Here is a 223,428-nt window from a genome sequence, read left to right as displayed (position 1 = left end):
TCATGGCCATCGTGATGGCCGCGGGCATGACGCCTCCCCTGGGTCTCGCCCTCGCCACCTCGCTGCGCAAGCGCCTGTTCACCGATGCCGAGCGCCAGAACGGCAAGGCCGCCTACCTGCTCGGCGCGTCGTTCATCTCGGAGGGGGCCATCCCGTTCGCGGCGGTCGACCCGCTCCGGGTGATCCCCTCGGCGATGATCGGCTCGGCCACCACCGGTGCGCTCGTCGCGCTCTTCGGCTCGACCCTCCGCGCTCCTCACGGCGGCATCTGGGTGACCGGGCTCGTCGGCCAGCCGCTGCTCTACCTGGTCGCGATCCTCGTCGGCATGGTCGTGACGGCCATCGCCGTGATCATCCTCAAGAGCGTCAAGCGCGCCCCGGTCGTCGCCGAGGTGCCGGAGCCTGCCACGGCCCGCGCCGTCGCCGTCTGACCGGGTCCCCCCGAACGACCGTCCTGAGCGGTCCTGCCGGCGGTCCGCGCCTGCGTCGCCTTCTTCTTCTCCGAGGGAAGGTGACGCAGGAGCGGGCCGCCGGCTGTGTTCGTTGTCCGCGGCGGTCCCCGCCCGCCGCGGAGGAGCAGCGTCAGCTGCTCCAAATAGACTGTCTGGGTGACACAGCCGCTCCGCATCGCCTCCGTCAACGTCAACGGCGTGCGCGCCGCCTTCCGCAAGGGCATGGGCGAGTGGCTCGCCGCACGCGACGTCGACATCCTCGCCCTGCAGGAGGTCCGCGCGTCGACCGACGACCTCACCGGCCTCCTGGGTGACGAGTGGGACGTGCTGCACGACGAGGCGACGGCGAAGGGCCGGGCCGGTGTCGCACTCGCCTCGCGCAACCGCGCCGCGATCCACCGCGTCTCGCTCGGCGCCGACGACTTCGACTCCGCCGGCCGCTGGCTCGAGGCCGACTACGAGGTCGGCGACCGCACGGTCACCGTGGTGTCGACCTACGTCCACTCCGGCGGAGTCGGCACCGAGAAGCAGGTCGAGAAGTACAAGTTCCTCGACGCGATGAAGGAGCGCCTGCCCGAGCTGCAGGCGCACAACCCGCTCGCCGTCGTCATGGGCGACCTGAACGTCGGCCACCGCACGCTCGACATCAAGAACTGGAAGGGCAACACGAAGAAGGCGGGCTTCCTCCCCGAGGAGCGCGCCTACTTCGACGGCTTCGTCGGAGCCGAGGGCGACGAGGACTACAACGCCGGCGCGGGCCTGGGCTGGGTCGACCTCGGGCGCCGCTTCGCCGGCGAGGTTCCCGGCCCCTACACCTGGTGGTCGCAGCGCGGGCAGGCGTTCGACACCGACACCGGCTGGCGGATCGACTACCAGCTCGCCACGCCCGAGCTCGCGGCGCTCGCCCGCTCCTACGAGATCGACAGGGCGGCCAGCTGGGACACGCGCTGGTCCGACCACGCTCCCGTCGTCGTCGACTACGACCTCTGAACCCCTCCACGAAGACCGACCGAGGCACCCCCATGACCACCACCTCCTCCGCGGGCGCCAAGCCCGTCATCCTCTCCGGCATGCAGCCCTCCTCCGGGTCTCTGCACCTCGGCAACTACATCGGCGCCCTCACGCAGTGGGTCGCGATGCAGGAGACGTTCGACGCCTACTTCTGCGTGGTCGACCTGCACGCCATCACGGTTCCCCAGGATCCGGAGCAGCTGCGCGAGCGGACCCGCGCGACCGCCGCGCAGTACATCGCCGCGGGCATCGACCCCGAGCGGTCGACCCTCTTCATCCAGTCGCACGTGCCGGCGCACGCCGAGCTCGCCTGGGTCCTCAACACGCTGACGGGGTTCGGCGAGGCGAGCCGCATGACCCAGTTCAAGGACAAGTCGGCCAAGCAGGGCACGGAGGCGGCCTCGGTCGGCCTCTTCACGTACCCGATCCTGATGGCCGCCGACATCCTGCTCTACCAGACCGACGCGGTCCCCGTGGGCGAGGACCAGCGCCAGCACCTCGAGCTCACCCGCGATCTCGCCGGCCGCTTCAACACCCGCTTCGGCGAGACGTTCACGATCCCCGAGCCGCACATCGTCCGCGAGACGGCGAAGATCTACGACCTGCAGAACCCGACCGCCAAGATGTCGAAGTCGGCCGAGTCCGACGCGGGCCTGCTGAGCGTGCTCGACGATCCGAAGGCGACGGCGAAGAAGATCATGCGCGCCGTGACCGACACCGAGGCCGAGGTGCGGTTCGACCGCGAGGCCAAGCCGGGCGTCTCGAACCTGCTCTCCGTCTACTCCGTCCTCGCCGGTCGCACCGTCGAGTCCGTCGAGCAGGAGTACGCGGGCCGCGGCTACGGAGACCTGAAGAAGGGGCTCGTCGAGGTCGTCGCGGCGACCTTCGACCCGATCCGCGCTCGCACCGCCGAGCTCCTCGCCGATCCCGCCGAGCTCGATCGGATGCTGTCCCGGGCGGCCGACCGCGCCTCCGAGACCGCGGAGCGCACCCTCGCCCTCGCCTACGAGCGCGTCGGCTTCCTCCGCCGCACCCGCTGAGCCGGGGCCCGCGGTGCTGACGCTCGCGCTCTTCGACCTCGACGACACCCTCTTCGCGCACGCCCGCGCCGTGCGCGAGGGGATCGCCTCCTACTCCGCCGCGCTCGGGGCGCCGTACCCCGCAGACGCCGCCGAGACGCAGCGGCTCTGGTACGAGCTCGAGGAGGAGCACTACCACCGCTACCTCGCCGGCGAGCTCGACTACGAGGGCCAGCGGCAGGCGAGGGCCGCAGCCTTCGCCGCCGCGGTCGGCGTGGTGCTCTCGCCGGAGGAGGCGAGTGAGTGGTTCGGCGCCTACCTCGCGCACTACACCGCCCACTGGACGCTGCACGACGATGCGCTCCGCGCACTCGATCGCCTGGACGCCTCCGGTGTGCGGATCGGGATCATCACGAACGGCGACCCGGTCTTCCAGGCCGGCAAGATCGACGGGATCGGGCTGCGCGATCGCGTCGAGCACGTGATCGCCTCCGGAGAGGTCGGCGTGACCAAGCCCGACCCGCGCATCTTCGAGATCGCCTGCGAGCGGTTCGGCGTCGCTCCGGAGGAGGCCCTCTACGTCGGGGACCGCCTCACCACCGACGCCCTCGGGGCCGCCCGTGCCGGCCTCCGCGGAGTGTGGCTCGACCGCGTCGGCGGCCCGGAGCACGGCCGCGCCCTGCCTCCGGAGGCTCTCGCCCTGGGCGTGCGCCGCATCGGCTCACTCGACGAGCTCGCAGCCCTCGTCGACGGGTGGCGGCTGAGCTGAGGGTGGGACCTCCGCAGGGAGGTGGGTCTCGACACGCCGCCTGCGGCCGCTACTCGACCAGCAGACACGCGAGCTGCCCCCACCGGAACGCCGAAGCGCCCCGACCCGACCCGAGGGTCGAACCGAGGCGCTCCGCCGGTCGAAGACCGAGGTCCCACTCCCGAAGGCCGAGGCGAACGGAGGAATCGCGTGTCAGCGATTCCTCCTAGCCGGACGCAGGACGCCCCGTGGGACGCGACCACCTCACTAAGCCGACCGCGCCACGGCGGGCAGGGACCGCCGTGGAATGGACTACTGCACGTCCTCGTCCACCCAGTCGAAGGTCTTCGTGACGGCCTTCTTCCAGAGGCGGTACTGGCGGGCGGCCTCGTCCTGGTCCATCTGCGGGGTCCAGCGCGAGTCCTCCTGCCAGTTCTGACGCAGGTCGTCGAGGTTGGCCCAGAAGCCGACCGCGAGGCCCGCGGCGTAGGCCGCTCCGAGGGCGGTGGTCTCGGCGACCACCGGGCGGACGACGGGGACGCCGAGGATGTCGGCCTGGAACTGCATGAGCAGGTTGTTGGCGATCATGCCGCCGTCGACCTTGAGCTCCTGCAGCGGCACACCGGAGTCGGCGTTGACGGCGTCGAGGACCTCGCGGGTCTGGAACGCGGTCGCCTCGAGCGCGGCGCGGGCGATGTGGCCCTTGTTGACGTAACGGGTGAGGCCGACGAGCGCACCGCGGGCGTCCGAGCGCCAGTAGGGCGCGAAGAGTCCCGAGAACGCGGGGACGAAGTACGCGCCTCCGTTGTCCTCGACCGTGGCGGCCAGCGTCTCGACCTCGGGCGCCGATCCGATGAGGCCCAGGTTGTCGCGCAGCCACTGGATGAGCGAGCCCGAGACCGCGATCGAGCCCTCGAGTGCGTAGTGCACCTCGCCGTCGCCGAGCTTGTAGCCGATGGTGGTGAGCAGCCCGTTCTTGGAGTGCACGATCTCGGTGCCGGTGTTGAAGATCAGGAAGTTGCCGGTGCCGTAGGTGTTCTTCGCCTCGCCCGGGTCGAACGCCGCCTGACCGAAGGTCGCCGCCTGCTGGTCGCCCAGGATGCCGGCGATCGGCACCTCGCGCAGCAGCGACGACGCCTCCACCTGGCCGTAGACCTCGGACGAGGAGCAGACCTCGGGGAGCATCGACTTCGGCACCCCGAAGGCCTCGAGGATGTCGTCGCGCCACTCCAGGGTCTCGAGGTCGAGGAAGAGCGTGCGGGAGGCGTTCGTGACGTCGGTCTTGTGCACGCCGCCGTCGGTGCCTCCGGTGAGGTTCCAGAGGACCCAGGTGTCGGTGGTGCCGAAGAGGAGGTCGCCCGCCTCCGCCTTCTCGCGGGCACCCTCGACGTTCTCGAGGATCCAGACGATCTTCGTGCCCGAGAAGTAGGTGGCGAGCGGCAGACCGACGATGGACTTGAACCGGTCGGTGCCCTCGTCGCCCGCCAGGCGGTCGACGATCGACTGCGTCCGCGTGTCCTGCCAGACGATGGCGTTGTAGACCGGCTTGCCGGTGGTCTTGTCCCAGACGACAGCCGTCTCGCGCTGGTTGGTGATGCCGACGGAGGCGATGTCGTGACGCGTCAGGTCGGCGCGGGACAGCGCCTGGCCGATGACCTCGCGGACGTTGTTCCAGATCTCGATCGGGTCGTGCTCGACCCATCCGGCCCGCGGGAAGATCTGCTCGTGCTCCTTCTGGCCGGTGGAGACGATCGACCCCTTCTTGTCGAAGATGATGGCGCGGGACGACGTGGTCCCCTGGTCGATAGCGATGACGTAGTCAGCCATGAGTGATTACTCCTTCGTAATGGGGTGAACTGCGGTGCGACGGCTCAGAGGATGGGGAGCAGCGCGGTCGACGCGAGACCGGCCAGCACACCACCGACGATCGGTCCGGCGACCGGCACCCACGCGTAGCTCCAGTCGCTCGAGCCCTTGCCCTTGATCGGCAGCAGAGCGTGCGCGATGCGGGGGCCGAGGTCGCGGGCAGGGTTGATCGCGTAGCCGGTCGGGCCACCGAGGGAGGCGCCGATCGCGATCACGAGGATGGCGACGGGCAGCGCGCCGAGTGCGGCGAGTCCGCCGTCGCCCTGGCGTCCGCCGCCGAAGCCGATGACCACGAAGACGAGGACGAAGGTGCCGATGACCTCGGTGAGGAAGTTCCAGCCGTACGAGCGGATCGCGGGACCCGTCGAGAAGACGCCGAGCTTGTTGGCCGCGTCGGGCTCCTCGTCGAAGTGCTGCTTGTAGGCCAGCCAGCAGAAGACGGCGCCGAGGATGGCTCCGATCATCTGGGCGAGGATGTACATCAGGATCGAGACGATGTTGACCGGCACGCCCGATCCGAACTCCTCCGCCCCACTGGCGGCCAGACCGAGCGTCACCGCCGGGTTGAGGTGCGCGCCCGAGTTGTAGGAGACGATCACACCGGCGAAGACTGCGAAGCCCCAGCCGATGTTCACCATCAGGAACCCGCCGTTGAAACCCTTGTTCTTGACGAGCGCGACGTTGGCGACGACACCGCAGCCGAGAAGGACGAGCATCGCCGTCCCCACGACTTCGCTCAGGAACACCACTCCGAGATTGTCCACGTTGACCATTTCCTCCTCTTGAGAACGGACGCAACCGGGCGTCCGCAGCGGGCATCGATGCCCGACGAGTGTGAAGTTATCCGCGCCCCGACGCCCCGACAAGGAGCGACGCGTGCACGTTTGTGCGTTGTCACGACGGAAGTCCCGGCCCGAGTTCTCGACTCGCCCGGGACTCCCGTCGTTTCGCGCCGTCCGCCCTGTCTAGCTTGCGGGGACGGCGGTCGGAGCCTGGACGGAGGAGCCTCCGACATCGACTCCGTTGTACTCCTTGAGGTGCGCGATGGTCGCGTCGACCTCGGCGGCGCGCTCGGCGTCGTCCCAGCCGAGGACCCCTCCGGTGTGCTCGGCGAGCTCCTCGAGCAGTTCGCGGCTCAGTCCGCCCGTGAAGGCGTGGTTGGTGCGGCGCATGACCAGGTCGATCAGGTGCACGACGCTCTCGTGCTGCGCAAGGTAGCGGATCTCACCGGTCGTGAAGTCCTTGTCGAAGTCGAGCGCCTCGTCGTGACCGTCGGCGAGGGCCTCGATGACCTCCTCGGCACGCGTGCCGTAGCGCTCGAGCAGCTGGCCGGTGCGGGCGGAGGACAGCCCGGAGCGGTGCTGGCTGATCCACTGCGCGCGGGACGCGTCGGTGCGCGGGAAGCCCTTGCCGCCTCCGATCGCCGTCTTCACGGTCGAGACCCGGCGCGTCACGCCGATCCGCTTGAAGACCTCGTTCGAGAGGTGCTCGGACAGGGCGCGGAACGTCGTCCACTTGCCGCCGACCAGGCTCAGCACTGTGGCTCCTCCTGCTCCGGGGAGCGTGGAGGGCTCGATGCGGTAGTCGCGGGAGACGAAGCCGGGGGTCTCGTCGTCGTGACGGGGCAGCGGGCGGATGCCGGAGAACTTGAAGACGATCTGCGAGCGGTCGACAGGGATGGAGGGGAAGACGTGGTTCACCAGCTCGAAGAAGTAGTCGATCTCCTCCTCGGTGCAGACGGCCGGCTCGTTCGGGTCGGCATCGATGTCGGTGGTGCCGACCATGACGCGTCCCTTGAGCGGGTAGATCAGCACGATGCGGCCGTCGCTGTGCTCGAAGAACATCTCGCGGCCCTCGCAGGCCTCGACCAGCTCGGGGTTGTCGAGCACGATGTGCGAGCCCTTGGTGCCGCCCATGAACTTCGTGGTCGTGCCGAGCGCCGTGTTGGTGAAGTCGGTCCAGGGACCGGAGACGTTCACCACGACGTCCGCCTCGAAGGTGAACTCCTCGCCGCTCTCGCGGTCGCGGAGGACGACGCCCTTCTCGTCGGCGCCGACGGCCTCGACGTAGTTCGCGGCGCGGGCCTTCTTGCCGCCCACGAGCGCGTCGCGGAGGACGTCGAGGGCGAGCCGCTCGGGCTCGTGCACGGAGGCGTCGAAGTAGGTGGCGGTGTACTTGATCCTCGGATCGAGCTTCGGCAGCTCGCTGAGGGAGCGCTTGCGGCCGTGGAACTGGTGGCGCGGGACGCTGCCTCCGTCGCGGGAGAAGAAGTCGTAGAGCGTCAGGCCGACCTTGATCAGCAGCGCTCCGCGCTCCTGCGGCTTGCCCGACTTGTGGGTCAGGAAGCGCAGCGGAGCCGCGAGGATGCCCGAGAACGTCGAGTAGATCGGGATCGTGGTCTGCAGGGGCTTCACGTAATGAGGAGCGATCTTCAGCAGTCCGTTGCGCTCGTGCACCCCCTCGTTGACGAGACGGAACTCGCCGTTCTCGAGGTAGCGGATGCCTCCGTGGATCATGTGGCTCGACGCGCTGGACGCACCCGAGACGTAGTCGCCCCGCTCGACGAGCGCGACGTCGACGCCGTTGAGCGCGAGCTCGCGGAACGTGCCGATGCCGTTGATGCCACCACCGATCACGAGGACGGCGGCGCGGGGGTTCTCGCGCAGGGCGGAGACGCTCTCGCGGAGAGCGGTGTTTCCGGGAGTTCCGGCAGACTGTGCCACTTCGTACTCGCCTTCGTGTCGTAGGTGCTTCGTCGGTGCCTTCACGTACTGTCCGCCTGTGAGGTGGACGATTGATTTCGCGGAGGAATACAGCCATCCTTGACCCGACAACACATCCGGTCAATACGGGTGGAAATACGTGCAAGGAGCGGCAATGACCCCTGTCCGACCGGTCGTCGAACTCGACGAGACGACGCACGCGACCCATCCGGACAAGACACGGGATGCGCTCCGCGCCGCACAGCTCTACTACATGCAGGACCTGACGATGGACGCCATCGCGCACGAGCTGCACACGTCGCGCTCGTCGGTCTCGCGCCTGCTCTCGCACGCGAGGGCGACGGGCCTCGTCGACATCCAGATCCGCTCCCCGCTCGACCGGGCGAGCGCCCTGTCGGCCGAGGTGCGCGCCCACTTCGACATCACCGCGCACATCGTGCCGGTGCCCGATCACACCAGCGAGATCGACCGGCTCGAGCGGGTGGCGCTCTCGGCCGCGCGGATCCTCGGGCAGTTCATCGACTCCAACATGATCGTCGGGATCGCGTGGGGGTCGACGATGAGCGCGATCAGCCGCCACCTGATCGCCAAGGAGACGCACAACACCCAGATCGTGCAGCTGAACGGCGCAGGCAACACCGAGACGACCGGCATCAACTACTCGAGCGAGATCCTCCGCCGCTTCGGCGACGCCTACGCGGCCAAGGTGCAGCAGTTCCCGGTGCCGGCGTTCTTCGACGACCCGATGACGAAGAAGGCGGTCTGGCGCGAGCGCTCGACCAAGCGCGTGCTCGAGCTGCAGCAGCGGATGGACGTCGCGCTCTTCGGCCTCGGCTCGCCCTTCGCGGCGGTGCCGTCGAAGGTCTACATCGGCGGCTATCTGGAGGCGAGCGACTTCACCTCGCTGAGCGGGTCGGGAGTCGTCGGCGATGTCGCGACGGTCTTCTACCGCTCCGACGGGACCTGGGACGACATCCCGATGAACGAACGTGCAAGCGGCCCGGACCTCTCGACGGTCGCGCGCGCCTCGCGGCGGATCTGCGTCGTGTCGGGGGCCTCGAAGCTGCCGGGGCTGCGCGGCGCGCTGGCCGCGGGCCTGATCACCGACCTGATCCTCGACGAGGGCACGGCGCGGGCCCTGATCTCGGGCTGAGCCGCTCGCGGGGCGTCTCCGGGTCAGGACTCGCGGGCGTGGGCGTCGAGGAACTCGTAGACCTCGGCGTCGTCGATCCCGGGGAAGGTACCCGAGGGGAGCGGCGCGAGCACGTGGGCGTGCAGGCGCGCGCTGGGCCAGGCGTTGCCGTCCCACCGCTGCGCGAGCTCGTCGGGAGCCCGGCGGCAGCACGACTCGTCGGGGCAGCGCGAGAGCTCGCGGCGGTCGGTGTCGCGGCCTCGGAAGAACCGCGCCTCGGCGAACGGGACGCCGACGGTGATCGAGAACTCCTCGGTCGCCGTCGTCCCGGTCTGCGAGGCCGACCAGAAGGTCCCGGCGGGAGTGTCGACGTACTGGTAGTACTCCGTCGTGCGGTTGGTGCGGCTGAACGCCGAGCGCGCCGACCAGTAGCGGCAGACCACCTGCCCCTCGACGGCGCCGGTGACGTCGGTCGGCAGCGGCAGCGAGTCGTTCTCGTAGGCCTTCTGGATCGAGCCGTCGCCGAGCACGCGGAGGAAGTGCATCCGGATGTCGAGGTGCGAGGTCAGGAGGTTCGTGAAGCGCAGCGCGGCGGCCTCGTGGGTGACGCCGAAGCCGTCGCGGAAGTCCTCGACCGAGATGTCGCGCTCGCGCTTCGCCTCCTGCAGGAACGCCACCGCCGGCTCGAGCGGCATCAGGCAGGCCGCCGCGAAGTAGTTGATCTCGAGGCGCTGGCGGAGGAAGTCGGCGTAGGTCACCGGGCGCTCGTGCCCGAGGATCCGGTGCGCCATCGCCTGCAGCGCGAGTGCGCGGAGCCCGTGCCCGCCCGGGATCGAGGCCGGCGGGAGGTAGATCCGCCCGTTCGCGAGGTCGATCACGGATCGCGCCGAGTGCGGGAGGTCGCCGACGTGGATGATCTCGAAGCCGAGATGCCGCGCCATCCTCGACACCGAGCTGTGGGTGAGCGCCCCGCCCCGGTGCCCGACCGTCCGCAGCATCTCGCCGGCGACGCTCTCGATCTCGGGCAGGTAGGCGTTGCGCTCGCGCAGCTGGAGGCGCTGCGCGGTGTTGGCCCGCCGCGCCTCCTCCGGTGTCGCGCTCGCCTCGCTCTTGCGGCGGGCGAGCTCGCGGTACACCCCGAGGAACGCCTCCAGGACCGGCGTGGTCAGCGCCTTGTTCACCTTGAACTCCGGCAGGCCGAGGGAGCGGTAGAGCGACCCCTTCTGCACGCGCGCGAGCTCGATCTCGAGCGCCGCGCGCTCGCTCGGCGGCTCGTCCGACAGCAGCGCGGCGAGCTCGACTCCGAGCGCCGAGGCGAGACCCTGCATCAGCGAGAGCCGCGGCTCGCGGCGCCCGGTCTCGATGAGCGAGAGCTGACTCCCCGAGACGCCCACGCGCTCGGCCAGCTGGCCGAGGGTGAGACCTCGCCGGGTGCGGAAGTGCCGAATGCGCTGCCCGAGGAGGGCGGCGTCGGTCCTGGAGGACGGACTGGAGGGATCGGTCACGGCGAGCTCCTGCGGTCGGTTGTGACGGAGGCGAAAAAACTGGGGTTCTTGACGGTGCGAGGCCCGGGAATACCCGCTGATCCTCCTCCATTCTGGCTTCAGGCGCCACAGGCCGCCGCTCGACCGCACGAACCGGCTCGAGACCGACTCCCCACCCGTCGACGACGACAGACCAGAAAGCGGAGCCACCATGAGCATCTTCACCAACACCGTCCGGCTCGAGCCGAGCACCATGACCGCGCCGACCGCCGTCGAGGCACCGACGGTCCCGGCCGCTCCCCTGGCGCTGCGCCGCTGGGTCCGCGAGACGGCGGCGATCCTCGAGCCCGACGCGATCGAGTGGTGCGACGGCTCCCCCGCCGAGTGGTACCGCCTCACCGGGCGCATGGTCGAGGAGGGCAAGCTCCTCCCCCTGAATCCGGAGTGGCGCCCCGGCTCGTTCCTCGCCCGGACCGACCCCGACGACGTCGCCCGCGTCGAGGACCGCACCTTCATCTGCACCACCGACGAGGCCGACGCCGGGCCCACGAACAACTGGCGCGAGGCGGCCGCGATGAAGGAGGAGATCGCCCCCTACTTCGCCGGATCGATGCGCGGCCGCACGATGTACGTCGTCCCCTTCTCGATGGGCCCGGTCGGCGGTCCGCTCTCGCAGCTGGGAGTGCAGCTGACCGACTCCGCCTACGCCGTTCTGAACATGCGGATCATGGCGCGCGTCGGAGCCGCTCCGCTCGCCGCCTTCACCGAGGAGACCGCGTTCGTGCGGGGCGTGCACTCGGTGGGCCTCCCGCTCCGGGACGCGGACGGCACGACACGGGAGGACGTCGCCTGGCCCTGCAACGAGACGAAGTACATCACCCAGTTCCCCGAGACGCGCGAGATCTGGTCGTTCGGCTCCGGCTACGGGGGCAACGCGCTCCTGGCGAAGAAGTGCTTCGCGCTGCGCATCGCCTCGGCGATGGGCCGCGAGGAGGGCTGGCTCGCCGAGCACATGCTGCTGATCCGCATCGTCTCGCCGGAGGGGCGGCGCTACCACGTCGCCGCCGCGTTCCCGAGCGCGTGCGGGAAGACGAACCTCGCCATGATGCGTCCTGCGCTCCCCGGCTGGAGCGTCGAGACGCTCGGCGACGACATCACCTGGATGAAGAAGGGCGAGGACGGGCGCCTCTGGGCGATGAACCCCGAGACCGGCTTCTTCGGAGTCGCCCCCGGAACCGGCCAGTCGTCGAACCCGAACGCCGTGCACACCCTCTGGGGCAACACGATCTTCACGAACGTCGCCCTCCGCGAGGACGGCGACGTCTGGTGGGAGGGCCTCACCGACGAGGTCCCCGAGCGCCTGACCGACTGGCGCGGAGAGCCGTGGACCCCCTCCTCCGGGACACCCGCTGCGCACCCCAACGCGCGCTTCACCGCGCCGGCTCTGCAGTGCCCGTCGCTCTCGGACGACTGGGACGCCTTCGAGGGCGTGCCGCTGGACGCGATCGTCTTCGGCGGTCGCCGGGCGAGCAACGTGCCGCTGGTCACGCAGGCCACCTCGTGGCAGCACGGGGTCTTCCTGGGCGCGACGATCGCCTCCGAGAAGACGGCAGCGGCGGAGGGGACCGTCGGGGAGCTGCGCCGCGATCCCTTCGCGATGCTGCCCTTCTGCGGGTACAACATGGCCGACTACTTCGCGCACTGGCTCTCGATCGGCGCGGACCTCGGCGCGAAGGCTCCCGCGATCTTCCAGGTCAACTGGTTCCGGAAGGACGCCGACGGCTCCTTCCTGTGGCCCGGCTTCGGCGAGAACGTCCGGGTGATCCAGTGGCTGGTGCGCCGGATGGAGGGGCTCGCCGAGGCTCGCCGCAGCCCTCTGGGAGATCTCCCCGTGTCGATCGACACCCACGGACTCCGTCTCTCGGCCGAGGCGGAGGCCGAGCTCTTCTCGGTGCCCGTGGAGGCCTGGCTCGACGAGTGCACCCTGACCGAGCAGTTCTTCGCGCGGTTCGGCGACCGGCTCCCTCCGGAGCTGACGGCCGAGCTCACCGCCCTGCGGCTGCGGCTGCTCGCCGAGAGGCTGCCGCTCGCGGCCTGACCCCGAACGTGCCGACTCGTCGGCATCCCCTGTGGCCCGCGGGGGGGCATCCCCCTTCTCGCAACCCTCCGCGGGTCCACTCCCCCTCCTCCCTGTGCGATCGACACCCTGTGCGATCGACACCCTGTGTGATCGACACCGAACGACGGACCCACCATGACCGACCGCATCACCCTCCGCTTCCTCGCCGCCCCCCAGGACGCGACGGCCGACGGCCGCAGCGCCCAAGCCGGGCGCGTGCTGGAGTGGATCGACAAGGCCGGCTACGCCTGCGCCGTGGGCTGGAGCGGCGGCTACTGCGTCACGGCGTACGTCGGCAACGTGCACTTCACCCGGCCGATCGCGGTCGGCAACCTGATCGAGGCGAGCGCCCGGGTCATCCACACCGGCCGCACGAGCATGCACGTGCTCGTCGAGGTCGCGCAGGCGGATCCGCGGACGGGGCGCTACGAGGAGGCGACCCACTGCCTCCTGATCTTCGTCGCGGTGGACGAGGACAAGACGCCCCGGCCGGTGCCTGAGTGGCGCCCCCGCTCGCTTGAGGACCTCGCGCTGGCCGAGGGTGCCGCTGCCCGCATCGACGGCCGCCGCGCGCTGCACGGGGTGATGCGCGAGCAGGAGTACACGGAGGCGGGAACCGGCCCCCGGATCGTCTTCCGCTTCCTCGCCGCGCCCGGCGACGTGAACTGGGGCGGCAACGCGCACGGCGGCATCGTGATGCGCTGGATCGACGAGGCCGCGAACGCGGTCGCGCAGGGCTGGACGGGGAAGGACGCCGTCGCCGTCTACTCCGGCGGCATCCACTTCTACCGGCCGGTGCGCATCGGGCACCTCGTCGAGGTGGAGGCGCGGCTCATCCACACCGGGCCGCGCAGCATGCACCTCGCGATCCACGTGCGCTCGGGCGATCCCCGCACCGGGGTGCTCGAGCTGATGACGCAGTGCATGAGCGTGTTCGTCGTCCGAGGCGACGGCGGAACGGCCGAGACGGTGCCCGCACTCGACCCGCTGACCGACGAGGACCGGCGGCTCGACGCGCACGCGCGCGAGCTCATCCGGCTGCGCGCGGCCCTGCCTCCGCTCCCGATCGGCCTCGCCGCGCTGCCGCTGGAGTGAGCGGGCCCGACGATAGGGTCGGAGCGTGACCCTCCCGATCCTGGTCGTCAACGGCCCGAACCTGAACCTGCTCGGCACGCGCGAACCGGCGGTGTACGGCGCCGACACGCTCGCCGACGCCGATGCGCTCGCCACCGAGCGCGCGCACGGCCTCGGTCTCGAGGTCGAGTTCTTCCAGAGCAATGCGGAGGGGGCGATCGTCGACCGCCTGCACGCAGCGCGGGGCACCGCCTCCGCGATCGTGCTGAACGCCGGCGCCTACACGCACACCTCGATCGCCCTCAGGGACGCGGTGCTCGCGACGGAGCTGCCGATGGTCGAGGTGCACGTCAGCAACGTGCATCGGCGCGAGGAGTTCCGGCGCCACTCCTATCTCTCGGACATCGCGGTCGCCGTGATCGTCGGCGCCGGGATCGCCGGCTACGGCTACGCCGTGGACGTGCTCGCCCGGCACCTGGAGGCCGCGACCCGCCAGGCGTAGCGTCGGGGGCATGACCGACTCCGATCCCTCCCGCTCCTTCGGCACGGCCGTCGACGCCTACGACCGCGGACGGCCCGGGTACCCGGACGACGCGGTGGACTGGGCGGTCGCTCACGCACCGTCGCGGGTGGCGGGCGCCTCCGTGCCCGAGCGGGCGCGCGCGGCGGGCGCCGACGCCTCCGATCGGGTGCGCGTGGCGGATCTCGGGGCAGGGACGGGCAAGTTCACGGCCTCGCTCGTGTCGCGGGGCCTCGAGGTGACGGCCGTCGAGCCCGATGCCGCGATGCTCGGTCGACTCAGCGAGAACCTCCCGTCGGTCGCGGCGGTGGAGGGGACGGCGGAGGCGCTTCCGCTCGCGGACGCCTCGACGGAGCTCGTGACGGCGGCGCAGTCGTGGCACTGGGTCGACGCCGAGCGGGCGAGCGCCGAGGTGGCCCGGGTGCTCGTGCCGGGAGGCGTGCTGGCGCTGGTCTGGAACATCCGCGACGAAAGCGTCCCCTGGGTGCGGCGGCTCGGCGAGGTCGCGGGCTCCTCCCCCGCCGAGCGGTTCGAGACGGTGCGGCCTCCGCTCGGAGCGGCGCTCGAGCGGGTGGCGTACGCCGAGTTCGACTGGGTGTTCGAGCTCGACCGGGCGGGCGTGCTCGACATGTTCGCCTCCCGGAGCTACGTGATCGCGATGCCGGAGGACGAGCTCGCGGCGACGCTCGCGGCGGTGGAGCGGGTGCTCGAGGAGGAGTTCGGCGCAGAGGGGCGCGTGGCGATGCCGTACGCCACGCGGGTGACGATCGCCCGGCGCGCGGGGTGAGGTGCGTCGCCTCCCGTCCTGGAATCGACGGGTCTCGAGACGGCTCTGCTCGACCAGCCGAGGGTGCCGGGAGGCGCCGGTCAGACCTCGTCGGGGTCGCCGCCGACGCGGCCGGCGCGCTCGAGGGCGGTGATCGCGTCGCGCTCGTCGTCGGTGAGCTCGAAGCCGAACACGTCGAAGTTCTCGGCGATGCGCGCCGTCGTCGCCGACTTCGGGAAGACGATGTGGCCGCGGTCGAGGTGCCAGCGGAGCACGACCTGCGCCGGAGAGACGCCGTGCGCCTCAGCGGGACCGGTGATGACGGGCAGCTCGAGCAGCGGGTACTTGTTCTGGCCGAGCGGGCCCCACGCCTCCGTCGCGATGCCGTGCTGAGCGCCGAACGCGGTCACCGTCGGCTGCTGGTGGTAGGGGTGCAGCTCGATCTGGTTGACGGCTGGGACGACCTCGGTCTCGGCGAGCAGGCGCTCGAGGTGCGGGACGAGGAAGTTGGAGACGCCGATCGAGCGGGTGCGGCCCGATTCGCGCAGCTCCTGCATCGCCTCCCAGCTCTCGATGTAACGGTCCTGGGCGGGCTTGGGCCAGTGGATGAGGTAGAGGTCGACGGAATCGAGACCGAGCTTCTCGAGGCTGGCGTCGAGGGCGCCGGGCGCGCTGGCGCGGCCCTGGTCGGCGTTCCAGAGCTTGGTGGTGACGTAGAGCTCGTCGCGGGCGATGCCGGAGGCGGCGAGGGCGCGGCCGACGCCCTCCTCGTTGCCGTAGATCGCCGCGGTGTCGATGTGGCGGTAGCCGATCTCGAGGGCTTCGGAGACGATGCGCTCCGTCTCGGCGGGATCGACCTGGAAGACGCCGAAGCCGAGCTGAGGGATCGCGGTGCCGTCGTTGAGCGTGAGCGTGGGAATGCTGGTCATGCCTCCACCCTGGCATCGGCGCGCGACCTCCCGCACCGGGTTGCGCTCGTCGCCCGACGCCCGCGCGCCGTCCCTTCGCGCTCGCCGTCGGTGCGGCCGACTACCCTCGAAGGGCGTCCGAGCGGGCGCACCGGAGCACCGAGGAGCACCACGTGAGCATCATCGCCGCCGCAGACGGCTCGGCACTGGGCAACCCCGGCCCCGCCGGCTGGGCCTGGTACGTCGACGACGACCGCTGGGCGGCCGGCGGCTGGTCGCACGGCACCAACAACATCGGCGAGCTCACCGCGGTGCTCGAGCTCCTGCGCGCGACCCGGAACGAGTCCGAGCCCGTCCACATCCTCTGCGACAGCCAGTACGCCATCAAGGCGTGCACCGAGTGGCTGCCGGGCTGGAAGAGGAAGGGCTGGCGCAAGGCCGACGGCAAGCCGGTGATGAACGTCGAGATCATCAAGGCGCTCGACGAGGAGCTGCAGGGCCGCGCCGTCACCTTCGAGTGGGTGAAGGGGCACGCGAACCACCGGATGAACGAGGCCGCCGACGTCCGGGCCCGCGCCGCGGCGACCGCCTACCAGCGCCGTCAGCCGGTCGACGCGGGGCCCGGCTGGCCCAGCGCGCCCGCTCCGGTGACCGCGACTCCCGAGCCGGAGGCGACGCTCTTCTGACCCTCGGGCGCCCGTCCCTGCCGCGAGGGAACCCGTTCTCGCCGAGACACCGTCGAGAACGCGGCACCTCGGCGAGAACGGGTTCCCTCGCGAAGGAGACGAGCGGCGGTCAGGGCAGGTGCAGCATCCCCGTGGCGACGAGCTCGCGCACCTGCGGCAGCACCGACTCCCGCACCGCCGCCTCGTCCACCTGCAGGAGCGAGGCCACGGCCGAGACGATCGCGCCCAGCGACAGCTCGCCGTCCGAGGCGCCGACGACCGCGGCGAGCGCCGTGTCGACGTCCTCGACGCGGGCGAAGCCGCCCCCCTGCCGGAGCCGGAGCACCGTCGGGTCGTCGTTGCCCGGCCAGTAGTGCCGCTCCTCGGTGACGTCGCCGGCGACCGACAGGGCGAGTCCGGCGAGGGCCGCGTCGTCAATACCGGACAGCGCCTCCGCGGCGTCGAGGCAGTCCGCGAGATGCCCGCCGAGGCCCGCCGTCGCGAAGGCGGCGTCGATTCTCTCGAAGCGCCGGAGAGGCGGGCGAGCGGTCGCGGGGAGGCGCAGAGTGACGTAGCCGAAGCCGACCCCGGTCACACCCCGCCGCTCGAAGTCGCCGACCCAGGCGTCGACGAGCAGGTCGAAGTCGGCCCCGCGGGTCGTCCCGCCGTCGCGGATCCAGGTCTCGGCGTAGACCGCCGGGTCCTGGCGCTCGCGCTCCACGATCCACACGTCCAGCGGTGACGCGGTGCCGTCCATCCAGGCGTCGAGTCCCGCGGGCTCCGGCTCGAGCGCTCGTGAGAGGGGGCTGCGCGCGTCGTCCAGCCAGCCGCGCACGCGGTCGAACGCGTCGCCCGACTCGCGGTACTCCCAGTTGCCCAGCAGCTGCGCGATGCCGCCGGGGACGAGGTGCTCGGCCGCGCCGACGACGACCCGGTGCACGATCTCGTCGCCCTCGAGGCCGCCGTCGCGGTACTCGTAGGAGGGGACGCCCGCCGCCCGCGGAGTGATCACGAAGGGCGGGTTGGTCACGATGTGGTCGAAGCGCTCGCCAGCGACCGGCTCGTAGAGGCTGCCGAGCCGGAACTCGATGGTGTCGATGCCGTTGAGCGCAGCGTTGAACGCGGCGAAGGAGATAGCGCGCTCCGAGATGTCCGTGGCGACCACCCGCTGCGCGTGACGGGAGGCGTGCAGCGCCTGGATCCCGCAGCCCGTGCCCAGATCGAGCACGCTGCCGACCGCCCGCTGGATCATCAGCCCCGTCAGCGTGAGGCTCGCGCCGCCCACTCCCAGGACGTGGTCCTCATCGAGGGCGCGCCCGAGGGCCAGCTCGCCGAGGTCGGAGGCGATCCACCACGACGCCGCTCCGCGCAGGTCGACCAGATCGTAGGGACGCAGATCGATCGCGGCGGTCACGACGGCTCCCGCCTCCGCCACGACGAGACCGAGCTCGATCGCGCCGTCGAGGCCGAGGGTCGAGAACGCCCGGCCCGCCGACTCCGCGGAGATCGGATCAGCGAGGAGGAACAGTCGCGCCAGCGACACCAGCGGCCCCGAGTCGCCCGCCCGCTCGAGGGCGCGCCTCGCGGGCACGCGGTCGCCGCGGTGCAGCGCCTCGCCCGCGGCCTCGCCCCACAGCTCCCTGACCGCGTCGACCCGGTAGCGGGCGCGGGCGAGATCCTCGCGGAGGAGCGCCACGAGCGCGGGGTCGAGCTGGTCTGCCGGCTGCACCGGACCATCCTCGTGCACCGGAGGGTCGGAGCCGGGCAGCCACGGCGTCGATCCGCCGTCCCCACCCCGCGCGCGAGCCGACGTACGATCGGGGAATGCCCCTCACCGGAGAATACGAACCGAGCACGTCCGCCTGGGCCCGCGAGCAGGCGGAGCTGTACGAAGCGACCGATGGTGCGGAGGGGAACCTCCTCCGCGGCAAGCCGATCATCGTGCTGACGACGGTCGGCTCCCGCAGCGGCAGGCTGCGCAAGACCGCCCTCATGCGCGTCGAGCACGACGGCGAGTACGTCGTCGTCGCCTCGAAGGGCGGGGCGCCCGAGCACCCGGTCTGGTACGGCAACATGCTCAAGGAGCCGCACGTCGAGCTGCAGGACGGTCCGGTCAAGAAGGACTACACCGCGCGCGTGCTCGAGGGCGAGGAGCGCGTGGTCTGGTGGGAGCGGTCGGTCGCCGCCTGGCCCGACTACGCGGTGTACCAGACGAAGACGGAGCGCGAGATCCCGCTCGTGCTGCTCACGCCCTGGTCCTGACCCCGGGCGCGGAGCTCACTCCCGGTCCACGCGCGAGGCGATGAGGTCGAGCACCCGCGGGTGCGACAGCAGCGCGAAGTGACCGACCACCGACACGGCGATGTTCTCGCGTGCCCCCACGAGGCGGCTCCCGCCCGGGATGTACTGATCGCGCATCCCGTAGATCGACGTGATGCGCGAGTCGGCGTCGCGCTCGGCGAGCAGAGTGCGGATCACCGGCCGGTGCGGCGCGAACTCCCGCAGCGCCCGCGCCGGGGCGATCCTCGCGAGCGGCGACCCGTTGAACGGCGTCGAGACCGCGATCATCCGGACGATCCGCTTCTCGTCGAGGTCGTCGACGACCATCATGTGCTTGCCGATCAGTCCGCCCTTGCTGTGCGCGACGACCACGACTCCGCTCAGATCGTTCTCGCGCAGATACTGCTGGCCGAGCGCCGCGGAGGCGACGATCGGTCGGGTGTTGTATCCCAGCGCCGGCAGCACGTGGATCGGGTGGCCGGCCCCGTGCAGGCGGTCGGCGACCGGCTGCAGGAACTGCCACGTCTCGTAGACGCCCGGGATGAGCAGCACCGGCGCTGCGTCTCCGGAGGAGTAGTGCGACACGTCCCAGCCGTCGCGCAGGTGCGCGAAGCGCGATCCGTAGGCGTAGCGGTAGTCGCGGAGGTAGGCGCGACGCATCGAGGTCGAGCGGCGCGGGCGCCCGGACTCACGCGCCGGCATAGGCCTCTTCGAGAGCGCGGATGTCGAGTCGGCCCATGGCCAGCATCGCCTGCGTGGCGCGAGAGGCGCCCTCGGGGTCGGAGCCGCTCAGGAGCGACGCCAGGACGCGCGGCACGATCTGCCACCAGAGCCCCCAGCGGTCCTTGAGCCAGCCGCACCGGCTCTCCTGCCCGCCGTCGGCGAGGAGCGCATCCCACAGCCGGTCGAGCTCGGCCTGATCGTCGACCGCGATGACGATCGAGATCGCCTCGGTGAACGGGAACCTCGGCCCGGCGTTCATCGCCTGGAAGCTCTGGCCGTCGAGCTCGAAGCTCACCGTCAGCACGGTGCCGGGCGAGGGCGAGCCCTCGGGCAGGACCTGCTTGTCGAGGATCCGCGAGTTCGGGATCAGGCTCGTGTAGAGGTCGGCCGCCTCCCCCGCCCCGTCGTCGAACCAGAGGAACGTGCTGACTGCGCCCATGCGAGGCTCCTTCGTCGTGCCCGGTGTCGTCGTGCCCGGTGTCGTCGTTCCCCAGTGTGACCCGGAGACGCGCGTGTCGCGAGCGCCCCCGGGCGAACGGATCAGAGCGGGTTCACACCGAAGGCCGTCGCCAGCTTGTCGATCTTCTTCGCCCGGCCCAGCCGCGGCAGGTCGCTGCCGTCGCGGATGACGCGCCCGCGCGCCTCGAAGTCGTCGAGGAAGTCGCGCGCCCAGGCCACGTCGGACGGAGTGGGGCTGATGACCTCGTTGATCACCGCGAGCTGCTCGGTGTCGAGGCAGAGCTTGCCGGTGAGACCGAGGGAGACGGTCAGGGCCGACTGCTCGCGGAGGACGGGGTGGCTGTTCGACACGGTCGGCCCGTCGATGGGGCCGGGGAGGTCGCCGATCCGCGAGGCGACGACGAGGCGCGAGCGCGGGTAGGCCATCGCCAGGTCGTCGGCGCTGGTGCCGGTGTCGCGGCGGTAGTCGCCGCTGCCGAACGCGAGGCGGAAGGTGCCACGGGCGCGCGCGATCGAGACGGCCTCCTCGATGCCGAGCGCCGACTCCACCAGCGCCAGCACGGGGGTGGACCCGCCGAGCCGGTCGAAGGTCTCGGTGACGTGCTCCGCTGCCTCGGTCTTGGCGAGCATGACGCCGGCGAGCCCGGGGAGGCCCTTCAGCGCGTCGACGTCGTCCGACCAGAACGCGGTGGAGTGGTCGTTGATGCGCACCCAGGCGCGCTTGTCGCCTTTCAGCCACTCGACGACATCGGATCGCGCTCCGGGCTTGGCCTTCGGGTCGACGGCGTCCTCGATGTCGAGCACGACCTGATCGGCGCGCGACGCGTGGGCGGCGTCGAAGGTCTCGGTCCGGGTCGCGTTGACCAGCAGCCACGAGCGCGCGATCTCGGGGGCGACATCGCGCCCCTTGCGCTTCAGTGCGGTGGGGGCGGGGGTGGGCAACGTCACGTGATGGGTCCTCTCGATGGCGCGGTCCTCGCTCCGCGGGCATCGTCGCTCAGCGGCAGTGCCGGATCCAGGCTAGCGGCTCGGTCGACGCCTCCAGTGAGGCCTCTCCGGCGAGCTCAGCCGCTCGCCTCCCGCTGCCACAGGGTCACCACGACGGTCGGCACGCGCACCTGCTCCCCCGGCTCGAAGCCCTCCTCGCGGAGCCACGCGAAGGCGTCGGGGTCGGAGTCGGGGACGGCGACCCAGACCCGGCTCTCGCCCTCGAGCGCCGCGCGCAGCTCGGCGTCGTCGAGCAGCGCGTCGGAGTAGCTGCCGGTGGTCGGGTAGGGAGCCAGGAGTGCGACGTCGTCGAGACCGGCGAAGGCGTCGGGGTAGGCGGCGAGAGCGACCCGGGGCCGCAGCGACACGGTCCCGGTGTCGTCGAGGAGGAAGGCGTCGCCGGGGAGCGCGCCCTCCTCGATCGTGCGGGCGAGGGCCCGCAGATCCTGCCCCGCCGGCTTGCCCGTCTCGGTGCGCATGCCGAGGAGGGCGGGCAGCGAGGCGGCCGCGAGGACGCCGACGAGGGCCGCCGAGACGACGGGGCGCCAGGTGGCCAGAGCCAGCCCGAGCAGCATCGCGAGGGCGGGCGAGCTCATGCTCAGGTAGCGGGGCGTGTACGACGGACCGACGACGGCGCTCGCCACGAGCAGGATCACGGCGGGTGCCAGCAGCCAGAGCACGAGGGCGGGCAGGATCGGGAGCGTCGTCCGCCTCGTCCGCGCCGCCGCCACCGCGAGCACGGCGACGACGAGCGCGGCCAGCCACCAGGAGGAGCCGAAGAACGGCTCGACCACGACGGTCCACGCGTTCACCGGCTGCGATCGCAGCCAGCCGATCTGAGAGCTCTGACCGGCCGCCAGCACGAGGATCGGGATCGCGGCGAGCGCCGAGAGCAGCGCGGCGATCGAGCCGACCACGACGGCTCGGCGCCTGCGCTCAGCGACCGCCGCCGCGAGCACCACGAACGTGGGCAGCACCAGCACCGAGTAGAGGAACACGGCGTTCGCCGCTCCTGCGACCACGACGACGGCCACCCAGCGCACGGCGCCTCCGTCACGGGCGGCCCGGAGCACGAGCACCGCGGCCCACACGACCAGCGCCGTCGTCAGCGCGTACGATCGCGCCTCCGTCCCGTTGAAGGAGGAGCGCGGCAGGAGCACGAACACGATCGCGGCGAGCACCGCCGCCCGTGGCGGCCCGGCCTCGCGCAGGAGGACGAGCACGCCGACGGCCGCCGCACCGGTCGCGACGGCGGAGGGTGCGCGCACGGCGAGCTCCGACTCTCCGGCGACCGCGATCCAGCCGTGCATCAGCAGCGCGTACACCGCGTGCACGGCGTCCTTCTGCTGCACGAACGCGAGCAGCTCGTCGAGCGGGAGGCGGGCGAGGCGGAGAGTGGCGGCCTCGTCGTTCCAGTACGACGGGATCCACGAGCCCAGGAGGGTCAGCACGGTCGCGAGCGCGAAGACGGCCGCAGCCGGGATCGCTCGCACACTCCGCACCCCGCCACCGTAGACGGCGGCGCGTGCGGTCAGCGGCCTGCGCGCTCGGCGAGGCCCTTCACGAACGCGGCCTGGCCGGCGTGCTGGATGTCGTCGTCGAGGACCGAGACCAGGCGCACTGCGAGGGTGACCGGCGGGTCCCAGCGGGTGTCCACGACGCGCGGCAGCTCGTCGTCGTCGAGGGTGCCGAGGTAGGCGAGGGTCCGCTCGTGCACGGCGTCGACGTAGGCGGTGAGCAGCTCGGCCGGGAGCGCGGCGAGCGCCCCGACCTCGGCGGGCGACTGCCCGTAGCCGCTCGCCTCGGGCGAGAACGGCAGACCCGAGCGCTCGTGGAAGCCGTCCGCCGTCCAGACCTGCTCGCGGTCGGCGAGCGGCGCGAGGTGGTCGTCCTGCACCCGGGTGAGGTGCCAGACGAGCCAGGCGATCGAGTTCGCCTCGGGGTCGGGCCGGTAGGCGAGCTGCTCGGGGGTGACGTCGTCGAGGACGGCGTGCACGGTCTCGTGCACGCGGCCGAAGCCGTCTCGGAGGAGGTCGATGGCTGCACTCATACCGCCAGTCTGCTCGGGTCCGCGCACCCGTGCACCCCTTGCGGCGCGCTCGGAGGATCCGCCGAGGCGAGTGCCGGATACTCGCTCGGGTGACCCCCGGAACCCCTGACCTGGCGACGAAGCCGTGGCTGACCTCCTACGCGGAGGGCGTCCCGACCGAGATCGATCCGCCCACCCAGACGCTCGTCGATCTGCTCGAGGACTCGGTGGCGCGCTACCGGCGCGGCACGGCCCTCGAGTTCTTCGGCGCCGAGACGAGCTACGCCGAGCTCGGCGATCGCGTGTCGCGGGCGGCGGAGGGCCTCCGCAGGCTCGGCGTCCGCCCCGGCGACCGGGTCGCGCTCGTCCTCCCGAACTGCCCCGAGCACGTGGTCGCCTTCTATGCGGCGCTGCGGCTGGGCGCGATCGTCGTCGAGCACAACCCGCTCTACACGCCCCGGGAGCTGCGCCGGCAGTTCGAGGACCACGGCGCCCGCTTCGCAGTGGTCTGGAACAAGGTCGCCGACGTCGTCGCGACGATGCCCGCCGACCTCGGCATCGAGCGGGTCGTGTCGGTCGATCTGACGGAGTCGTTCCCGCTCGCCAAGCGCCTCGCGCTGCGGCTGCCCCTGCCCAGGGCCCGAGCCGCCCGCGCCAAGCTGACCGCGCGCACGCGCACCCGGACGCTCGTCCCGTTCGACCGCCTCCTGGGCGGCCGGCGTCTCGCACGGTCGCACCCGCGCCCCTCCCTCGGCGACACGGCCCTGCTGCAGTACACCAGCGGCACGACGGGCACGCCGAAGGGCGCGATCCTCTCGCACGCCAACCTCCGCGCGAACGCGATGCAGGGGCGGGCCTGGGTCCCGGGTCTGCGCGAGGGCGACGAGACCTTCTACGCGGTCCTGCCGCTGTTCCACGCCTACGGGCTCACCCTCTGCCTCACGTTCGCGATCAGCATCGGCGCCAGGGTCGTGCTGTTCCCCACCTTCGACGTCGGACTGGTCAAGGCGGCGGCCAAGTCCTCCCCGCCGACGTTCCTGCCGGCCGTGCCCCCGGTCTACGAGGCGCTCGCGCGAGCATCGGAGCGGCACGAGATCGATCTGCGCGGCATCCGCTTCGCGATCTCGGGAGCCATGGGCCTCCCCGTCGCGACCGTCGACCGCTGGGAGCGGGCGAGCCGCGGCCTGCTCGTCGAGGGCTACGGGATGACGGAGTCCTCCCCGGTCGCCCTCGGCAACCCGGTCGGGCCCACCCGCCGCCCGGGCACCGTCGGCGTGCCGTTCCCGAGCACAGAGATCCGGCTGGTCGACCCCGCCGATCCGTCGGTCGATCGCGGGGCCGGCGAGTCGGGCGAGCTGCTCCTGCGCGGGCCGCAGGTGTTCCAGGGCTACTGGAAGCGCCCGGACGACACGGCAGAGACGCTGCTGGCAGGAGGCTGGCTCCGCACCGGCGACATCGCGACCGTCTCGGCCGACGGCTTCGTCACCATCGTCGACCGGGCGAAGGAGCTCATCATCACCGGCGGGTTCAACGTCTCGCCGTCCGAGGTCGAGGGTGTCCTCGAGTCCTACCCCGACGTCGTCCGCGCCGCCGTCGTCGGGCTCCCCCGCGCCGACGGAGGCGAGAGCGTCGCCGCCGCCGTCGTCCTCCGCCCCGGCACCGCGGTCGACACCGAGGCGCTGCGCGACTTCTGCCGCGTCCACCTGACTCCCTACAAGGTGCCCAAGCGGATCGACGTGGTGACCGAGCTGCCGACCTCGCTGATCGGCAAGGTGCTCCGGCGCGAGGTCCGCCAGAAGCTGATGGACTGACCCCCGACGAGTCGGAGGAGGACGACATGGCGAGGATCGTGCAGTACCGCGAGATCGGCGGACCGGAGGTGCTCGAGGTGGTCGACGCCCCCGAGCCCGAGGCGCCCGACGACGCCGTCGTCGTCGCCGTGAGGGCGGCCGGGGTCAACCCGATCGAGTGGAAGATCCGCTCGGGAGTGCGGCCCAGCCCGCCGATCACGTCGCCGCGGCGAGTGGGGGCCGACGGCTCCGGTGTGATCACCGCCGTCGGCGCTCGCGTGCCGGGCTGGTCGGTCGGCGACGAGGTCGTCGTGACGGGCGCGGTCGGCACCTACGCCGCCTCCGTGGTCGTCGCGCCCGAGTGCCTCGACGCGAAGCCCGCGGGGCTCGGGTTCGAGGAGGCGGCGGCGCTGGGCATCCCGGTCGGCACCGCCTATCAGGCCGTCGTGTCGCTCGGCGTCGAGGAGGGGTCGACCTTCGTCGTCCACGCCGGCGCCGGAGCGGTCGGGCAGGCCGCCGTCCAGTTCGCGCGCGAACGCGGCGCGACCGTCATCGCCACGGCGAGCCCGCGCAACCACGACCGCCTGCGCGAGCTCGGGGCCGTGCCGGTCGCCTACGGACCGGGACTCCTGGAGCGCCTGCGCGCGGCCGCGCCCGACGGCGTCGACCGAGTGCTCGACGCGGCGGGCACCGACGAGGCGCTCGCCGCCTCCCTGGCACTCGTCGCCGACCGGCAGCACGTCGGCACCGTGGTGGCGGGCGCTCGGGCGGCGGAGTTGGGCATCCGAGCCTGGTCGGGAGGCAGCCCCGTCCCGCTGACCGAGCAGGAGCAGCGCCTGCGCCGCGAGGCGGTCCCGCTCGCCGTCCGGCTCGTCGTGGAGGGGCGATTCTCGGTCGAGATCGGTCCGCGTCTCCCCCTCGACGAGGTCGCGGAGGCGCACCGCCTGAGCGAGGACGGGCACGTCCGCGGGAAGATCGTCCTGGTCCCGTGACCCCGCCGCAGCGGCCGGTCTCACCGTCGAGAAGGAGCCCCCATGTCGGTTGACGACACCACCCCCGTGATCCTCGGCGGCGCGCGGACCCCGTTCGCCCGCTTCGGCGGCGCCTTCGCCACCCTGACGGCCGTCGAGCTCGGGGCCGTCGCCGTCCGCGCGGCGCTCGATCGGTCGGCGGCCGCACCCGACGACGTCGACGCGGTGGTCCTCGGCCAGGTGATCCAGGCCGGTGCCGGCCAGGGACCCGCACGCCAGACGGCGATCCGTGCCGGTCTCGGCTGGGAGGTGCCGACCGTCACGATCAACAAGCTGTGCCTCTCGGGGCTGACCGCCGTGATCGACGCGGCGCGACTGGTCCGCGCCGGTGAGGCCTCGGTCGTCGTCGCGGGCGGGCAGGAGTCGATGACCGGCGCGCCGCACCTGCTGCTCGACGCGCGGGCGGGCGTGGGAGTCGGTGCCCGCCCGCTCGAGGACGCGCTGCTGCACGACGGACTGCTCGATCCCTTCGATCGGCGGATCATGGGGCGCGTCACCGATGACGGGAACGCCGAGCGCGGCATCCGCCGCGAACGGCAGGACGCCTACGCGGCGCTCTCGCATCAGCGGGCCGCCGACGCGCGGGCGGCGGGCGTGCTGGCCGAGGAGATCGCACCGGTCACCGTCCCGCAGAGGCGCGGCGACGACCTCGTCCTCGCGGACGACGACGGGATCCGCCCCGAGACGACGATCGAGATCCTGGCGGGGCTGCGGCCCGCCTTCTCGCCCGACGGGACGATCACGGCGGGCAGCTCCTCGCCGCTGACCGACGGGGCCGCGGCGCTCGTCGTGGTCTCGAAGGGGTGGGCCCTGCGTCGCGGGCTGCCGTGGCTGGCCGAGATCCTCGAGCACGGCCAGGTCGCAGGGCCCGACAACTCGCTGCACTCGCAGCCGTCCGCCGCGATCCTCCGGGCACTGTCGCGCCGGGGAGCCGCTGTCGCGGATCTCGATCTGATCGAGATCAACGAGGCGTTCGCCTCCGTGGTGCTGCAGTCGGCCGACGACCTCGGCATCCCTCCCGAGTCGGTCAACCTCGACGGAGGCGCCATCGCGCTCGGACACCCCGTCGGCGCCTCCGGGGCCCGCCTCGCGCTGCACCTCGCGCTCGCGCTCCGTCGCCGCGGTGGCGGGCTCGGCGTCGCCGCGCTCTGCGGAGGCGGCGGCCAGGGCGAGGCGCTCCTCCTCGGCGCGTGAGCGCCGGACCGGCGGATACGCTCGAGCGATGAGCATCCTCAGTGCCGACGGCGTCGCCTTCGTGACCGACCGCCACCTCGCCACCCTGTCGACCCCCTGGCAGAACGGGCGCCTGCACGTCGTCGCCGTCGGCTTCACCTGGGAGGACGGCGTCGTCCGCATCATCACCTCGCGCGAGAGCCAGAAGGTGCTCAACGTCCGTCGCTCCGGCACCGCGACGGTCGGGCAGGTCGACGGGATCCGCTGGCTCAGCCTCGGCGGTCCCGCGTCGATCGAGGAGGAGCCGGAGGCGGTGCAGCACGCCGTCGATCTCTACTCGGCGCGCTACCGCGCCCCCCGCCCGAACCCCCTGCGCGTGGCGATCCGCATCGACGTCGACTTCGCCCTCGGCTCGTCGGGTCTGCGCGCGGAGTAGCGGGCGTGGCGCGCGCGGACGCCCTCGGCGGCGCCGGGACCGTCTCGTCCCTCCGGACCTACCGCTACGTCCGCGTCTCGCTCATCGCGGCCGTTCTCCTGCTCGCGGTGGGCGTCGGCTGGCACCTCGTCGCCCTCGGTCCGCTCCGATCGATCAGCGCCGCGTACTACACGCCGGTGCGCTCCGTCTTCGTCGGATCGCTCCTCGCCGTGAGCGTCGCCCTCGTCGTCCTCGCGGGGCGCAGCCTCCGGCGCTTCCTCCTCCTGCTCGCCGGGATGACCGCGCCGGTCATCGCGCTGGTTCCGGCCCCGCTCTCCTCGGCCGAGCTCGCGAGACTGACCGGCGCGGGCTGCCCGGGGGACGCCGGTCGCTGCCTCTCGGCGAGCGCGGGCGACGAGATCACGGCCGGGATGCTCGCCTACCTGGCCGTCGCCGCGGCCGTGCTCGCCGCCTCCGTGCTGTTCCTCGCGCTCGATCGCTCCCTCGACGCGTGGGCGCTGACCCGCGCCGGCATCGGCGCCGCCCTGCTCGCGGCCGTCGGCGTCTGGTCGACCCTGCCGTCGTTCGGGCTCGCCGCGCACTACACCGCCGCGGGAGTGTTCTTCCTCCTCATCGCGGTCGTCGCGGCGGTGCACGCGGTCGCGGTGCGCGCGGAGGGGGTGACCGGCCCCGGCTCGCCCCGCCTCTACTCGGGCTGCTACGCGGTCCTCGCCGTGCTGATCGCGCTGGTCGAGCTGCTGCTCCTGGGCCTGGTCGTCAGCGGACGGGGCGCGCAGCTGCTCGGCGAGCAGTGGCTCCTGCTCGGTGAGGCCGGAGCCCTCGCGCTGTTCGCAGTGTTCTGGGTGCTGCAGACGATCGAGAACTGGGACGAGCCGAACGCGACTCTGCGCTGACCCGCGGGCGGGGCGGACCCGTGTCCCCCAAACACGGCGCAGGATCTCGCGTGGACCGGTGCGCTGTCAAGCTCCGTGACCGCTCGGAATCGGCCGTCTACGGTCGGGGACGACGACGCAGCACGGTTCGGAGCACACCCCTTCTGCCACGGACGGACACCCACCGCCCGTCGTGCGGCGACGCCTCATCCCGCTCACGAGAGAAGGAAGTCACATGATCGACACCACCGCGATCGACAGCATCATCGGTTCCCCCGTCCACGGCTCCGACGGAGACAAGATCGGCACTGTCGAGCAGGTCTACGTCGCCGACGACAGCGGCACGCCGGTCTGGGCGACCGTCCGCACCGGCCTCTTCGGCACCTCGGAGTCGTTCGTCCCGCTCGAGGGCGCCTCGTTCGCCGACGGCAGCCTCAGCGTCGCCTACGACAAGTCGTACGTGAAGGACGCCCCCCGCATCGACGCCGACGGCGCGCTCAACGCCGACGAGGAGGCGGACCTGTACCGCTACTACAACCTCTCGGGCGCGGCGTCCGCCTCCGAGACCGAGAACGTCGACAGCGCTGCCGGCTTCGGCGGCACGACCGACCTCGACTCGAGCACGCCGGACACGACCGGCACGACCGGGACGACCGGCATCGACACGAACGTCGGTCACGACACCTCCGGCCCGACCACCGACGACGCGATGACCCGCTCCGAGGAGCAGCTGCACGTCGGCACCGAGCGCGTGGAGGCCGGGCGCGCCCGACTCCGCAAGCACGTGGTCACCGAGCAGGAGACGGTCACCGTCCCCGTCAGCCACGACGAGGTGCGTGTCGTCCGCGAGCCGATCACCGACGCCACCGTCGACTCGGCCACGTCCGGCCCGGACCTGAGCGAGGAGGAGCACGAGGTCGTGCTCACCGAGGAGCGCGTCGTCGCCGCGAAGGAGACCGTCCCGGTCGAGCGCGTCTCGCTCGGCACCGAGACCGTCACCGAGAACCAGCAGGTGACCGAGGACGTCAGCCACGAGGAGATCGAGATCGACGACGCGACCACCGGCCGCTCCGTCGACGGTCGCTGACCGCAGCCACCATCACGAACCGCAGCGGCGGGGGCGTCGAACGCCTCCGCCGCTGCGGGCGTCCACGACTCCACGACGCCACCGGGCGATCGCGGGGAGAAGACCGAGGAGAACCGTGTCCCAGACCAGCGCCGACCGCGATCGAACCGCCGTCGATCCCGACGATTCCCGGAAGCCCGATGCACCCACCGAGGTCACCGCGCGCTCGTGGGGCTACGTCCTCAAGAAGACGCTGCGCGAGTTCGGCGCCGACCAGTGCACAGACCTCGCCGCCGCTCTCACCTACTACGCGGTGCTCGCCCTGTTCCCTGGCCTCCTGGCGATCGTGTCGATCCTCGGGCTCTTCGGGCAGGCCGAGACGACGACGAGCACCGTCCTCGAGATCGCGGGCGGCTTCGTCTCGCCCGACGTCCTCGACACCGTCCGCGGTCCGCTGCAGGAGCTGACCTCGTCCTCCGCCGCGGGCGTCGCCTTCGTCACGGGTCTGCTCGGCGCACTCTGGTCCGCCTCCGGGTACGTCGGGGCGTTCGGACGCGCGATGAACCGCATCTACGGCATCGACGAGGGCCGCCCGATCTGGAAGCTCCGCCCGACCATGCTGGCGATCACGATCGTCACGGTGGCACTGCTCGTGGTCGCGGGCCTGATCCTCGTACTCAGCGGCCCCGTCGCGGAGGCGATCGGAGACGCCATCGGACTCGGCGAGGTCGCCCTCACGGTCTGGGGCATCGCGAAGTGGCCGGTCCTGATCGTGCTGATGATCGTCATCATCGCCGTGCTCTACCACTGGTCGCCCAACGTGCGGCAGCCGAAGTTCCGCTGGACCAGCCTCGGATCCATCGTCGCCCTCGTCATCTGGGCGCTCGCCTCCGCCGGCTTCGCGTTCTACGTGGCGAACTTCAGCAACTACAACAAGACCTACGGCGCACTCGGTGGCGTGATCGTCTTCCTCCTCTGGCTCTGGATCACCAACCTCGCGCTGCTGTTCGGTGCGGAGTTCGACGCCGAGCTCGAGCGCGGCCGCCAGCTGCAGGCCGGCATCGAGGCGGAGGAGGACCTCCAGCTCCCGCCGCGCGACACCCGCCTGAGCGAGAAGAAGGCGAAGAAGCACGCGGAGGACGTCGCGGACGGCCGCGAGCTGCGCGAGACCGCCGGGCGGCCCGAGAAATGAGCACGCCCGACGAGCAGGTGTCGGTGATCCGCTCGGAGGAGCGCCTCGACGTGACGACGGTCCGCACCGCGACCGAGCGCGTGCGGATCCGCAGGGTGATCGTCACGGAGGAGCGGACCGTCACCCTCCAGGTCCGCCGCGAGGAGCTCGTGATCGAGCGCGAGCCCCTCGAGGGGACCGTGTCGGGCGGGGAGGCTGCGCCTGCTCCCCTGACGTTCGTCCTCCACGCGGAGCAGCCGGTCGTCACGACGCGCGTCGTCCCGGTGGAGCGGGTCCACGTGATCGTGGACCGCATCACGGCGATGCGCTCGGTCTCGGAGTCGGTCCGCAAGGAGCGCGTCGAGCTCCACCGCTCGGTGTCGGACCTGCTGGACGGGAACGCGGAGTAGGCGCCGACACGTCTCGGGGAGATCAGCGTGCGCGTCGGCGAGACCGGGCTCGGCGTGTCTCGTCGTCCCGACGACGAATCGGCTCGGGGTGCTGCTCGATCCGAGCGTCGCGGCCTTCGCGACCTGCCTGCATGGCCTCCGCACGGCGCTGCCGTTCGAGCCGCCGCTGCGATTCGTCGAGTGCCTCGAACTGCTCGCGCGTGGTGGGTCGCACCGGTGGCTTCTCGGCGGCGCGGACGAGCGCAGGTCGATCGCTCCGGACCGGCTCCGGCGCGACGGGGGGTGGCGTGATGAGGGGATTCACCACGAGCATCGCCGCCTCGGCGATGTCCTTCACCCGTCCGGCGCCGCGGAGCACACGCCTCCATCCGGATCCAGCAGTTCCCTGCACGATGGGACCCTCAGATGCTCTCGGGTGCCGGGAGCCCGAGCCCGCTCACGAATCCCGGCGGCTGCGATCGGGGCGGCGGAGTCGCGCCGGAGGCGTGCGTCTGACCCGTGGCGTCCGCCTGGCGCGCCAGCGTCTCCTCCCACTCTCGGATCTTCGACTCCGCTCGTTCTGCTGCGTACTCGCCCCAGACATCGAGCGCCCGCGTCACGACGATCTCCTGCTGCCCGATCACCTTCTCGTTCACAGCGATCCCCGAATCGATCTGACGATTGGCCATGTCGTGCGCTGTGTGGACCTGGACCGCCGCGAGCTGCTCGATGGCCTCTGCGTGGCGCTGGGCCCAGATCTCTCCCCCTTCGACCACCGCGCGATCCTTGATCTCGGCGACGCGGTCGTACGCGGTCGGCGACCCGAGGTTCGCGAGCGTCTTGAAGACGACCGGGAGCAGCTCGATCGCGACGAACAACGCCGCCAGCATCAGGTGCGCGAGATTCAACAGCGGGTTCGCCTCCCCGAGGCGGAACAGCGCCTCGAGGCGCGCGAGGATCCCGCCGCTGTTCGCCGCGAGCGACTGGTAGCCCGCCGTCTTCTCATCCCGCTGCTGCACCAGGGCGGCGAGCTCCGCGCGGTCGGCGACCAGCTGGGCGTCGGCGTCCGCGAGAGCCGTGCTGGCTGATGCGGCGAGGTTCTGCTGCGCGGCAGTTTTCGCGGTGGCCTCCGCCTCCTTGGCCGCGCTCAACGCGTCGAGCTTGAGATCTCGGTCGAGCTTCTTCGACCGCGTGATCGGCCCATCGCCGACGATCCCCGTGCCGTTCGATCCGTCCAGCTCTCCGAGCCACGTGGCGTTCGCCTGGTCGTAGGCGGCCTGCGCGTCGGCCGTCGCCTTCTGCGCGGCGACGTAGTTCTGGTCCTTGCTCAGATCGACGAGGCCGCCGCCGGCGTTGACGATCTGCTGGTTCGCCGCGATCTCCGCTTCGAGCGCGGGGATCTTCGCCAGTTCGGGATCCGTGGCGAGCTCGTTCTTGTAGGCGGCCTCCCTCTCCTCCGACATCCTCACGATCTCGGTCTGGATCTCCTTGTCGAAGACCTGCAGGGTCAGGGGCGTCGAGATGACGGTTCCGACGATGAGGGCGAGGAGGACGCGCGGCAGGGCGAGCCCGATGTTGTGCAGCACGCTCTTCTGCTTCTGCATCCCGACGACCAGCAGACGGTCCAGGTTGAGGATGACGAGTCCCCAGAACGCGCCGATCAGGATCGCGATCGGTGCGGGCAGGCTGAGGGCCATCACGACGGCGTAGGCCGCCGAGACGCCGGACAGTGCTGCCGTGCTCAGGATCACGAGCCCCATCGCGCGGAAGCGCGGGCGCTCGCCCGGAGCGTCGACGATCACGTCCTGTCGAGCGCCGCCGAGCCAGACCAGTCCGCTTCCCAGTGCGCTCATGAGCCCGCCGTTCTCGTCAGTCGTGTGTAGAGGTTCCGCATCCCGGACGCCGCCCTGGTGCTCAGCGTTCGACCCTCGGCGCGGACGGCGGCGGCGCCGAGGGCGAAATCTCTGGCCCGCTCGCGGCGGGCGATCTCCCGGCGCCCGCGCCCGGCGAGACGGCCACGGGCGGCGGCCTCGATCTGCTCCGTCGTGGTCAGGGGCGTGAAGACCGGGAACTCGAGTTCGCGCGCGAGACGCTGGGCGCCGGCGGCGAGGTCCAGGAGCTGGTCCACCCCGATCCGGCCGGCCGAGGCCGACGAGGACGCAGCCGCGGCGAGCCGGAACGGCTCGTCCCGGTCCCGAGTGGCCCCTGCCGCGTCGAGTCCGCGCTCGAGGATGTAGAGGTCCTCGCGGTCGAGGCCGGGCAGCACCGGCGTCGGGAGTGGAACGTAGGTCGGCGTCGGAACGGGCAGCACCCGCACGGAGCGCGTGTCGTCGCTCGCCTGCCCGAAGTGGTTCGCGGCGAGCACGCGAACGGCACCGCTCTGCATGGCGGTGAACCGGACGGTGTCGCCGCCGGACGCCGCCGACTCGATCACCTCGCCTCCAGGGCAGTCGATCCGGAGCGTCAGCGCGCCCCGGCTCCTCACCTGAAGGACGAGCTCGGCCCCTTCGACCACGATCGGGTGATCGAGCTCGACGGAGTCGATCACCGGCGGACTCGTGCGCTCACTCAGCAGAGCATGCAGGTGGGTGAACCACTCGCCGGCCGACGGACGTGCCTCGCGGTCCTCGGAGAGGGCGTCCTCGAGCATCCTCAGCCCCGGTTCGTCCAGTCGGTCGCTCAGGAGCGGGCGGACGTTGCTCGGCGCTCGGACGAAGTGACCCTGGACGAGTGCCGGGGCGAGCGAGCGCAGGATGAGCAGGCCGAGCTTGTAGCGATCGGTGTAGACGTCCGCTGTCCCGGACCCCTCGGGCGGCGTGAAGCCCGGGGTGACCCCCTGGATGGCCGACGTCCTCGTCCCCGTGATGGCGACGGCGTCGCAGTCGATGAGGAGGGTGCGCGGAACCGGGTCGAGCGAGTAGAGGATGTTGCCCGAGGACACGTCGCCGAAGACGATCCCGTGCCGCTCGAGGACGGCGAAAGTCGCGCAGACCGACAGGACGAGGGCGAGCCGGGTGGTCGTGTCGTCCTTCGGCGGGCAGGAGACACCCTGCTCGCGCGCGTCCTCCCAGGGTCCGAACAGGTGCTGGAGTTCGCTCGGACGGCTGTCGCCGAAAGAGTTCAGCGTCCGGTCCGCGACCGTGTAGAAGAACTGCCGCTGCGCCTGCGGGAGCAGGATCCCGCAGACCCGGTCCGTCCCGTCCGTCACCAGACGCAGTGGCCAGGACGTGAGTGCATCGAGTCGCCGTCTCTCGTCGGGGCCCAGCCCCATCCGGAAGGAGGCGACGGTGTCGAGATGATCGACCAGCGACGGCTCGGGAAGGGCGGTGAACCGCTTGAACGCGAGTGCGCCAGGGAAGTCGCGCACCGTGTAGTCCGGCACCGCGAACACCGTCGCTGCGCCGCCCCTGCCGAGCCTCGTCGTCCGTCCGAGCTGTCGCTCGTCCACGCGGGGTGCTGTCATGCGCGGTCGGGGCCGAGCAGCCAGCCGACGACGGCGGTGCGGTCGTCGGTGAACGAGAGCCGGCCGAAGCCGACCTGAGCGGCGAAGTCGAGCGGTGCTGGGGCCGTGCGCCACCACTCGGCGAGGGTCGCCGCGCTCGTGCTGCCGCCGTCCCCGATCGCGTCGCCGATCCCGTCCGAGGCGACGACGAGGGCGTCGCCCGGCCGCACCTCGGTCTCGCGGACGACCACTCGAGTCCTCACCCGCGCCGGGAGGACCTCGGTGCGGTTCGAGACGACGCCGGAGGCGGAGGCGCGCTCCTTCCCGCCCGAGAGGCTCTCCCATGCGCCGTCCCGGAGGAGGAAGCAGGAGGAGTCGCCGACGCCGGCCGTGACGACCACCTGGGCCTCGAGGTCGACCACCGCGCAGCAGAGCGTCGTCGCCATCGCCTCGCGCGCCTCTCCCGCGTGGACGGTCGACGCCTCGTGCCTGACGATCTCGGAGATCCGGTCGAACAGTGCACCCCACGCGACCGGATCGGCCCGCTGGAGGTGCGCACCGCCCGCGATGACGAGCTCCACGGCCGCGTCGACGGCGCACTGGGCGGCGACGTGCGAGAGCGGGAGCGAGCCCACTCCGTCGGCGACGGCGATGACGATCGTCTGGTCGCCCTCGGCCACACGGAACGCGTCCTGGCGCGGGGTGCCTGCGTCGCGGTGGACGAGACCCCGGACGCTCGCGGCACGGAGGGAGAGGCGCGGGTGATCGAGGGCGTCGACGACCGTGTCGTGGGGGGCTCGCACTCCGCTCGTCAGCGAGGCCCTGACCCCGTCGAAGGCGAGCCCGGGCTCGCCGATGGTGTAGCGGGCGAGGGGCGCCAGCCCGTCCGTGCGCGGCATCAGATGAAGCTTCCACCCTGGTACTGCGAGGCGGAGACCGTGACGCCGGGACCGAGGTCGCGCTCGTCCGGGAGGACGTGCTGAGGCTCCTCGCTCCCCCCGGAGCCCAGGGCGCCGACGGCCGTGTTCCCGCTCGAGACGGTGGTGTGCGCCATCACGTTCGCCATTTCGATGATCGCCGCCTGAACCGCGGCGGGATCGACGGCCATGTAGAGCCGGGAGACGTCAGGAGGGAACGCCATCTGCCCGAGGACGGTCCGAGACGCGGCACCCACTCCGAGCGGGACGAAGAGCGGATAGGCCTTGAATCCCGCGCCGGTCGCGGGGTCGAAGTAGGTGAGCTCGGCGAAGGCCTTCTCCCAGGCTGGACCGACGTTGGGCTCGCCGTCGGTCAGGAAGAAGACCGCGGGGCGGTAGACGTCGAGATTCTGGCTCTTCAGGGTCGCGACGTCGGCGATGATGCGCTCCTTCAGGAGCGCCAGCGCTGCGGCGTAGTTCGTGCCGTCGCCCCGGACCGCGAAGTCCGGGGAGCCGAGCTCGTTGGGCCGGCTCATCGGCACGAGCACGTTCGCCGTGCCGGCGAACTCGAGGATCGAGATCCTCAGGATGTCGTGCACGAGCGGCTTCTCCGCGAGCGCCGTCCTGATCGCGGGCACCAGCTGGGGCATCGCGCGTATCCCGCCGTTCTCCTCCATCGAGTACGACACGTCCACGACGATGTAGAAGGGCATCACGAAGTACTTGTCGCTGAGTTCGCCCATGGGCTGGTCCCCGTTCGAGTCGATGCTGGAAGGTTCTCCGACCCGGTCGGAGTGTCCGCGAGTCGGTGCTGGAAGAGTTCGTGGTGCCCGCTCGGCCGGTGTGCCATACTGCTCGGCGAGACTCTATCGAGACATTGCGTCTTTATCAGAGGCTGCATTTATAGCACGCCGGCACGAGGCGCTGTCAAACATCCCACTGGAGGGTGCAGCGACAGGCTCCAGGGCGAGAGGGGGCGGCTGATGCCGTGGATCGGACCCGTGTGGCGCGCGTCGCACGCTGTCGCGACCGGGATGGTCCGAGCCTCCGAGAACGCCGCGACGAGCATCGCCGCCGGGCTCTCGTCACGAGCCGCTCGTCGCGGCGTCCTCGGGCCGGGCGACGCCCCGCCCATGGACGGCGGCACGGACGGCTACTACGACTACCGCGGCGTGCTCGGCATCGGATCCGTCCCGCCCGGCCTGCGGGACGGTGAGTTCCCCCTCGGACGTTTCCTGCACCCGACCAGGGGGTACCTCGGCCGGACAGCACTGCCTGCGGCTGCTATGGAGCGCAATGCGGCCGTCATCGGCCCGCCCGGGAGTGGCAAGACCCAGAGCTTCCTCGTGCCGTGGATCGTCGCGGGACTGCGCGCCGGGTACTCGGTCGCTACCGTGGATGTGCGCGGAGACCTGCACCGCGAGATCAGGGAGCAGGTCGACCGCGAAGGCCGTGCGGTCGGGGTGAGAGCACGCTCCCTCGACTACGGGGATCCGAGTCGATCGGTGAGCTGGAACTGGGTCGCCGAGCTGAGCGATGACGGCGATGTCGACAACGCCGTCGGCAGCATCCTGGGCCGTTCGGCGCCTCCGAACACCGACCCCTACTTCTTCAATCAAGACATGATGTTGCTTCGTGGAGTCCTCGAGCTCGCGCGCGACTCCCCCCGTCGGGGCCGGATCACGACCCAGTCGCTCCTGGCGATGCTCCGAGACAGGGAGGTCTTCGCCTCGACGATCCAGCGCTATCCCGGCTCGGCGGGGGCGGAGCGGCTGCGTCCGATGCTCAGCCTTAGTCCGGACGATCTCGACCGCCGGGTCTCGGGTGTCATCGGCCGGCTGGACGTCCTGGCCCGGCCGACTCTGGCGCGGGTGAGCACTCGACCGGAGTTCTTCGTCGACGAGGTCCTTTCCGAACCGCAGCTGTTCACGGTCGTCGCGCCCGTCAGGGACGGGCAGATGGCTCAGATGCTCTCCGCGTTGTTCTTCAGCCGCCTGCTCTACCACGCGTACGAGCGGTTCGGTTCGACCGCACCGGGTGTGCCGCTGCTGCTCGTGCTGGACGAGGCTCCGCAACTCGCGGAGCGCATCGACATCGCGACCGTGCTGAGCCTCGCGCGAGCTGCCGGCGTCACCGTGATCCTGGCCATGCAGGACGTCGGCCAGTTCGCGGACGAGAACGAGCGGACGGCGATCCTCAGCAATTGCGGAACGCTCGTGACCGTCGGCTCCGTGTCCGATGCGTCCGCGCGGGTCGTGTCCGCGCGACTGGGCGAGCACCCCGTCCTCGCCACCTCGTCGACGCGAGCGCCGGGCAGCCGAGGCGGCACGACTTTCACGCGCTCGACGACGACCGCTCCTGTTCTGGGAATGCGCGAGATCATGCACCCGCCGTTCGGCGTGAGGCCGGCGATGGTCCACTCGCGCGAGCTGTCCAGCCGCCCCTTCTTCGTCGAGGCGGAACGCGCATGAGCTTCCTCGGCCCCCTCCGCAAGGGCGGAAGCACCGTCGGAGGGAACGTCGGTCCAGCAGCCGCGCCCGCCGCGGCGAAGGCGACCACTGGGCCTCGGGCGGGGCATGCTCCTCCCAGCGGACCCACGCTGCGCCAGGTGCTCGATGCCGGCGGTCGGGTGCGTGTCGAGGTGTCGCGCACCACGAGGACGGTCCTGCGCACGGCCAGCGCGGTGACGCTGCTGGACGCGGTCGGGTATCCCCTGGCCCACGCGTTCCTGCTCGACGCCACCGCGGGCTCCGACCCGGCGGCCTTCGCCCTCGCTCTGATGGACTTCCCGGTGCCCTTCCTGCAGATGGTGCTCGCCGCAGTGCTCGCCCTCCTGGCACTCGCAGTGGCGCTGCGCAGCGGCTGGATGCACCGCCTCACGGAGCGCGAAGTCACGGCCTCGTACGTCGTCATGGTCGGGGCTGGGGTGCTGACGATCCCTCTGGTCATCGTCCTCGCCTGCTGCGCGGTCCTCGTTCTGCTGGGAGCGCTGTTCGTCGTTCTCGTCTTCGCCGTCCTCCTCGGCGCACTCACCGGATGAGGAGCACCTCCCCGGCGGCCGGCCCGCACCGTCTGCGCATCGGCGACCGCGCACCCTCGGTCGCCTCCGAGACCCGCACCGCACACCCGGACCCGGCCGGACATCGACACCTGGCCGCACACCGAGACCGCACCACGAACCGAGACCGCGATGCGCGGGCGCGGGCGACGAGAGGACTGAGAATGCGAGACGAACGGACTCCTCGGACACCGGACGCGCTCATCCGCCCCCGGGCACTGCCTGAGCCGCGCGAGCGCGCGACGACGCCTGCGCGCCCTGCGAGCCCCGCGGCGCGTCGGCTCCCCGACACCGCTGGTCCAGCGGCGGGTAAGCGGATGTCGACGCGAGGGGACCTCGGCACGGCGGAGTCCGGCCCACCGTCGACGACGCGGGTCGTCGATCGCGTCCTGTCGATCGAGCACAGAGCTGCCGGGCTCGTTCAGCCGCTCGGCCTCGTCCCCTACACCGTGGAGCCGGTGCTCGTGCGGCGTCCGGCTCGCGAGATCTGGGACTGGGTGGTCGTCCCTCTCGAGGACGACCCCGCCTTCCGCGCGAGGACCCTCGCCATCCCGGCCCACGCGCGCCGTCGGATCGCTGCGGTGAGCGACGCGGGGATCGAGTTCGACCGCTTGCTGATCGCCCACGAAGTCCCGAAGTTCGACCAGCTGCCCGTGGGGTTCACGAAGAACCCCGGCTGGGAGAAGGAGCTCATCAGCAGGACCGTCAGGGCACGGCCCGAGAGAGCGGTCACCGGGATCGACCGTGTCGCGGCGAAGGTCGTCGCCGGTCTCCGGAGAACGGCGGAGGGCGCCGCCGCCGTCGGAGGCTCCCTCATCGAGGCACTGGCGTCCGACCCGATCCTGATCGGCGCGATCCTCGTGCCGGGACCCCACGGCGACCAGGAGGCGGTCTTCGAGATCGCCCGATGGGATCTCTGATGGGCACCCGAGACCGCCATCCCCTCCACCGACGCAGTCGACGCTGCCGCCGGACGACCCTTCCCCTGAGGAGCAGGACATGACGAACAATCAACCCGAGATCGTGTTCGAGGAAGTCGACGGCGTCTACCGCGCCGTCGAGGACGAGACGACGACGAGTGACCCGACCGAGCGGCCGGGCAGTGACGCGGTGGCAGGGACATCGGCTTCCCCGCCCCTCGAGAAGCCGACGAGGACGAGCACGCACCCCTCGTCCGCGTCGGACGACGACGTGTCGAGAGCCCGCGTCGCACCGCGGTCAGCGACAGGGGCAGCCGCCGGGTCCGCGGGAGACTCGCCGCGAGGAGAGCTCGTCGTCGTCGACCCGGGCGGGAGCCTGCGGATCGTCGCCGCATCCGGCGTCGATCGGCCGGTGTCCGTCGTCCCGGAGGAGCGGATGGCGGCCGGCTCGGATTGGGGAAGCATCATCCACCGGATCCGCGAGAACGAGGAGGGCGGAGGCGTCGGTTCCGACACGGTCGTCGTCGCCCCCGGCGGCGGACTCGCACTGATCGGGAAGGGCGAGGCGGAGGCGCGGAACCTCAGCAGGGTTCCGGAGGTGCGGATGGCGGGTTCGCTGCTCGACGAGGCGTACGAGGTCAGCCGCCTCGATCCGGACAACGTCGAGGAGTGGGCCGATGTGCCGGGTCCCAGCGGGAGCATCGCCTGGAAGTTCGCGCTCAAGGCGCCCTGGCAGACCGGCCACTTCACATTCCTCACGTTCAAGAACCCCTCCCGCCGGAACAAGTGGGATCTGATTCCGATCTTCCCGAATCTGGACGACTCGTTCGGGCACTCGGTCCATCTCATCCCGCAGAAGTTCGGTTCCGAGACCGTGACGATCATCTGCGGACCGGGAGGCGAACCCGCCGAGTCGTTGACCGCGGTCCGGGGAGTCGCGGCGAAGTGGACCGCGTACACGTCGGCGCGGCTCGCCGGGCGCGATCCGGGGTTCTCCCTGTGAGCGCGCCCCGCATCCGGATGACGGATGGGGTGCTCACCGCCATCCACACGCATCTCGCCCAGGTGCCGCCGGAGCAGGGAGCCGCGCTGCTCGGTTTCGGAGGAATCGTGTCGCTGGCTCTGCTCGATGACGCCGGTTCCTACTCGGGATCGCACTGGGACATCAGCAGTGAACTGGGCCAGGTCGTACCGGGCCTCGAGAGCGCGGGCGCAGCGACCTGGATGGGGACGGTGCACAGCCACCCCCGCGGGGTCGTCAACCCTTCGGCGACCGACATCCGCTCGACGAGGACCATGCTGGATCTGAATCCGCACATCTCCTCGATGATCGTCGCGATCGTCACCGAGGGGTCGCCGACCCAGGTCGAGCACCTCCCGATCGGGGACACGCACCGCATGTCGCTGCACGTGGTCGGTGTCGTCGACGGCGAGACCGTCGTGCGTCCCCTCGCCGGCGAGGTGGTCCCTCTCGAGACCGCCTTCGCGGAGGTGGGCCTGGCCGTCGTCAGCGCTGTGTCCACCCGCGAGTGGTTGCGCGACCAGGAGGCTGTTCTCGGCGCTCTGCCGGTCAGCGTCGAGTGGCGCGGACAGACCTGCCTCGCGATCCCCGTCGTCGATGCGATCGCCGTCCTGATTCCGAGCGGCTATCCGACCGCCGGTCCGGTGATCGTCGAGTGGGCGGCGGACTCGGAGATCGTGCATCCGTCCCGCTGGGATCCGTCCCGGCGGCCGGAGCAGCAACTGACCGCTCAGCTGCGCTCCGCCCTGGGGCAGTCCGCCTCCGGGAGCAGGGAGCGGGTCGGACCCCTGGTCGGCGACCTCTCCGACCGCACGGCGGTCGTCGCCGGCCTGGGCTCGGTCGGCAGCCGGATGGCCGAGGACCTCGTGCGAGCGGGCGTCGGGCGGTTGCGACTCATCGATCCCGAGACGATCGAGGCGCCCAATCTGGCACGAACGGTCTACTCCAGCGACGATCTCGGGCGGCTCAAGACGGAGGCGCTCGCCGACCGGCTGCGGCTCATCGACCCGGCAGTGCACATCGAGACGTGGAGCGAGACTCTCGGCGCCCTCGACATCGCCGGGTCGATCGTCGACGCCGACCTCGTCGTCGGTGCGACCGACGACATGAAGGAGCAGCTCCGGCTCGCGCACTTCGCGTACCGCGCGGGCGTTCCGATGGTGTCGTGTGCTCTCTACCGAGGGGCGGAGGCGGGAGAGATCGTCGTCGCTGTGCCTGCGGCGGGGACCGCCTGCCTCGCCTGCTCGCTCGGCGACGGCGCCTCCCTCGCCACCCTCAGACCCCCGGCCGACTACGGGCTCGGCGGTCGGCTCACCGCGGAGCCGGGGCTGGGCGCGTCGATCCAGGTCGTCGCCTCCATGGCGGGTCTCGTCGCACTCGGGGTCCTGACCGGCCCTGGGACGAAGGTGGGCGACCTCGTCGCGGACGCGGTCGTCCGCCGTCAGACTCTCGCGATGATCGCGACCACGCCTCGATGGGATTTCTTCCCCGAGCTCTTCGGCGACGCCGGCCACCAGCTCGCCCCGCAGAGCGTGTGGATCGCCGTCGAGCGGTCCGCCGACTGCGCGGTCTGCGGTCCGGTCGAGGGGCGGGTGGGTCCGCTGGGCGCCTCGGGCCCGGCCCTCGCGGAGATGGTCGCGCACGCTCGCGCCGAGCTCGAGCCGAGCGGTCGGTCCGACAGTCCCGGCTGACCCGGCGCTCGACGAGGTGCACCGCGACGGAGGCCCCGGATCCCACGATCCAGGGCCTCCGTCGCGCGGAGAGGCACGGAACCTTCGAAACTCCTCATCGAAACCTTTTGACAGCCTGCTGGCGCGCTCGCAGGGTTGCGGAACAGGACACGACAGCTCAGCGGAGAGCTCGATCCCTTTCGGGCTCCCGCCGACGCCGGTACGACGATGTACAGGGAGCACCATGAACAGACTGATCCGCACGACCGTCACGGCGATCGGAGTGATGACCCTCGCGGGCACACTGCTCGCCCCGATCGCGCAGGGCGCAGAAGCGGAGCCGTCACGGCCCGCCGCCTCGTCCGCCCTCGAGGAGGGCGGCTCGACCACCGCCTCCGCACCGACCGTCTCGATCGGCTTCGAGACCGGCACCGAGGGCTGGACCCCTCGCGGCGACGGTGTCGCGATCGCCCCGAGCGCCGACGCCCGCACCGGCGGAGGGAGCCTCTCCGTCACCGGCCGCACCCAGCCCTGGCACGGCGCGGCGCTCGACGTCACCCCGCAGCTGGCGGTCGGCGTCGCCGTGCAGGTCTCGGTCTGGGCGAAGCTGACGACCGGCCCCTCCCCCTCCTCACTGAAGGTCTCGGTGCAGCGCGACAACGGCGGAGGCAGCGCCTACGAGGGCGTAGCCGGCGCCGCCGCGGAGGTCACGGCGGACGGCTGGACCGAGCTCACCGGCACCTACACGCTCGGCGCCGCCGCCGACCGCGTGCAGGTCTATGTCGAGGGCCCGGCGGGCGTCGACTTCGCGCTCGACGACTTCGCCCTGGCTCCCGTCGCCGAGGTGCCGATCCAGAGCGAGCTGCCGGCACTGAAGGACGTCCTGGGCGCCGACGGCATCGAGCACGTGGGCGTCGCCATCGATGCCCGCGAGACCGTCGGCACCGCCGCGGAGCTGCTCACCAAGCACTACAACGCCGTCACCCCCGAGAACGCGGGCAAGCCCGAGAGCGTCCAGCCCGTGGAGGGACAGTTCACGTTCACCCAGTTCGACCAGCTGCTCGACTTCGCCGACGCCAACGACCTCGAGGTCTACGGGCACGTCCTCGCGTGGCACTCGCAGACCCCGGAGTGGTTCTTCATGGACGGGACGCGACCGCTCACGAACAGCCGTGCCGACCAGGTGCTCCTCCTCAAGCGCATGAACGCGCACATCAAGGGCATCGCCGATCACCTCGACGAGCGCTACCCCGACGGGGACAGCCCCGTGTGGGCCTGGGACGTCGTGAACGAGACGATCGCCGACGGCGACACCGCGAACCCGCACGACATGCGCGACAGCCGCTGGTTCCAGGTGCTGGGCGAGAAGTACGTCGACGCGGCCTTCCGCCTGGCCGACTACTACTTCCCGGAGGCAGAGCTCTTCATCAACGACTACAACACCGAGATGCCCGAGAAGCGCGCCGACTACGTCGAGCTCGTCTCGGCACTGAAGAAGCGGAACGTGCCGATCGACGGAGTGGGCCACCAGGCGCACGTCGATGTCGCACGCCCGGTCGAGTGGCTCGAGGAGTCGATCCGAGCGGTCGACGCGATCGACCCCGACCTCCTCCAGGCGATCACCGAGCTCGACGTCAACGCCTCGACCGAGAACGCGGGCGCGGACGTCAGCGGTGCGCCGGTCGTTCCCTACTCGCCGGCCTTCGCGAACGACGAGGACGCGGCGGCCGAGGTCGGCTACTACTACCGCGACCTCTTCGACATGCTGACCGAGCGGAGCGACTCGATCGACTCCGTCACCTTCTGGGGCATCAGCAATGCGCGCACCTGGCTGCGGACGTGGCCCATCGCGCGCCCCTGGGAGCAGCCGCTGCCCTTCGACGACGACCTCCAGGCCGCCCCGGCGTACTGGGGCATCGTCGACCCGGCGCAGCTGCCGACCCGGCCCGCCGATGTGCTGGCACCGCGGATCGCGGACCAGTCCGACGTCAGGGTCTCCTCGAACAAGAAGAACGGGACGACGGTGAGCTATCCGACGCCCTCGGCGATCGACACCCTCGACGGGCCGGTCCCCGTGCAGTGCGACCCGGCGAACAGGCGCCTGTTCCCGATCGGCACGACCACGGTCGAGTGCACGGCGACCGATGCGGCGGGCAACACGCGCACGTCGACGTTCGACGTGATCGTCTCGAGGAGGTGACCGCGGCGCGTCGGCGGTGACGTCGGCGCCCCGAGTGGCCGGGTGCCCGTCCTCCACTCCGGAGGGCGGGCACTCGGCATCGACGGCCGGTCACGCTGAGCGGGGGGCGGGGCGGAGGCCGGTGCGGCACGCACTCGGGAACCGAGGAACACAAGCACTCGAGGAACACAGACACCCGAAGAACACAGACACCCGAAGAACACAGACACCCGAACAACACAGAAGGCCCGCTCTCTCGAGCGGGCCTTCTGTGTTGTGAGAACGTGGTGGATCCGAGGGGATTCGAACCCCTGACCTCTTCATTGCGAACGAAGCGCGCTACCAACTGCGCCACGGACCCGTGCCTTCCGAGCCGTCACCGGCCCGAACAACTCGTCAACACTAGCACGCGACGAGACGCGCACCCGACTGGCGGTCAGGCCCCGCGGCGGCGCTGCAGCGCCTGGTCGAGGTCGATCGCGTCGACGCCCTCGACGACGCCCATCGACGCGAAGCGCGACGACGGACGGGGCGCCTCGGGCGCCGGGGCGGTGGCCTTGGGGGTGCGGATCGGGGCGACCTCGGGAGCGGCCGCGGCCGCGCGCTGGGCGAGCTCCGCCTCCGCTGCCGCCGCGCGCAGGCGCTCGACCGCGTCGATCGAGGCCATGGCGCTGGCGGCGACGGTGCCGCGCGACAGGTAGAGGGGCTTCGGCAGCGGCTGCGGGGTCCAGCTGGGCGACTCGGCGGCGGGCACCTCGTCGTCGGCGACGGCCTCCTCGGCCAGCTCGGCCTCGAAGACCTCGGCGCGGCGACGCGCCACCTCGGCCGTGTCGGTCGCGACCGCAGCCGGAGCGGCCTGACGCCGACGACCGGGTGCGAGGACGATGAGCGTCCCGAGGCCGGCCGCGAGGACGAGCGCCCCCACCAGCGGGACCGCGCCGGTGCCGCCGAAGGGCAGCATCACGAGCCCGACGACCGCGGCGACGAGTCCGATCAGCACCGTGAGGGCCGCTCCCTGCCGCCAGCGCAGGGCGCTCCGGCCGGTCTGCATGCTCCGCCGCGTGCTCGCTGTCGCCTGCCGCAGCGCTTCGCGCGCCGCCTTCTCCGCCTGTGCCAGCTCCATCGCCTGTGCCTTCTCTTCGGCTCGTTGTCGTGTCTCGGTCACCCGGAGTCGACGCTGCTGCAGCGCGACCTCCCGGGCCGTCGCCTCCGCACGCACGTGCTCGGGCACCTCAGCGGTCTCGGCGAGGATGCGCAGCGTCTGCTGCAGCCTCACCGCGTTGCGCTCGGTCGCGTTGTACGACCGGCGGCGCACCCACGTGGGGATGAGGTAGGCGACCCAGAGAACGGCCGCGAGCGCCCAGACGACGCCCCCGCCCAACCAGTCGCTGCTCATGCGACCAACGCTAGGAGCAGGCGGCTCCCCCGTCCGTCATTACGGGTAGGTGTGTCCGTACGGATCGCGGATCAGCCGGGCCCCCGTCGAGGGGATACCCGCGCCGTCGGGCGGCCCGGACAGGCCAGAGCGCCGGGAGGCGCGCAGGTCGGCGTCGGTGGGCACGCCGACCTCGCTCGGCACCTGGCCGTCGAGGTAGCGGCGGAGGACGCCGCGGGGCACCTCCTCCGCCACGAGGGCGAAGCAGAAGTGGTCGCGCCAGTCGCCGTTGATGTGGATGAACCGGCGCCGCAGCCCCTCGTAGCGGAAGCCCAGCTTCTCGACGACGCGCAGGCTCGGACGGTTCTCGGGTCGGATGCAGATCTCGATCCGGTGCAGCCCCAGGTCGAAGAAGGCGTGGTCGGTCGCGAGGGCCACCGCGATCGGAGTGATGCCACGGCCGGCATAGCGCTCGGAGACCCAGTAGCCGATCGAACCGGAGGAGAGCGAGCCGTACCCGATGTTCGACACGTTCAGCTGCCCGGCGAGCTCGCCGTCCCACTCCACGAGGAAGGGCGCGCCGCCGCCGGCCCGCGCGTTCTGCTGCAGGGCGCGGATGCTCGCCCGCACGTCGAACGCCGCTCCACCGCGGGGGTCGGACGCCTCCCACTGCCGCAGCCACGCGCGGTTGGCGATGAGTTCGCGCTCGAGCGGACGGGCGTCCCTCACCCGGATCGGGCGGATGGTGACACGACCCTCGGAGAGCGTCGGTATCGGCAACGGCATGCCCCGACCCTACTGCGCGAGCGATCCTGTCAAGAGGACTGGACTCCGGCGCCGGAAGCGGTTCGTCGGAGCACGCGAGAACGGACGGGATCCCCGCCCTGGCAGGGATCCCGTCCGTTCTCGTGAGGCGCGGAGCTCAGAGGGTCGCGGCGAAGTCCTTGAGCCAGGGCTTGAGGTCGACCCCGAGGTCGTCGCGGTCGGAGGCGAGCTGCACGATCGCCTTGATGTAGTCGAGCTTGTCGCCCGTGTCGTAGCGACGTCCGCGGAAGACGACGCCGTAGACGCCGCCGAACTCGGCCGGATCCTGCGCCATGCGCTCGAGCGCGTCCGTCAGCTGGATCTCCCCGCCCTTGCCGGGAGCGGTCTCCTCGAGGACGCCGAAGACGTCGGGCTTCAGGACGTAGCGGCCGATGATGGCGAGATTCGACGGGGCGTCCTCCTTCGAGGGCTTCTCGACGAGACCGGTGATGCGCACCACGTCGTCCTCGTCGGTCGCCTCGACCGCGGCGCAGCCGTAGAGGTGGATCTGGTCGGGGTCGACCTCGAGCAGGGCGACGACCGTGGTGTCGCGCTGCTCGGCGACGTCGATCATGCGGGTCAGCAGCGGGTCGCGCGCATCGATGAGGTCGTCACCGAGGAGGACGGCGAACGGCTCGTCGCCGACGTGGCGCTGAGCGCGCGAGACGGCGTGGCCGAGGCCCTTCGGCTCGCCCTGACGCACGAAGTGCACGTCGGCGAGGTCGCTCGCGTACTTGACGTGGGCGAGCTTGGCGTCGTCCAGCTTCTTGGCCAGATTGTGCTCGAGCTCGGGGACCGAGTCGAAGTGGTTGGCGAGAGCGTTCTTGTTGCGCCCGATGATGACGAGGACGTCCTGGAGACCGGCGTCCGCCGCCTCCTCGACCACGTACTGGATCGCGGGCTTGTCGACGACGGGGAGCATCTCCTTCGGGATGGCCTTGGTCGCCGGCAGGAACCGGGTGCCGAGACCGGCGGCGGGGATGACGGCTTTGCGGATTCGAGTGCCCATGGGGCGTCATCGTAGCGGAGCCGGTGGTCGCGGATGTTTCCCCCGTCCCCTCGGGAGCGCGCTGGAGGGCACCCCGTCTCTCTGCGGGTCGCGTCGCGGGTCACCGCGGCGTCCCGCAAGGCCCGCGGAGGCGCCGCCCGGCCCCGATCTAGACTGAGCGCATGCCCGCCGACATCCCGCACGAGAAGCGCGCGCTCCGCGCGGAGCTGCGCGAACGCCGACGCAACCAGACCACGACGGCGCGCGAGCAGGCCGCCGCCCGCATCACCGACCACCTCATCGACCTGGCCACCGCCTCCGGTGCCCGCTCGATCGCGTGCTACCTCTCGGCGCCCGACGAGCCGAACACCCGGCCGTTCCTGGGCTGGGCCGAGAGCCACGGGATCCGCGTGCTCTTCCCCATCTCGCGCCAGGACGGCCTGCTCGACTGGGCCGTCGGCGACGGGCACACCGAGACGCAGGGCCTCTTCGGCATGCCCGAGCCGGTGGGCAAGCTGCTCGGTCCGATCGCGATCAACGACGTCGACCTCATCATCGTCCCCGCCGCAACCGTCGACCGCCGCGGCATGCGGATGGGCTGGGGCCGCGGCTACTTCGACAAGACGCTGGGCTCGATGGAGAAGTGCCCGCCGGTGTACGCCGTCGTCTTCGACAGCGAGTTCGTCGACCGGGTGCCGAGCGAAGTGCACGACCAGGCCGTCGACGGAGTCGTGACTCCCTCCGGCGTCGTCGACCTCCGCCGCTGACCCACCCTCTCACCTCACCACGACCGTCCTCCCGAGGAGCCCCCTGTGCCCACCTACTCCTACCGCTGCACCCAGTGCGGGAACGCCTTCGACATCCAGCAGAAGTTCACCGACGACACCCTGACCGAGTGCCCGAGCTGCCAGGGGGCGCTCCGCAAGGTCTTCAGCGCCGTGGGTGTCACGTTCAACGGCTCGGGCTTCTACCGCACCGACTCGCGCTCCTCGAAGGAGTCGTCGGGTGCCGGAGCGGGTTCGGGCGACGGAGCGAAGTCGGGCGACTCCGCGGGAGGCGCGGCGAAGCCGGCCGCGACCGGCGCGGGGAGCGGCGGGTCCGGATCGTCCTCGGGATCCTCCGGGTCGTCGTCCGCCTCCGGGTCGTCGTCGTCCGGGTCGTCGTCCTCCGGGTCCTCCTCCTCCGGGTCCTCCTCCTCCGGGAGCTGACCGACTCCGCGCACCACCTCCGCCCGCCGGCAGAAACGGAACCGATCATGATCAACGGCTTCAAAGAGTTCATCCTTCGCGGCAACGTCATCGACCTGGCCGTCGCCGTGGTCATCGGCGCCGCCTTCACCACGATCGTCAACGCCATCGTCACCGGGATCTTCAACCCGATCATCGGGCTGCTGTTCGACGCGTCGTCCCTCTCGGCTCTGAGCTGGGTCGTCCGCGAGGGCACGGGCGCAGAGGACGCGACCGTCATCGCGTACGGCGCCGTGATCTCGGCTCTCATCCAGTTCGTGATCGTCGCCTTCGTGCTCTACTTCGCCTTCGTCGTGCCGATCAACCACCTCAAGAACGCGGCTTTCAAGAAGAAGATGGACGACGCGCCGGCCGCCGAGGACAAGGCCCCGACCGAGCTCGAGCTCCTCGCCGACATCCGCGACCTCCTCGCGAACGGCGGCACGGCCACCACCGCCAACTCCGGCAAGCACGTGGACTGAATCGTTCTGTTCTTCCTCGCCTGCGGCGAGGAAGAACCGCGGTCGGCTCTCGGGGATGGTCGGGTTCTGCAGAGCGGGGTGCGGACGGTGCGTCCGAAACGCTGGCACGCGTTTCGGACGGCGCCTGCTCCTTCGGGAGGTCGCCCTCCGACGCTTCCGGTCGCCTCTCGAAGGGAGACGGGTCTCGAGACCCACCTGCCGGTGACGTCCCTCGTGGCGGGCGGCCGCTAGGGTCGGCGCATGGCGGGGTGGCGGGTGCGGGAGGCACGACACGACGACGCGGAGGAGATCGCGCGCGTCCACGTCGGCTCGTGGCGGGAGACCTATCGCGGCTCGCTCGTGACGGACGACGTCCTCGACGATCCCGAGCTCCTCCCCCGACGGGTCGCGTTCTGGAGGGCCGCTCTGACCGACTCCCGCTGGGCGGCGAACAGGATCGCGGTCGCGGAGCACGATGGCGCCCTGGTCGGGATCGCCATGTCCGGACCGGTGGACGGCGACGAACGGACGCACCTGCACGTGCTCTACCTGCTCGCGGAGCACCACGGGACCGGCGCCGGCGCCGCGCTGCTCGACGCTGTGCTCGAAGCCGCGGATCCGGCAGCGCTCTGGGTCGGCGATCCCGTCCCTCGCGCGCAGGCCTTCTACCGCCGGCACGGGTTCGTCGCGGACGGCAGCACCCGGGTCGAGGACGGCGTCCGGTCGATTCGGATGCTCCGGGGCTGAGTCGCCTGCACGACGAAGACGAGCGAGGCGGCCGGCGCCGGTCGGCCGCCTGCAGCCTCGGCGGACCGTCAGTAGTGCGGCGGCACGTCCTGACGCAGGCGCGCGTCGTTCGGGCCGCTGTCCGCGCGGACGGTCGGCGCCTCCGGGTCGGCGACGGGAGCGTCGTGGGGCGACGGGTCCGTCCCCGGCTTCGGGGGCAGGGTCGCCCTCCGGCCGCCGCGCGACCGCCGGAGCGGGCGGTCGGCGCCGGCGGGCGCGGAGCCGTCGCTCACGTCAGTCGCGCGGCAGCGGTGCGATCGGCTGCGTCTCGTTCTGCGCCGGGGAGGCTCCCGCTCCGGCCGGAACCTCGATCGGACCGGTCACCGCCTGGTCGGTCGGCGCCCCGATGAGCCCGGCGACCCGCGCGGCGACGGCCTCGGGGTCGGCGAACAGCTCGAAGTTGTGCACCCGGAGGTAGTGCCAGCCGAGTCGTCGCAGGAGCTCGGGCCGCAGCCGCAGCGAGACCCGGAGGCTCTGCGTGCTGACGTCGCGGTCGGTCTCGACGACCACCGCACGGGTCCCGTGCGCGGCGACGAGGGCGAGCTTGCCCTTGTGCCCGATGTTGACGCGGAGGCCCCTGCGTTCCAGGCGCGCGGCGAGGTCGACGAGCATCGGCTCGGAGTAGTCGTCGCGATCGCTCGGCTGGACGCGGTCCTCCGCCTCCTGCAGCACCTGCGCGAGCGCGACCATGCCGTAGCGCATGCGCGACTCGTCGATGTCTCCGGGGCGGAAGCACGACACGATGTCCATCGAGCGACGCGCCCTGGTCATGCCGACCGCGAGCAGACGCTCGCCGCCCGGCTCGGCGAGGGCGCCGAAGTTCGAGAGCAGGCGCCCGTGCGGCGTGCGACCGTAGCCGATCGAGAAGATGACCCGGTCGCGGCTCTGCGCGACCGACTGCTCCAGCGTCACGACGGCGAACGGCTCGGGCCGGTCGCCGAGGATGAAGTCGTTGAGGTCGGCGCGCTTGGCGAAGGCGGTGAGGACCGCCTGCTGCACCCGCACGGCGTGCCGGGGGCTCGCGGTGATGACCATCAGCGACTCCCGAGGCCGGATGACCGCGTGCTCGAGCACCAGCTCGACCACCTTCGCGACCTCGGCGTCGACCGACTCGACCGCTCCGGAGTCGTTCTCGGGCATGCCGTGCCCGCTTGCGATGTAGTGGAAGCGGAGGGAGTCGTGACCGAGGAACGACCCCGCCCACGGCAGGGAGTCGATGCGCCCGCCGTAGAAGCGGCGGTTCACGAGCTCGGCGAGGTCCTCGCCGCCCGCGCGGTAGCTGCGGGTGAGGGTGACGGTGTTCAGCAGCTCGCCCAGGCGCGCGAGCGCCGACTGCGCGTGCAGCGCCTCGACGTCAGTGCGCGAGGCTGCGGTGCCGAACTCGACCGCCTCGTCGACCCGGAGGCCGAACGGGGTCGGCGTCTGGGTCACCGGGTCGCCGAACGCGACGACCTGCTTGGCCCGGCGGATCGCTCCGACGTTCTCGGCGAGCGTCGTGGCCCCGGCGTCGACGAGGAACACGGCGTCGAAGGTCGTCTCGGTGCCGATCCGGTGCACCTCGTAGGGCGACGCGAGCCAGGCCGGGGCGAGGACGCGGGAGAGGTGCGGTGCGGCCTTCTGCAGCTCCTGCGGAGTCGTCGCCGACTCGGTGCGCAGGAGCGCACGCAACGCGTCGCGCTCCTGGGGCCAGTCGACCAGGCCGATCTTCCAGGTCTCGGACAGCTTCCAGGCGAGCAGCTCGGAGCTCGAGGCGGCGTGCGCCTCGTCGACGAGCTTGAAGTCGGCCTCGAGGCGGTCGAGCACGCCGGTGTTCCCGCCGAGCAGCGCGCGCTCGTCGGTGAGCATGATCTCGAGAGCCGAGCGCCACCAGGCGAGGTCGAGCTCGATGGCGACGAGCTCGGCGGGCACGTGGCGCCGTGAGAGGTCGGTCAGGAGGGGGTCGAGGCCCCACTCGCGCAGCGTCGAGAGCAGCGTGGTCCGCTCCTGCAGGTTCGCGAGCACCTCGCTGTCCTCGGCGAGCCCCGAGACCATCGAGAGCAGCTCGGCGAGCGGGAGGGAGGCGAGCTGGTCGTTCCCGCCGCGGCGACCGAGCGGCTCGTCGAGCCGTCCGAGCTGATCCGAGACCTGCTGGTAGGCGACCTGCACGTCGGCGACGCCCACGGGCACCTCCGGAACCGTGCCGGCGACCGCGTAGCGCTGCCACAGCGTCCGCTGCTGCGCGACCCGGCGGAGTGCGGCGTTGAGGTCGGTGACGTGGGCGCCCGGCCGCATGTACTCGCGGGCGAGCTTCTTCAGGCGGCGGCGGTTCGTCGACGACATCTCCGCCGCGTCGCGCCGGGGCGAGGTCGCCACGATGAGGTCCTGGATCGAGCGGTCGAAGACGGCCGGCTGGAACTTGTCGAGGGTGTCGCGCACGTCCTGCAGCAGGCGCAGGTAGATGCCGAGCTCGGCGACCGACTCGAAGGGCCGCATCCGGGTCTGGCCGATCACGTCCTGCGCGCGGTCGAGCAGGCGCGGGAGGTCGCGCAGGTGCAGGCGCTTGGCGAGGTCGTGCGCCGCCTCGGCGTCGGTGGTGGACTCGAACTGGGCGCCGTACCAGGGCGAATCGCCCGGTCCGTAGCGGAACTCGCCGAGCCGCGCCGACTCGATCAGCATGCGCGTCGCCTCCGGACGGCTGTGAGCGAGCGCGGTGACCGCGCGGCGGTCGAGGCGGGCCGTGGTCGACGGAGGCGTGCGCAGCTGCGAGAGGCGCGCCAGCTCCTCGAGAGCCTGCAGCGCCGACACCGAGAAGCTGCCGTCGCGGCGGGAGAGGGCCCCGCGGTAGTCGAGCAGGACCTTCCGCAGACGCAGCAGCGCGTCGTCGATCTCGCTCACCGAGGGGCGCGAGGCCTTCTCGTTGCGCCCGATCGACTGGATCAGATCGCGACGGAGGGTGCGCGGACCGACGGCGATGCCGCCGAGGCCGGCCGAGAGCAGGCGCTGGTGGATGCTGTCGAGGCTCGAGCGGCGGGCGCTGACGACGAGGACGCGCTTGTGCTGGGCGGCCAGGGCGCCGATCGCGTTGACGATCGTCTGCGTGCCTCCGGTGCCCGGGAGCGTCTTCACGACGAGCGAGTTGCCGGCCGCGATGTTCGCGATGACCTGCTCCTGCTCGGCATCGGCGTCGAGGAGGAGGTTGTCGGTCGCGGGCGGACGCTCGTCCTGCGGGATGATCGACGCCACCTTCTGCGACTGCTGCAGGGCGCGCTTGGCGGCGGGGTTGCCGGCGACGGCGTCGAGCACGGGGTGCTCGAGCATCTTCGCGTCGCGGAGCATGTCGCCGGCGACATCGGCGAAGCTCGACACCACGAGGCGCGGGTGCACCGCGAACCAGGGCAGGTGCGAGGTCAGCCCGCGGAGCTGGTCGATGACCGGCTGGGGCTTGAAGACGCCGTTCTGGACCGCGAGCTCGACGAACTGCTCCGGATCGATCGTGATCCCGAACTGCTGCTTGAGGGCGCGGGCGAGCTGCGGGTTGAAGTAGGGCTGGCCCTTGAGCTTGAGCTCGAAGTCGCGGCCGTAGCGGCGGATCGCGAGAGGCCGCAGCAGGACGGGAGCGGTGAACTCGGTCTCTCCGGCGCGCCACTGCGCGAGGCCGATCGCCAGGTGGACGCCCTCGATGCCGCGCACCGAGCGCAGCTCGATCCCCTTGTCGGTGATGGCCGCCGCGGCGTTCTTCGCGGTCCGCAGCGCCAGCTCGTCGCGGATCAGCGACGAGAGGAGGGTCGTCTTGCCCGAGATGAAGGGCGGCAGGCCACCGGGGTGCGTGGTCGAGAGCTCGATCCGCGTACGCGGCGAGTCGACGAAGTGCAGGAGCGGCGACGGACCGCCGACCCTGGCGAGCTCCTCGCGCCACGACTGCCACACGGGATCGGCGACGTTGCCGCTCTGGTAGCCCGCTTCACCGCTCGTCACCTGGACGGGCGACGTGGCGTTCGGGGGCAGCCGGAGGGCGGACGCCTCCCGCGGATCACCGGATTCGGCTGAGGTCGCCGCCGGTCCGGCTCCTGGGAAATCGTCGACGCGTTGCACACGGCAACCCTAAACCGGGTACATCCGAAAGGCCGTAGCGACGCGGAGGGGCGCGGATCCGATGCGCCGGACGGGCCGGGAACGGCGACTCACCGGCCCGACGGTCGCCGGCCCAGCGAGCTCTGGAAGCGCAGGAGGTAGCCGTCGGGGTCGGTGACGAGGACCTGGCGGACCCCCGTCTCCTCCTCGTCGACGCGGTACCAGCGGGTCTCGGGCGGCGCGAAGAGCGCGATGCCCGCGGCCGCCAGCGCGTCGGCGATCGCGTCAGCGTCGTCGACGCGGATCTGGAGGTTGAGCCCGCGCCCGAAGGGAGCCTCGAGCGGTCCGGTGAGCCAGTCGCGGCCGACTCCGCGCTGATCGAGCATCACGTGCGCGGTCCCCGAGACGACGGAGGCGAAGCCCTCCTCGGGCCGGGCGTAGCGGACGCGGAACCCGCACGGTCCGCACCAGAACTCGAGGCTCCGGCCGATGTCGCCGACGAGGAGCTCGGGGACCAGATCGGGCTCGTCGGTGCTCATCGCGCCATCGTCGCACGGGGCCGTCCTCGCCGCGCCGGCTCCGGAGGCGGGCGCCGTCTCCGCGAGGGTCCCGCTAGGGTCGCTCGGGTGGACGCCTCCGACGAATCGCGTTCCGACGACCTGCCCGCGCGGCAGGGGCCCGGCGCGTTCCCGCTGTCGGCGCTGCTCGTCGTCCCGATCGTGATGGCCGTCGCCGGCGGCATCGGCGTGCTCGTGATCGTTCAGCTGCAGTTCGTCCCCGTCAGGGTGCTCCTCATCGGAGGACTGCCTTACGCGATCGTCGCTCTCGTCGTCGCCACGACGCTGCGCCTCCGGGCCTGGCGTCGCCCGATCGACGAGCAGGTCGAGGACGTCTGCTCGACGGGGCGGAGCTCGGCGCAGCGCATCACCTTCGCCACGGCGTCCTGGCTGATCGTGCTCTGGATCGCCGTCGCGGCCGTGTGGGCGGGTGATCTCGGGTCGTCGGTCGTCGTCGTCGGCGGGCCGCTCGCAGCGGGGGCCGTCCTCTCGATCGCGGCGAACGCACGGCTCCTCTACTCGCCGCGGGTGGCGCTGGCCGAGGTCGGCGCCGTGCGCACGCACGCGCCCGGGCGCGGGTGGATCCTCGCGAACTGGATCCTCGCCCCCGTGTCGTGGTTCGCGTTCGCGATCCCGGGCTGGGTGCTCGCGGGATCCTGGGTCCTCTGAGCGGTCAGTCCTTCTTGGTGCGGCCCGGCAGGAGCAGCAGACCCGAGACTCCGACGACGATCAGCAGGATCGCGACGACGGTCACGAAGGAGGCGAGTGCCAGCACCGGCATGATGATCGTCAGCACGCCCGCGATCACGGAGGCGATCCCCGCCGCGATGGGAAGCCAGGCGGGTCCGGCGACGGAGCGACCGCTGGTGATGCTCGAGACGCCGTCGAGGATCCAGCCCGCGCCGATCACGAGGCCGAGCACGCTGAGCGACTCGAACGGGTTCGAGAGGCAGAGGATCCCGGCGACGAGGATGAGCGCGCCGAGCAGCCCGGCGACCCAGCGCACCCGGGCCTCCAGCCGCGACGCGGTGAAGGCGAGCAGGAGGCGGAACACTCCCGCCGCGATCAGGTGGATGCCGAAGACGATCGCGACCGTGAGCAGGGTCGGGCCCGGGATCAGAACCGCGATCACGCCCAGGACGATGGCGATCAGCGAGACGCCGATGATCCAGCCGCGCTCGACGGCGGTGCGGGACATGGTGGGCGCGGGAGTGGTCTCGGACATGCGGATCCTTCGCGTCGTGGGTCGTGTCGGACACTGGGAACGTTAGGGCACGGTGACGCCCGCGGGCACCGCCTTGCGCGGCGCGGCCGTCAGAGGCGCACCCGCCGCAGGAGCTGGGCGTTCAGCGCCACGACGACGGTGCTGGCGCTCATCAGCAGCGCCCCGACCTCCATCGGGAGGACGACACCGATCGGAGCGAGCACTCCCGCGGCGAGAGGCACCGCGGCCAGGTTGTAGCCGGCGCCCCAGGCGAGGTTCTGCCGCATCTTGGCCGCGGTCGCCCGCGAGAGGGTCAGGATGCGCAGGACTCCGCGCGGGTCGTCGGAGGCGAGGACGAGCCCGGCCGAGGCGATCGCCACGTCTGTCCCCGCTCCGATGGCGATACCGACATCGGCCCCGGCGAGCGCCGGAGCGTCGTTGACTCCGTCGCCCACCATCGCCACGCGCCGCCCCTCGGCCCTCAGCCGCGCGACGACTTCGCTCTTGCCGCCGGGCAGGACACCCGCGACGACGTCGTCGATGCCGAGCTCGCGGGCGACCCGGCGGGCGACCGGCTCGGCGTCACCGGTGACGAGCGCCACCCGGACGCCGGCGTCGCGCAGCCCCGCGACGGCGGCCGCCGACTCCGGACGCACCGCGTCCTCGAGGGCGAGGGCGCCGATGACATCGTCGCCTCGGAGCACGTGCAGAACGGTCGCGCCGCGCTCCGACGCCTCCGCCGTCGCGGGGAGGGGCTCGAGACCCCGCTCGGCGAGCAGCGCGGGGCCGCCGACCGCGATCCGGTCGCCTCCGACGACGCCCTCGACCCCGACTCCCCCTGGTGAGGTGAACGCGTCGGACCGCGGCGCGCCCTCGCCGCCCGCGCGCACGATCGCCGCGGCGAGCGGGTGCTCGCTCTCGGCCTCGACCGCCGCTGCCAGAGCGAGCGCCTGCGGATCGCCGAAGACCTCGACGACCTCCGGCCGGCCGAGGGTGAGGGTGCCGGTCTTGTCGAAGAGGACGGTGTCGACGGTGCGCATCGCCTCCAGCGCCGCGCGATCGGTGACCAGGATGCCGGCGCGAGCGGCCTTCTCGGTCGCGATCGACACGACCAGCGGGATCGCGAGACCGAGCGCGTGCGGGCAGGCGATGACGAGGACGCTGACCGTGCGCACGAGGGCGGTGTCGGGCATCCCGAGCGCGAGCCAGACCGCGGCCGTGATGATCGCCGCAGCGAGAGCGAACCAGAAGAGCAGCGCCGCGAAGCGATCGGCGAGGATCTGCGCCCGCGAGGTCGACGCCTGCGCCTGTGCGACGAGTCGGCGGATGCCCGCGAGCGCCGTGTCGTCACCGGTCGCGGTCACCCGGAGGCGGAGGCGCGCATCGGTCGCGACGCTGCCCGCGACGAGACGGTCGCCCACGGTCCGCGGGAGGGCCCGCGACTCCCCCGTGAGGATGGACTCGTCGATCTCGGCCGCCCCCTCGACGATCTCGCCGTCGGCCGGGACTCGCCCTCCCGGCCGGACGAGCACCACGTCGCCGACGCGGAGCTCGTCGGGTGACACCCGCTCGGTCCCGTCGTCGACGAGGCGCTCGGCCTCGTCGGGGATCAGCTCGGCCAGCGAGTCGAGTGCGCTCGACGCCTGGGCGAGCGAGCGCATCTCGATCCAGTGGCCGAGGAGCATGATCACGACCAGGAGCGCCAGCTCCCACCAGAAGTCGAGGTCGTGCGGGAGCAGACCCGCACTGGCACCGAGCGACGAGAGGAACGCGACGGTGATCGCCAGGGCGATGAGCAGCATCATCCCGGGTGCTCGCGACCGGATCTCGCTCACCGCACCGGTCAGGAACGGCCGACCGCCCACGGCGAAGATCACGGTGCCGAGCACCGGGGACACCCAGACGAGCCAGCCGTGATCGGGGAGCGGGTAGCCCAGGAGCGCCGCGAACATCGGGCTCGCGAGAACGGTCGGGATCGCGAGGACGAGCATCGCCCAGAAGAGCCGGCGGAACATCGCGACGTGCGAGGCGTGATGGCCGGCGTGGTCGCCTCCGCCGTGCTCGTGCGAGCGGCCGGCAGGATCGTGGCCGTCCGCGGCGTGATGGTGCGTCGTGCTCCCGTGCGCGATCGCTCCGTGCGTCGTCGTCTCGTGTTCCATCGACTCTCTCCTCTCGATACCCCCTGGGGGTATCAACGAGGAGGGTCCGCGACTATTCCCGGACCGCGGGCGCCGGGGCGTCCGTGAGCCGACTCGTCAGTGCCGTCGACCGGTGCTCGCCGCGCGACGGCGCCTCACGCTCCGGACCACCAGCAGGAGGATCACCACTCCGATCGCGCTGTAGATGATCGCGTCGAGCACTCCGGCGTACTGGTCGACGAGCTCGTACTGCGTCCCGAGCGCGGCGCCGAACCCGATCAGCAGGCCGTTCCATACCCCGGAGCCGAGGAGGGTGAGTCCCGAGAACAGGAGGAGGTTCATCCGCTCGGCACCCGCCGGCAGCGAGATCAGACTGCGGACGCCGGGGATCAGCCGCCCGAACAGCACCGCCCACGTGCCGTGACGACGGAACCAGCCGACCGCCTTCTCGAAGTCCTCGCGGTCGACCAGCGGCAGCTTGGACAGCAGGCGGATCGAGCGCTCGGTGCCGATCCGGTGGCCGAGCCAGTACAGGACCAGACCACCGAGGTAGGCGCCGAGGGTCGCCGTGATGACGACGAGGACCAGGTTCATCCGCCCCTGCTGAGCGAGGAACCCGGCGAGCGGCAGCACCAGCTCGCTCGGGATCGGCGGGAACACCGTCTCGATCAGCGTCATCAGGCCGACGCCCACCTCGCCGAGCACGGCGATCACCCGTGCGGCGACGCCGACGAGTCCGGAGAGCTCGTCGATGCTGTCGGAGGAGGAAGAGGAGGTGGCCAGGGACGCCGGGGCGAGGGCGAGAGTCGCGATCGTCATGACTGAGAAGCTACTCAGCGAGTCGGCCTCCCACCTGGGAATCCGGCCGCGCGGTCACGGAGCGCCGGTGAGGATCACCGCGTCGGAGCCCTGCACCCGCACCTCGACCGCGGCGATCTCGGCGAGCGGGAGCCCGGTCGCGAGGGTCGGGTGCATCCTCGTCCCGGGCGTGCTCGTCCACGATCCGACCGGCTCCGTCGACCCGGAGGTGTCGGTCACGTACATGACGTAGCCCACCCCGCCGGTCTCGCGGTAGGGCTCGGCGCCGTCCTGCTCGCCTCCGCCCTGATCGGCCCAGCTGCAGTCCATGTCGATCCGCGTGCCCCACTCCTCCGAGACGAATCGCACGGTCGCCTCGACGGGCACGCCCGGGGCGCTCGCGAGCGACACGGTGGCGCCGGCGGTCTCGAGGGGCAGGGCCGAGCCGACCACGAGCGGGAGGGCGATCGCGGCGGCGGCCGACACTCCGGCCGCGACCAGCACGAGCGCCGCGATCCTGACGCGCGTCCGTCGGCGGACGGAGGCGGCGGCTGCGGCCAAGCGCGGCAGGAGCGCGGGCGGAGCCGCCTCGGCCGGGCGGCCCTCGGGGAGCTCGAGCAGCGCCAGGGCCTCGTCGTGGGGCAGGTGCGCGAGCAGACCGGGCAGCGGGACGAACTCCGAGAGCCCCTCGCGGCAGGCGGGGCAGGAGCGCAGGTGCAGCTCGTAGGCGCGGCGGTCGGCGGTCGACAGGGCACCGAGGAGGTACGCGGCGTCCCAGTCGCGGAACGCGTCGTCGTCGGGGAGCTCGTCGGTTCGCGGGTCGGTGCTCACAGCTCGGTCACCCCCCTCTCCTGCAGCGCGAGCTTGAGCGCGCGCATCCCGTAGTGCATCCGGGACTTCACCGTCCCGGGAGCGATCCCGAGCAGCTCGGCGATCTCGCTGACGCTCCGGCCGCCGTAGTAGGCGTGCACGATCACGGCGCGATGGTCGTAGCTCATGCCGCTCAGGGCGTCCGAGAGGAGCCAGGCGTCGAGCACCTGGTCGGTGCGGTCGCTGTGCGCGCGCTCCGGCACCTGGTCCGTGCCGAACTCGCGGGCGTGCCTGGCGCTCCGGCGGTCGTCGATGACGAGGTTGCGGGCGACGGTGTAGAGCCAGGAGCGGGCCGCGGCCTCGCCCTGCGCGAGGATCTCGGGATGCTTCCAGGCGCGCAGGAGCGCCTCCTGCACCACGTCCTCGGCCATCTGCCGGTCGCCCGTCAGCCGGAGGACGAAGCGCCAGAGCGCCGGGGAGTGCTCGTCGTGCAGCGCACGCAGCATCTCGGCCTGTTCGTCGGACATCTCCACCTCCCCTCCTTCAACGTAGCCGCGCACCGTTCGGTTCACCGCGCCGCGTCTGCGCCCCGCGGGAGGGGCCGGTGCGATCTGCAGGACCCGGTGCGATGCGCAGGCGATCGCCCCTCCCCCGGCCGTTGCCGCGGCAGAACACGGCATCGCGCCCGGATCGCTTGCGAATCGCACACCCGGCCGCGCGGGCCACCCGCACACCCGGCCCCGCAGCCCCGCCGGTTCGCGTCAGCGCCCGCACTCTGGTACTCCGGGTACGGTGACCTTCCCCGATGCCGCCGACGCCGCCCGCGTGCGCACCTTCCTCCGAGACAACCGCGCGCGCATCCTCGACGACATCCGCCACCTCGTCATGATCGAGAGCCCCAGCGACTCCCTCGACGCGCTCGAGGAGCTGCACGCCTACCTCGTGCACTGGGTCGGCGAGCGCCTCGGGCACGCCGCCGAGATCGAGCACCTGCGCGAGCAGGACGCACCCCGCGCCACCAGCTGGACCTACCCCGGTTCGGCGCCCGGCCGCGGGGCGCGCGGCTCCCGCCCCTTCATCGCGCTCCTCGGTCACTACGACACCGTCTGGCCGCTCGGCACGACCCGCTCCTGGCCCTTCGCCGTCGACGGCGACCGCCTGAGCGGCCCCGGCACCTACGACATGAAGGTCGGTCTCGTGCAGATGGTGTGGCTCGTGGCCGCCCTGCGGCACGCGCGGCTCGCCCACCCGGCGGTCCGGCTCGTCGTGAACGGCGACGAGGAGGTGGGCAGCCTCACCTCCCGCGGCTTCCTCGAGCACCAGAGCAGGGGCGCGGAGGCGGCGCTCGTCTTCGAGGGGGCGATCGGCGACGCGGTGAAGACGGCCCGCAAGGGCATCGGCAACTTCGTCGTCGACGTCGTCGGCGTCGAGGCGCACGCGGGAGTCGAGCCGGAGAAGGGCGCGAGTGCCATCCACGAGCTCGGCGTCCTGATCCCGCGCGTGCTCGGCATCGCGCGCCCCGAGGCGGGCACGACCGTCAACATCGGCCTGATCGGCGGGGGCCACCGCGTGAACGTGACCACGGGGCGCGTCCGGCTCGAGCTCGAGGCTCGCATCCGCGGCTCGGCGGAGGCGGCTCGGGTCGAGGCCGAGATGAACGCGCTCGAGGCCTCCGATCCGCGCATCCGCATCGAGGTGCGCGGGTCGTGGCAGCGTCCCGTCTTCGAGCGCACTGCGGCGGTCGCCGCGCTCTTCCGCCGCGCCGAACGCGTGGCGAGGACCATCGACCTGCCCCTCACCGAGACCTCGGTCGGCGGCGCGAGCGACGGCAACCTGATCGCGGCGCTCGGGATCCCGGTGCTCGACGGGCTCGGCGCCCCCGGCCAGGGCGCCCACGCGCGCGGCGAGTCCGTGAGCATCGAGGGGATCCTCGAGCGGATCACGCTCGCCTCCCTTCTGGTGGCGAGCTTCGCTGCGGAGGGAGACTGACGTGAGCGACGAGACGACGAGGAGCCCCGGATGACCCTGTTCGAGTCCCGCCCGGTCGGCGTGGTGATCGACGTGCCCGCCTCCGAGGTCTACGACTTCGTGATCGATCCCGCGAACCTGCCGCTCTGGGCCGAGGGCCTCGCCTCTGCCTCCGTCGAGGAGGTGGACGGACGCTGGTTCGCCGACTCGCCGATGGGGCGGGTCGAGGTGCGGTTCGCGCCCCGCAATCCGTTCGGCGTGGCCGATCACGTGGTGACCCTTCCCGACGGGAGCTCCGTCGACAATCCGCTGCGGATCCTCGTCAACGGCGACGGAGCCGAGGTCGCGTTCACCGTGCGCCGCCGCCCCGGCATGAGCCTGGACGACTGGGACGACGACTGCGCCCGCGTGGCGGCCGACCTCGAGACCCTCCGCCTGCTGCTCGAGGGCGGCAGGGCTCCCGCGCAGGGCTAGATTCGACAGAGCTCCGGCACAGGGCCGGCGCGCCAGCGCGAGAACGAGGGATTCGATGACCTCTCCCGATTCGACGACAGCCCGCACCAGAGGGGGCATCGAGCTCAACGGCCTCGACACGATCCAGGAGTCGGAGCGGCACGGCCGCCCGCGCGACCTGTTCTGGCCGTGGTTCGCCTCCAACGTGTCGGTCCTCGGCCTGAGCTACGGCTCGTTCCTGCTGGGCTTCGGGCTCTCGTTCTGGCAGGCGACGGCCGTCGGAGTCATCGGCATCGTCGTGTCGTTCCTCTTCTGCGGGTTCGTGGCCGTGGCCGGCAAGCGCGGCTCCGCTCCGACGATGGTGCTGAGCCGGGCGGCGTTCGGAGTCGACGGCAACCGGCTCATCGCGGTGATCTCGTGGCTGCTCACGGTCGGCTGGGAGACGGTGCTCGCCTCGCTCGCGGTCCTCGCGACGGCGACCGTGTTCGAGGAGTTCGGCTGGGACGGCGGCGTGCTCACCAAGGTCGTGGCGCTGATCGTCGTCGCTGCGCTCATCGTCGTCGCCGGTGTCGCCGGGTTCCGCCTGATCATGCGGCTCCAGCTCGCGATCACGATCGCGACCGCGGTCCTCACCGTGATCTACGTCGTCCTGGTGCTCGACCGCATCGACCTCGCGGCGGTCGCGAGCCTGCCCCCGGGCTCCGCCGCCGCCGTGATCGGCGGACTGGTGTTCATGATGACCGGCTTCGGACTCGGCTGGGTGAACGCCGCGGCCGACTACTCCCGCTACCTCCCCCGCACGGCGGGAACCGCCGGAGTCATCGCCTGGACCACGATCGGGGGCGCCGTGGCACCCGTCGTCCTGGTGATCGTGGGCCTCCTGCTCGCCGCGTCGTCGGCCGACCTCTCCGGCGCGATCGCGACGGATCCGATCGGGGCGCTCGCGAGCATCCTGCCGGTCTGGTTCCTCCTCCCCTTCATCGTGGTGGCGCTGCTCGGGCTGATCGGAGGCGCCGTGATGGACATCTACTCCTCCGGCCTCGCCCTGCTCAGCACCGGGCTGAAGGTCTCGCGGCCCGTCGCCGCCGGCATCGACGGGGTGCTGATGGTGCTCGGGGCGATCTACGTCGTCTTCATCGCGGGCGACTTCCTCGGGCCGTTCCAGGGGTTCCTGATCACGCTCGGCGTGCCCATCGCGGCATGGCTCGGCGTGTTCCTCGCCGATCTGCTCCTCCGCCGACGCGACTACGACCAGGAGGCGCTCTACGATCCGCGCGGTCGCTACGGCCGCGTCTCGGTCGCGCCGGTCGCGCTCGTGGTGATCGGAGCGATCGTCGGCTGGGGGCTCGTGGTGAACTCCTCGCCCGGCTTCGAGTGGGAGGGGTACCTGCTGGGGCCGATCGGCGGCCGCGAGGGCGAGTGGGCCTACGCGAACCTGGGCGTGCTGGTGGCGCTCGTCATCGGCTTCGCCGGGACGCTGGCCGCCTCGCGCTCGGCGGTGCGCCGACAGGAGTCGCGCGCGTGACGCTGCTCGTCGCGATCGACCTGCAGCACGTGTTCGCCGACCCGGAGTCGCCGTGGGGCTCCTCGGAGTTCGCCCGGGCCGCCTCCGGGACGCGCCGGCTGCTCCCCGCGTTCGGCGAGCGGGTGGTGACCACCCGCTTCGTGGCGCCGTCGCAGCCGAGCGGCGCGTGGATCCCCTACTACCGCGATTGGCCGTTCGCGCTGGTGCCGGCGGAGGACCGGCTGTACGAGCTGGTCGAGGGCTTCGAGGGGCACCGGACGGTGACGGCGACGACCTTCGGCAAGTGGGGTGCCGACCTCGAGGCCGAGCTCGACGAGTCTCGCGAGATGGTGCTCACCGGAGTCTCGACCGACTGCTGCGTCTTGTCGACCGCCCTGGCGGCAGCGGACGCGGGAGTGCACGTGCGGGTCGTCGAGGACGCGTGCGCGGGCGCCTCCGAGGCCGATCACCGGCGGGCGCTCGACGCGATGGCGCTGTACGCGCCGCTGATCGCGCTCACGACGGTCGACGAGGTGCTCGCGTCGATGCACGGCTGACCTCCGGTGCAGAACCGAGCGTCGGAGCGCCGCGACGCGGCATGATGGCGGCATGTCCTCCGCGAACGACCGCGACAGCGCGGCTCCCCGGGTCCTCGTCATCGGCGAAGCGCTGATCGACATCGTCGAGCGCGACGGCGCGAGCACGGAGCACGTGGGGGGCTCCCCCGCCAACGTCGCGCTCACCCTCGCCCGGCTCGGCCGCACGGCGACGCTCGTCACCGACCTCGCCGACGACGGCAGGGGGCGGCAGATCGTCGAGCACCTCGGCGCGTCCGGAGTCGTAGTGCTGCACGGCGACGCCGAGCGCACCTCCACCGCACGGGCCGTGCTGCAGGAGGACGGCTCCGCCGAGTACGACTTCGACCTGTCGTGGAACCCGCCGGCCGCCGACCCGGCCTCGGCAGACCACGTGCACACGGGGTCGATCGCGATCTACCTCGAGCCCGGCGGCGCCGCCGTGCTCGAGCTGCTGGAGGCGCTACCGGCCGGTGTCACCGCGAGCGTCGACGCGAACATCCGCCCCGCCCTCGTCGGCGGGCATCGGGAGGCGCTCGCCCGCTTCGAGCGCGTCGCCGCGGCGTGCGAGATCGTGAAGCTGAGCGACGAGGACGCCGAGTGGCTCTACCCGACGATGCAGCTGGACGAGGTGCTCACCCGCCTGCTCTCGCTCGGGGCGCAACTGGCCGTCGTGACCCGCGGGGGCGACGGGCTGCTGCTCGCCTCCTCCGTCGCGCGGGCGAACGTCCCGGCCGCGCGGATCGTCGTCGCCGATACGATCGGCGCGGGCGACTCGGCGATGGGCGCGATCCTCGACGAGGCGTTCCGGCAGGGCCTCGGGGCGCCGAACGGGATGCTGCTCGACGAGCCGGCGCTCCGCGCGATCGGCCACTGGGCGGCGAAGGTCGCGGGAGTCACGACCTCCCGCTCGGGCGCGAACCCGCCGATGCGCGCCGAGCTCTGACGCGCGCTGCGGGGCCGTTGCCCAGAGCGCGCGGCAGGTCGATACTGGGGCCGTCAGCGACGTCCCAGCACTGGAAAGGCACTCTCATGTCGACGAGCCTCAGCCCGTACATCAGCTTCCGGAACAACGCCCGCGAAGCGATGGAGTACTACCGATCGGTCTTCGGAGGCGAGCTCCAAGCGAGCACCTTCGCCGACTTCCCGATGGGAGGCGACTCGGCCGACGACGACCTGATCATGCACTCGCAGCTCACCACTCCGAAGGGCATGATCCTGATGGGATCGGACACCCCGTCGACCATGGACTACGACGACGGCGCCCGGGTGACCATCGCGCTCTTCGGCGACGACGTCGACGAGGCGAACGAGTACTTCGCCGCGCTGTCGGACGGCGGCACGGTCACGATGCCGCTCTCCGACTCCCCCTGGGGCGATCGCTTCGGCATGCTGGTCGACCGCTACGGCGTCGGCTGGATGGTGAACGTCTCCGCCGGCACGGCCTGACGCGTCCCGATCGGCCTCTGCGCGGGCGCAGAATGGAGGGACCGCTCCTCCCGGTCGCGATCGACCGGAGCGGTTCCTCCCGCGAACGAAGGCTGCAGATGACGATCACGCTCGGGTACAAGGCATCAGCGGAGCAGTTCGGGGCGCGTGAGCTCGTCGAGCTCGCGGTCGCGGCCGAACGCCACGGCTTCGAGAGCGCCGTCGTCTCCGACCACTTCCAGCCCTGGCGCCACACCGGCGGCCACGCCCCCTTCTCGCTCGCGTGGCTGGCCGCGGCCGGCGAGCGGACGTCGACCATCCGCCTCGGCACCTCGGTCATGACTCCGCACTACCGCTACAACCCGGCCGTCATCGCCCAGGCGTTCGGCACGCTCGGCGTCCTCTACCCCGACCGGATCATGCTCGGCGTCGGCACGGGCGAGGCCCTCAACGAGGTCGCGACCGGCTATCAGGGCGCGGGCGAGCAGAGCTGGCCCGACTTCAAGGAGCGCTTCGCGCGCCTGCGCGAAGCCGTCCGCCTGATGCGCGCCCTCTGGGCCGGCGACCGCGTCAGCTTCGACGGCGAGTACTACTCGACCCACGAGGCGTCCATCTACGACAAGCCCGAGAACGGCGTCCCGATCTACATCGCTGCGGGCGGCCCGGTGGTCGCCAAGTACGCCGGACGCGCGGGCGACGGCTTCATCTGCACCTCGGGCAAGGGCATGGAGCTCTACACCGAGAAGCTGCTCCCCGCGGTGGAGGAGGGTGCCGCGGCCGGCGAACGCGACTCCGCGAGCATCGACCGCATGATCGAGATCAAGCTCTCCTACGACACCGACCCCGCGCTCGCCCTCGAGAACACGCGATTCTGGGCGCCGCTGTCGCTGACCCCCGAGCAGAAGCACTCGCTGACCGACCCGGTCGACATGGAGCGCGCGGCCGACGAGCTGCCCATCGAGCAGGTCGCGAAGCGCTGGATCGTCGGCTCCGACCCCGACGAGACCGTCGCGCAGATCAAGCCCTACGTCGACGCCGGATTCACGCACCTCGTCTTCCACGCCCCCGGGGACGACCAGCAGCGCTTCTTCGACGCCTTCGAGCGCGACCTCGCGCCGCGACTGCGCGCGCTCTGACCCGAGCCGCGACGCCGATCACGGCCGTCGCGACGGACGACCCCGACCCGCACGCCGCAGACCCCGCACGCCGCAGACCCGCCCGCCGACTCCGCGTCGGCCGACCCCTCCGGAAGAGCCGCACCCGCATGACCGCTGCCACGGCCGACCTCCTCGCCCGCCTCGCCGACGGCGAGCCGATCACGCGCACGAGCGCCGAGACCCTCCTCTCGGCGCGCGGCGCCGACCTCGAGCTGCTCCTGGAGGCGGCGGGCCGGCTCCGCGACGAGGGTCTCGCGCTGCGCGGCCGCCCGGCCGTGATCACCTACTCCCGCAAGGTGTTCGTCCCGCTGACGAAGCTCTGCCGCGACCGGTGCCACTACTGCGTCTTCGTCGAGACCCCCGGCGGTCTCGCGGCCAAGCGCGAGTCGACCTTCATGGAGCCGGAGGAGATCCTCGAGGTCGCGAGGGCCGGCGCGGCGCTCGGCTGCAAGGAGGCGCTGTTCACCCTCGGCGACCGCCCGGAGGACCGCTGGCCGGTGGCCCGCGCCTGGTTGGCCGAGCACGGCTACGCCTCGACGCTCGAGTACGTCCGCGCGATGGCGGTGCTGGTGATGACCGAGACCGGGATGGTCACCCACCTCAACCCCGGCGTGATGTCGTGGGCCGAGCTGCAGCGCCTCCGGCCCGTCGCGCCCTCGATGGGCATGATGCTCGAGACCACGGCCGACCGGCTCTGGTCCGAGAAGGGCGGAGTGCACTACGGCTCCCCCGACAAGGACCCGGCCCTCCGCCTCCGGGTCCTCGAGGATGCGGGACGCAGCCGCATCCCGTTCACCACCGGCGTCCTGCTCGGGATCGGCGAGAATCAGGCGGAGCGCGCCGACGCGCTCTTCGCGATCCGCGAGTCGCACGAGCGCTGGGGTCACGTGCAGGAGTGCATCGTGCAGAACTTCCGCGCGAAGCCCCGCACGGCGATGCAGAACGAGGTCGACCTCGAGCTGCAGGAGTACGTCGCGAACGTGGCCGTCGCGCGCCTCGTGCTCGGAGCCGACGTGACGATCCAGGCGCCGCCCAACCTCACCGACGAGCAGGAGCTCGGCCTGCTCATCCGCGCGGGGATCGACGACTGGGGCGGGGTGAGCCCGCTCACCGCCGACCACGTGAACCCCGAGCGGCCGTGGCCGAACATCGACGACCTCGCCCGGCTGACGGCGAACGCCGGATACGTGCTGCGCGAGCGCCTCACCGCCCACCCGCAGTACCTCCGCGACTCCCCGACCTGGATCGATCCGCGGGTCGAGCCCTACGTGCTCGCGCTCGCCGATCGGGAGTCGTGGCTCGCCGACGAGTCGGCCGCGGTGCTGCCCCGCGCCTACGTCGAGACCCTCGCCGCGCCCGCCCGGCCGCCGGCCCCCGGCCTCGCGCCGGTGCTCGAGCGCGCGGCGGCCGACCCCGCCGGTCTCGGCGACTCCGACTACCTCGCGCTGCTCGAGGCCGACGGCGACGATCTGGAGGCGCTCGCCGCGCTCGCGGACGACGTGCGTCGCGAGGCGGTCGGCGATGCCGTCAGCGTGGTCGCGAACCGCAACATCGACACCTCCCTCTGGGGCGCCGGCGGGCTCACCGTCGAGCTCCTGGAGGAGCTCGCCGACGAGGCCTTCGCCCTCGGCGCGACCGAGCTCTGCCTCCAGGGCGCGCTGCCGCCGGAGCACTCGGGCGACGACCTCCTCCGCATCGCGCGCACTCTGAAGGCGCGGCAGCCCGGGCTGCACCTGCACGCCTTCCGTCTGGGCGAGATCCTCGACGCCGCGCTGCGCACGGGTCGCACGCCGACCGAGATGCTCGAGGCGCTCCGCGACGCCGGTGTCGACTCCGTGCCCGGGACGGCCGCGCGAATCCTCGACGACGACGTCCGCCGCGTGCTGAGCGCAGGCACCGACCCGAGCGTCGCCGAGTGGCGGCAGTCGGTGACGGCGGCGCACCGCGTCGGCCTCCGCTCGACCGCGACCATGGTCTACGGGCATCTCGAGACCCCGGAGCAGCAGCTCGCGCACCTCCGAACGCTCGCCGCGATCCAGGACGAGACCGGCGGGTTCACCGAGTTCATCGCGATGCCCTTCGTCCCGGCCGAGGCCGCGCCCGACGTCGTCCGGCTCACCCGTGGTGGACCGACCCTCCGCGAGACGCGCGCGGTCCACGCGGTGGCGCGCCTCCTCCTGCACGGGCGGATCCCGCACGTGCAGACGGCGTGGACGAAGCTCGGGCTGCACGCCTCCCAGGTGCTGCTGCGCGGCGGCGCCGACGACCTCGGCGGGCTGCTGCTCGACGGGACCCGGCCGGAGGTCGGCCCGGAGGCGCACCGCTCGCTCGACATGGCCACGGTGGCACGGCTCGCCGGCGAGATCGGGCGCGGCTGGCGCCAGCGCACCACCGACTACGGGATCGTCGCGCCCGACCGCGCCCTCCGGCCGGACGCGCCGACGGCACCCGGGGTGTCGCGGCTGCGACTGCCGCTGCGGGAGTCGCGCGTCCGCCGCGTGTCATGACGCGGCGCGCCGAGTTCCTCGAGCGTCAGGCCGCCCTCGTCCGGGAGTCGACGGTCGACGTCGGCGGCGCTCCCGTCCGCCTCCTCTCGGCCGGAGCGCCGAGCACGTCGCTCGTCCTCCTCGTGACGGGCCCCGGCCGGGGCGTGCGCGCCGACTCCGCGCTGCTGCTGCCGATGCTCGCGCGGCGGCGGAGAGTCGCCGCGCTCGAGCTCGCCGACCTCGCGGACCCCGGCCGCGACGGTGCCCGTGCGGTCGGCGCCGCGCTCGACGCCCTGGGCGCCGAGGACGCAGTCGTGGTGGGTCACTCCCTCGGCGCCGCGGTCGCGATCTCGGCCGCCGGCGACCCGCGCCTCCGGGCGCTCGCACTCGTCGCCGGCTGGCTGCGCCCCACCGAGCGCCTCGAGACCTTCGCACGGCTCTGGGAGTCGCTCGCCGCCCGTCCGGAGGCGCGCGCCGACCTCGCGCGGCTGATCGCCGTCCGCTCGCTCGCCGAGCTCGGGCCCGGCCGCCCGTCGCCGTTCGCCGTCGACTCGGCGCTCGTCGCAGCGGCCGCGGGTGCCGACTCCCTCGCGGGAGCCGCCCGCGTGCGCGTGCCGACCCTCGTGGTCGGCTGCGCCGCCGACGCCGTCGTCGGGATCGAGGGTGCGGAGGCTCTCGTCGGCGCGATCGAGGACGCCCGCTACGCCGTTGTCGACTCGGGGCACGCGGTGCTCGCCGAGCGCCCGGCCGAGCTGCTGGCGCTCCTCGAGCACTTCCTCGCCGACCCGCACCGCGACCCCGCGGGGTCGGTCCTGCCCCGGATGAGGGTCTGATGGGCGTCGAGGGAGCGTCGGACGTCGATGTCCTGATCGTCGGCGCCGGATTCGCGGGGATCGGGGCGGCGGCGCGACTCGCGCGCCGGGGCGGCGCCTCCTTCGCGGTGCTCGAGCGGGCCGAGCGAGTGGGCGGCACCTGGCGCGACAACCACTACCCCAACGTCTCGTGCGACATCCCCTCGCACCTCTACTCCTACTCCTTCGCGCCCGAGCCCGACTGGTCGGCCTTCTACGCGCCCGGCGCCGAGATCCAGGCCTACCTCGAGCGCGTCGTCGAGCGGGAGCGGCTCGCGCCTCACCTCCGGCTCGGCACCGACGTGCTCGAGATGGCGTTCGACGACGAGGCGCGGCGCTGGAGCGTGCGCACCTCGCGCGGCGACTACTCCGCCGCGGTGCTCGTGGTCTGCGCCGGGCGGCTCTCGGAGCCGCGCCTGCCCGCGATCCCCGGCCTCGACGCGTTCCCCGGCCCCGCCTTCCACTCGGCGCGCTGGCAGGACGACGTGCGCCTCGACGGCGCCCGCGTCGGCATCGTCGGCTCCGGCGCCTCCGCCGTGCAGATCGTGCCGCACCTCGCCGAGCGGGCCGCCGAGGTGGTGCTCTTCCAGCGCTCGGCTCCCTACGTCGTCCCGCGCCGGAACCGCGAGTACCCGCTCGAGGAGCGGCGAGCCCTCGCCCGAGTGCCTGGTGCGCTCGAGCGGCTCCGCGAGGAGCTGTTCTGGCGCGCCGAGCTCGGCTTCGCCGGTCGCGTCGGCCTCCCGGCCGCGATCGACCGGCTGCGGCAGGAGGCGCTCGGCCACCTCGCCGCGCAGATCGCCGACCCCGCACTGCGCGCCGCTCTCACCCCGGACTACGAGATCGGCTGCAAGCGCGTCCTGCTCTCGGACGACTACTACCCGGCGCTCGCGCAAAAGCACGTGCGGGTGGTCCCGAGCCCGCTGCGCCGGGTGGAGGGCTCCGCGGCGATCGGCGACGACGGCGCCGCGCACGAGGTCGACGTGCTCGTCTTCGCGACCGGCTTCCACTCGACCCGTCCCCCGTTCGCGAGGCGGATCCGCGGCCGCGGCGGGGTGCTGCTGGCCGACCGCTGGGCCGACGGCATGGCTGCCTACGACTCGACAGCGATCCACGGCTTCCCGAACCTCTTCGTCATCAACGGTCCCAACGCGAGCCTCGGCCACAACTCCGCGATCCACATGATCGAGACGCAGGTCGACTACGTCCTCGCGGCACTCGACCACCGCGACAGCTCCGGGATCGAGGTGCTCGAGGTGACTGCGGAGGCCGAGGCCGCCTCCGTCGCCCGAGTGGATGCGCTGAGTGCCGACACCGTCTGGACGAACGGCGGCTGCGAGAGCTGGTACGTCGACGCAGCGACCCACCGCCTGACGCTCCTGTGGCCCGACTTCGCGTTCGCGTTCCGCGAGGAGCTCGGGCGCTTCGACCCGGCCGCGTACGCGCCTTGACGCTCGCCGGGCCTCCTACCGGACGACCGTGCGGCATCCCGGGACGGGATCGAGGTCAGCTGCCCTCCGCGGCGGCGACGAAGGCGAGGATCGCGGCGGCCAGCCGTTCGGGGTCCTCCAGCGCGACGTAGTGACCGACGCCGTCGAGCTCGACGGCGGTGATCGGCCCCTCGGTGACCTGCTCGAGGGTCCGCGCCGTGAACGCTCCACCGAAGCCTCCGACGGCGAGGGCGGGGACGGAGAGGGGAGTCCCGGCGCGCAGCCGGAAGTCCGCCCCTTCGCCGAGCATCGACCGGTAGAGCCCGACGGCGCCGTTCCAGCCGTTCTCGCGGGAGAACCCCCGGGCGAACTCGTCGATGTCGGCGTCGGTGATCGCGCCGGGCACGGCCGTCATCGAGGGGAACGCCCAGGCGCCGAGCAGCTCTCGTTCGCGCCCGGTGAAGAGCAGTCGTGCGATCCCCGGCGCGGTGAGAGCGCCGATGTGCCACGAGCCCCCGTGGGTGATGTCGGCGAAGCCCTCGAGGCCGAACCCGGCGAGCCCCATCTCGGTGGCGATGATGCTCCGCACGTCGTGGGGATGGTCGGTGGCGAGCCGGTAGAGCGCGCCGCCGGCGATGTCCTGTCCGGCGAGGTGGACGGGCCCGACCGCCAGGGTCGTGATCAGGGCGTGCAGATCCTCGGCGGCGTCGGCGCTGGTGAAGTCCTCCTCGGCGGTGGCGGAGTCGCCGAAACCGCGGAGATCGACCGCGATGACCCGGAGTTCCGCGGTGAGGAGCGGGATGAGGCGGTGGAAGGCCCACCACGACTCCGGGAACCCGTGCACGAGCAGGAGGGGCGGTGCCGACTCGTCCCCGGCAGTGACGTAGTGCAGCGCGGTGCCGTTGACCTCGACGCGGTGGTGCTCGACCTCGGGGAGGGAGGCGGGGCGGGGTGTGACGGACATGCGAGCTCCTCTGTATGACAACTAGGTTGTCAATTATGCCCCTGCGCAACCTGGTTGTCAACGAGGGAGTGGCGCTACGGTGAGGGCATGCAGGGCGACTCCGGAGTACAGCTCGCACAGCTGCTGACGAGGTCGTTCGACGCGATGGTCGAGAGCGCCCGATCGGAACTCGCAAGAGCGGGCCACCCAGATCTCACCGTCGCCGCCGAGTTCGCTCTGCAGGCGATCGACGCGGGAGCGGACAGCGCCGCCGACCTCGGCCGGGCGCTCGATGTCAGCAGGCAGGCGGCCGCGAAGACGATCGCCTCGCTGGAGCGCTCCGGCTACGTCGAGCGGACCGCCGATGTCGGCGACGCGCGCCGGAAGCACCTCGTCGTCTCGGAGCGGGGCCGCGAAGCGATCGCGGTCGGAGCCGCCGGATTCGAAGCCGCGTACCAGAGGTGGCGTCGGGTCGTGGGCGACGAGCTCGCGGAGTCGGTCGTCGTCGCGCTGCGAGCCCTCGCCTCGCCGAGCCACCGCTGAGAGCGACCGGGTCCCGAGTGCCGCGGCACGCGCGATCATGGAGGCACCCCGCCCCCGCACGACAGGACCCCGCATGCCGTCCGACTTCGCCGCACCGCCGCCTCCGCCCGCCCTCGACCACGCTCTCGCGGCCGCCTTCCTGCGCAAGCGCTACGGACTGAAGGGGACGCTCCACGACCTCGGCAGCAACCAGGATCGCAACCTGCTGCTCGAGTCGGGCGACGAGCGGTTCCTGCTCAAGGTCGCGAACCCTGCGATCCCTGCCGGCGTCCTCGCGGCGCAGACGGAGGCGGTCGCCCGCCTCGCCGAGCACCTCCACGGCGTGCGGCTCCCGCGCGTCCGACCCGACCGGAAGGGTCGGCTGCTGCGCGACATCGATCTCGACGGGACCCCGGCGATCGCCCGGGTGCTCGACTTCGTCCCCGGCAGGACGCTCTCGGGCGGCGGCTACCTCTCCCCCTCGCTCGTCCGGGCGATGGGCTCGCTCGCGGCGCGGATCGACCTGGCGCTCGCGGAGCAGCCGCTGACGGGCCTCGAGGACACGGGCCAGTGGGATCTGCGCAACGCCGGCGAGGTCGTCGACGCCCTGATCCAGCAGGTCCCGCGCCGGGCCGCCCGGCCGATCCGCGCCGCGGCGGCCCAGGCGCGGGCGGTCGTCGACGCACTCGCGGAGGCGCTGCCCGTTCAGCTCGTCCACGGCGATCTCACCGACGACAACGTGGTCGTCGGCGACGGGCCGCTCCCCGACGGAGTGATCGACTTCGGCGATCTCGGCGCCGGCTGGGCGGTCGGCGAGCTCGCGGTCACGATCTCCTCCCTCCTGCATCACGCCGACGCCTCGGCGCCGACGGTCCTCCGCGCCGCCGCGGCCTACGACTCCGTGCGACCGCTCTCGGGCGACGAGGTCGAGGCGCTCTGGCCGCTGGTCGTCCTGCGGGCAGCGGTGCTCGTGGTCAGCGCCCACGACGTGCTCGCGCACGACCCGGGCAACGACTACGCCCGCGAGAACCTCGAGCACGAGCGCGTGATCTTCGAGCGCGCGACCGCCGCCCCGCTCCCGGTGATGCAGGCCCTCGTGCGCCGCACCCTCGGGCGCGCGCCGACACCGCCGACGGCGGCACTCGGCACCGCCCGGATCCTCGCCGGTCTCGACCACTGCGTCGTCGACCTCTCGCCCGAGAGCGCCGTGCTCGACGGTGGGCGCTGGCTCGACGACGAGTCCCGTCTGGTCGCCGACGCGATGGCCGCCGAGGCGTCCGCCGACCGGTCCCCGGCCGCGGTCCTGCGCTACGGCGAGCGCCGCCTGACCCGCGCCCGACCCCGCTCCGCTCACGAGCCCGAGACGACGGCGCTCGGAGTCGAGGTCCACCTCGCCGCCCCGACGACCCTCCTCGCCCCGTTCGACGCCGAGGTCGTCGCCGGCGCCCCCGGAGGCGTCACCCTCGCGACCGCCGACGTGCGGCTGCGCCTGGACGGCGTCGAGGACGCCCCGGACCCCGGCACCGCGGTCGCCGCCGGGGCGGTGATCGGAGTCGCTCCGGCCGTCCTCCGCGCTCAGGCCGCGCCGCGCGCCCTCGAGGTCGACCCGCCCTGGTTCGCGCGCCCGTCCTGGGCCGATGCCTGGCTCGACGTCCTGATCGATCCGACCCCGCTGCTCCTCGGGACGACCCTCCCGGCACCCCGGCCCGACGCCACCGTGCTCGATCGTCGCCGCGCCCACCTCGCCGACGTCCAGGAGCACTACTTCGACGAGCCGCCCACGATGCTCCGCGGCTGGCGCGAGCACCTCGTCGACGACTCCGGCCGCGTGCACCTCGACGTGCTGAACAACGTCTCCTCGATCGGGCACGGCCACCCCCTCCTGGCCGACCGCGTGGCGCGGCAGTGGCGGCTGCTCAACACCAACTCGCGCTTCTCGTACCCCGCGATCGGCGAGTTCTGCGAGCGGCTGGCGGCGCTGCTGCCCGACGGCCTCGACTCCGTGCTGCTCGTGAACAGCGGCACGGAGGCGACCGATCTCGCCCTGCGCATCGCCCGCGCGTGGTCCGGCCGCGACGACGTCGTCGCCGTCCGGGAGGCGTACCACGGCTGGTCCGGTCTCTCGGACGCCGTGTCGACCTCCGTCGCCGACAATCCCGACGCGGTCGGCACCCGGCCGCCGTGGGTGCACGTCCTCGACGCACCGAACAGCTACCGCGGCGTGCACCGCGGCACCGAGTCGCACAAGTACGCGGAGGAGGCGGTCGCCCGCATCGAGCAATTGGCCCGCACCGGCACGCCCCCCGGCGGCTTCATCGCCGAGACCTACTACGGCAACGCGGGCGGCATCCCGCTCCCCGACGGGTATCTCGAGGCGGTCTACGCGGCCGTCCGCGCCCACGGAGGACTCTGCATCGCCGATGAGGTCCAGGTGGGCTACGGGCGGCTCGGCGACTGGTTCTGGGGCTTCGAGCAGCAGGGCGTGGTCCCGGATGTGGTGGCCGTCGCCAAGGCGATGGGCAACGGGCATCCGCTCGGCGCCGTCGTCACCACCCGCGCGGTCGCCGAGCACTACCGCTCCGAGGGCTACTTCTTCTCCTCCGCGGGAGGGAGCCCGGTCAGCTCCGTCGTCGGCTCGACGGTCCTCGACGTGATCGAGAGCGAGGGCCTCCAGGAGAACGCCCGGGTCGTCGGAGCGCACCTGCGGGCGCGCCTCGAGGAGCTCGCCGCGCGGCACCCCCTGATCGGCGCGGTCCACGGGAACGGGCTCTACCTGGGGCTCGAGCTGGTCCGCGACCGCGAGACCCTCGAGCCGGCGACGGAGGAGACCCGCGCGATCTGCGAGCGCCTCCGGGAGCGCGGCGTCATCGTGCAGCCCACCTCGGATCGCCAGTGCGTGCTCAAGATCAAGCCGCCGCTGTGCTTCACCCGCGAGAGCGCCGACTTCTTCGCCGACCAGCTCGACGAGGTGCTCACGACGGGGTGGTGAGCACCTCGGCCCGGCGCCGTTGGGCCCGGTGTCCGATCTCGATACACCGTCCCCGGGGTCCGGTGCGCCCCCGCCGCAAGACGTCGCCGCCTGTCGACGGCGCGGGGATAATCGGAGGCATGCGAGAAGACGACGATGTCGATCTGGTGATCGACGCGTGGGCCGAGGCCCTGCCCGACCTGGACTTCGCCCCCCTCGACGTCGTCTCGCGGTTGCGTCGTCTCAGCCCGCGGGTGCAGGAGATCCGTCGCCAGTCGTTCGCCGCGAGCGAGCTCGCCCCGTGGGAGTTCGAGCTGCTCTCGATCCTGCGGCAGACCGGCGCGGGCGGGATGACCCCCTCCGTGCTCTCCCTGCGCCTCGGCATCTCGAGCGGCAACCTCGCCAGCCGGGTCGACCGCCTCGGCGCGCGCGGTCTCGTCGTGCGCGAGCAGAACGCCGCCGACTCGCGGAGCAAGATCGTCTCGCTGACCCCGCGCGGCACCAAGCGCGTCGACGAGGCGATGCGTCATCTCGTCGCGGCCGAGGGCGAGGTGCTGGCCCGGCTCGACACCCGCCAGATGTCGGTCCTGATCGAGTGCCTGCGCACCATCAGCGACACCCTCGACCATCTGGACTGACGCGCGACCGCGTCGCGCCGCGGAGTACTCCCGCGCACCTGGGAGGTCAACCCCGTTCGGCCGGACAGGAGCCCGTCGTAGCGTGAGTCCGCACGGTCGAGGCGCCAGCCACCCGTGCACGATGCACGCGAAAGAGCACCATGTCACAGATCCCCATCATCCAGCCCGCGCGATGGAGCCGGAACGGAGTCAGGATCGTCGTCGTCCCCGGAGCAGACCTGCCCCGGTTCCGACTCGAGATCGACCCCTGCCTCGCCACCGACCCGCGCCTCGTCCCCGGCGACCTGTTCGCCACCGTCGAAGAGGCCGAGCGCGCCGCTGAAGCCGCCGCCGCCACCCTGACGCGTCGGATCTCGGCCTGAGCGTCAGCGTCTGGCGAGCCCGTCGATCGGCCCGGTGGGGATCGCGATCCACCCCTCCGCCCGGGCCGCCGCCCGCAGCTCGTCGGGGACGGCGAGCGTGCTCCCGAGCGCGTGAGCACGAGCGTTCAGGGCTGCGATCACCGCGTCGAACGCGTCGTTCGAGCGCGCCATCAGGGCGAGCACCTCGGCCGGGGCGTCGAGCCACGGCGCTGCGGTGCGGAGCGCGGTGACGGCGGGCGCCATCGCCTCCGGTCTCGTCTTGTAGCCCGTCGTCTCGATGTGCCACCACCGCAGCGCAGCAGCGGGGTAGACCTCGACGAGCCGGCCGCCGCCCGAGCGGTCGACGTCCTCGCCGGCCGCCGCGAAGGCCTCGAGCAGCTCGGCGCAGCGCATGGCCGTCATGCCGAGGCGATCGGTGGACACGCTGAGCGGCCACCGCCCCGTCACGTCATGGGCCGCGCGGTCGGTCTCGCGGTACGCGAGCCGACGCCTCCACTCGAGACCGGCCAGCGTTCTCGGCGCGATCTCGCGGCGGGTGTGCGCCGAGACGAACTCGACGAACTCGAGCGGCCAGCCGAACGCGCAGTCGATGCCGATCGCCGTCGCCGCCCGCGAGAGCGCGACGATGCCCTCGTCGGTCGCGCCGAGCGAGAGGGAGGCGACCACGGCTCGACCCTCGCGCCACTCGACCGCCGCGAGCGCGGTGCGCACCGGCTCCGCTGCGAGGTCGACCCCGATGGTGAGCATCCGGCAAGGCTAGCCCGGCCGGTACGCTCGAGCGATGACGTCGCCCTCCCCCGCCGCAGGGGCGCACGCGATGCGGATGGGCATCACCGCCGTCCGGATCGTCGTCGCGCTGACCGTGCTCGCCGCCGTCGTCGCGACCGCCGTCGACACCGCGTCGCGCACGCCGCTCGTGCCGGTCAACTTCTTCGGCTTCTTCACCATCCAGGGCAACATCCTGCTCGCCGTGACCCTGCTGATCACGGCACTCGCGGGCCGACGAGCCGGCCCGGTCCTGGCTCTCGTGCGCGGCGCGACGACGAGCTACATCGTGGTCGTCGGCCTCGTCTACAACACCCTCCTGGTCGGCCTCGCCGGTGGAGTCGCGCTCCCCTGGGCGAACACGGTGATGCACCTGCTCTTCCCGGTCTACGGCCTGCTCGACTGGCTCCTCGTCGCCGACAGGCCGCCGCTGCCGTGGCGCCGGCTCTGGATCGTCCTCGTCTACCCCGTCCTCTGGCTGGTCGTGGTCCTGATCCGCGGCGCGACCGACGGATGGGTGCCCTACCCGTTCCTCGATCCGGCGACCGGATACGGGACCGTCGCGGTCTACGTCGTGATCATCGCGATCGCCTTCCTCCTCTCGGGGGCCCTCGTCTGGGCGCTGAGCCGCGTTCGCGTGCTCCGTCCGGGCGAGGTCGGCTGACTCCGCGAGACAGGGCCTGTTCTGGGGGTGACCGGGCAGGTTCCCTCCGGGGCGCTCTCCTCTAGCGTCGGCAGCAGCGGCCCCCACCGCCTCACCCCTTCTCGAGAGCGGTACCCCATGCGACTCCCCCTGTCCTCCCGCCTGCTGTCCTCCCGCCCGCGCCGCTCCGGGAGCCGCCGCGTGCGCGCCCTCGCGACCGGCGCCGTCCTCGCCCTCGCCGCGGCGCTCGTGCCCACCGGCGCCGCCTCCGCCGCCCCGACGCTGTCGCTGCTCAGCCTCGGCGACTCGATCACCCAGGGCTACGGCACCTGCGGCCGCTTCGACGACTGCCCGCGCAACAACTGGTCGACGGGGACGAACGCGGCGGTCGACTCCTTCGCCTCGCGCCTGCGCAGGGCGAACCCCGGCACCACCGTGACGACCGCCAACTTCGGGCAGACGGGCAGCACGGTCGCCGGCGTCCCGGCGCGGATCGACGCCGCCGTCGCCGCCGGCGTGCGCCCCGACGTCGTGACCCTGCTGATCGGCGGCAACGATCTCTGCTCCGCGAAGATCCCCGTCGCCGCCGACGGCTACACGATGACGCCCGCCGCGACTTTCACCACCGGAGCGAAGACGGCGATCACCAAGATCCGCACGACCTGGCCGAACGCCAAGATCGTGCTCTCCTCGATGCCGAACGTCGCATCGGAGTGGGCCGTGGTCAAGGGCGGCATCGGCTCGGTCGTCTGGGCCACGGGCAACCTGTGCCGCACGACCCGGGGAGTGAGCGCGACCGGCGGACGTCTGAGCACGACGGCGGCAGCAGCCTCCGCCGCCGCAGCGAAGACGCGCACCGCGCAGTACAACACCGCGCTGCAGAGCGCCTGCGCCTCGGCCGGTCCGCTCTGCGACTACGACGGAGGCGCGCTCACCGCGACCCCCGCCTCCAAGTCGCTCATCGGCACCGTCGACTACTTCCACCCGAGCATCGCGGGGCAGGCCAAGATCGCCTCCGTCGAGTGGGCCGCGTCGAACTTCGTGGCGACCGGCTGAGGGAGCGCGGTCACGCGTCCTGAGGACGCTCCCCTTCGCGTCGGCGCCGCTGCTCCTCGGCGAGCCGCGCGTAGTGCGCCTCCTCGCGCTCCAGGTCGGCGAGCTGCTCCTCCGTCGTCTTCGGCGCGGGCCGCACGACGATGGTGGGCGGCGGCGTCTTCGGGCGTCGGAGCCGGGGCGTGGTCCGCGCACCCGGGACGAAGGAGGCGCCGTCGCCCTTCTTCCAGTCGTGGCCGAGGAGGAACCAGATCGTGACCCCGATCAGCGGGATGAACACGATCAGCAGGATCCAGACGATCTTGGGCAGATTGCGGACGACGTTGTCCGGCTGACGCACGACATCCACGAGCGCCAGCACCATCAGCACGATGGTCAGCAGCGAGAACAGAAACCCCATGCGTTCGAGGGTACGGCGCTCGGCGCCTGCGCCGCAGTCGCGGGTCGTGGGCGCGACCGGCGGGCCGCCGCCTCCCAGCGCCCCGTGTCACCATCGAGGGATGACCGACACCCCCGCACCCGGCGTCCGCTCCGGGAGGCGTCGCCCGCTGACCGCGCGCCGCCTCGCGCTGATCGCGGGCACCGTCGTCGCGCTCGCCGGCGCGGCGGTCGTCGCGCTCATCCCTCTGCAGTACTGGAATCTCACTCGACTCGGCTTCGACTACGCCTGTTCGGCGAGCGTCGGCGCAGTGCCGCCGGGCGAGGGCGAGCTGGTCTCGGGCTACTGGTCGTGGTGGCCTCTCGGCGCCGCCTGCGAGTGGACGTCGCTCGACGGCAGCATCCTCGTCGATCGACCCGACTGGTCGACGACGGCGGTGGCGATCACCGGAGTCGCCCTGCTGCTCGCCGGGCTCGTCGCGGTGGTCCTCGCGTTGCTCCTCCGCCGCCGCACCCGCTGACAGCCGCTGAGCGCGCCGGCGATCAGCGGTCGAAGAGGTTCCCGATGTCGCCGAGCCCCGGCAGCTGGAAGTCCGAGCCGAAGTCCGAGACCTGCTCGCCGAGCCCCGACACGTGCTCACCCGCACCCGACACGAGGTCGCCCGCTCCGCCGGTGATGTCGCCGAAATCCCCGAGGTCGCCGAAGCCGCCGGTCAGGTTCTCGAAGTCGACACCGAGGCCCGCCGCACCCTCGAGCAGGGGGCCCGCGACGCTGCTGATCACGGCGCCGCCGGCGACCGCCGCGAGCAGCCCGCCTGCCGCGCCCAGCCCGACTCCGGCCACCGCTCCGACCCCGGCGCCCGCGAGCGCCCCGCGCGTGCCGGGCTTCGAGAACATCTTCTTGAGGAACCCGGGCTCGTTCGCCTCTCCGCGCGTCGCGGCACGGGCGAGGTCGTCGGGCGCCGACGACCTCGGCTGCTCGTGCGCCGGCAGCTCGTCTCGGAGCCGCGCCTCGACCTGGGTGCGCTGCGCCGGTGTCAGCCGGGCGAAGGCGTCGCGATGCACCTGCTCGAGCTGCTCGGGGTCGGCCGTGCGGAGGAGGTAGTCGTACCGCGCGATGGCGGCCCGGTCCTCGGGCGAGACGGCCGAGTGCCCCGGCCGGGCGTCCTGGGGCCGAGCGGAGGCGCGCGGCTGGGGCGCCGTCGCTTGCGCCGGTCGAGAGTCGCCCGTCACCTTGTCGGCAGCGGTGCGGACGAGACCGCGCCAGTCCGTCGTGCCGGTGCCCGACGACGAGGTCGAGCCGGTCGTCGAATCGAGGGCCTTCGACGCCATACCGAGGACGCGCTTGAACATGCTCACAGAGAACCTTCCGTCGAATATCAGGTCCGATCCTCTCGGCAGCACCTGAGCAGAAGCCGACCGATCCCCCTCCGGACGCCGAGAACACCGTCGGACGGACCGCGTCGTCAGCCCACGACGCCGAGCTCCCGCAGGCTGTCCACCGTGTCGAGGATGGTCTCGACGACCGGTCGCGGCGCGAAGCCCAGCTCGCGCTTCGCCCGGTCGTTCCGGATGACCAGCGGCGGCACCTCCTCGCCCGGCGCCTCCTCGGTCGGAGCCTTCGCGGCGACCTCGCCCAGCTGCTCGCGCAGCACCCGAGCCACCTCGAGGAACGTGGTCGTCGGGCCGTCGGCGAGCAGCAGGTAGCGCTTGCCGGCGGCACCCGGCGTCGTCATCGCGGCGATGTGGGCGGTGGCGACGTCGCGCACGTCGGCGATCCCGAACCGCTGCCTCGGAGTGACCGGCATGGCTCCGCTCAGCATCGCCGTGAAGACCTGGAGCGAGGAGCGGGCGTCGGGAGTCAGGGTCGGCCCCGCGATCCAGGTCGGGTTGAGGGCGACCAGCTCGGTCCCTCCGCCCTCGGCCTCGATGAAGTCCCAGGCCGCACGCTCGGCGACTGCCTTCGACAGCGGGTAGACGGCGAGCCCGGGGGTCTCGGGCGAGGTCCAGTCGTTCTCGTCGTAGTCGCGGACCGGCTTCGGCGAGTAGCCGACCGCGGCGAACGACGACGTCAGCACGACGCGCGGCACGGAGGCGTCGCGCGCGGCGCGCAGGACGCGGAGAGCACCGTCGCGAGCCGGCACGACCACCTCCTCCGGATCCGGTGACGAGATCATCGGCGAGGCCAGGTGGTAGACCCCGTCGACGCCGGCGACGGCATCGGCCCAGCCCGTATCGGAGGTGAGGGACGCCGCGATCAGCGTGAGCCCGTCGTCGTCGCCTCCCCCGCGACGGACGGCCGCGCGGACGGCGGGCCCGCTGTCGAGCGACCTCACGGTGGCGCGCACCTGCACGCCTGAGCGGAGGAGATCGGCGATGAGGCGGGTGGCGAGGTATCCGGAGGCGCCCGTGACGAGGACGGTGCCTGTGGTGGTGGCGGCGGCGGTGGTGTGCGATGTGGTCATGGTGCGAGCACACCAGCCCTCAAGCGCTTGAGGTCAAGCGGAGTCGGTCGCGGATCCCTCCCGGATCTCGTGGCCGAACATCGTGCGGAGCTCCGGCAGCATCTCCTCGAGCCGCCGGAACGCCTCGTCCTCGACGTTCTCGTCGCCGACGGCGCGGGCGTCCCACAGCGACGCCTTCGCCTCCAGGTAGTCGAGGTGCAGGCGAAGCGTCTCGATCTCGCTCCGGACGCGCTCCGCGTGCCGCAGCAGCAGGTCGCGCTGATCGCCCGCCGCGAGACGGCCGAGCCTGCGGTTCGCCTGGTAGGTGCGCATGTCCTGGATGCCCACGCCCATCGCCCTGAGGCACGCCAGTGCCTGCAGCGAGTCGAGGTCGACCTCGCTGTACCGGCGGTGCCCGCTCGCTCTGTCGCGGCCGATGGGCCCGACGAGCCCGGCCTGCTCGTAGTAGCGCAGGGTGGGCTCGCTGAGCCCGGTCCGCTGCGACGTCTGCTGGATGGTGAAGGAGGCCATCTGCCCAGCAGACCACATCTCGCGGGGACGGCGCCGGAGACGTCGTGGCGCCTCCTCTCACTGGCGCTGATGCGCGCGTGAACCGGCTCGGAGGAGGAAGCGGCGGAAGTTCCTCCGACGACTTCCGGCCTCGGCTGTCGATCCGTTCACGGTGCTGCGTCATGCCGGTGAGAGCAGCGGAAGGTCCGGCTCTCGGGAAGGACCTCCTCGCGCTCGTCGCGACGGCGGTGACCTCGACCGTGCCCACCATCGGCGCCGGGATCGTCCACGACACGATCGTCGGACGGTATCTCGCCGTGGCAGGACGGCCCGGTTTCACGGTCGCGCGGAACGCCGTCGAGTACCTTCTCGAGAGCAGGCCCCTGTCGCTCTTCGCGATCGACAGGGGGCACCAGCTCGCTGTCGTCGTGGTCATCGCGCTCGTCCTCGGCCTCCTCGGTCGGTGCGAGCGCGGCCGAACGATTCCTAGGGAGACGCAGATGCAGTACATGATCCTGATCCACACCGAGCCCTTCGAGGCGCCCGCCCCCGGCGGCCCCGGTTTCGACGAGTACATGGCCCCGTGGCTCGGCTACTACCAGACGCTCGTCGACGACGGCGTGCTGGTGACGTCGGGCCAACTGGTCGACGCAGACTCCGCCACGACGATCCGGCGTGCCTACGGAGGTGGCGACACCGTGGTCGACGGACCGTTCGCCGAGACGAAGGAGCAGTTCGGCGGCTTCTACATCGTCGACGTCGCCGACCTCGACGCGGCCCTCGCGTACGCTGCGGCGCTGCCGCTGCCCGCGGGTTCGTTCGAGGTGCGCCCACTCCTCCGGACGGGCGGGTGACCGCGGTCACCGACGCCGTCACAAGGTTGGCACGCGAGGAGAGCGGGCACGTGCTCGCTCTCCTCGCGTCGCGCTTCCACGACCTCGACCTCGCCGACGAGTCCGTTCAGGAGGCGCTCATCGAGGCCCTCCGCTGGACGGAGGTACCCGAGAATCCCGCGGCGTGGCTGTACACCGTCGCGCGCAACCGCGCGATCGACCGAATCCGCCGTGCAGCCGCTGCCGAGCGGCGGGAGCGCCGGGCGGCGACCGACCGGGCGGTGCTCGAGCACGCCCGCTCCCTCGGCGAGACCGGAGAGGAGGAGCCCGAGATGATCGTCGACGAGGCCGATGTCGGCGACGAGCACCTCCGCCTCGTGCTCCTCTGCTGCCACCCTGCGCTCGGGCTCGACGCCCAGGTCGCCCTCACGCTCAAGCTCGTCGGCGGCCTCACGACCGCCGAGATCGCCGCCGCGTTCCTCCTCCCCGAGCCGACGCTCGCCCAGCGCATCGTCCGGGCCAAGCGGAAGATCCGCGAAGCGGGCATCCCGCTGTCGATCCCCGCCGACCTCGACGGCCGCGTCGACGCCCTGCTGCGCGTGCTCTATCTCGTGTTCAACGAGGGCTACCTCTCCCGGGGCACGACGGGAGGTGCGCGCGTCGATCTCGTGGAGCAGGCGATCCGACTCACGATCCAGGCGGTCGCCCTGCTGCCCGCCGACCCCGAGGTCGAGGGCCTCCTCGCGCTCGAGCTCTACGCCCGTGCCCGTATCGACGCGCGCTTCGACGGTGACGACCTCGTCCTGCTCGAGGATCAGGACCGCTCGCGCTGGGACCTCGAACTCATCGAGCAGGCCAACGGCGTCCTCGACCGCGCGATGCGCCGGAGCCGCCCTGGACCGTTCCAGGTGCAGGCCGTCATCGCCCGCTACCACGCGAACGCCCGCACGGCCGGCGACACCGACTGGCCGGCGATCGCGTCGGCCTACGCTCGGCTCGAGACGATGACTCCCTCGCCGATCGTCGCGCTCAACCGTGCGGTCGCGATCGCGATGGCCGACGGCGCTCCGGCGGGGCTGGCCGCGCTCGAGCGCGTGTCGGGGCTCGACGAGTACCACCTGTACTGGGCAGCGCGGGCCGAGCTGCTGCTGCGGTCAGGCGCGGTGGACGCTGCCGCATCCGCCTTCGCGCGAGCTCGCGCCCTGGCGGTGAACCCCGCCGAGCAGCGGCACCTCGATCGCCGGATCTCGCGGCTCGACCGGTAGCGTGCCCGACCACGTGGACCGCCGCCCGACACGCCCCGGCCGATCGGTCGGATCCCGCGGCCGTCCGGTCGGGCGTCACCCGCGCCGCTCCGCCAGGCTTGCTCCATGCCCTCGACCGCGTCCGTCCCCGTCGTCCGCCCCGACCAGGCGACGAGGCGCTTCCCCTACGTCCCGCTCGTCGCCCTGATGCTCCTGAGCTTCCTGCTCGTGACCGCCGAGTTCCTGCCGAACGGAGTCCTCACCGAGATGGCGGCGGGCCTCGACGTCACTCCCGGTCAAGCGGGGCAGACCGTCACCGTGACCGCGCTCGTCGGCCTCGTCGTCGCCCCCACGGTCGGCCTGATGTTCCCCCGGCTCGACCGCCGCACCCTCCTCATCGGGACGGCCGTCGCCGCCGGTGCCTCGAGCGTGCTGGCCGGCCTCGCGCCGACCCTCCCTCTGGTGCTGCTCTCGCGCCTCCTTCTCGGCGCCGCTATCAGCGCCTTTTGGTCGATGTCGATCACCGTCGCCGCTCGAGTCGCCGGCCCCGATCGGGTCGGCCGCGCCACCATGTTCACGAGCGCCGGTCTGTCGCTCGCGACCGTCGCGGGGGTCCCCCTCGGCGTGATCCTCAGTGAACTCGTCGACTGGCGCGCCGCCTTCGTCCTGATCGGCGTCCTCACCGCTCTGCTCGCCGTCCCCCTGCGCCTCCTGCTGCCGAGCGTCCCCGCCGCACCGGCCGCCGGTCTCGGCGTCCTCCTCGACACCGTCCGCCGGCGCGGTGTGCGCCAGGGCTTCGCGGGCCACATCCTCGTGGTCCTCGGCCACTTCCTCGCCTACACCTACATCCGGCTCGCTCTCGAGCGCACCGAGGGCACCGACGCCGCGACCATCGTCGCCCTGCTGGCGCTCTTCGGCGCGGGCGGCCTCGTCGGCAACATCGTGATCGGCTCCGTGATCGACCGCTCCTTCGCCTTCTTCGGCGTCGTGGCACCCGTCGCGATCGCGATCGCCGTCGGAGGCGTCCTGCTGCTCCCGGGTTCCGTCGCCGCCATCGCGGTGGCCGTGTTCGTATGGGGCTTCTTCTTCGCCTCCTGGCTGATCATCGTCAACGCGTGGGTCGGCCACCGCATGACCGATCGCCTCGAGGCCGGTGGGAGCCTGGTGGTCGTCGGCTTCCAGGCCGCCATCGTCATCGCGGCCGGTCTCGGGGGCGTCCTCGTCGACGCGGTCGGAGTCGAGGCCGACTACGTGATCGGAGCGGTCCTGCTCCTCGTCGGGGCGGCCCTCTTCGGCTCGTCGAACCGCAGGCGCTCGGTCTGAGCGCTCACGCCGCGCGTCGTGCGGCCCGCCACTGCGAGGGCACGACGCCGACGTGCCGTCGGAAGGCCCGGCTGAGCCCGTCGTCCGAGGAGTAGCCGAGCGACCGCGACGCCTCCGACACGCTCCGTCCCGCCTCCAGCAGCTCCTTCGCCCGCCGCATGCGCACCTCGGTCACGTAGCCCGCGGGCGACCGCCCGAACGCCGCCCTGAACCGCTCCGCCAGCACCGTGCGCGACATCGCGCCGACACTCGCGAGCTGATCGACCGTCCACTCGCGGCCCGGCTCGCCGGCCACCGCCGCAGCCACGCGGTCGAGATAGACGTCACCCGTCACCGGAGGCGCCGTGCTCGCGTCACCGAACGCCCACGCCCGCACCACCGAGAGCAGCACGGTCCGCACCATCAATCGGCAGATCACCGGGTCTCCCGACCGCTCCGACCCTCCGTGGGCCGGTCCGAGCTGCGCCGCGAGCGCCGCCGCCGCCGGCTCGAGCCGCGAGAACCCGCTCGCGAACACGAGCCCGGGCAGCGGCCGGGGGCACGCTGCGGCGTCGAGCTGCACGTCGACCACCGTGAGCCGCGCACCGGAGACCGATGCGAGCGTCGCCGCCCGCCGCCCGAAGGTCAGCAGCGCATCCCCCGCCAGCAGGGTCCGGGGCACGGAGGCGGCGACCGCATCGCCCGCGCACACCTCCAGCGCGCAGGCGGACCCCTCAGGAGCGAGCACCGTGACCTCGCCCTCGACGACGTACACGAGCACGACCGCCCCGGCCGCGAGCACGGTCCGCTCTCCGGAGGCGAGGGTCGCGCGCCGGGTCGACCCGAGCGTCACGTCCAGCGAGGCCAGCACAGTGTCGAGCACGTCGGGTTCGATCGTCATTCTCGGAGCAACGCGCACCGCTCCCCCGCCATTCCGGAGGCGCGACTCCGCCGACGCACCCTGCCCGCCACTCCCTCCGGATACCCCCCGATGAGGCCGGGCGAGCCCACTCGCGCGTCCTGGACGACTCGCAGCCGACAGACTGAGCGCACGGCAGCGACAAGCCCCAGCGGCCGCTCTCCGCGAGGAGCGTGCACCACCATCGGCCTCCCCTGTCACCGCGGGCCCTGTCCTCTGCACTCCTGGTTCGCGTGCGGTCGTCCCGCAGGTGAGGGGCGGGTCGCAGAAGGCTTCTCGCTGCGTCGAGAAGCCGTTCCCCACTCCGTTCCCCGTCCTCCCGCGCTCTCCGGCGCCTGCTCTCGTCCCGTCTCGCCCCTGGAGGCTCTCCCGTGCTGATCGACTGTCTCGCGTCCACCGGAAGCGACGCGCTCGCACCGATCCTCGGCGGTGCGGTGCTCCTCGCGCTCGGCATCACCCTCCTCCTCCTCGCGCGCCGTCGCGGGCGGCGGAGCGCGACGGCAGCAGCCCTGATCGCGCTCGTGATCGCCGCGGGCCTCGTCAGCGGCCTGGGCGGCGCAGCTGCTCCGGCCCACGCCGCGGGCGGCTGCTCGCCCGACCGCGCACCGAGCGTCGTGCTCCCCACCTCGACCCCGACCACGACACTGCCGACCGAGCCCGTCCCTGCCGCGTCTCCCGCACCCACCGGGGCGCCGACGGCTCCGTCGACCGACGCACCCACCACGGAGCCGACGGTCCAGCCGACCACCCCCACGTCCCCGCAGCCGCCCGTCGCCACGACTCCTCCCGCCGTGCCGAGCACGCCGCCCACCGCCGTTCCGAGCACGCCTCCGACGACCGTGCCGACGACCGTGCCGACCGCCGGCCCGACGGCACCGCTGGTGGGGGACTTCTTCAACGCCGCATTCAGGTTCTCCGTCGCCGACGCACCGGACACAGCGCTGCTCGTCACCCGCCGGATCTGGGACGACTACAACAACTGCGTCGTGGAGACCCGGGACAAGGAGGACCGCCGGAAGTGGGTCGCCGACGAGTTCGGGCAGATCACGGGCACCCTCCGCTGGGAGAAGATCGGCAGCGTGTCCTGCGCCGTCGATCTCTCGAGGCTCCACTACTCGTTCGCCTTCTACGACTCCGGCGTGCTGGTGGACGAATACCTCGTGAACGCGGCGTTCGTGGGGAACCCGCTCCCGTTCCCCCTTCCCGACGGGATCGACCAGTACCTGGACGGGGCGGCCTCGGCCTGCTTCGGGCCGTACAACTCGAGCACCACGGCCGGCGCCCGCCACGTCTCCTGCACCCGGAGGCAGGAGACCGCCGAGCCGCTGCTCTTCGCCTTCGGACCGCAGGGAGGGCCGGCTTCTCCCCTCGCCCCGGCGCCCGGGCTCCCCACCGACGTGCCCGCCCCTTCTCCGACACCCTGACCCCTCCCGCCACCACTGACCTCACTCCCGGAGGAGTGCCGGACTCGACGAGGTCATGCCCACGGGCAGGAAGAGGAACGAGCCCGCGAGCCGCTCGACCGAACGACCTCCGCATCTCCTGCGAAGAAGGGGGCCGCACCGTCGGAGTCCGCTCGCGCCGACACGGCGCTCACCGCACGAGTGCGGAAACCCGTCAGGTCGTCAGCGCGAGGTGCGCGGGAAAGGCGTGCGCACCCCGAAGATCGTGAGCGATGATCGGATCGAACTCCCCGCTCCTCACGATGCTGCGGTTGAAAGCCGTGACTGTGGCGATCTGCTGGATCACACCGGCCATCATCTCGATGTCGCTCGGACTGACGAAGAGCAGGACGGCCGCCGCCAACTCCCCGTCGAGCATCCCCCACACCGACTCCGAACCCGGGTGCGCGGCGAAGCCGTTCTCCAGCGCCGCAGAGTTCGCGAAGAACGGGACGGCCGCGCGCAACTGCTGGACCATGTAGGTCGGCTCGTACGGCCCGGAGACCATGATCGTGAGCGGGCACTCCTCGATCATCCGGAACAGGAGATCAGGGAACGAGCCCTCCGGGGTGCCCGGATGCGTGAAGCGGACCACCGGTCTCAGCCCAGCTCGCGGAGACGGCGTGCGATCCCGGCCTCTGTCTTCTGCGCTGAAGCCCTCGCGGACTGCTCTCCCAGACCGCTCGCTGCACGCTCCGCCTGCGCCACGTCCACTGCGAGACCGGCCGCGACGACGAGGGACCGAACGACCTCCCCGGTCCTGACTACCGGGACCTTCTCGTCGACCATGCCGACCTCCTCCTCGATGCTCTGACGAGGACGAGAGTAGGGGCCGCCTGGTTCACGGGACCACCCCAGTTCTGGCGCGTGGCCCGCTGGGGTCCGAGCCGCGAGGCAGCTCCGGCAGCAGCTGCTCACGGCACGCCGTCAGTACGAGCCCCCGGGCCGCCGAGCAGAGGTCGGAGCATGGCGACGACCTCGTCGGTCCGGTGGGGGTCCTCTCCGAACCAGCGATTGCTCGCGAGAACGACCGGATACGCAGCGGCGAGGAGCGTCCGGCCGCCGGCCGTCAACCGGATCCGGGAGTGCCGTCCGCGACCTCCTTCTGAGCCCCGGCTGATGAGGCGGCGCTTCTCGAGGCCCGAGGTGAGGGATGTCATGCTCTGCGGGCGGACCCCGACGGCGCGAGCCAGGTCGGCCTGACTGAGACCGTCTGCTGCCTCCAACTGCGCGAGAACGCCGAATTCGACGGGGGTCAGGTCCATCGCCTCGAGCTCACCGGCCAGCATTCGAGCGAGCTCCCGCGCGGCGCGGATGACCGTCCACGCAGCGATGGAGTCGATGTCGTCTCGCGAGACGGACAGCTGCGGGGGCATGACCACATGGTAGCCAGGTATGGTTGAGTATCAGGTACCTGATACTTGGAGGATCCATGGTCGACGTAGTGGCGGTCACCGGTGTGACCGGGGATGTGGGCGGTAAGACGCTCGAGAAGTTGCACGCAGCAGGTGTTCCCGTCCGCGGGATCGTTCGCCGGCAGGAGCAGGCCGACGCCCTGACGGCCCGCGGTATCGATGCCCGGGTCGCGGATCTCGGAGACAGAGCGACGCTCGCGAGGGCCCTCGAGGGCGTCGACCAGCTGTTCTTGATCACTGCCGCAACGCAACAGCAGGCCCAGCACGGCGCCAACGGTGTCCGTGCAGCTCACGACGCCGGAGTGCGAGCCATCGTGCATCTGTCAGGCGGGGACGCCGTGGAGGACTCACCGCTGCCGTGGGCACGTGCGATCGCGCAGATCGATGTGCTCATCCGAGCGAGTGGCCTCGATCGGACGATCCTCCACCCCTCGGGGTTCATGACGAACCTGGAGTCGTCGTCCGGTGCCTTCCGGCGTGGGGTCTTCCCGCAGACCATGGGTCGAGGTCGCATCGCGTGGATCGACACCGAGGACATCGCCCGGGTCGCGACGAAGGTTCTCACCGACGGAGTGCATGAGGGCGCCGAACCCGTCCTCACCGGTCCCGACCTTCTCGATGGCCACGGTGCTGCGGCGGCCCTCACGATCGGGCTCGGGCGCCGAATCCGATACGTGCACCTGCCGAGTCACGCCTTCCGGGCGCTCCTCCGACTCAGCGGCCTCCCGGCATGGCAAGCGGAAGGTCTGCGGCAGCAGTTCGGGAGGGTCGCGCGCCACGGCCTGGATGGAGTGAGTGCCTTCACCACCGACGTCGAGCGCATCACCGGGAGCCCTGCCCGCTCGCTGGCCGAGTGGGCTCGATCGCGGCGCCGAGTTCTCCTCGGTCAGAAGTGACACCACCGCCACGGAGCGGCTCGAACGCGAGCGGTTTCACCTTCTTCACGCGCACTAGACGGACGCGCCCCGCCTCGACCCCCTCGAGAAAGAGCAGAACAGCATCCGCTCGGAGCGCACGATCGCGGAGCGCAATGAAGCACGCCTCACCCAGGACGTCGCGGACGTCGAGCACGCAATGCGCCGGGCGGCTTGCGTTGGCGCCCTCGCGGCGAGTGGCCGTCTCCACAGCATCCAGGCGTGCGATCCGCCGCTCGAGCGTCGTTCGCGACGGCACCGGCAAACCCTGCCGCCGACACGCCCTCACGACGTCGCGATAAACGGCCGCGACAGTACGCCGCTGACGCGTGAGAAAACCCTTCCTGATCGCGTCGCTGACGATCGCTTCCACCGCCTCCTGGAGATGGGTCTGTCCCCTGCCTCCACTCGATCGGGTGGGAAGCAGATCGGACACCAGCCCGCCTCCGCGGCGCCACCGTTCAAGAAGGGCGTACATCTGCCGCCGCGAGATGCCCAACTCCTTGGCCGCTTCATTGATTCGAGAGCGACCCACTCTCGGAAGACCAGCGAGCGGTCCGATGACCGCTGCCGCCTTAGTCGCTCGCGCCCAATCGTCATCACTCGCGGTTCGGACACCACGATCCGGAACCGGCTCACGAACGTCACCCACTGCCAACCTCTTCGTCGTGCTCGCGACGGTAGTCCAGCGGCTCTCGGACAGCTAGATGCTTTGTCTCATCCGTACGAGCTCCACCCGTCCCAGGCGCGGTGTGAGCGACCGCGCGATCGACGGCGATCGATGCTTCTTGAGACACTCAGCCTCCGAGACCGTCAGGTGATGCAACGTCTCGATCGACGGCCGTGGCCCGGCGCGGGCCCGTCGATGAAGCTCACGAGCGCCGCAGCGATGCGTCCGCCACCGCACGAGGCCGTCGATGTCTCGCTACATCCCTGCGCTCTCGCGTGCCGCGTGGGCCTGCTGGTGACGGTAGAGCGTCGCGCGGCTCCACCCGACGAGACGGGCCGCATCCTCCGCCGTGCGGCCGCGTGCTCGCGGGTCCGCGGCGATCGTGAGCTTTTCCGCCACTACCACCGGGTCAGACATGGGCCGGCCGAAGCGAGTTCCGCTCGCACGAGCGGCGGCAATGCCGGCGTTCACTCGTTCGACGATGAGCTCCCGCTCGTACTCCGCGAGCGTGGCAAGCATGTTCAGCATCAGCCGGCCCGACGACGTCGAGGGATCGATGCCGTCGGAGATCGACCGGACGTGCACCCCGCGCTCACGCAGTAGGTTCACGGTATTGAGGACATCGATCAGCGACCTCCCGAGCCGATCTACTCGCCACACGACGACGGTGTCCCCATCCTCGGCGTACTCGAGGAGCCTCTTCATCCCACGTCGCTCGATGGCGGTCTTGCTCCCGGACGTCACATCCGCGAACACGTCGCGCTTCTGCACGCCGGCGGCAACGAGTGCGTCGACCTGCAACTGCGCGTCCTGAGCCGACGTACTCACACGCGTATATCCGAGAAGCCTCACGAGCACATTCTGACTCGGAAAGTCCCTCCGAGCCCGCTTCTGAGACGAACTGCGGCGAGACAAATTACTGAGACACCCAGGCCTCCACCGTTCCGACCGAGGCCGAACTCGAAACGGCGCCCGAAAGACTGTCTCAGAAAGCTAATGACTTCCGAGAGGCCGTGGATGTGCCGCTGGACCACCCTGCGCGGCCGCGCAGCGTCGCGGTGCGCGAGCCACTTGAGGCCACCAGGTACGGCGCGCTCATTCTGGTTGGATCGCCGCAGGGTCGTCTGTGATGGCATAGACGATCCCGTGCAGATCGGTGATCACGTCGATGTCCTCCTGTGTGATATTCACTGCGGCAGAACGGTTCCGCAAGAACTGGATGAGTTCGTGGTCTGCCCATGTCAGTCTGTCGAGATGGGTGCTGAAGCTGCGTCCGCTGGCGCGGGCGTAGGCAAGGGAAGACTCCGTGACGTCACCGGGCCGACGTCCAATTACTACCTCGAGGTCGACGTCGCCGAGTTCTTGAACGTCGGGGTCTAGGTAGCTGCCGAATACGCGGAGCCGCTCGATGAAGCGAATCCGCTGCGGATCGGCGTTGTACGTTTTCGCGCGTTCAATCACTCCGTTGAGCAGTCGCTCGGCCGTTGCGCGCTTGATGGGTTTCCCGAAGCTCGCCATACACAGAGCGTTTCCCTTGAGCGTCGTCGTCCAGCACACGCGGTCGTCGTTGTGAATGGTGATTTGCTCGAGAAATCCGGCAGCGGCGAGGCCGCGGACGGCTGTTTCAGCATCGATGTTGAGGCCTTCGAGGTGCGGCTCAGCGGACGCGGCGGTGCGCTCGACGAAGCGATAGCGACGCACGATGTCGCGCGCGACCGACGCTGGCACGCCACCGATGATGTCGGACTTCAGAACCCGCATCGGTCTCCTTCGACATGTCGGCAACTTTTTGCCAGAGAAGTGACCATGCTCTCATCTCGTTGCGCAACCAGCACGAGTTCCACGCGCCTTTCGAGGCGCTGCTGCGTGGCGGCGCCCGATGAGGGACCGGCTATCGGACGCCCTGGCTGGTGCTCCCGACCCGTCGATAGCCTGGGGCGATGGTCCTGCTGAGCCGCTCTCTGTTCGCGATCTCGATCACTGTTCTTCTCGGCGTCCTCATGCTCGGTGACCGCCTGCCCGAATGGTGCGCGCCGGTCTCCACCGCTCTTGCAGTCGCGGGCGCCCTCGTCTTCCTGGTCTCCTTCATCGACGTCCATCGGCGTCAGAACTACACGGACCACTGAACCGTCCTTGAGCGGGACGCCGAGCGGGAAGGACGTCGGTGATCTTCGGCGCTCTTGATGCGCGGGTGCTCGCTTCGCCTCTTGATCGACCTCTAGTGTCGGCAGAGATGGGGGCGCAGTGCCCCCGCTGAGGGGATCACATGTCTTCGCTCTCGCGCGGCGCCGTTCGGCGCTCGCTCGCTCTCGCCGCCGCCGTCCTGGTCGCCGCCACCGCACTCGCCACGCCCTCCGTCGCCGACCCGGACAGAGGGACCGGCACCATCACCGGCCACCTGCTCCTGGAAGGCACACCGAGCACCCCGCCCCCCGCCGGCACCGAGGTCGTCACCTACAACACGTTCGATCCGATCGGCTACTACGCGACGACCGCCGACGACGGCACCTTCACCTTCGACGGACTGGCCGCCGGCACGTACTCCGTCAGAACGGAGTACGAAGACGGCGTCCACGTCCCGATCGACCTGGGGTCGGACACGATCCGCGACGGCACCGGTGACTCCTTCCCTCTCACAGCAGGCGGGACGCTGACGCTTCCCGACTACGTGCTCCCGATCGGCGGCTCCATCAGCGGCCACGTCGACACCGACGACGGGGCGCCGATCGTCGTGTCCGCCTACCAGGGCCCCTTCCGCGGCTACTTCTCCACGACGACCGACGCGAACGGCGACTACACCATCGGCGGCCTCGAGACCGCCGACTACATCGTCGGCTTCGACGATCGAGGCCCCGACGCCACCTACAAGAAGTGGTGGCCCGACTCCCCCGACATGAACGGCGCGCAGACCCTCACCATCACGCGACTCGGCCAGACCATCACCGGCATCGACGCGGACCTGCGCACCCCGAGCACCAACCCGCTCGACTCCGCCCCCTGCCTGGACCGCTCGAAGCTCACCCTCGCTAAGGCCACCGCCGCCGCCCGCGCCTACCTCCGCAGCCACCACGACCTCGACGCCCTGAAGACCCTCACCCGCGCCGACGTGAAGCAGTACCTCATCCGCTGCGCCTGAACACGACTCACCCGAGAAGCGGCCGCCGGCACCACGCCGGCGGCCGCTTCGTCGTAGACAGGCCGTGGAAACGATCAACTCGGGGTGAACGGTCACCGATCCCCATACGAGACGGACAGGCTGCTCGCTGACGACTCCCCCAGCTGATTGATGCGCCTGCCGTGACGAGCGCAGCACACTCGAGGCATGTCCTCTCGTCGTCGCCCGCGAACCGGTGCATTTTCGAGCTCGAAGACAATCTTCATCACCGCATTGGTCATCTTGGGCGCCGCGATTCTCTCTGGCCTCGTCGTGCTGGCGCAGGGCGCCATCCAATCCGCCGTCCTGGTGGATTCGCTGCCCACGGAGAACACGGTCCGGACGCCTGAGCTCGGCGCCGCGTGGAACACCATGCTGCTCGGTCTCGGAGTCTGCGTTGTCAGCGCGACGGCCGCCATCGCCCTGGTCCTCAGCTCGCGTCGTCGCGTTGGCTGAGGTCCGATCGCGAGACGGCCCGGGTGACGTTCCCGAGCACCGGGCTTCGACCAAGCGCGGAGCACGAGATCCACCGTTGACCACGAATATCGTGAGCCTGATGACGTTTCGAATCTGGACCTACGTACTAGTATTCGCGGTGATCAGCGCGACAGCGGCGCTCGTGATCGCGAACGTCTACAGCTTCTCCGGCTCCGAACTGGTGCTGCTCCTCCTCAACACGATGTGGATCGTCGGGCTGGCCGGCACGGTTGCATCACTGGTAGCGATCTTTGTTCTCAATTACAGGCGTCACCGACGACCGCGGGCCTGAGGTTCGACACCGCTGATCGATTCCCTTAAGGGACGGTCGATCATCCATCCGTCGCATCCTCCAAGCTGCGGACTCGGAGCGTTGAAGCACACCGCGTCGGTCTTACGCGTGGATCCGGCGGTTCCTGGGACACTGGTCGGATGATCTCGGACTCCGTCCCATGGCGCGAGCATCTTTGCCGCTCCGCGACAGCGCTCGAGAAGAGATCGAGATCGACCCGGTGGAACCAGCGGACATCTTTCCTGGTCGAGCGGGATTTGATCAACGGCATGTTCGCGATTAGGCGTCTGATGGAGTCCGCGAAGACGTCATCGAACTTGCCTCAGGAGCGAGTTTCCTTCGGCGTACATCCACTCAGCGGGCGCATACCGCGGATCTACGATCGGTGGTCCTTCTGGGAGCACTACGACATGACGTCGAGGCAGCAAACCCAGCTCACAGTGAAAGAGTTCGTATCGCTCTTCATCCACTCGTTCATCCTCGACTTCCATCCCACGTCCACAGACGGGCCGTCGATGATCTGGGTCGTGTCTGACCGCGACCGGCACAAGCGGTTGTACTCAGTGACGTTCGAACGAGTCATCGCCCTTTTTCGTCGCGTGGGCAACGAGGACTTGGTGTTTTACGCCGGCCCGTTCGATGGCAACGCGGTACGCCTGTCTCAGCACGACATCGTGGACGCAGGTTTCTCAACCTACGATCCCTTCCCCGACGTCGCGAACTGGACCGCGACACCAACAGCGCTCCAAGTTGCTTTCCCAGCACTCGATTGGCCCCCGCCGCGGCCCGACGAGCGCTGAGCTCTGCTTGATGTCCATCACCTGAACCTCTGCCCGCTGGGAGGCCGCCGGCGCTTCGACGCTGAAACTCTCCACGCCGACGGGCCGAGGGTGGATGCCCAGGTTGCTCGGTCAGCCGGTCGGCAAGCGACACGAGGCCCCGTGGTAACACCGCCATGAAGCGCCGAGATCCACAGCGCTGACCCACGCGGTCACCGCACAGCACGGACAGGCCGCGGACGCCGCCGAGCTGGTGAGCGACGCGGCGGCCACACTCGTCACGATCGGCCTCCGCGAGCCTGCGTAGCTCGAAACGTTCCGCTCACCGATCCCCATACGGAACGGCGAAGCGGCGCCCCGGTCGTGTGTGCAGGGGACCTTGAACATCTGAATACCCACGGTCGTCCGCACGAGCGCCGCGTTGACGCGAAGAACCGTGCAGACGAGCGCGAGGATCGACACAGGTCCTGCTGGACGAAGTGGAGCGGTGGACGAGCCCCATGAGGGACACCGCTCATGACGTTGCTAGCGTCAAGGGATGGCGAGCATCACCTACCCGACCCCGCTTCCTGCTGGCGGTCGCGTCGAAGTGCCCGCACCGTCGATGGGAGTCCCTGAGCACCTGCACGAGCGACTGCACTGCGCCGTCCGCCAGCTCGCTTCGCTCAGCTTCGACGTCCGCATCAGAGCGCACGCGATGATCGGCGGCCTCGTCCCGGCGTCCGCCGCAGAGCGCACCGCCGATCTCCACGACGCCTTCCGGACCGGTGACACGGTCCTCCCGCCCTGGGGCGGGGAGCTGGCCATCGAGCTGCTCGACATGATCGACTGGCGCGCCCTGGCGGACGCCCGCTCCTGGTTCGTCGGCTGGTCCGACATCTCAACCCTGCTCCTACCGCTGACGACCCTCACCGGACTCGCGACGATGCACGGCGCGAACCTGATGGACGAGCCGTGGGAGCTGCCTGTCGAGTTCGAGCGCTGGACAGACGTCGCCGCCCTCCCCACCGGAAGCGCCTTCACGCAGCAGGCCGCGCCGCGACGCCGCAGCCGCCCCTGGAAAGCGTGGGAGGACGAGCCGCTCGACCGCGACCAGGCCTACGAGGCACCAACCCGCTGGCGACCCCTCGACGGGACCGCCGACATCGCGATCCGGGGACGGCTCATCGGTGGCTGCCTCGAAACCGTCTCCGCTCTAGCCGGCACGCCGTACGGTGACGTCCCGGGCTTCGCCCGGCGCCACGCACCGGAAGGCACGATCGTCTACCTCGAGACAGCCGAAGCGAATGCGGCCAGCGCGCTTCGGATGCTCACCTCACTCCGCCTTGCCGGCTGGTTCGACCGCGCGAACGGCGTCCTGATCGGACGGACCGGCGGCAGCGCCATTCCCGGGTTGAGCCAGGACGACGCGGTACGACGCGCTCTCGGCAGTCTCGACGTCCCCGTGATCCTCGACTTCGACACCGGACACCAGCCTCCGCAGATGCCTCTCGTCAACGGAGCACTCGCCGACGTCGTGCTGGACGGAGAAAACGCCTCGATCACCCAGCAGCTCATCCCCTGAGCTGCCCGCTCGGGGATCTTCTTACGGCACGGGTGCAGGGACACCTCCGCTCGGTGGATCTGCGTCTTGAGGGGGAGGCTCGAGCCATACGTCGCAGCTACCGTGAATGTATGGCCTCGAATGAGAATCTCGCCGCGCCGGTCGCGGTCTGGTACTTCGTGGGAGCGACGTTCGTCGCCGCCCTGCCGATGATCATGTTCCCGGACATGCATTGGCTGGCGCGCCTCGGCAGCCTCGCCCTCGCTCTCGCTCTGATCGCAGGCGGCGGCTGGCAGCTCCGACGCGAGAAGCGCGCTGCGGGCCGCCGCGTCGATCAGCCTCCAGAGACGCAGCCCTGACAGCTGTCGCAGTTGACCATCCCCATACGGGTCAGCCGGCCGGGGCCCTGGCACTCCGTTCTGATGCGAAGTCACTTCTTCGGCAGCGACAACTCCTCGACTACATGATCCAGTGCTACGCCGGAGGCGGTCCTGCTACCCGGGAGTGTGTGAGACGCTCCGCGAAGAAGTCCACGATCTCACCCAGCATCTCGTCGACCCGGGCTACTGGCTTCTGAGAGTAGAAGCCGTGGTCCGCTTCGGCGTAGGTCTTGTGGACGACGGGGACTCCCGCGGCTCGCAGGGAGAGCGCCAGCTCGCGCCCCTCGGTGGCGAGCGTGTCGTACTCAGCGGTCTGGATGAGGGTCGGCGGCATGGCGAGAGGCACCGAGGGGTCGTAGCGCGGTGATGCCAGTGCCTCCCGACGCCTCGTCACGTCCGGGACGTACGCCCAGGCCACCAGCCGCTGGACGAAGGGACTGATCACGGGTCGTCGTGCCGGGGAGGTGCGGTCCGTCCGGCTCATGTCCGTGACGGGGACGATCAGCAAGACGGCGAGCGGTCGAACGCCTCCGCTCGTGTGGATCTGCTGGCAGATGTTGATCGCGAGCTTCGAGCCCGCACTGATCCCGGAGAGCAGCAGACGCGACCCGTCCCATCCGTGCGTCCGCCCGGAGGCTCCTACCCAGCGTGCGACGTCGTCCATCTCCTCCTCCGCGTCGGGGTACTGCGCTCCTGGTGCGGTGGAGTAGTCCGGCAGCACGACCACCGCTCCGAGTCGCGACGCGAGATAACGAGCGATATGGCGGTCCTGCTCCGGGTACCGGTTGAGGAACCCGCCGCCGTGCAGCTGCAGGACCACAGGAGGGTCGGAGTCTGCGGGCCCCGACGCCGGCCGGACGACGACGGCTCTCACGGGCCCGTGCCTCGTCGGGATGACCAATCCTGTCTCGGCGGGAAGCGCGATGGTCGCGAGGCCACCGGCGACCGAGGGCGTGAACCGGACGCGGGAACCGAGCTGGGACAGCGACCAGAAGAGCGGTCGGAACGGACGACGGGTCACTGTGCGCCTCTCGAGCTGAATGCAGGGACGCGCGGACACGTCGATCGCGACCGCACTGCGCCATACAATCACAGTGAAGTGTTATCACCATGAAGATATCCGAGATCCGTCAGAGCAGCGCTGCACTCGACCGGATCCGCTCCGAGTGCGAGGAGACCGAATGACGACGCCGAGGAAGCAGATGCTCGAGGCTCTGCGGTGGTACGCGGTGAGCTACCAGGACTCCGCTCATCAGCTGGCGCGCTGGCTGGACCTGCCGACGACTGACGGGACGGCGCTCGGCGAGATCCTCTGGGCCGAGGACGAGGACAGCCCGCTCTCGCCCGGCCGGCTGTCCTCGCGCATCGGCCTCACCTCCGGTGCGACCAACGCGCTCGTGAACCGGCTCGAGCGGCAGGGCCTCGTCGCCCGCAGTCGCGAGAGCGGCGACCGCCGCATCGTGACACTGCGGGCGACCGGGGCGGCACGAGAGCGCGCAGCCCCGTTCCTCCGCTCCTCGCAGATCTCGCTCGAGGCGGCACTCGACGAGTACGACGACCGGACGCTCGAGACCGTGAGCACCGTCTTGACCCGCTTCGCCGCCGTGCTCCCCGGGGCGTCCAGGCAGGAGAGACCGCCGCCGCCGGAGCAGCCGTCGCGCTGGTCGGTCCCCGAACTGAACAGCTGATCCGCCGATCTCGTCGACCCGCATCTCACACGTCGCTGATCCCGAGGATGCGCCGGAGGCCCAGCGGTCAGTGCTGCAGCCTCGACATCCCGGGAGCGAGGTGGCTGGCCCGACTTCCTCCTCGTGAGGGCTGGTGGACCTCCTCCCGGGGCCAGGCGCAGAACCTAGGATCGGCGTATGGATGGGTTCGCGGGTGCAGACAGCTTCATACTGTTCCTGTTTCTGGGTGTCCTTCCATTCCTCCTCCTGGTCGCCGTGGTCTCGGTCGGCACGACCGGCATCCTCAAGTGGATCGGAGGGCGCGGGCGGCCCCGTCCGTAGGCTGAGCGCACGTGCGGTCGTTTCGTCGTCGAGGACAACACCGAGGGCCCGCTCCGCGACCTCCTCACCAGCGACTTCGCCAGAGCATCGCGACGATCAGCGAACGTGAACGACCGGATCGTCGCATTCCTGACGATCACGCTCGACAGCCCGGAGCATCACTGCAGCGTTCGAGCGAGACCCGGGTACCGTCACGCCTGCCGGCGAGCTCGATATCGCAGACCTGTACCGCGCTGAAGGCGACGAGGCGCAAGCGCGAAGCATCGTCGAGCGGCACGTCGCGACACCGTCTCCCGGCGTAGCGCCCGCGAGACCATCCCCTTGCGGGGCGCCCTGTGCGGGTAGCGTCACCGGCATGACCTCGAGCTCACGTCATCAGATGCGCGCTTTCGCCTGGGTCGGAACGGTCGCGCTCGGCGTCAGCGCGTCCTTGGCGCTGTCGTCCTGCGGCTTCAGTTGCACTGAGATCGGCTTCCGGAATGAACTGCGCATCACCGCGGTCGGCGCCGGGGCAGAGGCCATCAGCGATATTCGGCTGTGTGCGGGTGACATCCGCGCATACCCCTCACAGGACGCCGCTCCCGCTGTAGGACGCTCCTACTGGGTCACCCACTCGACTCCGGGCTTGTGGGTCTATGACTTCGGTGACCACCATCCCGACACCGTGCAACTGACCCTCCTCGACTCCGTCGGCGGACAGATACGTCAGCAGGAGTACCGGATCGACTGGGTGCTCATCGATGAACCGAACGGGCCAGGCTGCGGCTGGCGAGCAGAGCCGTACGACCTCACCATCAACGCGTGACCCTCACTCCGTGCGGCACGTAAGCGCGGCGACAGCGTCCGCAGCGCGATCCTCCACCGGGACGACGCGGCAGGCTTTCGTCTGGGATCTCGCCGCTACCTCTAGTGTCGGAATCGATGGGAGCACGCTGCTCCCGCTGAGGGGATCTCCATGTCACTGCTCTCGCTCGCCGCCGCCCGGCGCACGCTCGCATTCGCCGCCGCCGTCCTGGTCGCCGGCTCCGCACTGGCCACTCCCGCGTTCGCCGACACCGCGGAGGCGACCGGGACGATCACCGGCCGGGTCCTCCTCGAAGGCACGCCCGACGCTCCCCCTGCCGCCGGCACCGAGGTGTACCTCTTCCCGGAGAGCGTGAGCGAAGCAACGCCCACCGTCATCACGACGACGACCGCCGACGGCACCTTCTCCGCCGCGGTGCTGCCCGACCTGGACTACGCGGTCGCCGCTCAGGTCGAGAACGGCGTCCACGTGCCCCGTGATCTCGGCGCGCAGACCAGGAACGCGCGAGGCACCGACTTCTCGGTCGGCGCCGGTGAGACCCTGACCCTGCCCGAGTACGTCCTCCCGCTCGGAGCGACGATCAGCGGCCACGTGACCACCGATGACGGCGCCTCCGTTCCGGTATCCGCGTACCAGGGCGTCTACGCATTCCTGCCCACCATCGATGCGACGACGGACGCGAACGGCGACTACACCATCCGCGGAATCGACACCGACCTCGGAACCACCTTCACCGTCGCCTTCGGTCCTACAGACAGCGAAGGGAACTGGGCGCAGTGGTGGCGGAACAGCCCGACCCAGGACGGCGCTGAGCCCATCATCATCACGAGCCTCGATCAGGCCGTGACCGGCATCGACGCCGATGTCCGCACCACGAAGGCGAACCCGCTCGCCTCCGCTCCCTGCGTGGACCGTTCGACGCTGACCTTCGCGAAGGCGACCGCCGCAGCCCGCGCCTACCTCCGCAGCCACGGCGGGGTCGACGCGGTCAAGACTCTGACCAGCGCCGACGTCAAGCAGTACCTCGCCCGCTGCGCCTGACCCAGGAGACGCACCTGAGCGGCCGCCGGCGCTTCGCCGGCGGCCGCTCAGTTCGTGCAAGGGACACACGCCCTTCTCACGATGCGCGTCCCGGAGAACGATCCCCATACGGGACGGCCGACTGCCCCGATCCAGGTGAGCTCTCGTGAACGTCTCGAAGGCCGCTGGAGCGCGCGAGCTCGGCGTTGCCCGAACGACCCGCAGCGAGCGCCGGCACTCCCACCGCCCATGAGCACTCGCCGACGGAGAACAAGAGCGGCGTCAAGACGTTCGTGATGACCGACTCGGTGTGTCGACGCTGAGGACGATGTTCACTTCTCTGTCTCGCAAGCTGCATCCTCGTGCTGCACACCGGCGCTGTACCCCGTGAGCCTCAGCCCGCTCCGACGAGACGATCACTGCCGAGTCGAACGAGACGTTCGCCGCGATCACATCGCAGAGGGCTCAGACTCTCGCGCACGAAAAAACACCGTTCGGAAGAGTGGTGCTCGGACCCTCGCCGGCCTTCCGCAGGCTGACATCGGTGCTGACGCGCGGAATTCCCTTGGCGAGGGTCTTGATGAAGACACCGTGGTGCCCCTGGAGGGACTCGAACCCCCAACCTGCTCCTTAGGACGGAGTCGCTCTTCCATTGAGCTACAGAGGCTGGCCGGACCCAGTGTACCGACGCCCGCCCGCCCCACCGTCGCGAACCGCGTGCACGCGTCTCTTGACAGCGGCCCTCCACCCTGCTTGGTTAGTTACTGCACCAACTAACCAACACACCTGCTGACGGAAGGAGGCCCTCATGGACGACTCCCGCCCGATCTTCCTGCAGATCGCGGAGCAGATCGAGAACGACATCATCGCCGGGGCGCTCCCCGAAGAGACTCAGGTCCCCTCCACCAACGAGTTCGCCGCGTTCCACCGCATCAACCCGGCCACGGCCGGTAAAGGCGTGAACCTGCTCGTCGACGACGGGGTCCTCTACAAGAGACGGGGGATCGGCATGTTCGTCGCCGAGGGCGCCCGCGACCGGCTGGTCGAGAAGCGCCGCACGCAGTTCCGCGACCAGTTCGTCGCACCGCTGCTCGCCGAGGCCGCCAAGCTCGGCCTCACCACCGAGCAGCTCGCCGCCATGATCAACGAAGGGGGATCGCGATGAGCGCGGTCATCGAGGTCGCCGGCCTCAGCAAGCACTACGGCTCCATGAACGCCGTCACCGACGTCGGCTTCGCGCTCGACGAGAACCGGATCCACGGCCTCCTCGGCCGCAACGGCGCCGGAAAGACGACGCTGATGTCGCTGCTCACCGGCCAGGAGTTCGCCTCCAGCGGCGAGATCCGGGTCTTCGGTGCCTCCCCCGTCGAGAACGCCGCCGTCCTCTCCCGCACCTGCTTCATCAAGGAGAGCCAGAAGTACCCCGACGACTTCCGGGTGAAGCACGTGCTCAAGAGCGCCCGCTGGTTCTTCGAGGGCTGGGACGAGGAGTTCGCGCAGCAGCTCGTCGAGGAGTTCCGCCTCCCTCTCGACCGCAAGGTCAAGAAGGTGAGCCGCGGCCAGCTCTCGGCGATCGGTGTGATCGTCGGCCTCGCCTCGCGCGCCCCGCTGACCTTCTTCGACGAGCCCTACCTCGGTCTCGACGCCGTCGCCCGGCAACTGTTCTACGACCGCCTGCTCGCCGACTTCGCCGAGCACCCGCGCACCGTGATCCTCTCGACCCATCTGATCGACGAAGTGAGCAATCTCCTCGAGCACGTCCTCGTCATCGACGACGGCCGCCTCCTCATCGACAGCGACACGGAGGAGCTGCGCGGCTCGGCCGCGACGGTCGCCGGCCCGCGCACCGCCGTCGACTCCTTCACCACGGGCCGCGAGGTCCTCTCCCGCAGCGGAGTGGGTGGCCTCGCGACCGCGACGCTCTCCCGACTCGACGCCACCGATCGCGCCGAGGCGCGCCGGCTCGGCCTCGAGCTCGAGCCCGTCTCCCTCCAGCAGCTCGTCGTCCAGCTGACCACCGGAAAGGCAGCATCATGACCGCCCTCGCTCCGCGCCCGTCCGTCACGCGCGACCGTCTCCTCCGCATCGTCCGCCTGCACTTCGCGAACCCGGCGACGCTCCTCTACACGCCGCTGGCGATCCTCGCCGCGATCTTCGTCGGAACCCTGATCATCTGGCTGCTGGTCCTGCGGATGGCCGGCGTCGAGGCCGCGGGAGGCGAGTCCGGTGTGCAGATCACGGGAGGCACGACCTTCATCTTCATCTACATGCTGGTCGTCGCGATCCAGGCGACCAACGTGACCTTCGCGCTCGCGCTCGGCTACGGCTCGACCCGCCGCGACTACTACCTCGGCAGCGCCCTGACCTTCGTGGTCCTCTCGGCCGCGTGGACGGTCGTCTACTCCGGGATGTCCGCACTCGAGCAGGCGACGAACGGATGGGGGCTCGGCGGGTACATGTTCCGCACCTCCGCCTTCACCGACGTCTCCTGGGGTGCGCAGGCGGTCGCGACGTTCATCCTGTTCCTCTTCTTCTTCTTCGCGGGTTCCGCGACGGCGTCGGTCTACGTCCGCTGGCGCGCGGCCGGGATGACCGTGTTCTTCCTCTCCTTGGGCGCACTCGTCGTCGGCTTGATCGCGCTCGTCACCCTCATCGGCAGCTGGGACGCCGTCTGGCTCTCCGTCGAGGCGATCGGCTTCAGCGGAGCGTTCGCCCTCCTGCTGATCCCCACGGTGGTCGCCGCAGTGCTCGGCTACCTGATCCTCCGCCGGGCGACTCCCCGGGGCTGACCCGGCGCAGGGCCCTGTCTCCCTCGCCGACGCGAGGAGGGGCCCCGGCCGGTCACGGGCCGGACGTCACAAGGCCCTTCCCCCGGGGACGGCCGGGTGCCAGCGTTGCACCATGGCCGCATCCTCGATCACCTCTGCCGCCCAGCACGTCTGGGCCTCCCGCGACGACGCACCGCTCGACCCCGACACCCTCGAGACGATCGACGCCTGGTGGCGCGCCGCGAACTATCTCGCCGTCGGCCAGATCTACCTGCTGGCCAACCCCCTCCTCCGCACGCCCCTGAGCCGCGATGACATCAAGCCGCGTCTCCTCGGCCACTGGGGGACGACTCCCGGACTGAACCTCATCTACGCGCACCTCAATCGCGCGATCCGCGAGCGCAGCCAGCCCACGCTCTACATCACCGGTCCGGGCCACGGCGGCCCCGGCATGGTCGCCAACGCCTACCTCGACGGCACCTACAGCGAGATCTACTCGCACATCGACGAGACGGAGGACGGCCTGCGCCGCCTCTTCCGCCAGTTCAGCTTCCCCGGCGGCATCCCGAGCCACGCCGCCCCCGAGACCCCCGGCAGCATCCACGAGGGCGGCGAGCTCGGCTACGCCCTGAGCCACGCCTACGGAGCCGCCTTCGACAACCCCGACCTGCTCGTCGCGGCCGTGGTCGGCGACGGTGAGGCCGAGACCGGTCCCCTGGCCACGAGCTGGCACTCGAACAAGTTCGTGAACCCGGCCACCGACGGCGTGGTGCTGCCGATCCTGCACCTCAACGGCTGGAAGATCGCGAACCCGACCATCCTCGCCCGCATCCCACAGGAGGAGCTCGAGAGCCTGATGCGCGGGTACGGTCACGAGCCGTTCCTCGTCGAGGGCGGGTTCGACGGCGAGGACCCGATGCGGGTCCACGAGCGCTTCGCGGCGGTCCTCGACACGGTGCTCGACCGCATCGCCGCGATCAAGAAGCGCGCCGCCGAGGGCGACCTGAACCGTCCCGCGTGGCCGATGATCATCCTGAAGACCCCCAAGGGCTGGACCTGCCCGACCGAGATCGACGGTGTCCAGGTCGAGGGCACGTACCGAGCCCACCAGGTCCCCCTCGCCAACGCCCGCGACACGGAGGCGCACACCCGCCTCCTCGAGGACTGGCTGCGCTCCTACCGCCCCGACGAGCTCTTCACCAAGGAGGGGGGCATCGCGGAGCGCGTGCGCTCGCTCGCACCCGACGGCGACCTGCGGATGAGCGCCACGCCGCACGCCAACGGCGGGCTGCTGCGCCAGGCGCTCCGCCTGCCCGACTTCCGCCGCTACGAGGTCGTCGTCGAGTCCCCCGGCGGCACGACCGCGGAGGCGACCAAGGTCCTCGGCGAGTGGCTCGCCGATGTCATCCGCGCGAACCCCACCAACTTCCGCATCTTCGGGCCGGACGAGGTGGCGAGCAACCGCCTGCAGAGCGTCTACGCCGCCACCGACAAGCAGTGGGACGCCGAGCTCAGCCCGCTCGACGACCACCTCGCCCGCGCCGGCCGCGTGATGGAGGTGCTGTCGGAGCACCAGTGCCAGGGCTGGCTCGAGGGCTACCTCCTCACCGGCCGCCACGGACTCTTCACCTGCTACGAGGCGTTCATCCACATCATCGACTCGATGTTCAACCAGCACGCGAAGTGGTTGACCGGCACTCGCGACATCGAATGGCGCCGCCCGATCGCCAGCCTCAACTACCTGCTCTCGAGCCACGTCTGGCGACAGGACCACAACGGCTTCAGCCACCAGGACCCGGGCTTCATCGACCACGTCGTCAACAAGAAGCCGGAGGTGGTGCGCGTCTACCTGCCGTTCGACGCGAACACGCTCCTGTCGGTCTACGACCACTGCCTCCGCAGCGTCGACTACGTCAACGTCGTCGTCGCGGGCAAGCAGCCGGCCCCGGCGTGGCTGACCATGGCGGAGGCGGTGGCCCACTGCACCCGCGGGCTCGGCATCCTCGAGTGGGCCAGCAACGAGCGGCAGGGCGAGTCACCGGATGTCGTGCTCGCCTGCGCGGGAGACGTGCCGACCCTCGAGACGCTCGCCGCGGTGAGCATCCTCCGCGAGAAGCTGCCCGATCTCGCGATCCGGACGGTGAACGTCGTCGACCTGATGCGCCTGATGTCCGAGTCCGAGCACCCGCACGGCCTCTCCGACCGCGAGTTCGATGCGATCTTCACCCCTGACCGGCCGGTCGTGTTCGCGTATCACGGCTACCCCTGGCTGATCCACCGCCTCACCTACAAGAGGAGCGGGCACCAGAACCTGCACGTGCGCGGCTACAAGGAGAACGGGACGACGACCACTCCGTTCGACATGGTGATGCTCAACGACCTCGACCGCTACTCGCTCGTCATCGACGTGATCGACCGCACCCCCGGCCTCGGCTCGCGGGCCGCGGGCCTCCGCCAGGAGATGCAGGACTCCCGGATCCGCGCCCGCGCCTACACCCGCGAGCACGGCGAGGACCTCCCCGAGGTCGCCAACTGGTCGTGGGCCGGCGAGCGCTCCGGCAACGCGAGCGAGGCCACCGGCGGCGACAACGAGTGACCACGACGGCTGACGCGTCGCGGGCGTTTCTCTCGCAAGGCGGAGGAGGAAGCGATACCGGCGGTATCGCGCCCGACGACAACTCCGCGAGAGGAGCGCCCGCGGCGCGTCAGGCAGCCACGAGGTAGTCGTCCCACTCGGGCTGGGTGCGCTCCGCCCCGCGGACCAGCCAGGAGCCGGCGCGCGGCACGCGCGGCACGGTGCGCAGGCGCCAGCCCATCTCGAGCGGCGTGCGGTCGCTCTTGATGTTGTTGCAGCGGTGGCAGCAGGCGACCAGGTTCTCCCAGGTGTCCCGGCCGCCGCGCGACTTGGGCTGGATGTGGTCGATCGTGTTCGCGTGCGATCCGCAGTAGCCGCAGCGGTGGTTGTCCCGCCGGAGCACGCCGCGCCGCGACACCGGCACGGTGCGCGAGTTCGGGATGCGCACGTAGCGCGTGAGCAGGATGACCGAGGGCCGCACGTAGTCTCCGGTCGCCCCGTGCACCGGATTCTCGTCGTCGGCCGCGATGATGGTCGCCTTCTCGGTCATCAGCAGGACGAGCGCCCGCTTGAACGACACGACCGCGAGCGGCTCGTATCCGGCGTTGAGAACCAAAGTGCGCATCACTGACCTCCGGGCTGTCGCACGCCGCCACGAGACTCGGCCGCGGACGCGAAGAAGGGCGCCGTCATGATGACGGCGCCCTTCGAGTCCTCGGCGCGCAGGCGCGTGATGTCGTGGAGTCGTATCCGCGTGTCGGAGGAGTGCACCGACGCGGAGAGGATCCCCGCTCGGATCGAGTCGGTCCGCCGCACGCGCGAACGGAGCCCCACGCAGTGGTGCCCGTTCCGCTCGGCCATCCGGCACTCCGTCCCTCGACGAACCGGTCCGCTCGCCACGAGCGGACTGGGATCACATTAACCCTTCCGGCCCGGAACACCAGCGATTCGCCGGGATTCGTTACCGGCAGTTCACACCGGAGGCGGTGACGCAGACGCGTCAAGCCCGTCCCGGATGGGGACGGGCTCGACGTTCGACTGCGGAAGATCAGCCGGCGATGCGGACGATGTAGTAGTCGGGGGTCCAGATCGGCTGCACGCGGACGCTCGCTCCCGGGTACGGCGCGTGCAGGATGTTGCCGTTCCCCGCGTAGAAGCCGTCGTGTCCCGGCATGATCACGAGGTCGCCGGGCTGCGCCTCCGAGACCGGGATCCGCGTCCCCATGGCCGCCTGTCCCGCGGCCGAGTGCGGCATCGAGATGCCGTACTGCGCGAAGACGTACATCACCAGGCCGGAGCAGTCGAAGCCGCTGGGATCCGCGCCCCCGAAGACGTAGGGCACGCCCTGGTACTGCATCGCAGTGCCGAAGACGGCCGAGAGGCTGTAGCCGGTGGTCGGCGCCGAGGCGGCGAGCTCGCTGGCCGAGGCGCCGTCGTAGGAGTTGAACTCCTCGGCGGTCTCGGCGCGGGCGGCCTCGACGTCTGTCGTGTCGACGACCGGCTCGACCACGGGCTCCGGCTCGGGCGGCGGAGGCGCCGCCTCGGCCGAGAAGCCGTCGCGGGCGATCGCGGCCAGCACGACGCTCCCCGCGACGTCGACGCTCTGCGCGTCGCCCTGCCGGAGGAGGTCGGCCTGCGAGGCGGCGAAGAGTCCGTCGTCCTCGCTGCCGGGCGTGAAGGCATAGGCGGGCAGCGCCATCGTGGCGACGAGAGCGCCCGCGAAGCCGACGATCGCGATCTTGCCGAGCGTGCGTCCGCGCTGCTTGCGCGGAGTGCCGATCGGGGACGGCACGAAGTCGGTCACGTCGGCGTGACGAGCGGTCGCGACGGGCACGGCCCGACGGGCGACCGGCGCCTCCTCGTGGATCCGCGCCCGGATGACGGGGGGCTGGTTCTCGAGGGAGGAGGAGCGGCGACTCGGGTGAGTGGAGCGGAACCGGTCGGGGGAACCGGGGGTGTCGTTCTGGGGCAAGGGGGTGAACCTCCGACGTCCCATCAGCCCAGGCAGCTGTCCCGTCTTATGCGCGAAGCATCGAAGTTCACGGGCTCCGAGACGGGCGAGGGGGCGTCGGAGACCGTGCCCGTCGACCGAGGTTCGGCCGGAGGGCTCCCCAGAGCGTAAGCGACCGTTACCGTTTTGTCACCTTCTCGGCGAACGGCGACCTGCGGTCCGCCGTGGAACCGGCTTCGAAAGCGCTCGGAACGCCGGGCGGACTGGGTCAGACGATGACGAAGATGTGCGCCGCGACCTCGTTCGGCAGCTCGATGCCCGCCTCGGCGCCGTCGATCCGAGCGAGCACGTACCCGCTGAGCGCGGAGAACTCGCCCTCGGCTCCGGGGACGACTCCCGCCTGCTTGAGCTGCAGCAGCAGCTCCGGGTCGACCTGCGCCGGCTCGCCGAGGCGGCGGACGACGCCGCGCTGAGGCTCCGCCGACCGTGCGACGAAGCGCGGAAGGCTGATGACTCCGTCGGCGAAGCGCGAGGCCGGCGAGTCGCCGAGTTCGTCGAGCCCGGGGATCGGGTTGCCGTACGGCGACTCCGTGGGGTGGTCGAGCATCTCGAGGAGGCGGCGCTCCACCTGCTCGCTCATCACATGCTCCCAGCGGCATGCCTCCTCGTGGACGAACTCCCAGTCCAGCTTGATGACGTCGTGGAGGAGCCGCTCCGCCAGCCGGTGCTTCCGCATGACGTGGATCGCCTTGCGGCGACCGTCCGTGGTGAGCTCGAGGTGGCGATCGCCCGAGACGACGACGAGACCGTCGCGCTCCATGCGCCCCACGGTCTGCGAGACGGTCGGACCCGAGTGGCTGAGCCGCTCCGAGATGCGTGCGCGGAGGGGGATGATGTTCTCCTCCTCGAGCTCGAGGATCGTGCGCAGGTACATCTCGGTCGTGTCGATCAGATCCGTCATGTCAGCCTTCCCGTCTCGGCGCGCTCAACCTTAGTGGGCGCCGTGGCGCTGAATCAGCGCACGCACGGCGCTCCGGCCTTCGTCACTCGAAGGCGGGGCGAGCCGGGAACCCTAGTATTAACGCATGCCCGACGTCACCATTCCTCGCGAGCTCCTCCCCCACGACGGACGCTTCGGCTGCGGTCCGTCCAAGGTGCGCCACGACCAGCTCGCACACCTCGCGACGGAGGGGGCTCACCTGCTCGGCACCTCCCACCGGCAGGCTCCCGTGAAGAACCTGGTCGCCCGGGTTCGCGGGCATCTCGCGACGCTCTTCGACGTCCCGGACGGCTACGAGGTGCTGCTGGGCAACGGCGGCTCGACCGCGTTCTGGGACTCCGCCGCCTACTCGCTCATCGAGCGGCGCGCCGAGAACCTCACGTTCGGCGAGTTCGGTCAGAAGTTCGCCAAGGCCGCCGGCGCGCCCTTCCTCGAGCCTCCCCATGTCATCAGCGCGCCGGCCGGCTCGCGCAGCGAGGTCGAGATCGTCGAGGGCGTCGACGTCTACGCCTGGCCGCACAACGAGACCTCCACCGGAGTCATGGCGCCGGTCCGCCGAGTCCACGGCGACGACGGTGCTCTCACCGTCATCGATGCGACCAGCGCAGCCGGAGGCATCGCCTTCGACGCCGCCGAGTCCGATGTCTACTACTTCGCCCCGCAGAAGAACTTCGCCTCCGACGGCGGCCTCTGGTTCGGCCTCTTCTCCCCCGCGGCGATCGAGCGGGTCGAGCGGATCGCGGCGAGCGGCCGCTACATCCCCGAGTTCCTGAGCCTGAAGAACGCGGTCGACAACTCGCGGCTCGACCAGACGCTGAACACTCCCGCCCTCGCGACCCTGCTCCTGATGGAGTCGCAGCTCGAGTGGATGAACACCTCCGGCGGCCTCTCCTGGGCGTCGGCGCGCACCGCGGAGTCGTCCTCGGCGATCTACGACTGGGCCGAGTCGTCTCCGATCGCGACTGCGTTCGTCGAGGTGCCCGAGCACCGCTCGCAGGTCGTCGCGACGGTCGACTTCGACGCGTCCGTCGACGCCGCACTGGTCGCGACGATCCTGCGCGCGAACGGCATCGTCGACACGGAGCCCTATCGCAAGCTCGGCCGCAACCAGCTCCGCGTCGCGACGTTCGTCGCGATCGAGCCCGACGACGTCCGATCCCTCCTCGGCTGCATCGACTACGTCGTCGAGCGCCTGGCCGACTGAGCGGGTGAGCCGGATGCGGGTGTGGCTGAGACCGGATGAGCGTCGCCCGAGCCCGCCGCCCTACCCGAGCGATGACGCCACCGCCCTGCTGGTCGGCTGCATCGCCTGGGCACTCGCGCTGGTCGGCGTGCTCATCGCCGTCGCCGTCGGAGCGGCCGTCCCCTCGGTCGTGCTGTCGACCGTCGTGATCGGCTTCGTGCTCGGCACGATCGGCCTGTTCTACAGCCGGAACCGGCGCTGACGCGACGCACCGATCTGCGGCGCTCCGTCGGCATCCGCGACGGCGGCGTCGGAGTCGACAATCACCCGACCGCCCCGCGGGTCACCGACCGGGGCGGTCAGCGGTCGCGCTCGTCCTCGTCGGACGGGTCGAAGTCGTCGGGGTCGTCGTCGTCATCCGAGTCCTCGTCGTCAGAGTCCTCGTCGTCAGAGTCGTCGTCCTCAGAGTCGTCGTCGTCCTCGTCGTCGTCGTCCGAGTCCTCCACGTCCGCGTCCAGGACCTCCGTCTCGTCGAACTCGTCGTCGACGAGGTCGTCCTCGTCCTCGTCGTCCGACTCGCTCTCCGCTGCCTCCTGCGCCGAGGTGTAGTCCGCGAGGCGGACCGACCACGGCACCCAGTCCGGCGCGAGCACGGCGCCCTCGCCGGGCAGGAGCTCGACCTCGAGCACGTTCACGTCCTCGGTCTCGTCGATGCGCGACAGCGTCGCCGTCCACAGCCAACCGGGGTAGCCCCGCACCAGGTTCGCGAACTGCAGCGAGACGACGTGTTCGCCCTGCGCGAGGGTGGCGACCAGCTCGCCGATCGTCTCGACCGGAGTGATCTCGGCGAGCGCCGCTCGCGCACGCTCCACCGAACCGCCGAGCACCGGATCCACCTCGTACACCGGTTCGGGCTCGACCGGATCGGCGACCGCGTCGCCGTCTGCTGTCGCGGAGCCGTCGTCCGCGGACGTCCCGGCGGTCGGAGTCGCCTCCGCGGGGAGGTCGTTCTCGGGAGTTTCGTCGGCGCGGTCGCCCTCGGCCGGGGCGGCGGCGACGTCGACGCTCCGGTCCGAGAACGTCATCATCAGACCGTCCGTCTCGAGCGGCGTGGAGCCGCCTGCCGTCTCGTCGACCTCAGGCATCCAGCTCGTCCGCCACTCGGCGCAGCAGCGCCGCGATCGTGCGCCCGTGCGCCTTGTCCGGGTACCGTCCGCGCTTGAGGCCGGTGCCGATGCCGTCGAGCAGCTTGACGGTGTCCTCGACGATCACCGACATGTCGTCGGCCGACTTGCGGTTGAGCTTGACCATGCTCGGGGGCGCATCGAGCACGCGCGCCGAGAGCGCCTGCGCGCCGCGCTTCCCGTCGGCGATGCCGAACTCGAGGCGAGTGCCGGCCTTCACCGCGGTCCCCGAGGGCAGCGCGGAAGCGTGCAGGAAGACCTCCTGGCCGTCATCAGTGCTGATGAAGCCGAAGCCCTTCTCCTCGTCGTAGAACTTGACCTTGCCGGTAGGCATGCAGAACCCCTCCTGGAAATGAAGCGACCATCAGTTTAGTCGACACCGCGCCGCCCTATCCTTGTCCCGTGAAGCCACAGGAGCCGGCGGGCATCGGACGCGCGGAGCGGACGCTCGCCTACATGTTCATCGCCATCATCGTCGTCGTGGTGATCGCGTTCCTCGCCATCCTGATCGCGCCGATGCTGGGGGTCCGCGAGTACGGCGGCGCACTGTGGCAGTTCGTCTTCGCCCTCCCCCTCGTCGGCCTGCCGATCGCGTTCCTCATGATGATCGGGATGCTGATCGTGGGCGTCCGACGACGCCGAGCCTCCTAGGCGCCGCACTCTCGGGAACCACGACGCCGCCGCCGAGCGACCGGGCATCCGACTCCCAGACTTCGCACAGTCGACGCGCAGATACTGTCCCCCATGGACGGACCCCGCATTCTCATCGTCGACGACGAACCCAACATCCGCGACCTGCTCACCACGAGCCTCCGCTTCGCCGGCTTCGCCGTGCGCGCAGTCGGCAACGGCGCCCAGGCGATCTCCGCAGTCCTCGAGGAGGAGCCGGACCTCATCATCCTCGACGTGATGCTGCCCGACATGAACGGGTTCGGCGTCACGAAGCGCCTGCGCTCCGCCGGCTACACGTCGCCGATCCTGTTCCTCACCGCCAAGGACGACACCGAGGACAAGATCACCGGTCTCACCGTCGGCGGTGACGACTACGTCACCAAGCCGTTCAGCCTCGACGAGATCGTCGCGCGCATCAAGGCGATCCTGCGGCGCACGATGCACGCCGAGGAGGACGCGGTCATCCGGGCGGGCGAGCTCACCATGGACCAGGACACGCACGAGGTCCTCGTCGGCGACGAGCCCGTCGAGCTGAGCCCGACGGAGTTCAAGCTGCTGCGCTACCTGATGCTGAACCCGAACCGGGTGCTCAGCAAGGCGCAGATCCTCGACCACGTCTGGGAGTACGACTTCAACGGCGATGCGGGCATCGTCGAGTCCTACATCTCCTACCTCCGACGTAAGCTCGACACGCATTCGGAGGAATCGCTCATCCAGACCAAGCGAGGATTCGGATACATGCTGAAGGTCGCGAAGGTCTGACCTCCGGCCCGGTGATGCACTCCCCCGGAGGCGTCACCGCCCGCACGATCTCGAGGGAGTTCCACCGCCATGCACCAGGGTCTGGCCGAGCGGTGGAACTCCATCTCGTTGCGCACCAAGATCACCGCCGTCACCGTCCTGCTCCTGACCCTCGGACTCCTCGTCTCGGGCATCGGGACGATGACGATGCTGAAGCCCCAGCTCGTCGCTCAGCTCGACAAGGACCTGACGATCAAGGCCCAGTCCGTCGCCGACGCGCTGAAGAACAGCGGAGAGGCCGGGCTCAGCGACGACGACAACCTGTACATCGGCGCGCTCTACGACGCCGCCGGCAATCCGCAGGACTCGACAGCCGTCGGGAGCAACGACCCGGTCTTCCCCGAGACGTTCACCATCGAGCAGGCTCTGGCGATGGACGACGACGCCCGCCAGCTGTACAGCGCGAACGGGAAGATCGAGTACCACGTCGTCGCGACGACCTACTCGCAGGGCAACCAGATCGCCACGCTGCTGCTGGCGACGTCGACTCGCAACGTCGACTACATCATGACGCTGTACCTGACGATCTTCCTCGGCTTCGGAGTCGCGATCGTCGTCATCGGCGCGATGCTCACCCGGCTCCTCGTGACGACCACCTTCGCCCCTCTCCGCGAGGTCGAGCGGACGGCAGCCGCGATCGCGGACGGCGACTTCAGCCAGCGCCTGGACGGCACGACGCCCAACACCGAGGTCGGGCGTCTCAACCGCTCCCTCAACGCGATGCTCGGGCGGATCGACACCGCCTTCCGCGACCGGGCGCGCACCATCGACCAGATGCGCCGCTTCGTCGGCGACGCGAGCCACGAGCTGCGAACCCCCCTGGTCTCGGTCCGCGGCTACGCGGAGCTCTACCGCATGGGGGCGCTCCAGACTCCCGAGGCCGTCGGCCAGGCCATGGAGCGCATCGAGAAGGAGGCGATCCGCATGGGCGGACTCGTCGAGGACCTGCTCGAGCTCGCCCGGCTCGACGAGACCAAGCCCCTGGCCCTCGCCCCGGTCGACCTCATGCCGCTCGCCCGCGACGCCGCGATGGACGCGATGGCGTCGTGGCCGGATCGCGACTTCGGCGTCGAGACGCGCGACGACACTCCCGTCGAGACGCCCGCCCTCGAGTCGGACGAGCCCGACGGCGCGAGCACGCAGACGATGGAGATGGCCTCCCCCGGTCTGACCGGGCCGATCGCCGCGGCCGGCGCCCGTCTCGCGCGCTTCCGCCGTCGTCCGCGTCGCGTCATGGCCGAGGAGCTCGCCGCCGGGACGGCCATCGCGCCGGAGGAGCCGGGCGTGCCCGCGATGGTGATGGCCGAGGAGAACAAGATCCGCCAGGTCCTCACCAATCTGATCGGCAACGCCGTCCGCTACACGCCGGAGGACACTCCGATCGAGATCGGCGTCGCCGTCGACCGCTCGCGCCGCCTGGCCCTGCTCGAGGTCATCGACCACGGCGACGGCATCCCGCCGCAGATCCGCGAGAAGATCTTCCAGCGCTTCTGGCGGGCCGACACCTCGCGCACGCGCGAGACCGGAGGCAGCGGGCTCGGCCTCGCGATCGTCGCCTCCATCGTCAGCGCGCACAAGGGTCGCGTCGACGTCGTCGAGACTCCGGGAGGCGGCGCCACCTTCCGGGTCGCCCTGCCGCTCCTCACCGTCGGCCCGAACGGCGAATCCTCCCCAGCTTCGGTCTGACGGGCCGCGCCGCGGGTCGCGTCGGTTCTAGGTTTCTCGCACGCGCCGCCCGGTGCGCAGCTCAGCGAGAGGACCCTCCAGTGACCCACTACCAGACCGACATCGACGCGCTCACGGCCATGAACGGCACGGCGCACGGATACATGGAGCGCATCCAGGCCGAGGTCGCCGGCCTCCTCGGGCAGCTCACGAGCCTCGAGGCGTCGTGGTCCGGCCAGGCGTCCACTGCGTTCCAGGGGGTCGTCGGCGTCTGGCGGACCACCCAGAGCCAGGTCGACGAGGGGCTCTCGACGATCATGCTCGCACTCGGCACGGCCGCGCAGCAGTACGCCGAGACCGAGCAGGCCAACGCCCGACTCTTCGCGTACTGAGCGGCCGGGACGGGAGGAGGCGCGACCGTCGCGGCGCCCTCCTCCCGCGCGGCGGTCCGCGGAAACGCCGAAGGCGGCTCCCCCTGAGGGGAACCGCCTTCGAGGTGGTGGGCCTGGACTCAGAAGTCCATGCCGCCGGTGGGGTCGCCGCCCGCGGCAGCCGGGTTCTTCTCCGGCTTGTCGGCGACGACGGCCTCCGTGGTGAGGAAGAGACCGGCGATCGACGCCGCGTTCTGCAGAGCGGACCGCGTGACCTTGACCGGGTCGATGATGCCCGCCGCGATGAGGTCGACGTACTCGCCGGTAGCGGCGTTGAGGCCGTGTCCGGTGGGGAGCTCGCGGACCTTGGCCGCGACGACGCCGGGCTCCATGCCGGCGTTCAGCGCGATCTGCTTCAGCGGGGCGTCGATGGCGACCTTGACGATGTTCGCTCCGGTCGCCTCGTCTCCGACCAGCTCGAGCTTCTCGAAGGCGAGCTTGCCGGCCTGGATGAGGGCGACGCCACCACCGGCGACGATGCCCTCCTCGACGGCGGCCTTCGCGTTGCGCACGGCGTCCTCGATGCGGTGCTTGCGCTCCTTGAGCTCGACCTCGGTCGCGGCTCCGGCCTTGATGACCGCGACACCACCGGCGAGCTTCGCGAGGCGCTCCTGGAGCTTCTCGCGGTCGTAGTCGCTGTCGGTGTTCTCGATCTCGCCGCGGATCTGCGCGACGCGGCCGGCGATGGCCTCGGCGTCGCCGGCACCCTCGACGATCGTGGTCTCGTCCTTGGTGATGACGACCTTGCGGGCCGAGCCGAGCAGGTCGAGGGTGACGTTCTCGAGCTTGAGACCGACCTCCTCGGAGATGACCTGGCCGCCGGTCAGGATCGCGATGTCCTGGAGCTGGGCCTTGCGACGGTCACCGAAGCCCGGAGCCTTGACGGCGACCGACTTGAAGATGCCGCGGATCTTGTTGACGACCAGGGTCGCCAGCGCCTCGCCGTCGACGTCCTCGGCGATGATGAGCAGCTGCTTGCCCGCCTGGATCACCTTGTCGACGACGGGGAGGAGGTCCTTGATGTTCGAGACCTTGGAGTTGACGATGAGGATATAGGGGTCCTCGAACACCGCCTCCTGGCGGTCGGGGTCGGTCACGAAGTACTGCGACAGGTAGCCCTTGTCGAAGCGCATGCCCTCGGTCAGCTCGAGCTCGGTGCCGAAGGTGTTCGACTCCTCGACGGTGACGACGCCCTCCTTGCCGACCTTGTCGATCGCCTCGGCGATGATCGCGCCGATCTCGGGGTCCGCGGCCGAGATGGAGGCGGTCGCAGCGATCTCCTCCTTGGTCTCGATGGCCTTGGCGCCCGCGACGAGCTCGGCGGTGACGGCCTTGACGGCCTTCTCGATGCCCTTCTTCAGGCTGATCGGGTCTGCTCCGGCTGCGACGTTGCGCAGGCCCTCGCGGACGAGCGCCTGAGCGAGGACGGTCGCGGTGGTGGTTCCGTCGCCGGCGACGTCGTCGGTCTTCTTGGCGACCTCCTTGACGAGCTCGGCGCCGATCTTCTCGTACGGCTCGTCGAGCTCGATCTCCTTGGCGATCGAGACGCCGTCGTTCGTGATGGTGGGAGCGCCCCACTTCTTCTCGAGCACGACGTTGCGGCCGCGCGGGCCGAGGGTCACCTTGACCGCATCGGCCAGGGTGTTGAGTCCACGCTCGAGGCCGCGGCGGGCTTCTTCGTCAAAAGCAATGATCTTGGCCATGTGTGTTTTTCGTCCCTCCCGGACGTCAGGAAAATTCTTGATTGGCACTCGGATGGAGCGAGTGCCAAGAGCGATTCTGGCACTCGCGGGTGACGAGTGCAAGTGACGTCGGCGCCGGGCACGACGACAGGAGCCGCCGTCCGCGCGAGGCGGACGACGGCTCCTGTGACGACGCGGGGACTCAGACCACGCGCACCGATTCGGCCTGCGGACCCTTCGATCCGCTGCCGACCTCGAAGGCGACGTGCTGACCCTCTTCGAGGACCTTGTATCCGGACATGTCGATCGCGGAGTAGTGGACGAAGACGTCCTGCCCGCCGCCGTCGACCGTGATGAAGCCGTAGCCCTTCTCAGCGTTGAACCATTTGACGGTTCCGTTCGCCATTTCCACTCCCCAGTGCTGTGCTGCCCGCGACACATGCGATGCGCAGGTGCCTGGTTGGGAATACTAATGGAGCGTTTCGGGCCGGAAAGGGCTGATCCCGGACATCGGGAAAGAGTTGCCCGGGATTCAACATGGATTAAACGTGCTGGAAACAGAAGCGGCCGCCGACCGCGGGAATCGGGGCCGATCCGAGGTGATCGGGACCCCTCCGGTCGCTATCCGGCGGTGAAGTCGGCACCGAGCACGACGACGAGGTTCGCCGTCTCGACGAAGTCCTGCGTCTGCACCAGGGTGCCCGTGCCGAGCGAGCCCGCGAGCCCGAGCGCCGCACCCTCCAGCGCGGGATCCGCGTAGTAGATCGTGGTCGTCGTCTCGTCCTCGGTGCTCGCGTTGGTGACGGTCGGGACGTTCCAGCCCGCGGTCGTCAGGACCTGCCCGGCACTCGCGGCGAGACCCGCGGTCGCTGTGCCGTTGAGGACGGCGACCGTGAGGGAGGCATCGACCGTGGGGACGGTGGTCGGCGTCGCGCTCGTCTCGGCCAGGCCGGTCGGCGCGGTGAACACGTCGTTGAACTGGACCCGGTTGTCGATGACGAGCAGTCCGATGAACCCGAGGAGCACGATCACGCCCGTCGCGAGCGCGGCCCACGCGAACGCGATCGCCCGCGCGTGCGGGAGCGGCGGTCGGCGATGCGCTCCGACACGACCCTCGGTGGCCGGGATCTCGTCGAAGCGGTCCTTCGGGTGCGTGTTCGACATCGGGGTGACGGCCGGCCTTCCGTTGCAGTGGGCTCGAGCAGCGGATCTACTCGGGGCGCCCGAGTCGTCGCGCGGCGCGGGCGCCCGCGCGCCCGTCGCGGATGCGCTGCAGCCGCGTGACGAGCATCGGGTCGTGGGCGAGAGCCGCCGGGGAGGCGAGGACCGCGCCGAGCACCTGATAGTAGCGGGCGACCGAAAGGCCGAACTGAGCGCGGATGGCGTCGTCCTTGCCTCCTGTGCGCGCCGTCCACTCGCGCTCGAACTCGAGCACGCGACGATCGCGATCAGTCAGAGCTGCGCCCTGCGTCCGTCCGGTGTCCGTGGTCCCGCTCACCGCTCCAGGGTAGGCAGAGCGGCGCCGGGCTCGGCGGAGGCGCTCCGGTACATGCTCACGTGGGTGATCCCCGCCTCCTCGTACTCGTCGCCGAACGCGACGAAGCCCGACCGGCGGTAGAGCCCGGCGACGTGGGACTGCGCGTGCAGGAGCATCGCCTCGTCGCCGAAACGCGCGACGACGGCCTCGACCAGCCTGTGGGCGAGGCCCTCACCCCGACGATCGGCGCGGGTGACCACGCGGCCGATGACGCGGTGGGCGTCCGCGTGCTCCGCCTCCGCGTCGTGCAGCGTGCGGAGATAGGCCGCGGTCCCGCGGGCGTCCGCGATCCACCAGTGCAGTGCCGTCGGCTCGAGATCCCGCCCGTCGAGCTCGTCGTCGTCCACCCTCTGCTCGCGGAGGAAGACATCGGTCCGGAGGCGTGCGAAGGAGTAGACCTCCGCGGTCGAGAGTTCGCTCCACGCCTTCACGATCACGGAATTCACCTGCACGCGGTGGAGTTTACGAGAGAAGAGGGGAACGCCCCTCCCCGTAAACTGACGAGGAATCCTAGGGAGACCCATGTCGTCGTATTCCGTCAACAAGACCGATGCCCAGTGGCGCGAGGAGCTCGACCGCGAGAAGTACGCCGTCCTGCGCGAAGCCGCCACCGAGCGTCCGTGGACGGGCGAGCTGCTCGACGAGCACCGCTCCGGCCTCTACACCTGTGCCGCCTGCAACGCGGAGCTCTTCAAGAGCGGAACGAAGTTCGACTCCGGCTGCGGATGGCCCAGCTTCTACGAGTCCGTCCGCCCCGAGGCGGTCCAGCTCATCGAGGACAGCACTCTCGGAATGGTCCGCACCGAGGTGCGCTGCGCCAGCTGCGGCTCCCACCTCGGCCACGTCTTCCCCGACGGCTTCGGGACGCCGACCGGCGACCGCTACTGCATGAACTCCCTCGCCCTGAACTTCCAGGCCGAGAGCGAGTGAGGGTGGCCGCAGCACCGGTCCTCGAGGCCGTCCTCGCGCGGCGGTCCCGCTCGAAGGTGACCTCGGAGGCGCCGGGCCACGAGGAGATCGCCGCGCTGGTCTCGGCGGCCTCGCGCCTGGCCGATCACAGCTCGCTCCGCCCGTGGCGCGTGATCGAGATCCGCGGCGCTGCGCGCGACAGGGTGGGGCGGAGCTTCGCCGCGGCCTCAGGTTCGAAGAAGGACGCTCGCAAGTACATCGAGAAGACGCACCGCGCGTCGCTCCTGCTCGCCGTCGTGGTGAGCGTGAAGAAGTCCTCCGTGCCCGCCTGGGAGCAGGAGGCCGTCGCCTCCGGTGTCGCCCATCTGCTGAGCCTGCTGCTCGACGAGGCCGGCTGGGGCGTGTTCTGGAGGACCGGCTCGTACACGCGGGCGAAGCAGGTGCGCAAGGCGCACCGTCTCGAGAAGGGCGAGGAGCTGCTGGGCTGGCTCTACGTCGGTCGGCCCGACGGCAAGATCGGCGGGCCCAAGCGGCCGACGCCGGCCGAGCGGCACCTGAGCATCCTCGAGCCCTGACCACACCTCGCGGGCCGGAGTCGACCCTCCGGCGCCCGCGATAGGGTGGCCCGGTGCGGCGACGCACCTGCCGACGTGGCGCAATTGGTAGCGCACCCGACTTGTAATCGGGCGGTTACGGGTTCAAGTCCCGTCGTCGGCTCCCTATCCTCACGGCCGGAGCGCGAGCCCCCGCCGCGCGGCTCAGCTGCTCGGCGTGGCCGACGGCGTGGCCGAGGAGTACGAGACGGCGGCGGCCGAGAGCACGAACGAGCTGAAGGCGTCGGGGTCGGTCAGCGATCCGGAGTAGGCCTCGCCGTTCACGAGGACCGTCGGGGTGCCCGAGACGGCCTCGACGTCGGTGCCCGGCAGGGGGCCGGCGGTCGCCCGCTCCGTCGCGGCGCGCACCCAGCTCACGAACGACTGGTCGTCGATGCAGGTGTCGATCGCAGCGGTGTCCTCGACCCCGGCCTGCGAGACGTAGTCCTTCAGCTCGGCGTCCGAGAGACCGTCCGTCCCCTCCTCCGGCTGGTTGGCGAAGAGCAGGGCGTTGAAGTCGAAGAAGGAGTCGGGAGCCGTGTTCGCGACGCAGGCCGCGGCGTTGGCGGCGCGCTCGGAGTACTTGGTGCCGTTCGACCGCGTCGTCAGGATCGCGATCGGGTGGATCTCGACGGTGGCCGCACCGCTGGACACCCACTCCTCGATCTGCTCGCCGTTCGTCGCCTCGAACTGCCCGCAGTAGGGGCAGAGGTAGTCGAGGTAGACGCGGATGTCGACGGTCCCGGTCGAGGTGTCGAGCGCGCTCGGGCTCGGGGTGCCCTCTGCGGGGATCGCGTCGGAGGTCTGGGCGACCATGCCCTCGCCGATCACGATGCCGTCGCTCGCCATGTTGGCCGGCCCGGGGCCCGCTGGGCGGATGCTCGAGGTGACCGCGAAGACGACGACCGCCACGATCGCGATGACCACGACGGCAAGACCACCCTGCAGGGCGATCCTGCTCACGCGGTCGCGGCGCTTCTGCTGCTCACGGAGCCGTCGGGCCTTCTCCCTCGCAGCCTCTCGACGCTGGTTCTTCGAGAGACGGTCGTTGGCTCCGCCGTTGGTCATGACAAGGACACTCCGAGTGAGAGGGGGCGATCGTCGCCGGGCGCGACTCGCGGAATCCTACGCGCGAGCCCTGGGAATCCTCCAAACGGCGGGCGTCCAGCGGCACTGCCCCGCCAGCTCTCGCCCGGCTCCCGGAGGCTTCCGCTGACGCGATCCGTTGCACGTGGCATACTGTGACGGTTGGTCGCCGTCGCCCACGCGGCATCGACCATCACTTCCATTCACTCGGATCGTCCGGCACGTACCTGCCGGTGAAGGAGCAAGAACAATGGCGTCCGTAACCTATGACCACGCGTCCCGCGTCTACCCCGGGGCCACGCGTGCCTCGGTCGACAAGCTCAACCTCGAGGTCGGAGACGGCGAGTTCCTCGTCCTCGTCGGCCCCTCCGGTTGCGGCAAGTCCACCTCCCTCCGCATGCTCGCCGGCCTCGAAGAGGTCAACGAGGGCCGCATCCTGATCGGCGACCGCAACGTCACGGACGTTCCGCCGAAGGACCGCGACATCGCGATGGTGTTCCAGAACTACGCGCTCTACCCGCACATGTCGGTCGCTGAGAACATGGGCTTCGCGCTCAAGATCGCCGGCATCAACAAGGACGAGCGCGCAGCGCGGGTCCTCGAGGCCGCGAAGATGCTCGACCTCGAGCCCTACCTCAACCGCAAGCCGAAGGCCCTCTCGGGTGGTCAGCGTCAGCGCGTCGCGATGGGACGTGCGATCGTCCGCAAGCCCCAGGTGTTCCTCATGGACGAGCCGCTGTCGAACCTCGACGCGAAGCTCCGCGTCTCGACCCGCACGCAGATCGGCACGCTCCAGCGTCGCCTCGGCATCACCACGGTCTACGTCACCCACGACCAGACCGAGGCGCTCACCATGGGCGACCGCATCGCGGTCCTCAAGGACGGCCTCCTGCAGCAGGTCGGCACGCCGCGCGACCTGTACGAGAACCCGACCAACGTCTTCGTTGCCGGCTTCATCGGCTCGCCCGCGATGAACCTGTTCCACGCGGACGTCACCGACGGCGGCGTCAAGTTCGGCGACACCGTCCTCCCGATCGCCCGCGAGGCGCTCGCGAAGACGACCCAGAAGGTCGTCACGCTCGGCGTGCGCCCCGAGGACGTCACCGTCTCGACCCAGCCCGGCGGCCTGCCCATCGAGGTCGACCTGATCGAGGAGCTCGGCTCGGACGGCTACCTCTACGGCCACACCGAGGTCGAGGGTCGCCGCACCGACATCGTCGCGCGCGTCGACGGCCGCGTCCACCCGACCGCGGGCGACCGCGTCTACGTGACCGCGAACCACCGCGTGCACATCTTCGACGGCGAGTCGGGTCTGCGCCTCTCCTGATCCCTCGAACGCGAACGAACGCTGCCGCCGTCTCCTCCGGGACGGCGGCAGCGTTCGTTCGGTCTCCACACCGTCCGACTCACGACACGAACGGCGCAGCATGTCCGGCTCTCTGAACATCACCTCGGCCACGGTCGATCCCGCTCTCCTCGATCTGCCGTGGACTCTGCGGCTGAACGACTGGCCCGACGAGTACATCGCGGCACTGCCCAAGGGCATCTCGCGGCACACCGTCCGCTTCGCCCACCTCTCGGGCCACGTCGTCGCCGTGAAGGAGACGACCGCCGAGATGGCCCGCCGCGAGTACGAGATGCTGAAGACCCTGCAGCGCCTCGACGTCCCCTGCGTCGTGCCCGGCGCGGTCATCACCAATCGCACCGACGACGAGGGGGGCGAACTGCCCGCGGTGCTCGTGACGCGGCACCTCAAGTTCTCCCTCCCCTACCGTGCGCTCTTCTCGCAGACGCTGCGACCCGACACCGCGACGCGGCTCGTCGACGCGCTCGCACTCCTGCTCGTCCGCCTCCACGTGATCGGGTTCTTCTGGGGCGACGTCTCGCTCTCGAACACCCTGTTCCGCCGCGACGCCGGAGCCTTCGCCGCCTACCTGGTCGACGCCGAGACCGGGCAGCTCTACACCGGTGGGCTGTCGAACGGCCAGCGCGAGAACGACCTCGAGATCGCTCGGGTGAACATCGCCGGGGAGCTCCTCGACCTCGAGGCCGGCGGCCGCGTCGACGACGACCTCGACCCGATCACCGTGTCGGACGGCATCGTCGCCGCCTACCGCAGCCTCTGGAAGGAACTGACCGGCGTCGAGTCGTTCGCCACCTCGGAGCGCTGGCGCATCAACGACCGGGTGAACAGGCTGAACGAGCTCGGCTTCGACATCGAGGAGCTGGCGATCAAGACCGACGAGGCCGGATCCACGGTTCGGATCCAGCCGAAGGTCGTCGACGCGGGCCACCACCAGCGTCGGCTGCTGCGCCTGACCGGGCTGGACGCGCAGGAGAACCAGGCGCGGAGACTCCTCAACGACCTCGACTCGTACACGGCGACCTACGACAAGCAGGGCCTCGACGAGGAGATGGTCGCGCACGAATGGCTCGCCCAGGTCTTCGAGCCCGTCATCCGGTCGATCCCGCGCGACCTCAAGGGGCGCCTCGAGCCGGCCGAGATGTTCCACCAGCTGCTCGAGCACCGCTGGTTCATGTCGCAGCAGCAGGCGCGGGACGTCCCGCTCGCCGAGGCCGTCACCGCCTACGTGAACGACATCCTCCGCCACCGCCGCGACGAGGCGACGATCATCGCCCCGCCGACCGAGGCGCTCACGCTGCCCAACCTCGTGATCGACGACTCGGGCGACGCCGAGCTGACCGACGAGGACGCCGACGTCGACTGGACGAAGAACGTCTGACCCTCTTATTGCCGGGGCTCGCGGGTACTCCTGACCCCACGAGCCCCACGTTCATCGCGAGGTGCCCGGTGCGGTGAGCCGCAAGGCGGAGGAGGGAGCGATACCGGAGGTATCGCGACCGACGACAACGCCGCGGATCATCGTGCCGGGTGCCTCGCTACTCCGAGGCGGCTCGGAGCTTCGAGATCTCGTAGAGCGCGACCGACGCGGCGATGCCGGCGTTCAGCGACTCCGCCGCCGAGCTGATCGGGATCGAGACGACCGCGTCGCACTGCTCGGTGACGAGACGCGAGAGGCCCTTGCCCTCGCTCCCGACGATCACGAGCAGCGGGCGATCGGCGAGCTCGAGACCCGGCAGCGGCGTGTCGCCGTCGCCGTCGAGCCCGATCACGAAGACGCCCTCGCGCTTGTAGTCCTTCACCATCTGGGTGAGGTTCGCGGCCATCGCTACCGGGACGCGTGCGGCCGCACCGGCCGAGGTCTTCCAGGCCGCCGAGTTCAGACCGACGGATCGACGCTGCGGCACGATGACGCCCTGCCCGCCGAACGCGGCGACGGAGCGGATGATCGCGCCGAGGTTGCGGGGGTCGGTGATGCCGTCGAGTGCGACCAGCAGCGGCAGCACACCCTTCGAGACGCTCCGCTCGAGCAGATCGCTCGGGTGGGCGTACTCGTACGGCGGCACCTTCAGCACCAGGCCCTGGTGGACCGAGTCGGGCCCGGCGAGCCGGTCGAGCTCGGGACGCATCACCTCGAGGACGGGGAGGCCGCGCGCGGTGGCGAGCTTGAGCGCCTCCTTCACGCGGTCGTCCATCTCGATGCGGGTCGCCAGGTAGAGCGTCGTCGCGGGGATCTTCGCGCGGAGCGCCTCGAGCACCGAGTTGCGACCCGTCACCATCTCGGACTCGTCGCCCGTCTTGGGCTTGCGGGGGCCGGGCGACCGGCCCTGCCCACGGGCGGCCGACGACAGCGTGCTGCCCGGCCGCCCCTTGCCGCCGGCCGCGACGAAGCGCTCGCGCGCCGCCTTCGCCTTGCCCGCGGGGTGGTAGGGGCGGTCCTCGGCCTTCGGCGTGGGCTTCTTGCCCTCGAGGGCCTGCCGACCCTGTCCGCCGGATCCGACGGCCTTGCCCCTGCTCTTCTTCCGGACCGCTCCTGGGCGGTCAGCCTTATTCGCCATCGAGACTCCAATGCGCACCCGTCTGGGTGTCTTCGATCGTGATTCCCGCCGCGGCGAGATCGGTTCGGATGCGGTCGGCTGCAGCCCAGTCGCGCTGCTCGCGCGCGGTCTGGCGCTCGGCGACCAGGCGGTCGACCAGGACGCTGAGCGCCCGGTAGGAGGGTTCGTCGTCCGAGCGCGCCCACTCGGGCGCTTCGGGGTCGATGCCGAGCACGGCGGCCATCGCCAGCACCTGCGTGCGGAGCGCGGACACCGTGCCCAGATCCTCGGCGTCGAGGGCGGCGTTGCCCGCTCGCACCGTCTCGTGCAGGACTCCGATGGCCTGCGGGACGGAGAGGTCGTCGTCCATCGCCTCGGCGAACTCGTCCGGCACGAGGGGCGAGCCCAGGGAGGCGAAGCGGGTGCCCTCGAGACGCCGGCGCGAGCGGTCGAGGAAGCCCTCGATCCGCTCCAGCGCGGCCTCGGCCTCCTCGAGCGCACCGTCGTGGAACTCGAGCGTGGAACGGTAGTGGGCCGAGCCGAGGTAGTAGCGCACGACGAGGGGTCGGGCCTGGTCGAGGAGCTCGGCGGCGAACACCGAGTTGCCGAGCGACTTGCTCATCTTCTGCCCGGTCACCGAGACGAGTCCGTTGTGGAGCCAGTAGCTCGCGAAGGCGTGTCCGGCCGCGGTCGACTGCGCGAGCTCGTTCTCGTGGTGCGGGAAGCGCAGGTCGAGGCCGCCTCCGTGGATGTCGAACTGCGTGCCGAGGTACTTGGTCGACATCGCCGAGCACTCGATGTGCCAGCCCGGGCGCCCGCGACCCCACGGCGAGGCCCACGAGGCCGAGTCGGGTTCGCCGGGCTTCATGCCCTTCCACAGGGCGAAGTCGTGCGGGTCGCGCTTGCCTCGCGGGTCGGCGTCGGTCGCCGCCTCCATGCTCTCGAGGCGCTGGTGGGTGAGCGAGCCGTAGTCGGGCCACGAGCGCGTGTCGAAGTAGACGTCGCCGGAGTCGTCGGGGGCGGGGTAGGCGTGCCCGAGCTCGACGAGACGCTGCACGAGGGCGATCATCTCGGCGATGCTGGCCGTCGCCCGCGGCTCGTAGGTCGGCGGGAGGATGCCGAGCGCCGTGTACGCCGCCGTGAACTCGAGCTCGACGCGGTAGGCCAGGGCCCACCACTGCTCCGCGGCGACGCCGTCGGCCGACGCGAGGCGCGCCTCCTCGGCGATCGCGAGGATCTTGTCGTCGATGTCGGTGACGTTGCGCACGAGGGTGACCGCAAAGCCGCGGTAGCGCAGCCAGCGGCGCAGCTGGTCGTAGACGAGCGCCGATCGGAGGTGCCCGATGTGCGGCGAGGACTGCACCGTGGGTCCGCAGACGTACATCCCGACCTCGTTCTCGCGGAGGGGGACGAAATCGACGAGGGCCTGGGCCTTCGAGTCATGCAGTCGCAGAGTCACGGTGGGGAGTTTACCGGGCGCGCCGCTCGCAGCCCGGCGGGAGTGCCGACCGGTGGATCAGGCGCGAGTCGCGGGTGTGGGGAGGACGAGCGCCGTGGCGATCGCCGTGACTCCCTCTCCCCGCCCGGTGAAACCGAGGGAGTCGGAGGTCGTCGCGGCGACGCTGACCGGCGCGCCGAGCAGCTCGGAGAGCAGCTGCTGCGCCTCGCTGCGTCGGGGCGAGAACTTCGGTCGGTTGCCGATCAGCTGCACCGACACGTTGCCGATCGTGAAGCCGGCGGCCTCGACGAGCTCCCGTGTCGCTGCGAGGAACACCTCACCGTGAGCGTCACGGAAGCGGGGGTCGGCCGTCCCGAATCGGGAGCCGATGTCGCCGAGCCCCGCGGCGGCGAGCAGGGCGTCGCAGATCGCGTGGGCGACCGGGTCGCCATCGCTGTGACCCGACAGCCCGCGCTCTCCCGGCCAGTGCAGCCCGGCGAGCCAGAGCGGCGACTCGTCGTCGAAGGCGTGCACGTCGGTCCCGACGCCGACCCTCGGCGGTGCCGACGGGACGACGGGCGCGAGCAGCTGCTCGGCGCGGGCGAGATCCCAGGGAGTGGTGATCTTGAAGGCGAGCGCGTCGCCGGCCACGACGACCGATCGGTGCCCGTGGGAGGCGAGCAGCGCGGCGTCGTCGGTGTACTCCTCCTGCGCCGCGGCGTAGGCCTCGTCGAGCAGGTGCCGCGGGAACCCCTGCGGGGTCTGCACGGCGGCGAGCTCGGAGCGGTCGACCGTGTCGAGGATCGCCCCGTCGGCAGCGACGCGCTTGATGGTGTCGGTGACGGGCAGGCCGGGGATGACCCCTCCTCCGGTCGAGCGGACCGCGGCGACGACCCGCTCGAACTGGCCGACCGGGGTGAGCGCGCGGGCGGCGTCGTGCACGAGAACGGTCTCGACCGACGGGAGGAGCAGCGCGAGCCCCTGCGCGACCGACTCCTGCCTGGTCGGGCCTCCGGCCGTGACGGCGACCGACGACGCGGCGCGGCCAGCGGCGGACTCGCACAGCCGGATCGTCTCGTCGACCAGGTCGAGCGGTGCGACGACGACGATCTGCACGGGCTCCGGCAGCGTCAGCACCGTGCGCAGGCTGCGCTCGAGGATGGTGACGCCGGCGCAGTCGACGTAGGCCTTCGGCCGCTCCCGGCCGAGGCGGGTGCCGCTGCCGGCGGCCACGATGACGACGGCGGCGCTCGGCGTTCCCGGCGTCCCGCCGGACTCGACCTGCATGCGTGACGTCCTCTCAGCGGCGGTCAGAGTAGCACGCGCCCTCGCGCGGGGCACCCTCGGACGGGCGTCGCCCACGACCTCGCTACGCTAATCTGGTGTCCGGCTCCAGCACCGTGGATCCGCCCTGTCCGGGGCGAGCAGGGCCGATGACCTGGAGGTATCTGTGAAGGCGCGAATCGCTGCATCCGTCGTTCTCGCGGTCGGCGTCGCTCTCGCTACCGCCGGCTGCAACCTCGTCGCCCCGCAGGCGACGCGCAAGATCTACGACCCCAGCGACGGCGTCGGCGCGACCATCGGCGAGCTGGCGATCCGCAACGCGTTCATCGTCTCGAACGACGGTGAGGAGGGGACTCTCGTCGTGACCGTCGTCAACTCCGGCGACGAGACGCAGACCCTCGAAGTGCAGTACGACTCGAGCACCGGCCGCACCGACGCGGAGGCGACGATCGTTCCCGGCAGCACCGAGATCGGCCCGCAGAAGGACGAGTCGGTCACCATGGCCGATCTCGACACCGTGCCGGGCAGCCTCCTCCCCGTCTACTTCCAGTACGGCTCCGAGCAGGGCAAGGAGCTGCTGGTGCCGATCCTGACGTCGGCCCTCGAGGCCTACTCGACCCTCACTCCCGCCCCGTCGGCCACCCCCACTCAGACGGCCACTCCCGACCCCGCGAACACCGCCCTGCCGACCCCCACGACCGAGCCCGGCAACTCCATCGAGCCCTCGGGCGAGTAGCCCCCACGCGTCCGAGGGCCGTCCACGCGAGTGGGCGGCCCTCCGTCGTTCGGGGAGGAGCCCCCCTCCCGCCCCTAGGGAGGTCGGTCTCGACACGCCGCGTCCCGCGGCTACTCGACCACCAGGCTGCGCCCCACCTCGTCAAGCCACCGCCCACCGGAGCAGCTCGTCGCGCAGCGACGGCTGGCGTAGCTCGTCGCGCAGCGACGGCCCGGGGGTGGCTCGTCGCACAGCGACGGCCCGAAAGCAGCTCGTCGCACAGCGACGGCTGGCGTAGCTCGTCGCGCAGCGACGGCCCCACCACCCCCCACCCGGCGGATCGCGGGTCCTGGCGGGGGTAGCTGCAAGGCGGAGGAGGGCGCCATAGCGGAGCTATGGCAACCGACGACAACGCCGCAGATGCCCCCGCCAGGGCCCGCGATCAACTGTCGAAGCGGTAGCCGAGGCCGCGGACAGTAACCAAGAGCGTCGGCTCCTTCGGTGTCTTCTCGATCTTCGAGCGGATGCGCTTCACGTGGACGTCGAGGGTCTTGGTGTCGCCGAAGTAGTCGCTGCCCCAGACGCGGTCGATGAGCTGGCCGCGGGTGAGGACGCGTCCGGCGTTGCGCAGGAGCATCTCGAGGAGTTCGAACTCCTTGAGCGGCATCGGGGTCTCGACGCCGTCGACCTCGACCGTGTGGCGTTCGATGTCCATGCGGACGGGGCCGGCGATGACGATCCGCTCCTCCCCCGGGTCCTCGGTACGGCGGCGGAGGACGGCACGGATGCGGGCGAGGAGTTCGCGGGTCGAGTAGGGCTTGGTGACGTAGTCGTCGGCGCCGAGTTCGAGCCCGACGACGATGTCCACTTCGGAGTCCTTGGCGGTCACCATGATGATCGGGATGGAGGATCGGGTGCGGATCTCGCGGCACACCTCGGTTCCGGGCATTCCCGGGAGCATCAGGTCGAGCAGGATCAGGTCGTAGTCGCCCTCGTCGAACGCGGCGACCGCGCGGGTGCCGTCCTCGGCGACCGTGACGTCGTAGCCCTCCCGCTCGAGCAGGTAGCTCAGGGGCTCGCTGAGTGCGCTCTCGTCCTCGACGAGAAGGATGCTGGTCACGCGGTGTCTCCTATCGGGGCCGTCGACGCGAAGGGCGTCCTGGCCGGGTCTACTTCGGGGAGTCGGATGGTGAAGGTGGAGCCGCGTCCCGGTTTGGACCAGACGCGGACGTCGCCTCCGTGGTTCTGCACCGCGTGCTTGACGATGCTCAGGCCGAGGCCGGTTCCTCCGGTGTGGCGGGAGCGGGCCTGGTCCACGCGGTAGAAGCGCTCGAACACTCGGTCGAGGTCCTCCTCGGGGATGCCGACGCCCTGGTCGGTGACCGCGATCTCGACGACGCCGCCTGTCGCGCGCACTCCGACTCCGACGCGGGATCCGGGCGGCGAGTACTGGATGGCGTTGGAGAGCAGGTTGTGCAGGGCCGAGACCAGCATCTTCTCCTGGCCGGCGACGTACGCCTTCTTCATCCCGCCCTTGACCAGGGTCACGTCGTGCGACTCCGCCATCACGTGGGTCGTCTCGAGCGCCGCGCGGACGATGTCGTCCACGCGGATCACCTCGGCGGTTGCGGCGACGTCGGTCGATTGGAGGCGGGAGAGCTCGATGATCTCGCGGGTGATCTTGGCGAGGCGGTGCGACTCCTGGGTGAGGCGGTGGGCGAAGCGGCGCACCTGCACCGGGTCGTCGGCCGCCGAGTCGAGGGCCTCGGCGAGGAGCCCGACGGCGCCGATCGGGGTCTTCAGCTCGTGCGAGATGTTAGCCACGAAGTCGCGCCGCACGGCCTCGAGCCGACGCGCTTCGGTGTGGTCCTCCGCGAGGACGAGGACGAAGCGGGAGCCGAGCCTCGTCGCGTGCACCACGAGGGTGACGGCCGCGTCCGACAGGGGGCTCGTCGGGAGCTCGAGATCCTGCTCGATGTCGTCGCCGAAGCGGCGCACGCGGTCGACGATAGCCACGAGGTCGGGGTGGAGGAGGGTGTCCTGCGAGACGAGTCCGAGCGAGATCGCCCTGGTCGACGCCTTGAGGACGTTGTGGGAGGGGTCCGTCACGAACGCCGGCGCACCGACGGCGTCGATGATCGCGTCGATCCCCTCGGGCAGACCGACGGTGACGACCTCCGCGGCGATCCGACCCTGACGTGCGGCGAGGGTGACGACGGTCGTCATCACGACGCCGATGGCCAACCCGAGCACGAGCGCCAGAACTACGAACAAGCCCGTATCCACGGTCCCAGGCTAACCATCCACCGGCCGTCCCCCTACCGGACGCCGACCGCCCGGCTGGGGGTCGAGTACTGTTCAAACCCCCGGCACCGTCCGTTAACCTGCCGTGGTCATCATTGCTGCGCTTGCGCCGTCTCGGTGCAGGCCCAGGGTCGCGCGCGATGCGCGACGCCGAACGGCACCGTCCTCCGTGCGTGCCGCAGAGAGGGACGATCAGAAGATGCGCGAAGTATTCCAGCAGGAGCTCGCCGAAGTCCAGGACCGTCTCGTCGAGATCTCCGGACTCGTCGAGATCGCGATCGAGAAGGCGACCCAGGCGTTCAACCACTCCGACGTCGCACTCGCCGAAGAGGTGATCGCGAACGACCCCCGCATCGACGAGCTCGCCATCAGCCTCGACGAGCTGGCGATCGACATCCTCGCCCGTCAGGGCCCTGTCGCCCGCGACCTCCGCACCGTCGTCTCGGCGCTCCGCATCAGCGCCTCCCTCGAGCGGATGGGCGACATCGCCGAGCACATCGCTCAGCTCTCGCGCTACCGCTTCCCCGACAAGGTCGTCCCGAAGAGCCTGCGTCCGACCTTCGTCGAGATGGGCCGCCTCGACGTCGTCGTCGCGCACAAGCTGACCGAGCTCCTCCGCTCGCAGGACGGCCGCATCGCCGAGGAGATCCGCGACGAGGACGACAAGATCGACGAGCTGCACGTGAGCGTCTTCGACAAGGTCCTCAGCGAGGCGTGGAAGGGACAGGCCGCCGACACCGTCGACGCCACCCTCGCCAGCCGCTACCACGAGCGCTTCGCCGACCACGCGGTGTCGATCGCCAAGAAGGTGCAGTACCTGATCTCGGGCGATTACGCCTGAATCCATCGGTCGAGATCGCGCGAAGCGCGATCTCGACCGCGGTCGGCTCTCCAGTGGGGTCGCGAACTGCAGAGCGGGTCACGAACGGCTACGCCGAATCGCTAGCACGCGATTCGGCGCTTCGCCTATGCCAGGCGGTAGAGCTGTACGGCACAGATCGTTCGGCGGACGGCACTCGTCAGCCGCGTGACCGGAGAGTTCTGCCTCGGCTCGTGGGCGTCGTGTGATCCTGCGAGCCGAACGTGGTTTCACGAGCCGGAGGTGCTCCGAGGCCGGGCGCAGACGCGGACGGCCCGCGAGAACCGGGGTTCCGCGGGCCGTTCGACGGGGCGAGGGCTACTTCTTGGCGCCCTGGGCGGCGACGGCGGCGGCACCCGCGGCGGCCGCCTCCGGGTCGAGGTAGCGGGCCGGCTCGGTCGGCTCGAAGTTCTCGTCGAGCGTGTAGACGAGCGGGATGCCCGTCGGGATGTTGAGCTCGGCGATGTCGGAGTCGGAGATGCCGTCGAGGGTCTTCACCAGCGCCCGCAGCGAGTTGCCGTGCGCGGTGATCATCACCGTCTTGCCCGAGGCGAGGTCGGGCTTGATGTCCGACTCCCAGTACGGCAGCATCCGCTCGATGACCAGCTTGAGCGACTCGGTGCGCGGGAGGTCGTCGCCGAGGTCGGCGTAGCGCTCGTCGTGGGCCTGCGAGTACTGGTCGTCGTCGTCGAGCGGGGGCGGCGGCACGTCGAAGGAGCGGCGCCAGGTCTGGAACTGCTCCGGCCCGTACTCGGCCAGCGTCTGCGCCTTGTCCTTGCCCTGCAGCGCGCCGTAGTGGCGCTCGTTGAGCCGCCAGGAGCGCTTGACGTCGATCCAGAGCCGGTCGGCGGTCTCGAGGGCGATGTTCGCGGTCTGGATCGCGCGGGTCTGGCGGGAGGTGTAGACGATGTCGGGGTGCAGCCCCGCCTCGGTCAGCAGCTCGCCCGCGCGGGTCGCCTCCGCGACGCCCTGATCGGTGAGCCGCACGTCGACCCAGCCGGTGAACAGGTTCTTCTGGTTCCACTCGCTGTTGCCGTGGCGCACGAGGATGAGGGTGTAGGTCTCGGACATGCGCCCAGTGTAGAGGCGGCCCGTGTCGCCGCGGATACGCTGGGCGGCATGCCGATCGGAGCCGTGACCCGCGGGACGACGGGCACGAATCGCCTCCGCCGAGTGGATCGCTGGCTGGCCGAGCTGCCGGTGCTGCGGAGCACCGCCGAACCCCTCGTCGTCGATCTCGGCTTCGGCGCCAGCGCGGTGACGACGCTCGAGCTCCACCGCCGACTGGCGACGGTCGCGCCCGGCGTCGAGGTCGTCGGTCTCGAGATCGACCCCGCGCGCGTGGCGACGGCGAGGAGCGAGCTCGAACGGGTCAGGGAGGGAGGCACCGCCTTCCCGAGCGACGCCCGCGTGCGCTTCGACCGCGGCGGCTTCGAGATCCCGCTGCCCGGGGGCCGCCGGCCGCAGGTGGTACGCGCCTTCAACGTCCTCCGTCAGTACGACGAGAGCGCGGTCGCCGGTGCCTGGCAGGTGATGACCGACCGGCTCGCGCCCGACGGCGTGCTCGTCGAGGGCACGTGCGACGAGATCGGGCGCATTTGCACCTGGGTCGAGGTCGGCCGGGACGGTCCGCGATCGCTGACTCTCTCGCTCCGGGTCGGAGGCGTCCCCTCGCCGATGATCGCGGCGGAGCGCCTCCCCAAGGCCCTGATCCACCGGAACGTCCCTGGCGAGCGGGTGCACGCCTTCCTCCAGGCGCTCGAGCGCGCCTGGATCGTGCACGCTCCGCTCGCCGTCTACGGCCCGATCCAGCGCTGGCAGGCGAGCATCCGGTCGCTCCGCGCCGACTGGCCGATCCTCGACGGGCCCCGGCGCTGGCGGCTCGGCGAGGTGACCGTCGCGTGGGAGGCTGTCGCGCCCGCTACCCCGCCACTCCTGTGAGCATTCTCAGATGTGGGCGCGATACCGTCGCTCCCCATGGACGACCCTCCCTCACCCGAACCCTCGCGCGCGTGCGCACTTCCCGACCTGATCGGCGGTGCTCGGCGTGCCTGAATGGCTCGGCATCGTCATCGGCCTGGTCCTCACCGTCGGAACCGGACTCTTCGTCGCGTCGGAGTTCGCCCTCGTCAATCTCGACCGCAACGAGCTCGAGGAGCGTCGAGACCGCGGCCAGAAGCGCCTCGACCCGACCATCTCGGCCCTCCGGATCACCTCCACGCACCTCTCGGGTGCGCAGCTCGGCATCACGCTGACGACGCTGCTCACCGGCTACACGTTCGAGCCCGCCATCAGCTCCCTCCTGTCCGAACCGCTCCGCTCGATCGGCGTCCCCGAGGGCATCGTGCCCGGTATCGGCGCCGTCGTCGGTGTCGTCATCGCCACGGTCTTCTCGATGGTGATCGGCGAGCTCGTTCCCAAGAACTTCGCGCTCGCACTCCCCCTCAAGACGGCCCAGGTCGTCGTGCCGTTCCAGATCGCGTTCACGACGGTGTTCAAGCCGGTGATCGTGCTCTTCAACAACACGGCGAACGCCCTGATCCGCTCCTTCGGCATCGAGCCCAAGGAGGAGCTGTCGGGTGCGCGCAGCGCGGGCGAGCTCGGCTCGCTCGTGAGGCGCTCGGCGCTCGAGGGGACTCTGGACCGCGATCACGCGGATCTGCTGCACCGCACCCTCCGCTTCTCGAGCCGGAGCGTGGCCGATGTGATGACTCCGCGCGTGCGGATGGCGTCTGTCTCGCTCGACAGCACGGCCGACGAGGTCGTGCAGATCGCCAACCGCACCGGCTTCTCCCGCTTCCCCGTCCTCGGCCGCGACTCCGACGACGTCCGCGGCGTCCTCCACGTCAAGCACGCCTTCGCGCTCGCTCCCGAGCTCCGGTCATCGGCGACGGCGGAGTCGCTGATGGTCCCCCCGATGCGCGTTCCCGAGACCGCGCGGGCCGACGCCCTCCTGGCTCCGCTGCGCAGCAGCGGACTGGCGATCGCCGTCGTCGTCGACGAGTACGGCGGCACGGCGGGCGTGGTCACCCTCGAGGACCTCGTCGAGGAGATCGTCGGCGAACTCGAGGACGAGCACGACCGCAGCCGGGCCGGAGTGATCCGCACCGGCCGATCGGCCACCTTCGGAGGCGAGCTGCGCCCGGACGAGGTCGTCGAGCGCCTCGGCGTCAGCGTCCCCGAGGGCGAGGACTACGACACCGTCGCGGGCTTCCTCTCCTCCCGCCTCGGACGGCTCCCCGAGCTCGGCGACGAGGTCGCCGTCGAGGGAGGGGTGCTCCGGGTCGACCGGGTCGCTGCGAACCGCGTCGACCGCGTCCGCTTCACCCCCGACACCGACGGCGGTGCCGCCACCGCGGCCTCGATCCGCGCGGAAGGAGCCGTCCATGAGTGAGTACCTGCCCGGGATCGCGTGGCTGGTGGTCCTGCTGCTGGTCAACGCCTTCTTCGTGGGCGCTGAGTTCGCCGTGATCTCGGCCCGACGCTCGCAGATCGAGCCGAGAGCCGATGCCGGGAGCCGTGCCGCGAAGACGACCCTGTGGGCGATGGAGCACGCGACGCTGATGCTGGCGACGAGCCAGCTCGGCATCACCGTGTGCTCGCTGGTGATCCTCAACGTCTCGGAGCCGGCGATCCACCACCTCCTCGAGATCCCCCTCGGCCTCACCACGCTGTCCGCCGAGGCGATCGGCGTGATCGCGTTCGTCGCGGCGCTGCTCCTGGTGACCCTCCTGCACGTCGTCTTCGGCGAGATGGTGCCGAAGAACCTCGCGTTCTCGGTCCCGACGCGGGCGGCCCTCCTGCTCGCTCCCCCGCTCGTGGTGGTCTCGCGCCTGGTGAAGCCGGTCATCTGGTCGCTGAACGCGGTCGCGAACGGCATCCTCCGCCTCGTGCGCGTCGAGCCGAAGGACGAGGCGACCAGCGCGTTCACGCTCGACGAGGTCGCGGCGATCGTGCGCCAGTCGACCCGCGAGGGACTGCTCGTCGACGCCTCCGGCACGGTCACCGCGGCGTTCGAGTTCACCTCGAAGCGCGTCTCGGACGTCGCCGTGCCGCTGCACGAGATGGTGCTGCTGCCGTGGGAGTCGACGCCGTCGGACGTGCGGCGCGCGGTCGCCGAGCACGGGTACTCGCGCTACCTGCTCGCGGGCGCCGACGGGCTCCCCGCCGGGTACCTGCACCTGAAGGACGTGTCCGACCTCGACGCGGCCGACGCCCCGGTGCCGCCGAAGCGGATCCGCCGCCTCGCCGCCGTCTCCGCGGGTGACGACCTGGAGGATGCGCTCGCCTCCCTCCGCCGCTCCGGCGCCCACATCGCCCGGGTCGTCGACACGGCGGGCGCCACGACCGGGGTCCTCTTCCTCGAGGACATCATCGAGGAGCTGGTCGGCGAGGTGCAGGACGCGACCAACGCCTGACCCTCACCGAAGCTCCGGCAGTGCCGCTCTCGCCTCCGCGGCGTCCGAGCCGGCCGCCGTCAGCAGATCGACGGCGAGCGGCCGCAGGATCACGAGGAGGGTCTTTTCGGCGAGACGTGCGTCGGGGATCAGCTCCTGGGGGTCGAGCGTCGTCGCCAGGAGGACGAGATCCTGCCGGGCGAGGGCGAGGGCGGCCGGCTCCGACAGCGCGCGGGCGAGCAGTGCGATCCCCGGCCCGAACGAGGCGACCGCGTCGGCGAGCTGCGGCCTCGGCCTGCCGTCGCCGACGAGGAAGTCGGTGCGTCGGGCGACGATCCGCAGATTCCGCGTCGCCAGATCGAGGGCGTCGAGCATCGCGCGCTGACGCTCGAGGCCGCCGCGGTGCTTGCGGATGAAGGGCGAGATCCTGGCGATCCCGATGGCCGACTCGAGGGCGGCCGACCAGCCGTCGATGACCGGCTGCGTCCCCCGGATCCGCTCGAGAGCCGCGGCCGAGGCGCTCGCGTCTCCTCTGCGGAGAGCATCGGCCAGCTCGTCGATCGTCGTCGCGAGCGTCGCGAGGAGGCGGCGCCCCTCCGCCCGAGCCGTCCGGAGCGGGTTGCGCGGCACGATCGCGGTGCACAGGAGGGCCGCGAGACCGCCGACCAGTCCGTCCAGACTCCGGGTGAAGACACCGCCGTCGGGAGCCGGCAGGATCATCACGAGCATCGCCTGGGTGCCGGCCGCGACCGCGAATCCCGGCGCCGGCGAAAGGGCGCGCCCGAGCGTGAACACGATCGCGAGGACGACCGCCAGCTGCCACACGCCCGTGCCCCACAGCAGCAGGAGGGCCTCACTCGCCGCGATGCCGATGAGCATCCCGAGCGCCGTCTCGGCCACCTGCTTCGGCCGCGTGTCGCGGGCGATGCCGAGGCTCGAGATCGTGGCCGTGAGCGACAGCACCGGGGCCGGGTGCCCGAAGACGAAGCGCGACACCGAGTAGGCGAGGATCGCGGCGAGCACGATCTGCAGCACCGCGGGCAGCGACGCCGCCGCACGGGCGAGCCCCCTCCCCGGGCTGAACCCGTCGCCGATCAACCGACGGAGCGCCTCGGCCGCCCGGTCCCGACGCTCGGGAGGTGCGGCCGCCACGGCGCGGCCTACCTGGTCGTCGCCCCGAGGCGGGGCAGGCGGGGCACTCCCGCCTCCGCTCCGGCTCCGGGCGGGACGACGACCTCCTGCGCGGCCGCGACGCGGACCTCGCCGGCGATCACGGTCAGCTCGAGATCGACGGGGACGGAGCGCTTGACGACGGCGAGTGCGATCGGTCCGTCCTCGAAGTGCCAGGCGCTCGAGGTGACCGTGCCGACCTCGACGGGCTCGCCGCCCCGGGGCGCGGTGACGACGTCGCCGTGAGCGGGGAGCGCCGAGTCGGATCCGTCGAGCTGGAGCAGCACGAGCCTGCGGGGCGGGTGGCCGAGGTTGTGGACCTTGGCGACGGTCTCCTGCCCGCGGTAGCAGCCCTTCGCGAGGTGCACGGAGGAGCGCAGCAGATCGAGCTCGTGCGGGATCGAGCGCTCGTCGACCTCGGTCGCGTGCCGGGGCCGCCACGCGGCGATCCGGAGCGCCTCGAGCGCGTCCGAGCCGGCGAGGGCGACCCCCGCCTCCGCGGCGCTCCCCGCGAGGACGCCGAGCGCCGCGCGGGGCACGAGCGTCTCGCGGTAGTGCCAGTGGGCGGCGGGGTGGCCCTCGACCGCGGCGTACTGCCAGCCGCCCGGCTGCACCTGCGCCCACGGGTCGAGCCAGCTGATGGCCCCCTCGCCCGCCGTGACGAGCGCGAACGACGCAGCGGAGGCGTCGCCGAGGGTTCCGAGCGTCGCGAAGTCGCCTGTGCGATCGGCGACCTCGACGCGCAGGAGGAAGCGCATCCGGTCGAGCCAGGCTGCGAGCCCCGCGGTCTCGTCGCGGTCGAGGAGCAGCCAGGCCGTCTCGCCGTCGTCGACCACGCGGATGACGTGCTCGATGCGACCGGTGTGGTCGAGGAGGAGCGTCTCGGCCGAGTCGCCGGGGGCGAGCCTCGTCAGCGCCTGGCTGGTGACGGAGTCGAGCCAGGTGAGCCGGTCGGGACCGGTGACGGTGACGACTCCGCGGCTGGAGAGGTCGACGACGGCGGTGCCCGCGGCGAGCGCGCGCTGCTCGCGGAACGGCTCGCCGTAGTGCGCGGCAACGCCCGGTTCGGCGGCGCTCGTCGTCGCGACGGCCCCGTCGACCGCGAGCAGCGGAGAGAGTGCGGTGGCGGTGGCGTCAGTCGACACGGGCGAGCCTTCCTGAGGCGTGGGTGCGGAGGCCCTGACCGAGCGCGGCGATGTCCCAGGCCCAGAGCAGGTGGTCGTCGACGAGGCCGTAGAGGCGGGTCGCCGCGGCGTAGTCCTTCGCGGCGGCGGTGCGCATGACCGCGTCGGTCGCGAGGTCGATGCGCGGCCCCTTGACCTGACCGAGGTAGAGCTCGCTGACGCCGTCGGGGTGCACGAGCGAGACCTCGATGTCGAAGCCTCCCGCTGCGTTGCGGAGCGTCTCGACGGACTCGGCGTCGGGGTAGGCGGGTGCCCCGCGGCCGGGGAGCATCGCGGGACCGGCATCGGCGTCGGTGAGCGGCCGGCTGAGACGCCAGTAGCCCGTCTCGCTCACGAGCGGGCGATGGCCGACCTCGCTGCCGTCCTCGATCAGCCAGGTGTAGGAGCTGTAGTTGAGGTAGGGCAGACCGTCGTAGCTGAAGCTGATGCGGTGACCGAACTCGGCCTGGACGGAGGAGTCGCCGACGGCGTAGTCGACGACGCCCGAGCCCTCCCACACTCCGAGGAGCCAGGAGAACGGGACGAGTTCGGGCGGCAGGCCCGAGGGGAGCGAGATCACACCTGCTCTGACCGGCGGCTAGCGCTGGCCGCGGTAGAGCTTGAAGACGACGATGCCCGAGACCCACGCGATCGCGAGGGAGGCGAGCCCGAGCAGTCCGAGGTAGAAGAGTTCGAGGGCGAGAAGCATGAGCCCATCCTACCCGGCGGCTCCGACACGGAGGGTGGGAACAACCCGTCCGCGAGGAGCGTCAGAGAGAGGCGAGCGCCGCCACCGCGCTGCCGACCGCCACGATGATCATCGCGCCGACCATGCTCGTCATGGTCCGGATCAGATAGCCGGAGGCCCGGGCGACGGCCAGCTGCACCGCGAAGGTGGCGAGGACGCAGCCGCCGAAGGTCAGCGCGAGCCAGATCTGCACCGATCCGGCCGGGGCGACGATCAGCGTGACGACGGAGCCGACGAGCGCGAGCGCCCAGACGATGCCGATGCCCACGCGATCGCTGCTCATCCGTCAATTGTGCCCCAGGCGATCGGCCCTCCCGGGCCGCCGCTAGTATTGCGGCAGAACAGTTCTGGAGGATCCGTGGCGCAGTTGCTGATACTGACCTCTGCGGGGGGCACCGAGGTACTTCCCGCGCTGGGGCTCCTCAGCCACAAGACGCGGCAGATCCCGGCCGAACCCGCCCAGCTCGTGAACGCACCGAGCTGCGATCTCATCTTCGTCGACGCACGGCAGGACCTCGCCAGCGCGAAGTCCCTCTGCAAGATCCTCACCACCACGGGCATCAACGTCCCGCTCATCCTCATCCTCACCGAGGGCGGTCTCACCGCGGTGAGCGCCGACTGGGGCGTGAACGACGTGATCCTCGACTCCGCGGGGCCGGCCGAGGTCGACGCCCGCATCCGCCTGGTCATCGGGCGACTCGCGCAGGAGCAGTCGGCGTCGCGGATCCAGGCGTCCGGCGTGGTCATCGACGAGGCGAGCTACTCGGCGAAGGTGCACGGGCGGCCGCTCGATCTCACCTTCAAGGAGTTCGAGCTCCTGCGCTTCTTCGCCACCCACCCGTCGCGGGTGTTCACGCGCGAGCAGCTGCTCAGCGAGGTCTGGGGCTACGACTACTTCGGCGGGACGCGCACGGTCGACGTGCACGTGCGGCGCCTCCGAGCCAAGCTCGGCGACCTCGAGTCGCTCATCGGCACCGTCCGCAACGTCGGATACCGCTTCAACGTCTACGAAGAGGACAATGAGCGAATCGCTCAATCTCTCGGTTGAGAACCTGGCCGACCCCACCGTGTCGGCCGGTCTCGAGCACCTGATCGGTCGCGCCTCCTGGTTCGACGGGCAGCCGCCGTTCAGCGACCAGACCCTGGTCGACGCCCGGGCCGGATCCCGCACGCTGCTCATCGGCCTCCGGGCCGACGTGGTCGTCGCGGCCGCCGTCCTGGGTCAGGGCGAGCTCGAATTCGTGGTCGATCCGGAGTGGCGGGGCGTCGGCTTCGGGCGCGCGACGCTCGAGCAGGTGCTCGCCGGCGGCCGGACAGGTCTTCTCGCCTGGGCGCACGGCGACCACCCCGCCGCTCGGGCTCTCGCGGCCTCGCACGGCTTCGCTCCGGTCCGGACGCTCCTGCACCTCGCCCTCGATCCGCTCACCGCGCCGGTCGTCACCGTGCCAGACGGCTACGTCCTCTCGGATGCGAGCGGGCTCGATCCGGCCGAGTGGGTCGCGCTGAACGCGCGGGTCTTCGCGGCGCACCCGGAGCAGGGCCGCCTCACCGAGGACGACCTGGCGGCGCGCCGCGCCGAGGCCTGGTTCGACGACGGCGACTTCCTGCTCCTCCGCGACGCCGACGGCCGCCTCGTCGGCTACGACTGGCTCAAGATCGAGCCCGGATCGACGACCGGAGAGATCTACGTCCTCGGGGTCGCTCCGGAGACCGCCGGCAAGGGGCTCGGCCGCACGCTCCTCGGGGCCGGTCTCGCGCGCATGGTCGAGCGCGGCTGCACCGCCGCCGATCTGTACGTCGAGGCCGAGAACCACTCGGCGGTCGCCCTCTACCGCTCCCTCGGCTTCACCGACGCGTCCGTCGACGTGCAGTACCTGCAGCGGCGCCCGGCGGTCCGCTGAGCCGGAGGCTCCTCCACCGTCCGCGTTCATCCGGCGTTCCCCACGCGTGGAGCGGACCGCGCGGACGCGGTGCCAGGATGGACGCATGGATGGCGACAACCTGCTTCTCGAAGACGGACTGAGCGACGACCTCGACGACGACTTCGACGACGAGGAGGAGCACCCCGACCCCCTGCTCCCCGACAACCGCTACCTCGACCGCGAGCTCAGCTGGCTGGCGTTCAACCAGCGCGTGCTCGAGCTCGCCGAGGATCCGCTGGTTCCGGTGCTCGAGCGGGCGAACTTCCTCGCGATCTTCTCGTCGAACCTCGACGAGTTCTTCATGGTGCGGGTCGCGGGGCTGAAGCGCCGCATCCTCACCGGCCTCGCCCTGCCGACGAACATCGGCCGCGTTCCGGTCGACGTGCTCACGGACATCTCCGAGAAGGCCCACCTGCTGCAGCAGCGCCACTCGCGGGCCTACAAGGAGCTGGTGGAGCCGGCGCTGCGCGATGCCGGGATCGACATCGTGCGGTGGAACGAGCTGAGCGACGCCGAGCGCGCCGTGCTCGACGACTACTTCTCGGCGCAGATCTTCCCCGTGCTGATGCCGCTCGCGGTCGACCCCGCGCACCCGTTCCCCTACATCTCGGGGCTGTCGCTCAACCTGTCGGTGCGCGTGCGGAACCCCAAGACGCAGAAGACCGAGTTCGCGCGACTCAAGGTGCCGCAGATGCTGCCGCGCTTCGTGCGCATCGCCGGCGTGGCCGCCCCCGGCGAGCCCACGCGCTTCATCTCGCTCGAGGACCTGATCGCGAACCAGCTCGACGACCTCTTCCCGGGCATGGAGATCATCGATCACCACGTCTTCCGGATCACCCGCAACGAGGACGTCGAGGTCGACGAGGACGAGACCGAGAACCTCATCAAGGCGCTCGAGAAAGAGCTCCTGCGACGCCGGTTCGGCCCGCCCATCCGCCTCGAGGTGACCGACGACATGGACGACGAGACCCTCGGGCTCCTCGTCCGCGAGCTCGACATCACCACGCAGGAGGTCTACAAGCTCCCGGCTCCGCTGGATCTCGGCGGGCTCTTCAGCCTGCAGAAGATCGACCGGCCCGACCTCAAGTACCCCAACCACGTGCCGACGACGGCGGCGCAGCTCTCGCCGAGCGAGCCGAACCAACGCCAGGACATCTTCAAGGCGGTCTCGCGCGGCGACGTGCTGCTGCACCACCCCTACGAGTCCTTCGCGACGAGCGTGCAGGCGTTCCTCGAGCAGGCGGCCGCCGATCCCGACGTGCTCGCGATCAAGCAGACGCTGTACCGCACTTCCGGCGACTCCCCCATCGTCGAGGCGCTCATCGACGCGGCGGAGTCGGGCAAGCAGGTGCTCGCCCTGGTCGAGATCAAGGCGCGGTTCGACGAGCAGGCCAACATCTCGTGGGCGCGCAAGCTCGAGAAGGCCGGCGTGCACGTCGTCTACGGCCTGGTCGGCCTGAAGACCCACTGCAAGCTCGCGCTCGTCATCCGCCAGGAGAAGGGCGGCGTGCTGCGGCACTACTCCCACATCGGCACCGGCAACTACAACCCGAAGACCTCCCGGATCTACGAGGACCTCGGGCTGCTGACGGCCGACCCCGAGGTCGGGAAGGACCTCACGAGGCTGTTCAACGAGCTGTCGGGCTACGCGATCGAGAAGAAGTTCAAGCGCCTGCTCGTCGCTCCGAGGCACCTGCGCAAGGGACTGCTCAAGCGCATCGAGGCCGAGACCGAGAACGCGCGCGCGGGCCGCCCCTCCGGAATCCGCATCAAGGTCAACTCGATCGTCGACGAGTCGGTGATCGACGCCCTCTACCGCGCCAGCCAGGCGGGCGTGCCGGTCGATGTCTGGGTCCGCGGCATCTGCGGACTGAAGCCGGGCCAGGAGGGGCTCTCCGAGACCATCCGCGTCCGCTCGATCCTCGGGCGCTACCTCGAGCACTCCCGCATCTTCAGCTTCGTGAACGGCGGCGAGCCCGAGGTCTACATCGGCAGCGCCGACATGATGCACCGCAACCTCGACCGCCGGGTCGAGGCGCTGGTGCGCATCGTCGAGCCCGCGCACCTCGGCGAGATCGACGACATGTTCGAGCGCGCGATGGACGCGAAGACCGCGTCGTGGTGGCTCGGGCCGGACGGCACCTGGACCAGGCATCACCTGGACGAGGACGGGGCTCCCCTGTCCGACCTCCAGAACCGGCTGATGCAGCACATCACGCACCGCAAGCGCGCCGCATCGCGAGCCGCCTCGCGGGTCTCGAACCGCTGACGCCGTGGCGGGGACCGTCTTCGCAGCAGGAGCCGTGTGCTGGCGGATCATCGAGGGGCGCCCGCACATCCTCGTGATCCACCGGCCGCACCGGAAGGACATCAGCCTCCCCAAGGGCAAGGTCGATCCGGGCGAGTCCCCGCCCGAGACGGCCGTGCGCGAGATCCGGGAGGAGACGGGACTCGCGGTGGCGCTCGGCGTCCCACTGGGCTCGACCGAGTACACCCTCCCCAACGGGCGCCCGAAGACGGTGTACTACTGGGCCGCGCGCGTGACCGAGAAGGCCGTGCTCGCCTCCGACTTCCTCCCCAACGACGAGGTCGAGGCGCTCGAGTGGGTCACCCTGAAGCGGGCACGGGGATACCTGAGCTACCCGCACGACGTGGCCGTCGTCGACGAGTTCGCGAGGATCGCGGGGCGCGGCACGCTCGACACCTTCGCGATCGTCGTGCTGCGGCACGGGAAGGCGGTGCCTCCCTCCTCCTGGGACGGCCGCGACTCGACCCGGCGGCTGAACGGGAGGGGCACGGACGAGGCCGCCGCCGCGGGACGCGCGATCAGCGCCTGGCGCCCGCGCCGCCTCGTCTCGAGCACCGCGAAGCGCTGCCGGGCGACGATCGCGCCGCTCTCCTCCCTTCTCAAGCGGCCGGTCCGCCTCTCGGAGGACATCAGCCAGGAGGCGTTCGAGCGGGGCACCGCCGACATCCGGTCGGTGGTCGGCAAGCGCGTCCGCGCGCGCAAGTCGGCCGTGCTCTGCAGCCACGGACCGGTCATCCCCGAGATCCTGCGCGAGATCGCACTGGCGACAGCGACTCCGCTCGGCGACTACCTCGACGAGGCGTCGGCCCTGCCCACCGGAGGCTTCGCCGTCGTGCACCTCTCGACCGAGCATCCGGGCTCGGGGATCGTCGCGATCGAGACGCACACGCCGCTCGGCTGACGCCATCCGCACGCGGTTCCTCGACGTGTCCGGCAGGAGGCGAACCCTGCGACGATCGCGCGGATCCGGCAACGGGCCACCCCGCCGTTCATCCCTCGTTCACCGAGGAGACGGTGCCAGGACACGCCTGCTCCGTACTCTCGCCTGCGGGCCGCACCAAGCCCTGTTCTGTTTTCCATGCTTTCCTACCCGAAAGGGATACTTGTGCGTTTCTCGCGTCTCGGCCAGGCGGCCGTCATCGCCGCCGTCGCAGCCATCACGCTGACCTCCTGTGCAGCCAACGAAGGGGACACCGCTCCCGCCGACGGCTCCTCCTCCGGTGAGGCCAGCAGCCTCGAGGGCACCCTCAACGGCATCGGCGCCTCCTCGCAGGGTTCCGCCCAGGAGACCTGGGTCGCCGCCTTCCAGGGTGCCAACCCCGGCGTCACCGTCAACTACTCGCCCGACGGCTCCGGCGCGGGCCGCGAGGCGTTCATCGCCGGCGGCGCCGACTTCGCCGGCTCCGACCGCGCGCTCAACCTCGAGGAGCTCGACGGCTCCTTCGGCAAGTGCGCCGAGGGCACCTCGGCCATCGACGTCCCGGCCTACATCTCGCCGATCGCGATCGTCTTCAACGTGGAGGGTCTCGACGAGCTGAACCTCGACGCCGCCACCGCCGCGGGCATCTTCAAGGGCACCATCACCAAGTGGAACGCCCCCGAGATCGCCGAGCTCAACCCCGACGCGACGCTCCCCGACGCCAACATCACCGCGGTGCACCGCTCGGACGACTCGGGCACCACCGAGAACTTCGCGGCGTACCTCAACACGACCGCCCCCGACGTCTGGGACGCGGAGCCGGACGGCGTCTGGCCCTACGAGGGCGGCGAGGCGGCCCAGGGCACCTCGGGCGTCATCGACACCGTGACCAACGGCCAGAACACCATCGGCTACGCCGACGCCTCGCGCGCCGGTGACCTCGGCACCGCCAAGGTCAAGGTCGGCGAGGAGTTCGTCGAGTACTCCCCGGAGGCCGCTGCCGCGATCGTCGACGCCTCCCCCGAGGCGACCGACCGTCCCGAGAACGACATCGCGTACGAGATCGACTACGCCACCGAGGAGGCCGGCGTCTACCCGGTCGTCCTGGTGAGCTACCTCATCGCGTGCCAGGAGTACCAGGACCCCGCGACGGCTGAGCTCGTCAAGGCGTACCTCGGCTACGTGACCAGCGACGAGGGCCAGGCCGAGGCCGCCTCCTCCGCCGGCGCCGCGCCGCTCTCCTCCGAGCTCTCGGCCCAGGTCGCGACCTCGATCGAGTCCATCCAGTAGCACCCCCTCGAGAGGCGGTCCCGACCACAATGGGTTCGGGGCCGCCTCTCGGCTCGACACCCGACACCACCTCGAACGCAGGGAACCCACATGAGCACCGTTGAGCGGCCAGTCGGCGCCATCAAGGCGAAGCAGCGACCGGCCGACCGGATCTTCGCCGGATCGGCCGTCGCCTCGGGCACGCTGATCCTCATCATCCTGGCCGCCGTCGCCCTCTTCCTCGTCGTCCAGTCGATCCCTGCACTCACTGCACCCTCGGACGACATCTCGGGGGGCGCGGGCTTCTGGGCCTACGTCGGGCCCCTGGTCTTCGGAACGGTGTACGCGGCAGCCCTCGCGCTGGTGGTGGCCGTCCCGATCTCGATCGGAATCGCCCTCTTCATCTCGCACTACGCGCCCCGCCGGCTCGCGCAGGGTCTCGGCTACATCATCGACCTGCTCGCCGCCGTGCCGTCGGTGGTCTTCGGCCTCTGGGGCATCACCGTCCTCGCGCCGTTCGTGCAGCCCTTCTACACGTTCCTCACGGACGCGTTCGGCTGGTTCCCCCTCTTCGCCGGCCCCGTCTCGGGAACCGGCCGCACCATCCTCACCGTCGCGCTGGTGCTCGCCGTGATGATCCTCCCGATCGTCACCGCGATCTCGCGCGAGGTGTTCCTGCAGACGCCGACCCTCCACGAGGAGGCGGCGCTCGCCCTCGGCGCGACCCGCTGGGAGATGGTCCGCACCGCGGTCCTGCCCTTCGGCCGCCCCGGCATCATCTCGGCCTCGATGCTCGGCCTCGGCCGCGCGCTCGGCGAGACCATGGCCGTCGCGATCGTCCTCTCGCCCTCGTTCGTCGTGAACTTCGCTCTGCTGCAGTCGACCAACTCGAACACCGTCGCCGCGAACATCGCGCTGAGCTTCCCCGAGGCCTACGGCCTGAAGATCAACGAGCTGATCGCCTCGGGCCTGATGCTGTTCATCATCACGCTCCTCGTCAACATGCTCGCCCGCTACATCATCAACCGCCGCAAGGCCTTCTCGGGAGCGAACTGATGGTCACGATCACTCCGCCCAGGCAGCGCCGCGTCGAGGACGCCCCGCTCGCCCCGGTCAACACCCTCACGAACGGGCAGCTGCCCAAGTGGGCGCCCGCCGCCCTCCTCGTCGGCAGCCTCGCGATCATGGCGCTCGTCTACGGACTCCTCGCCGCCTCCGGCACCACCGAGGGCTTCGACGTCGTCGGCACGGTGTTCTTCGCCGCGGTGCTCTACACGATCGCCGTCTTCGTCCTCGCGCGGCTCATCGAGGGGGCGCGCCGGGCGACCGACCGCGTCGTCACGACTCTCGTCACCGCCGCGTTCGTCATCGCGCTGATCCCGCTGATCTCGCTCATGTACACGGCCGTCACCGCGGGCGCCGCACGCTTCGACATCCTCTTCTTCACCTCCTCGATGCGCAACGTCGTCGGTGAGGGCGGCGGAGCGCTGCACGCCATCATCGGGACGCTCATCATCACGGCGATCGCTGCGGTCATCTCGATCCCGATCGGCCTGATGACGGCCATCTACCTGGTCGAGTACGGCCGGGGGACGCTCGCTCGCGGCATCACCTTCTTCGTGGACGTCATGACCGGCATCCCCTCGATCGTCGCGGGCCTGTTCGCCTACGCGCTCCTCGTCCTCTTCTTCGAGCCCGGCGTCCGGATGGGCTTCGGCGGTGCGGTGGCGCTGTCGGTGCTGATGATCCCGGTCGTCGTCCGCTCGACCGAGGAGATGCTGCGACTGGTGCCCAACGAGCTGCGCGAGGCGTCGTTCGCCCTCGGCGTGCCGAAGTGGCTCACGGTCGTCAAGATCGTCCTCCCCACCTCGATCGCCGGCATCGTCACCGGCGTCATGCTCTCGATCGCCCGAGTCATCGGCGAGACCGCGCCGCTCCTGATCGTCGCCGGCTTCACGCAGTCGATGAACTACAACCCGTTCGACGACCGGATGATGACCCTCCCGGTCTACGTCTTCCGTCAGTACGCGGACCAGGGCTCCGACGCCGCCGCCTACCTCGATCGGGCCTGGACCGGCGCGCTGGTCCTCATCCTGATCGTCATGATCCTCAATCTCCTCGCACGCCTGGTCGCGCGCACCTTCGCCCCCAAGCTCGGCCGCTAACCCTAAGGATCTCCGTTGTCCAAGCGCATCGAAGTCAACGACCTCAACGTCTACTACAGCAAGTTCCTCGCGGTCGAGGGAGTCGGTCTCACCATCGAGCCCCGCACCGTCACCGCCTTCATCGGCCCCTCCGGCTGCGGCAAGTCGACCTTCCTCCGCACGCTCAACCGCATGCACGAGGTGATCCCCGGCGCCTACGTCGACGGCGAGGTGCTGATCGACGGAAACAACCTCTACGGCCAGGGCGTCGACCCGGTGCTCGTCCGCCGCCAGGTGGGCATGGTCTTCCAGCGCCCGAACCCGTTCCCGACGATGTCGATCCGCGACAACGTGCTCGCGGGCGTCAAGCTGAACAACCGCCGCATCTCGAAGTCGGACGCCGACTCGCTCGTCGAGAAGTCGCTCCAGGGCGCGAACCTGTGGAACGAGGTCAAGGACCGCCTCGACAAGCCGGGCTCCGGCCTCTCGGGCGGCCAGCAGCAGCGTCTCTGCATCGCCCGCGCGATCGCCGTCTCTCCCGACGTGCTGCTGATGGACGAGCCCTGCTCGGCCCTCGACCCCATCTCGACGCTCGCGATCGAGGACCTCATCGAGGAGCTGAAGAACGAGTACACGATCGTGATCGTGACGCACAACATGCAGCAGGCCTCTCGCGTCTCGGACCGCACCGCGTTCTTCAACATCGCGGGCACCGGCAAGCCGGGCAAGCTCATCGAGTACGACGACACCGCGACGATCTTCTCGAACCCGTCGGTCCAGGCGACCGAGGACTACGTGTCGGGCCGCTTCGGCTGATCCGACTCGTCGACGCAGAAGAGCCGCACTCCCTCGGGGGTGCGGCTCTTCTGCGTCGTGGCTCGTGGCCGGCGGCTCAGGCGGTGGGGATCGCCAGGATCGGGTCGGTGGTGGGAGCGTCGGCGCCGCCCGCGTCCTCGACCGTCACGGCGACCACGGCGCCATCGGCGAGCGTGCCCTCGAGCGGCACGACGGTGCGGCCGTCGCCTCCGTCGAAGATCCCTGCGGGAACGGCGCCGGAGCTGCCGATGTACCAGAGCTCGTAGGTCTTGTCGTCGGGCAGCGCGGCGAGGTCGTCGACGACGAGCGCGGAACGGCCGAGCGAACTCGACCAGACGAGCGTCGCCTCCTCCCCCGTGGCGACGGCGCCGGTGGTCTCCTGCGCGTCGGGCGCGCTCCGGATCTCCTCCAGCGCCGTCAGCTGCTGGGTCTGAGAGGCATCCGGCGAGAGCAGCGGCGGGAGGGTCACCCCGCCCACGATGATGACCGCGGCGGCCGCAGCAGCCGAGAGGTAGACGGCGGGCCGGGCGAACCAGCGGCCGCGGGCCCTGGTCTCGGCGCTGTGGCGGGCCGATGCCGGTTCCTCCGGAGCCGCGGGGTCGACGGCTCGGAGCACGGGAGGAGCCTGGGTGGCGCCCGTCGTCTCGTCGGCCAGCTGCGGCGTCGTGGCGATCAGGGCCATCAGATCGGCCTTGAGCGCCGGTGAGGGAGCCACTGCCGGCGCGGAGGCGGCGAGAGCCTGCGCGACCGCGGAGAACTCGTCGGCCTCGCTCCGCGCCTCGGGGTTCGTGGCGAGGTACTGCTCGTAGCGCGCCTGCTCCTCGGGAGTCAGGATGCCGAGGGCGTGGCCGGCAGCGAGATCGCGAGGGTCACCCGCGCTGCTGGAGCTCTGCTCGTCGTTCACAGGGCCACTCCCATCTCTTCTCGAAGTCTGATCATTCCATCGCGCAAGCGCGTCTTCACGGTACCTACGGGGCACTGCAGGATCTTCGCGATCTCGCTGTGCGAATACCCTCCGTAGTAGGCGAGCTGAAGTGCCTGCCTCTGCAGTTCGGTGAGGCGGCCCATGGCGACCGCGACCTTCTCGTGCTCGAGGGACACCTCCGCCTGCTCGGCGACCTGGTCGTACTCACGACCGAGATCTCGGATACCGATGCGCACGTCCCGGTCGCGGCCCGCTTGAGCCGCACGTACCCGATCGATGGCCCTGCGGTGTGCCATCGTGAGGATCCAGGTCGTCGCGCTTCCTTTATTCGGAGCGAATCGTCCCGCGGTTTGCCAGATCTCGAGGAACACCTCCTGGGCGACCTCCTCGGACTGCGCGCGGTCGACGAGGACGCGCGTGATCAGCCCCAGGACCCGGGAGGCGACGAGATCGTAGAGCTCGGAGAAGGCGCGCTGGTCGCCGCCCGCGATGCGCTCGAGGAGCGCTCCGGCATCGGCCGTGGTGTTCTCGCTCATCCGCGTTGCCCCGCTCGTGACCGGTTCTTGAGGTTCCGGGTCATCCAGAAGGCTGTCACGGCGAGACCCGCGATCACGACCGACACTTCGAGCGGGTGCGTCACCACGCGCACGTCGAGCGCGAAGGCGCCCAGATCGAGGAGGGCCGGATCGGACAGCCGGGGCGAGAGCCAGAGGGAGATCACGCCGACGGCCGCGGCGGTCAGCCCCGGGTAGCTCCTCGGTCGGACGAGGACCCAGAGGCCGGCGAGGACGTCGAGAACCGCGAGGGTGCGCATGATCGCCCCCTGCGAGAGGACGACTCCGGTGCCGAGCAGGGCCCCCTCGGCCGAGTCGACTCCCGGAGCGGCTAGGAGGTAGAGGACCGCGCTGACCAGCAGACCGAGACCGGCCCAGAGCCGCGCACCGATCCTGAACGCTCTGACGTTCTTCATCCGGGTGTCGCCTGTCTGTCGGGGACTCTGACGAGCTGGGAGGCCTCGCCTCCGCTCCCCGCCACTGGGCCCTCGCCCGACCCGCGGTCTCGCGAGCAGAGAAGGGGCCGGACCGCGGGAACGCCTCTCGGCGCGAGGCCGCTCGAAGCGGCTATAAGTGGAGCCCGGGGTTACCGCGATCCGGCCTCAGCCAGTGTAACGGCTGCCCCCCTGCCGCCCGCGAGCCGCGTTCGCGGTCGGTGAACGCGGTGGCGTGCGGGTTGCTACTCGAGCGAGTCGCTGCGCCAGAGGCGCGCGCAGCCGACCAGCTCGGACGCGGTCGTCGACAGGCGCAGCGCGCGAGTGGTCAGCTCGCTCGCCCGGGTCTCGTCGATCAGCTCGAGATCGTCGGCCACCGAGGCGGCACCGGAGGCGCTCACCCGGCAGAACGCGGCGGCGCGGTCGAGCGCCACGGCGAAGTCGCCGTCGAAGACACCGCGGAGGATGCGGTCGGCCAGCTCGGTGATCTCGGCCGGCCCGGTGGGGGTGACGGCTCCTGCGACGACCGGGTCGATCGTGGCCGAGAGCTCGACGCCGCGCTGATAGAGGAAGCTCGTGCTCTCCGGGTCCTGGCGGATCACGAGCCGGAGGAGGTAGAGGCGCCAGAGCGCGCCCGGCAGGCTCGCCGCGCTCGATCGCGCCCAGAGCTCGGCCAGGGCGTCGATGCCGTGGTGATCGGTGTACTCGACCAGGCGGTCGATGATCACCGGGTCGGGGTCGTTGCGGACGCGGCTGAGCAGCGCGATCGCCGTCTCGTGCGCGACGCGGGTGATCTGGGCCGGGTCCTCTCCCCCCTGGAACGCCTCGAAGACGTGGGAGGGGAACTTGGTCGGCTTGTGGAAGCCGTCTGTCATGGGGCCGCCTTCCGCGGTCGGTGCCGAGCGCGCTGATGCGTTCCCGGGGTTCGAGGAGGGTAACGCGCGGGCGGCCCGGGGTATGCCCCGGCGCACTCGGGACGGGCCCGCCTCGCCGGTGGCGGCGGGGCGCTACCCTTGATGCCGCGGGCCTCTAGCTCAGTTGGCAGAGCAGCGGACTTTTAATCCGCGGGTCGTCGGTTCGAGCCCGACGGGGCCCACCAGCGATCCGGTGCTATCACCATCGCCCGCGCCGGTCCGCCCGATCGGCTGCACGCTGTCCGGCCTCTCACGGAGGGACCGAGCCCGGTGGGATCAGTCGCGGAGGCGCAATGCCTCCGATGGTTCGTGCCACGCCCGACATTTCGGAATTACCCGAAATAAGGCGTCTCTCAACGACGGAGCAGGGAGAGACCTCGATGAGTGGAACAGCAGGAGTGATCGGTCACGTCGACGTGGCAGGGGAGGACATCGGCGCGCTGTCGGCCTTCTATCAGAGGGTGTTCGGCTGGACTGTCGAGTCGCGGGGGCCGGGATACGCGCAGGTGACCACTCCGACCCTCCGCGGCGCACTCGTCGAGGCGCCGCAGTCGTCGATGACGCTCGGCATCGTCGTGGAGGATCTCGACAGCGCGCTGGCGGAGGCGGTGACGGCGGGCGGCCGGGTCGTCATGCCCGCGACCGACAACGGCTGGGTGCTGAAGGCCCAGGTCGAGGACCCGGCCGGGAACGTGATGACGCTGATCCAGAAGTGAGTGCTGCGGACCTCACGGAGGCCCTCCGGGCTCTCGCCCACCCCGACCGCCGCGAGTTCGTCCGCGCGTGTGCCGGCGCTGAACGATCGGCCGGAGATCTCGCGGAGCTCTCGAGCCTCTCGCTCGCCTCGGTGTCGGAGCACCTCAAGGTGCTGCGGAAAGCCGGACTGCTCGTGCTCGACCGGCGCGGGCGGCACTGGATGTACCGGGCGGACTCGGCGCTGCTCACGGCGATCGCGGAGGCGGTCGCGAGCCTCGGCGACGACGACGTCCGAGGCGCGAGCACGATGACGATGACGACTCCCTCGACGCCCCTCTGAGCAGTGCCGACGGGGCGTTCACTCCTGAAGCAGAGCCGAGCGCCGGAGCCCGCGGGGCTCGGGTCCACGGTGGCGAAGAGGGGTCAGAGGGTTCCGGGCACCGGTAGTCCTCGCACACCCGCGAATCGGGCTGCAACGGCGTCATCGCGCGTCACTCGTGGCACGGCGACCAGACGTCGTCCGCGAAGTCGCGCGGATCGTCGCCGACCAGGAGGCGCCAGACGCCTCCGTGATGATCGAGCAGGCGGCCCTGGACGATCTCGGAGGCCCATCCGTCGTCGGTGCGGTGCCAGCGGACGAGGCGCAGTGTGACGGCGGTGCGGGAGCCGACTCGGGGGGACATCATCGTCCTTTCACGTCGTGGCGACGCTCGGAGGGTGGGTCTGCTCCGCGGGGCGGGTGCTCGACCGGGAGGGGTGGTGGGGGGTCGCAGGGCCGCACTCGCGAGCGCGCGGTGGTGGCTCCCGATGTGTTCGGAGGGAGTGGGTCTCGATACGCCGCCGCGGCGGCTACTCGACCAGCAAGGAAGGGGCGGCTGCGCGGTTCCGGCCGGGACCGCGCCCCGGAGGGCGGGACGGCCGGCGGAAAGGGGTCGCCGACCGTCCCGCGTGGGCTCACCGCGTCGGATCGTCGGGCCAGAAGCAGACCATCGTCATGGTGGAGCGGTAGAAGAGCGTCTTGGCGTCGACCCTGTCGACGGGACGGTCCTCGTCGTCGGGGTAGACCTCGGCGGCGGAGTCGACTCCCGGCGGCAGGCACGCGTCCTGCGCGACGTAGCGCGCGGGCTTCTTCGGGGCGTACCAGTCTCCGTCGCCCTGGTCCGTGCCGGGGATGAAGGACGGGATCCGCGTGTACGAGCAGAGCAGCGTCAGCGATGCTCCACTGCGCACGAAGCGGTAGCTCGTCGTGCTGAGGCTGATGTCGGGAGAGCCGGGGAGCAGTGCACCGTAGTAGCAGGTGCCGTTCGACGAGATGTCGGACGAGGCGAAGTCGTCGAGATTCGCCCCCGCGTTGTGATCGGCGAGAGCGGGAGTCGCGGCGGCGCCCACCAGGGCGGCAGCGGCGGCGAGAGCGAGGACGGAGGAACGGAAGGACGGCATGGACGGTCTCCTCATCGAGACGGCGTCGGCGCGGGGCGTCGGCAGTGGCGGGACGCTCGACGAGCGAGCGGCGGCGGAGACGTGCGCGTGGGAGGCGACAGCACTGTCGCCCGCACGGAGGTCCCGCAGGCGTCCGGCGGACCGGATGACCCGAACTCTAGACCGCTGAGCGGCGGGTGTCTGCCCCCTGCGAGGTCACGATGAGTCGTCGGTGATCAGGGTCAGAAGACGAGGCGCCGCGCGCGCATCCTCCGGGAGCGGCGGCGCAGGACGCGGTCGCTCGGGCCGAAGGATCCCGCCTCGAGGAGGAGCCTCAGCGACTCGGCGACCTGACGCGCGAGACGCGGATCGATCCCGCCCGGGATGCGCACGGCGTCGATCAGATCGAGTGCCGCCTGCGTGGTGCGAGTGATCGCCATGGCCGAACACTACGAAGCGGCGGAGAGCCGCGGCGCACCCCGGCTCGGGGGCGCGCGACGGCATCATTGCTCAGCCGTCGCGCGCCGGAGGGACTGCTCAGCTCGAGCTGCCGTCGCCGCGGCCGGTGGCCGACTGCAGGCGGTCGATGTGCTCCGACGCCTGCGCCTTGGTGAGGTCGGCGGGCAGGGTCTCGCCCGCCTCGCGGGCCAGGGTGTCGAGGTAGCTGCGCTGCGGGCCGGTCATCGGCTCGTCGCCGGTGACCCAGTCGGACGGATCCTTGCTGGCGCTGGTGTCGCTGGAGGCGTCGGCGCGGGCACCGAGCACCTCGCCTTCGGTCTTGACGTCGGGATCGGTGGTGTTGTCATCGCTCATGCTGCGACGCTACGCCCGACCACCGACACCGACGAGGGCTTGCGCAGTCGCCGCTCCCCCTCCGGGTGGGGTCACGACCCGAAGACGGCGTGGGCGAGCGTGAAGATCACCAGCCCGGCGAGCGACCCGACGACCGTGCCGTTGATGCGGATGAACTGCAGGTCCTTGCCGACCTGCAGTTCGAGCTTCTCGGAGGTCTCTCGCGGGTCCCAGCGCCCGATCGTCTCGCCGATGATGCTCGCGATGTCGGTGCGGTAGCGGTCGACGAGATTGGCGGCGACGGTGCCGATCCAGGCGTCGACCGTCGAGGCCAGCGCCTGATCGGTCGAGAGCCGGCGCCCGAGGTCGACCACGATCGACTCGATGCTCGCGCGCAGCGGGCTGGCGGGGTCGTCCATCGCCCCGAGCAGCGACGCCTTCGTCGTCTCCCAGACGTCGCCGGCCAGCTCGCGCACGCGCGGACTGTCGAAGGCGCGGTTCTTGATCTCCTCGACCCGCGCGATCAGGTCGGGGTCGGTTCCGAGATCCCTCGCGAGGGTGGCGAGGTAGCCGTCGATGGCGATGCGGAACGGGTGACCCTGGTCGTCGCGGACGGCGCCGACGAAGACGAGGGCCTCGTGGTACAGCCGCTCGTCGACGGCCCTGCTCACGGCGGAGGGCAGCCAGCTCGGGAGGCGGCCGCTGACCATCCGCGTGAAGCTCTGCGGGTTCGCGACGAGCCACGCCTCCGCCTGCTCGACCAGGGTGTCGACGAGGCGGCGGTGGTGACCCGACTCGACGATCCCGCCGACCAGCGACCCCAGCGGCGGCCCCCACTGCGGATCGAGCAGATGCCGGCGCGCCAGCGCCTCGATGACCCGCTGCACGTCGGAGTCGTCGAGCAGCGCGATCGCCGCGCGGACCGCCGCCGCGCTCCCGCCCCCCACGCGCTGGGCGTTGGCGGGCTCGGAGAGCCACTCGCCCGCCCGGCGCGCGATACCGAACGAGTCGAGCTTCTCGCGCACGATCGCCCCGCGGAGGAAGTTCTCCTCGACGAACTGCGCGAGGCTCGCGCCGATCTCGTCCTTCTTCGTGGGGATGATCGCCGTGTGCGGGATCGGGAGCCCCAGCGGCCGGCGGAACAGTGCCGTCACCGCGAACCAGTCGGCGAGCGCGCCGACCATCCCGCCCTCGCTGGCGGCGCGCACCCACTGCAGCCACGGGTACCGGCCCTGCAGGGCGAACGAGACGGTGAACACGATCGCCATCAGGATCAGCAGCCCGGTGGCCAGGCGCTTCATCCGGACGAGGGCGGCCCGCTTCTGCGCGTCGTCCCGTCCGGCGGAGGTGGTCGTCGTCATGACGAGGAGGGGAACCCCTCGTGGCGGATGCCCCAGGAGACGGTCCACTCCTCCCCCGGCTCGAGCCAGCGCAGACCCCGGCCGGAGTTCAGCGCGTCGGCCGGCGCGGTCATCGGCTCGACGGCGATGGCCGTCTTGACGTCGTCGCCCTCGGGGTAGATGCGGGTGATGAAGACCTGGATGTAGTTGTGGGAGGCGTCGGCCCAGAGCAGCACGCGGCGACCGTCGGCCGCGCTCACCCCGTGCACGCTCTCGCCGTCGACGACGGTCACGTCGGCCCACGCGTCGTCGAGCTCGAGGTCGCCGATGCGGCGCCCCGAGCGGAGGTCCCAGTCGGTGCCGTCGACGGGGCTCTGACCCGTGGGGTTGAGGCGCTCGTCGACCTCGATGTGCACGGCGGCGTCGACCGTGATCGTGAGCTCGTCGGTCGGGATGTCGCCGATCGCGAGGAAGGGGTGCGTGCCGATCGCGACCGGCGCCTCCTCGGGCCCGACGTTGACGACCCGGTGCACGACGGTGAGGCCGTCGGCCGTCAGCTCGTAGCGAACCGTGCTCTCGAGGTGGAACGGCCAGCCGCGCTGGGGGACGACGGGAGCCGCGAGCTCGACGAACGCCGGACCCTCCTCGACGAGCCGGTACGAGGCGGTGGTGAGCAGACCGTGGATCGCGTTGGAGTACTTGGGCTCGGTGATGTCGAGCTGGAGCGTGCGTCCCCCGTGGTGCCACTTGCCGTCCTTGACCCGGTTGGGCCACGGCATCAGCACGATCCCCGAGCAGAAGGGCGGGATCACGGTCTCGGGGTACCCGGCGGTGATCTCGACTCCGTCGACGGAGAGGTGGCGCAGCCCTGCGGCCACCTCCGTGACGACGGCGTGCAGCGTGCGTCCCTCGGCGGTGAGATCGAGTGCGAACTGGCGCCCGGTTGCGGGGGCGGGAGTGAAGTCGGCCATGGCTGAATCCTACGGACTGACGCTGCGACGACGGGGCGCGACGGGTGCCTCCGAGGTGCCGCAGCGCGTGACGGCCAGACCCGCCGCTTCGAGGCGGGCCACGAGCTCGTCGGAGGCGCCGGCACCGGTCAGCAGTCGGTCGAACTCGGCGGCGCCCGCGACGCGACCGAGGTCGACGACGCCCAGCTTGCGGGAGTCGGCGACCACGACGCGTCGCGCGGCCGCGTGCAGCATCCGCCGCTTGAGCGTCGCCTCGGGGAGATTCACGTTGGTCACCCCGGCGTCGGGGTGCACGCCGGTGCAGCCGATGAACACGACGTCGGCCCGGAGCCGCTCGAGCACCTCGGAGGCGAGCGGCTCGACGAGCGAGTGCTGCAGCGGGCGCAGCGTGCCCCCGGTGACCACGACCGTGAAGCGCGGGATGGCGGGCTCGAGGGCGAGCGCCGTCGAGAGCCCGTTGGTGATGACGGTGACGTCGCGGAGGTCGTCGCGCGCCACCAGCGCGTGGGCGATGGCGAGCGGAGTGGAGCCCACGTCGAGGATGACGCTCTGGCCCGACGCGACGGAGGCGGCGGCCTCGCGCCCGATCGCGGCCTTCTCGTCGGAGGCGGCGGCGAGGCCCTCCTCGAGGGAGCGCTCGCCGCGACGCTCCGCGGAGGGGATCGCGCCGCCGCGGACCCGCTGGACGACTCCCTCGTCGGCGAGCTGATCGAGATCGGAGCGCACGGTCACGACCGAGACGCCGAGCCTGTCGGCGAGGTCGGCGACCGAGACGAAGCCGAGCTGCTGGGCCAGGACGCTCATGCGCACTCGGCGCTCGAGAGCCGAGCGGCCCTCCTGCTCGCCCTCGGCTCCCATCCGTCCATCGTGACCCGCTCGGCAGGACTTGTCAAAGAGAAAGCGCGCTTTCCTTCTCGAAGACGAGGGCCTACTCTGACAGCTGTCATGACTGAAGCGATCACTCTCTCCGGCGGCGTCGTCAAGCGCCCGCACCTCCTCGCCGACGGACGCGAGCTCGTCTACTTCGACGACGCGGACACGTCGCTGCCGCCCGAGCGCGCGGCCGACGCCCGCGAGCTCGACCCCCGGCCCGCGACCGCGAGGATGCGGCAGGACGTCCTCACCGGTGAGTGGGTGTCGATCGCCGCATCTCGGCAGAACCGCGTGTTCCTGCCCCCGGCCGAGCTCGACCCCCTGGCGCCCGCCTCCCCCACGAACCCGTCGGAGGTGCCGAGCCGCTACGACGTCGCGGTCTTCGAGAACCGCTCGCCGTCGTTCGGCCCGCTGCTCGAGGACGAGGACGCTCCCGCCTCCCTCGAGGATCTCCGGACCCTCGGGCTCGGCCGCGCACTGACGAGCGTCGGCCGCTGCGAGGTCGTGTGCTTCAGCCCCGAGCACGAGGGCTCCTTCGCCACCCTGACCGCCTCCCGCGCCCGCACCGTGGTGGAGGCGTGGGCCGACCGGGTCGCCGCGCTGTCGGCGCTGCCCGGCGTGCAGCAGGTCTTCCCCTTCGAGAACCGCGGGGAGGCGATCGGCGTCACGCTGCACCATCCGCACGGGCAGATCTACTCCTACCCCTACGTCACGCCGCGCACGACGCGCCTGCTCGCCTCGCTCGACTCCTACGGCCCGTCGCTCTTCGCCGACATCCTCGCCTTCGAGCAGGCGGGCGAGCGCATGCTGATCCGCGGCGAGCACTGGAGCGCGTTCGTGCCGTTCGCCGCCCGCTGGCCGATCGAGGTGCACCTGCTCCCCCACCGCCACGTCGCCGACATCAGCGAGACGACACCGGAGGAGCGGGATGAGCTGGCTGAGGTCTACCAGCGCCTGCTCCGCGGCATCGACGCTCTCTACGACTCGCCCACTCCCTACATCTCGGCCTGGCACCAGGCCCCGGTGCACGAGAGGCGCGACGAGGTGCGGCTGATGCTGCAGATCACGTCCCCGCGCAGGGCGGAGTCCAAGCTCAAGTACCTCGCCGGCAGCGAGGCCGCGATGGGGGCCTGGATCGGGGACATCGCGCCCGAGACCAGCACCTCCGCCCTGCGAGCCGCGATCGAGCGCGCCGACGCCGCGACCCTCGCGGCCGAGGTCGCGGAACGACCGGACGCCGCCCTTCCCGAGAACCCCGAGGTGACCCGATGACCGACGTCTCCGCCTCCCTCGACGCCGTCGCCGAGCGCGCGGCCGCCGACTTCGAGCGCGCCTACGGGCGGCCCGCCGTCGGTGTCTGGGCGGGCCCCGGCCGGGTGAACCTCATCGGCGAGCACACCGACTACAACGACGGCTTCGTGTTCCCGTTCGCCATCGACCGCGCCACCGCCATGGCCGTCGCCCCGCGCGAGGACCGCGTCATCCGGATCGGCAGCGCGTTCTCTCCCGAGCACGTCGAGATCGCGATGGACGACCTCGGACCGGGTGCCCTCGACGGCTGGTCGGCCTACCCGCTCGGCGTGGTCTGGGCTCTGACCGAGTACGGCGTCGACCTCGCCTCCCGCAGCGGATTCGACGCCTTCGTCGACTCCGACGTCCCGGTCGGCGCCGGCCTCTCGAGCTCGGCCGCGCTGATGTGCGCGATGGCCGTCGCTCTCGACGAGCTCTGGGAGCTGGGGCTCGACCGCGCGACGCTCGCTCGCGTCGGGCGCCGGGCCGAGAACGTCGCCGTCGGTGCGCCGACCGGGATCATGGACGAGTCGGCGTCGCTCTTCGGACAGCGCGACTCCGCCGTGTTCCTCGACTGCCGCAGTCTCGACACCGAGGTGATCCCTTTGGGCTTCGAGGAGGCGGGTCTCGTCCTGCTGGTCATCGACACCCGGGTCGAGCACGCGCACGCGACCGGCGGGTACGCCGAGCGCCGCGCCTCCTGCGAGCTCGGCGCCTCGACGATGGGAGTGGAGTCGCTCCGCGAGCTGTCGGTCGACGACCTCCCCCGCGCGCAGGAGCTGCTCGACGACGTCACCTACCGCCGGGTGAAGCACGTGGTCACCGAGGACGCGCGGGTGCTCGAGACGGTCCGCACCCTCCGCGAGCAGGGTCCCGCCGCCATCGGCGGGCTGCTCGACGCGGGCCACGTCTCGCTCCGGGACGACTTCGAGATCTCGGTCCCCGAGCTCGACACGGCCGTCGAGGCCTCGAGGGCGGCCGGGGCGATCGGCGCCCGGATGACGGGCGGCGGCTTCGGCGGCTCGGCCATCGCGCTGACCCCGGTCGAGAAGGAGGAGGAGGTCCGAGCGGCGGTCCTCGACGCCTTCGAGGCGAAGGGGTACCGCACTCCGGAGCTGTTCCTCGTCACCGCGGCCGACGGCGCGGGGCGCGTGCGCTGAGGCGGCCCGCCGGCGGATCTCGAGACGCCCGCTGGTGGGCTGCTCGATCAGCAGGAGCCCGCCTGCCGGTCGAGCAGCCGCCGCAGGCGGCGCCTCGAGACCTACCGCCCACGAAACTCACGCGATGGGCGGCACGACCGGCCGTCGGTCGCCTCCGGTGACGACCACGAGCTTGTCGATGCTCGTCGGGTAGACCGTGTGCGCGTGCCCCGCCGCGGCCCAGACCGTGTCGTAGCCGCCGAGGGCCTCGTCGACGACAGTGCGCAGGCGACGCAGGTGACCGACCGGCGCGACACCTCCGATGGTCTGCCCCGTCGCCTCCTTGACCGTGGAGGCGGGCGCGCGCGTGATCGCGCCGCCCAGCTCCTCCCCGAGCCATGCCGTGTCGACGCGGTGGCCGCCGCTGGTCAGCACCAGCAGCGGCTCCCCGTCGAGGAGGAACACCAGCGAGTTCGCGATCTGGCCGACCTCGATCCCGAGGGCGGCCGCGGCGAGCGCCGCCGTCGACGCGGCCTCGTCGAGCCAGCGCACCGGAGGGTGCACGCCGTGCTCGGCGAGATCGGCGAGGACGCGGTCGACCGCGGGGTGGCTTCGTTCGCTCATGCCGCCGAGGCTAGCGGGCGGGTCAGGCCTTCAGCGTCGCGATGTCGATGACGAAGCGGTAGCGGACGTCGGAGGCGAGCACGCGCTCGTAGGCCTCGTTGATCTGCTCCGCCGAGACGACCTCGACCTCGCTCGCGATGCCCTTCTCGGCGCAGAAGTCGAGCATCTCCTGGGTCTCGCGGATGCCTCCGATGCCCGAGCCCGCGAACGAGCGGCGGGCGCCGAACAGCGTGAACACGTGCAGCGGCAGGGCCTCGGCGGGCGCGCCGACGTTGACCATGGTGCCGTTGCGGCGCAAGAGCCCGAGGTAGGCGTCGAGATCGAGCGGAGCGCTGACCGTGTTGATGATGATGTCGAAGGTGTTGGCGAGCGTCGTGAACGTCTCCTCGTCCTTCGTCGCGTAGTAGTGGTCGGCTCCGAGGCGGAGTCCGTCCTCCTTCTTGCTCAGCGACTGCGAGAGCACGGTGACCTCGGCGCCCATCGCGTGCGCGAACTTCACGGCCATGTGGCCGAGACCGCCGAGACCGACGACGGCGACCCGCTTGCCGGGGCCCGCCTCCCAGTGCGACAGCGGCGAGTAGGTGGTGATGCCCGCGCAGAGCAGCGGTGCGGCGGCCTCGTAGGGGATCGACTCAGGGACGCGGAGCACGAAGTCCTCGACGACCACGACGTGGGTCGAGTACCCGCCCTGCGTGACGGTGCCGTCGCGGTCGACGGAGGCGTAGGTGCCGGTGTTGCCCTTCAGGCAGTACTGCTCCTCGCCGGCGAGGCAGTTCTCGCACTCGCGGCAGGAGTCGACCATGCAGCCGACGCCGACGCGGTCGCCGACGGAGTGCTTCGTGACCTCGGAGCCGACCTCGGCGACGACGCCGACGATCTCGTGGCCGACGGTCAGCGGGTACTGCACCGGACCCCACTCGCCGCGCACGGTGTGGATGTCGGAGTGGCAGATCCCCGAGTAGGCGATCTCGATGAGCACGTCGTGGGGTCCGACATCGCGGCGCTCGATCGTGGTGGGGACGAGCGGCTCGGTGGCGGAGGGGGCGGCGTAGGCGTTGACGGTGAGCATGTGTTCTCCTCGTGGGGCGGGCGCAGTCGTGGGGCGGGCGAGGTGGTGTGGCGGGCACGGTCGTCAGGAAGGCACAGACGAGTGTCGGGGCCTGACGGGGGGGGTGGACGCGACTGCGCATGCCCAGGCTATCGAGGCGGTCTGGACGGTCGCCGTAGGCTCGGAGCATGCGGAGCACGATCGATCTGAACGCCGATCTCGGCGAGGGCTTCGGCGTGTGGGAGCTCGGCGACGACGACGCGATCCTCCGGGTGGTGTCGAGCGCGAGCGTCGCCTGCGGGTTCCACGCCGGCGACCCCTCGATCATGCTCGCGCGCTGCCGCACGGCGGCCGCGCGGGGAGTCGCGGTCGGCGCCCACGTCTCGTACCGCGATCTCGCCGGGTTCGGCCGGCGCGAGATGCCCGTCGGGAGGGACGAGCTGTACGCCGATGTCGCCTACCAGATCGGCGCCCTGCAGGCGGTCGCGCGGGCGGCGGGCACGACCGTCCGGTACGTCAAGCCGCACGGCGCCCTCTACAACCGCATCGTGCACGACGAGGCGCGGGCGGAGGCGGTGGCCGCCGCGGTCCGCGACGTCGCGCCGGCGCTGCCCCTGCTCGGACTCGCCTCCTCCGCGATCGAGCGGGCGGCCGCGGACGCCGGGGTGCCGTTCCTCCGCGAGGCGTTCGTCGACCGCGGGTACCGCGCCGACGGCACGCTCGTGCCCCGCGGCGACGAGGGTGCCCTGCTCTCGGACGCGGCGCTCGTCGCCTCCCGCGCTCGGCGCATGGTCACCGAGGGCGTGGTGGAGGCGATCACCGGCGAGACCCTCGCGATCGAGGTCGACTCGCTCTGCGTCCACGGCGACTCGCCGGGCGCCCTCGCGATGGCCGAGGCGGTGCGCGCGGCCCTGGCGGAGGCGGGCGTCGCCCTCGCGCCCGCCGCGCCGTGATCGAGGCGCGGCTCCTCCCCTCCGGTGACCGGGCCGTGCTCGTCGAGGTCGCCGACCTCGACTCGGCGCTCGCCCTCTCCTCCGCCCTCGAGCGCACGCGGGCTGCCGGGGTGCTCGACCTGGTCCCCGCGGCTCGGACGGTGCTGGTCGTCCTCGACACGGGACTCCTGGCGCTGACGGACGCGGCGCGGTGGATCCGCGCGACGGCCGCGACCGCCGACTCCGCCGAGGCCGGCGTCGGCGGGCGACGGCACGACCTCCTCGTCCGCTACGACGGAGCCGACCTCGCCGCCACCGCCCAGGCCCTCGGCTGGAGCAGCGAGGAGCTCGTGCGACGGCACACGGCGACGCCGTGGCGGGCGGCGTTCGGAGGCTTCGCGCCCGGCTTCGCCTACCTCCTCGCCCTCGGTCCCTGGCCCGAGATCCCGCGACGAGCAGAGCCGCGCACCCGCGTCCCGGTCGGGTCCGTCGCCCTGGCGGCGGGCTGGTCGGGGGTCTACCCTCGCTCCTCCCCCGGCGGCTGGCAGCTGATCGGCTCGACGGAGGCGACGCTCTGGGACGTCGAGCGGAACCCGCCGGCGCTGCTCGCACCGGGCGACGAGGTCCGCTTCCGGGCGGCGCCGTGAACCTCCGCGTGCTCGATCCCGGACCGCTCGCGCTCGTCGAGGACGAGGGCCGCCCGGGGTACGCCTCCCTCGGGGCGGGGCGCTCCGGGGCGATGGACCGCGGCGCGCTCCGGGCTGCGAACCGGCTCCTCGGCAACGAGGAGGGGGCTGCGGTGCTCGAGCTGCTCGGCGCGGGCTTCACCGCTCGGTTCGAGGCGGCGGCCTGGTTCAGCGTGTCCGGCGGGGAGGGACTCGCGACGCTGGACGGCAGAGTGCTGGACCGGATGCTGCCGACCCTCGCAGCCCGCGGATCCGTCCTTCGGCTGGGTCCGATGCGCTCGGGCGTGCGCAGGACGGTGGCGGTGCGCGGGGGCTTCGCGGTGCCGTCCTCTCTGGGCTCCCGGTCCCGAGACACCCTCTCGGCGCTGGGTCCGGAGCCGCTCAAGGCGGGAGAGCTGATTTCCGTCGGCCGGCCGCGCCATCCGCTGCCGGTGATCGACTGGTGGCCGTTCGACGCCGCCGGTCGGGACTCGGTGCTCGCCGTCCATCCGGGGCCGCGGCTCGACCGGCTGCCCGCAGGGACCTGGCAGCGCCTGCTCGAGGAGCCCTGGCGGGTCGGGACCGACGCCGATCGCGTCGGGATCCGCCTCTGCGGCACCCCACTGTCGATCGGCGACGCCGGGGAGCTGCCGAGCGAGGGGCTGGTGCACGGATCCGTGCAACTGCCGCCGTCGGGTCTGCCCGTGATCTTCGGGCCCGATCACCCGGTGACCGGCGGCTACCCGGTGATCGCGGTGGTCGACTCCGGAGCGCTGGATCTGCTCGCTCAGCTGGCGCCGGGAGCCGACGTGCGGTTCAGGGGCGCGCGCCGAGCGCAGGATCCCGGCGGCTCGCGCCGAGGCGCCTAGCCCAGCGCGCGCTCGGCCGCCGACACGACGTTGTGGATGAGCATCGCCCGCGTCATCGGGCCGACGCCGCCCGGGACGGGCGACAGCCATCCGGCCACGTCCGCGACCGCGGGAGCGACGTCGCCCGTGAGCTTCGCCTTCCCCGTCGCGGGGTTCTCGACGCGGGAGATGCCCACATCGAGCACCGCGGCGCCCGGCTTCACCCAGTCGGCCTCGATCAGCCCGGGGACGCCCACGGCCGCCACCACGATGTCGGCCCGCCGCACCTCGGCGGCCAGATCGACCGTGCGCGAGTGGGTGAGGGTGACCGTCGCGTCCAGGCCCTTGCGGGTGAGGAGGAGGCCGAGCGGTCGGCCCACGGTCAGCCCGCGGCCGATCACGACCACGTGCCGACCCTGCAGCGGGATGTCGTAGCGCTTGAGCATCTCGACGATGCCGTTCGGCGTGCAGGGCAGCGGGCTGTCGAGCTCGCCCTCGACGCCGAGGACGAGGCGTCCGAGGTTGGTGGGGTGCAGGCCGTCGGCGTCCTTGTCGGGATCCATCAGCTCGAGCATCGCGTTCTCGTCGATGCCCTGCGGCAGCGGCAGCTGGATGATGTAGCCCGTCACCGCCTCCGACTCGTTGAGCTCGCGGATGGCCAGGCGGATGTCCGCGGCCGACGCGGTCGCGGGGAGGTCGACGCGGATCGACTCGATGCCGACCTCGGCGCAGTCGCGGTGCTTGCCGGCGACGTAGGAGCGCGAGGCGGGATCATCGCCCACCAGGAGGGTGCCGAGACCGGGGACGACACCCCGCTCGCGCAGAGCGCTCACGCGCTCGGTGATCTCGGCCTTGACCGCCGCCGCGGTCGCGACTCCGTCGAGTACCTGTGCCGTCATCTCGAAACTCCTCGTGTCGGGGCGCACGGGAGCACCGGGACGCATCCCGGCGCTCCCGTCGGAGGGGCCTAGAGGCCCGGGTAGAGGGGGAAGTCGTCCGTCAGGCGGGCGACGCGGGCGCGGAGCGACCCGAGGTCGGCCGAGGGCTTGAGCGCCTCGGCGATGACATCGGCCACCTCGGTGAACTCGTTCTCGCCGAAGCCGCGGGTCGCGAGTGCGGGGGTGCCGATGCGGAGCCCCGAGGTGACCATCGGCGGGCGCGGGTCGAACGGCACCGCGTTGCGGTTGACCGTGATGCCCACCTCGTGCAGCCGGTCCTCGGCCTGCTTGCCGTCGAGCGGCGAGTTGCGGAGGTCGGCCAGGACGAGGTGCACGTCGGTCCCCCCGGTGAGGACGTCGATGCCCTCGGCCTTCGTGTCGGCGGCGGTGAGGCGCTCGGCGAGGATCTGCGCACCGCGGATGGTGCGCGTCTGACGGTCGGCGAACTCGGGCTCGCCCGCGAGCTTGAACGCAGTCGCCTTCGCGGCGATCACGTGCATGAGCGGGCCGCCCTGCTGCCCGGGGAAGACGGCGGAGTTGAGCTTCTTGGCGTACTCCTGCTTGGCGAGGATGAGGCCGGAGCGGGGGCCCGCGAGCGTCTTGTGCACGGTCGAGGTGACGACGTCGGCGTGCGGGACCGGGGACGGGTGCAGGCCTGCGGCGACGAGCCCCGCGAAGTGCGCCATGTCGACCCAGAGCTTCGCGCCGACCTCGTCGGCGATCGCGCGGAAGGCCTCGAAGTCGAGCTGACGCGGGTAGGCCGACCAGCCGGCGATCAGGACCTGCGGGCGGACCTCGAGCGCCTTCTCGCGGACGGCGTCCATGTCGATGCGGAAGCTCTGCGGGTCGACGCCGTAGGAGGTGGCGTTGTAGAGCTTGCCCGAGAAGTTCAGCTTCATGCCGTGGGTGAGGTGGCCGCCGTGCGCCAGCTCGAGCCCGAGGATGGTGTCGCCGGGCTGGATCAGCGCGGCGAGCGCCGCCGCGTTCGCAGTCGCTCCGGAATGGGGCTGCACGTTCGCGAACTCGGCACCGAAGAGGGCCTTCGCGCGGTCGATCGCCAGCTGCTCGGCGATGTCGACGAACTCGCAGCCCCCGTAGTAGCGGCGGCCGGGGTAGCCCTCGGCGTACTTGTTCGTCAGGACCGAGCCCTGCGACTCGAGGATCGCCCGGGGGACGAAGTTCTCGCTCGCGATCATCTCGAGGTAGCCCCGCTGGCGGTCCAGCTCCTGCTGGAGGACGGCGGCGATCTCGGGGTCGACCACCGAGACGGGCTGGTCGAACGTGGTGGCGAGTGCGGTGCTCGCGGCGGAGGAAGAGGACACGGACGCTCCTTGGATGGGAAACGGATGGTGCCCGCGCGGTCGCAGCGAGGCGACACGGCTCGTACGGGCGACCCGGACTACGGTATCCGTTCCGACCCAGGCGTGCGGCAGGAAAAGTGTCCGGCAGAGGTGCGCCGGAGGAGGTGCCGCTCCCTGATGGTCACCCATCCGAACGCCAGTCGCGACGCCCTCAGCTTAGCAAGGAGGCGGTGGGCTCGGAGCGAGCCGGGTTCCTGACGTCGGCTCACGTCTGTGCGAGGATCTCTCGGAGGCGCCCTCGCTCGAGGCGCGGGGAGGAGCGCGATGAGCGTCACTCCGGTCGCGCGCGGTCGGCACCGCCGGCCCGCCCTCGACGCGCTGGGCGACTCCGAGCTGATCGTCCTGGTGCGCGGCGGCGAGAGGGCCGCCTCGGCCGAGCTCTGGCGGAGGCACGCGGCGGCGGCCCGCACGGTCGCCAGGGCGTGGTCGAGTTCGCTCGATCCCGACGACCTCGTCTCGGAGGCGTTCCTGCGCGTCCTCTCCGCCCTCGAGCGCGGCTCGGGTCCGGAGGGGGCCTTCCGCCCCTACCTGTTCACGGCGGTCCGCAACGTGGCCGCCTCCTGGGGCAGGCGTCAGGATCGCGAGCGCCCCCTGGAGGCGGTGGAGGACGTCGTCGCCCCTGGACCCGGGCCGGAGGAGAGCGTCCTGGCGGCGGCCGACCGGGATCTCGGGGTGCGCGCGTTCCGGGCGCTTCCTCCGCGGTGGCAGGAGGTGCTCTGGTACACCGAGGTCGAGGGCTCTCCCCCGCGCAGGTCGCGCCGATCCTCGGCCTGCGGCCGAACTCCGTGGCGGCGCTCAGCCACCGGGCGCGCGAGGGCCTGCGAGGCGCGTGGATCCAGGAGCACCTCGGGGACGGACCCGCGAGCGAGGAGTGCCGCTGGGTGCTCGATCGAGCCGGGGCCCACGCTCGCAATCGCCTCCCGGCGCGGGACCGGCTGAGGGTGCGGTCGCACCTGGTGGAGTGCTCGGAGTGCAGGGCGGCGCTGGCCGAGGCCGAGAGGGCGGGCGCACGCCTGGCCACGGTGCTGCTCCCCCTGGTCGCCGGAGTCGGAGGCGCCGCGGCGTTCGTCGCGGGCGGCGCCGGGGCGGGCGCGGCGGGAGGGACGGCGACCGCCGGCGCGGCGGGAGGTGCCGGAGCGGCGGGAGGTGCCGGAGCGGCGGGAGGTGCCGGAGTCTCGGGCGGTGCCGGAGCAGCGGGCGGACTCGCCGCCGTGGGGGCGATCGCGGCGGGCCTCGTGATCGTGGCCGGCGTCGCGGTCGCGGCGCTCCTGCCGACGTCGCCCGGGTCGCCCGGAGTCGCCGGGACGGTGCTCTCGGAGACCGGCGATGGAGCGTCGGAGCCTACGACCGCCGCCACTGCTGAGCCCACGCCCGCGACCACGACCCCTGAGCCCACCACGACCACCGAGCCCACCGAGCCCGGCCGGCCCGGCGAGCCTGGCGACGTCGCGGCTGCGGCTCCGGCCCTCTCGACCCCCGTCGCGCCGCCTCCGGAGCAGCCGGTCGCCCCCCTCGCGCCGACGCCGACGGCCGGGCCGGCCACCGACTCCACGCCGCGGCCGGCCCCCGCCCCGACGGCGTCACCGACGCCTGCGCCGACTCCCACCCCCACTCCGACCGCGACTCCGACTCCGACGCCCACTCCGACCGCGACTCCCACGCCGACTCCGACTGGGACGCCGACCCCGACGAGCACCGCGACGCCCACTCCCAGCCCCACACCCACTCCGACCGCCACGCCCACGGCGACCCCGGCGCCCACGCTGTCCCTCTCGACCGACCCCGAGAGGCGCCTGCTCCCCTCCGCCGCCGGCACGGCGACTCCCGGCTCGGCCATCGCGATCACCGACGCGACGAGCGGGCTGGTCTACGCCGAGACCCGGGCCGCACCCGACGGCACCTGGTCGCTCCCCGTGCTGACGCTCCCCCCGGGAGAGACGGCCGTCGTCGTGCAGGCCGTCGCGCCCGACGGCACCGAGACGATCGGGACACCGCAGAGCGTGAGCCTCCTCGCACCCAATGTGCTCGCTCCGGCCACGGCGGCCGCCGCGGACCGAGTGCCCGTGCTGGTGCTCGCCGAGTCGGGGATCGTCCAGATCCTCGTGGACGACGTGGTCGTCGTGGAGCGCGAGGTGTCGGGTCGCGGTCTCGTGACGACGCTCACCCTCGGGGCCGGACAGCACGTGATCGGCGTGCGCTACGCCTCCGCCGACGGCCGTGTCGGGGCCACGGAGCAGACCGGCATCGTCGTCCGCTGACGCCCGCGGCGCGGTCGCACCTGCCGTCGGAGGCGCCGCGGGCGGCCCGCGGCGGCCGATATCCTGAGCGGATGCAGTCCGACCGCGCCGTGCCCGCCTCCGACCGGCCCGTTCCCACCGGCACCGAGTTCACCGGGACGGGGGATCGCCGACCGGGCAACCACTGGACCCTCACCTTCGCCTGCCCCGATCTGCCGGGCATCGTCCACGCCGTCTCGGGGGCGGTCGTCGCGGCGAAGGGGAACATCACCGAGAGCCAGCAGTTCTCGAGCGCCGACACCGGGCGCTTCTTCATGCGCCTGCAGGTCGAGGCGCCGGTGACGCGCGAGGTCTTCGAGAAGGCGCTGCAGCCCATCACCGAGCACTACGGCATGACCTGGCGTCTCGACGTCGTCGGCCGACCGCTGCGGACCCTCGTGCTCGCCTCCACGGCAGCGCACTGCGTGAACGACCTGCTGTTCCGCCAGCGCGCCGGGCAGCTGGCGGTCGACGTGCCGCTGATCCTGTCGAACCACGGCAGCCTCCGCGATCTGGCGGAGTTCTACGGCGTGCCCTTCGAGTCGCGCCCCGTCGTCTCGCCCGAGACGAAGCGCGCCTTCGAGGAGCGGATCGTGCAGGTCGTCGAGCAGCACGACATCGAGCTCGTCGTCCTCGCGCGCTACATGCAGATCCTCTCGCCGGAGCTCTGCGCCCGCCTCGCCGGCCGGGCGATCAACATCCACCACTCGTTCCTCCCCGGATTCAAGGGAGCGAACCCCTACAAGCAGGCGCACTCGCGCGGGGTGAAGCTGATCGGTGCGACCGCGCACTTCGTCACCAGCGATCTCGACGAGGGCCCGATCATCGAGCAGAACGTGGTGCGCGTCGAGCACTCCCACTCGGTCGCGCAGCTGGTCGCCATCGGTCAGGACGAGGAGAGCCGCACCCTGACCCAGGCGGTCAAGTGGTTCGCCGAGGACCGCGTGCTGCTCGACGGGGCGCGCACGATCATCTTCCGCTGACCCGATCCGCCGACCCCGGCAGTCCGAGACGGGCCGGATACGATGGTCCGCGTGAATCGAGCAGGAGCGACCGCCGCGGGCACCGACGTCAGGATCGGTCCGAACGACGTGCTGCGGTTCCTCCTGGAGCTGTTCGCCTTCACCACCTTCGGCATCTGGGGATTCACGACCTGGGGCGTGCCGCTGAACATCGTCTTCGGGGTCGGCGCGCCCGTCGTGGCGATCCTGGTGTGGGCGCTGTTCCTGTCCCCCCGCGCAGTCGTGGCGATCGACGTCTACGGGCGCTCGCTGATCGAGCTCCTGGTGATGGGCGCCGCCGCGGTGGCGTGGCTCGACCTCGGTCAGCCGATCGTCGCGATCGTCTTCGGAGTGCTCGCCGTCGTCAGCGGCATCATCGCGGGGCGACGCTCGCTCTCCTGACCCGCCGAGCCCGGTGGTGACCCCGGAGGCGCACCTCCGGCTCGCAGAACCGCTCTCGGCTCGTCGGAACGGCCGATCCGCGCGAGCCGAACGCGATCCTGCAAGCCGGAGGTGGACGAGCCGGAGGTGGACCGAACGGGGACAGCCGACTGCACCGCGAACGGCCGCCCCGCCGCCCCGGAGGGAGCGGACGGGGCGGCCGTCGGTGCGGGTCGAGCGGACTACTCCGAGCCCGCCCCCTCCTGCTGTGCGAGAGCCCGGCGACGGACGCCGGTGATCAGCACCCCGGCGCCGATGAGCGCCAGGGCCGAGGCTCCCAGGAGGCCGCCGTTCCACCCGGTGAAGGGCAGGCTGCCCGGGCCGCCGGCGTGGCCGGGCGCGCCCGGTCCGGCCGTCGGCGTGGAGGTGGGCACCGGCACGGCGGTCGGACCGGCGGTCGGCGTCGAGGTCGGCTCCGGCGAGACGGTCGGCTCGGGAGTCGCGGTCGGCTCCGGCGTCGCCGTCGGCTCGGGCGTGCCCGTGGGCTCCGGAGTCGCGGTCGGCGTCGGCGTCACGTCCTCGGTCACCGCCACGCTCACGAGCGTCGCCAGCCCGGAGTCCGAGTAGGCGATGCGACCGAGGTAGGAGGCGGGCCCGGCGAGGTCCGACCACGAGATCGTGTAGTCGGTCGGCTCGCCCTGCACCGCGTCGACGACCTCGGGCTCGGTCGTGAGCGATCCCACGCCTCCCTCGGGCGTGATGACGAAGCTGCGCAGGTCGAAGGTGACCGCCGACTCCGATCCCACCGCGTACATGTCGGCCGTGACCCGGTAGGTCCCCGCCTCCGGCTCTTCGAGATCGACGCGCTCGTCGGCGGAGGCGGTCGCCGAGACCGCCTGCGAGACGGGCTCACCGGCGGCGTCGAGCAGCTCGACGTACAGATCGAGATCCGCGGTGTCGTCGAGCGAGTCGAGGTCGAACCGAGCGAACTCCGCGCCCTCCGGCACCTCGACCGTCGTCACCAGGGTCGTTCCCGCCGGCAGCGTCCCCGAGTGCCCGTCGGACGCCGTGGCGTCCTCGGCGAGGACCCCCTCGGCGAGTCCGCTCGGCGAGAGCGGCAGTGCGCCGTCGACTCCGGGCGTGATCGTGGCCGTGGTCGACCCGGTCGAGCCGGAGCCCGACACCTCGTAGGGCGCATCGAGCAGGACGGGGCGCACGGCGACGGGGCTGCGCACCTCGTGCTCGGCGCTCGACCAGGTGAGGTAGCCGGTCGCGAACTCCGACAGCTCGGCGTCGGCGGTCGTGAAGGTCACCGTGTACTCGGCGGTCTGCCCTGCTCCCGTGAACGAGAGCGTGGAGGGCGACACGACGGTGTCGATGCCCGGGATCTCGAGCGAGGCGGTGTACGTGCCCGGTCCGGTCGACGTCACCGTGCGGGTGATCGTCTGCGTTCCGGCCAGTGCGCCGATCGCGATCGAGGCCTGGTTCAGGTCGGACGGGTCGATCGCCTCGATCGGGTCGATCGCGGGGTCGGGGTTGAAGACGTAGCCCGCGCCCTTGAGGAACGCGATCCAGTCGCTCGGGCCGCTGTCGTAGAGCAGACCGGGGTCGAGGAACGCGGTCGGGTCGACGTGGCCGGCACCCTGCGCGAAGACGTCCTCGGAGGCGTTCCCCGACTGGTCGACGCTGTCGTACGAGGTCGTCATCATGGCCGACTTGACCGCGGACGGCGACGCGTTCGGGCTGGCTCCGAGGATCAGCGCGGCGAGACCCGCGATGTGCGGCGACGACATCGACGTGCCGGACTCGAACGCGAAGGCCGGGTCGTCGCCCTCGGCGTTGAAGCTGTCGGCCAGGATCGCGACGCCGGGCGCCGTGAGGTCGGGCTTGAGCACGTCGGCACCGTCTGCCTCCGCGGGGCCGCGCGACGAGAAGCCGGCGACCTGGGGCACGGCGATCGGGGTGCCGGACGAGTTGCCCTCGCTCAGCGTCACGGTCGCACCCGCCGTCGAGGCGTACTCGGTGATCGGGTCGTAGGCCTCCGAGTCGATCTGGATGCTCGGGACGGAGTGGTCGTCGACGTGCAGCGCGTTCGGGAACGGGTTGAGCAGCAGCATGCCGATGCCCCCCGCCCGCTCGACCTCGGCCGACTTCGAGACGCGGGTGGTCGTGCCCGCCGTGCAGGCGACGATCGTGCCGGCCACCTTCTCGGGGTCGAGGGTGCCGGTCTCGCAGATCTCGGGAGTCTCGGTCCCGGGGAGCGCGACGTCGGCGCTGTTCACGAGCGGACCCGTGACGTCCTCGTGGACGGTGATCGATCCTCCGGGGAACGCCTGTCCGTCACCGAGGGTGGCGGTGGCGGTGTAGGTCGGGATGGAGGAGGCGGCGACCGTCGTGTACCACGGCGAGGCGTGGTCGAGGGTCGAGTCGCCGGGGCCGGAGTTGCCGGCCGAGGCCGCCACGAAGACGCCCGCCGCGGCGGCGTTGAGGAACGCCTCGTCGATGAGCGTGAGCGTGGAGGTGGCCGCTCCGCCGCCGATCGAGAAGTTGATCACGTCGACGCCGTCGCTGGTCGCCGAGTCGATGGCGGCGAGGATGCCGGGGCCGGAGCAGAAGTCGTCGTCGTCCGTGCCGTCGACGTCGCCGTTCCAGCAGACCTTGTAGGCGGCGACCTTGGCGGCCGGCGCCACGCCCGAGATGAGGCCGTAGTCGTAGCCGTCGACACTCGCGTCGACGCCCGCGTTGCCGGCGGCCGTGCTCGCGGTGTGTGAGCCGTGTCCGTCGGCGTCGCGCGGCGAGAGGTACTCGGGGTTGTCGCCCGAGCCGGCCACCTCGGAGGCGCCGAGGAACCAGCGCGCGCCGATCAGCTTCTGGTTGCACTCGTCGCCGGTCCACTGCTGCGCCGCGTCGGCGCCGCTCGCGCAGGCTCCCACGAACGAGCTGCCGTCGGACTTGGCGTAGGTGACGGTCTCGCCGTCGGTGTAGGGCGCGGCGCCGGGCGAGGTCGCGAGCGGAGCACCGGCGAAGGACGGGTTCTCGGGGGCGATGCCGGAGTCGATGACTCCGACGACGACGCCCTTGCCCGCGTCGTCGATCCCGCCGAGCTCGTCCCAGACTCCGTTCTCGCCGTCGAGGCCGAGGAAGCTCGTGGACGACTCCTGGCCGGTGTCGGCGACGGGGATGCCCGATGCCGACGGAGCCGACTGCAGTGCGGTCGACTGCGCGCGGTCGAGGGTGAGGTCCTCGATCTCGCGGACCTGGGCCACGTCCTTGCGGTTCGCCAGGCGGCTCGCCTGGGCCCCGGTCAGTTCGGCCGAGAAGCCGTTGAGGGCCACCGTGTAGTGGTAGCCGATCTCGGCGTCGACGGCGGCGGCGACGTCGTCCTGCCGCCGCTCGAGGTGAGCCGAGTAGTCCTCGACGGGGGCCGAGCGCGCCTGGAGCTGCGTCCCCTGGTCGGGAGCGGTCCGCGCGAACCGCGCATCGGTTCCCTCGTAGGTCGCCGCGGCGGGCTCCACGAGCGTGACGACGTAGTCGCCGTCCTCGAAGCTCTGCATCGAGGAGAGCCCGCCGATGACCGAGGCGCTTCCTGCGAGGGGGGCCGCCGAGGCGCCGCTGGTGGCGAAGGCGGCGGTGGCCGCGACTCCCAGAACGGCGAGGCCGGCGAGGATGCGCCTCTCAGCGCGACGGACGAGGGGAGGGTGGGAGGGGTGGATCGGCAATCGATGTCCTAACTCATGTTCGCTGGGAAACCGGTCTGTGGTTGCACTGAATCGGTCGTGCTCTCGACCCTACGAACTGGATCGCTCGGCTCTGTTTCGAGCAGGTTACGAAGTAGGCGGATCGGGGACGTCATCACTTGGCACTCTCGCCTGTGGAGTGCTAAATTGTTCGTGTTGAGTCAGGTCGGCTCAACTCTTGGAATTGATCCGTTGCACGACTGAATGGAGTGATTTCTATGGCTGTCACCTACGACCCCATCCGCGAACTCGATCGCGTCGCCTCCGCCCTCCTCGGCTCCGGCCAGGGGCCGCGGCGCATGCCGATCGACCTCTACCGCGACGGCGACCACTACGTCCTGACCGCCGACCTGCCGGGGATCGACCCCGGGTCGGTCGACGTCGACGTCGACGGTCAGCTGCTGACGATCCGCGCCCAGCGGACCGTCGCGAGCGGCGAGGGCGTGACCTGGATCACCAGGGAGCGCCAGTCGGCGACCTTCGTCCGCCAGCTGAGCCTCGGCCAGGGAGTCGACACCGAGCGCATCTCGGCCTCGTACGACAACGGTGTGCTCTCGGTCACCATCCCGGTCAGCGAGAAGGCGAAGCCGCGCCGGATCGAGGTCGTCTCGAACGCGAGGCCCGAGCAGGTTCAGCTCGGCGAGTCCCGCTCCGAGTAGTCCTCGTCTCCGGAGAGCCCGTCCGCGCTCGCGCGGGCGGGCCCTCCGCCGTTCACCCGCGCCGGCGGTCCGCCGTTCACCCGTCAGGCCGGGGGCGGCGGCTGGATGATCGGACGTCCGGTAGCGAGCCGCTCCCCGATCTGCTCGGCCCGCCGCGCCCAGGAGTGGTGCGTCCGCACATGGCGGCTCGCGCGAGCCGTCGCCGCCTCGTGACCGGCGTCGGCGTCGGCGTCGAGCCGCGCCGCCAGATCGGCGCCGTCGACGTCGACCTGGAGGATCGCGTCGAGCGGGAGCAGCCGCTCGTACTCCCCGCTCCCCGGGAGCACCCCCAGCAGCCGCGCACCCGCCGCGAGACCCTCGAGGTAGCGCATCACCAGGGGGCTGTAACCGCCGGTGCGCGCGTGATCCTCGGCGAGCGGCGGCGTGACCACGAAGTAGCGGGAGCGGCCGGCGAGCTCGCCCAGCTCGCGCGGGGTCAGCAGGCGCCCCTCGCGGCGGTACTCGTAGAGCAGCCCCCGGGCCTCGCAGTAGTCGAGCAGAGCGCGGTGCAGCGGTTCGTGCCGCCTGCCCATCCAGAAGGCGAACACGTCGCGCTCACCGCTGCCCGGCGTGAACACCTCGGTGTCGACGCCGAACGGGAGCCACTCGAAGCGGCCTCGAGGATGACGGCGCACGAGCTCCTCCGCGCCCTCGCTGAAGGGCACGAAGAGCGGGTCCAGGCGCTGGAGGCGCGCCGCCAGCGCGATCCGCGGCAGATCGACGAGCCAGGGGTCCACGACGAAGGCCGACCGGGTCGCGCTGCCCGCCGCGAGCGAGGCGGCCACGAGGGGCCACTCCGGTCGGGCGCTCTGCTGCATCCAGAAGACGGAGTCGGCCCCGCGCAGCTCCCGCACCAGACCCGGCCAGGAGCGGGGCGACGCCTGAGGCGAGACCAGGCGGCCTCCCCGCGCCGCGAGCGGTCGCAGCAGCGGCGGCCCGAGGGTCGTCCAGTTGATCCAGGGATCGAGGCGGTCGTTGGACAGCACGGCGAGCGTCATTCGGGCTCCGGTCATCGGGTGCGCCCACCGTAGTGACCCCCTCGTCGGCACCACAACGGGGCGTCCTCGTGCAGCCCTACGCTGGGGGTATGCGCGCCCTCCCGCCCGACGCCGCCGTCGGAATCCTGCTCCCCCGTGACCTGCCCGCCGCCGCGATCCTCCCCTACGCCCGCCGCGCCGAGCAGCTCGGCTTCGACGAGCTCTGGGTGATCGAGGATCTGGGCTTCCGGGGCGGGATCGCCCAGGCGGCCGCCGTGCTCGCGGCCACCGACCGCATCGTGGTCGGCATCGGGATCCTCCCGGCGGCGGCCCGCCACGCCGCCTTCACCGCCATGGAGCTCGGCACCCTCGCCGAGCTCTTCCCCGGTCGGATCCACGCCGGCATCGGGCACGGGATGCCGCACTGGATGCGCGGCCTCGGGCTCTGGCCGACGAGCCCGCTGACCCTGCTCGAGGAGCAGTTCGGCGCCGTGCGCTCGCTGCTCTCGGGGGCCGAGACGTCCGTCTCCGGCCGCTCGGTGACGATCGAGGGACTCCACCTCGAATCGCCGCCGGCCACGGTCCCGCCCCTGCTCGCAGGCGTCCGCGGACCCCGCTCGCTCGAGCTGGCCGGCCGGGTCGCCGACGGCGTCGTGCTGGCCGAGCCGGTCACTCCGGAGTACCTGACGCGGGCGCGCGACCTGATGGGGACGCCCGGTCGAGTGGTCGCCTACAACGCCGCCGCGGTCGACGACGACGCCGGCGCCGCACGCGATGCGGTCCGCCCGGGGCTGGAGTGGATCGGCGAACCCGACTGGGCCCCGCACATCGAGCCGCTCCCCTTCGCCGCGGAGTTCGCCCGCCTGCGCGAGCGGAGCGCCGATCGCGCGTCGTTCGCCCGCGATCTGCCGGACGAGTGGGTCGACCAGCTGGCGGTCGTCGGCACTCCGGAGAGCGCCCGTGCCCGGATCGACGAGCTGCACTCGGCGGGCGCCGCGAGCGTCGTGCTCATCCCCTCCGGCCCCGACGCCGCTGCCGCGATGGAGTCGCTCGCCCGCGTGCTCTGAGCGACGACGCAGCTCCGGCTCGCGGGAACGACTCCCGCATGCGCGAACGGCTCCGGCCCGCAGGATTCCTGCGAGCCGGAGCCGTTCGGACGAGCCGGAGCCCGCCGTGCGGATCGGATCAGGCCGACATGCGCGCCTGGAGGTTCTCGTCGAGCGTCGCGAGGAACTCCTCGGTCGTCTGCCAGCCCTGCTCGGGCCCGACGAGCATCGCGAGGTCCTTCGTCATCTTCCCGGACTCGACCGTCTTGATGACCACGTCCTCGAGAGCGAGCGAGAAGTCGATGAGCTCCTGGTTGCCGTCGAGCTTCCCGCGGTGCGCGAGCCCGCGCGTCCAGGCGTAGATCGAGGCGATCGGATTCGTCGAGGTGGGCTTGCCCTGCTGGTGCTGGCGGTAGTGGCGCGTGACCGTGCCGTGCGCCGCCTCCGCCTCGACCACGAGCCCGTCGGGCGTGGACAGCACCGACGTCATCAGCCCGAGCGAGCCGAAGCCCTGCGCGACCGTGTCCGACTGCACGTCGCCGTCGTAGTTCTTGCAGGCCCAGACGTAGCCGCCCTCCCACTTCATCGCGGAGGCGACCATGTCGTCGATCAGGCGGTGCTCGTAGGTGAGACCCGCCGCGTCGAAGCGCTCCTTGAACTCCGCCTCGAAGATCTCCTCGAAGATGTCCTTGAACCGGCCGTCGTAGGCCTTGAGGATCGTGTTCTTCGTGGAGAGGTACACGGGGTAGTTGCGCGTGAGGCCGTAGGTGAGCGAGGCGCGGGCGAAGTCGCGGATCGAGGCGTCCTGGTTGTACTGGACCTGCGCGATGCCGTCGTCGGGCGCCTTGTAGACCTCGAACTTCATCGGCTCGGAGCCGTCGTCGGGGGTGAACTCGACGGTGAGCGTGCCCTTGCCCTTGAAGACGAAGTCGGTCGCGCGGTACTGGTCGCCGAAGGCGTGGCGGCCGATGATGATCGGTTTGTTCCAGCCGGGCACCAGACGCGGAATGTTCGAGATGATGATCGGCTCGCGGAAGATCACGCCGCCGAGGATGTTGCGGATCGTGCCGTTGGGCGACTTCCACATCTTCTTCAGGCCGAACTCTTCGACGCGCGCCTCGTCGGGCGTGATCGTCGCGCACTTGACGCCGACTCCGTGCTTCTGGATGGCGTGCGCCGCGTCGATCGTGACCTGGTCGTCGGTCTCGTCGCGGTACTCGATGCCGAGGTCGTAGTACTCGAGGTTCACGTCGAGGTACGGGTGGATGAGGGTGTCCTTGATCTTCTGCCAGATGATCCGCGTCATCTCGTCGCCGTCGAGCTCGACGACGGTTCCCTCAACCTTGATCTTGGACATTGCTCTCCCATGGTCTCGATGAAGCGCCCCGCTTCTGCGCGGGACGGGCGGCTCCGCGGCCGCTCCAGATGGCCTCGTGTCAGCCTACCCGAGGGCCGAACTGTCTCGATGTCGAGAGAGTTGGCGGGGCGTCGCGGGCGCGGGAGTGCTCCTCGTCCCCTGGGAGGATGGCCGCCCCTGGGCGGGGCCGCTAGATTGACCGCATGAGTGCACTCCGCCTGGAAGAGCTGTCGGCATCGAACATCTCCGCCGTGAACGGGCTCAGCCTCAAACCCGGTCAGGAGCAGTTCGTCGCCCCGGTGTCGTACTCGGCGGCCGCCGCCGTGATCGATCCGGGAGCCGCGTGGCAGCGCGCGATCCTCGACGGCGACGAGCTCGTCGGCTTCATCCACGCGCACTTCGACCAGGAGGCGCCGGAGGAGTTCCGCAGCTGCATCTGGCGGATCAACATCGACGCGGCGAAGCAGGGGCGCGGCGTCGGGACCTTCGCGGTCCGCGCTGCGGCGGACGAGGCGCGCAGCCGCGGCTTCGACACGCTCACCGTCATCTGGGAGTCGGGCGAGGACGGGCCGGAGCAGTTCTTCCGCTGGATCGGCTTCGAGGTCGTGGGCGAGACCCAGTACGGCGAGAACATCGGCGCGCTGAAGCTCTGACGGGCGCGCTCCGCTCGTGCCGGACGACTCCGCCGACTTCGTCTCGGCCGTGCTCGAGGTCGTCGACGGCATCCCGCCCGGGCGGGTGATGGCGTACGGCGAGATCGCCGCCGTGCTCAAGAGCCGTGCCGCGCGCGCGGTCGGCACGGTCATGGCCCGCTACGGCTCCGACGTCGCCTGGTGGCGGGTCGTCCGCTCGGGAGGAGCGCCCGCGGCCGGCCACGAGGAGCGGGCGCGCGCGGAGTACGAGCGGGAGGGGACGCCGCTGGTGACGACTCCGAGCGGCTACCGGGTCGACATGCGCGCGGCGCGCTGGCGGCCCTGACGCGGGTTCGCGTGCGGTCCGCGGGTCGGCGTGCGATCTGCAGGAGACCGGCGCTCGCGCGCGGCTCCGGCGCTGCAGGATCGGCCTCCGCCTCCGGTTCACCTGCAGACCGCACCAGCACCTGCAGACCGCACTCGCACCCCCGGCGCCTCACACCAGGGAGTCGCGCCACGCCGCGTGCAGCGTCGCGAACCGCCCCGAGCCGGCGATGAGCGCCTCCGGGGTGCCGTCCTCGACGATGCGGCCGTGCTCCATCACCAGCACCCGGTCGGCGATCGCCACCGTCGAGAGCCGGTGCGCGATGATCACCGCCGTCCGGTCGGCCAGGAGGGTCTGCAGTCCCTGCTGCACGAGGCGCTCGCTCGGGATGTCGAGCGAGGAGGTCGCCTCGTCGAGGATCAGCACCGCCGGGTCGGCGAGGAACGCCCGCGCGAACGAGATCAGCTGCCGCTGACCCGCCGAGACGCGTCCGCCGCGCTTGTTGACGTCGGTGTCGTACCCGTCGGGCAGCGCCTGGATGAACTCGTGCGCGCCCACCGCCTTCGCGGCGTCGACGATCTCGTCGTACGACGCCGACGGCCGCCCGATCGCGATGTTGTCGGCGACCGAGCCCGAGAAGAGGTACGCCTCCTGCGTGACCATCACGATCGCGCGGCGCAGGTCCTTGGGGTGCAGCTGCCGCAGGTCGACGCCGTCGAGGGTCACGACTCCGTCGGTCGGGTCGTAGAACCGCGAGATCAGCTTCGCCAGCGTCGACTTGCCCGCGCCGGTGGATCCGACGAGAGCGATCGTCTGGCCGGCCGGGATCTCGAGATCGAAGCGCGGCAGGATCTCGCGATCGCTGGTGTAGGCGAAGCGGACGCCCTCGAACCCGAGCCCGCCCCGCGCCTCGCGCAGGTCGATCGGGCGAGCGGGGTCGGGAACGCTCGGCTCCTCGGCGAGGACGCCCGAGATCTTCTCGAGCGCCGCCGCGGCCGACTGGTAGGAGTTGTAGAACATCGCCATCTCCTGCACCGGGTCGAAGAAGCGCCGGGTGTAGAGCAGGACCGCGAGGAGCGCACCGATCTCGAGACCGCCGTCGAGCACGCGGACACCGCCGACGAAGAGCACGACCGCGACGGTGACGTTGCCGATCAGCACCAGGCCGGGATCGAAGGTGCCGAAGACTCCGAAGACCTTCTTGTAGGCCACCCGGTACTTCTCGACGACCGCCCCGAACACCTCCTCGTTGCGCTTCTCGGCGCGGAAGGTCTGCACGGCCCTGATCCCCGTCATCGTCTCGACGAACTGCACGATGAGGCGCGAGGAGGCGACGCGCGTGCCCCGGAACAGCGCCTGCGACTTCTTCTGGAACCAGCGGGTGAGGAGCGCGAGGGGGATGAGCGCGCACGCGAGGACGATGCCGCTCACTCCGTCGAGCGAGACGAGGGCGATCGCCACGAAGCCCATGTAGAGCGCACCCTGCACGAGCTGGTTGATCCCGGAGTCGAGGAGCTCGCGGATCGAGTCGAGGTCGCTCGTCTGCCGCGAGATGATGCGGCCCGAGGTGTAGCTCTCGTGGAACTCGAGGCTCAGCTTCTGGGTGTGCAGGAAGACCCGCTTGCGCAGGTCGATCAGGATCGCCTGGCTGACCCGCGCCGAGAGCACGGTGTACCAGGCGACCAGGATCGCTCCGACGGCGCCGATCACCACGTACGCGGTGACCGTGAGCGCGAGCGGAGTCGCGTCGCCGTCGAGCACCGCCGGGAGCCCGGTGTCGATGCCCGCCGCGATCAGCGCCGGTCCGGCCACCTGCGCGGCGGTCGAGACCACGACGACGATCGCCGTCAGGACGAGACGCAGGCGGAGGGGCCGCAGCAGCGACCCGAGGAGTCGCAGCGAGCGCCGGCGCATCTCGGCGGACTCGCCGCGGGAGAGGTCGTCGCGCTCCTCGGTCGAACCGAGCGTGCTCATGATCGGGTCTCCTGATCCGTCGTGGACGTGAGGTCGAGGCTCGGGCGGGAGCCGACCCGCTCGGCGCCGGGCGGGCGGCTGAGCTCGTCCTCCTCGAGGCTCGAGATGACGAAGCGGTAGTGCGGGCTGCTCGCGAGCAGCTCGCTGTGGGTGCCGACGGCGGTGACGCGCCCCTCCTCGAGGAGGGCGACCCGGTCGGCGAGGGCGACGGTCGAGGGCCGGTGGGCCACGATGAGGGCGGTCGTGTCTCCGAGCACCCGGCGCAGCCCCGCCTCGACCCTCGCCTCCGTGTCGACGTCGAGCGCCGACAGCGGGTCGTCGAGGACGAGCACGGAGGGACGGGCCGCGATCACCCGCGCGAGCGCGAGCCGCTGCCTCTGCCCGCCCGACAGGCTCATGCCCTCCTCGCCGACGGTGGTGTCGAGCCCGTCGGGCAGGGTGTGCACGAAGTCGGCCTGCGCGATCTCGAGGGCCTCGAGCAGCTCCTCCTCGCTCGCATCGGGACGCCCGAGGAGCACGTTCTCGCGGACCGACGTCGAGAACAGGGTGGCGTCCTCGAAGGCCATGCCGACGTGCGACCGCAGCTCCTCGCGGCGCATCCTCCGGACGTCGACGCCGTCGATCTCGATCGCGCCGTCGGTGACGTCGTAGAGGCGCGGCAGCAGGGCGGTGAGGGTCGTCTTGCCGGACCCCGTCACGCCCACCAGAGCCATGGTCTCGCCCGGCTCGACCACGAGGTCGACGCCGTCGAGCAGATCGGGGAAGCGCTCCGGAGCGTCCTGGTAGCGGAAGTGCACGCCCCGGAAGCGCACGCGGCCGCGGGGACGGTCGATCGACTCCGGGTTCTCCGGGTCGGTGATCGAGTTGCGGCTGTCCATGACCTCGAAGTAGCGGTCGACCGCGGTGCGGGTGTCGAAGGTCATCGAGAGGAGGAAGCCGATCGACTCGACGGGCCAGCGCAGGACGGTCGCGGTGGTGAAGAAGGCGAAGAGCTCGCCGACGCTCAGCTGGCCGTCGGCGGCGAGCCAGACGCCTCCGAGCAGGCACAGGGCGAAGGCGATGTCGGGGACCAGGAGGAGGACGAACCAGATCCCCGCGATCGCCTTGGCCTTGTCGATCTCGGTCCCGCGCAGCTGCTCCGCCTGATCGGCGAAGCCGGCGAGCGCGTGCTTGTGCCGCCCGAACGCCTTGAGCACGCGGATGCCGTGCACCGACTGCTCGACGGTGGTCGCGAGATCGCCGGCCTGGTCCTGACTGCGACGGGCGATGCTCGAGTAGCGCTTCTCGAACGCGAAGCCGTAGATCCAGACCGGGATGGAGCAGACGACGAAGAGCGCGCCGAGGAGCGGGTTCCAGTAGACGAGGACACCGAAGCCCACCACGATCGTGAGGGCGTTCACGACGAGGAGCACGAAGCCGAAGGCGATCCAGCGGCGGATGAGGCTGAGATCGCTCATGGCGCGCGAGAGGAGCTGGCCGCTCTGCCAGCGGTCGTGGAAGGACACCGGCAGATCCTGGAGCTGCCGGTACAGGGCGGTGCGCATCCTGGCCTCGATGCGCGTGCTCGGGGTGAGCACCATCCGGCGGCGCAGCGCGATGGCGGCGGCCTCGATGATCCCCAGCAGGAGGATGATGCCGACCGGGCCGATCAGCGGACCGAGATCGCCCGCCCCGGCGGCCGACGCGCCGTCGCCGAGCGGACCGTCGACGAGCTGCTGCAGCACGATCGGGATCACGAGGGAGACCAGGCTCGCCACGAGCGCGACCGCGATGCCGATGCTCAGCCGGGGCAGCGCGTCGCCGACGAACGGCAGCAGGCGAAGCAGGACCTTCAGCGTGCTCGGACGCTTCGGCTCGGCCTGCGGTTCGGCGGTCGGTGGGGTGTGTGCGGACACGGTGGAGGGCCTTCGCGAGGAGGAGGGGTGGGGATCGCCGCGGGCCCGTCCCGGGCGCTGCGCAGCCTTGCAGGCTATACCCGGGCTGCGCGACGCGTCCACTGCCTCGCGTCGTGGGCGCGTCGCGCGGCGCGAGTCAGTGGAGGCCCTCCCCCTCGCCCGTCAGCGCACGCGGACGGACAGGCAGGTCACGCAGCCCTCGAGCTTCTCGAACTCGGAGATGTCCACGGCCACGACCGTGTAGCCGAGGTCGCGGAGCAGCTCGGCGCTCCTCGGGGCGGACGCCGCCATCAGCAGCGTGTCGGCGTCGAGGACGACGACGTGGGCGCCGGGCTCCTCGGGCATCGGCAGGAACGAGGCGAAGAGCCGCGGCTCGTCGACCACGGGCTCCCAGCCGATGACGGTGCCGTCGGGCAGGGCCGTGACGGCGCTCTTGAGGTGCAGCACCCTGGTGATCGGCACGGCGACGACGCTCATCCCGAGCGGGCGGAGGATCGCCCGGAGCTGCGCGACTCCCTCGGCGTTGGTGCGGCCGCCCCGACCGACGTAGACCGTCGACCCGACCTTCAGGACGTCGCCGCCCTCGAGCGTGCCCGGCGCCTCGATCCGGTGGACGGTGAGATCGAGCGCCGCGACCGCCTCCTCGGCGCCGGCGACCTCTCCGCTGCGGGAGGCGGCTCCGGGGCGGGTGAGCACGGCGTGGTCGCCGAAGACGACGACCGCGTCCTCGAGGAAGACGGAGTCGGCCATCGCCGGCGCTGCCGTGACCTCGACCGTCTCCCAGCCGGCCTCGTCGAGCGCCTCGATGTAGGCCTCCCACTGCTGCTGCGCCTTCTCCTGGTCGACCGGGACCCGGTCGAGGTGGGTGAGCTCACCAGCGTCGAGGTTGAGGGCCGGCGCGCGGACCAGGGCGATGCGGCGTGCCGTCGTGGTCGGCGTGACGGCGACAGGTGCCGTCGCGCGCGCGATCCGGTGGCCGAGGGTCGCGGCCGCCAGGGTGAAGGCGAGGAGGAACACGAGGTTGAGTCCGCCGAACGTCTCGACGATCGACACCCACACCTCGCCGGTGATCGCGCTGCCGCTCGCGCTGGCCTGGACGAGCGTGCCGAAGGTCGCGCCGATGAGCCCGGCGACGAGTCCGGCGATGGCCGCGGTCCAGGCGCGGTTCAGCATCCCGGCGACGGCGAGGGCGAAGACGACGACGAACGCGAGCGCGCTCGAGAGGAGGAAGTAGGCGTTGACCTGCGGCAGGGCCGAGGCCGCCAGCTGGTTGCCGATGAAGAAGGCGAGCAGGTTGCTCAGGTGCGCTGCGAGGGCCGTGGCGGCTGCGGCGGCGAGAGCCGTCAGGAGGCGACGGCCGATCGAGGGGGCGGGCACGGGGACGAGCGTGGAGTCGTGGGGCACCCGGGCGACTGTACGCGGTCCCGCCCCGGCGCCCCCTTGCCGCCGCCTTGCCACCACCTGAGAGCCGCGCGCCCTCGCCGCCGCCCCCACTCCGCGAAAGTTGTCGCACTCGCGCCTCCACTACGACAACTCCTGCGCACTCGCCGCCCGCGAACCCGCGTCGGCCTCCCGTCTCCCTCGGAGAGAACGCCGACCGCCCTCGGCACCGCTTCGAGAAGCCCGGGCCTCCAGAACTCGCGCCCACTCTCCAAGAGTTGTCGCACTCGCGCCCCACTACGACAACTCCTGCGCACTCGCCGCCCGCGAGCCTGCGCCGCCTCCCTCGGAGAGAGGGCCGACTGCCCCCGGCAACGCTCCAAGAAGCCCGGGCCTCCCGAACTCGCGCCCACTCTCCAAGAGTTGTCGCACTCGCGCCCCACTACGACAACTTCTGCGCACTCGCGCGAACCCGCCTCCGACCCGACTCCCGAAGGGAGAGTGCCCCGAGCACCCGACTCCCGAAGGGAGAGGTCACCCGAGCCCGACTCCCGAAGGGAGAGGCCCTCGAGCACCCGACTCCCGAAGGGAGAGGTCACCCGAGCCCGACTCCCGAAGGGAGAGGCCACCTGCACCCGACCCCCGAAGGGAGAGGCCACCCGCACCCGACCCCCAAAGGGAGAGGCCACCCGCACCCGACCCCCAAAGGGAGAGGCCACCCGCACCCGACTCCCGAAGGGAGAGGTCACCCGCACCCGACTCCCGAAGGGAGAGGCAGCTCAGCGGGAATCGCGTGCCAGCGATTCCCGCGGCGGCCGACGCAAGACGCTCCACAAGACGCGACCACGTCGCGAAGCCGACCGCGCCACGCCGCGCAGGGAGCGGCGTGGAAGACGAACACCCACTGAGCGCGAAGCGCTCAGTGGAAGAAGTGCCGCTCCCCCGTCGTGTACATGGTGACGCCGGCGCGCTTCGCCGCCTCGATCACCTCGGCGTCACGGACCGAGCCGCCGGGCTGGACGACCGCCTTCACTCCCGCCGCGAGCAGCACCTCGAGCCCGTCGGCGAAGGGGAAGAACGCGTCGGAGGCGGCGACGGAGCCGGGAGCGCGGTCGCCGGCGCGGGTGACCGCCAGGTGGCAGGAGTCGACGCGGTTGACCTGGCCCATGCCGACGCCGACGGAGGCGCCGCCCTTGGCCAGGAGGATCGCGTTCGACTTGACGGCGCGGCACGCCTTCCAGGCGAATTCGAGGTCGAGCAGGGTGTCGGCGTCGGCGGGCTCGCCGGCGACGAGCTCCCAGCCCGAGCTGACCTCGCCGGGTCCGCCGGTGAAGCGGTCGGGCTCCTGGATGAGCACGCCGCCCGAGATCTGCTTGAACTCCTTCTCGACCGGTGCGTAGAACTCGGGCAGCTGCAGCAGGCGCAGGTTCTTCTTGGTCATCAGCACCTCGAGCGCTTCGGGCTCGAAGGCGGGGGCGACCAGCACCTCCGTGAAGATCTCCTTGACCGTCTCGGCCATCGCGAGCGTGACGGTGCGGTTGGCGGCGATGACGCCTCCGAAGGCCGAGACCGGGTCGCACTCGTGGGCGCGGCGGTGCGCCGAGGCGATCGGGTCGATGGCCTTGGCGCCGGCGATCGCGATGCCGCACGGGTTGGCGTGCTTGATGATCGCGACGGCGGGCAGCACGAAGTCGTAGGCGGCGCGCACGGCGGCGTCGGCGTCGACGTAGTTGTTGTACGACATCTCCTTGCCGTGCAGCTGCGTCGCCTGCGCGATGCCGGTGCCGTCGGGTGAGACGTAGAGCGCGGCCTTCTGGTGGGCGTTCTCTCCGTAGCGGAGGACCTGCTGCAGCGTCCCGCGGATCTCGACGGAGCCCGGGAGGCCGGTCTCCTCCTCCTGGCTCGCGAACCAGGCGGCCACGGCGGAGTCGTAGGACGCGGTGTGCGCGAACGCGCGGGCCGCGAGCGTGCGACGGGCGGCGAGGGTCGTGCCGCCCGAGGCGAGCGCGGCGACGACACCGGAGTAGTCGGCCGGGTCGACGACGATCGCCACGTTCGCGTGGTTCTTCGCCGACGCGCGGACGAGGGCCGGCCCGCCGATGTCGATGTTCTCGACCACGGTCGCCGCGTCGGCGCCGCCGGCGACGGTCTCGCGGAACGGGTAGAGGTTGACCACGACGAGCTCGAAGGCGGCGATGCCGAGCTGCTCGAGCTGCTCGCGGTGCGAGACGAGGCGGAGGTCGGCGAGGATGCCCGCGTGCACGGCGGGGTGGAGCGTCTTCACCCGGCCGTCCAGCGACTCCGGGAACCCGGTGACGGACGAGACGTCGGTCACGTCGAACCCGGCTCCGCGGATCGTCGCGGCCGTCGATCCGGTCGAGACCAGTTCGACTCCGGAGCCGGCGAGCGCCGCCGCCAGGTCGAGCAGGCCGGTCTTGTCGCTGACCGAGATGAGCGCCCGACGGACGGGGACGAGGTCGCGGTCGTCGTAGCTGCTGGGGTCGTGTGCGGTGATGCTCATGCGCGGGCGAGGTCCTCGAGGTCGACGGTTCCGTGGGCGATGTCGAGCACCGTCTGCACCAGCAGGCGACGCTCGATGGTCTTGATGCGCTCGTGCAGCGCGGCCTCGCTCTCGCCGGGGAGCACGGCGAGGCTCTCCTGCGCGATGATCGGGCCCGTGTCGACTCCGGTGTCGATGACGTGGACCGTGACACCGGTCTCCACGGCACCGGCGGCCAGGGCGTCGCGGACGGCGTGCGCGCCCGGGAACAGCGGGAGCAGCGCGGGGTGGGTGTTGATCATCCGGGGGCTGAGCGCGTCGACGACGTTCGGCGGCAGGATCCGCATGAACCCGGCGCAGACGACGAGGTCGGGCTCCCACTCGCGGATGCAGGCGAGCAGCTCCTCGCCCCATGCGGCGCGGGACGAGAACGCGTGCGGCGAGACGGTGAAGGTGGGGACGTCGTACGCCTCGGCGTGGCGGAGTCCGTCGGCCTCGGTGTCGGTGCCGACCGCGACGACGCGGGCGGGGAAGCGGGAGTCGCTCGATGCCTCCAGGAGTGCGCGGAGGTTGGAGCCGCCGCCGGAGATGAGTACGACCAACTTCAGCACCGCGCAAGTCTAGGGGAGCCCTCCCGCGTCGACCAGCGCGCCCTCAGTCGCGCGAGGGGCGACCGGAGGCGAGACCGATGCCCGCCGCGACGGCGATCTCGAGCGCCGCCACCGCCCAGACGAGGAGCGGATCCGGGCCCACCTGCGCGAGGTGTCCCGGCCCCGCCGCGCCGGCGGAGAACCAGGCGAGGAGTCCGAGCACCAGTCCCCCCGCCAGGCCGATCCCGCCCGCCGCGGCCGCACCCCAGCGCAGGAGCGACCGACCGTCGAGAGCGTCGATCACGGCGCGCCGGAGCCGCCACCCTGCGGCGAAGCCTGCGAGCAGCGGCACCAGGAGGCCGAGGAATCCGAACGACAGGTCGCCCTGCGGAAGCGCCGCGAGCACCGGCAGGGAGGGGATCGGCCCGAGCAGCGTGCCCGCGGGGCCGACCGACGACCCGGCGCCGATCGCGAAGCCCGGCCCGACGAGCCAGCTCGCCGCCCAGACGACGAGGTTCGGCAGGAGCGCGAGCTGCCCCAGGGTCAGCGCGAGACCGCCGAGCGCCTCCGCACCCAGGCCCTCGTAGAGGGCGACGACGGAGGAGTAGTTCACGACGAGGAGGACCGCGACGAGCACGGCGGCCGCGCCGACGACGGCCGACGTCGCGAGCGCGCCGCCCCGCAGCGACAGGAGCACGAGCGACCGCGCGAGCTCGGGGAGGCGCTCGAACGCGTCCCGCACGAGCTCGCCGAGCCGGTCGCGTTCGCCGCTGGCCGCCGAGTGGATCCCGGCGCCGATGGCGACTCCGAGACCGAAGACCAGCGGAGGCAGCAGCGTCCCCTGGACGGTGTCGATCGACGCGATCGGGGCGGAGGAGCTCAGAGTCACCAGGAACGCGAGGAGGAGGTAGGTGGCGATCGAGACGCCGAAGCCGATGAGGCGGAAGGGCGACTCCTGCGCGCGCCGACCGGTCCGCGCTCCGAGGAGGACCGCGAGGAGCGCGAAGCCGAGGGGCGCGATCGTGACGGCGAACGCCTCCGTGCCCCCCGGGAGCCCGAGGGCGAGAGCCGAATCGGGGGCGAGAGCCGCCTGCAGATCGGCGCCGTGACCGAGCAGCCAGGCGTCGGCGGCGACCCGCCAGAACACCCCCCAGTCGACCGCGGTGTCGTACTGCACAGCCCAGAGCACGGTCAGCGGGACCAGCGAGATCGCGATGCCGATCAGCGCCGAGAGCGCGGCGTCGAAGGCGGCGAGGAGGGCGACGGTGATCCGGTTCATGGGCCTGACGAGCCTAGCGGCGGGCTCGGTCGCGAGCGGTCAGCGACGCCCCGCGCGCGGACACCGCCGCCTCCCCTAGGGTCGTTGCGTGACGGGGACGGCTGGCGGCTGGCGGACCGAGCGCGGACTCGACCGGCTCGTGAACTTCACCGACGCCACGGTGGCGATCGCGATCACCTTCCTGGTGCTGCCGCTCGTCGACGTGGTCGAGCAGGGCGGCTTCTCCGATCTCGGCTCGCTCCTCGCGGCGCACGGAGGGACGCTCTCGGCCTTCTTCATCACCTTCGCCGTGATCGGCCGCCTGTGGCTCGTCCATCACGCCGTCTTCGAGGGCGTCGAGCGCTACTCCACGGCTCTCGTGACCGTGAACTTCGTCTGGCTGGCGGCGATCGTGCTGCTCCCGTTCGCGGCGAACCTGCTCTCGAACGTGTTCGTGACGGATCCGTCGGTCTTCGCCCTCTACATCGGCACCATGATCGTCGCGAGCGCCGCGACCCTCTCGATGCAGCTGATCCTGCGCCGTGACCCCGAGCTGCTCGCTCCGGGAGTCGATCCGCTGCGCTCGTCGTCCCGTTCCCTCGTCGTCATCGGCCTCCTCCTCCTCGCCCTCGTCCTCGCCGTGACCGTGCCGGCCGTCAACATGTTCTGGCTGCTGCTGCTCCTGCTGGCCGGTCCGATCGAGCGCCTGGTGCACCGCGGCCGCTCCCCCGAGCCCCGGCGGCGGACCCGGACGAGCCGCGGACTCGACCGGATCGTCAACTTCTCGGACGCCACCGTCGCCATCGCGATCACGATCCTCGTGCTGCCGCTGGTCGAGGTCGCCCCCGAGATCGGGCGGGAGGGCGGAGGCGTCGCCGATGTCCTCGACCAGCACCGCGACTCGCTGCTCGCGTTCGGGCTCTCGTTCACCCTCATCGCCGTGTTCTGGGTGCCCCACCACCGCGTGTTCGAGCTCGCGGGCGACTACGACGCCGGCCTGGTGTGGCTGGACCTGCTCTGGCTCGCCTCGGTCGCGTTCTTCCCCTTCACCACGAGTGCGCTCGCCCAGCTGCCCGACTCCCGGGCGACCATCGGTCTCTACATCGGGACGATGGTGGTGATGAGCGGCACTCTGGTGCTGATCGAGTGGCATCTGCTGCGGCGGCCCGGGCTGATGCGGGCGGGAGCCGGCCGGGTGCGGCTGAGCCGGCCATCGGTCCCGTTCGGGCTGCTCGCCCTTGCGCTCGTGCTCGCGCTCCTGGTGCCGTCCGTCGGGCTGTGGTGGCTCCTGCTGCTCACCCTGCAGCGCCCGCTCTGGCTCGTGCTCGCGCGCCGGCAGGAGCGCTGAGCGGCTAGCGCTGCGGCGTCCATCCGAGCCGCGGCGCGATGTCGTCTGCGACCGCCCGGAGGATGCGGCGGTGCGACTCGACACCGCCGACCGCGGGGAGCGTGATCGTGAGGGAGTCGGCCTCCGCCACAGCGGGGTCGGCCGTGAGCGACGCGACGATCTCGTCCGCGGTGCCGGAGTGGAGCGGGCTGAAGCGCATCGGCGCCGCGATGATCGACCGGTCGGCGGTGCGCGGGCGCCCGTCGTCGTCCATCCTCGCGAGGTAGCCGTCGATGAACGGACGGTGCGCCTCCTCATCGGCCGCATCGAGCAGCGGGAGGACGATGCGCCCCGCGGTCACTCGCGACGTGCGGTCGGGGTGCGCCGCGGCGAACGCCTCGCGGTAGGCGCGGATCTGCGCGGCCTGCTGCTGGGCGAACGGCAGACCCGTCTCCTCCGTGTTGAGGGTGGAGACCTGGAGGTGCATCCCCTGCTCGCCCGCGCGGACCGCCGAGGCGACCGTGCCCGCGCCGTACCAGAGGCGGTCGGCGAGCCCGGGAGCGTGCGGCTGCTGGATCAGCGGGGCGCCGACCGGTACCGACATCAGCGCCGACTCGGCGATGCCGAGAGTGGCGCCGGTGAGAGCGTCGCGGAGGCGCGCGATCCGCTCCTGCGCCTCGGCCCGGAACTCGCGGTCGGCTTGGCCGAACACGCCGTCGAAGACGGAGGAGAGGTGTGCGAAACCGCTGCTCACTCCGAGGTCGAGCCGGCCGCCCGAGAGCAGGTCGACGGTCGCCGCGTCCTCGGCGAGGCGGATCGGCGACTCGTAGCGGACGCCGATCACCGCGGTTCCCAGGCGGAGACGGCGCGTGCGCTGCGAGGCGGCGGCGAAGAAGGTCATCGGCGAGGCCAGGAAGCGCTCGAAGTGGCGCACGCGCACCCAGCCGGTGTCGTAGCCGAGCTCCTCGGCGAACTCGAAGAGCGCGAGGCCGTCCTCGAGACTGCGCGCGGCATCGCCGGGCCGCTCGGGCCCCTCCGGGTAGGGCACGAAGGTGAGGAAGTCGAGTCCGAGGCGGCGGGTCACCCCTCCGACGCTACCGCGCCGCCCCGCTCGCGAACCGCGATCCGGCACCGCCGGGATCCGCGGGCACCACTGCGCTGAAAGACGAAGAGCGGACGAGACCGGCGCCGGTGGGCGCGATCCCGTCCGCTCCTCGAGACGGCTAGAGGGCGGCGTAGACCTCGCGCAGCAGGTCGGCCGTCTCGGACGGGGTCTTGCCGACCTTCACGCCGGCGGCCTCGAGGGCCTCCTTCTTGGCCTGCGCCGTGCCGGCCGAGCCCGAGACGATGGCGCCGGCGTGGCCCATGGTCTTGCCCTCGGGAGCGGTGAAGCCCGCGACGTAGCCGACGACCGGCTTGGTGACGTTCGCCTTGATGAAGTCGGCGGCGCGCTCCTCGGCGTCTCCGCCGATCTCGCCGATCATCACGATGGCCTTCGTCTCGGGGTCGGCCTCGAACGCGGCGAGCGCGTCGATGTGCGTGGTGCCGATGATCGGGTCACCGCCGATGCCGATCGCGGTCGAGAAGCCCAGATCGCGCAGCTCGTACATCATCTGGTAGGTCAGGGTGCCCGACTTCGACACGAGACCGATCGGGCCCTTGCCGGTGATCGTCGCCGGGGTGATGCCGACGAGCGACTCGCCTGGCGTGATGATGCCCGGGCAGTTCGGCCCGATGATGCGGGTCTTGTTGCCCTTCTCCTGCGCGTAGGCCCAGAACTCGGCCGAGTCCTGCACGGGGATGCCCTCGGTGATCACGACGAGGAGGCCGATCTCGGCGTCGATCGCCTCGATAACGGCGTCCTTCGAGAAGGCGGGCGGGACGAACGCGATGGAGACGTCGGCGCCGGTGGCCTCGATGGCCTCCTTGACGGTGCCGAAGACGGGCAGCTCCACGTCGCCGTGGGTGACGGTCGTGCCCGCCTTGCGCGCGTTCACGCCTCCGACGACGTTCGTGCCGGCCTTGAGCATCAGTGCGGTGTGCTTGGTGCCCTCGCCGCCGGTGATGCCCTGGACGATGACCTTGGAGTCCTTGGTGAGGAAGATCGACATGCTTGTTCTCTGATTCCTTGAGTCGTCGGGATCGTTACGCGGCGGCGAGTGCGGCGGCCTTGTCGGCGCCCTCGTCCATCGTCGCGGCCAGGGTGATGAGCGGGTTGGCGGCGGCCTCGAGGATCGCGCGGCCCTCCTCGACCTTGTTGCCGTCGAGGCGGACGACGAGCGGCTTGGTCGCCGAGTCGCCGAGGATCTCGAGGGCCTGGAGGATGCCGTTGGCGACCGCGTCGCAGGCGGTGATGCCTCCGAAGACGTTGACGAAGACGCTCTTGACCTGCTCGTCGCCGAGGATCACGTCGAGGCCGTTCGCCATCACCTGGGCGGAGGCTCCGCCGCCGATGTCGAGGAAGTTCGCCGGCTTCACTCCGTTGTGCTTCTCACCGGCGTAGGCGACGACGTCGAGGGTAGACATGACGAGACCTGCGCCGTTGCCGATGATGCCGACCTCGCCGTCGAGCTTCACGTAGTTGAGGTCGTTCTCCTTGGCCTTCGCCTCGAGCGGATCGGCGGCGTCCTTGTCCTCGAGCGCGGCGTGCTCGGGGTGGCGGAAGCCGGCGTTCTCGTCGATCGAGACCTTGCCGTCGAGCGCGACGATGTCGCCCTCCTCGGTGAGGACCAGCGGGTTCACCTCGACGAGGGTCGCGTCCTCGCCGGTGTAGACGTCGTAGAGCGTGACCAGCACCGGGGCGACCTTGGCGATCAGCTCCTCCGGGAACTTCGCGGCACGCGCGATCTCCTCGGCCTTGGCGAGGTCGATGCCCTGACCGGGGACGACCTCGACGCGGGCGAGAGCCTCGGGGCGCTCGACGGCGAGCTGCTCGATCTCCATGCCGCCCTCGTAGGAGGTGAGCGAGAGGTAGGAGCGGTTCGCCCGGTCGAGCAGGACCGAGAAGTAGAACTCGCGGTCGATGCGGGCGCCGCCGGCGACCATGACGCGCTTGACGACGTGGCCCTTGATGTCGAGACCGAGGATCGACTGCGCCGCCGCGAAGGCGTCGTCGGCGGTCTTCGCGACCTTCACTCCGCCGGCCTTGCCGCGGCCGCCGATCTTCACCTGCGCCTTGACGACGGTGACGCCGCCCAGCTTCTCGGCGGCGGCGCGCACCTCCTCGGGCGTGTCGGCGACGATGCCCGGGAGCACGGGGACGCCGTACTTCTCGAACAGATCACGGGCCTGGTATTCGAAGAGATCCACGCTGCATTCCCATTCCGCGCCGAGCGCGCTTGCGTTTCGAGTCCGAAGTGGCCCGCGCGCCGGAGTCGGCACTGTCCTGGGCCGCGCCGAGTCTACTCCGCGTGTGCGGAGCGCTTCCCGTGCCGCGTAGCGTGGAATCGTGCCCTCCGCCCGACCGTCCGCCGCGACCACGACGCCCGCCGATCGGGACGTCTTCCGCGAGGGCGTCTTCCTCGTCGCCGGCGCCCGTGCGATCCTCCTGCAGGTCGCTCATCCGGCGGTCGGCTCGGGCGTCGCCGAGCACTCCGACTTCGTCCACCGGGCGATCGGACGACTGCACGGGACGCTCTCCTACCTCTACGCCCTGCAGTACGGCTCCGAAGACGACGTCCGGGCCGTGCGGCGGCGGGTGAACCGCGCGCACGCTCCCGTCAGGGGCCCGGGCTACACCGCGTTCGACCCGGAGCTGCAGCGCTGGGTCGCCGCGACGATCACGCAGTCGATGCTCCAGCTCTACGAGGGGGCGTTCGGCGCGTTGAGCGCTGACGAGGCCGACGAGATCGTGCACCGCTCGCGCGTCGTCGGCACGGCCCTGCAGATGCCGGAGGCGATGTGGCCGTCCTCCCGCGCGGCGTTCGACTCCTACTGGGAGGCGGAGGTCGCGCGACTCGAGGTCACACCGGCGGCGAGGCGGGTCGCGCGCGACCTGCTCGGCGGCGGCATCGCGGCCTGGTGGCTCCGCCCGCTCGGCCCCTACCTCCGCCTGATGACCGCCGGGCTCCTGCCCCCGGGCGTCCGCGCCGGCTTCGGCTTCCGCTGGTCGCCGCTGCAGGAGGCGCGGTTCGCGCGAGCGCTCTCCCGCACCTTCGCGGTCTACCGCCTGCTGCCCACGGCCGTCCGGACGGCGCCGAGCCGCTACTACCTCGCCCGCGTGCGGGCCGAGTCGCTCAGAAGCCGGGCGTGACCGTCCAGCCCGCGTAGGCCGCGAGCTCGAGTCCGAGCGCCTGCGCCGCCGCGCGCGCCTCCTTCTGGCCGCGCTCGTCGCGGACGTCGACCGTGATCGGCACGCTGTCGCCGAAGCCGGCCACCGAGACGCGGGCGCTGGTCGGGCCGCTGTAGAGGGGTACGTGCGCGTCGGCCGTTCGCCCGCCCACGACGCGCGATCCGGTCGCCTCGGCGATGACGGCGAGAGCGAACGGAGCCGTCAGCACGGCGTCCGTGTACAGCGCCGCCTCGCCCCAGCGCCGCCCGTCGTCACCCATGCTCCGACTGTACGTCGAGACTCCCGCTGGGCCGCTCGGAAGAGGAGGATGGAGGGGTACGTGGCACTCGATGAGGAGGCGCACCATGGACGCGGTCGTGGTCGGAGTCAGCGGTTCGGATCGGAGCGCGGACGCGCTGCGCTGGGGCCTGGAGTACGCGCGGGGGCATCGGCTGCCCGTCGACCTCGTGACGGTGATCGAGCCGGTCCGCGCCCGCCTGGCCGGCGCAGACGCCGAGCACCGGCGGCTCGCCGGCGCCGCGCTCGAGGAGGCCCGCTCCCTGGCCGCGTCCGAGTACCCGGAGGTGCGCACCCGGGAGCGCCTGCTCGAGGGCGACCCGGTGCACCTCCTCGCCGACGCCGCACCGGCCGACGCCCTCCTCGTGCTCGGCGCGCAGCCGCTCCCCCGCCGGGGAGGCGTGGTGACCGCCCCGGTCGCCGTCCGGGTCGCTGCGGCGTCGCGCTCGGCCGTCGCCCTGATCCCCGGCCCGTCGAGCGGCGCCGGCGGGCGCGTCGGGGTCGCGGTCGGAGTCGACGGGTCGGAGGTCTCGCTCGCCGCGATCCGCCTCGCCGCGGTGGAGGCGGACCGCCTGGGCGAGCCCCTCCTCGCGCTGCACGCCTGGCAGCTCCCCGGCGCGTGGGCCGACTCGGTCCCCGTCGAGCGGATCGTCATCGACGCGATCGAGGAGGACGAGAACCTGGTGCTCGCGGAGTCCCTGGTCGGTCTGCGCGACTCCTGCCCCGACCTGGAGGTGCGGCAGCTGCTCGTCCGCGGCAACCCGGTGGAGCGCCTGACAGCTCTGGCGGCGACGAGCAGGCTGCTCGTGCTGGGCAGCCACGGACGGGGCGCCTTCCTCCGGCTCCTGCTCGGCTCCGTCAGCCACAGCCTGGCGCTGACCGTCCCCGGGCCGCTGATCATCCTCCGTCACCGCTCGCTCACACGCTGAGCATCCGGTGCGCGGCGCTTGAACGTCGCTCGCCCCGGATCTACCGTGGAGAACCGCATCCGCGGTGGTCGACGACGACTGGAGCCCCGATGAGCATCACCGAACCCCGATCCGCCGAGGCTCCCGCCGCACCGCCGCACTCGACGGGGTTCGGCACGGTCTCGGTCGCGGCGATCCTCGCGGAGGCGGCACGCCGCACCCCCGACACCGTCGCGGTTCGCGTCGGCCCGCTGGCACTCGACTACGCCACGCTCTGGGACCAGACCCGCGCCTACGCGGGCGCACTCCGCGGCCAGGGCATCGGCCCCGGCGACCGGGTCGCGCTGCTGATCCCGAACGTCCCCGACTTCCCGCGCGGGTACTTCGCGGTGCTCGCGCTCGGTGCCGTCGTCGTGCCGGTGCACGCCCTGCTCAAGCACGACGAGATCGCCTACGTGCTCCGCGACTCCGGAGCGAAGGCCCTCGTCTGCGCCGCGCCGCTGCTCGCCGAGGGCGCGGCCGGTGCCGCTCTCGCCGACGTCCCGGTGCTGAGCGTGATGGTGCCCGACGACGCCGGCACCCCGTTCGTCCGGCTCGAGGATCTCGCGGCAGAGGCCGCTCCGATCGACGGGTACGTTCCCCGGTCGCCGTTCGACACCGCGACGATCCTCTACACCAGCGGCACCACCGGTCGGCCCAAGGGCGCGGAGGGGACCCACTTCGCGATCGTCTCGCAGTCGGACGTGCTGCTGATGAACACCTTCGATCTGCACCAGGGCGACGTGGTCCTGGGCGCGCTCCCGCTCTTCCACACCTTCGGCCAGGTCTGCGCGATGAACACCGCGTTCCGCACCGCCGCGACGGTGGTGCTCGTGCCCCGGTTCGACGGCGACGCGGCGCTCGAGGCGATGATCGCCCACGGCTGCACCGTGTTCGAGGGCGTCCCGACGATGTACGTCGCGCTGCTCGACGCCGCGACCCGGCGGGAGGACCGCCCGCCGCTGCGCTACGCGGTCTCGGGAGGCGCCGCGCTGCCCGTCGCGGTCATCGAGCGGTTCCGCGAGGTGTTCGGCGTCGAGATCTACGAGGGCTACGGCCTGACCGAGACCTCGCCGGTCGCCACGTTCAACCATGTCGGCGTCCCGCCCCGGGCGGGGACGGTCGGCACTCCGATCTGGGGCGTCGAGGTCGAGGTGGCGCGGGCGGAGGTGACCGACCGCATCGAGCTGCTCCCCCGCGGGGAGCTCGGCGAGATCGTGGTCAGGGGTCACAACCTGATGAAGGGGTACCTCGGCAACCCGGCCGCGACGGCGGAGGCGGTCGTCGACGGCTGGTTCCGCACGGGTGATCTCGGCACGAAGGACGAGGAGGACTACATCCGGATCCTCGACCGCACGAAGGACATGATCATCCGCAACGGCTACAACGTGTACCCGCGGGAGGTCGAGGAGGTGCTGATCGGGCATCCCGCCGTCGCGAACGCGGCGGTGTTCGGGGTGCCACATGAGACCCACGGGCAGGAGATCCTGGCCGCCGTGGTGCTGAAGGGATCGGCGAGCGCGGAGGACCTGATCGCCTACGCGAACGAGCACCTCGCCGCCTTCAAGTACCCGCGCCGCATCGAGTTCGTCGACGCGCTCCCCCTGGGCCCGAGCGGCAAGGTCCTGAAGCGCGAGCTCGTCGCGCAGTACTCCTGAGCTCGGCCGACGACCCGGGGCCCCGAAAGGGGGGAGGGGAAACCGACGGAGGGCGCTCATGCTGAGGCGACTCTCCGACGAAAGCAGACCGCCATCCCTCTCCCCGTGCACCGTCGCACCTCCCCCGCCGTGCGCTCCGTCCGCTCCCGTCGCCGCTCGTTCGCAGCGGCGGGCGCCCTCGCGGTCGGTCTGCTGCTCAGTGTCTCCGCCTGCTCGTCGGCCGAGCCCGCGCCGGAGGCGCCGACAGCCGTCGCCGCCCTCGCCGCCGAGACTCCGCGCCCGGTGCTGACGCCCACCGCCACTCCGACGCCGACGCCGACCGTGGTCGTCACCACCGAGACCGTCACCGAGACAGCCGTGATCCCGCGCGCCGCCCGCACGGAGGACGACCCGAACGCCGATCAGGGCACCAGCACCTTCGCGGCCGGCGTCGACGGGGTGCTCACCCGCACGTTCGAGATCGTGAAGCACGACGGCGCCGAGGTCTCGCGCTCGCAGACGTCGGAGTCGGTCACCACCGCGGCGATCGACGACGTCACCCGCGTGGGCACCAGGGCGCCGGCGCCGGCTCCCGTCGCCGCCCCCGCTGCGGCCGCCGGGTGCGACCCCAACTACACCGGCCCCTGCGTCCCGATCGACTCCGATGTCGACTGCGCGGGCGGCTCCGGGAACGGCCCGTCCTACGTGGGCGGACCGGTCACCGTCGTCGGCTCCGACGTCTACGACCTCGACCGCGACGGAGACGGCATCGCCTGCGACTGATCCGCTCCGCGAACGGCTTCGGGAGGCGTGATCGACCGCCCGTGCGATCCCTCAGCCCAGCAGCGACCACACCGCGGAGGCGAGCACCGCGCCGACGAGACCGCCCGCGACGACCTGGGCGGGCGTGTGCGCACCGAGACGGACGCGCGACCAGCCGGTCCAGAGCGCGATCGGCACGGTGACGAGCAGCGACCACGGTCCGTAGGCGATCAGCACCACCACGGCGCAGGTCGCGACGACGGCCGCGTGGCCCGACAGCTTCCAGGCGAGGTTGACGACTCCGACGGCCACCACCACCGCGACGGTCACGAGGCCGAAGGTAGTGACGGCGGGAGGCGCGCCGAGCGCGGCGAGCAGCACCAGCCCGACGGCGATGGAGACCAGCGCGAGGCCGATGGGCAGGGCCCGCTCGCGTCGGTCGGGCACGTGATGGTCGCCGCGGATCCGGCCCGCGCGCATCAGCAGCCGGATCACGAGGTAGGGCAGCACGCCCACGAACAGAGCGGCGAGCGCTCCCCAGGCGACGCCCAGCAGCGGAGGGTCGGCGACCCTCGCGCCGACGATCACCGGCACGACCACGGCGAGCACCGGCGGCGCGAACGCCTCGGTCGCGAGGCGAGCCGCGAGCGGACCGCGGACCTCACCGCTCACCGCCGGCAGCGCCACGGACTCAGAGCTTCTCGATCGGCGCGACCTTGATCAGCAGCTTCTTGGCGCCGACCTGGTCGAAGAGCACGTGGGCGACCCGCTTGCTGCCCTCACCGGTCACCGCGTTCACGCGGCCCTCGCCGAAATCGGTGTGGCGGATGCGGTCACCGGCGATCAGCTCGAGATCGCCGTTGTCGCGGACCATCCCGGTGATCCGGTTCGGGAACTCGCCCTTCGCCTTGGGGGCCGCGGCGAGCGCCTCGCGGAACTCGGCGTTGGAGCGCGACTTGCCGAATCCCGGCCGCTGCGCGTTCAGCGCCCGCGGCTGCGTCCCGCCGCGCGACGTCGCCGCCCCCGGCGACTGCCGCCACTGGATCAGCTCGCCCGGGATCTCCTGGAGGAACCGGCTCGGCATCGCGACCGAGGTCTCGCCGTACTGCGCCCGGGTCATCGCGAGCGAGAGGTAGAGGCGCTTCCGCGCGCGGGTGATGCCCACGTAGAAGAGCCGGCGCTCCTCGGCGGGGCCGCCCGGCTCGTTCGCCGAGATGCGGTGCGGCAGCAGATCCTCCTCGATGCCCGTGAGGAACACGGCGTCGTACTCGAGGCCCTTGGCGGTGTGCAGGGTCATCAGCGAGACGGTCCCCGAGTCGTCGTCGAGGTCGTCGGCCGCCGCGACGAGCGAGACCTCGGTCAGGAAGTCGACGAGCCCGCCGTCGGGGTTGTTGCGCGCGAACTCCTTGATGACGGCGATGAGCTCGTCGACGTTCTCGGCCCGCGCCTCGTCCTGCGGGTCGCGGCTGGCACGCAGCATGTCGATGTAGCCGCTGCGCGTGAGGAGGGAGGAGAGCACCTCGTGCACCTTCGCCTCGCCCTCCGGCCGCGACGGGTCGAGCATCAGCGCGCACTCGTCGAGGAGGGTCGCCAGGTCGACGATCGCCCGGGTCACCTTGGGGCCCATGCCGAGCGAGCCGGCGTTGCGCATCGCCTCGCGGAGCGTGACTCCGTTGGTGTCGGCGAACGACTGCAGCTGCGCCTCCGTCGCGGGGCCGATGCCCCGCTTGGGCGTGTTCATGATGCGCCGCAGGGCCAGCACGTCGGCCGGGTTCGCGACCGTGATGAGGTAGGCGAGCGCGTCCTTGATCTCGGCGCGCTCGTAGAACTTCGTGCCGCCGAGGATCCGGTAGGGCAGCGCCGAGCGGATGAAGATCTCCTCGAGCGCACGGGTCTGCGCGTTCGTGCGGTAGAAGACGGCGATCTCGTCGTATCCCGTGCCCGCGGCGTGCAGTCGGGCGATCTCGTCGACCACGAACTGGGCCTCGTCGTGTCCCGAGTACCCCGTGTAGCCGATGATCTTCTCGCCGTCGCCGCTGGCCGACCAGAGGTTCTTCGCCCGGCGGTCGAAGTTGTTCGAGATGACGGCGTTGGCCGCCGAGAGGATGTTCTGGGTCGAGCGGTAGTTCTGCTCGAGCAGGATGACGCGGCAGCCGGGGAAGTCGCGCTCGAACTCGACGATGTTGCGGATGTCGGCCCCGCGGAACGCGTAGATCGACTGGTCGGAGTCGCCCACCACCGTCAGCGAGGCGCCGGGGATCGAGCCGTCGGCCGTCACGGGGCCGCGGTAGGGCCGGTCGAACTGCGCGGCGTCCATCGTCGCCCGCGGCACCGGCCGGGTCAGCTCGTGTATGAGCGAGTACTGGGCGTGGTTCGTGTCCTGGTACTCGTCGACGAGCACGTGGCGGAACCGCCGCTGGTACTTGGCCGCGACGTGCGGGAAGGCGCGGAAGAGGTAGACGGTCTGCGCGATGAGGTCGTCGAAGTCGAAGGCGTTGGCGCCCTCGAGCGCGCGGGAGTACGCGCGGAAGACCTGGAGGAACATCTCCTCGTTGGGGTCGCTCATGTTGGCGGTCCGCGCGTAGGAGTCGACGTCGGCCAGCTCGTTCTTGAGCTTCGAGATCTTGGCGGAGGCGCTCGCGACGGTGATCCCGAGCGAGTCGGCCTCGAGGTCCTTGACGATCCGCTTGAGCAGCGCCCGCTGGTCGCCCGCGTCGTAGATCGTGAACGACGACGTCATGCCGAAGTTCTCGGCCTCGCGGCGCAGGATCCGCACGCACGCCGAGTGGAAGGTCGAGATCCACATCCCCTCGGCGCTCGCCCCGACGAGCTTCTCGACGCGCTCGCGCATCTCGGCGGCGGCCTTGTTGGTGAACGTGATGGCGAGGATCTGGCTCGGCCACGCCTCCCCGTTGCCGAGCAGGCTCGCGATGCGCCGGGTGAGCACGCTCGTCTTGCCCGAGCCTGCGCCCGCGACGATGAGCAGCGCGTCGCCCCGGTACTCGACCGCCTCGCGCTGCTGCGGATTCAGGCCCGCGACGAGCCTCTCGTGTGCGGGATCGGTGCGCGGAGCGTCGTCGTCGCGACGCGCGGGGGTGCCGACGACGACCGGGGTGGCGCGCGAGTCGCTCGGATCGAAGAGGAAGCTCATGTCACTGGAGAGTGTAGATCGCCCCTCCGACACCGGGCCCGGAGTCAGGCGGTGCGCGTGCGCGGGACCGGCGCCGTGAGCGGCCCGCCGACGTCGAGCCCGCGCCAGGCGAGCGCGAAGCCCACGACCGCGATCGTCGAGGTCGACACCGCGAGCAGCTGCAGCAGGGCGAACGCCGTCAGGTCCTTCGTGTCGTCCGGGTAGTACTGGATCCCCTGGACGGCGAGCGCACCGAGCACCAGGACGACGACGACCGAGCAGACGACGAGCACGCGGTTCACGCGGCTCCGCGCCGAGCGCTTCGGTGCGCGACCCACCTGGGCGCGGCCCGCGAGCCATGCGCAGGCCAGGGACGCGGAGGCGAGGGCCACGAGATCGGCTCCGAGCACATCGCTCGCCCGGTGCCAGGAGGCGGCCATGGTCAGATTGCCGACCAGCACCACCACGGCGCCGCCGATCGCGAGGACGACCGTCCTGCCCCGCGCCGGGACGACCATCGCCAGGGCGAAGACCACCGAGATCGCGGCGGCCGTGTGCCCGCTCGGGAAGCTCCCGCCGGTGTACCAGGCGTCGGTCTCGACCAGGAGGGGCCGCTCGAGCACCACGTTCTTCAGCAGCTGCGTCAGGGCGGCGGTGACCACGATCGAGCCGACGGACGCGAGCGCGAGCGCGGGGCGCCTCCTGATCAGCGCGATCGCGGCGACGAGCACTGCCCCGCCGATCATCGACACCGGAGTGACGTCGGCGAGCGCGCCTGCGGCGGTGCCGGTCGCGCGGCCGAACACGAGGTCGGCACCGCGGAGCCCCGAGTTCTCGGCCGCCTGGCCCTGCGGCGTGAGCACGGCGAGCCAGTAGACCGCTGCCACTCCCACGGCCGCGAGGACGGCGAAGGTGATCCATCGGCGGGTGATCCGGGCGCGGGTCTTCACGGGCGTTCTCCTCTCGGCGGACGGCGGGGTCGAGGGCCTGCACCGACGGCGCAGTCGGGCCGATGATGTCAGCGCAGGCTCCCCGTTTCCTCCGCACGCGCCGAACGGCACCCGATCAGCACGGCGCGCGTTCGTCGGGGCGGCGAGTGCGCAGCGGGCTCACGCGCCCGGCCGGTCCTCGCTCTCGGCGGCGCGGATCTCGAGCACGAGGTCCGGCTGGTCGGCGAACACGCCGTCGACGCCGGTCCGGAGGACGGCCCGGAACTCGTCCTGCCAGGCGCCGAAGGCCGCGGGGTCCTTGCCCCGCCGGTGCACCCGCTCGAGGAAGCGGTTCTCGGCGCGGAGCGTCCAGCAGTAGACCTGCAGACCGACAGCGTGGGCGTCGGCCACGAGCGAGTTGGTCCCGGTCGCCCGCCCGGCGCCGTCGCGCGAGAAGAGCATGCTCTTGTCCACGCTCACGCCGTCGACCGTGCCCGAGAGACCGCGCAGGCCCGCCGGAGTGACGAACTCGGCATACGGGGTCGCCCGCGAGCCGTGCGCCGCGACAAGATCGGGAGGCGTCCCCCTCGACTCGATCAGGTAGACCCTCCTCGAGCCGATCCCCCGCACCGCGAGCCGCTCGAGCACCGTCTTCTCGAAGCTCTCGATCGTCAGGCGCGGATCCCTCGGCGCCCACCCGGCCGCCGCGAGCTCCTGCTCGAGCAGCAGGTCGAGCGGGAGGCCGATCGAGTCGAAGTACTCGGCGTGCTTGATCTCGGCGACGAGACCCGGAGGCGCGCCGTCCGACTCCTCGGCGGCCCGGTCGAGCAGAGCGAGCAGCTCGCTGAAGCGCAGCATCGGGAACTGGCCGTCGAAGGTCGCGCTCGCCGGGCGGACCGCGGGGAGGCGCTCTCGGGCGCGCAGGAGCGCCAGCTCGCTCCAGGTGAAGTCCTCGGTGAACCACCCCGTCACGTCGCGGCCCTCGATGCGCTTCGTGGTCCGCCGATCGGCGAACTCGGGCCTTTGCTCGATGTCGGTGGTTCCCGAGATCTCGTTCTCGTGCCTCAGCACCAGGACTCCGTCGCGGGTCGCCACCAGATCGGGCTCGAGGGCGTCGGCCCCCAGAGCGAGTGCCAGGTCGTAGGCGGATCGGGTGTGCTCCGGCCGGTAGCCGCTCGCTCCGCGATGGCCGATGACGAGCGGAGAGGGGCGGGCTGACATGCCGCGATCCTACGGGCGGCGCCGCGCGATTCCAGGCGAGGACGGGGGTTGCTCTTGGGGAATAGACAGACTCTGAGAGCTGTTCTCAGATACTGTAGATCCACCGTCGGCAGTCCCGAGAGGGCGCCGCCGGTTCCCGTACGCACACCGACTCAGCATCGCGAGTCCTGTCGGGACCCGCACCTGAGAGAAGAGGAACCATGGCAAGCAGCAATCCGGCGTTCGGACGCCCGGAGTTCAGCAACCGCGGCTACGCCGGCCGCGTGCAGGACGTCCCGGACGTCTCGCCCGACGCGCTCGACCAGATGTACAACCGTCCGGCCGCCAGTTCGGTCGAGACCGACCGGATGACCGTCGAGGACACCCTCGCGAAGACGGCCCTCGCCTTCGTCGTGCTCCTCGCGGGTGCGGCAGTGGGCTGGTTCGTCCCCGCCCTGATGCTCCCGGCCGTCCTCGTCGCGCTCGTGCTGGGCATCGTCAACGCCTTCAAGAAGGTGCCCTCGCCCGCTCTGATCCTCGGCTACGCCGCGACCCAGGGCGTCGCGGTCGGAGCGATCTCGGGCATCTTCGAGAACGTCTACGAGGGTGCGGTCGTCCAGGCCCTCCTCGCCACCGTGATCGTGATCGGCGTCACCCTGGCGCTGTTCATGAACGGCAAGATCCGCACCTCGCCGAAGCTGAACAAGATCTTCTTCATCGGCATGATCAGCTACGCGGTGTTCTCGCTCGTCAACCTCGGCCTCGGCCTCTTCGGAGTCGGCGGCGGCTTCGGTCTTCGCACCGGCTTCATCGGCATCGTGATCGGCCTGATCGCCATCGCCCTGGCCACCTACTCGCTCGTGATGGACTTCGAGTTCATCCAGCAGGGCGTGCGCAACCGCGCCCCGCGCATCTACGGCTGGACCGGCGCCTACGGCATCCTGGTCACCGTGGTGTGGATGTACCTCGAGATCCTGCGACTCGTGGCGATCTTCCGCGAGTAGCACGGCGTGCTCCGTCCGACGGGCGCTCGACCTCCGGGTCGGGCGCCCGTCGTCGTTCGCGCGGTCGCAGTGGCCTCCCCGAGCGGCGCCCCGGCGGCGATGCGGCGGTGAAGAGCACAGGAGGGCCTGCCACGATGAACGGGTGACGACCTCCGCCCCGACCCGCATCCCCGGCCTCGATGTCGCCCGCGGCCTCGCCGTCCTCGGCATGTTCGCCGCGCACCTCGCCCCGGTCGGGAGGGAGATGCCCTGGGACGGCCGCAGCTCCGTGCTGTTCGCCGTGCTCGCCGGTGTCTCGATCGGTCTGATGACCGGAGGCGCGTCGCGCTCGTCGCACCCGCTCCGCGACACCGGGTCGATCCTCCTGCGGGGGTTGTACCTGCTCGTCATCGGAGTCGCCCTGACCCTGCTCGGCACCCCGATCGCGGTGATCCTCCCGCACTACGGAGTGATGTTCGCGGTCGCCGCCCTGCTCCTGTTCCTCCCGCGGGCGGCCCTCGCCGGGCTGGTGGTGGTCTTCGCGGTGATCGGACCCGTCGTGGTCGACCAGCTCGTCCTGTCGGGCACCGCCTGGCTGGCCCGGCTGCCTCCCGAGGAGGCCCTGCTCGCGCGGATGCCGCTGACGTGGCTCACGCAGTACTACCCGGTCCCGTCGTGGCTCGCGTACGTCGTGCTCGGCCTCCTGATCGCCCGGTGCGACATCCGCTCGAGGACGACCCAGCGCTGGCTCGTCCTCGGTGGGTTCGCCGGGGTGGTCCTCGGCTACGGCGGCGGACTCGTGCTCGGCGGCCCCGAGAGCATCGAGGCGCACTCGAGCACCACCGCCGAGCTCCTCGGCGCCGGCGGAGTCGCCGCGATCGCGATCGGCTCCCTGACCGCGCTCACGGAGCGGGTGCCGCTCCTGCGCCGGATCACCGCTCCGATCGCCGCCGTCGGAGCGATGCCGCTGACGATCTACTCCGTCCAGCTCGTCGCGCTCGCGGTCTACCTGGTGCCCTACGAGCCGTTCGACTTCGAGGCCTGGCGCAGCTGGACGCTGCTCGCCGGGTTCGTCTTCGGTTCGATCGCCTTCGCCCTCCTCTGGCGCCGCTTCGTCGGGCAGGGGCCGCTGGAGTGGCTCCTCTCGCGGGCCTCCCTGAGGCCTCGGCGGCCCGCTCCGCGAGCGGCACTGGGCTAAAGTGGCTCGATGATCACGCGACGCGAGGCCTCCCAGCGTCTCGACATCCCCGTCGAGATGGCGACGAGGCACGGTCTGCCCGCTCGCCTCTCCGAGGACGATCTGGTCGCGCTCGAGCAGGAGCCGCCGGCCTGGCTGGTGCAGTCGCGCGAGAACCGCACGGGCGGGCGCCCGGTCTGGGTGACGCTGGACTGCGTGCTCTGCGGCCGCTCCGAGGCCGCCCGGCCGAAGAAGTGGTGGCCCGAGTTCACGTTCCTCGTCTGCGAGGACCACTCCCCCGACGAGTGGCCCCACCACCCGGAGGCGCACCGCCGCGACGAGTACGACGGCATCGGCACCCGCTTCGTCGGCGTGCTGGACACCCCGGTCTAGGAGCCGTCGCCGCCCCTCGCGCGCAGGCTTCGGCCGGGTGCGCGGCCTTCCCGTCCGCACGATCCGCAGGCGCTGGTGCGATCCGCAGGCGCCGGTGCGATCCGCAGGCGATCGCCGCCTCCCACCGAGTCCCGCGCGGCAGAACGGGCGATCCGATCGCGCCCTCATCGCCAGCGGATCGCACACCACCCCGCCGGCCCAGCACCGAGGCCGACCCCTGCCGCGGAGCCCAGCGCGACACTCCTGCGCTCAACTACGAGGCGAAGGAAGAGGCCCCGCGGAGCAACGTCGACCGACGACACCCTCGCGCAGGACGCGGTCCTCCGTGCGGTCAGCTGCAAGGCGGAGGAGGGAGGCGTAGCGGAGCTACGGCGACCGACGACAACGCCGCAGATGACCGTGCGGAGGACCGCGTCACTCCCACTCGATGGTGCCCGGGGGCTTCGAAGTCACGTCGAGTACCACGCGGTTCACCCCGCTCACCTCGTTGGTGATGCGGTTGGAGATGCGGGCGAGCAGGTCGTAGGGCAGGCGCGTCCAGTCGGCGGTCATCGCGTCCTCGGAGGAGACGGGTCGCAGCACGATCGGGTGGCCGTAGGTGCGTCCGTCGCCCTGCACGCCGACCGAGCGGACGTCGGCGAGCAGCACGACCGGGCACTGCCAGATCTCGGAGTCGAGGCCGGCTGCGGTGAGCTCGGCGCGGACGATCGCGTCGGCGTCCTGGAGCAGCTCGAGCCGCTCCTGCGTGACCTCGCCCACGATGCGGATCCCGAGTCCCGGTCCGGGGAACGGCTGGCGGCCGACGATGACCTCCGGCAGGCCGAGCTCGCGTCCGATCGCGCGCACCTCGTCCTTGAACAGTGTGCGCAGCGGCTCGACGAGCGCGAACTGCAGGTCTTCGGGGAGGCCGCCGACGTTGTGGTGCGACTTGATGTTGGCGGTGCCGGTCCCGCCGCCGGACTCGACCACGTCGGGGTAGAGCGTGCCCTGGACGAGGAAGCCGATCGACTCCCCCTCTCCCTTCGCCTCGAGGACGAGCGCCTCGGCGGCGCCCTCGAAGCTGCGGATGAACTCGCGACCGATGATCTTGCGCTTCTGCTCCGGGTCGCTGACGCCGGCGAGCGCGTCGAGGAACTGCTCGCGCGCGTCGACGGTGACCAGGCGGACGCCCGTCGCGGCGACGTAGTCCTCCTCGACCTGGCGGCGCTCGCCCTTGCGGAGCAGGCCGTGGTCGACGAAGACGCAGGTCAGCTGGTCGCCGACCGCGCGGTGGACGATGGCGGCGGCGACGGCGGAGTCGACGCCTCCGGAGAGACCGCAGATGACCCGGCCCGACCCGACCTGCTCGCGGATGACCGCGACCTGGTCGTCGATCACGTTGGAGGAGTTCCAGTCCGCGGGGATGCCGGCCGCGCGGTGGAGGAAGTTCTCGATCACGGCCTGCCCGTAGGCGGTGTGCTTCACCTCGGGGTGCCACTGCACCCCGTAGAGCCGCCGCTCGTCGCTGCCGAACGCCGCGACCGGAGTGGAGGTCGTCGACGCGAGGACCTCGAAGCCCTCCGGCGCCTTGGCGACCGAGTCGCCGTGGCTCATCCACACCGTCTGGTCGGCCGGCTGGTCGCCGAGCAGGACGCCCCCGTCGGAGGAGACGGCCGCGTCGGTCGCGCCGTACTCGCGGAGCCCGGTGTTGGCGACCTCTCCGCCGAGGGTCTTGGCCATGACCTGGAAGCCGTAGCAGATGCCGAGGACGGGCACGCCGAGGTCGAAGATGGCCGGGTCGAGCTGCGGCGCCCCCTCCTCGTAGACGCTGGAAGGGCCTCCGGAGAGGATGATGCCCACCGGAGACTTGGCCGCGATCTCGGCGGCGGTCGTGTTCGAGGGCACGATCTCGGAGTAGACGTTCGCCTCGCGCACGCGCCGCGCGATCAGCTGCGCGTACTGGGCACCGAAGTCGACGACGAGGACGGGCTGGGCTGCCAGGTGCGGCTGGGCGGCCCCACGGTGCTCGGGGCCGGACTGCTGCTCGCTAATGGGGGGCCTCCACGGAGTCGGTCGGGGTCTTGGGATCGGTTCCGGCGGTGCGACGATCGAGGTACTGCTCGACCTCGCGGGCGATGCGCGTCTCGACGAAGAAGGAGAGGGTCGGCACCACGCCGCCGAGCGCGATCAGGATGAACCGCGAGAAGGGCCAGCGCATCAGGCTCCAGAGCCGGAAGTCCGAGAACAGGTAGACGACGTAGAACCAGCCGTGGGCGATCAGGATGCCGGTCGAGACGTTCGCGCCGGTCCCGCTCGACTTCCACTCGCCGCCGGGCACCTCGTACATGGGGGCGAAGTGCACGAGCCCCTGCTGGCCGAAGGCGAACAGCTCGAGGTGGAACACGTACTTCAGCAGCATCTCCGCGCAGAGCAGGAGGAGCATCACGCCGGTGATGATCGAGGTCACCCGGTAGAAGCGCAGAGCGCTCCGGATCGCAGGGAACTGCGCGGGCTTGGGCTCGAGGGGCATGACGACCAGTTTACGGTGCGCGGGACGGAGCGGCGGCGCGGGCGAGCTCCTCCGCCTCGAGCGCCTCCTCGGCTTCGCGCTCCCAGGCGTCGCGGACGAGTCGGTACCAGAGGTAGAGCGCGAACCCCGCGAACACGACCCACTCGATCGCGTAGAAGACGTTCAGCCAGTTCAGCGACGCGTCGCTCTGCCGGGCGGGCGAGTCGATCGCCTCGAGGCCGTCCACCGGCTCGTCGACGACGACGTAGCCCTGGTAGACGTCCTCGGGAGGGTCGGGCCAGCGGTTGATCAGGGCGGGGATCGAGAGCGCGGTGAGCGTCATCGGATCCACGCCCGCCTCTGGCGCCTCGGCCGCCTCGTTCGCGACGAGGCGACCCGTGACGGCGGTCGGAACCGCTTCGGCGCCCGTGTTCAGCCGGTCGGCGACGCGCTGCGCCTGCCCCTCGTCCCGGGTCCAGCCGTAGGCGACGACGAGGTCGGCGGAGGCGGCACGCGTCCGCGCGATCACCCACCAGCCCGCCTCGCCCCCGTTCAGGCGGCCGCCGAGGATCTCTGCTCCGCCGGGGACGATCACCGAGTCGACCTCCACGCGCTGCCCGTCGGCGGTGGCCGCGATCGGCCGCGAGGGGGCGGCGACGTCGTCGAGCGGCAGCACCGTCTCGGAGACGCCGCTGTCGGGTGCGGCGGCATCGACCGCGCGCCCGATCTGCCACTGACCGAGCGCGGCGAAGAGACCGGCGACGACCAGGGCGAGCACGAGGGCGCCGATCCACCGCGGTCTCCTGGCGATCTGCCAGACCGTGCTCTGCGTCATTCGTCCCTCGCTCGTGCCGAGTCCGCGCGCCGGGCGACGGACCCGAGGAAGCCTAGCCCGTGAGTGTGGGAGCTCCCGGGGATCAGTAGTCGGGCTCGCGAGGGCGCCGCGGCCGGTCGCCGTCGACCCCGTCGGACTGCTGCATTGCCTGGTCGATCAGCGCCTGCCGCATCGGATCCGGGAACTCGTCGTCGAGCTCGTCGCGCTCGATCGGGCGGGCGGGGACGGGAGTGCTGCCGGTCTGCGCGGGCGACTCCTCCGGGCCCGCACCCGACATCGCGGCCTCGACGAGCGCGAAGTCCTCGTCCGCCATCGCCTCGCGGCCGGCCGGCGCCGGTCGGCGGCGCCGTCGCGAGAGGAACTGCCCGATGCTCTCGGACCGCGACGCGAGGATCGGGCCGACGATCGCCATCACCAGGACGTAGAGACCCGCGAAGGGCTGGATCCGCTCGTCCAGCCCGGCCGAGAGCGACAGCGTCGCGAGGATCAGGGCGAACTCGCCGCGGTTGTGCAGGATGAAGGCCGCGTTGAGACCCGCCCGCGGGCCGAGCTTGTTGAGCCAGGCGACGAACTGCCCCGCTCCGAGGTTGAGCACGATGGTCATGACGGCGGCCACGAGCACCGGGACGACGACGTCCGGGAAGGCGCTCGGGTCGAGCCCGAGGCCGAAGTTGACGAAGAAGAAGGCGCCGAACACGTCGCGGAGGGGAATGGCGATCTGCTCGACCCGCGCCCGGTAGCGCGTCGCCCCGATGACCAGCCCGATGAGGAAGGCCCCGATCGCGTCGGTCACTCCGAGGATCTCGCCGATCCCGCCGAAGAGGATCGCGAGCCCGAAGAAGAGGATCGTGAACAGCTCGTCGTCGCGCGTGCGGAAGAGCCGCGAGACGAACCGCCCACCCCAGCGCGCGACGGCGAACATCACGACGAGGAACGCGAACGCGACGAGCAGCTTCAGGATCACCGGCCACGGCTCGGTCTCGCCGGACAGCACCACCGAGACGATGGCGAGGTAGACGGCGATGAAGATGTCCTCGACGACCGTGACGCCCAGGATCATCGGCGTCTCCGGGTTGGCGAGGCGCTTGAGCTCGATGAGCAGCTTGGTGACGATCGCGCTCGAACTCGTCGCGGTGATGCCCGCGATGATCAGCGCCTCCCGGCTCCCCCAGCCCAGCAGGAAGCCGAACCCCAGGCCGACCGCCATGTTGACGGCGATGTAGGAGCCTCCGGAGAGGATCAGCCTGCCCGCGTTGCCGAAGAACTCGTCCTGGTCGAACTCGAGCCCCAGGTTGAACAGCAGCAGGATCAGGCCGAAGACGGCCGTCAGCTCGATGTAGCTCGATTCGAACGCGAGCGGGAACCACTCGAAGTTCGGGCTCGCGAGCAGCCCGACCACCATGTAGATCGGGATCGCCGGGAGTCCGATCGTGCGACCCAGGCGGCCGAGCACATAGGCGATGACGAACAGGATGCCGAGGACGATGAGGTCTTCGCCGTGGTGCATCCTCAGACTCCGGGCGGCGTCTCGGGTGCCTTGGCGAAGACGCCGGAGCGGAAGAAGGCGAACGCCTTGGCGACCTTCTCGGGGCTCCCCGCGACCACGAGGGTGTCACCCGGGAACACGCGGAAGTCGGGCGCCGGTGCCGGGTTGGCCGCGTCGCCGCGCACGACGGCGACGACCGTCAGGCCGACGATGCCGCGGTCGGCCGGCTTGCCGAGCTGCTGCCCGGCGATGTGGTCGTCGTAGTCGACCGTGAACCAGTCGATCGAGAGGCCGGGGATCTGGTCGAGAGCGGTGAGCGACTCCGTGATCTGGGTGCCGCCGAGCAGCTCGGCGAGCGTGTGCGCCTCGTCGTCGCTGAGTCGGAGGGAGACCTTGGCGCCGTCCTGGTCGCCCTCGGCGAACGTGATCAGGTCGCTGTGACCCGAGCGGTGGGCGATCACGCCCACCTTCCCGCCGTCCGCGGTCAGGAACGTGTGCAGGACGCCCACTCCGGGCAGCTTGACCCTGCGGACCTCGACCATGCGTGCTCCATCCGCGCCGAACGGCGCTCCTACCTCGGGGACCCTCTCAGTTTAGGGCCGCCTCCCTGCCCCCTCGCGGCCGTTCGCCGCCAGAGAAGCAGCGAGGCGTCCCGCTGCGGTCGGACGACCTGCTCCTCCTGGACGCCCCTGCTGGCCCGCGCAGGAGTCGTCGCCGACGACGCGTCCTCGAAACGTCGAGGCCGCGCCTGCTGCTCCGGGACGCCTCGACCGTTGAAGGACGCCTCGAGTGACGCGTCAGCTGGGCTGGTACGGCGCGACGACGACCTCGACGCGCTGGAACTCCTTGAGATCGGAGTAGCCCGTCGTCGCCATCGAGCGGCGCAGCGCCCCGATGAGGTTGGCCGTGCCGTCGGCGTCGGTCGCCGGGCCGTAGAGGACCTGCTCGAGCGTGCCCACGGTGCCTACGCGCACCCGGCGGCCACGCGGGAGCTGCTGGTGGTGAGCCTCCTGGCCCCAGTGCCAGCCGCCGCCCGGCGCATCGGTCGCCCGCGCGAGCGCGGAGCCGAGCATGACGGCGTCGGCACCCACGGCGACGGCCTTCACGATGTCGCCCGACGTCCCCAGCCCGCCGTCGGCGATGACGTGCACGTAGCGGCCGCCCGACTCGTCGAGGTAGTCGCGGCGAGCGCCGGCGACATCGGCGACCGCGGTCGCCATCGGCGCCTGGATGCCGAGCGTCGCCCTGGTGGTCGACGCGGCGCCGCCGCCGAAGCCGACGAGCACGCCGGCCGCTCCCGTGCGCATGAGGTGCAGTGCGGCCGTGTAGGTCGACGCCCCTCCGACGATCACGGGGACGTCGAGCTCATAGATGAACTTCTTGAGATTCAGCGGCTCCGTGTCGCGCGAGACGTGCTCGGCCGACACGGTGGTCCCGCGGATGACGAACACGTCGACACCGGCGTCGACCACCGTCTGGTGGAGCTCAGCGGTGCGCTGCGGCGAGAGCGCCCCCGCGACCGTGACGCCGGCCGCGCGGATCTCGGCCAGGCGCGCCGTCACCAGCTCGGGCTTGATCGACTCGGAGTAGATCTCCTGCATCCGCTGCGTCGCACGCTCGGCGGGCAGCTCCCGGATCTCGGCGAGCAGCGGCTCCGGGTCCTCGTAGCGCGTCCACAGCCCCTCGAGGTCGAGGACCCCCAGTGCGCCCAACCGGCCCAGGGTGATCGCCGTCGCCGGCGACACGACCGAGTCCATCGGCGCCGCGAGGATCGGAGTCGTGAACTGGTACGCGTCGATCGCCCACTTGACCGACACCACCTCGGGGTCACGCGTCCTGCGACTCGGGACGACCGCGATGTCGTCGAAGGCGTACGCGCGGCGGGCGCGCTTGGCGCGCCCGATCTCGATCTCCATGGGGCCGAGTTTACTTGAGGCTCGCTCCTCGCTCCGCTCGTCGCTCACCCGCGGTCGGCCGACGAGGTGGTCGCGTCCCTCAGAGCGTCCACCGTCCGCGCCACGCCGCTGCGGTGCTGACCGGCCGCGCGCCTCGCTGCGCTCGTTGCACGGCCGCAGTCGGCTCCCACAGATGGTCACGTCCCGCAGAGCGTCCCCCGTCCGCGCCACGCCGATCCGCTGGAACGCGGATCACCGGTTCGGCGCTCCCCCTCGGAGCCGCTCCTCCCGAACACCGCGCGCAAGCGATGGCGCAGTCGCGGCGGGCTCCGCCCGCTCGCGCTGCCCAAGCCGGCGCAGTCGCGGCGAGGCTCCGCCTCGCTCGCGCTGCGTCGCTCGGCCTTCAGGACCTCGCTGTGCTGCCGAGAGAGGCGGCGGATCGCGATGGCGGCCCCTCCGGTGTGGTGGGCGTATGGGCCGAAGGCCCATCGGGCAGAGGGGCCGCCATCGCGATCCGCCGCCGGCCCCTCACCAGACGAGAAGCCACCATCACAACCCGCCGCCCACCCCTCCCCAGAGTCGAACCTCAGCGCCGATAGTTCGGCGCCTCCACCACCATCTGCACATCATGCGGATGCGACTCCTTCAACCCCGCCGCCGTGATCCGCACGAACCTGCCGCGCTCCTTCAGCTCCGAGATCGTCCGCGCTCCGACGTAGAACATCGACTGCCGCAGCCCGCCCGCGAGCTGGTACGCCACGTTGGCGAGCGGTCCGCGGTAGGGGACCTGTCCCTCGATGCCCTCGGCGATGAGCTTGTCGTCGGTGGGCACGTCCGACTGGAAGTAGCGGTCCTTCGAGTAGGAGGTGCGCTCGCCGCGGGTCTGCAGGGCGCCGAGGGAGCCCATGCCGCGGTAGTTCTTGAACTGCTTGCCGTTCTGGAAGACGAGGTCGCCGGGGCTCTCCTCGCATCCGGCGAGGAGGGAGCCGAGCATGACCGTGTCGGCTCCGGCGACCAGCGCCTTGGCGATGTCGCCCGAGTACTGGAGGCCTCCGTCGGCGATGACCGGGACTCCGGCCTCCCGGGCGGCGAGCGACGCCTCGTAGACGGCGGTGACCTGGGGCACGCCGACGCCGGCGACGACCCGGGTGGTGCAGATCGATCCCGGTCCGACTCCGACCTTGATGGCGTCGGCGCCGGCGTCGATGAGGGCCTGGGCGCCGGAGCGCGTGGCCACGTTCCCGCCGATGACGTCGACTCCGGCGAACGCCGGGTCGGACTTGAGGCGGCGGATGATGTCGAGGACGCCGGCCGAGTCGCCGTTGGCGGTGTCGACGACGATGACGTCGACGCCGGCCTCGAGGAGTGCCGTGGCGCGCTGCCAGGCGTCGCCGAAGAAGCCGATGGCCGCGCCGACCCGCAGGCGTCCGGACGAGTCCTTCGTGGCGTTGGGGTACTGCTCCGACTTGTCGAAGTCCTTGACGGTGATGAGCCCGGCGAGCTTGCCCTGCTCGTCGACGAGCGGCAGCTTCTCGATCTTGTGCTGCGCGAAGAGGGCGATGACCTCGCTGTCGGGGATGCCGACGCGTCCGGTGATCAGCCCCGAGCTGGTCATCACGTCGCGCACGAGAGTGGAGGCCTTCTCGAAGGGCGAGACGAAGCGCATGTCGCGGTTGGTGATGATGCCGACGAGCACGCCCGTCGAGTCCACGACGGGGAGTCCGCTGATGCGGTACTGGCCGCAGAGCTCGTCGACCTGGGCGACGGTCGCGTCGGGAGTCGTGGTGACGGGGTTCGAGACCATCCCGGATTCGCTGCGCTTCACGCGGTCGACCTGGTCGGCCTGGTCGGCGATCGAGAGGTTGCGGTGCAGGATGCCGATGCCACCCTGGCGCGCCATCGCGATCGCCATCCTCGCCTCGGTCACCGTGTCCATCGCCGCGGACAGGAGGGGCGTGGCGACGGTGATGCGCTTGGTCAGCCGGGAGGTCGTGTCGGCCTCGCTCGGGATGACGTCGGTGTGCCCGGGGAGGAGCATGACGTCGTCGTAGGTGAGTCCGAGGAATCCGAAGGGATCCGGCTGGTCCATCAATGCCCCTTAAGAGGTCGCGCGCGGGTGCCCGGGAGGAGGAGGGAGGGCATCCGGTCCCGAGTGGCCCGGATGCTCAATCTTAAGCGCCGGAGGGGGTGGACTATTCCGTGGTCGGATCGGCGCGGAGCGCAAGCCGTGCGGTTCCGGCGCGCTGGAGCGCTCTCGGGCCCGCATAATGTCGTCACGCATACGTGCCGACGGGGAAACACCGCCGACACATGCGGAACGTATGGTCAACCAACGTTGTTTGACGACGGCGATTCGGCTTGCCCGGAGACCCCATCCGTCTGTGCACCCTGACGAGAGGTAGACGTCTTGCTCACAGCCAGCCGTTCGACGCGCCGCAAGCGCGCGACGACCCTGCATCCGACGGACCGGGAGGCGCCCCGTGGATAGGACACGACCGAGGTTCGGCCCCCTCCGCGACCGGCTGCTCGCCCTGGGGCTGCTCGCCGCGACGCTGACCGGCATCGCCGCCGCAGCTCCCGCCGCCCTCGCTGCGACCGCCGCCGAGCAGTCGATCATCGCCTGGGTCCGCGTGCAGGGCACGAACGAGAACCTCGCAGGGGTGAGCGTCGCGATCGAGGGCGACGCCACGGCGACCGTGACCACCGGCGACGACGGCCGCGCCGTGTTCCCCCTCGACGAGCCGGGCACCTTCACGGTCACGGTCGACGAGGACACCCTCCCGGCCGACAAGGGCTACCCCGCTCCCGGGCAGAACCCCAAGGAGGTGACGATCGTCGCCTCCCAGAACCAGATCATGAACTTCATCGTCTCGACCGACAACGCGAAGGGCGCGGGAGCCACCGCTCCGGAGCCGTCGGACACCCCGAGCAACGCCGCGACCTCCGGGACCACCGGCAACGAGGCGACGAACCCCGACGGCACCTCGAGCGTCACGACGCCGCCCGTCTCGCCGGACACCTTCTGGATCACCTTCTGGCCCAAGGTAGTGACCGGTCTGATCTTCGGGCTCCTGATCGCCCTCGCGGCGATCGGCGCATCGCTGATCTACGGCGTGACCGGGCTGAACAACTTCGCGCACGGCGAGCTCGTGACGTTCGGCGCGCTGATGGCGTACCTCTTCTCGGGCGTCTTCGGGCTGCCGGCGCTCGTCGCGATCCCGATCGCGGTGATCCTCGGAGGAGCCTTTGGCTTCGTGCAGGACGGCCTGCTCTGGAAGCCGCTGCGGAAGAAGGGCATCCAGCTCATCCCGCTGATGATCGTGACGATCGGCCTGTCGCTCGCCCTGCGCTACGTCTACGTCTTCTTCTTCGGTGCCGACCGCCTGTCGCTGCCCAACAGCACCGCGCCGTTCTTCACGGTCGAGGCCCTCGGGATCAGCCTGAAGTTCACCGACATCGTCGGCGCGATCATCGGCATCATCTGCATCGTCGGAGTCGCCCTGGTGCTGACCAAGACGAAGATCGGCAAGGCGATGCGCGCCGTCTCCGACAACCGGGCACTGGCCTCCGCCTCCGGCATCAACGTCGAGCGCGTCATCCGCGTGGTCTGGGTGCTCTCGGGCGCCCTCGCCGCCCTCGCCGGCGTCTACATCGGCTACTACCAGTCGCTGCGCTGGGACACCGGGGCGTCGATCCTGCTGCTGATCTTCGCGGCGATCACACTCGGCGGCCTCGGCTCCGCCTACGGCGCGCTGGTCGGCTCGCTCATCATCGGACTCATGATGAACATCTCGACGATCTGGATCCCGGAGAACCTGAAGTACGTGGCTCCGCTCATCCTGATGATCATCATCCTCCTGGTCAGGCCGCAGGGAATCCTGGGCCGCAAGGAACGGATCGGCTAGGACACCATGAACTTCAACTTCATCTGGCTGGCGATCGGGCAGATCGTCGATCCCACCGTCGCCGCGTACGCCCTGGCGACGATCGGCCTGGTCATCCACTTCGGATTCACCGGCCTCCTCAACTTCGGACAGGCCGGCTTCATGGCGGTGGGCGGCTACGCCTTCGCCATCACCTCGGTCAAGTACGAGTGGCCCGTCTGGGGCTCCCTCCTCGCGACGATCGTCGCGGCGACCGTGTTCGCCCTGATCCTGGGCATCCCGACCCTGCGGTTGCGCGCCGACTACCTGTCGATCGTGACCATCGCGGCGGCCGAGATCATCAGGCTCTCCGTGAAGACCCCCGAGTTCTCCGACGTGACCGGAGGCTCGGAGGGCATCAACGGCGCAGCGCGCGCCTTCAACGACCTGAACCCGCTCCCCGAGGGGCGCTGGGGCATCGGGATCCTCACCTACAGCCAGGACCAGTGGTGGGTGCGGATCGTCGGCTGGGGCCTCGTCGGCCTCGCCTGCCTCCTGGTGTTCCTCCTGATGCGCAGCCCCTGGGGCCGCGTCATCAAGGGCATCCGCGAGGACGAGGACGCCGTGCGCTCGCTCGGCAAGAACGTCTTCTCGTACAAGATCCAGGCCCTGGTCCTCGGAGGCGTGCTGGGAGGCCTCGCAGGAGCGCTGTTCATCCTGCCCCGCTCGCTGCAGCCCGACAACTACGGCACCCAGCTCACGTTCTTCCTCTACACGATCATGCTGCTGGGAGGCGCCGCGACCGTGTTCGGGCCGGTCGCCGGCTCGATCATCTTCTGGGTGACCCTCGGCCTGACCGACGGTCTCCTCACTCTGGGGATCGACTCCGGGGTCCTCGACAACGACCTCATCCGCCTCACGACCGTGCAGACCGGACCCATCCGGTTCATCGTCGTGGGGATCGCCCTCATGCTCCTGGTGATCTTCCGACCACAGGGGATCTTCGGCAAGAAGAAGGACCTCCACTTTGCCTAAAACACCGGTCTCGGACATCACCGAGGAAGACATCGTCCCCGGGGTCAAGAAGAAGGACCCCATCGTCGTCGCCGACGGCGTGAGCCGCCGGTTCGGCGGACTCACCGCGGTCGACGTCGCGCACGTCGAGATCCCCCGCGGCTCCATCACCGCCCTGATCGGCCCCAACGGCGCCGGCAAGACCACGTTCTTCAACCTGCTGACGGGCTTCGACAAGCCCAACACGGGTCGCTGGAACTTCAAGGGCAAGAACCTCGCGAACGTCCCCGCCTACAAGGTCTCGCGGATGGGCATGGTGCGCACCTTCCAGCTCACCAAGGCGCTCGGCGGCATGACGGTCCTCGAGAACATGCTCCTCGGCGCGAAGGGTCAGAAGGGCGAGAACATCTTCACCTCGCTCATCCGCCCGCTGTGGTCGAAGGAGGAGGGAACGATCGAGGCGCGCGCGATCAGCCTGCTCGAGAAGTTCAAGCTCGACACCAAGAAGGACGACTACGCGTCGAGCCTCTCGGGTGGCCAGAAGAAGCTCCTCGAGATGGCCCGCGCGCTGATGTCGGACCCCGAGCTGGTGATGCTCGACGAGCCGATGGCCGGGGTCAACCCCGCCCTGACGCAGTCGCTGCTCGGCCACATCGTCAACCTGAAGGACGAGGGCATGACCGTGCTCTTCGTCGAGCACGACATGCACATGGTCAACACCATCGCCGACTGGGTGATCGTGATGGCCGAGGGCAAGGTCGTGGCCGAGGGGCCCCCCTCCACGGTCATGAACGACCAGGCGGTCATCGACGCCTACCTGGGCGCCCACCACGACACCGACCTCGGAACGGTCGAGGGCCAGCTCGAGATCGCCGAGGAGATGGAGTCGGACCTCGTGCGCGAGGGCATCGAGCGGGAGGCGCAGGAGGCGGGGATCGCCGCGCCGGGGCATCCCGCTCCGACCGGCTCGCACGCCGCCATGCCGGCGCCTCCTGCAGAGGCCGCACCGACGAGCATCGCTCCCACGACAGACGTGCCCGCCGTCGAATTCGAGAAGGACGAGAAATGACCCCGGACGCGACGACGCCGAACACGCTCGAGACGCACGACCTCCACGCGGGGTACGTGCCGGGGGTCAACATCCTGAACGGCTCGAACGTCTACGTGAAGCGGGGCGAGCTCGTCGGCATCATCGGGCCCAACGGCGCGGGGAAGTCGACCCTGCTGAAGGCGATGTTCGGGCTCGTGAACATCCGCCAGGGCACGGTCATCCTGAACGGCGAGGACATCACAGGGCAGAAGGCCGACAAGCTCGTGTCGAAGGGCGTCGGCTTCGTCCCGCAGAACAACAACGTCTTCCCGTCGCTCACCATCGAGGAGAACCTCGAGATGGGCGTGTACCAGAAGCCGAAGACGTACCGCGAGCGGCTCGAGTTCGTGACGGAGCTGTTCCCGGAGCTGTCCAAGCGCCTCAAGCAGCGCTCGGGCTCGCTCTCGGGAGGCGAGCGCCAGATGGTCGCGATGTCGCGCGCCCTGATGATGGATCCGTCGATGCTCCTGCTCGACGAGCCGAGCGCCGGCCTCTCGCCGATGCGCCAGGACGAGACCTTCGTCAACGTCCAGCGGATCAACCGGGCGGGAGTCTCGATCATGATCGTCGAGCAGAACGCCCGCCGGGCGCTGCAGATCTGCGACCGCGGCTACGTGCTCGACCAGGGCCGCGACGCCTACGAGGGCGCGGGTCGCGAGCTGATGAACGATCCCAAGGTGATCGAGCTCTACCTGGGCACGCTCGCGACGACCAACGAGGTCACCACGAGCACCCCCACCGTCGGCGGCTGAGTCCGCCGGACGTTCCAGGGGCCCGTCGTCCGCCTCCCGGCGGCGGCGGGCCCCTCTGCTCCGAGGGAGGGGCCGGATGCGCCGACGCCTCGCCGCGGTCGCCCTCGCCGTGCTCGCGACGACCCTCACCGGATGCGCCCCCGAGCTCGCGACGCAACTGCCGGCCGGGGTGAGCGTGAGCATCCGCCAGAACCGCGACGACTACGGTCCCCGGCGGATCGAGGTGCTCGTCGACAACGCCGCCGCGACTCCACTGGACCTCTGGGAGGTCCGTCTCGACTCGCCCGCGTTCGCGGAGCCGTCCTGGACGAGCGAGCCGGTGACGATCCGCCCCGGGACCACGACCGCCCTGCGGCTCCAACTCGCAGGTGCGGACTGCGGTGCCGCCGATCCCGGAGCCGCGGTGCGACTCGCGTTCACCCGGGGCGACGTCTCGGGCACCGCGACGGTGACGCCGGACGACCCGTTCGACAGCATCGACCGGATCCACGGCGAGGACTGCCTGGCGGAGGCCGTGGCGGGAGTCGTCGAGATCGCACCGGCCGACGCGATCAGCGTGGTCGACGAGGACGGGACGGCCGTCGCGCACCTCCGCGTCGTCGTCACCCCGACCGGCGCCCCGGGTGCGGTGACGATCGACGGCATCGCCCGGACGATCCTGCTCCGTCCGGCGTCGGGAGCCGGCACGTGGCCGGTCGGCGTGCGTCTGGACTCCGGGTCGCCTCCGCTGACCCTCGACCTGCCCATCGTCCCGAACAACTGCAACACCCACACGGTCTCGGAGGACAAGCGCGGCACCTTCCTGCCGATCGCGGTGGCCGTCGAGGGCGGCGCCACGGGAGTCGTGTCGATCGGTGTCGACGACGGCGTGCGCGGCGCACTCTACGACTACATCGCCTCCGACTACTGCGGCTGGGAGTAGGCGCATCGGGTCGACACCCGAAATTCTCTCCCCGCCAGCGCCCCTCGGCGAGGGGACGGCCGAACGGGGGGCGTGCCGTAATTTTGGTGACAGGGGACGTCGGTCCCGGCACGGACTTCGGACCCGTTCCTCCTGATCGGAGGCGAGATCCGATCCCTGGCCGGCGCGGAACGCCCCTCGGCGGGCGCTCAGCGCCCAGTGCCGTCCGCCTTTCGAAGGAGCCGACATGAAGAGCTACACCCCCGCACCCGTCGCCCTCGGGGCGAACTTCGGAACCGGTGCGATCGGCGACTACGAGCGCTGGAGCGTCGTCGGCGTGTACGCGCAGGTCGTGATCGCCGAGACCACCGGCGGGAAGCGCCGCAACTACAGCCGCTCGTTCGTCACCTACCGCCTCGCCCAGGAGGCGGAGCTGATGCGCGCCTCCTAGGCCCGCGCCCCTCACCTTGCGAGCGCGCGTCCCCTCAGGCGGACGCGCGCTCGATCAGTTCTGTGGGCAGGATGATCGCGGCCGGCTTCTCCCCCGCGATGCTCTGCAGGAGCAGCCTGACCATCTCGGCGCTGATGCGGTCGAACGGCTGGCGCATCGTCGTCAGCTGCGGGTCGGTCGAGAGCGCGACGCTCGAGTCGTCGAAGCCGCCGACCGCGACGTCCTCCGGCACCCGGCGACCGGAGCGACACAGCGCATCGATCGCCCCGGCGGCCATCCGGTCGTTCGCCGCGAACACCGCGTCCAGGTCGGGGCGGCCCTCGAGCAGAGCGGTCATGGCCGCGTCGCCGCTCGCCCGGCTGTAGTCGCCGTAGCGCACCAGCGTCGGATCGAAGTCGTCGCCGAGCTCGCGCCGGTAGCCGGCGAGCCGCGTGATCCCGCCCGGGGTGTCGGGCGGGCCCGCGATGGTCGCGATCCGGCTGCGTCCTTTCGAGCGGAGGAAGGCGACCATCTCGTGGGCCCCCTCCTCGTCGTCCGCGGCCACGTAGCCCATCCGCTTCTCGTACCCCAGCGGGATCCCGCAGGCGATCGCGGGCACCGCGAGGTCCTGGATCTCGCGCAGCAGACCCTGGCCCCCGTGCGCCGAGACGAGCAGCACGCCGTCGACGTGACCCGCGCCGAGATAGGCCAGGGCGCGCTTCTGCTCCGCAGTGCTGCCGGCCATGATCAGCACGAGCGAGACGGCCCGCTCGGCGAGCGCCGCCGCCGCACCGGTGAGCAGCGTCGAGAAGTTCGGATCCTCGAACAGCAGCTGGTGCTCCTCGGTCAGGAGGAAGGCGACGGAGTCGGTGCGGTTCGTCGCGAGGCTGCGCGCGTGGGGGTTCACGCGGTAGCCCGTCTTCTTGATGGCGGCCTCGACGGCGAGCTTCGCGTCGGGGCTCACCCACTTGCCTCCGTTGAGCACCCGGGAGACCGTGCCGCGCGAGACGCCCGCCTCCGATGCGACGTGCTCGATCGTCGGTCGCTGGCGGCCGGAGGCGGTGGTCACCCGGCCAGCTTAGGGCGCGATCGCGCGGCCCGGAGGAGGCCTGCGGGCGTCACGCCTTCACCGCGCCGGCGGCGAGGTCGACCTTCCAGAACCGCTGCAGCACCAGGAAGATGGCGACGAGCGGGATCACCGAGAGCAGCGCCCCGGTGATGACGAGGGTGTAGAGCGACGGTGCCGACGCCCCCTGGTTGAGGAGTCCGTTCAGTCCCACCGTCAGCGGGAACAGCTGGTCGTTGCCGAGCATGATGTACGGCAGCATGAAGTTGTTCCAGATCGCCACGAACTGGAACAGGAAGATCGTGACCAGGCCGGGCAGGAGCATCGGCGTGGCGATGCGCGTGAAGATGTACATCTCTCCTGCGCCCTCGGTGCGGGCCGCCTCGATCACGTCGGTCGGCACCGCCGCCGCGGAGTAGATCCGGGCGAGGTAGATGCCGTAGGGGCTGATGATCTGCGGCAGGAGCACACCCCAGAAGGTGTTCGTGAGGCCCACGTTGGCGAGCAGGAAGTACTGCGGGATCGCGAGGATCACGCCCGGCACGAGCACGCCCATCAGGAGCACGTTGAAGACGACCTTCTTGCCCGGGAACTCGAACTTCGCGAGCACGTAGCCCGAGAGCGCCGAGATCCAGGTGGAGGCGATCGCGCCGAGCCCCGCATAGAGCGCGGTGTTCAGCATCCAGCGCCAGAAGAGCCCGTCGCGGTAGGAGCTCAGAGCGACGATGTTGTCGATCAGGTGCGAGCTCGGCGCGAGCGTGAAGGTCGAGAAGAGCTCGCCGCCGTCCTTCGTGGACGCCATCAGCACCCAGAAGACGGGGAAGAGGCAGTAGATCGCCCCGACGAGGAGGATCCCGGTCGAGATCGCGCTCGGCCTCTCCCGACCGAAGACCGGGGAGCGGCGGGAGCGCGGCGAGCGCGACGACGGTGCGTCGGTGAGCGGGCGTGATGCGACGGTGGTCATGGATCAGTCCTCCTGTCCGAAGGCTCGCTTCTGCACGACCCGGAGGAAGAGGAAGGAGATGATGAAGGTGGCCAGGGCGATCACGACGGAGGTCGCCGCGGCGGAGTAGATGTCGTCGCGGATGAAGGCGTCACGGTAGACGAGCATCAGCGGGGACCAGCTGGTCGAGAGGCTGTTCGTGAGCGGGCGGAGGGTCGTCGGCTCGGCGAACACCTGGAGCGTCGCGACCATCGAGAACAGCGCCGTCATCACCAGCGCGGGCGCCAGGATCGGGATCTTGATCCGCAGTGCGATCTGGACCTCGCTCGCCCCGTCGATCCGCGCGGCCTCGTAGATGTCGCTCGGCACGGCCTTGAGCGACGTGTAGATGACGATCATGTTGAAGCCGACGCCGCCCCAGAGCGCGATGTTCGCGATGCCGAAGACGACCGCACCGGAGGAGAGCAGGCTCGGGGCGTCCCAGCCCAGCTGCTCGAAGACGTAGTAGAACGGGCTGACCGCGGGGAGGTAGAGGAACCCCCACAGCAGCGAGCTGATCACGGCGGGGACCGCGTAGGGCAGGAAGATCGAGATCCGCGAGAAGCCGACGGCGCGGGTGCGCTGGGAGTCGAGCAGGAGCGCGAAGAGCAGGGCGAGACCCAGCATCGTCGGGATCAGGATCAGGCCGTAGAGCAGGACGCGACCCACGCTCGCGGCGAACTCGGGATCCGAGAGCGACGCCGCGTAGTTCTCGATGCCGGCGAAGACCTGCTGCTGCGCACCGGAGCCGAGTCCGAGTCCGGTGACCTGCGTCTTCTGGAAGCTGAGGAACAGCGTGTAGAGGATCGGCGCCGCCATGA

At 71.2% G+C, this 223,428-nt stretch carries 223 protein-coding genes, 4 tRNA genes and 1 riboswitch (2 of these 228 only partly in view); of the genes, 120 read left to right on the top strand and 107 right to left on the bottom strand.

Annotated elements, in window-relative coordinates; all coding sequences use genetic code 11:
• From B9Y99_RS03945 to B9Y99_RS03930, 4 genes are all read left to right on the top strand, one after another.
• Positions 1-431 carry the 3' portion of a PTS fructose-like transporter subunit IIB gene (locus B9Y99_RS03945; protein ID WP_085475266.1) on the top strand. 1,402 nt of this gene lie to the left of the window's left edge, so 431 of the gene's 1,833 nt are visible here — the last part of the coding sequence; its start codon lies off the left edge, out of view; the stop codon is at positions 429-431.
• 177 nt (positions 432-608) lie between these two features.
• The gene (locus B9Y99_RS03940) at positions 609-1,442 is read left to right on the top strand and encodes an exodeoxyribonuclease III (protein ID WP_085475265.1); all 834 of its coding nucleotides are present in this window, start codon (positions 609-611) and stop codon (positions 1,440-1,442) included.
• A gap of 32 nt (positions 1,443-1,474) precedes the next feature.
• A complete protein-coding gene (gene trpS / locus B9Y99_RS03935) occupies positions 1,475-2,503 on the top strand; it encodes a tryptophan--tRNA ligase (protein WP_085475264.1) in 1,029 nt (342 codons plus the stop codon).
• 13 nt (positions 2,504-2,516) lie between these two features.
• Positions 2,517-3,251, top strand: a complete 735-nt coding sequence (locus tag B9Y99_RS03930; protein WP_085475263.1) for an HAD family hydrolase — start codon at positions 2,517-2,519, stop codon at positions 3,249-3,251.
• Between the two features lie 291 nt (positions 3,252-3,542).
• Here B9Y99_RS03930 and glpK read toward each other — a convergent pair whose 3' ends face one another.
• From glpK to B9Y99_RS03915, 3 genes are all read right to left on the bottom strand, one after another.
• Positions 3,543-5,057, bottom strand: a complete 1,515-nt coding sequence (glpK, locus tag B9Y99_RS03925) for a glycerol kinase GlpK (RefSeq protein WP_085475262.1) — start codon at positions 5,055-5,057, stop codon at positions 3,543-3,545.
• Positions 5,058-5,101: 44 nt separating this feature from the next.
• Positions 5,102-5,869 (bottom strand): MIP/aquaporin family protein, encoded by a 768-nt coding sequence (locus tag B9Y99_RS03920; RefSeq protein WP_085475261.1) that lies wholly within the window; start codon positions 5,867-5,869, stop codon positions 5,102-5,104.
• A 192-nt stretch (positions 5,870-6,061) separates the two neighbouring features.
• Positions 6,062-7,819, bottom strand: coding sequence for a glycerol-3-phosphate dehydrogenase/oxidase (locus tag B9Y99_RS03915; protein ID WP_085475260.1), 1,758 nt, complete (start codon positions 7,817-7,819; stop codon positions 6,062-6,064).
• Between the two features lie 154 nt (positions 7,820-7,973).
• Between B9Y99_RS03915 and B9Y99_RS03910 the strand changes: the two genes are divergently transcribed.
• Positions 7,974-8,972: a sugar-binding transcriptional regulator gene (locus B9Y99_RS03910; RefSeq protein ID WP_085475259.1), complete on the top strand. Its 999-nt coding sequence runs from the start codon at positions 7,974-7,976 to the stop codon at positions 8,970-8,972.
• A gap of 23 nt (positions 8,973-8,995) precedes the next feature.
• On the opposite strand, the gene B9Y99_RS03905 is transcribed toward B9Y99_RS03910, so the two are convergent.
• Entirely contained in the window at positions 8,996-10,456 is a 1,461-nt protein-coding gene (locus tag B9Y99_RS03905) for a helix-turn-helix domain-containing protein (protein WP_244274758.1), read from the bottom strand.
• A gap of 232 nt (positions 10,457-10,688) precedes the next feature.
• Between B9Y99_RS03905 and B9Y99_RS03900 the strand changes: the two genes are divergently transcribed.
• The 4 genes from B9Y99_RS03900 (at position 10,689) to B9Y99_RS03885 (ending at position 14,935) form a co-directional block, all read left to right on the top strand.
• On the top strand, positions 10,689-12,533 hold the full coding sequence (locus B9Y99_RS03900) for a phosphoenolpyruvate carboxykinase (GTP) (RefSeq protein WP_085476223.1): 1,845 nt from the start codon (positions 10,689-10,691) through the stop codon (positions 12,531-12,533).
• A gap of 156 nt (positions 12,534-12,689) precedes the next feature.
• On the top strand, positions 12,690-13,649 hold the full coding sequence (locus tag B9Y99_RS03895; RefSeq protein WP_085475258.1) for an acyl-CoA thioesterase: 960 nt from the start codon (positions 12,690-12,692) through the stop codon (positions 13,647-13,649).
• Positions 13,650-13,674: 25 nt separating this feature from the next.
• Positions 13,675-14,130: a type II 3-dehydroquinate dehydratase gene (aroQ, locus tag B9Y99_RS03890; protein WP_085475257.1), complete on the top strand. Its 456-nt coding sequence runs from the start codon at positions 13,675-13,677 to the stop codon at positions 14,128-14,130.
• A 10-nt stretch (positions 14,131-14,140) separates the two neighbouring features.
• A complete protein-coding gene (locus B9Y99_RS03885) occupies positions 14,141-14,935 on the top strand; it encodes a class I SAM-dependent methyltransferase (protein ID WP_085475256.1) in 795 nt (264 codons plus the stop codon).
• A gap of 80 nt (positions 14,936-15,015) precedes the next feature.
• On the opposite strand, the gene B9Y99_RS03880 is transcribed toward B9Y99_RS03885, so the two are convergent.
• The gene (locus B9Y99_RS03880) at positions 15,016-15,843 is read right to left on the bottom strand and encodes an aldo/keto reductase (RefSeq protein WP_085475255.1); all 828 of its coding nucleotides are present in this window, start codon (positions 15,841-15,843) and stop codon (positions 15,016-15,018) included.
• Between the two features lie 152 nt (positions 15,844-15,995).
• Between B9Y99_RS03880 and B9Y99_RS03875 the strand changes: the two genes are divergently transcribed.
• Positions 15,996-16,508, top strand: coding sequence for a ribonuclease H family protein (locus tag B9Y99_RS03875; protein WP_085475254.1), 513 nt, complete (start codon positions 15,996-15,998; stop codon positions 16,506-16,508).
• A gap of 109 nt (positions 16,509-16,617) precedes the next feature.
• On the opposite strand, the gene B9Y99_RS03870 is transcribed toward B9Y99_RS03875, so the two are convergent.
• Positions 16,618-18,216, bottom strand: a complete 1,599-nt coding sequence (locus tag B9Y99_RS03870; protein WP_085475253.1) for a DUF7059 domain-containing protein — start codon at positions 18,214-18,216, stop codon at positions 16,618-16,620.
• A 95-nt stretch (positions 18,217-18,311) separates the two neighbouring features.
• Here B9Y99_RS03870 and B9Y99_RS03865 point away from each other — a divergent pair, with 95 nt between their 5' ends.
• The gene (locus B9Y99_RS03865; RefSeq protein WP_085475252.1) at positions 18,312-18,749 is read left to right on the top strand and encodes a nitroreductase family deazaflavin-dependent oxidoreductase; all 438 of its coding nucleotides are present in this window, start codon (positions 18,312-18,314) and stop codon (positions 18,747-18,749) included.
• Between the two features lie 15 nt (positions 18,750-18,764).
• Here the strand turns inward: B9Y99_RS03865 and B9Y99_RS03860 are convergent, their stop codons facing one another.
• The 5 genes from B9Y99_RS03860 to B9Y99_RS03840 all read right to left on the bottom strand — a co-directional run bounded on the left by B9Y99_RS03860 (position 18,765) and on the right by B9Y99_RS03840 (position 22,986).
• On the bottom strand, positions 18,765-19,469 hold the full coding sequence (locus tag B9Y99_RS03860) for an esterase/lipase family protein (RefSeq protein ID WP_085475251.1): 705 nt from the start codon (positions 19,467-19,469) through the stop codon (positions 18,765-18,767).
• The gene (locus tag B9Y99_RS03855) at positions 19,456-19,929 is read right to left on the bottom strand and encodes a VOC family protein (RefSeq protein WP_085475250.1); all 474 of its coding nucleotides are present in this window, start codon (positions 19,927-19,929) and stop codon (positions 19,456-19,458) included. The genes B9Y99_RS03860 and B9Y99_RS03855 overlap by 14 nt, the downstream gene beginning before the upstream one ends.
• Before the next feature lie 101 nt (positions 19,930-20,030).
• Entirely contained in the window at positions 20,031-20,891 is an 861-nt protein-coding gene (locus B9Y99_RS03850) for an HpcH/HpaI aldolase/citrate lyase family protein (protein ID WP_208856911.1), read from the bottom strand.
• A 122-nt stretch (positions 20,892-21,013) separates the two neighbouring features.
• Entirely contained in the window at positions 21,014-22,438 is a 1,425-nt protein-coding gene (locus B9Y99_RS03845; protein ID WP_129587883.1) for a glycosyltransferase family 39 protein, read from the bottom strand.
• A 29-nt stretch (positions 22,439-22,467) separates the two neighbouring features.
• Positions 22,468-22,986 carry a mycothiol transferase gene (locus B9Y99_RS03840; protein WP_085475248.1) on the bottom strand — a complete coding sequence of 173 codons (519 nt, stop codon included), beginning with the start codon at positions 22,984-22,986 and terminating at the stop codon, positions 22,468-22,470.
• Positions 22,987-23,075: 89 nt separating this feature from the next.
• Between B9Y99_RS03840 and B9Y99_RS03835 the strand changes: the two genes are divergently transcribed.
• The 8 genes from B9Y99_RS03835 (at position 23,076) to B9Y99_RS03800 (ending at position 30,914) form a co-directional block, all read left to right on the top strand.
• Entirely contained in the window at positions 23,076-24,776 is a 1,701-nt protein-coding gene (locus B9Y99_RS03835; protein WP_085475247.1) for a long-chain-fatty-acid--CoA ligase, read from the top strand.
• A gap of 26 nt (positions 24,777-24,802) precedes the next feature.
• Complete coding sequence (locus B9Y99_RS03830) at positions 24,803-25,747, top strand: NADP-dependent oxidoreductase (RefSeq protein WP_085475246.1); 945 nt, start codon at positions 24,803-24,805, stop codon at positions 25,745-25,747.
• 42 nt (positions 25,748-25,789) lie between these two features.
• Entirely contained in the window at positions 25,790-26,980 is a 1,191-nt protein-coding gene (locus tag B9Y99_RS03825; protein ID WP_085475245.1) for an acetyl-CoA C-acyltransferase, read from the top strand.
• A gap of 28 nt (positions 26,981-27,008) precedes the next feature.
• On the top strand, positions 27,009-27,395 hold the full coding sequence (locus tag B9Y99_RS03820; protein WP_085475244.1) for a pyridoxamine 5'-phosphate oxidase family protein: 387 nt from the start codon (positions 27,009-27,011) through the stop codon (positions 27,393-27,395).
• 5 nt (positions 27,396-27,400) lie between these two features.
• Entirely contained in the window at positions 27,401-28,288 is an 888-nt protein-coding gene (locus B9Y99_RS03815; protein WP_085475243.1) for a hypothetical protein, read from the top strand.
• A gap of 214 nt (positions 28,289-28,502) precedes the next feature.
• The gene (locus B9Y99_RS03810) at positions 28,503-29,354 is read left to right on the top strand and encodes a DUF2382 domain-containing protein (protein WP_085475242.1); all 852 of its coding nucleotides are present in this window, start codon (positions 28,503-28,505) and stop codon (positions 29,352-29,354) included.
• Between the two features lie 115 nt (positions 29,355-29,469).
• A complete protein-coding gene (locus B9Y99_RS03805; RefSeq protein ID WP_085475241.1) occupies positions 29,470-30,525 on the top strand; it encodes a YihY/virulence factor BrkB family protein in 1,056 nt (351 codons plus the stop codon).
• Complete coding sequence (locus B9Y99_RS03800) at positions 30,522-30,914, top strand: DUF2382 domain-containing protein (RefSeq protein WP_085475240.1); 393 nt, start codon at positions 30,522-30,524, stop codon at positions 30,912-30,914. Before B9Y99_RS03805 ends, B9Y99_RS03800 begins: the two co-directional genes overlap by 4 nt.
• A gap of 22 nt (positions 30,915-30,936) precedes the next feature.
• Here B9Y99_RS03800 and B9Y99_RS03795 read toward each other — a convergent pair whose 3' ends face one another.
• The 5 genes from B9Y99_RS03795 to B9Y99_RS03775 all read right to left on the bottom strand — a co-directional run bounded on the left by B9Y99_RS03795 (position 30,937) and on the right by B9Y99_RS03775 (position 35,995).
• On the bottom strand, positions 30,937-31,251 hold the full coding sequence (locus B9Y99_RS03795) for a hypothetical protein (RefSeq protein ID WP_129587882.1): 315 nt from the start codon (positions 31,249-31,251) through the stop codon (positions 30,937-30,939).
• Positions 31,252-31,315: 64 nt separating this feature from the next.
• Positions 31,316-32,746 carry a DUF4407 domain-containing protein gene (locus B9Y99_RS03790; protein ID WP_085475238.1) on the bottom strand — a complete coding sequence of 477 codons (1,431 nt, stop codon included), beginning with the start codon at positions 32,744-32,746 and terminating at the stop codon, positions 31,316-31,318.
• Positions 32,743-34,356 (bottom strand): protein kinase family protein, encoded by a 1,614-nt coding sequence (locus B9Y99_RS03785; protein ID WP_129587881.1) that lies wholly within the window; start codon positions 34,354-34,356, stop codon positions 32,743-32,745. Before B9Y99_RS03785 ends, B9Y99_RS03790 begins: the two co-directional genes overlap by 4 nt.
• A complete protein-coding gene (locus B9Y99_RS03780; RefSeq protein ID WP_085475236.1) occupies positions 34,353-35,234 on the bottom strand; it encodes a protein phosphatase 2C domain-containing protein in 882 nt (293 codons plus the stop codon). Before B9Y99_RS03780 ends, B9Y99_RS03785 begins: the two co-directional genes overlap by 4 nt.
• Positions 35,234-35,995, bottom strand: coding sequence for a vWA domain-containing protein (locus B9Y99_RS03775; RefSeq protein ID WP_085475235.1), 762 nt, complete (start codon positions 35,993-35,995; stop codon positions 35,234-35,236). The genes B9Y99_RS03780 and B9Y99_RS03775 overlap by 1 nt, the downstream gene beginning before the upstream one ends.
• Positions 35,996-36,235: 240 nt before the next feature.
• Here B9Y99_RS03775 and B9Y99_RS03770 point away from each other — a divergent pair, with 240 nt between their 5' ends.
• The 6 genes from B9Y99_RS03770 to B9Y99_RS03745 all read left to right on the top strand — a co-directional run bounded on the left by B9Y99_RS03770 (position 36,236) and on the right by B9Y99_RS03745 (position 44,121).
• Positions 36,236-37,723, top strand: a complete 1,488-nt coding sequence (locus B9Y99_RS03770; protein WP_085475234.1) for a type IV secretory system conjugative DNA transfer family protein — start codon at positions 36,236-36,238, stop codon at positions 37,721-37,723.
• Between the two features lie 170 nt (positions 37,724-37,893).
• Entirely contained in the window at positions 37,894-38,292 is a 399-nt protein-coding gene (locus B9Y99_RS03765) for a hypothetical protein (protein WP_129587880.1), read from the top strand.
• A 335-nt stretch (positions 38,293-38,627) separates the two neighbouring features.
• The gene (locus tag B9Y99_RS03760; protein WP_085475232.1) at positions 38,628-39,230 is read left to right on the top strand and encodes a hypothetical protein; all 603 of its coding nucleotides are present in this window, start codon (positions 38,628-38,630) and stop codon (positions 39,228-39,230) included.
• Positions 39,231-39,309: 79 nt separating this feature from the next.
• The gene (locus B9Y99_RS03755) at positions 39,310-40,233 is read left to right on the top strand and encodes a hypothetical protein (RefSeq protein ID WP_085475231.1); all 924 of its coding nucleotides are present in this window, start codon (positions 39,310-39,312) and stop codon (positions 40,231-40,233) included.
• Between the two features lie 29 nt (positions 40,234-40,262).
• Positions 40,263-41,942: a ThiF family adenylyltransferase gene (locus tag B9Y99_RS03750; protein WP_165759526.1), complete on the top strand. Its 1,680-nt coding sequence runs from the start codon at positions 40,263-40,265 to the stop codon at positions 41,940-41,942.
• Positions 41,943-42,165: 223 nt separating this feature from the next.
• The gene (locus B9Y99_RS03745) at positions 42,166-44,121 is read left to right on the top strand and encodes an endo-1,4-beta-xylanase (RefSeq protein WP_085475229.1); all 1,956 of its coding nucleotides are present in this window, start codon (positions 42,166-42,168) and stop codon (positions 44,119-44,121) included.
• 264 nt (positions 44,122-44,385) lie between these two features.
• Here the strand turns inward: B9Y99_RS03745 and B9Y99_RS03740 are convergent.
• The 4 genes from B9Y99_RS03740 to galU form a co-directional block, all read right to left on the bottom strand.
• Positions 44,386-44,461: transfer RNA gene (locus B9Y99_RS03740), tRNA-Ala, on the bottom strand.
• Between the two features lie 75 nt (positions 44,462-44,536).
• Positions 44,537-45,496, bottom strand: coding sequence for an AAA family ATPase (locus B9Y99_RS03735; protein WP_085475228.1), 960 nt, complete (start codon positions 45,494-45,496; stop codon positions 44,537-44,539).
• A 39-nt stretch (positions 45,497-45,535) separates the two neighbouring features.
• Positions 45,536-46,261: a GNAT family N-acetyltransferase gene (locus tag B9Y99_RS03730; protein ID WP_085475227.1), complete on the bottom strand. Its 726-nt coding sequence runs from the start codon at positions 46,259-46,261 to the stop codon at positions 45,536-45,538.
• 136 nt (positions 46,262-46,397) lie between these two features.
• Entirely contained in the window at positions 46,398-47,288 is an 891-nt protein-coding gene (galU, locus tag B9Y99_RS03725) for a UTP--glucose-1-phosphate uridylyltransferase GalU (RefSeq protein ID WP_085475226.1), read from the bottom strand.
• A gap of 161 nt (positions 47,289-47,449) precedes the next feature.
• On the opposite strand from galU, the gene B9Y99_RS03720 reads away from it, so the two are divergent.
• The 4 genes from B9Y99_RS03720 (at position 47,450) to B9Y99_RS03705 (ending at position 49,701) form a co-directional block, all read left to right on the top strand.
• On the top strand, positions 47,450-48,034 hold the full coding sequence (locus B9Y99_RS03720; RefSeq protein WP_085475225.1) for a 5-formyltetrahydrofolate cyclo-ligase: 585 nt from the start codon (positions 47,450-47,452) through the stop codon (positions 48,032-48,034).
• A gap of 45 nt (positions 48,035-48,079) precedes the next feature.
• The gene (locus B9Y99_RS03715) at positions 48,080-48,475 is read left to right on the top strand and encodes an FmdB family zinc ribbon protein (RefSeq protein ID WP_085475224.1); all 396 of its coding nucleotides are present in this window, start codon (positions 48,080-48,082) and stop codon (positions 48,473-48,475) included.
• 47 nt (positions 48,476-48,522) lie between these two features.
• Positions 48,523-48,975, top strand: a complete 453-nt coding sequence (gene mscL / locus B9Y99_RS03710; RefSeq protein ID WP_129587879.1) for a large conductance mechanosensitive channel protein MscL — start codon at positions 48,523-48,525, stop codon at positions 48,973-48,975.
• Positions 48,976-49,215: 240 nt separating this feature from the next.
• Positions 49,216-49,701, top strand: a complete 486-nt coding sequence (locus B9Y99_RS03705) for a GNAT family N-acetyltransferase (protein ID WP_085475223.1) — start codon at positions 49,216-49,218, stop codon at positions 49,699-49,701.
• A gap of 68 nt (positions 49,702-49,769) precedes the next feature.
• Here B9Y99_RS03705 and B9Y99_RS03700 read toward each other — a convergent pair whose 3' ends face one another.
• The 3 genes from B9Y99_RS03700 to B9Y99_RS03690 form a co-directional block, all read right to left on the bottom strand.
• A complete protein-coding gene (locus B9Y99_RS03700; RefSeq protein WP_085475222.1) occupies positions 49,770-49,973 on the bottom strand; it encodes a hypothetical protein in 204 nt (67 codons plus the stop codon).
• Position 49,974: 1 nt separating this feature from the next.
• Positions 49,975-53,694, bottom strand: a complete 3,720-nt coding sequence (locus tag B9Y99_RS03695; RefSeq protein WP_244274757.1) for a DEAD/DEAH box helicase — start codon at positions 53,692-53,694, stop codon at positions 49,975-49,977.
• Positions 53,695-53,900: 206 nt separating this feature from the next.
• The gene (locus B9Y99_RS03690) at positions 53,901-54,329 is read right to left on the bottom strand and encodes a VOC family protein (protein ID WP_085475221.1); all 429 of its coding nucleotides are present in this window, start codon (positions 54,327-54,329) and stop codon (positions 53,901-53,903) included.
• A gap of 87 nt (positions 54,330-54,416) precedes the next feature.
• Here B9Y99_RS03690 and B9Y99_RS03685 point away from each other — a divergent pair, with 87 nt between their 5' ends.
• Complete coding sequence (locus B9Y99_RS03685) at positions 54,417-55,016, top strand: hypothetical protein (RefSeq protein ID WP_085475220.1); 600 nt, start codon at positions 54,417-54,419, stop codon at positions 55,014-55,016.
• Positions 55,017-55,020: 4 nt separating this feature from the next.
• Here the strand turns inward: B9Y99_RS03685 and B9Y99_RS03680 are convergent, their stop codons facing one another.
• The 5 genes from B9Y99_RS03680 to B9Y99_RS03660 form a co-directional block, all read right to left on the bottom strand.
• The gene (locus tag B9Y99_RS03680) at positions 55,021-55,572 is read right to left on the bottom strand and encodes an HdeD family acid-resistance protein (RefSeq protein WP_085475219.1); all 552 of its coding nucleotides are present in this window, start codon (positions 55,570-55,572) and stop codon (positions 55,021-55,023) included.
• Between the two features lie 89 nt (positions 55,573-55,661).
• Positions 55,662-57,710 carry a copper-translocating P-type ATPase gene (locus B9Y99_RS03675; protein WP_085475218.1) on the bottom strand — a complete coding sequence of 683 codons (2,049 nt, stop codon included), beginning with the start codon at positions 57,708-57,710 and terminating at the stop codon, positions 55,662-55,664.
• 96 nt (positions 57,711-57,806) lie between these two features.
• A complete protein-coding gene (locus B9Y99_RS03670) occupies positions 57,807-58,508 on the bottom strand; it encodes a DedA family protein (RefSeq protein ID WP_085475217.1) in 702 nt (233 codons plus the stop codon).
• 54 nt (positions 58,509-58,562) lie between these two features.
• Positions 58,563-59,318, bottom strand: coding sequence for a zf-HC2 domain-containing protein (locus B9Y99_RS03665; RefSeq protein ID WP_085475216.1), 756 nt, complete (start codon positions 59,316-59,318; stop codon positions 58,563-58,565).
• Positions 59,315-59,824 carry a sigma-70 family RNA polymerase sigma factor gene (locus B9Y99_RS03660; protein ID WP_085476219.1) on the bottom strand — a complete coding sequence of 170 codons (510 nt, stop codon included), beginning with the start codon at positions 59,822-59,824 and terminating at the stop codon, positions 59,315-59,317. The genes B9Y99_RS03665 and B9Y99_RS03660 overlap by 4 nt, the downstream gene beginning before the upstream one ends.
• A 265-nt stretch (positions 59,825-60,089) precedes the next feature.
• On the opposite strand from B9Y99_RS03660, the gene B9Y99_RS03655 reads away from it, so the two are divergent.
• From B9Y99_RS03655 to B9Y99_RS03610, 10 genes are all read left to right on the top strand, one after another.
• Complete coding sequence (locus B9Y99_RS03655; protein WP_085475215.1) at positions 60,090-61,286, top strand: M20/M25/M40 family metallo-hydrolase; 1,197 nt, start codon at positions 60,090-60,092, stop codon at positions 61,284-61,286.
• Positions 61,287-61,316: 30 nt separating this feature from the next.
• Positions 61,317-61,739: an SRPBCC family protein gene (locus tag B9Y99_RS03650; protein ID WP_085475214.1), complete on the top strand. Its 423-nt coding sequence runs from the start codon at positions 61,317-61,319 to the stop codon at positions 61,737-61,739.
• 55 nt (positions 61,740-61,794) lie between these two features.
• Positions 61,795-63,243 (top strand): purine-cytosine permease family protein, encoded by a 1,449-nt coding sequence (locus tag B9Y99_RS03645; RefSeq protein WP_085475213.1) that lies wholly within the window; start codon positions 61,795-61,797, stop codon positions 63,241-63,243.
• The gene (locus B9Y99_RS03640) at positions 63,240-63,779 is read left to right on the top strand and encodes a cysteine hydrolase family protein (protein ID WP_085475212.1); all 540 of its coding nucleotides are present in this window, start codon (positions 63,240-63,242) and stop codon (positions 63,777-63,779) included. Before B9Y99_RS03645 ends, B9Y99_RS03640 begins: the two co-directional genes overlap by 4 nt.
• 52 nt (positions 63,780-63,831) lie before the next feature.
• Positions 63,832-64,743 carry a carbohydrate kinase family protein gene (locus B9Y99_RS03635; RefSeq protein WP_085475211.1) on the top strand — a complete coding sequence of 304 codons (912 nt, stop codon included), beginning with the start codon at positions 63,832-63,834 and terminating at the stop codon, positions 64,741-64,743.
• Positions 64,744-64,829: 86 nt separating this feature from the next.
• Positions 64,830-65,246: a VOC family protein gene (locus tag B9Y99_RS03630; protein WP_085475210.1), complete on the top strand. Its 417-nt coding sequence runs from the start codon at positions 64,830-64,832 to the stop codon at positions 65,244-65,246.
• Positions 65,247-65,344: 98 nt separating this feature from the next.
• A complete protein-coding gene (fgd, locus tag B9Y99_RS03625; protein WP_085476218.1) occupies positions 65,345-66,361 on the top strand; it encodes a glucose-6-phosphate dehydrogenase (coenzyme-F420) in 1,017 nt (338 codons plus the stop codon).
• Positions 66,362-66,489: 128 nt separating this feature from the next.
• Positions 66,490-68,889, top strand: a complete 2,400-nt coding sequence (cofG, locus tag B9Y99_RS03620) for a 7,8-didemethyl-8-hydroxy-5-deazariboflavin synthase CofG (RefSeq protein WP_085475209.1) — start codon at positions 66,490-66,492, stop codon at positions 68,887-68,889.
• Positions 68,886-69,701 carry an alpha/beta fold hydrolase gene (locus tag B9Y99_RS03615; protein ID WP_085475208.1) on the top strand — a complete coding sequence of 272 codons (816 nt, stop codon included), beginning with the start codon at positions 68,886-68,888 and terminating at the stop codon, positions 69,699-69,701. The genes cofG and B9Y99_RS03615 overlap by 4 nt, the downstream gene beginning before the upstream one ends.
• Positions 69,701-71,167 carry a flavin-containing monooxygenase gene (locus B9Y99_RS03610; protein WP_085475207.1) on the top strand — a complete coding sequence of 489 codons (1,467 nt, stop codon included), beginning with the start codon at positions 69,701-69,703 and terminating at the stop codon, positions 71,165-71,167. Before B9Y99_RS03615 ends, B9Y99_RS03610 begins: the two co-directional genes overlap by 1 nt.
• 55 nt (positions 71,168-71,222) lie before the next feature.
• On the opposite strand, the gene B9Y99_RS03605 is transcribed toward B9Y99_RS03610, so the two are convergent.
• Positions 71,223-72,110, bottom strand: coding sequence for an alpha/beta fold hydrolase (locus B9Y99_RS03605; RefSeq protein ID WP_085475206.1), 888 nt, complete (start codon positions 72,108-72,110; stop codon positions 71,223-71,225).
• An 87-nt stretch (positions 72,111-72,197) separates the two neighbouring features.
• Here B9Y99_RS03605 and B9Y99_RS03600 point away from each other — a divergent pair, with 87 nt between their 5' ends.
• The 4 genes from B9Y99_RS03600 to B9Y99_RS03585 all read left to right on the top strand — a co-directional run bounded on the left by B9Y99_RS03600 (position 72,198) and on the right by B9Y99_RS03585 (position 76,579).
• A complete protein-coding gene (locus B9Y99_RS03600) occupies positions 72,198-72,632 on the top strand; it encodes a MarR family winged helix-turn-helix transcriptional regulator (RefSeq protein WP_085475205.1) in 435 nt (144 codons plus the stop codon).
• A gap of 73 nt (positions 72,633-72,705) precedes the next feature.
• On the top strand, positions 72,706-75,600 hold the full coding sequence (locus B9Y99_RS03595; protein ID WP_129587878.1) for an aminotransferase: 2,895 nt from the start codon (positions 72,706-72,708) through the stop codon (positions 75,598-75,600).
• A 119-nt stretch (positions 75,601-75,719) separates the two neighbouring features.
• Entirely contained in the window at positions 75,720-76,217 is a 498-nt protein-coding gene (locus B9Y99_RS03590) for a MarR family winged helix-turn-helix transcriptional regulator (protein ID WP_085475203.1), read from the top strand.
• 140 nt (positions 76,218-76,357) lie between these two features.
• The gene (locus B9Y99_RS03585) at positions 76,358-76,579 is read left to right on the top strand and encodes a hypothetical protein (RefSeq protein ID WP_085475202.1); all 222 of its coding nucleotides are present in this window, start codon (positions 76,358-76,360) and stop codon (positions 76,577-76,579) included.
• A 3-nt stretch (positions 76,580-76,582) separates the two neighbouring features.
• Here the strand turns inward: B9Y99_RS03585 and B9Y99_RS03580 are convergent, their stop codons facing one another.
• On the bottom strand, positions 76,583-77,326 hold the full coding sequence (locus tag B9Y99_RS03580) for a DUF429 domain-containing protein (RefSeq protein WP_085475201.1): 744 nt from the start codon (positions 77,324-77,326) through the stop codon (positions 76,583-76,585).
• Positions 77,327-77,360: 34 nt separating this feature from the next.
• Here B9Y99_RS03580 and B9Y99_RS03575 point away from each other — a divergent pair, with 34 nt between their 5' ends.
• Both B9Y99_RS03575 and B9Y99_RS03570 read left to right on the top strand, forming a co-directional pair.
• Positions 77,361-78,008: a Pr6Pr family membrane protein gene (locus tag B9Y99_RS03575; protein WP_085475200.1), complete on the top strand. Its 648-nt coding sequence runs from the start codon at positions 77,361-77,363 to the stop codon at positions 78,006-78,008.
• Between the two features lie 117 nt (positions 78,009-78,125).
• A complete protein-coding gene (locus B9Y99_RS03570; RefSeq protein WP_085475199.1) occupies positions 78,126-79,043 on the top strand; it encodes an SGNH/GDSL hydrolase family protein in 918 nt (305 codons plus the stop codon).
• A gap of 10 nt (positions 79,044-79,053) precedes the next feature.
• Here the strand turns inward: B9Y99_RS03570 and B9Y99_RS03565 are convergent, their stop codons facing one another.
• Positions 79,054-79,440 carry a PLD nuclease N-terminal domain-containing protein gene (locus B9Y99_RS03565; RefSeq protein WP_085475198.1) on the bottom strand — a complete coding sequence of 129 codons (387 nt, stop codon included), beginning with the start codon at positions 79,438-79,440 and terminating at the stop codon, positions 79,054-79,056.
• A 100-nt stretch (positions 79,441-79,540) separates the two neighbouring features.
• Between B9Y99_RS03565 and B9Y99_RS03560 the strand changes: the two genes are divergently transcribed.
• Positions 79,541-79,939, top strand: a complete 399-nt coding sequence (locus tag B9Y99_RS03560) for a hypothetical protein (protein WP_085475197.1) — start codon at positions 79,541-79,543, stop codon at positions 79,937-79,939.
• A 22-nt stretch (positions 79,940-79,961) separates the two neighbouring features.
• Here B9Y99_RS03560 and B9Y99_RS03555 read toward each other — a convergent pair whose 3' ends face one another.
• From B9Y99_RS03555 to B9Y99_RS03545, 3 genes are all read right to left on the bottom strand, one after another.
• Complete coding sequence (locus B9Y99_RS03555) at positions 79,962-80,771, bottom strand: hypothetical protein (RefSeq protein WP_244274826.1); 810 nt, start codon at positions 80,769-80,771, stop codon at positions 79,962-79,964.
• 113 nt (positions 80,772-80,884) lie between these two features.
• On the bottom strand, positions 80,885-81,883 hold the full coding sequence (locus B9Y99_RS03550) for an NAD-dependent epimerase/dehydratase family protein (RefSeq protein ID WP_085475195.1): 999 nt from the start codon (positions 81,881-81,883) through the stop codon (positions 80,885-80,887).
• Positions 81,884-81,916: 33 nt separating this feature from the next.
• Complete coding sequence (locus B9Y99_RS03545; RefSeq protein WP_085475194.1) at positions 81,917-82,393, bottom strand: MerR family transcriptional regulator; 477 nt, start codon at positions 82,391-82,393, stop codon at positions 81,917-81,919.
• Positions 82,394-82,554: 161 nt separating this feature from the next.
• On the opposite strand from B9Y99_RS03545, the gene B9Y99_RS19130 reads away from it, so the two are divergent.
• From B9Y99_RS19130 to B9Y99_RS03530, 3 genes are all read left to right on the top strand, one after another.
• Complete coding sequence (locus B9Y99_RS19130; protein ID WP_244274756.1) at positions 82,555-83,226, top strand: YciI family protein; 672 nt, start codon at positions 82,555-82,557, stop codon at positions 83,224-83,226.
• Positions 83,223-84,470, top strand: a complete 1,248-nt coding sequence (locus B9Y99_RS03535; RefSeq protein WP_085475193.1) for an RNA polymerase sigma factor — start codon at positions 83,223-83,225, stop codon at positions 84,468-84,470. The genes B9Y99_RS19130 and B9Y99_RS03535 overlap by 4 nt, the downstream gene beginning before the upstream one ends.
• A gap of 105 nt (positions 84,471-84,575) precedes the next feature.
• Entirely contained in the window at positions 84,576-85,772 is a 1,197-nt protein-coding gene (locus B9Y99_RS03530; RefSeq protein WP_085475192.1) for an MFS transporter, read from the top strand.
• Positions 85,773-85,776: 4 nt separating this feature from the next.
• Here B9Y99_RS03530 and B9Y99_RS03525 read toward each other — a convergent pair whose 3' ends face one another.
• Entirely contained in the window at positions 85,777-86,652 is an 876-nt protein-coding gene (locus tag B9Y99_RS03525; RefSeq protein WP_085475191.1) for a helix-turn-helix transcriptional regulator, read from the bottom strand.
• A 389-nt stretch (positions 86,653-87,041) separates the two neighbouring features.
• Between B9Y99_RS03525 and B9Y99_RS03520 the strand changes: the two genes are divergently transcribed.
• A complete protein-coding gene (locus tag B9Y99_RS03520) occupies positions 87,042-88,094 on the top strand; it encodes a hypothetical protein (protein WP_085475190.1) in 1,053 nt (350 codons plus the stop codon).
• A 193-nt stretch (positions 88,095-88,287) separates the two neighbouring features.
• Here B9Y99_RS03520 and B9Y99_RS03515 read toward each other — a convergent pair whose 3' ends face one another.
• The 3 genes from B9Y99_RS03515 to B9Y99_RS03505 form a co-directional block, all read right to left on the bottom strand.
• A complete protein-coding gene (locus B9Y99_RS03515; RefSeq protein ID WP_085475189.1) occupies positions 88,288-88,707 on the bottom strand; it encodes a hypothetical protein in 420 nt (139 codons plus the stop codon).
• Between the two features lie 5 nt (positions 88,708-88,712).
• Positions 88,713-88,901 carry a hypothetical protein gene (locus B9Y99_RS03510; protein WP_085475188.1) on the bottom strand — a complete coding sequence of 63 codons (189 nt, stop codon included), beginning with the start codon at positions 88,899-88,901 and terminating at the stop codon, positions 88,713-88,715.
• A 125-nt stretch (positions 88,902-89,026) separates the two neighbouring features.
• Positions 89,027-89,488, bottom strand: a complete 462-nt coding sequence (locus tag B9Y99_RS03505; RefSeq protein WP_129587877.1) for a MarR family winged helix-turn-helix transcriptional regulator — start codon at positions 89,486-89,488, stop codon at positions 89,027-89,029.
• A gap of 56 nt (positions 89,489-89,544) precedes the next feature.
• On the opposite strand from B9Y99_RS03505, the gene B9Y99_RS03500 reads away from it, so the two are divergent.
• Entirely contained in the window at positions 89,545-90,423 is an 879-nt protein-coding gene (locus B9Y99_RS03500) for an NmrA family NAD(P)-binding protein (protein WP_085475186.1), read from the top strand.
• On the opposite strand, the gene B9Y99_RS19425 is transcribed toward B9Y99_RS03500, so the two are convergent.
• From B9Y99_RS19425 to B9Y99_RS03485, 3 genes are all read right to left on the bottom strand, one after another.
• Positions 90,350-90,976, bottom strand: coding sequence for a helix-turn-helix domain-containing protein (locus B9Y99_RS19425; protein ID WP_425298477.1), 627 nt, complete (start codon positions 90,974-90,976; stop codon positions 90,350-90,352). The two genes, B9Y99_RS03500 and B9Y99_RS19425, sit on opposite strands and share 74 nt — an antisense overlap.
• Before the next feature lie 390 nt (positions 90,977-91,366).
• Positions 91,367-91,963 (bottom strand): recombinase family protein, encoded by a 597-nt coding sequence (locus B9Y99_RS03490; RefSeq protein WP_085476216.1) that lies wholly within the window; start codon positions 91,961-91,963, stop codon positions 91,367-91,369.
• A gap of 243 nt (positions 91,964-92,206) precedes the next feature.
• Positions 92,207-92,872, bottom strand: coding sequence for a hypothetical protein (locus B9Y99_RS03485; protein WP_165759524.1), 666 nt, complete (start codon positions 92,870-92,872; stop codon positions 92,207-92,209).
• Between the two features lie 179 nt (positions 92,873-93,051).
• On the opposite strand from B9Y99_RS03485, the gene B9Y99_RS03480 reads away from it, so the two are divergent.
• From B9Y99_RS03480 to B9Y99_RS03445, 7 genes are all read left to right on the top strand, one after another.
• Entirely contained in the window at positions 93,052-93,237 is a 186-nt protein-coding gene (locus B9Y99_RS03480; protein ID WP_085475184.1) for a hypothetical protein, read from the top strand.
• A gap of 140 nt (positions 93,238-93,377) precedes the next feature.
• Complete coding sequence (locus B9Y99_RS03475; protein ID WP_085475183.1) at positions 93,378-94,247, top strand: carboxypeptidase-like regulatory domain-containing protein; 870 nt, start codon at positions 93,378-93,380, stop codon at positions 94,245-94,247.
• Positions 94,248-94,433: 186 nt separating this feature from the next.
• Positions 94,434-94,721: a hypothetical protein gene (locus tag B9Y99_RS03470; protein WP_129587876.1), complete on the top strand. Its 288-nt coding sequence runs from the start codon at positions 94,434-94,436 to the stop codon at positions 94,719-94,721.
• Between the two features lie 100 nt (positions 94,722-94,821).
• Positions 94,822-95,034: a hypothetical protein gene (locus B9Y99_RS03465; protein ID WP_129587875.1), complete on the top strand. Its 213-nt coding sequence runs from the start codon at positions 94,822-94,824 to the stop codon at positions 95,032-95,034.
• A gap of 140 nt (positions 95,035-95,174) precedes the next feature.
• Complete coding sequence (locus B9Y99_RS03460) at positions 95,175-95,834, top strand: hypothetical protein (protein WP_085475180.1); 660 nt, start codon at positions 95,175-95,177, stop codon at positions 95,832-95,834.
• Between the two features lie 517 nt (positions 95,835-96,351).
• Positions 96,352-97,377, top strand: coding sequence for a S66 family peptidase (locus tag B9Y99_RS03450; RefSeq protein WP_085475178.1), 1,026 nt, complete (start codon positions 96,352-96,354; stop codon positions 97,375-97,377).
• Between the two features lie 110 nt (positions 97,378-97,487).
• Positions 97,488-97,715 (top strand): hypothetical protein, encoded by a 228-nt coding sequence (locus B9Y99_RS03445; protein ID WP_085475177.1) that lies wholly within the window; start codon positions 97,488-97,490, stop codon positions 97,713-97,715.
• A gap of 115 nt (positions 97,716-97,830) precedes the next feature.
• On the opposite strand, the gene B9Y99_RS03440 is transcribed toward B9Y99_RS03445, so the two are convergent.
• Entirely contained in the window at positions 97,831-98,610 is a 780-nt protein-coding gene (locus B9Y99_RS03440; protein ID WP_165759523.1) for an alpha/beta hydrolase, read from the bottom strand.
• A gap of 307 nt (positions 98,611-98,917) precedes the next feature.
• Between B9Y99_RS03440 and B9Y99_RS03435 the strand changes: the two genes are divergently transcribed.
• The 3 genes from B9Y99_RS03435 to B9Y99_RS03425 all read left to right on the top strand — a co-directional run bounded on the left by B9Y99_RS03435 (position 98,918) and on the right by B9Y99_RS03425 (position 101,591).
• Positions 98,918-99,424, top strand: coding sequence for a MarR family winged helix-turn-helix transcriptional regulator (locus B9Y99_RS03435; RefSeq protein ID WP_085475175.1), 507 nt, complete (start codon positions 98,918-98,920; stop codon positions 99,422-99,424).
• A gap of 676 nt (positions 99,425-100,100) precedes the next feature.
• Positions 100,101-100,550: a hypothetical protein gene (locus B9Y99_RS03430; RefSeq protein ID WP_129587874.1), complete on the top strand. Its 450-nt coding sequence runs from the start codon at positions 100,101-100,103 to the stop codon at positions 100,548-100,550.
• Between the two features lie 150 nt (positions 100,551-100,700).
• On the top strand, positions 100,701-101,591 hold the full coding sequence (locus B9Y99_RS03425) for a hypothetical protein (RefSeq protein ID WP_085475173.1): 891 nt from the start codon (positions 100,701-100,703) through the stop codon (positions 101,589-101,591).
• A gap of 571 nt (positions 101,592-102,162) precedes the next feature.
• Here B9Y99_RS03425 and B9Y99_RS03420 read toward each other — a convergent pair.
• Positions 102,163-102,237, bottom strand: a tRNA-Arg gene (locus B9Y99_RS03420).
• A 141-nt stretch (positions 102,238-102,378) separates the two neighbouring features.
• Here B9Y99_RS03420 and B9Y99_RS03415 point away from each other — a divergent pair.
• The 4 genes from B9Y99_RS03415 (at position 102,379) to B9Y99_RS03400 (ending at position 106,934) form a co-directional block, all read left to right on the top strand.
• Positions 102,379-102,735 carry a GntR family transcriptional regulator gene (locus B9Y99_RS03415; protein WP_056036893.1) on the top strand — a complete coding sequence of 119 codons (357 nt, stop codon included), beginning with the start codon at positions 102,379-102,381 and terminating at the stop codon, positions 102,733-102,735.
• Positions 102,732-103,607: an ABC transporter ATP-binding protein gene (locus tag B9Y99_RS03410; RefSeq protein WP_085475172.1), complete on the top strand. Its 876-nt coding sequence runs from the start codon at positions 102,732-102,734 to the stop codon at positions 103,605-103,607. The genes B9Y99_RS03415 and B9Y99_RS03410 overlap by 4 nt, the downstream gene beginning before the upstream one ends.
• Positions 103,604-104,359, top strand: coding sequence for a hypothetical protein (locus B9Y99_RS03405; RefSeq protein WP_085475171.1), 756 nt, complete (start codon positions 103,604-103,606; stop codon positions 104,357-104,359). Before B9Y99_RS03410 ends, B9Y99_RS03405 begins: the two co-directional genes overlap by 4 nt.
• A 112-nt stretch (positions 104,360-104,471) precedes the next feature.
• Positions 104,472-106,934, top strand: coding sequence for a phosphoketolase family protein (locus B9Y99_RS03400; RefSeq protein ID WP_085475170.1), 2,463 nt, complete (start codon positions 104,472-104,474; stop codon positions 106,932-106,934).
• Positions 106,935-107,043: 109 nt separating this feature from the next.
• Here the strand turns inward: B9Y99_RS03400 and B9Y99_RS03395 are convergent, their stop codons facing one another.
• The 4 genes from B9Y99_RS03395 to B9Y99_RS03380 form a co-directional block, all read right to left on the bottom strand.
• Positions 107,044-107,538, bottom strand: a complete 495-nt coding sequence (locus B9Y99_RS03395) for an HNH endonuclease (protein ID WP_085475169.1) — start codon at positions 107,536-107,538, stop codon at positions 107,044-107,046.
• Entirely contained in the window at positions 107,538-107,774 is a 237-nt protein-coding gene (locus B9Y99_RS03390; RefSeq protein WP_085475168.1) for a hypothetical protein, read from the bottom strand. The genes B9Y99_RS03395 and B9Y99_RS03390 overlap by 1 nt, the downstream gene beginning before the upstream one ends.
• Positions 107,775-107,961: 187 nt before the next feature.
• A complete protein-coding gene (locus B9Y99_RS18985; protein ID WP_244274755.1) occupies positions 107,962-108,885 on the bottom strand; it encodes a C40 family peptidase in 924 nt (307 codons plus the stop codon).
• Positions 108,886-109,132: 247 nt separating this feature from the next.
• The gene (locus B9Y99_RS03380; protein ID WP_085475167.1) at positions 109,133-109,825 is read right to left on the bottom strand and encodes an iron-dependent transcriptional repressor DtxR; all 693 of its coding nucleotides are present in this window, start codon (positions 109,823-109,825) and stop codon (positions 109,133-109,135) included.
• A gap of 124 nt (positions 109,826-109,949) precedes the next feature.
• Between B9Y99_RS03380 and serC the strand changes: the two genes are divergently transcribed.
• Together serC and B9Y99_RS03370 are read left to right on the top strand one after the other, a co-directional pair.
• Positions 109,950-111,068, top strand: a complete 1,119-nt coding sequence (serC, locus tag B9Y99_RS03375; RefSeq protein WP_085475166.1) for a phosphoserine transaminase — start codon at positions 109,950-109,952, stop codon at positions 111,066-111,068.
• Positions 111,069-111,072: 4 nt separating this feature from the next.
• The gene (locus tag B9Y99_RS03370; protein ID WP_129587873.1) at positions 111,073-111,309 is read left to right on the top strand and encodes a DUF2530 domain-containing protein; all 237 of its coding nucleotides are present in this window, start codon (positions 111,073-111,075) and stop codon (positions 111,307-111,309) included.
• Between the two features lie 97 nt (positions 111,310-111,406).
• Here the strand turns inward: B9Y99_RS03370 and B9Y99_RS03365 are convergent, their stop codons facing one another.
• On the bottom strand, positions 111,407-112,192 hold the full coding sequence (locus B9Y99_RS03365; protein WP_129587872.1) for a DUF3027 domain-containing protein: 786 nt from the start codon (positions 112,190-112,192) through the stop codon (positions 111,407-111,409).
• Entirely contained in the window at positions 112,185-112,565 is a 381-nt protein-coding gene (locus B9Y99_RS03360; RefSeq protein WP_085475164.1) for a cold-shock protein, read from the bottom strand. The genes B9Y99_RS03365 and B9Y99_RS03360 overlap by 8 nt, the downstream gene beginning before the upstream one ends.
• Before the next feature lie 68 nt (positions 112,566-112,633).
• Between B9Y99_RS03360 and B9Y99_RS03355 the strand changes: the two genes are divergently transcribed.
• The 4 genes from B9Y99_RS03355 (at position 112,634) to B9Y99_RS03340 (ending at position 115,761) form a co-directional block, all read left to right on the top strand.
• Complete coding sequence (locus B9Y99_RS03355) at positions 112,634-112,882, top strand: hypothetical protein (RefSeq protein ID WP_244274754.1); 249 nt, start codon at positions 112,634-112,636, stop codon at positions 112,880-112,882.
• Positions 112,883-112,975: 93 nt separating this feature from the next.
• A complete protein-coding gene (locus B9Y99_RS03350) occupies positions 112,976-113,665 on the top strand; it encodes a response regulator transcription factor (protein ID WP_085475163.1) in 690 nt (229 codons plus the stop codon).
• 69 nt (positions 113,666-113,734) lie between these two features.
• Complete coding sequence (locus B9Y99_RS03345) at positions 113,735-115,390, top strand: sensor histidine kinase (protein ID WP_085475162.1); 1,656 nt, start codon at positions 113,735-113,737, stop codon at positions 115,388-115,390.
• 80 nt (positions 115,391-115,470) lie between these two features.
• Positions 115,471-115,761 (top strand): WXG100 family type VII secretion target, encoded by a 291-nt coding sequence (locus tag B9Y99_RS03340; RefSeq protein WP_085475161.1) that lies wholly within the window; start codon positions 115,471-115,473, stop codon positions 115,759-115,761.
• A 119-nt stretch (positions 115,762-115,880) separates the two neighbouring features.
• On the opposite strand, the gene groL is transcribed toward B9Y99_RS03340, so the two are convergent.
• The 5 genes from groL to B9Y99_RS03315 form a co-directional block, all read right to left on the bottom strand.
• A complete protein-coding gene (gene groL / locus B9Y99_RS03335; RefSeq protein ID WP_085475160.1) occupies positions 115,881-117,503 on the bottom strand; it encodes a chaperonin GroEL in 1,623 nt (540 codons plus the stop codon).
• A 181-nt stretch (positions 117,504-117,684) separates the two neighbouring features.
• The gene (locus tag B9Y99_RS03330; RefSeq protein ID WP_056036943.1) at positions 117,685-117,888 is read right to left on the bottom strand and encodes a cold-shock protein; all 204 of its coding nucleotides are present in this window, start codon (positions 117,886-117,888) and stop codon (positions 117,685-117,687) included.
• A 215-nt stretch (positions 117,889-118,103) separates the two neighbouring features.
• Complete coding sequence (locus B9Y99_RS03325; RefSeq protein WP_085475159.1) at positions 118,104-118,646, bottom strand: LytR C-terminal domain-containing protein; 543 nt, start codon at positions 118,644-118,646, stop codon at positions 118,104-118,106.
• Between the two features lie 46 nt (positions 118,647-118,692).
• Entirely contained in the window at positions 118,693-118,980 is a 288-nt protein-coding gene (locus B9Y99_RS03320; RefSeq protein WP_085475158.1) for a DUF3263 domain-containing protein, read from the bottom strand.
• Entirely contained in the window at positions 118,977-119,471 is a 495-nt protein-coding gene (locus B9Y99_RS03315; RefSeq protein WP_244274753.1) for a GNAT family N-acetyltransferase, read from the bottom strand. Before B9Y99_RS03315 ends, B9Y99_RS03320 begins: the two co-directional genes overlap by 4 nt.
• Before the next feature lie 70 nt (positions 119,472-119,541).
• Between B9Y99_RS03315 and msrB the strand changes: the two genes are divergently transcribed.
• The 3 genes from msrB (at position 119,542) to B9Y99_RS03300 (ending at position 120,645) form a co-directional block, all read left to right on the top strand.
• Entirely contained in the window at positions 119,542-119,949 is a 408-nt protein-coding gene (gene msrB, locus B9Y99_RS03310) for a peptide-methionine (R)-S-oxide reductase MsrB (RefSeq protein ID WP_085475156.1), read from the top strand.
• A 2-nt stretch (positions 119,950-119,951) separates the two neighbouring features.
• Positions 119,952-120,503 carry a nitroreductase family protein gene (locus B9Y99_RS03305; RefSeq protein WP_244274752.1) on the top strand — a complete coding sequence of 184 codons (552 nt, stop codon included), beginning with the start codon at positions 119,952-119,954 and terminating at the stop codon, positions 120,501-120,503.
• 69 nt (positions 120,504-120,572) lie between these two features.
• Positions 120,573-120,645 (top strand) — tRNA-Thr (locus tag B9Y99_RS03300).
• Positions 120,646-120,686: 41 nt separating this feature from the next.
• Here the strand turns inward: B9Y99_RS03300 and B9Y99_RS03295 are convergent.
• Positions 120,687-121,589 (bottom strand): DsbA family protein, encoded by a 903-nt coding sequence (locus B9Y99_RS03295; RefSeq protein ID WP_085475154.1) that lies wholly within the window; start codon positions 121,587-121,589, stop codon positions 120,687-120,689.
• A 268-nt stretch (positions 121,590-121,857) separates the two neighbouring features.
• Here B9Y99_RS03295 and B9Y99_RS03290 point away from each other — a divergent pair, with 268 nt between their 5' ends.
• Both B9Y99_RS03290 and B9Y99_RS03285 read left to right on the top strand, forming a co-directional pair.
• Positions 121,858-122,934, top strand: coding sequence for an ABC transporter ATP-binding protein (locus tag B9Y99_RS03290; protein ID WP_085475153.1), 1,077 nt, complete (start codon positions 121,858-121,860; stop codon positions 122,932-122,934).
• Positions 122,935-123,034: 100 nt separating this feature from the next.
• On the top strand, positions 123,035-124,351 hold the full coding sequence (locus B9Y99_RS03285; RefSeq protein WP_085475152.1) for a DUF4032 domain-containing protein: 1,317 nt from the start codon (positions 123,035-123,037) through the stop codon (positions 124,349-124,351).
• Positions 124,352-124,508: 157 nt separating this feature from the next.
• On the opposite strand, the gene rlmB is transcribed toward B9Y99_RS03285, so the two are convergent.
• The 3 genes from rlmB to ispD are packed head-to-tail and all read right to left on the bottom strand — an operon-like array spanning position 124,509 to position 128,232.
• A complete protein-coding gene (gene rlmB / locus B9Y99_RS03280; RefSeq protein WP_085475151.1) occupies positions 124,509-125,528 on the bottom strand; it encodes a 23S rRNA (guanosine(2251)-2'-O)-methyltransferase RlmB in 1,020 nt (339 codons plus the stop codon).
• Positions 125,518-126,966: a cysteine--tRNA ligase gene (cysS, locus tag B9Y99_RS03275; protein ID WP_085475150.1), complete on the bottom strand. Its 1,449-nt coding sequence runs from the start codon at positions 126,964-126,966 to the stop codon at positions 125,518-125,520. Before cysS ends, rlmB begins: the two co-directional genes overlap by 11 nt.
• A 57-nt stretch (positions 126,967-127,023) precedes the next feature.
• The gene (gene ispD, locus B9Y99_RS03270) at positions 127,024-128,232 is read right to left on the bottom strand and encodes a 2-C-methyl-D-erythritol 4-phosphate cytidylyltransferase (RefSeq protein ID WP_085475149.1); all 1,209 of its coding nucleotides are present in this window, start codon (positions 128,230-128,232) and stop codon (positions 127,024-127,026) included.
• A gap of 163 nt (positions 128,233-128,395) precedes the next feature.
• Between ispD and B9Y99_RS03265 the strand changes: the two genes are divergently transcribed.
• Positions 128,396-128,965: a hypothetical protein gene (locus tag B9Y99_RS03265; RefSeq protein ID WP_085475148.1), complete on the top strand. Its 570-nt coding sequence runs from the start codon at positions 128,396-128,398 to the stop codon at positions 128,963-128,965.
• A 421-nt stretch (positions 128,966-129,386) separates the two neighbouring features.
• On the opposite strand, the gene B9Y99_RS03260 is transcribed toward B9Y99_RS03265, so the two are convergent.
• A complete protein-coding gene (locus B9Y99_RS03260; protein ID WP_085475147.1) occupies positions 129,387-130,064 on the bottom strand; it encodes a response regulator transcription factor in 678 nt (225 codons plus the stop codon).
• Complete coding sequence (locus tag B9Y99_RS03255; protein ID WP_342097144.1) at positions 130,061-131,218, bottom strand: sensor histidine kinase; 1,158 nt, start codon at positions 131,216-131,218, stop codon at positions 130,061-130,063. The genes B9Y99_RS03260 and B9Y99_RS03255 overlap by 4 nt, the downstream gene beginning before the upstream one ends.
• Before the next feature lie 229 nt (positions 131,219-131,447).
• Between B9Y99_RS03255 and phoU the strand changes: the two genes are divergently transcribed.
• On the top strand, positions 131,448-132,089 hold the full coding sequence (gene phoU, locus B9Y99_RS03250; protein WP_085475145.1) for a phosphate signaling complex protein PhoU: 642 nt from the start codon (positions 131,448-131,450) through the stop codon (positions 132,087-132,089).
• Between the two features lie 336 nt (positions 132,090-132,425).
• Here the strand turns inward: phoU and B9Y99_RS03245 are convergent, their stop codons facing one another.
• Positions 132,426-133,178 (bottom strand): phosphoglyceromutase, encoded by a 753-nt coding sequence (locus B9Y99_RS03245; protein WP_085475144.1) that lies wholly within the window; start codon positions 133,176-133,178, stop codon positions 132,426-132,428.
• 48 nt (positions 133,179-133,226) lie between these two features.
• Between B9Y99_RS03245 and B9Y99_RS03240 the strand changes: the two genes are divergently transcribed.
• The 3 genes from B9Y99_RS03240 to B9Y99_RS03230 all read left to right on the top strand — a co-directional run bounded on the left by B9Y99_RS03240 (position 133,227) and on the right by B9Y99_RS03230 (position 136,525).
• On the top strand, positions 133,227-134,048 hold the full coding sequence (locus B9Y99_RS03240) for a class I SAM-dependent methyltransferase (protein WP_085475143.1): 822 nt from the start codon (positions 133,227-133,229) through the stop codon (positions 134,046-134,048).
• A gap of 106 nt (positions 134,049-134,154) precedes the next feature.
• Positions 134,155-135,501 (top strand): hemolysin family protein, encoded by a 1,347-nt coding sequence (locus B9Y99_RS03235; RefSeq protein WP_085476211.1) that lies wholly within the window; start codon positions 134,155-134,157, stop codon positions 135,499-135,501.
• Positions 135,494-136,525, top strand: a complete 1,032-nt coding sequence (locus B9Y99_RS03230) for a hemolysin family protein (protein WP_085475142.1) — start codon at positions 135,494-135,496, stop codon at positions 136,523-136,525. Before B9Y99_RS03235 ends, B9Y99_RS03230 begins: the two co-directional genes overlap by 8 nt.
• A gap of 3 nt (positions 136,526-136,528) precedes the next feature.
• On the opposite strand, the gene B9Y99_RS03225 is transcribed toward B9Y99_RS03230, so the two are convergent.
• From B9Y99_RS03225 to B9Y99_RS03210, 4 genes are all read right to left on the bottom strand, one after another.
• Entirely contained in the window at positions 136,529-137,656 is a 1,128-nt protein-coding gene (locus B9Y99_RS03225) for an FUSC family protein (RefSeq protein WP_129587871.1), read from the bottom strand.
• Positions 137,657-137,664: 8 nt separating this feature from the next.
• Positions 137,665-138,819 (bottom strand): CAF17-like 4Fe-4S cluster assembly/insertion protein YgfZ, encoded by a 1,155-nt coding sequence (ygfZ, locus tag B9Y99_RS03220; RefSeq protein ID WP_085475140.1) that lies wholly within the window; start codon positions 138,817-138,819, stop codon positions 137,665-137,667.
• Positions 138,809-139,417: a nitrobindin family protein gene (locus tag B9Y99_RS03215; RefSeq protein WP_085475139.1), complete on the bottom strand. Its 609-nt coding sequence runs from the start codon at positions 139,415-139,417 to the stop codon at positions 138,809-138,811. Before B9Y99_RS03215 ends, ygfZ begins: the two co-directional genes overlap by 11 nt.
• Positions 139,418-139,607: 190 nt before the next feature.
• Entirely contained in the window at positions 139,608-139,868 is a 261-nt protein-coding gene (locus tag B9Y99_RS03210) for a hypothetical protein (protein ID WP_085475138.1), read from the bottom strand.
• A 75-nt stretch (positions 139,869-139,943) separates the two neighbouring features.
• On the opposite strand from B9Y99_RS03210, the gene B9Y99_RS03205 reads away from it, so the two are divergent.
• The 8 genes from B9Y99_RS03205 (at position 139,944) to pstB (ending at position 148,963) form a co-directional block, all read left to right on the top strand.
• On the top strand, positions 139,944-140,633 hold the full coding sequence (locus B9Y99_RS03205; RefSeq protein ID WP_085475137.1) for a winged helix-turn-helix domain-containing protein: 690 nt from the start codon (positions 139,944-139,946) through the stop codon (positions 140,631-140,633).
• Positions 140,605-141,486 (top strand): mycothiol synthase, encoded by an 882-nt coding sequence (gene mshD, locus B9Y99_RS03200; RefSeq protein WP_085475136.1) that lies wholly within the window; start codon positions 140,605-140,607, stop codon positions 141,484-141,486. The genes B9Y99_RS03205 and mshD overlap by 29 nt, the downstream gene beginning before the upstream one ends.
• An 85-nt stretch (positions 141,487-141,571) precedes the next feature.
• Positions 141,572-143,776, top strand: coding sequence for an RNA degradosome polyphosphate kinase (locus B9Y99_RS03195; protein ID WP_085475135.1), 2,205 nt, complete (start codon positions 141,572-141,574; stop codon positions 143,774-143,776).
• A gap of 4 nt (positions 143,777-143,780) precedes the next feature.
• Entirely contained in the window at positions 143,781-144,716 is a 936-nt protein-coding gene (locus tag B9Y99_RS03190) for an NUDIX hydrolase (RefSeq protein WP_085475134.1), read from the top strand.
• Between the two features lie 204 nt (positions 144,717-144,920).
• The gene (locus tag B9Y99_RS03185; RefSeq protein WP_085475133.1) at positions 144,921-146,024 is read left to right on the top strand and encodes a phosphate ABC transporter substrate-binding protein PstS; all 1,104 of its coding nucleotides are present in this window, start codon (positions 144,921-144,923) and stop codon (positions 146,022-146,024) included.
• A gap of 90 nt (positions 146,025-146,114) precedes the next feature.
• Entirely contained in the window at positions 146,115-147,059 is a 945-nt protein-coding gene (pstC, locus tag B9Y99_RS03180; RefSeq protein ID WP_085475132.1) for a phosphate ABC transporter permease subunit PstC, read from the top strand.
• A complete protein-coding gene (pstA, locus tag B9Y99_RS03175; protein WP_085475131.1) occupies positions 147,059-148,168 on the top strand; it encodes a phosphate ABC transporter permease PstA in 1,110 nt (369 codons plus the stop codon). Before pstC ends, pstA begins: the two co-directional genes overlap by 1 nt.
• A 15-nt stretch (positions 148,169-148,183) precedes the next feature.
• Entirely contained in the window at positions 148,184-148,963 is a 780-nt protein-coding gene (gene pstB, locus B9Y99_RS03170; RefSeq protein ID WP_085475130.1) for a phosphate ABC transporter ATP-binding protein PstB, read from the top strand.
• A gap of 76 nt (positions 148,964-149,039) precedes the next feature.
• Here pstB and B9Y99_RS03165 read toward each other — a convergent pair whose 3' ends face one another.
• The 4 genes from B9Y99_RS03165 to B9Y99_RS03150 form a co-directional block, all read right to left on the bottom strand.
• Positions 149,040-149,867, bottom strand: a complete 828-nt coding sequence (locus tag B9Y99_RS03165) for an anti-sigma factor (RefSeq protein WP_085475129.1) — start codon at positions 149,865-149,867, stop codon at positions 149,040-149,042.
• Positions 149,864-150,424, bottom strand: a complete 561-nt coding sequence (gene sigK, locus B9Y99_RS03160; RefSeq protein ID WP_085475128.1) for an ECF RNA polymerase sigma factor SigK — start codon at positions 150,422-150,424, stop codon at positions 149,864-149,866. The genes B9Y99_RS03165 and sigK overlap by 4 nt, the downstream gene beginning before the upstream one ends.
• Complete coding sequence (locus B9Y99_RS03155) at positions 150,421-150,858, bottom strand: hypothetical protein (protein WP_085475127.1); 438 nt, start codon at positions 150,856-150,858, stop codon at positions 150,421-150,423. The genes sigK and B9Y99_RS03155 overlap by 4 nt, the downstream gene beginning before the upstream one ends.
• 263 nt (positions 150,859-151,121) lie before the next feature.
• On the bottom strand, positions 151,122-151,751 hold the full coding sequence (locus B9Y99_RS03150; RefSeq protein WP_085475126.1) for a DNA-directed RNA polymerase subunit beta: 630 nt from the start codon (positions 151,749-151,751) through the stop codon (positions 151,122-151,124).
• A gap of 148 nt (positions 151,752-151,899) precedes the next feature.
• On the opposite strand from B9Y99_RS03150, the gene B9Y99_RS03145 reads away from it, so the two are divergent.
• From B9Y99_RS03145 to B9Y99_RS18405, 3 genes are all read left to right on the top strand, one after another.
• A tRNA-Lys gene (locus B9Y99_RS03145) sits at positions 151,900-151,975 on the top strand.
• A 195-nt stretch (positions 151,976-152,170) separates the two neighbouring features.
• On the top strand, positions 152,171-152,506 hold the full coding sequence (locus B9Y99_RS18410; protein ID WP_165759522.1) for a VOC family protein: 336 nt from the start codon (positions 152,171-152,173) through the stop codon (positions 152,504-152,506).
• Positions 152,503-152,826, top strand: a complete 324-nt coding sequence (locus B9Y99_RS18405) for an ArsR/SmtB family transcription factor (protein ID WP_165759521.1) — start codon at positions 152,503-152,505, stop codon at positions 152,824-152,826. Before B9Y99_RS18410 ends, B9Y99_RS18405 begins: the two co-directional genes overlap by 4 nt.
• Before the next feature lie 151 nt (positions 152,827-152,977).
• Here B9Y99_RS18405 and B9Y99_RS03135 read toward each other — a convergent pair whose 3' ends face one another.
• The 7 genes from B9Y99_RS03135 to B9Y99_RS03105 form a co-directional block, all read right to left on the bottom strand.
• The gene (locus B9Y99_RS03135; RefSeq protein WP_085475124.1) at positions 152,978-153,169 is read right to left on the bottom strand and encodes a hypothetical protein; all 192 of its coding nucleotides are present in this window, start codon (positions 153,167-153,169) and stop codon (positions 152,978-152,980) included.
• Positions 153,170-153,440: 271 nt separating this feature from the next.
• On the bottom strand, positions 153,441-153,926 hold the full coding sequence (locus tag B9Y99_RS03130) for a hypothetical protein (protein WP_085475123.1): 486 nt from the start codon (positions 153,924-153,926) through the stop codon (positions 153,441-153,443).
• 221 nt (positions 153,927-154,147) lie between these two features.
• Positions 154,148-154,345, bottom strand: a complete 198-nt coding sequence (locus B9Y99_RS03125; RefSeq protein ID WP_085475122.1) for a hypothetical protein — start codon at positions 154,343-154,345, stop codon at positions 154,148-154,150.
• A gap of 97 nt (positions 154,346-154,442) precedes the next feature.
• Positions 154,443-154,718, bottom strand: a complete 276-nt coding sequence (locus B9Y99_RS03120; RefSeq protein WP_085475121.1) for a DUF3072 domain-containing protein — start codon at positions 154,716-154,718, stop codon at positions 154,443-154,445.
• Between the two features lie 71 nt (positions 154,719-154,789).
• A complete protein-coding gene (locus B9Y99_RS03115) occupies positions 154,790-156,058 on the bottom strand; it encodes a DUF445 domain-containing protein (RefSeq protein ID WP_085475120.1) in 1,269 nt (422 codons plus the stop codon).
• The gene (locus B9Y99_RS03110; protein WP_085475119.1) at positions 156,055-157,008 is read right to left on the bottom strand and encodes an aldose 1-epimerase family protein; all 954 of its coding nucleotides are present in this window, start codon (positions 157,006-157,008) and stop codon (positions 156,055-156,057) included. The genes B9Y99_RS03115 and B9Y99_RS03110 overlap by 4 nt, the downstream gene beginning before the upstream one ends.
• A gap of 9 nt (positions 157,009-157,017) precedes the next feature.
• Positions 157,018-157,866 carry a DeoR/GlpR family DNA-binding transcription regulator gene (locus B9Y99_RS03105; protein ID WP_085475118.1) on the bottom strand — a complete coding sequence of 283 codons (849 nt, stop codon included), beginning with the start codon at positions 157,864-157,866 and terminating at the stop codon, positions 157,018-157,020.
• A gap of 87 nt (positions 157,867-157,953) precedes the next feature.
• Here B9Y99_RS03105 and galT point away from each other — a divergent pair, with 87 nt between their 5' ends.
• Positions 157,954-159,153 (top strand): galactose-1-phosphate uridylyltransferase, encoded by a 1,200-nt coding sequence (galT, locus tag B9Y99_RS03100; RefSeq protein ID WP_085475117.1) that lies wholly within the window; start codon positions 157,954-157,956, stop codon positions 159,151-159,153.
• Positions 159,150-160,331, top strand: a complete 1,182-nt coding sequence (gene galK / locus B9Y99_RS03095; RefSeq protein WP_085475116.1) for a galactokinase — start codon at positions 159,150-159,152, stop codon at positions 160,329-160,331. The genes galT and galK overlap by 4 nt, the downstream gene beginning before the upstream one ends.
• Positions 160,332-160,448: 117 nt before the next feature.
• On the opposite strand, the gene B9Y99_RS03090 is transcribed toward galK, so the two are convergent.
• The gene (locus B9Y99_RS03090; RefSeq protein WP_085475115.1) at positions 160,449-160,934 is read right to left on the bottom strand and encodes a YbaK/EbsC family protein; all 486 of its coding nucleotides are present in this window, start codon (positions 160,932-160,934) and stop codon (positions 160,449-160,451) included.
• Between the two features lie 22 nt (positions 160,935-160,956).
• A complete protein-coding gene (locus tag B9Y99_RS03085) occupies positions 160,957-162,003 on the bottom strand; it encodes an NAD(P)-dependent alcohol dehydrogenase (RefSeq protein ID WP_085475114.1) in 1,047 nt (348 codons plus the stop codon).
• A gap of 167 nt (positions 162,004-162,170) precedes the next feature.
• Between B9Y99_RS03085 and B9Y99_RS03080 the strand changes: the two genes are divergently transcribed.
• The 3 genes from B9Y99_RS03080 to B9Y99_RS03070 are packed head-to-tail and all read left to right on the top strand — an operon-like array spanning position 162,171 to position 164,448.
• On the top strand, positions 162,171-162,935 hold the full coding sequence (locus B9Y99_RS03080) for a LamB/YcsF family protein (protein ID WP_085475113.1): 765 nt from the start codon (positions 162,171-162,173) through the stop codon (positions 162,933-162,935).
• Entirely contained in the window at positions 162,932-163,561 is a 630-nt protein-coding gene (locus B9Y99_RS03075; RefSeq protein WP_244274751.1) for a 5-oxoprolinase subunit B family protein, read from the top strand. The genes B9Y99_RS03080 and B9Y99_RS03075 overlap by 4 nt, the downstream gene beginning before the upstream one ends.
• An 8-nt stretch (positions 163,562-163,569) precedes the next feature.
• Positions 163,570-164,448 carry a 5-oxoprolinase subunit C family protein gene (locus B9Y99_RS03070; protein ID WP_085476210.1) on the top strand — a complete coding sequence of 293 codons (879 nt, stop codon included), beginning with the start codon at positions 163,570-163,572 and terminating at the stop codon, positions 164,446-164,448.
• On the opposite strand, the gene B9Y99_RS03065 is transcribed toward B9Y99_RS03070, so the two are convergent.
• Both B9Y99_RS03065 and glyA read right to left on the bottom strand, forming a co-directional pair.
• On the bottom strand, positions 164,445-165,326 hold the full coding sequence (locus tag B9Y99_RS03065; protein ID WP_085475112.1) for a bifunctional methylenetetrahydrofolate dehydrogenase/methenyltetrahydrofolate cyclohydrolase: 882 nt from the start codon (positions 165,324-165,326) through the stop codon (positions 164,445-164,447). The two genes, B9Y99_RS03070 and B9Y99_RS03065, sit on opposite strands and share 4 nt — an antisense overlap.
• 68 nt (positions 165,327-165,394) lie before the next feature.
• Positions 165,395-166,687 (bottom strand): serine hydroxymethyltransferase, encoded by a 1,293-nt coding sequence (glyA, locus tag B9Y99_RS03060; protein WP_085475111.1) that lies wholly within the window; start codon positions 166,685-166,687, stop codon positions 165,395-165,397.
• 87 nt (positions 166,688-166,774) lie between these two features.
• A riboswitch (ZMP/ZTP riboswitch) is annotated at positions 166,775-166,880 on the bottom strand.
• A 110-nt stretch (positions 166,881-166,990) separates the two neighbouring features.
• On the opposite strand from glyA, the gene B9Y99_RS03055 reads away from it, so the two are divergent.
• From B9Y99_RS03055 to B9Y99_RS03040, 4 genes are all read left to right on the top strand, one after another.
• Entirely contained in the window at positions 166,991-167,665 is a 675-nt protein-coding gene (locus tag B9Y99_RS03055; RefSeq protein ID WP_085475110.1) for an RNA polymerase sigma factor, read from the top strand.
• Positions 167,608-168,984, top strand: coding sequence for a zf-HC2 domain-containing protein (locus B9Y99_RS03050; protein ID WP_165759520.1), 1,377 nt, complete (start codon positions 167,608-167,610; stop codon positions 168,982-168,984). The genes B9Y99_RS03055 and B9Y99_RS03050 overlap by 58 nt, the downstream gene beginning before the upstream one ends.
• Positions 168,985-169,055: 71 nt before the next feature.
• Entirely contained in the window at positions 169,056-169,985 is a 930-nt protein-coding gene (purU, locus tag B9Y99_RS03045) for a formyltetrahydrofolate deformylase (protein ID WP_085475108.1), read from the top strand.
• Between the two features lie 51 nt (positions 169,986-170,036).
• Complete coding sequence (locus B9Y99_RS03040; protein ID WP_244274750.1) at positions 170,037-170,405, top strand: YrdB family protein; 369 nt, start codon at positions 170,037-170,039, stop codon at positions 170,403-170,405.
• Between the two features lie 221 nt (positions 170,406-170,626).
• On the opposite strand, the gene B9Y99_RS03035 is transcribed toward B9Y99_RS03040, so the two are convergent.
• Positions 170,627-174,103 (bottom strand): S8 family serine peptidase, encoded by a 3,477-nt coding sequence (locus B9Y99_RS03035; RefSeq protein ID WP_085475106.1) that lies wholly within the window; start codon positions 174,101-174,103, stop codon positions 170,627-170,629.
• 236 nt (positions 174,104-174,339) lie between these two features.
• On the opposite strand from B9Y99_RS03035, the gene B9Y99_RS03030 reads away from it, so the two are divergent.
• The gene (locus B9Y99_RS03030) at positions 174,340-174,780 is read left to right on the top strand and encodes an Hsp20/alpha crystallin family protein (protein WP_085475105.1); all 441 of its coding nucleotides are present in this window, start codon (positions 174,340-174,342) and stop codon (positions 174,778-174,780) included.
• An 83-nt stretch (positions 174,781-174,863) separates the two neighbouring features.
• On the opposite strand, the gene B9Y99_RS03025 is transcribed toward B9Y99_RS03030, so the two are convergent.
• A complete protein-coding gene (locus B9Y99_RS03025) occupies positions 174,864-175,832 on the bottom strand; it encodes a glycosyltransferase family protein (RefSeq protein ID WP_129587869.1) in 969 nt (322 codons plus the stop codon).
• Positions 175,833-175,906: 74 nt separating this feature from the next.
• On the opposite strand from B9Y99_RS03025, the gene B9Y99_RS03020 reads away from it, so the two are divergent.
• The gene (locus tag B9Y99_RS03020) at positions 175,907-176,863 is read left to right on the top strand and encodes an LLM class flavin-dependent oxidoreductase (RefSeq protein WP_085475103.1); all 957 of its coding nucleotides are present in this window, start codon (positions 175,907-175,909) and stop codon (positions 176,861-176,863) included.
• Between the two features lie 118 nt (positions 176,864-176,981).
• Here the strand turns inward: B9Y99_RS03020 and B9Y99_RS03015 are convergent, their stop codons facing one another.
• A complete protein-coding gene (locus tag B9Y99_RS03015) occupies positions 176,982-178,199 on the bottom strand; it encodes an NADP-dependent isocitrate dehydrogenase (RefSeq protein WP_085475102.1) in 1,218 nt (405 codons plus the stop codon).
• A gap of 203 nt (positions 178,200-178,402) precedes the next feature.
• Between B9Y99_RS03015 and B9Y99_RS03010 the strand changes: the two genes are divergently transcribed.
• Together B9Y99_RS03010 and B9Y99_RS03005 are read left to right on the top strand one after the other, a co-directional pair.
• Entirely contained in the window at positions 178,403-178,852 is a 450-nt protein-coding gene (locus tag B9Y99_RS03010; protein WP_085475101.1) for a GNAT family N-acetyltransferase, read from the top strand.
• Positions 178,853-178,868: 16 nt separating this feature from the next.
• Positions 178,869-179,177 carry an MGMT family protein gene (locus B9Y99_RS03005; protein WP_085475100.1) on the top strand — a complete coding sequence of 103 codons (309 nt, stop codon included), beginning with the start codon at positions 178,869-178,871 and terminating at the stop codon, positions 179,175-179,177.
• A 150-nt stretch (positions 179,178-179,327) separates the two neighbouring features.
• Here B9Y99_RS03005 and B9Y99_RS03000 read toward each other — a convergent pair whose 3' ends face one another.
• The 6 genes from B9Y99_RS03000 to B9Y99_RS02975 all read right to left on the bottom strand — a co-directional run bounded on the left by B9Y99_RS03000 (position 179,328) and on the right by B9Y99_RS02975 (position 188,774).
• Positions 179,328-181,130: an ABC transporter ATP-binding protein gene (locus B9Y99_RS03000; RefSeq protein WP_085475099.1), complete on the bottom strand. Its 1,803-nt coding sequence runs from the start codon at positions 181,128-181,130 to the stop codon at positions 179,328-179,330.
• On the bottom strand, positions 181,127-183,025 hold the full coding sequence (locus B9Y99_RS02995) for an ABC transporter ATP-binding protein (RefSeq protein ID WP_085475098.1): 1,899 nt from the start codon (positions 183,023-183,025) through the stop codon (positions 181,127-181,129). Before B9Y99_RS02995 ends, B9Y99_RS03000 begins: the two co-directional genes overlap by 4 nt.
• Before the next feature lie 162 nt (positions 183,026-183,187).
• A complete protein-coding gene (gene ddaH, locus B9Y99_RS19345; protein WP_280157837.1) occupies positions 183,188-184,429 on the bottom strand; it encodes a dimethylargininase in 1,242 nt (413 codons plus the stop codon).
• Positions 184,430-185,324: 895 nt separating this feature from the next.
• Positions 185,325-186,926 (bottom strand): bifunctional phosphoribosylaminoimidazolecarboxamide formyltransferase/IMP cyclohydrolase, encoded by a 1,602-nt coding sequence (gene purH / locus B9Y99_RS02985; protein WP_085475097.1) that lies wholly within the window; start codon positions 186,924-186,926, stop codon positions 185,325-185,327.
• Entirely contained in the window at positions 186,923-187,516 is a 594-nt protein-coding gene (gene purN, locus B9Y99_RS02980) for a phosphoribosylglycinamide formyltransferase (protein WP_085475096.1), read from the bottom strand. Before purN ends, purH begins: the two co-directional genes overlap by 4 nt.
• Positions 187,517-187,559: 43 nt before the next feature.
• A complete protein-coding gene (locus B9Y99_RS02975) occupies positions 187,560-188,774 on the bottom strand; it encodes a cell division protein PerM (RefSeq protein ID WP_085475095.1) in 1,215 nt (404 codons plus the stop codon).
• 88 nt (positions 188,775-188,862) lie between these two features.
• On the opposite strand from B9Y99_RS02975, the gene B9Y99_RS02970 reads away from it, so the two are divergent.
• Positions 188,863-190,101 (top strand): TMEM175 family protein, encoded by a 1,239-nt coding sequence (locus B9Y99_RS02970; protein WP_085475094.1) that lies wholly within the window; start codon positions 188,863-188,865, stop codon positions 190,099-190,101.
• A 4-nt stretch (positions 190,102-190,105) separates the two neighbouring features.
• Here B9Y99_RS02970 and B9Y99_RS02965 read toward each other — a convergent pair whose 3' ends face one another.
• From B9Y99_RS02965 to sucC, 3 genes are all read right to left on the bottom strand, one after another.
• Positions 190,106-191,164: an LLM class flavin-dependent oxidoreductase gene (locus B9Y99_RS02965; RefSeq protein ID WP_165759519.1), complete on the bottom strand. Its 1,059-nt coding sequence runs from the start codon at positions 191,162-191,164 to the stop codon at positions 190,106-190,108.
• Between the two features lie 139 nt (positions 191,165-191,303).
• On the bottom strand, positions 191,304-192,191 hold the full coding sequence (gene sucD, locus B9Y99_RS02960; RefSeq protein WP_085475092.1) for a succinate--CoA ligase subunit alpha: 888 nt from the start codon (positions 192,189-192,191) through the stop codon (positions 191,304-191,306).
• Between the two features lie 34 nt (positions 192,192-192,225).
• On the bottom strand, positions 192,226-193,389 hold the full coding sequence (sucC, locus tag B9Y99_RS02955; RefSeq protein ID WP_085475091.1) for an ADP-forming succinate--CoA ligase subunit beta: 1,164 nt from the start codon (positions 193,387-193,389) through the stop codon (positions 192,226-192,228).
• Between the two features lie 139 nt (positions 193,390-193,528).
• Between sucC and B9Y99_RS02950 the strand changes: the two genes are divergently transcribed.
• A complete protein-coding gene (locus tag B9Y99_RS02950) occupies positions 193,529-194,332 on the top strand; it encodes an oxygenase MpaB family protein (RefSeq protein ID WP_085475090.1) in 804 nt (267 codons plus the stop codon).
• On the opposite strand, the gene B9Y99_RS02945 is transcribed toward B9Y99_RS02950, so the two are convergent.
• Entirely contained in the window at positions 194,316-194,630 is a 315-nt protein-coding gene (locus B9Y99_RS02945) for a hypothetical protein (RefSeq protein ID WP_165759518.1), read from the bottom strand. The genes B9Y99_RS02950 and B9Y99_RS02945 overlap by 17 nt on opposite strands.
• A gap of 85 nt (positions 194,631-194,715) precedes the next feature.
• On the opposite strand from B9Y99_RS02945, the gene B9Y99_RS02940 reads away from it, so the two are divergent.
• From B9Y99_RS02940 to B9Y99_RS02930, 3 genes are all read left to right on the top strand, one after another.
• Positions 194,716-195,576, top strand: coding sequence for a universal stress protein (locus B9Y99_RS02940; RefSeq protein WP_165759517.1), 861 nt, complete (start codon positions 194,716-194,718; stop codon positions 195,574-195,576).
• A gap of 89 nt (positions 195,577-195,665) precedes the next feature.
• The gene (locus B9Y99_RS02935) at positions 195,666-197,252 is read left to right on the top strand and encodes a long-chain-fatty-acid--CoA ligase (RefSeq protein ID WP_085475087.1); all 1,587 of its coding nucleotides are present in this window, start codon (positions 195,666-195,668) and stop codon (positions 197,250-197,252) included.
• 105 nt (positions 197,253-197,357) lie between these two features.
• Positions 197,358-198,014 carry a G5 domain-containing protein gene (locus B9Y99_RS02930; protein ID WP_165759516.1) on the top strand — a complete coding sequence of 219 codons (657 nt, stop codon included), beginning with the start codon at positions 197,358-197,360 and terminating at the stop codon, positions 198,012-198,014.
• 51 nt (positions 198,015-198,065) lie between these two features.
• Here the strand turns inward: B9Y99_RS02930 and B9Y99_RS02925 are convergent, their stop codons facing one another.
• The 4 genes from B9Y99_RS02925 to B9Y99_RS02910 all read right to left on the bottom strand — a co-directional run bounded on the left by B9Y99_RS02925 (position 198,066) and on the right by B9Y99_RS02910 (position 203,273).
• Positions 198,066-198,680 carry a phosphatase PAP2 family protein gene (locus tag B9Y99_RS02925; protein WP_085475085.1) on the bottom strand — a complete coding sequence of 205 codons (615 nt, stop codon included), beginning with the start codon at positions 198,678-198,680 and terminating at the stop codon, positions 198,066-198,068.
• 4 nt (positions 198,681-198,684) lie between these two features.
• Complete coding sequence (locus B9Y99_RS02920; protein WP_085475084.1) at positions 198,685-201,144, bottom strand: ATP-dependent helicase; 2,460 nt, start codon at positions 201,142-201,144, stop codon at positions 198,685-198,687.
• Positions 201,145-201,188: 44 nt separating this feature from the next.
• A complete protein-coding gene (locus B9Y99_RS02915) occupies positions 201,189-202,073 on the bottom strand; it encodes a phosphatase PAP2 family protein (protein ID WP_085475083.1) in 885 nt (294 codons plus the stop codon).
• 159 nt (positions 202,074-202,232) lie between these two features.
• Positions 202,233-203,273 carry a glycerophosphodiester phosphodiesterase family protein gene (locus B9Y99_RS02910; protein WP_085475082.1) on the bottom strand — a complete coding sequence of 347 codons (1,041 nt, stop codon included), beginning with the start codon at positions 203,271-203,273 and terminating at the stop codon, positions 202,233-202,235.
• 200 nt (positions 203,274-203,473) lie between these two features.
• Between B9Y99_RS02910 and B9Y99_RS02905 the strand changes: the two genes are divergently transcribed.
• From B9Y99_RS02905 to B9Y99_RS02895, 3 genes are all read left to right on the top strand, one after another.
• Positions 203,474-204,256, top strand: coding sequence for a Bax inhibitor-1/YccA family protein (locus tag B9Y99_RS02905; protein ID WP_085475081.1), 783 nt, complete (start codon positions 203,474-203,476; stop codon positions 204,254-204,256).
• 142 nt (positions 204,257-204,398) lie between these two features.
• Positions 204,399-205,433 carry a DUF418 domain-containing protein gene (locus tag B9Y99_RS02900; RefSeq protein ID WP_085475080.1) on the top strand — a complete coding sequence of 345 codons (1,035 nt, stop codon included), beginning with the start codon at positions 204,399-204,401 and terminating at the stop codon, positions 205,431-205,433.
• Between the two features lie 9 nt (positions 205,434-205,442).
• Positions 205,443-205,805 (top strand): hypothetical protein, encoded by a 363-nt coding sequence (locus B9Y99_RS02895; RefSeq protein WP_085475079.1) that lies wholly within the window; start codon positions 205,443-205,445, stop codon positions 205,803-205,805.
• A 414-nt stretch (positions 205,806-206,219) separates the two neighbouring features.
• Here the strand turns inward: B9Y99_RS02895 and guaA are convergent, their stop codons facing one another.
• The 7 genes from guaA to guaB form a co-directional block, all read right to left on the bottom strand.
• Positions 206,220-207,785 (bottom strand): glutamine-hydrolyzing GMP synthase, encoded by a 1,566-nt coding sequence (gene guaA, locus B9Y99_RS02890; RefSeq protein ID WP_085475078.1) that lies wholly within the window; start codon positions 207,783-207,785, stop codon positions 206,220-206,222.
• Between the two features lie 46 nt (positions 207,786-207,831).
• Positions 207,832-208,314, bottom strand: coding sequence for a DUF3817 domain-containing protein (locus B9Y99_RS02885; RefSeq protein WP_085475077.1), 483 nt, complete (start codon positions 208,312-208,314; stop codon positions 207,832-207,834).
• A 10-nt stretch (positions 208,315-208,324) separates the two neighbouring features.
• Positions 208,325-209,128: an SURF1 family protein gene (locus B9Y99_RS02880; RefSeq protein WP_085475076.1), complete on the bottom strand. Its 804-nt coding sequence runs from the start codon at positions 209,126-209,128 to the stop codon at positions 208,325-208,327.
• A gap of 82 nt (positions 209,129-209,210) precedes the next feature.
• Positions 209,211-210,635 carry a cation:proton antiporter gene (locus B9Y99_RS02875; protein ID WP_085475075.1) on the bottom strand — a complete coding sequence of 475 codons (1,425 nt, stop codon included), beginning with the start codon at positions 210,633-210,635 and terminating at the stop codon, positions 209,211-209,213.
• Positions 210,636-210,637: 2 nt separating this feature from the next.
• Positions 210,638-211,156: a cation:proton antiporter regulatory subunit gene (locus B9Y99_RS02870; protein WP_085475074.1), complete on the bottom strand. Its 519-nt coding sequence runs from the start codon at positions 211,154-211,156 to the stop codon at positions 210,638-210,640.
• 255 nt (positions 211,157-211,411) lie between these two features.
• Positions 211,412-212,530 (bottom strand): GuaB3 family IMP dehydrogenase-related protein, encoded by a 1,119-nt coding sequence (locus B9Y99_RS02865; RefSeq protein WP_085475073.1) that lies wholly within the window; start codon positions 212,528-212,530, stop codon positions 211,412-211,414.
• A 565-nt stretch (positions 212,531-213,095) separates the two neighbouring features.
• Positions 213,096-214,598, bottom strand: a complete 1,503-nt coding sequence (gene guaB / locus B9Y99_RS02860) for an IMP dehydrogenase (RefSeq protein WP_085475072.1) — start codon at positions 214,596-214,598, stop codon at positions 213,096-213,098.
• A 391-nt stretch (positions 214,599-214,989) separates the two neighbouring features.
• Here guaB and B9Y99_RS02855 point away from each other — a divergent pair, with 391 nt between their 5' ends.
• The 6 genes from B9Y99_RS02855 to B9Y99_RS02830 all read left to right on the top strand — a co-directional run bounded on the left by B9Y99_RS02855 (position 214,990) and on the right by B9Y99_RS02830 (position 220,580).
• Positions 214,990-216,414 (top strand): branched-chain amino acid ABC transporter permease, encoded by a 1,425-nt coding sequence (locus tag B9Y99_RS02855; protein WP_244274749.1) that lies wholly within the window; start codon positions 214,990-214,992, stop codon positions 216,412-216,414.
• A 6-nt stretch (positions 216,415-216,420) separates the two neighbouring features.
• Positions 216,421-217,407 (top strand): branched-chain amino acid ABC transporter permease, encoded by a 987-nt coding sequence (locus tag B9Y99_RS02850; protein WP_085475071.1) that lies wholly within the window; start codon positions 216,421-216,423, stop codon positions 217,405-217,407.
• Complete coding sequence (locus B9Y99_RS02845; protein ID WP_085475070.1) at positions 217,400-218,455, top strand: ABC transporter ATP-binding protein; 1,056 nt, start codon at positions 217,400-217,402, stop codon at positions 218,453-218,455. Before B9Y99_RS02850 ends, B9Y99_RS02845 begins: the two co-directional genes overlap by 8 nt.
• Positions 218,452-219,228: an ABC transporter ATP-binding protein gene (locus B9Y99_RS02840; RefSeq protein ID WP_085475069.1), complete on the top strand. Its 777-nt coding sequence runs from the start codon at positions 218,452-218,454 to the stop codon at positions 219,226-219,228. Before B9Y99_RS02845 ends, B9Y99_RS02840 begins: the two co-directional genes overlap by 4 nt.
• Before the next feature lie 76 nt (positions 219,229-219,304).
• Complete coding sequence (locus B9Y99_RS02835) at positions 219,305-220,150, top strand: hypothetical protein (protein WP_085475068.1); 846 nt, start codon at positions 219,305-219,307, stop codon at positions 220,148-220,150.
• A gap of 226 nt (positions 220,151-220,376) precedes the next feature.
• Positions 220,377-220,580 carry a hypothetical protein gene (locus B9Y99_RS02830; RefSeq protein ID WP_085475067.1) on the top strand — a complete coding sequence of 68 codons (204 nt, stop codon included), beginning with the start codon at positions 220,377-220,379 and terminating at the stop codon, positions 220,578-220,580.
• A 34-nt stretch (positions 220,581-220,614) separates the two neighbouring features.
• Here B9Y99_RS02830 and B9Y99_RS02825 read toward each other — a convergent pair whose 3' ends face one another.
• The 3 genes in view from B9Y99_RS02825 to B9Y99_RS02815 are tightly spaced (at most 49 nt apart) and all read right to left on the bottom strand, a layout consistent with a single transcriptional unit that may run on beyond the window.
• Positions 220,615-221,628 carry a LacI family DNA-binding transcriptional regulator gene (locus B9Y99_RS02825; protein WP_085475066.1) on the bottom strand — a complete coding sequence of 338 codons (1,014 nt, stop codon included), beginning with the start codon at positions 221,626-221,628 and terminating at the stop codon, positions 220,615-220,617.
• A gap of 49 nt (positions 221,629-221,677) precedes the next feature.
• The gene (locus B9Y99_RS02820; RefSeq protein WP_085475065.1) at positions 221,678-222,589 is read right to left on the bottom strand and encodes a carbohydrate ABC transporter permease; all 912 of its coding nucleotides are present in this window, start codon (positions 222,587-222,589) and stop codon (positions 221,678-221,680) included.
• Between the two features lie 3 nt (positions 222,590-222,592).
• Positions 222,593-223,428 carry the 3' portion of a carbohydrate ABC transporter permease gene (locus B9Y99_RS02815; RefSeq protein ID WP_085475064.1) on the bottom strand. 151 nt of this gene lie beyond the right edge of the window, so the window shows 836 of its 987 coding nt (coding positions 152-987); its start codon lies off the right edge, out of view; the stop codon is at positions 222,593-222,595.

It is taken from the genome of Rathayibacter oskolensis (assembly GCF_900177245.1).
In the GTDB taxonomy this organism is placed as follows: Bacteria; Actinomycetota; Actinomycetes; order Actinomycetales; family Microbacteriaceae; genus Rathayibacter; species Rathayibacter oskolensis.
Note: the sequence above shows the minus strand (reverse complement) of the source record. Positions and strands in the feature narration are given on the sequence as shown.

Excerpts from the sequence above, each read along its gene's own strand:
- B9Y99_RS03055 (WP_085475110.1), top strand. The coding sequence starts at position 166,991 with ATGAGCGTCACTCCGGTCGCGCGCGGTCGGCACCGCCGGCCCGCCCTC.
- B9Y99_RS03210 (WP_085475138.1), bottom strand. The coding sequence starts at position 139,868 with ATGAGCAGCGATCGCGTGGGCATCGGCATCGTCTGGGCGCTCGCGCTC.
- pstA (WP_085475131.1), top strand. The coding sequence starts at position 147,059 with ATGGTCACGATCACTCCGCCCAGGCAGCGCCGCGTCGAGGACGCCCCG.
- rlmB (WP_085475151.1), bottom strand. The coding sequence starts at position 125,528 with ATGGCGAATAAGGCTGACCGCCCAGGAGCGGTCCGGAAGAAGAGCAGG.
- guaB (WP_085475072.1), bottom strand. The coding sequence starts at position 214,598 with ATGGACCAGCCGGATCCCTTCGGATTCCTCGGACTCACCTACGACGAC.
- B9Y99_RS03125 (WP_085475122.1), bottom strand. The coding sequence starts at position 154,345 with ATGGCGATCACTCGCACCACGCAGGCGGCACTCGATCTGATCGACGCC.
- mshD (WP_085475136.1), top strand. The coding sequence starts at position 140,605 with ATGAGCGAATCGCTCAATCTCTCGGTTGAGAACCTGGCCGACCCCACC.
- B9Y99_RS03480 (WP_085475184.1), top strand. The coding sequence starts at position 93,052 with ATGGTCCTGCTGAGCCGCTCTCTGTTCGCGATCTCGATCACTGTTCTT.
- B9Y99_RS03150 (WP_085475126.1), bottom strand. The coding sequence starts at position 151,751 with ATGACAGACGGCTTCCACAAGCCGACCAAGTTCCCCTCCCACGTCTTC.
- purH (WP_085475097.1), bottom strand. The coding sequence starts at position 186,926 with ATGAGCATCACCGCACACGACCCCAGCAGCTACGACGACCGCGACCTC.
- galK (WP_085475116.1), top strand. The coding sequence starts at position 159,150 with ATGACCGACGTCTCCGCCTCCCTCGACGCCGTCGCCGAGCGCGCGGCC.
- B9Y99_RS03555 (WP_244274826.1), bottom strand. The coding sequence starts at position 80,771 with ATGTTCAAGCGCGTCCTCGGTATGGCGTCGAAGGCCCTCGATTCGACG.
- B9Y99_RS03400 (WP_085475170.1), top strand. The coding sequence starts at position 104,472 with ATGGCCGCATCCTCGATCACCTCTGCCGCCCAGCACGTCTGGGCCTCC.
- B9Y99_RS03820 (WP_085475244.1), top strand. The coding sequence starts at position 27,009 with ATGAGCATCCTCAGTGCCGACGGCGTCGCCTTCGTGACCGACCGCCAC.
- B9Y99_RS03105 (WP_085475118.1), bottom strand. The coding sequence starts at position 157,866 with ATGGGAGCCGAGGGCGAGCAGGAGGGCCGCTCGGCTCTCGAGCGCCGA.
- B9Y99_RS02910 (WP_085475082.1), bottom strand. The coding sequence starts at position 203,273 with ATGTCAGCCCGCCCCTCTCCGCTCGTCATCGGCCATCGCGGAGCGAGC.
- B9Y99_RS03510 (WP_085475188.1), bottom strand. The coding sequence starts at position 88,901 with ATGGTCGACGAGAAGGTCCCGGTAGTCAGGACCGGGGAGGTCGTTCGG.
- B9Y99_RS03690 (WP_085475221.1), bottom strand. The coding sequence starts at position 54,329 with ATGAGCACCGACGAGCCCGATCTGGTCCCCGAGCTCCTCGTCGGCGAC.
- B9Y99_RS03660 (WP_085476219.1), bottom strand. The coding sequence starts at position 59,824 with ATGTCCGACGAACAGGCCGAGATGCTGCGTGCGCTGCACGACGAGCAC.
- B9Y99_RS03350 (WP_085475163.1), top strand. The coding sequence starts at position 112,976 with ATGGACGGACCCCGCATTCTCATCGTCGACGACGAACCCAACATCCGC.
- B9Y99_RS03425 (WP_085475173.1), top strand. The coding sequence starts at position 100,701 with ATGTCACTGCTCTCGCTCGCCGCCGCCCGGCGCACGCTCGCATTCGCC.
- B9Y99_RS03920 (WP_085475261.1), bottom strand. The coding sequence starts at position 5,869 with ATGGTCAACGTGGACAATCTCGGAGTGGTGTTCCTGAGCGAAGTCGTG.
- B9Y99_RS03560 (WP_085475197.1), top strand. The coding sequence starts at position 79,541 with ATGACCGACACCCCCGCACCCGGCGTCCGCTCCGGGAGGCGTCGCCCG.
- B9Y99_RS03115 (WP_085475120.1), bottom strand. The coding sequence starts at position 156,058 with ATGACGACGACCACCTCCGCCGGACGGGACGACGCGCAGAAGCGGGCC.
- B9Y99_RS02885 (WP_085475077.1), bottom strand. The coding sequence starts at position 208,314 with ATGCCCCTCGAGCCCAAGCCCGCGCAGTTCCCTGCGATCCGGAGCGCT.
- B9Y99_RS03030 (WP_085475105.1), top strand. The coding sequence starts at position 174,340 with ATGGCTGTCACCTACGACCCCATCCGCGAACTCGATCGCGTCGCCTCC.
- B9Y99_RS03610 (WP_085475207.1), top strand. The coding sequence starts at position 69,701 with ATGGGCGTCGAGGGAGCGTCGGACGTCGATGTCCTGATCGTCGGCGCC.
- B9Y99_RS03830 (WP_085475246.1), top strand. The coding sequence starts at position 24,803 with ATGGCGAGGATCGTGCAGTACCGCGAGATCGGCGGACCGGAGGTGCTC.
- pstC (WP_085475132.1), top strand. The coding sequence starts at position 146,115 with ATGAGCACCGTTGAGCGGCCAGTCGGCGCCATCAAGGCGAAGCAGCGA.
- B9Y99_RS03380 (WP_085475167.1), bottom strand. The coding sequence starts at position 109,825 with ATGACGGATCTGATCGACACGACCGAGATGTACCTGCGCACGATCCTC.
- B9Y99_RS02940 (WP_165759517.1), top strand. The coding sequence starts at position 194,716 with ATGGACGCGGTCGTGGTCGGAGTCAGCGGTTCGGATCGGAGCGCGGAC.
- B9Y99_RS02895 (WP_085475079.1), top strand. The coding sequence starts at position 205,443 with ATGATCACGCGACGCGAGGCCTCCCAGCGTCTCGACATCCCCGTCGAG.
- B9Y99_RS03500 (WP_085475186.1), top strand. The coding sequence starts at position 89,545 with ATGGTCGACGTAGTGGCGGTCACCGGTGTGACCGGGGATGTGGGCGGT.
- galT (WP_085475117.1), top strand. The coding sequence starts at position 157,954 with ATGACTGAAGCGATCACTCTCTCCGGCGGCGTCGTCAAGCGCCCGCAC.
- serC (WP_085475166.1), top strand. The coding sequence starts at position 109,950 with ATGCCCGACGTCACCATTCCTCGCGAGCTCCTCCCCCACGACGGACGC.
- B9Y99_RS03775 (WP_085475235.1), bottom strand. The coding sequence starts at position 35,995 with ATGGGCGAACTCAGCGACAAGTACTTCGTGATGCCCTTCTACATCGTC.
- B9Y99_RS03760 (WP_085475232.1), top strand. The coding sequence starts at position 38,628 with ATGTCGACGCGAGGGGACCTCGGCACGGCGGAGTCCGGCCCACCGTCG.
- B9Y99_RS03230 (WP_085475142.1), top strand. The coding sequence starts at position 135,494 with ATGAGTGAGTACCTGCCCGGGATCGCGTGGCTGGTGGTCCTGCTGCTG.
- B9Y99_RS03410 (WP_085475172.1), top strand. The coding sequence starts at position 102,732 with ATGAGCGCGGTCATCGAGGTCGCCGGCCTCAGCAAGCACTACGGCTCC.
- B9Y99_RS03405 (WP_085475171.1), top strand. The coding sequence starts at position 103,604 with ATGACCGCCCTCGCTCCGCGCCCGTCCGTCACGCGCGACCGTCTCCTC.
- B9Y99_RS02920 (WP_085475084.1), bottom strand. The coding sequence starts at position 201,144 with ATGAGCTTCCTCTTCGATCCGAGCGACTCGCGCGCCACCCCGGTCGTC.
- groL (WP_085475160.1), bottom strand. The coding sequence starts at position 117,503 with ATGGCCAAGATCATTGCTTTTGACGAAGAAGCCCGCCGCGGCCTCGAG.
- sigK (WP_085475128.1), bottom strand. The coding sequence starts at position 150,424 with ATGAGCGAGAACACCACGGCCGATGCCGGAGCGCTCCTCGAGCGCATC.
- msrB (WP_085475156.1), top strand. The coding sequence starts at position 119,542 with ATGTCGTCGTATTCCGTCAACAAGACCGATGCCCAGTGGCGCGAGGAG.
- B9Y99_RS03475 (WP_085475183.1), top strand. The coding sequence starts at position 93,378 with ATGTCTTCGCTCTCGCGCGGCGCCGTTCGGCGCTCGCTCGCTCTCGCC.
- B9Y99_RS03065 (WP_085475112.1), bottom strand. The coding sequence starts at position 165,326 with ATGACGGCACAGGTACTCGACGGAGTCGCGACCGCGGCGGCGGTCAAG.
- B9Y99_RS03530 (WP_085475192.1), top strand. The coding sequence starts at position 84,576 with ATGCCCTCGACCGCGTCCGTCCCCGTCGTCCGCCCCGACCAGGCGACG.
- B9Y99_RS03605 (WP_085475206.1), bottom strand. The coding sequence starts at position 72,110 with ATGTCCGTCACACCCCGCCCCGCCTCCCTCCCCGAGGTCGAGCACCAC.
- B9Y99_RS03505 (WP_129587877.1), bottom strand. The coding sequence starts at position 89,488 with ATGCCCCCGCAGCTGTCCGTCTCGCGAGACGACATCGACTCCATCGCT.
- B9Y99_RS02820 (WP_085475065.1), bottom strand. The coding sequence starts at position 222,589 with ATGACCACCGTCGCATCACGCCCGCTCACCGACGCACCGTCGTCGCGC.
- B9Y99_RS03600 (WP_085475205.1), top strand. The coding sequence starts at position 72,198 with ATGCAGGGCGACTCCGGAGTACAGCTCGCACAGCTGCTGACGAGGTCG.
- B9Y99_RS02850 (WP_085475071.1), top strand. The coding sequence starts at position 216,421 with ATGAACTTCAACTTCATCTGGCTGGCGATCGGGCAGATCGTCGATCCC.
- B9Y99_RS03545 (WP_085475194.1), bottom strand. The coding sequence starts at position 82,393 with ATGGCCTCCTTCACCATCCAGCAGACGTCGCAGCGGACCGGGCTCAGC.
- B9Y99_RS03345 (WP_085475162.1), top strand. The coding sequence starts at position 113,735 with ATGCACCAGGGTCTGGCCGAGCGGTGGAACTCCATCTCGTTGCGCACC.
- B9Y99_RS03635 (WP_085475211.1), top strand. The coding sequence starts at position 63,832 with ATGTCCTCCGCGAACGACCGCGACAGCGCGGCTCCCCGGGTCCTCGTC.
- B9Y99_RS03645 (WP_085475213.1), top strand. The coding sequence starts at position 61,795 with ATGACCTCTCCCGATTCGACGACAGCCCGCACCAGAGGGGGCATCGAG.
- B9Y99_RS03670 (WP_085475217.1), bottom strand. The coding sequence starts at position 58,508 with ATGACGATCGCGACTCTCGCCCTCGCCCCGGCGTCCCTGGCCACCTCC.
- B9Y99_RS03585 (WP_085475202.1), top strand. The coding sequence starts at position 76,358 with ATGTCACAGATCCCCATCATCCAGCCCGCGCGATGGAGCCGGAACGGA.
- B9Y99_RS03900 (WP_085476223.1), top strand. The coding sequence starts at position 10,689 with ATGACCGCGCCGACCGCCGTCGAGGCACCGACGGTCCCGGCCGCTCCC.
- B9Y99_RS03860 (WP_085475251.1), bottom strand. The coding sequence starts at position 19,469 with ATGCCGGCGCGTGAGTCCGGGCGCCCGCGCCGCTCGACCTCGATGCGT.
- B9Y99_RS03630 (WP_085475210.1), top strand. The coding sequence starts at position 64,830 with ATGTCGACGAGCCTCAGCCCGTACATCAGCTTCCGGAACAACGCCCGC.
- B9Y99_RS03240 (WP_085475143.1), top strand. The coding sequence starts at position 133,227 with ATGCCGATCGGAGCCGTGACCCGCGGGACGACGGGCACGAATCGCCTC.
- B9Y99_RS03800 (WP_085475240.1), top strand. The coding sequence starts at position 30,522 with ATGAGCACGCCCGACGAGCAGGTGTCGGTGATCCGCTCGGAGGAGCGC.
- B9Y99_RS03550 (WP_085475195.1), bottom strand. The coding sequence starts at position 81,883 with ATGACCACATCGCACACCACCGCCGCCGCCACCACCACAGGCACCGTC.
- B9Y99_RS03840 (WP_085475248.1), bottom strand. The coding sequence starts at position 22,986 with ATGAGTGCAGCCATCGACCTCCTCCGAGACGGCTTCGGCCGCGTGCAC.
- B9Y99_RS02840 (WP_085475069.1), top strand. The coding sequence starts at position 218,452 with ATGACCCCGGACGCGACGACGCCGAACACGCTCGAGACGCACGACCTC.
- glpK (WP_085475262.1), bottom strand. The coding sequence starts at position 5,057 with ATGGCTGACTACGTCATCGCTATCGACCAGGGGACCACGTCGTCCCGC.
- B9Y99_RS03615 (WP_085475208.1), top strand. The coding sequence starts at position 68,886 with ATGACGCGGCGCGCCGAGTTCCTCGAGCGTCAGGCCGCCCTCGTCCGG.
- B9Y99_RS03675 (WP_085475218.1), bottom strand. The coding sequence starts at position 57,710 with ATGGAACACGAGACGACGACGCACGGAGCGATCGCGCACGGGAGCACG.
- B9Y99_RS03390 (WP_085475168.1), bottom strand. The coding sequence starts at position 107,774 with ATGGCCGAGCGGAACGGGCACCACTGCGTGGGGCTCCGTTCGCGCGTG.
- B9Y99_RS03595 (WP_129587878.1), top strand. The coding sequence starts at position 72,706 with ATGCCGTCCGACTTCGCCGCACCGCCGCCTCCGCCCGCCCTCGACCAC.
- B9Y99_RS02880 (WP_085475076.1), bottom strand. The coding sequence starts at position 209,128 with ATGACGCAGAGCACGGTCTGGCAGATCGCCAGGAGACCGCGGTGGATC.
- B9Y99_RS03465 (WP_129587875.1), top strand. The coding sequence starts at position 94,822 with ATGACGTTTCGAATCTGGACCTACGTACTAGTATTCGCGGTGATCAGC.
- B9Y99_RS03470 (WP_129587876.1), top strand. The coding sequence starts at position 94,434 with ATGTCCTCTCGTCGTCGCCCGCGAACCGGTGCATTTTCGAGCTCGAAG.
- B9Y99_RS03885 (WP_085475256.1), top strand. The coding sequence starts at position 14,141 with ATGACCGACTCCGATCCCTCCCGCTCCTTCGGCACGGCCGTCGACGCC.
- B9Y99_RS03810 (WP_085475242.1), top strand. The coding sequence starts at position 28,503 with ATGATCGACACCACCGCGATCGACAGCATCATCGGTTCCCCCGTCCAC.
- B9Y99_RS03720 (WP_085475225.1), top strand. The coding sequence starts at position 47,450 with ATGCCCGCCGACATCCCGCACGAGAAGCGCGCGCTCCGCGCGGAGCTG.
- galU (WP_085475226.1), bottom strand. The coding sequence starts at position 47,288 with ATGGGCACTCGAATCCGCAAAGCCGTCATCCCCGCCGCCGGTCTCGGC.
- B9Y99_RS03575 (WP_085475200.1), top strand. The coding sequence starts at position 77,361 with ATGACGTCGCCCTCCCCCGCCGCAGGGGCGCACGCGATGCGGATGGGC.
- B9Y99_RS02830 (WP_085475067.1), top strand. The coding sequence starts at position 220,377 with ATGAAGAGCTACACCCCCGCACCCGTCGCCCTCGGGGCGAACTTCGGA.
- B9Y99_RS03895 (WP_085475258.1), top strand. The coding sequence starts at position 12,690 with ATGACCGACCGCATCACCCTCCGCTTCCTCGCCGCCCCCCAGGACGCG.
- B9Y99_RS03790 (WP_085475238.1), bottom strand. The coding sequence starts at position 32,746 with ATGAGCGCACTGGGAAGCGGACTGGTCTGGCTCGGCGGCGCTCGACAG.
- B9Y99_RS02870 (WP_085475074.1), bottom strand. The coding sequence starts at position 211,156 with ATGGTCGAGGTCCGCAGGGTCAAGCTGCCCGGAGTGGGCGTCCTGCAC.
- B9Y99_RS03360 (WP_085475164.1), bottom strand. The coding sequence starts at position 112,565 with ATGCCTACCGGCAAGGTCAAGTTCTACGACGAGGAGAAGGGCTTCGGC.
- B9Y99_RS03080 (WP_085475113.1), top strand. The coding sequence starts at position 162,171 with ATGCGGAGCACGATCGATCTGAACGCCGATCTCGGCGAGGGCTTCGGC.
- B9Y99_RS03110 (WP_085475119.1), bottom strand. The coding sequence starts at position 157,008 with ATGGCCGACTTCACTCCCGCCCCCGCAACCGGGCGCCAGTTCGCACTC.
- B9Y99_RS03295 (WP_085475154.1), bottom strand. The coding sequence starts at position 121,589 with ATGACCAACGGCGGAGCCAACGACCGTCTCTCGAAGAACCAGCGTCGA.
- phoU (WP_085475145.1), top strand. The coding sequence starts at position 131,448 with ATGCGCGAAGTATTCCAGCAGGAGCTCGCCGAAGTCCAGGACCGTCTC.
- B9Y99_RS03395 (WP_085475169.1), bottom strand. The coding sequence starts at position 107,538 with ATGCGCACTTTGGTTCTCAACGCCGGATACGAGCCGCTCGCGGTCGTG.
- B9Y99_RS03085 (WP_085475114.1), bottom strand. The coding sequence starts at position 162,003 with ATGCTCACCGTCAACGCCTACGCCGCCCCCTCCGCCACCGAGCCGCTC.
- B9Y99_RS03705 (WP_085475223.1), top strand. The coding sequence starts at position 49,216 with ATGGCGGGGTGGCGGGTGCGGGAGGCACGACACGACGACGCGGAGGAG.
- B9Y99_RS03570 (WP_085475199.1), top strand. The coding sequence starts at position 78,126 with ATGCGACTCCCCCTGTCCTCCCGCCTGCTGTCCTCCCGCCCGCGCCGC.
- B9Y99_RS02935 (WP_085475087.1), top strand. The coding sequence starts at position 195,666 with ATGAGCATCACCGAACCCCGATCCGCCGAGGCTCCCGCCGCACCGCCG.
- B9Y99_RS03430 (WP_129587874.1), top strand. The coding sequence starts at position 100,101 with ATGACCTCGAGCTCACGTCATCAGATGCGCGCTTTCGCCTGGGTCGGA.
- sucD (WP_085475092.1), bottom strand. The coding sequence starts at position 192,191 with ATGTCGATCTTCCTCACCAAGGACTCCAAGGTCATCGTCCAGGGCATC.
- B9Y99_RS03880 (WP_085475255.1), bottom strand. The coding sequence starts at position 15,843 with ATGACCAGCATTCCCACGCTCACGCTCAACGACGGCACCGCGATCCCT.
- fgd (WP_085476218.1), top strand. The coding sequence starts at position 65,345 with ATGACGATCACGCTCGGGTACAAGGCATCAGCGGAGCAGTTCGGGGCG.
- B9Y99_RS03785 (WP_129587881.1), bottom strand. The coding sequence starts at position 34,356 with ATGACAGCACCCCGCGTGGACGAGCGACAGCTCGGACGGACGACGAGG.
- B9Y99_RS03000 (WP_085475099.1), bottom strand. The coding sequence starts at position 181,130 with ATGAGCACGCTCGGTTCGACCGAGGAGCGCGACGACCTCTCCCGCGGC.
- B9Y99_RS02835 (WP_085475068.1), top strand. The coding sequence starts at position 219,305 with ATGCGCCGACGCCTCGCCGCGGTCGCCCTCGCCGTGCTCGCGACGACC.
- B9Y99_RS03285 (WP_085475152.1), top strand. The coding sequence starts at position 123,035 with ATGTCCGGCTCTCTGAACATCACCTCGGCCACGGTCGATCCCGCTCTC.
- B9Y99_RS02865 (WP_085475073.1), bottom strand. The coding sequence starts at position 212,530 with ATGGAGATCGAGATCGGGCGCGCCAAGCGCGCCCGCCGCGCGTACGCC.
- B9Y99_RS03435 (WP_085475175.1), top strand. The coding sequence starts at position 98,918 with ATGACGACGCCGAGGAAGCAGATGCTCGAGGCTCTGCGGTGGTACGCG.
- B9Y99_RS03680 (WP_085475219.1), bottom strand. The coding sequence starts at position 55,572 with ATGTCCGAGACCACTCCCGCGCCCACCATGTCCCGCACCGCCGTCGAG.
- B9Y99_RS02975 (WP_085475095.1), bottom strand. The coding sequence starts at position 188,774 with ATGAACCGGATCACCGTCGCCCTCCTCGCCGCCTTCGACGCCGCGCTC.
- B9Y99_RS03825 (WP_085475245.1), top strand. The coding sequence starts at position 25,790 with ATGTCGGTTGACGACACCACCCCCGTGATCCTCGGCGGCGCGCGGACC.
- B9Y99_RS03770 (WP_085475234.1), top strand. The coding sequence starts at position 36,236 with ATGCCGTGGATCGGACCCGTGTGGCGCGCGTCGCACGCTGTCGCGACC.
- B9Y99_RS03735 (WP_085475228.1), bottom strand. The coding sequence starts at position 45,496 with ATGAGCAGCGACTGGTTGGGCGGGGGCGTCGTCTGGGCGCTCGCGGCC.
- B9Y99_RS03910 (WP_085475259.1), top strand. The coding sequence starts at position 7,974 with ATGACCCCTGTCCGACCGGTCGTCGAACTCGACGAGACGACGCACGCG.
- B9Y99_RS03450 (WP_085475178.1), top strand. The coding sequence starts at position 96,352 with ATGGCGAGCATCACCTACCCGACCCCGCTTCCTGCTGGCGGTCGCGTC.
- B9Y99_RS19130 (WP_244274756.1), top strand. The coding sequence starts at position 82,555 with ATGCCGGTGAGAGCAGCGGAAGGTCCGGCTCTCGGGAAGGACCTCCTC.
- B9Y99_RS03580 (WP_085475201.1), bottom strand. The coding sequence starts at position 77,326 with ATGCTCACCATCGGGGTCGACCTCGCAGCGGAGCCGGTGCGCACCGCG.
- B9Y99_RS18410 (WP_165759522.1), top strand. The coding sequence starts at position 152,171 with ATGAGTGGAACAGCAGGAGTGATCGGTCACGTCGACGTGGCAGGGGAG.
- B9Y99_RS03010 (WP_085475101.1), top strand. The coding sequence starts at position 178,403 with ATGAGTGCACTCCGCCTGGAAGAGCTGTCGGCATCGAACATCTCCGCC.
- B9Y99_RS02905 (WP_085475081.1), top strand. The coding sequence starts at position 203,474 with ATGGCAAGCAGCAATCCGGCGTTCGGACGCCCGGAGTTCAGCAACCGC.
- B9Y99_RS03460 (WP_085475180.1), top strand. The coding sequence starts at position 95,175 with ATGATCTCGGACTCCGTCCCATGGCGCGAGCATCTTTGCCGCTCCGCG.
- B9Y99_RS02875 (WP_085475075.1), bottom strand. The coding sequence starts at position 210,635 with ATGCACCACGGCGAAGACCTCATCGTCCTCGGCATCCTGTTCGTCATC.
- B9Y99_RS03730 (WP_085475227.1), bottom strand. The coding sequence starts at position 46,261 with ATGCCGTTGCCGATACCGACGCTCTCCGAGGGTCGTGTCACCATCCGC.
- B9Y99_RS03650 (WP_085475214.1), top strand. The coding sequence starts at position 61,317 with ATGACCCTGTTCGAGTCCCGCCCGGTCGGCGTGGTGATCGACGTGCCC.
- B9Y99_RS03780 (WP_085475236.1), bottom strand. The coding sequence starts at position 35,234 with ATGCCGCGCACGGACGGGCTGGCGCCCCTCGCCCGCTACACCATCGGC.
- B9Y99_RS03745 (WP_085475229.1), top strand. The coding sequence starts at position 42,166 with ATGAACAGACTGATCCGCACGACCGTCACGGCGATCGGAGTGATGACC.
- B9Y99_RS03445 (WP_085475177.1), top strand. The coding sequence starts at position 97,488 with ATGGCCTCGAATGAGAATCTCGCCGCGCCGGTCGCGGTCTGGTACTTC.
- B9Y99_RS02945 (WP_165759518.1), bottom strand. The coding sequence starts at position 194,630 with ATGGGTGACGACGGGCGGCGCTGGGGCGAGGCGGCGCTGTACACGGAC.
- B9Y99_RS03155 (WP_085475127.1), bottom strand. The coding sequence starts at position 150,858 with ATGAAGAACGTCAGAGCGTTCAGGATCGGTGCGCGGCTCTGGGCCGGT.
- B9Y99_RS03485 (WP_165759524.1), bottom strand. The coding sequence starts at position 92,872 with ATGCGGGTTCTGAAGTCCGACATCATCGGTGGCGTGCCAGCGTCGGTC.
- B9Y99_RS03525 (WP_085475191.1), bottom strand. The coding sequence starts at position 86,652 with ATGACGATCGAACCCGACGTGCTCGACACTGTGCTGGCCTCGCTGGAC.
- mscL (WP_129587879.1), top strand. The coding sequence starts at position 48,523 with ATGATCAACGGCTTCAAAGAGTTCATCCTTCGCGGCAACGTCATCGAC.
- B9Y99_RS03135 (WP_085475124.1), bottom strand. The coding sequence starts at position 153,169 with ATGTCCCCCCGAGTCGGCTCCCGCACCGCCGTCACACTGCGCCTCGTC.
- B9Y99_RS03025 (WP_129587869.1), bottom strand. The coding sequence starts at position 175,832 with ATGACCGGAGCCCGAATGACGCTCGCCGTGCTGTCCAACGACCGCCTC.
- B9Y99_RS03290 (WP_085475153.1), top strand. The coding sequence starts at position 121,858 with ATGGCGTCCGTAACCTATGACCACGCGTCCCGCGTCTACCCCGGGGCC.
- B9Y99_RS03330 (WP_056036943.1), bottom strand. The coding sequence starts at position 117,888 with ATGGCGAACGGAACCGTCAAATGGTTCAACGCTGAGAAGGGCTACGGC.
- B9Y99_RS03325 (WP_085475159.1), bottom strand. The coding sequence starts at position 118,646 with ATGTCGAACACGCACCCGAAGGACCGCTTCGACGAGATCCCGGCCACC.
- B9Y99_RS03365 (WP_129587872.1), bottom strand. The coding sequence starts at position 112,192 with ATGCCTGAGGTCGACGAGACGGCAGGCGGCTCCACGCCGCTCGAGACG.
- cofG (WP_085475209.1), top strand. The coding sequence starts at position 66,490 with ATGACCGCTGCCACGGCCGACCTCCTCGCCCGCCTCGCCGACGGCGAG.
- B9Y99_RS03415 (WP_056036893.1), top strand. The coding sequence starts at position 102,379 with ATGGACGACTCCCGCCCGATCTTCCTGCAGATCGCGGAGCAGATCGAG.
- B9Y99_RS03565 (WP_085475198.1), bottom strand. The coding sequence starts at position 79,440 with ATGGGGTTTCTGTTCTCGCTGCTGACCATCGTGCTGATGGTGCTGGCG.
- B9Y99_RS03015 (WP_085475102.1), bottom strand. The coding sequence starts at position 178,199 with ATGTCCAAGATCAAGGTTGAGGGAACCGTCGTCGAGCTCGACGGCGAC.
- trpS (WP_085475264.1), top strand. The coding sequence starts at position 1,475 with ATGACCACCACCTCCTCCGCGGGCGCCAAGCCCGTCATCCTCTCCGGC.
- B9Y99_RS03195 (WP_085475135.1), top strand. The coding sequence starts at position 141,572 with ATGGATGGCGACAACCTGCTTCTCGAAGACGGACTGAGCGACGACCTC.
- B9Y99_RS03090 (WP_085475115.1), bottom strand. The coding sequence starts at position 160,934 with ATGAGCGAACGAAGCCACCCCGCGGTCGACCGCGTCCTCGCCGATCTC.
- B9Y99_RS03120 (WP_085475121.1), bottom strand. The coding sequence starts at position 154,718 with ATGAGCGATGACAACACCACCGATCCCGACGTCAAGACCGAAGGCGAG.
- B9Y99_RS03130 (WP_085475123.1), bottom strand. The coding sequence starts at position 153,926 with ATGCCGTCCTTCCGTTCCTCCGTCCTCGCTCTCGCCGCCGCTGCCGCC.
- B9Y99_RS03865 (WP_085475252.1), top strand. The coding sequence starts at position 18,312 with ATGCCCCTCACCGGAGAATACGAACCGAGCACGTCCGCCTGGGCCCGC.
- B9Y99_RS03855 (WP_085475250.1), bottom strand. The coding sequence starts at position 19,929 with ATGGGCGCAGTCAGCACGTTCCTCTGGTTCGACGACGGGGCGGGGGAG.
- B9Y99_RS03755 (WP_085475231.1), top strand. The coding sequence starts at position 39,310 with ATGACGAACAATCAACCCGAGATCGTGTTCGAGGAAGTCGACGGCGTC.
- B9Y99_RS03590 (WP_085475203.1), top strand. The coding sequence starts at position 75,720 with ATGCGAGAAGACGACGATGTCGATCTGGTGATCGACGCGTGGGCCGAG.
- purU (WP_085475108.1), top strand. The coding sequence starts at position 169,056 with ATGCAGTCCGACCGCGCCGTGCCCGCCTCCGACCGGCCCGTTCCCACC.
- B9Y99_RS03020 (WP_085475103.1), top strand. The coding sequence starts at position 175,907 with ATGCGCGCCCTCCCGCCCGACGCCGCCGTCGGAATCCTGCTCCCCCGT.
- ispD (WP_085475149.1), bottom strand. The coding sequence starts at position 128,232 with ATGCAGGTCGAGTCCGGCGGGACGCCGGGAACGCCGAGCGCCGCCGTC.
- B9Y99_RS03245 (WP_085475144.1), bottom strand. The coding sequence starts at position 133,178 with ATGTCCGAGACCTACACCCTCATCCTCGTGCGCCACGGCAACAGCGAG.